We start from the raw sequence: 219,609 nt of genomic DNA, 5'->3' as shown, positions 1-219,609 counted from the left end.
CTCTTCCTTAGGTGCGTGGTCAGGACCGAAAAAGGAAGAGAATGGTCCCCGGATGTCAGATGGTTCCGGGGTACTGTTCCCTCCGCCGGTCCTAACCGGTTCAGGTTCAATGGGTTCGCTTGCGCATCTCAGCCCCGACAGAGGCACCCCAACAGAGTGCGCTCACCCTACTGGCGCCGCCCGCCCGCGTCAAACAGTTGCCTGTGCCATCCAGACGAAACAGGCGATCATGCAAAGGCACCTGTGCCCTCGGTATGCCCTTGCGTTGGCAGATCCGGGTGAAATGGTGCTCTTTCATTGCAATAGCGGAAGTTTCCTGTAGTTCTCGGGGAACCAGGGACCAAGGACGAACCGGGCCCGGATAGCCCAGTTTCAGCGCCACAACAGGATGAGTGAATTGAAAATCAAAAACCTAGTTCGCTCGGTGATCGTAAGCCTGGTCTATCGACCCTCGCACCTGCTTGGGCTGCAAATTCCTGAACGGTTGTTTCGGCATCTGCACTTTCATGGTGCGTTTCGCGTTGCCCTGCCCAATGGCCGCGCGATGCGGCTGTATTCCTGGGGCAATCGGGTAGAGAACGAACTGGCCTGGCGCGGCTGGGATGGCCACGAAACCCAAGAGCGGCGCTGCTGGGCCAAGCTGGTGCAGGACGGGGCGGACATTCTGGATATCGGGGCAAATACCGCCACCTTTGCCATCACGGCCAAGGCCCTGGCCCCGAACAGCACCGTTGTCGCCTTCGAGCCGCTCAAACGTATCGCGGATATGGCGACCCACAATGTCAAAGTGTCCGGTCTGGACGTCAAAATCCAGCGCAGCGCCGTCAGTGATGCAAGCGGCACCGCGACGATTTATGATCCGGGCGGCGCAAATGCCTATAGCGCGTCGCTGGACCCGGAGTTTCTGCCAGGGGAGAAGAACTCTATGAGGTGCCGGTCGTGACGATCGACGAATTCTGTCACGCCAACGGGCTGACCCCGCACCTGATCAAACTGGATGTCGAAGGCTTCGAAGGACAAGCCCTGTGCGGCGCCGCGCAGGTGTTGTCACAGGGAAATTGCGTGATTCTGTGCGAATGGCTGGGCAGCAGCGAGGCCCATGAAAAAGCGATACAACTGCTGGAACAAAACGACTATGTCGCGCTGGACATTGAAACCCTGACCCAGACGGATCTGCGCGAGACCTTGGGCTTCGAGGACAGAAATGTCATTTTGCTGCACAAAGACCGCGTCACGGACGTGGCCACCCTGTTGCGGGCCTGAGGGGCAAGCCAAAGCCATGACACAGAAAACCGACCTTGGAAAAAGCGCGCGCCTGTCCGTTTCTGGCGTGCCCCCATCGGGTGGTCCGGTTTGATTGTTAGTGCATGGTGGGCCTCTGGTCCATTGGCACGATGCTTTTGGGCGCAGGCGGACGGTAGCCCAATGAGCTATGCGGCCTGACTGTGTTGTAGTGGATGCGCCATTGCTCGATCAGGATTTGCGCTTCCCGCAAGGTGTAGAACAACTCGCCATTCAGGAGCTCATCCCGGAACCGGGCGTTGAAGCTTTCACAGTAGCCATTCTCCCATGCCCTGCCCGGCAGGGCATCGCATGGCGATGTCCCGAGAGGGGTGATCCTGGTTCGATGTATGCGGTCTTGGCACCAACGGCGGCGATCCAGTCCCTCACCTTTTGAGCGATAAATTCTGGCCCATTGTCGGATCTTATGTATTCCGGTGGTCCACGCAGGATGAACAGGTCTGTCAGCGCATCCAGCACGTCCGTGGAGTTGAGTTTGCGATCCACGCGGATCATCCATTGCCCGGCAGGCGATTTGCCTTGCAAATCTGCCGAGAGGGGGGCTCTCTGGTGTATTCATCGATGATGTTGAGCGTCCGATAAACCCGGCCGTCAGCGGTGCGGTCCTGGACGAAGTCATAGGACCAGACGTGGTTGGGGCGCTCGGGTCGTAGACGCACGCATGATCCGTCCACTGCCCGGCAGGGCATTGCGCAGCAATGTCCCGAGAGGGGTTCAGCCAAAGCCGTCCTGTTCGCCTGTTCTCTCGAACCGGTGGCGTTCACAGGCTCACTCTTCTGCTTTTGCGGGACCTTCAGCCCTTCACGCCGCCATATCCGTTCAACCCGCTTATGGTTCACACACCACCCAGCATTGTTCAGCAAACCTGTCACCATGCGATACCCATAGCGCCCGTATTGATCGGCCAGCTCGATAATGTCGTCGGTCAAACGCGCTTCATCAGCACGGCCTTGGGGGACCTTGCGCTGCGTGGATCGATGCTGACCGAGTGCGCGGCAGGCGCGGCGTTCAGACACGCCAAGCTCCTGCCGTACATGGTCGACGCATTTCCGGCGACGCGAAGGGCTTAGGGGCTCCGCCCGTTCAGGCCTGACTTGATCCACAGGATCAAGTCCTAGACGGCCATCACTCCCTTTGCGGCTTCAGTCAAGATGAGCTTATCCAAGGTCAAATCGGACACCGCCCGTCGCAGCCGTTGGTTCTCTTTCTCCAGATCCTTCAGGCGCGCAAGCTGAGACCCCTGCATCCCGCCATAGAGCTTTCGCCATCGATAGAACGTCTGCTGCGTCACGCCGATTTGGCGCACTGCCTCGGTAATCGTCGCGCCTTGCCCCTGAAGTACTTCAACCTGCCGAAGCTTCGATACAATCTCTTCGGGCTTCTCTCGTTTTCCAGCCATCGCTGATCCTCCAATTTGCGGGATATTCTATCCCAGTTGGTGGACCACTTTCAGGGGGCTACTCCAACCGCGGCGACCGAGATCGGTGCGACGGCTCTGCACCTCAACGTTGCCGACGCGGGCAGTATTGCTTCAGCAATTAAAGAAGCTGGCCCTATCGATGTGCAGGTCAATAACGTCGGCATTCTCGGTTCTGGCAGCTTGCTTGACGATCCCGAAGACTTTGCAACTTCAATGGCCATCATGGTGCATGGACCATATTTGCTGATGCATCATCTTACGCCCCGAATGGTTTCCTCTGGCTATGGGCGGGTAGTGAACGTGTCTTCGGGTTGGGGTGCATTCTCCGATGGCGTTGCTGGGCCCGCTGGCTACGGTGTGGCAAAGGCAGCACTAAATGCACTGACGGTCGCAACGGCGCGGACCCTTCCAAAGAATGTTAAGGTCAATGCGATGTGTCCTGGTTGGGTGCGCACACGAATGGGCGGCGGCGGTGCAAACCGCTCTCCGGAAGAAGGCGCAGACACAGCCATCTGGCTCGCGATGCTGCCGGATGATGGTCCAACCGGTGGCTTCTTTCGGGACCGAAAGAGCATTTCGTGGTGAAATAGCCGCCGTTGGTGCGGGATGCAGCATTGGTTGATTTGGGCTCAAAGCCGACATTCGGCGCTGCGGCGCGCGACTTTTGACCTTGCAGGGCTGGGCGCGACCAACCAGATGACGGCTCCCGGCCCTTAGCTGCCGTTCGACTGAGCAAAACCCAGCACCCCAACTTCCCGAAAGCGGACGCTCGTGCAGACCGCAGCATTTGGGATGGTCCAGATGGCCGCACTGCGGACAAAGTGGTCTTTCGTTGCGCAAAGTCGAACGGCAGCTAAGTACGCGTCGCTACAATTGAACGCTTCCAATTTCCCTCAGAACGCTACCCTGTCACCGCCCTTCAGATCCAGTATCTCACGCGCCTCGTCCGGTGTCGCGACCTCGCAGCCCAGGCCCTCGACGATGCGGCGGATCTTGGCGACCTGCTGGGCGTTGCTTTCCGCCAGTTTTCCGCGCGAAATGAACAAGCTGTCTTCCAGCCCGACACGGACGTTGCCGCCCATCTGGCTGGCAGTCGTGGCCAGGGACATTTGTGCTCCGCCCGCGCCCAATACCGACCAACGATAGTCGTCACCAAACAGCCGATCAGCGGTGCGTTTCATGAAGATCAGGTTGTCGACCTCGGGGCCGATGCCACCAAGGATGCCAAAGATGAACTGGATGAAGATCGGAGCCTTGAAGAGACCGATATCCATGCAGAACTTCAGGTTATAAAGGTGACCGACATCATAGCATTCATGCTCGAACTTGATGCCATGCGGGGCCAGGGTTTCGGCAGCTTCCTTGATGTCGCGGAAGGTGTTGCGAAAGATGTTCTGATCCGACCCGGCAACGTAATCCTTTTCCCAGTCGAACTTCCAATCGTCATCCTTGTACCGGTTCGCCAGAGGATGGAACGAGAAGTTCATCGAGCCCATGTTCATCGAACACATCTCGGGGGAAAACGTCTTGGCCGGGTTGATCCGGTCCTGGATCGACAGGGTCAGTGAGCCACCGGTCGAGATGTTTACCACCGCATCGGTTGCCTGCTTGATGCGCGGTAAGAAGGGGGCAAAATCGTCCGGGTTGACCGACGGCGCGCCGGTTTCGTTGTTGCGTGCATGCAGGTGCAGGATCGACGCGCCGGCATCGGCTGCATCCATCGCCTGCTGGGCTATATCGTCATAGGTATAGGGCAGCGCATCCGACATGGTGGGCGTGTGGATCGCCCCGGTGACGGCGCAGGTGATGATGGTCTTTTGCTTGGCCATGGATCAGGCCTCCTTGTCGGGTTTCGGGGCCATCACGCGATAGCCCAGCGGGAAGAGTTGCAGGTCGAAGCGCGCGCGAATGAGGCCCCAGATGCCTTTGGGGGCCTTCAGCATCACGACGATGGCGACAAGGCCCAGCACAATCAGGTAGATGGTGCCGAGATCGGCCAGGGTTTCGCGCAGGGCGAAGAACACCAGCGTGCCGATGATTGGCCCTTCGATGGTGCCGATGCCGCCGATGACGACAATGAAGATCACGAAGGCGGTCCAGTCGTTGACGCTGAACGCGGCATCGGGCGAGATGCGCAGCTTTTGCAGGAAGATCAGCGCGCCGATCATTGCCGTGAGGGCCGAGGTGACGACATAGACGGTGAACTTGGTGCGCCAGATGTCGATGCCAAGGCTGCCTGCCGCCAGTTCATTGTCGCGGATGGCGGTCAGGGCTAGCCCTTTGCGCGAGCGTAGGAACAGATAGACGGAAGCTACGACAAGCACGGCCGCGCTCAGTGCCAGCCAATAGCTGATCAATTCCCGCATCGCCCGTTTCGAGGCCAGTGATTTGACGATGGCCACCGGCAGGGAGGAGCCAGAGCCACCGCCAAGGGAGGAGATCTGGGCAAAGCCAAGGCGGAAGACCTCGGCAATGACCCAAGTGCCGATGGCGAAATAGGCTCCCCGCAGGCGGAAGATCAGAACGGCGACGGGGATCGAGACCAGTGCGCCCAGAATGCCCGCCATCGCGATGGCGGCGAAGGGGTGCAGCCCGCCGAACATGGTCAGGGCAAACAGCATATAGCCGCCAAAGCCGACAAAGGCCTGTTGGCCGACCGAGACCAGCCCGGCATAGCCGGCCATCAGGTTCCACAGACTTGCCAGTGCGAGGTAGAGAAACAGCTCGCCCATCAGTCGCATGTCGGCCCGCCCCGCCCACCACGGGGCCGAGATCAGCACGATCAGGATCAGCGCTCCCAACACGGCGGCAACACGGGCGGCCTGGGACGAGCGGGTGACGGTATAGTCTTGCAGGTTCATGCCGCGATCCTCGGGAACAGGCCATTGGGGCGAATGGCAAGGATGAACAGGAAGGCCAGGTGTCCGGCCAGGATTTGCCAACCCGGGTCAATCTTGGCGCCGATGGTCTGCGCCACGCCAAGGATCACGCCGCCCGCCAGCGTGCCCCAGAGGTTGCCAAATCCCCCGATGATCACCGCCTCGAAGCCAAAGATCAGGCGACCTCCGCCGATCGAGGGATCAAAGCTGGTGCGGATGCCCAGAAGGATGCCCGCAATTGCCGTCACCGCCAGCGCCAGCGCCATGGCAAGGCCAAAGATGTGGCGGCGGTTGAGACCCATCAGCTGGGCGATGTCCTGATTGTCCGACACGGCGCGGAAGGCGCGGCCCAAAGCCGTGTGATAGAAGGTCCATTGCAGGCCCCAGATCACCGCGACTGCTAGGCCGAAGGTCAGCAGTGGAAGAACGCCGAGGGTCAGCCCGCCAAAGGCAACACTGGCGGTTTCCAGCGCGCCTGCGTCCATCTTCTGCGGATCGGCGGTATAAACCTCGAGAAGGCCGTTTTGCAGGATCACGCTGAGCCCGAAAGTCACCAGCAGGGGCGGCAACAGGTCGTCGCCCAGCGTCTGGTTGAGCAGCCCCCGTTGCAGCACGTAGCCGATCAGCGCCATCGCCGGGACCACGATGACCAACGCGGCCAGCGGGTGCAGCCCCACGGTGGCGGTGACGGTCAGGCCCAGGTAGGCCGCCAGCACGATCAGATCGCCATGGGCGATGTTCACCAGCCGCATCACGCCGAAAATCAGCGACAATCCGGCGGCAAACAGCGCGTATAGCCCACCCAGCAAGGTGCCTTGCACAATTGCGTTCACCCAATCCATCTCATTCGATCCCGAAATAGGCGCGGGAAATCTCCTCGCGCGAAACTGTGTCCGAGGCGCCTTCCAGCGAAACGCGCCCCTCTTGCAGGCAATAGACCCGGCCCGAAACCTTCAACGCCTGGGCGATGTCCTGTTCGACGATGATGGCGCTCATGCCTTCGTTGATGATGCCCGGCAGGGCAGCGTAGATATCCTTGATCACGATCGGCGCCAGCCCGAGGCTGATCTCGTCAAACAGGATCAGGTCGGGGTTGGCCATAAGGGCGCGGCCAATGGCGACCATCTGTTGTTGGCCACCGGACAACGAGGTCGAGGCCTGGTCCTTGCGCTCGTCAAGAATGGGGAAGAGCTTGTAAACGGCTTGCAAATCCCACGGGCCGGGGCGCCCGACCTGCGCGCCGATCATCAGGTTTTCCTTCACGGAAAGCGACGGGAAAAGCTGCCGCCCCTCGGGTACCATGGCAAGACCGCGCATCGCCACCTCATCGGCGCGCAATCCTCCGATATCCTCGCCGCCATAGCGGATCTGGCCGGGGCCGTTGGTCAACAATCCAGTGACCGAGCGCATCAGCGTGGTCTTGCCCGCGCCGTTGGCGCCGATGATGGCCAGCACCTCGCCGGGTTCGACATGCATGTCGATGCCGTAAAGCGCCTGGAAGTCTCCGTAGTGGGCCTCGAGACCCTGCATCTGAAGGATCGGTTCAGGCATCAGCTTCGATCCCCAGGTAGATTTCTTTCACTTCCGCGCTCTCCATGATCGCATGGGGTTCGCCCTCGGCGATTTTACGCCCGAAATCGATCACGATCAGGCGGTCGACCACGGCCATCAGCGCATGCACAACGTGTTCGATCCAGATGATCGTCACGCCGCTGGCATGAATGTCCTTGATGGTCTGCACCAGCGAGGCGCATTCGGCCTCGGTCAGGCCACCGGCTATCTCGTCCAGCAGCAAAAGCTTGGGTTTGGCACAAAGTGCCCGGGTCATTTCCAGCCGCTTGCGCTCCAGCAGGGTCAGGCTGCCGGCCTGCACGTTGGCCTTGGGCAAAAGCTCGGTCTGCTCCAGAACGTCCAGACAGAACCGCTCGGCCGCGTGGCCATGCAGCCCCGCCGATTGGGTGGCGGCAATCATCGCGTTTTCAAAGACGGTCATACCGGAAAACGGCTGCGGCACCTGGAAGGACCGGGCAATGCCTGCGTGGCTGCGTTTGGCCGCGCTCATGGTGGTGACGTCCTTGCCGTCAAAGGCGACCCGCCCGCTGTTGGGGCGAAACGTGCCGGTGATCAGGTTGAACATCGAGGTCTTGCCTGCCCCGTTCGGGCCGATCACGCCAAGGGCCTCGCCCTGGGGCACCTCAAAACAAAGCGCGTCGGCCACCGTCACGGCGCCGAAGGACTTACACAGATTGTCCAGTTGCAAAATGGCGGTCATGACGCCCTCGTTTTGTAGTGGGGCAGCACCGTGATACCGCCCCGATCTGTCCTAGGCCAGAAGCTTCAACTCGCCGGTCAGCGGGATGTTTGGCGCTGCCGAGTTGGCGACGATCTTCAGGTCGAACGCATCGCCTTCCTTCTGCCATTGACCTGCGACCAGCGGCGTCTTTGTGACGTTGTTGATCGGACCGTTGGCCCAGTTCACGTTGCCCACGATGGTGTCGAGGTTCGTGCCGGTAATGGCAGCTACGATGGCTTCCGGATCTTCCAGGTCCTCGGCGCGTTTTACCACATCTGCCACCACTTCAAAGAGCGCGTGCTTGAAGCCGATCGGCTGGGTCCAGGGACGGTTCGACGCGGCGGAATAGCCCACGGCCAGATCCTTGGCCGATGCACCGGTGAGCGACGAGGAGAACGGGTGGTTCGGCGACCACCAGACCTCGGAGGAGAGGCCATCGCCGTGATCGCCCAGGCTCTCGATCACCGAGGGAAACAGCAGCGCCTTGCCGATGGTCACAACCTTTGGGTTGAAACCCTGTTGTGCGGCTTGGCTCCAGAAGGTGGCAAAGTCCGGTGGGATCATGTTGCCGGTGACGATCTCGCAGCCCGCATCCTTGAAGGCAGCGATGTAGTTCGAGAAGTCATCCGAAAGCGGCTGATAGCGGCCCGGATCGATCAGGTTATAGCGATCTGCCGCCAGCGGCTTGGGCAGCCCCAGTTCCGGGTGGCCCCAGGCGTTGCCATCCGCATCGTTAGGGAACAACCCGCCAACGGTCTTGGCCGCACCAGACTGGCCCCACATGTCAAGGAAGGCACCGATGACGTCTTCGAGACCCCAGAAGAAGTGGAAGGTCGAGGCAAAGCCTTCGCCCGGTACGCCGTTGCGGCCGAAGAAATAGGGCTGCCACGGGCAGTCGGTGGTGATGCAGGGCACCTCATTGACCTCGGCCTGATCGCTGACCGGGTTCACCGTCTCGGGTGTCGATGCAGCGACGATGATGTCGACTTCATCACCAAGGATCAGGTCGGCAGCCACTTCGGCGGCGCGGTTCGGGTTGGATTGGCTGTCCTTCGAGAGGATCTCAATATTCCAGGCTTTGCCATTGTTTTCGATGCCGCCGGCAAGCGCCTTTTGGATGCCGGCAAGGACGTAGTCATCTGCTTCGGCAAATCCGGCCAGCGGACCGGTGCGCGGGCTGACATGGCCGATTTTCAGGGTCGGCGCTGCCGCATAGGCGCGGGTGGCCGACAGGATGGCCGGGCTGGCAAGGGCTGCGCCCGCTCCGGCAAGGAACCCTCGACGGCTTGGTGTTAAGAATTTCTTCTTCATGGTTCTTCCTCCCTTTGCCGGCCCTCCCGCCGACGGTTTTAGCTGTCCAGAATTCCTTCAAGCCTATTCAGATGATTGGCGACGCGGGCGCGCACTGCGTCCGCTTCGGCGTCGGTCCATTGCATGAAGCCTTCGCCGGACTTCATGCCGAGTTTTCCGTCCGCCACGAGACCCTGCAGATAGGGTGACGGACCCTGCCGCGCCTCGATGTCGTGCAACACGTTTTCGTGGATATCGAGCGTCAGATCCGTGCCAACGAGATCAGCATTTTCCAGCGGCCCCAGCACGGCCAGACGGCGGCCAAAGCTGGATTTGATGACCGTATCGACGGCCTCGGCATCGCAGATCCCGTTCTCGACAAGGCTGACCGCCTCGCGCCACAACGCATGTTGCAGCCGGTTGCCGATGAAGCCGGGCACGTCCTTTTCCACCATCACCGGGGTTTTCCCGGCATCTTCCAGCAGGTCGAACATGGTTTGCGCCACACTTGGGTCGGTCCATTCGGTCTTGATGATCTCGACCAGCGGGATCATGTGCGGCGGGTTCCACCAATGTGTGCCAAGGGCGCGGTTTTTCCTCCGCAGGCCCGACATGATCTCGGTGATCGGCATCACCGAAGTGTTGGACGCCAGAATGCACTGCTCAGGTACGTGCTCTTCGATCTCGGCGAAAATTTTCTGTTTCAGCGCCATCTTCTCGGGCGCGGCTTCGAAAACGACGTTCGCCTGGTGCACGGCTCCGGCGACAGTGTCGAAAATCTCAATCATTTTCAGAGCTTTGGCAATGGTGGCATCGTCGTCGCCCATCGCCTTCATGCTCTGAAGGATTCGCGACGACACCGTTTCACGGGCCTCTGGCACCGGATCGGTGATCGCCACATATTGTCCGGCCTTGGCCAGGGTCAGGGCAATCCCGTGCCCCATGAGGCCTGCGCCAATGACGGCAATCTGCTGTTTCTTCGCCACCATCGATCAGCCCGCCGTATAGCCGCCGTCGGCATAAAGGATATGCCCGGTATAGAAATCCGACGCCTTGGAAGCGAGGAAGAGAAGCGGTCCGGCAAGGTCTTCCGGTTCCCCCAGACGCCCCTTGGGCACGCGGGCAAGGAACCCGTTGCGCACCTTGGTGGCCTCTTCGGTGTCTTCAAACATCCACGCGGTCAGGGGTGAGCGGAAAACGGTCGGCGCAATTGCGTTGACGGTCACGCCAGAGGCGCCCAGCTCGCAACCCAGGGCCTTGGTGATGCCATCGGTGGCCGACTTGGAGGCACAATAGGCAGTATACCCCGCCGGGTGGCCCAACAGTCCACGGGCCGAGCTGACCAGGACGATCTTGCCGTAACCCTGTTCCTTCATCTGCGCCGCAGCGGCGCGGGACAAGAGCCATGTCTGATTGACATTGGCATCCATCACCGATTGGAACGTCTCGGGCGTCATGTCGTTGATCAGGGCAACCTTGTTCATGCCCGAGGCCACGACCAGGATGTCGAGCTGCCCATGGGCCTCGACCGCCTGCGCCACCAAGCTGTTGCAGATGTCTTCATCCGTCGGGCGGGTGTTGATCGCCGTTACCTCGGCGCCCATGCCGCGGCATTCTGCGGCGATCTCGTCCAATGCCTCTTGATTGCCCGCGACAAGCACCAGCTTGCAGCCAGCACCGGCTAGAACCCGTGCGGCAACCATGCCAAAGGCACCTGACGCACCGGTGATCAGGGCGACGTTGTCTTTGACGTCGAACATCGAAAGGGGGGTGGTCATAGCGTTCATGGATCAGGCCTCGGGGTTGGCTTCGGGCGGGTAGGGGATGACCACGAGCATCTTGCAGACGTGGTTCGACGTGTTCTCGATGCGGCGGACCAGGCCGGGCGGAATGGTGCAGCTGTCCATTGCACGCAGCACTTCGGTCTTGCCGTCCCATTCGATCGTCATCTCGCCTTCCAGCACGACATAGACCTTTTCAAAGGGCGTCGAATCCGGGCCCGCGCCACCGCCGGGGAGAAACTGGGAATAGCCGATCCACTGATTGGTCGGGCCGCCGTCTTCAAACCCTTGCAGCCGCAAGCCCGATACGCCCCAGTGATTGGGGGCCTTATAGGGCTGGGCGTCGGCAAATCGCTTTATATGCATGGCGTCCCTCAGTTGACTTTTTGTTTTGTGGTTTCGCGGGTGAAAAGATCGGGCAGGAAGCCCGCCAGGATCTTCATTTCTTCTGCGCAGTGCCTGTGCAGGCCTGACAGGGTCTCGTCCGAGGTCAGTTCCCTGCGGACAATCCCGGACAAGAGCGGAACCGCGGGCTTTACATCTCCCAGCCAAAATCGGCTGCGCATCACGCATCCGGCGTCTGTGTCCCGCACCAGATGCAGCACATGGCCCGTCCACAGTGGCAGGTTTAAGGGGCCACCTCTGGCGTAAATCGCAACGCCCACATCCGCGGATTGCAACTGTTCTGCATCCAGAATGGTCGTAGGGTCCCGAAAATTGAGCTTGAGCTTGGCAATCGCATCGCCGCCCAGCCTTTCGTGAACCAGATGCGTGCCTCCGATGTACTCTCCGGTGTCGCGCGGACCCTTCCAATCGCTCCAGATGTGATCCTTGGGATGCCATTGCTTGTATTGTTCGGTCGTCTGAACATGGCTGAACCACCATTTGATCATCTCGCTCGAACACCCGGGCATTTCGGTGCGCACCGCCACAAAGCCCATCCCGTCGTCAAGCGTCTTGAAGCCATCTTCGAGCGGTGCAGGATCCTGTTGCAGGAGTTGGCTGGCGTCTCCGATCTTCATTTCGACGCCTCCCTAAGCCTATTGGACAAGCCTTGATTTCTTGCCAGCAGAAAACACAGGCCCCCACAGACCGCAGCCGCGCCAGCGAGCACGCCGACAAAGGGGTATCCAAAGATATCCGCGGTCGCGCCGCCCAGAAACGGCCCCGCAGCAGCGCCAAACATCATCATCGAAGCCGTCGCCGAGTTGCTGCGCCCCGAGGCGTCCAGCTTGGCCAACAGATCAAACATGAACGTGTGAACGAAAATCACCGTTGGGATGACCAGGACGTAGCAGGCCGCAAAGACGGGAAAGACCGGGGCGTTTGAGACGGCAAGCGACAGAGCTCCGTGAAAGAGCGGCCCAAGTATGACGACCCCAATCAAAGGAATGCGATGCTGCATCAGATGTGCCACAATCGGGGCGACGAGAGCCAGAAAACCACCGGCAACCAACATACCCGCCACTTGCTCGGGCGCGAAACCGCGGAAGTCGCCAATGCGTTCAACAAAGCTGAGTGTGATGGCGTTGCCCAGCATCAGCAATACGATACCCGCAATCACCAGACGCAACTGCGGGTCATGTGGCAGGCTCTGCGCCTCTGCGGCGTTGGGCGCCTCTTCTGCCTTAGGGTAGGCCACAAGCGCCAGAATCGCGGCGATTCCAACGATGGCACAAGCCACCAGAAAGACAGCAGCGACGCCCATGCTGGCCATGAGTCCGGGTACTGTTGCAAAGAAGACAATGCCAAAGATGCCGATCCCAAGGTTGGCGGCGGAAAACGCGCCATGGGGGTTCTTTGACTGGCCCAATGTGCCGTGCACCATGGTGATGCCCGCGCCAGCACCGATCCCGGCCACAAAGTGCAGCAACGCCAATGCGGTCGGCGTGAATGTACCGGCCGAGGGATCAATCCGCGACATCACAAAGAACAGGCAGGCGGTCACGGCAAAACCAAGCGTGGCCACCATCCGTTCCGAGACGTGTCCAAACCGACGGGACATCGCAACATTCGCGAGCAGCACACCCACAAGATACAGGGTGACAATGCCGCCCGCCAGGATCGGGGAAAAGCCGAACGATGCGATCATGCCGCCGACCCAAAGCGGCAGGATCACCAAATCCATCATCCCGGCCAAATGTGCGAATGAAAGAACGGTGCGCCCACCGATGCTATCAACTTGCATGACTCTCTTCTCCTCCTATGCAGTCACAGGCACCGGACAAGCGCCCGGCGACCCAATCAGAATGTCTCGCCAGCCTCGATCCGGTAGTTCTGATCCTTGTCCATCATGGCCACCAAACGGATGATGCAACCGTCACCGCGGTCCCAGTTCCATGGGAAGAAGGCAAAGGTGCAGCGCTTGCCGGTCACGGCGTCCAGATCACCGCCAACGTTCTCGATCCCCAGGATGCCGTTTTTGAAGAGAATGTTATGCACCGGTTCCCATTCCGGGAAGGCTTCGTCCCACGGAATGCCGCCCGACCATTCCAGGTATTCTTCGGCCAGATGCGGCAAGAGCGGACCATTGCGCTGCGGGCCGATGGCAGTGGCCAGCGGGTGGTCATTTGCCTGGGTGTCGTGACCGACAACTTTCACGCCTTTTTCGACCATCCATTCACCGGCCGATTTCACGAAACCAGGGCAATAGGCAAAATAGTCGCCGTCCTCGTACTGCTTGTGCCAGCCGGTGTTGATGATCAGCACGTCTCCAGGACGGATTGCGTGTCCGCACGCGGCCTCCAGATCGTCATAGGTGATCGGTTCCCACTTCTTTTTTGGCATGGAGACGACTATGCCGGTTCCAAAGAAATGCGGCAGCGGCACCTCGTCGATAAACGGTGTACCTTGAACCACATGTGCCGGGGCGTCGATATGCGTGGTGGCGTGCATCGTCGTGGTGATGCGTTGGCTAAGCACCCCGGACTTGGCCATATAGTGGATACGTTCAATCTTGGTGTCCTCGAAATAGGGCCAGTTTGGGTTCTGGAATCCAAAGCGATGGCTGAGGTTGTAAAACTCCAGCCCCATGTCGTTGTCTGTGTTGCCTTGGAACTCAATTCCGCGAATTTCGACCATCAAGCAAACCTCCTCTATGCGCCGGAAACCCGGCGGTTTTTGCAGTCAAATTGTCAGGGTGGCTCCTCCCACCTGTCCCGCATGATGATGCATACGCACCGCTATGCGGTCAACAATATTGTCACGATGCGGTTGACATGTATCGTATTGCGGGACACTAATGATTGCAGGAAATAAGAACTGATTGGTCGTGTGTGACAGCAGGAAAACAAATAAATGATTGATAAAGTAGAAAAAAGTGAGAAAAGCGGCATTCAGGTTATCTCGAGGGCAGCCTCCATTCTTCGCGTTTTGAAGGAAACGCAATCAGGGCTGAGTCTTGGGAGAATCGCCGAGCGGGTCGGTCTGCCCCGTTCTACGGTACAGAGAATCACCAGCGCCTTGTCGACTGAAGGCTTCGTCATCACGGACGCAAATGGCAGCGGCCTGCGTCTTGGGCCCGAGTTGAACGCGCTGGTCGGCGCCGCCCAATACAACATCGTCGAACACTGCCGCCTGCTGCTCAACGAGCTCACCCAGAAAACCGGCGAGACCACGGACCTGGCGGTCATGCGCGGTATCGGCATGGTGTTTCTGGATCAGGTACCCGGCACACACCGGCTCACAACCGTGTCCAAGGTGGGTGAGGTCTTTCCGCTGACCACCACTGCAAATGGCAAGGCTTGCCTTGCGCAGCTTCCCGAAGACGAGGCCATCAAGCTGATCACGAACGAGTGGACACGCAATGGTGTGCAGACGGATGTGACGGTCTTGATGCGTGAACTTGCAGAAGTTCGCGCCAAGGGGCTTGCCTATGATCTTGATGAGCATTCCAGTGGAGTCTCGGCCATTGGTTTTGCCTTCACAGATTGGAGTGGCGAGCTGCATGCCATTTCTGTCCCCGTTCCATCGTCGCGGTTTGAAAGCCAGAGAAACGTTATTGAGAAGGCCTTGTTGGAAACCTCCGCGAACATTCAGCGGACGTTCGATTAGCGAAAACCCCCAACATAGCCGTCATTCATTAGCAAGTGCAGCATTAGTCAAATTGGGCTCGTTGCAGTCATCGGATGCAACGCAGCATCTTGGCTCTGAGACACTTTGGCATCCGTCACTCACGGCCCAAAGTCGCCGTTTGCAGGTGATCTCCTGAATGACGGCTTTGGGGAATAGTGCCGTCAATTTCGTGTCCGACCAACAAGTGCCAACCGTGGGAATGTACTTTCGTTACCGGATAACCTCATCGGTCTTCGGCCCCTTACCTCGCAATAACTTCGGCTTTAGTTGCATACTCTGCTCAGCGTCGACCACCACGTGAAAAACGTTTCTCGACCATCGAAATCAACAGCGTGATGATACCTGCGAGGATAAGATAGTAGACCGCCGCGTAGAAGTAGGTCATCAGGTCAAAGTTGCGGGAAAAGACTGTGCGGGTCTGACCCATCAGGTCCAATACAGTGATCGTCGAGATCAGGGCGCTGCCTTTCATCATGAGGATCACCTCGTTGCCATAGGCAGGCCAAGCTGTCCTGATTGCTTGCGGAAGCATGATCCGGCGCATGGCCTTGAACCAACTCATACCAATGGCCATCGCCGCCTGCATCTGACCGTGATCGACATTGGCGAGGCCGCCGCGCAGGATCTCGCAGACATAGGCGCTGGTGTTGAGGGTCAAAACCAAAAGGCCGACCCACCAGGCCTCCCGAAAAAATGGCCAGAGAATGCCGAGGTTGTCCGCGCCAAGACTGCCGATGCCGAAATAGACAATCCACAGTTGGACCAGAAGCGGCGTGCCGCGAAACACATAGACGAAGACGTTCGCGGGGAAACTTAGAACCCCTCGGCCACTCAGGCGCGCCAGGACCATCAGGACCGCCAGCACAAAGCCCATGGAGACTGACAGAACCAGAAGTTCGACGGTCACGAACAGCCCATCCGTTAGGCGGGGGCACATTGTGTTGAACAGATCCGGCGAGATCGGGGCAAGAGCCGCACAAACGGCATCGGACGCAGCGAATTTCAGATCTTCATACATCGTCAGGCCCCTGCCACACCGCGTCGAGCGCGCTTTTCAATTTTTATCCTGATCACATCAGACGCCGAGGTCATTGCCAGATAAATGGCTCCGGCGGTGAAGAAGAACAGAAGCTGCGCCTGCTCGGTTTCACCGGCCAGCTTAGCGGTGCGCAAAAGCTCGTTCAAAGCGATGACGGCGGCCAGAGAGGTGTCCTTGAGGACCACCATCCAAAGGTTGCCAAGCCCCGGGATGGCGAAGCGCCAAAGTTGGGGAAACCGCACGCGGACGAAGACTTGCCATGGACGCATTCCAATGGCTTGAGCCGCTTCGATCTGACCCGGAGGAACCGCCAGATACGCGCCCCGGAAAATTTCGCAGGCATAAGCTGCGAAAATGAGGGACAAACCAGCCGCTGCTGCGGCGAATTTGGGTACCTCGATCTGCACATCGAACCCCAATGTCGCGGCCATGCCGTTCAACAGGCTTTCGGACCCGAAGAAGACCAGAAGAATAATCAGGAACTCGGGCACACCCCGGATGAAGAGCGTGTAAACCTCGGCCAGAACCCGCAGTATGTGCGATCTGGATAGTTTTGCCCCCGCAAGGGCAAACCCCGCCACAAGCGCAAGGGCCAGCGACACGACCGCAAGCTGAAATGTCGTCAGGGCAGCGAACAGGAGGTCGTCACCCCATCCTGTCGCGCCAAAGCCCAGCAGGCTTGTGCTTGCACCACCATCCATCGCGGTATCCTCCCGTTGCTCAATTGAAAAGCTGCCCTAAGACATCGGTCCTTCGGGCGGCTCTCACCTTAGTAAATGTCGGCGCCGAAATAGGATGCGCTGATCGCCTGGTAGGTTCCATCGGCCCGAATTGCGTCCAATGCGGTGTTGAAGGCGTCTTTCAAATCACCTTCGCCTTGGCGCAGGCCGATGCCAATCACGTCGCCGATGTCGATCTTTTCAACGGCAAATCCAAAGCCTTCGTTCTGTTTGACCCATTCGGCCGCAACGAGATAGTCGACGATGACCGCTTCCACGCGCCCGGCTTGCAGGTCCGAGAACGCCGCCGGGTTAGAATCATACAGGTTGATGTCGCCGCGGCGGCCATAATTGTCCTCAGCCCATTGCGAGCTGATGGTGGACCGCTGCGCCGCCATGGCGTGATCGCCAAGCGTATCGACGGTGATCGCGGCACCGTCCTTGGCGACGATGCTCAGGTAGTTGCTGTAATAGGGATTGGTGAAATCAATCGCCTGCTTGCGTTCGTCGGTGATCGACATCGAGGCGACGATGGCGTCGTATTTGTTGTTCACCAGGCCTGGGATGATGCCATCCCAATCCTGCGCGACAATTTCGCATTCGCGCGCCATCTTGGCACACAGGGCCTCGGCAATCTCGACATCGAAGCCGACAAGCTTGCCATCCGCCGTCACGTTGTTGAACGGAGGGAAAGCCCCCTCGGTCGCGATGCGTAGCTTGTCCTCGGCCGAGGCGGTCGAAGCAGTCACAAGTGTCAGGATCGCAGCCATTACAGTGCGTTTCATGGTATTTCTCCCATTTGGTGTGTTTAGAGAACCAGTCTTAGGAACCCTTGGCATTCCGCAGATTGCGGATTTTCGAAAACCTGTTCGGGTGGGCCTTCCTCCGAGATCAGCCCCTGATGAAGAAAGATCACTTTGTCCGAGACTTCACGGGCAAAGCCCATTTCGTGGGTCACCACGACCATGCTGCGCCCTTCGGACGCCAGGTCGCGCATGACGCTCAGAACTTCGCCCACCATTTCCGGGTCCAGCGCCGATGTGGGTTCATCGAACAACAGCACCTTGGGGTCCATCGCCAGGGTGCGCGCGATGGCGACGCGTTGCTGCTGGCCGCCTGAAAGCTGGCTGGGGTAGTTGTCTTTCTTGTCGGCGATCCCAACACGATCGAGGAAGTGTTCCGCCTTGGCGACCGCTTCATCACGGGACATGCCCAGCACCTGAATCGGCCCTTCGATCACGTTTTGCAGCACGGTCATATGCGCCCACAGATTGAACTGCTGAAACACCATGCCCAGACGCGAGCGGATTTCGCACAGCTTGCGCTGGTCGGTCACCTTGCGCGGCCCCTTGTTGGGATCGGACAGCGGCAGCCGTTCACCGTCGATAAAAATGTCACCTTGATTTGGCGTTTCAAGCAGGTTGATGCAGCGCAGGATCGTCGACTTTCCTGACCCCGAGGCACCCAACAATGACAGCACTTTGTGCTCATCGATGGAAAAGCTGACGCCCTTGATGACTTCAAGGTTTCCATAGGATTTGTGCAGGTCTTCGACATGCAGATAGTCGTGTTTATCGTCAAAGGGCATCGACTGCGCTCCTTGCATCTTTTACCAGCTGTCGCAGACCATTGGCGAGCGTCAGCACGTCGATGCCGGTGGCCACAAAGGTTGCGCGGTGCGCCAGGCATTCTGCGATGAATTTCGGGGCCAGAGTCAGGATGCCAGCCGCCTTGCCACCCGCCACGATCCGGTCGATGGCGTTCAGAACGATCTCTTTGACTTCCGGGGCGTCTGCGGAGGGGGCGTAACCCAGATCGACCGACAGATCGGCGGGGCCAATAAAGACGCCATCGACGCCCTCGACCTTCAGGATGTCATCCAGCGCGTCCAGACCGGCTTTGCTTTCAACTTGCAGCAATAGGCAGATTTCCTGGTCTGCCGTGGCCAAGTAATCCGGGATCGCAGCGAATTGGGAAGCGCGCGCCAAGGCGTAACCCACGCCCCGCATCCCGTTTGGCGGATACCGCACCGCGCGAACCAATTCCCTGGCCTGATCGGCGCTTTCAACCATCGGGATTAGCAGGGTTTGCGCTCCAAGATCCAGCATCTGTTTGATCAGCACAGGATCACCATTGGGCAAACGCACCGCCACGTGGCTGTCGCTGGCCTGCAAAACCGCGACTTGTTCCGAGATCGCACGCAGATCATTGGGCGCATGTTCGCCGTCGATCAAAAGCCAATCGAACCCGGCAGTCCCTGCTATTTCGGCGGCATAGGCATGGGCCAATCCGACCCAGCACCCCATCTGAGGTTTGCCCATCTGAAGGGCGCGTTTGAACGTGTTTACTGGAGCAGGCATATCGTTACCCCTCATGCCCAATCGAGCAGGACACCTGCCCAAGTGCGCCAAAATCACATTGAATTGTATCCCCTGGAGCGCCTGCAACCGGTCGGGTGAAACTACCGCCAAGAACGAACTCGCCTGCCTTCAAGCCTTCCCCGACCTTGGCAAGTTCGCGCGCCAGCCAGACAAGACCGTTTGCCGGATGCCCCAGAACACCAGCGGACACACCGGTCTCTTCGATCTTGCCGTTTTTATAGAGGATACCGGGCACGTGGCGCAGGTCGATGTCGTCGGGACGTACGGGTTTGCCGCCCCAGATAATCCCCGCGTTGGCGGCATTGTCGGCAATCGAGTCCTTCACGTTGAGCGGCGTATTCGATTCCGGGTCAATTAAGGCGCTTCGGCAGTCGATCAACTCAATCGCTGGGATCACCCAATCGGTGGCGTTCAAGACATCGAAAATTGTCAGATCAGGCCCCGCCAATGGCGCTTTGAGTTTGAAGCCCAGCTCAACCTCGAAACGCGGCATGATAAATCGGTCCGGGGCTATCACCGCGCCGTCGTCAATCACCATCGCGTCGGTCAGCACACCATAGTCGGGTGTGTCAATGCCCACAGCCAGCTGCATGGCCCGGCTGGTCAGTCCGATCTTGTGACCAACCACCTTTTCACCCTTGGCAAGACGCAACTCCACCCAGGCGGATTGCACGCGATAGGCGTCCTGCATCGAAAATTCGGGGTAAAGGCAGGATGGCGCACGTGTCACGACGCGGCTTGTTTCCGCCTCGTCATAGGCGGCAGCCAATTCGTTGATCTGCTGTTCCGTCAGGGGCATGTCATTGTCCTTTGCAGATGTGGCTCGCGATCATTGTTCCGGGAACCATCCGCCGACGGCTTTGACCTCAAGATACTCTTCCAGCCCCCATGTGCCGCCTTCACGTCCAGTGCCCGATTGCTTGAACCCGCCAAAGGGCGCACCTGCCGAGCGGAAATTGCCGTTCATCTCGACCATGCCCGATTGCAGCGCGCGGGCCATACGGTTGGCGCGAACAGGGTCGGTGGTCTGGACATAGTTGGTCAGGCCATAGGGCGTGTCATTGGCGATGGCGAGGGCCTCTTCTTCGGTGTCGAAGGGCATGATGCACAGCACCGGTCCAAAGATTTCCTGCCGCATGACATTCATGTCGTTGTTGCAATCGGCAAAGACAGTCGGGCGGACAAAATAACCGCGGTTCAACCCCTCGGGGCGACCGACGCCACCAGCGACCAGCTTGGCCCCTTCCTTGACGCCGACCTCGATCATGGATTGCACCTTGTCGAACTGGGTCTGGTTGATCATCGGGCCAATGTGTTCTCCGGTTTTCGAGGCAATATCGACGGCCTGAGCGTTCGCCGTCTCGACCGCTTCGGCCACGGCCAGGTCATAGCGGGACCGTTCGACCAGCATCCGGGTCGGGGCGTTGCAGGATTGGCCGGTGTTGTTGAAACAATGGGTGGCGCCGCGCTGGACCGCCTGAGCATCTGCATCCGCAAAAATGATGTTGGCGCCTTTGCCACCCAGCTCCAGCGACACGCGCTTGACCGTATCGGCGGCGTTTTTCGAAATGGCGACGCCTGCGCGTGTCGACCCGGTGAATGAAACGAAATCTACATCCTTGTGGCCCGAAAGCTGCGTGCCGACCCCCAGACCGTCACCGTTTACCATGTTGAACACACCCGCCGGAACACCCGCTTCGTGCAGGATTTCAGTGAACAAAATCGACGACATTGGTGCCTCTTCCGAGGGCTTCAGAATCATGGTGCATCCAGCCGCCAGAGCCGGAATGACTTTGAGCGTCACCTGATTCATCGGCCAGTTCCAGGGCGTGATCAGGGCGCAAACGCCAATGGGATCGTGAAGGATACGGTCATTCGGCGCATCGGCGCGCAGCGGCTCTTCGAACTCGAACCTTTCCAGGGTGTCGATGAAGGCCTGTATATGCATCGTCCCGATCCCGGTCTGGATGCCCTTGGCCAGATCCATGGGCGCACCCATTTCCCGGCTCATCGCCTCGCCCATCTCGTCGGCGCGGCGTTCATAGATCTCCAAAACCCGCCGCAACAAGGCAAGACGCTCGGCTTTCGAGGTCGTGCGCCATTTCGGCAGTGCGGCCTTGGCTGCTGCTACGGCGGCGTCGGTGTCAGTCTGCCCGCCAAGAGAGATCACAGCGTAGGCTTCTTCGTGGGAGGGGTCGATCACCTGATGGTCGGCAGCCTTATGCGGCGCAACCCATGCGCCATCGATGTAGAAGTTTCTTGCGTCTTGCATGTCGTCACCCTGTTGCAGTGAGAGTAAAGCAATCACGAATCACCATTCCCATAAAATGTTTTATTTGATCTTATTTCTACATTTTGTAGATATGTGGCTGTAAGCACATCTGATGGGCAATCATTATCACTTTTTATATTTTATGAGCTTTCCTTCCTGTGATTAGCACTGGAGAGCCTCCGAGTGAGGTATCGAGTTCAATAATCTGCGAGAAAGCCGAACATGTCGTTGAACAAAGGCCGTCCCATCCTTGCAATTCCTGGTCCGTCTGTTCTGCCTGACCGGGTCATGGCAGCCATGAACCGTCAGTCGGTCAGCATCTACAGTGGTGAGTTGGTCGACATGACCGATGGGTTGCTGACTGACCTGAAGAAAGTCGCAGGCACCGATGGGTTTGCTGCGATCTATCTGGCCAACGGACACGGCGCTTGGGAGGCGGCACTGCGCAACACCTTGAACTCTGGCGATCAGATTGCGGTGCTCAGCAACGGGTTCTTCTCGCACCGCTGGGGTGAGGTTGCACAGACATTGGGCGTAGAAGTGCAATACCTTGATTATGGGATGGCCGAGCACGCAGATCCGGCGAAGTTGGAAGCTCTGTTGCGCAACGACACCGACGGGCGCATCAAGGCCGTGCTGGCGGTGCAAACCGAAACCTCATCCTCTGTGTGCAACGACATTCCGGCGCTGCGCGCGGCAATTACGGCGGCGGGGCATGGCGCATTGTTCATGGTCGATTGTATTGCGGCGCTGGGATGTGACCGGTTTGAAATGGATGAATGGGGCGTCGATGTCATGGTCTCGGCCGGGCAAAAGGGCATTATGAACCCGATTGGCCTGTCCTTTGTCTTTTTCAATGACAAGGCAGACGCAGCGCGCGCCAACACCACGCCGGGGCAGTACCTGGATTGGACCGAGCGCGCCAAATCGAAGTCCTTCTATCCCCGCTGGTCGGGTAGCCCGCCGGCTCATCACATGTTCGCCCTGCGCGAAACGCTGGACATGATGCTGTACGAAGAAGGGATGGAGGCCGTCTGGGCGCGCCACGCGACCATTTCTAAAGCTGTCGCCGCCGCCGTCGAGGCTTGGGGGGCGACCGGCACCATGACGCTGAACATCTCGGATCCGGCCTATCGGGCGTCTGGCGTGACGACAATCAACACCGTGCCAGGGGTTGCGATGAAGATTTGCAGCTGGTGCGAAGAAAACGCTGGCGTCACCTTGGGCAACTCGCTTGGCTTCCCCGAAGTCGAGCTGGAGGATCATTTCCGCATCGGCCACATGGGGCACCTCAACATTCACATGGTGATGGGTGTTCTGGGCGCCGTTGAAACGGCAATGCACGCCCAGAACATCCCGCATGGGGCCGGTGCCCTATCAGCGGCTGCGCGGATTCTGGCCGCGCATCCCAATACATAATCCGCCAACACAAAACCCGAGGGACAAGATATGAGCGACAAGACAGCATTTGTGTGGGATGAGAAGTGTTTCTGGCATTTCGGCGGAAACTACGCACTGCTTGCCCCGGTCGGTGGGCTGGTTCAGCCGATGGTTGCGGGCGGGTTGCCAGAAGCCCCGGAAACCAAGCGGCGATTGAAGAACCTAATGGATGTGACGGGCCTGTCCGATGAGTTGGATCTGATGAGCGGTCCAGCGGCCTCAATGGAAGACCTCGCCCGCGTGCATCCCCAGAGCTATCTGGACCAGTTTAAAAGCATGTCCGACAGCGGCGGTGGCGAACTCGGCCTGCGCACACCCTTTGGTCCCGGAGCATTTGAGATCGCGGCTCTGTCTGCCGGGCTCGTGACAACTGCCATCGTAAAGGTAATGACTGGCCAGGCACGAAACGCCTACGCACTTTCGCGCCCGCCAGGGCACCACTGTCTGCCGGACTGGCCAAACGGGTTCTGCCTTCTGGCCAATATCGCCATCGCTATCGAGGCCGCGCAGGCCAAGGGTTTGGGGAAGAAATTCGCTGTTTTGGACTGGGACGTGCACCACGGCAATGGCACCGAGGCCATTTATCTTGAGCGCGATGACGTTCTGACCATCTCGATCCATCAGGACCGATGCTATCCTCATGACACTGGCACCACCGATGTGGTTGGCACCGGCGCGGGGGCAGGCTTAAACATGAATATCCCTCTGCCGCCGGGCTGTGGCCACAAGGCATATCTGGACGTGATGGAGCGTCTGGTCATCCCGAAACTAAAGGAATTCGACGCCGATCTGATCATCGTGGCCTGCGGGTTTGACGCCTCGGGATTTGACCCACTGGCGCGAATGATGTGCTCGCCCGAAACCTATCGCGAGATGACCCGGATGTTGCTGGAGATCAGCAATGGCAAGCTGGTCGCAGCCCATGAAGGGGGTTATTCTGAACTCTATGTGCCCTTCTGCGCCCACTCGATGCTTGAGGAGATGTCTGGCTCGGATATCCGGGCTGAAGATCCGCTCAAAGCCCGGATTGATGGTCAGCAACCGGATGCATTCGCTGATGAATTCCACAGCTCCGTTGTGTCGCGTATTCGCGACGAACTACGGCATCATGGTGTTCTGAGCTGATCAGATGGGTGGGGGCGGATAGATCAGATCTTCCGCGTGTTCACCGTGAACAACCGCGAAGTTCTGCGGACCAAGCTCAACAATGTATCGATGTAGCACGTTAATGAATGCCTTGACGCCAGCAGGCTTTTGGTCCCCATAAGGGTCTGCAACGAACAAGGTTGGCTGGCGCAGCTTCTCTTTGATCGGCACCCGGGCAAGATTTGGACTGTCCGGAATAGTTTCCGGGGTTGGCCGGGTGTTCAGGATCGAAACACCCAGTCCGTTGGATACCGCCGAGCGCACTGTTTCATAGGACCGCGTGCGCAAACCGATTTTGGGTCGGCTTGAGATACTGTCGAATATTCCGAGCAGATAGACACGCGTTTCGGGCAAATCGAGCAGGATCAACGGATGTTCGACCAATGTCTTCAGAGACACCACCTCCAGGTCGGCGATCGCATCTTGCCGGTTGACCAGGGCGTGCGTTGGAAACTTGCAGATGGGTGTGATATTGGAACCGAATTCCTGGCCGATGTCATACGTCACGATCAGATCTACCTCGCCCGCTGCCAACCAGGCACGCAGCTCGGTCTGGTCCCCTTCGAGCAAGGTGATCTCGCAATCCCCATGGGCGTCAATGAAACGGCGAACGACAGGCGGAATCAGAAACGCGCCAAAGGGCACGAAACAGCCAATGCGCAATGATGTTCCTGATGTTTCCGAGAAATTTTCCAACGCCCGCGAGAATTCCTCTCCTGAGGCCAGGAACCGATTGGCCGAGATCAGAAAGGTCCGCCCAGCCGGCGTAAGCGCGATGCCATGCCCTTTGCGGCGCGTGAACAACTGGGTGCCCGTGACATTCTCAGCCGCATCAATCGCAGCAAGCACAGAGGACTGTGAAATCGCCAGAACCTTGCATGCCGCAGCAATACTGTCCTGTCTGGCGACCTCTCTAAGATATTGAACTTGTCGGTAAGTTAGGCGCATACATGCATTTACATTGAATGAATATATGACGTCAAAGTTTATATTTTATAGACTGATCAACTTGTGCGTAGAGTCTCTCTGAAACATTCGATCCCGGAGAAAAAAATGATCAGCCTGCGCGATGCAACCCATGAAGACATTCCAACTATTGTCACCCTGAATGAAGAAGTCGTCGCTGTCACAAGCCCAATGGATGCAGGGAGGTTCAAGGAGCTTTGGGAGTTGAGCTCCCACTGCATCGTTGCCGAAAAGGACGGCGCTGTCATTGGCTTCGTGCTGGCGATGCAGAAGGGCGCGGCCTATGAGAACGGTAACTACAATTGGTTCTCGGATCGCTTGAGCAACTTTGTCTATATCGACCGGATTGTTGTGTCCAAAGCCGGGCAGGGGCACGGGTTGGGCGGCAAACTGTACCACCACGTGGCTGAAGCCGCCAAGAAAGATGGCTGCTTGGTCATGTCGGCCGAAATTGACTTGGTGCCTCCAAACGAGCAATCTCTAAAATTTCATGAAAAGGATGGATTCGTTAAACTCGGCGCCCGAGGATTGGAAAGCGGCAAGCTCGTTTCCATGCAGATTAAGGGCTTGTGAAGCAGAAACTGCCCTGCGACGTTTCCGGGGGACACTGGAGAGGAAAATGCCCATATGCGACTTTCAGAAGTTGAATCAGAGGCTTGGTAAGCCCTTGTAAGGGCGTCGGATGACCCTCAATCTGGCTATCGCTACCTGAAACTGTGTTCGGTTGATGCTGAACACAGACCTCAAGCGCGAACCGTCGTGTTGCGCCGTGTGGTGCCAAATCGGCGAGAGTTGGAGTTTCACACCGGCACGCGCAGCGCCAAATGGGTGGAGCTTTCTGAGAACCCGCAAGCAACCGCCCTTGGCTATTGCTCAACGACGCGCACTCAACATCGTTTGATTGGGAATGTGGAATTGTTTCCCTCTGAAACACCGCAGGCGTTGGCCGCTTGGGATGCACTGCCACCCTGGACGAGAACCACTTATGCAGGAGGCCCTCCAGGCGATGAACGGGCATTTTCTAACAAGGAAACGGAGCCCTCTTCTCCGGTTGCTGAAGCTGGCTGTGGAAAGCGTGTCTTCGGCGTCGTCGTCTTTCGGGCGGAAATGCTGGATTGGTTCCGTCTCGAGCGCCAGAACAACACACGAACTCAGTTTCGATATGATCAGACCGGGGCACAGGTCGGTGAGCTTTGGAGCAATCCGTGATCATGAGCGGAACAGAGCTCAGCAAACGTGCTCGTCCCTTTCTCCGCTCAATAGACAAATTCGGCGTTGGCCGAAGCGATAACAACCATGATTGATCTATTACCGATCTAATCACTCAAACGGACATTCTGGCGGTCTGCAGCGAAAGTCCGGTTTCCGCCCTTCCTGGCGCAGTTACTTCATACATCCTGCATAAGCCCCGCCGCTGTACTTCGGCCAATCCACCGCCTTGCCGGCCCGAACCAATTCACAGGCCAGATCCGCACCTCCGGGAAGACGGCAACGCGCGACCAGGAGCCCGTAGCGTCCCACATCCACCACATCGCAGACAAGCGGCTGTCCATCGACCAGCTAGACCAGAGCCTCATTCGACGCTGGTCCGCCTTCGGCCTTCAATTCGGGCGCGTCGATTCCCCATAGGCGAACCCGCAGATCCCCGCCGCGAAGGGTGTCGCCGTCGGTAACGGTGACGGCCGCCAGAATGAGAACTGCGCTGATCATTGGGGATTGGTATCAGCTAAGGGTTTCCCGGTCGTTTCGGTCTCGGTTCAAGTTTTACGAAGTGCGCGGCAGATCAGTTCGCCTTTGGTCCTTCTTTTTCAGCCCTGCAACGGTTAAGTCAATCGCTCTAGCCATTCCCAGTTTTCGTACTTGTCGCCCGTCTGTTTGATGTGGGTGTATCGCTGCAGTGAAGACCAAGAACGATGGCCGGACACAGCTGCAACCTGCGGGATCAAGAGCCCTGTTTCGAAGAGGCGCGAGACGCCTTCATGGCGCAGGTCATGAAAGCGTAGATCCTTGATCTCTAAGAATTTGCAGGCCCTAGTGAATGCGGCGCTGACCGTGTCGCTATGGTAGGGAAACACACTGTCTTTTATTCGCGGCATTGCCAAGGCGATGTTCAGCGCGGGTTCAGGCAAGTCGCACCACACATCATTGCCGATCTTGTCGCCTGGATGTTTCATGTCAGTGACAAGTAGGCGGCTGTGATCGGTGTCTAGGCCCTTCCAAGTGATCCGGGCTATTTCTTCCTGACGACGCGTCGAGAACAGGGCGAAGCCCATCACCCGGTGCATTGGCACCGAACTCGGCCGATGGCGGTGCTTTTGTTCGAAGAGAGTTAGTAGCGCGTCTAGTTCCTTCAGCGTGGGCCTGCGGTCGCGGCTGCGGCCTTTCCCGGTGATACCCAGGCGACTGCAGACCACAAATGCATCTTTCATCGCTTGCTGATCTAATTCCATGCCTCATGCGGGACGGGACAAGGCGAAAACCGCTCCAAGGTGCGAAAGGTAGTTGCTGACGGTCGATGGCGTCCGGCTGGTTCCGATTTCCTTGGCGAAGGCCACGATGTCATGGCTCTGGATGTCGCTGCAGTCCATATCTGCGATGTCGTATTCAAGTATCGAGCGCAACACCTGCGCTTTGGTGCGGCCAATCTGTTTGACGCTTTCGCGCGTGTAGCGTTCGATAGCGTCGGCAAGGGTGCGCCCGCGATTGCGGATCGATGACAGATCGTCGCCGGCGGCGTCGATTTCCTTCATCCGTTTCTTCAGCCATGCGCTGGCCGCGCTTTTCCGGCCGAAGCTTCGGGCCTCTCTATGTGCCCATTTCCCTTTTCTTTTGATGGCGATCTGTGCGAGTTGGGCGGTGCTGCCATCCTTGCGTTTGCGTTCGATGATGTGGGCCACGGCGGAACAACTTTTTGGTGATTCGGAACATCTTTAGTTGTTCCAATAGCACATAATAGGCAAAAACAAGCCAAAATCAGAACAACTCGGACACTTGGGCTAGTGCAAAATATTGAGAAAAACACAATAAAAACAAACACTAGAAGGGCTGCAAGGTTGTCGGTTGCCCCGATGATGGATGGGATTTGCAGATAGAAAAACGACGCTGCAACAGTAACTTACTGTGGGGTGATTTGTCCGAGTCATACACAAGTCATGCAAGGGCGCGTATAACTGCAACCTAGTTGCCGCGCTGCCTATTGTCGGGCGTCAGCCCGATTGCTTTTCAATCCAAGCCTGTGCCTCAGCTTCCGACTTGAACGCTAGGTCAGCGTTCCGGTGCACCCTCTCTTCGCCATCTACCTCGAAGACTTCCCAGACCTCAAAGAATACTGACTCGACCCCGTCAGGGGCCTTGATGTTCGCCATGCGTTTGATCTCATATTGCGCAGTCATTTTTTGGTTTCTCCTGACCTCGAATAGCCTCGGTTACTTGATCTCGACGGTACGTAGCACCCACTGAGGGTTCACGGCCTCGTTTAGCACAGCCATCGCCTTGTTCGTGTCGCCGAGAAGAGAGCCATTAAACGGAAGGGCGACCCTGCGGCCTGTATCGTAGTAGGTGAGAGCATCGGCAAACTGCCTTAGGAGGGCGATTGGATTTTGACCGCGACCTTCAACACCCCAAACAAACTGGCAACCGATTGCACGAATGTCATCTTCTGAAATGCGAAATAGACCCTCGCCTGCATCGGCCAATACCAGTGACCCAAACTCGCCAGTAGTGATGCGTCCGATAATGAACAGAATTCGGGACGCTGCGGCGACAGTTACTTCGCCGGGGTATTCCAGAACATCAATCCATAGCTCGCCGGGTTTAACTTCAATATCGAACTTGATGCCTTCGGCTGTCGGAAAAGTTGCAAGGAAATCACTCAAATCAGAAACAGCAACCGAATTCGGCTCATGTTCGGGCAAAGTTCCGGGCCAGTAATTTGAACCGCATCCGTTAGCCAATGCACTACTGGCGCAAAACATCACGGCCAGCGCGGTTATCCCCAAAAATTTCTTCATCTTGTCTTCCTTTCACCACACCGATGCGGCAATACTTTCAATCAGAACGTGTTCTGTTTATGGAGATTTTTAGTTTTGAGGAAGAGGTTTTTCATTTCGCTGGTTGGGGCAGTCGCCGCTTGTGCCACAGCAGTTTTTGGACAAGATTCAGCAGGCGCTTGCACGGCTATCAACGAGGATTTGGCGCGGCTGGCGTGTTATGACCGCGCACTTGGGCGTTCCCCGACGCCAGACCCAACGCCCGCGACGCATTGGCGGGTTAGGTCTACCAAGTCAGATTTCACTGATCAAACGGATGTATATATCTCAACCGTTGCGGAAGGCCCGTTGCAATGCAGCTATCGCAACACCCCTTCGCTGTATGTTCGCTGTCTCGAAGGCAAAACCAATGTGTTCATTTCTCATGGTTGCTATGCTCCCCCTGACCGTGATTCAGGGCAGATAGAAGTCCAGCTTCGCATTGACGATGAACCAACCAGCACCAAACGGCTGTATACGACAACCGATGACAAAGGTTTCGGCTGGTGGGATTACAATGGCGCAATGAGCACGATCCGTAATACGCTCCTCGATCACGATACCTTGGTTGTGCGGTTCTCGCCATATCGGGAAGCTCCACAAATCGCGCGCTTCAACATTTCCGGTCTTCGGGAAGTCATGAAGACAACCGAACCGTCCTGCGTCTGGGGCGATTTGGAACGACCAACAGAATAAGTTTTAGGTGGTATTGTATGAAACGATTTTTCCCGACGGTCGCGACAATCAGCGTATTGTTATCAGCCCCGGCGCAAGCTGACTTCATAGACACGCGCTGGTCGGTTGTCGGGTTCACAGGCGAAGCGTGGTTCATCAACCCGCAAAGCGTCATTGGTCAGTCTCAGACCTTCAATCGTGGATATGCGGAAGGCGTGTTCTACAACTGCGACTATGCCGGTCAGTCTTCATCCTATACCCGGTATGAAAATGACGCCTTTTTCGCAAACTCTGAATTCGAATTGTTCTTGCCATTACGCGAGGAAATGACGCTTAGCAGCGAAACCCTATTTGTTCATCGGATCACTTGCGAGGGCGGCGGCAACCCGGCCAAGCGGCGCGTGATGTATCCATTTGTAACGAACGAGACGCGAAAGTCCGCTTGGTATCTGTTCGAAGGCGGGGTTTTCTCGCTCTACAACCCGTGATCTGAAAGAGCGTTTATGAACCTCCCCTTTCGGTTTCTCGCAGTAATCGTGTGTTTTCTCGTCGGGTTTGTCTTTCCCATCAGCTTTGGGCTTGCTGCTCTTATTGCATGGTCAATCTACGAAGACCTGACAGAACCTGTCAGCAACGAACCACCGCGCCCTAACAAACTTGTGACGCTGACAGAAGAGGACGAGGAATGGCCACGGCTATTCCGGCTCGCCTGTGAGTCCCCTGCCGAAGTGGCCTTCTTAGATGCGATGGTTTCCGCCTTCGACCTCAAGCCCGACAAAGGGCGTCTTTCTGGCGGTGGATTGACGTTGCAAATGCAGGTTCCAGTAGCGAGCTACCGTCTGGATTTCCTTGTTGACAAGGGGTTGGTGGTCGAAGTGGACGGCGCACGATGGCATTCATCACCGGAAGCCATTGAGCGCGACACCGAAAGGGACAAGGTGCTGAGGTCCAAAGGCTATGAGGTCTTACGCATTCCGGCAAAGACCACTCTTTACAAGCCGGATGAAGCCATTGCGCTGGTGCGGCAAACACGAACTGAATGGTTGGCCCGAAAAGCTCAGGCGCGTGCGTTACGAGCGCGCGAGCAAGGGCAGAAAGCTAATGAGACGAGTTGCAAAGCGCAGGATGAAAGGGCCAATACTGGTTTTTCTCAACTGCTTGCTTCCGCAGAAACCGGGCTTGATCGGTTTTCCCAAGGGGTCAACAAGTTCAATGAACAACTGGACCAATTCAATAAACGCGCAGAGGCGTGGAAGGAAGAGGATCGTGCAAGGGTACAAAAACAATCCGAAGAAAAGCTAAAGCGCATTCAGGAGGAATTGGACGCAGACCCTGAACTCCGAAAAATCTACGATGAGCTAATTGAGAAGATGAAATCTTGAGTGCTTGAGTTAACCCCGCACGATTGCAGATAGCGCAAATTGTTTTCGAAAGTTGAGGAAGGAAAATTGAATGGGTATTAATCGTTACGGTGCGGTGCGCGAAATCTTAAAGCTGTTTGAATTCGTTGGTTGGGGTGTCACGGGTATCGGTGGACTTCTTATGGTCGCAGGTCTTGCCAACGGCAGTTTACCATACTTCCCAACGCCCTCTGACCCGACCGCTACAGACCGATTGATTGCAGCGATTCCGGGATTGCTCTTGTTAGAAGGCGGATTGATCCACGTCGTTTTGGTCAAGGTTGGGCTGGCAAACATTGATACTGCCGAAATGACAAAAGAGTTGCTGGATATCGCTCGCAAACCTACACCGGTTGTGGTGTATACGCCGAAGACACCAGCCACCCGGCAGCCCGCCAAGTCTGCCTCCGCCGCTCAGAAACAATCCACTCCCGAAAAACCAACAAAAGAAGGCCAACAAGTTTACGTTGAAACATACGGCGGACAACCTATCTATCAGCGCTACAATGGGCACTATGTGGGCGACAAATGGTTCGCGGGTGTCAAGCAAGCACGCGCCTACATTGATGAATTGGCTAAGGAAAACTAACCCGCCAAAGCATTGGTCAGGTTGCCCCGCGAATGCGAGCGGCGGTCGCACGGTCCAGCGAGCGCGTTGCCACTTCCATCAAAACCTTATCATCGCAGTCGCGTGCAACGTCCGCGATTGCCTGCCTCAAGGCTTGAAGCTCTGCGTGCATCTTGTTCAGTTTGTCTTTCGTCGCTTGGTCGATTGCGGGGGAGGTGAAGTGTTGTTCTGTCATTGCCCTAGGATACCACAAGCGGCGGTCGCGCCGAAGTGAGCGGCGGTTGTAACACTGGCCGAAATTTTGGAATCTACAGAATGCAAGGTAAGGAGGGCGAACATTGCGGCTATGCTGCAACGGGTCCCTTGCAACGCTGCAACAATTCGATCCGGTGCACCCGTACAGCAACTGCGCGCGCCGGGCGGCGGGAGGGGGATACCCCCTTGTGGTTCCATTTGGCCTTTCTGAGGGCCATACAGCGCTTTCACGATACTTGACCGCTTGCGGCGAGACAGGCGCTCAGCGTGGCGCTGCGCGCCCCTACAGGCACACCACCGCCGGGGCGGCTCAGGCGTCACCAATAAACCACCAAACCTCCAACTAACCGCCCGCTGACGCGGGCACCACCAACACACCACCCGCCATATCTAAGACCAAAGAACCCACTCAGACCACTGCTGAGCGGGCTTGGCGGGCTGGTTGCTTTGTATGGTTGAAGGTGGGCGACTGGCCTGCGTAGCGGGCGTGTGCGGGCTGCTGGGGTGACAGGTTAGGCCGCGTTTTTTGCGTCAGCGAGGATGCGATAGACAGACGCGACACCGATGCCCAATTGCTTAGCGATTTCGGGGGCTTTGAAGCCTCGTTCTTTCAGTGCCAGAACCTCTGGCGTCTTGGCGCGGGCGGTCGGTTGGCGTCCTTTATACTTCCCGTCTTTCTTTGCTTTTGCAATGCCGATAGCCCGACGTTCTGCAAACCGGTCTTTCTCAAATTGCCCAATGGCTGCAAGGACATGGAAATGAAGGCTCTGCGCGGCATCCGTGGGGTCTAAGGGGCTGTTGCTTATGTCGTGTAAGGTGAACTGTACCCCGTGCCGGTAGGCCCGCTTGACGGTCTTGATAGCGTGTTCAATGTCCCGGAATGCCCGATCCATTTTCGTAATGTGTATGTTGACGGGTGCGCCGGTTTGTTCCGCTCGGTCCATTGCCTGTTCGATCATATCTTCGAACACGGGTCGATGATGGCCTGCGCTGGCTTGTTCTTGAAATATATTGATGGCACCGACACGCGTCAGCGTGTCCGATTGGTGTTCCCAAGTTGCGGCCTGCCGCTCTGCATTGGTGCTGATGCGAGCGTATCCCCAATGTTCCATTCTAAGCACTCCATTACCACATGATTCTAAACCCAATGATAGGCTATCACATGGATGGAGTCACGGCTTATATGATAGACAATCGGGTCAATTATCAGGTCTATTTGGATACGTACCTATTGATAGTGGGTTTGGCGATAGAAGGGGCGGTTTGCCGCGACAAGGGCGTCTCCTTTGATCATTCGCTTAGTTGCTGTTTGCACCCGTCAGGGTGTCGGCTACCGGCGGCGTTCTGGCGGGGGGGCTTGTTGGTTTGGTCGTGCCAGAAAAAACGGAATTGAATCGTGTCAGAATGAAAAAATGGCAGATCATGATAAGTGGTTTGGAATGTCGCACCCAAAGCAAAATGAGCAATCATCAAGATTCCAAAATGGCCCGCCGTCAAGTCAAAAAGAGAACAATTCAAGAACAAAGCGGTGGGGAAATCTGAAACGAAAAAGATTCCGTCGCGGGCGCGTGAGCGCCCAGCGTTCGGCGGATTCTATCAGATTTCGTGGAACGCGCGTTTAGGGCAGCGTGGGCTGGGAAAATCAACTATGGTTGGCGATTGCGGTATTTCAGGTGGTGGCGTGCTGGCAAGGTGTGTATCCAGAATGGCTGTTTATTCTTGCCAGCGGTGTTAACGGGGTACGCCTGCCCGTCTCTTGGTTGGGCAGGCGCAAGTCTTGTCACTCGGCAGCGGGGCGTTCCGGTTCGTCGCCGGGGTCGTACCAATCGTCGTTGATTGCGCCCCCAACCGACATGTCGGCTTCGAAAAAGCACGTATGACCAGCAACGCGATCCAAGGTGATGATCGCTGACATGTTGATAGTATCACCAGCAAACATTTTATCCGGGTCACTGCTCCCGGAATACGTCCCGGTTGCTTCGATACTCATCCCTTCTGAATTGCGGCTCACAACGGCTTCCTCGAAATACGCTTCCTCGAAGTAGGCGTTGGTTTCAGCCATCACACCTGAAAGCTGTTCGGAAACCTCGTAGTCATGTTCCGGCAAGTAGACTTCGAGCACGTAATTTTCCACAAACTCGTACAGCCAAAGCTTCCCACCAAACCAGTCTTCGTCCACCAAGTGGTCGGACAAGATGCGGGCAAGCTCGTAAGCCGAAGGAAGGTTCGACGGCAGATCGTTCAAGCGGTCGATACGCCACGTGATACGATCAACGTCCGGCACCATTACAAACGCCTCTTCGATCTTCGAAAGCGGGAATTCGGTTTCGGCGATCTGCGCAGCATGGCTCTTGTAGCCGAAGAATGCCGCCACGATTTCACGGGCATGAGACGCTTTCAGCTTCTGCCCGTAGTCGGACTCGTGAACGCCGCGCAGATGATCTGCACACAGTTTCGAAATGGACATGGATTACTCCTGTTCCTTGCGGGGCTTCGTCAGTGTCGAAGAGCGTTTAACCGCCACCGTGCCCGCAATTCGCAGAGAGTTGAGGTTTAGTAGCTTTGCAGTCTGCCGTCTTTTTGGTCGCTCTTAGCCAAGGCGAACGGCTCCTGCCAACAACATAGGTGGCATTGGTTAGTGGTTCAAGAACGAAGCGTTCGGAAGTGGCAGGTAGTGCAAACCCCTGTCTAAAGGACTTGCGGACTTGCAGTGGGCTTTGCGGGCTTGTTGCGGGCATACGCCCGCAAGAATTACTCGATTAATTACAGCATGTTGCCAGAAAAGTGCGGGCTTGCGGGCTTAAATCGGGGTGTTCCGTCCGCACTGGAATATTTTTTTTCGGAATCGCGGCGTCTTCGTGCACGACTCTTTCCCACCTATTGCGAGGGCTGGGGGTGGGGCAGTGTTATGTACCGGTTTTCTGCCTTTTAAAAAACTTTTCTTCTACAGATCAAGAAATCGAAAAGAAGCCCGCAAACGGTATTTTGGAGTCGTAAAAGCCCTTATTTTTAAGGCTTGCGGACTTGCGGGCTTACAAGCCCGCACTAAGCCCGCAAGTCCGCAGTTTCCGGGCACATGTTAGGCTCACGGGCACTTACCCTCGACCGATGACCTACCATCGCAACGTATTGCGCGGCTGACGCCGCAGGAATTCCGCCACAAAAAGAAAAGGCCCCGCTCACGCGGGGCCGTGTCACAGTTGTAGGTTACTCAGCCTTCGACTTCGGTCACCACCAGTTCCCAGTAGTATTGCGAAGGCGACTTAGGGTCCGGTTCTTCTTTGAAGCTAACCGCATAAGGCACGGGTACTTCTTTCATTTCACCGTCTTCGCCGTGGCGCATTTCATACAGCGTCACTTCATAAGCCCCGCGTGCCGCCTCACGAAATTTGTCCTTGATGCCCCGCGCGTGGTTGAATTGCTGATCTTCGCGGTTGTATCCCCAACCATCCAGCAACAGCGGCTTTCCATCATCCGCGACGTTCAATTCCGCCTGCAAGCTGACAACTGTTTCATCCTCCCGCCCGCGAATGGGGCTTGTGCCACCAGCACGGAACAACGTGCCGGGCGGATAGTTCGCCGCAAGGTGCTGCATGAAAACCTCAACGCCGCTGTCGCCGCCAGTTGCGCCATATGAGCGCAAACGCTCTTCGTTTTCGAGGAACCCACGGATACCCGCATCGCGCAGGATACCCCCCATGACACGGCTCCATGATACGAAACTGGCCTTCGGCTGTCCGGCCCAAGGCTCCATACCCTTGGCCACCCAGTTTTGAATCAAAGTCAGAATCGCCCACACAAGTTCGGGGCGATGTTTCTCAACCCACGCAGGCAGGTCGGGGTGGCGGAAATCTTTCGGGTCCCGGTCCTCCGGGTGCGCAAGCTTGGAATCCAGTTCGATCATCACCAAACGCCGCAGGATTTCAGGGGTGCCCTTGATGTTGTTGGCAGCGGCAACCCAAGTAAGCCGCACATCAGCCTCAATCATACGACTTGAACCCAAAAGGCGGGCGCGCACCCGCCCTTCGGTGACGTTTGAGGCGAAGGTGCCCAAGGTGAGCGCGGCGTTCATGTTGTCGAAGAAAACGTATTCCCCGGACTCACTGATATTCGCGCTCATAACCTTGGTATATTCTTCATCGGTCGCGGGCATGGATTCTGCTGCAGCCTTACGCCCGGTTGCCGCCAGTGTGATCGCGCCAACCAATGCCCCCGCGCCGGTCCCCGGCTTGGGTTTCGTCGGAGCATAGACCGGTGTCGGCCCATTGATCAGATCGCGGGCGGCGCGTTCGAGCATCAAGCAAACTGCATGGGCCGCAGACGGCAAGGGTGCGCCCTCATTGCGCAGAAAACGTGCCTCGCGTTCTTCACGATCCGCCACCCCATCAAACGGAAAGTCGCCGATCATTTCAAAGAACAGTTCTTTCGCTTTCGTCATATCTTCGGCACTCGGCACGTCGCTGACCGGCGGCACCTCAAGCCCGCCAAGGTCCAAGTAGGTTTTGGCAGGTTCATCATATCCATGGTCACCAACACGGCGACCATCGTTGGTGAAGAACGGAGCGGATTTCACCTCTTTAAGTTCAGGATATGGTTTGTCAGAACGGTGGAAATTGTGGTCAATCACCGGTTTCGGTGCGAACACCCCACGGCGCTCACCGTCTTGTTTCTCGCGAGCATATTTGTTGACGTTGTTGTTGATGGCGGCGAACTGTTTTTCGCTCAGCATGCGCCGTTGCCTGTTGTGCATGTCGCACACGTCGCCTTCATAGTCATATACGCGTGGGTCGCCGTTCAAATCGGTGGCGCTGGCGAGGTTGTTTTGAGACCAGTCTGCCATGTCGGAGTCCGACCATTCGTTGACGATTGCGATTGAATCCTGTTTGCGCTTCGGCTTGTTCTCCGCAACCACATCACGAACAGCGCGCGCTACCATCTGGCGGGCAGGAACCTTGCCAAGCGCGATTTGCTCGTGCGCCACCAGCCCTTCTACCAGCCGGTTTTGTGCTTGCTCATCGTCTTCCAAATGGTTCCGCTTGATCAGCCCGCGCAAACCGGACTTGAGATTATGCGTTGAAACGGGACCATTGATCTTTTGAAGGTACGAGTCCACCACGCGAAGTTCGGCAGGCAGTTCAGCTTTGGCTTTGCGTTCTGCTTTTTCCGCTTCACGCCGCGCCACCGCTGCCCGCTCGGCATTCAGGACCGCAAATTTTTCCCGATGGAGAATTTGGCGTGCATCAGACCAAGCAAAAAGTCCGCCCTGTTCCTGTTGGCCGGGCCAAGCGTCCCGGTGATCAATTACAAACTGGTCAAGAATTTCGGCTTGATCTGGCAGTGGTTCCCAATCCGCCAGAGGCTCGCTATCAGCGTCGTCCGAGTCTACGCTCAATCCTCCCATTGAGAAAAACTCAGCCTCTACAAGTTCGCGGGCAACGTCGCACCAGACTTCGCGCACGTCATTCTCCGACGGGGCAGAAGCGATCAATTCGCGGGCGCACGCCAAGGCGCTACTAGCAAACTGGCGCGTTTCATCGGTCACTTCGACAAGCGGGATCAAGGGCGGAGGCGCGGGCCGGTCTTTCGGCAATTCGCCAGCACGATATGCGGCACGCTCACGCGCGCCTTCACGCCATTCTGCCAGATCAACAAGCTTTGCGTTCTCGCGCTCGCGTGATTTATAATCAGGATGGTCGGGGGAAAGAGCCGGTTTGGGCGTCAGGTCGAGTGTATCAAAGTCAATCTCGATAGCGCCATATTTGCCCGAAAACACCTCGGGCAGAGATACTACTGTGTTGTTCATTTCTTTCTCGTTTGTGCGACCGAGACCCCCGGTTCTATTGACGTTCTGGCGTCGTTTGGGGTATCAAAGGTCTGTTCAATTTACTGACCCGCCGCGTATCCTTTCTTTCTCGGATACAGCCCGGCAAGGCTAGGCGGGTCACCTTCTTTCTTACCACTTTCGAATCACTAAGTCAGCCCGTTTCGGTCGGCTGATTTTCGGTCAATCCAACTTGTCAAGATAATTTCTCACATGCTAAATTTCCACTGTGGCTTTAATCTCGCCTTATGCCTGTGATTGGCTCGAAATAGGCATCAGTGGCGCGCTTTTTGCAACCGAAACATCATGAATGGTTGTTATTTGGGTTAAACCAATCACGAAAAATCATGGTCAGTAGTCTAAGAATCCAACATGAAGCGCCTGACTGGCCCACCGTGTGGCGTTCTCATTCAGCACCCTGACGGGTGCAGGCTTCATCGCTGCATTGATTGTGGCGTCCACATCGTAACTTTTGCCTAGAACACGACCGATGCGTTCGATTGCTGCCCGCAATTCGCTTTCGTTGTTCACCACATCAAAAGTACCCGCTTCGTAAGAAACAAGGTCAATTGGATATTCGCCAAGCCCTCGGAAAGGGGAGCCATTTGCGCGGTTCAACATTCCGTTCTTATCCAGAATTGCAGTGACTGGATTGTGTCCAGAACCAAGGCCCGATTTACGTGTCATTTGATGTTCCCACTTGCGCGCCGCATCCGGCGACGGTTTTCAGCCGCGCATTTACAGGCGATGCAACGCCCGTCTTGAACGCGGCGCGGCGCGATATGCCCGTTGCGGCACGGCTTGCCGGTGAAATAGAGACGCGAGCCAAGAGCGTGAGCCGCTTCCGGGGTGCCGGGCAATTCATCCATAGTTGGTGATCTCAGCAAGACGTTGCGCTGCACGCAAAAGCAACCCGCCATCGCCAACGGGCTTCACGGGGCCTTTCTGTGCGCTGTCAGGATGTTCTGGCGGCAATTCATCAAGCCACTTTGAAAGCTTGTCCAAACCTGAACTGAGCGTCGAGGCTGTCGCTTCCAAATTTCGCAGACGTGCGTCAATCGTGCGGCTGTCCGCGTCTTCAAGTGCAGCCACGCCAGACTGCAACTCTGCCAAACTGGTGGTGCAGACATACGTCAAAGCTTCGATTTGACTCATGGCTCCATCTCCAAAATGCGGCGCGCCATTGCCTCAACGTCGCCTTCATCGGCGGTCCGCACTGCGCCCGGACTTTCGACCCTTTGCGATACCCTCGAATGCCTCCCCACATGCCGAACAAGGCTTTGCTTGATCGAATTGGCGAGGCGGTCAGCCCCGTGGGCTTTGGCCGCCTTGCTCGCCTGCAAAAGGGCCGAAGAAACGGACTCCATCAACAGTAGAATGGATTGCGGGTCGGTCGAAACTTCGACAGGTGCGGTCGCATCGGCCTTTTGCTTTGCCAGAAAGGCCCGGCGTGCCTCAGTCCGTTTTCCAGCGCGGCTGGACTGTACACGCGCGGCGGGCGACCGCTCAGGGCGCGGGCCGGGGCGGCTTTCAATCCAAGCATCTTGGAAACTCAAACCCTCGATTGCCACCAGCCGCGCAAACATTTCATCGTCTTCCCGTTTCATCGGGACACTGCCGTCCTCAATCGCGCTCATCTTCGATCACCTGAATGATGTGCTCGCGTTCTTCGCTTGTGATATAAGAGTAATCGCCGCCGGGGCCGGTCCAAAGCCAACCGCCGCGCGGGGCCGCTTCAAACATGGAGCGCGGGTCCGCGCCGGTACGGCGCAACTCGGCAAGGATACGTCCAGCAACGCCAGTCATTACACCACCTCGCGCGCGGCGGGCCGCGCCAGTTCGCGCAGTTTCGTTTCATGCAGCGCTCCGAAATGGCGACTGTGCCGATAGAGAAAGCTAACCGCGCTATCAATCGGATAGCCGCGCTCCTGCCATGCAGAGCGGCGCGACCGGACAAACTCCGTGGGGGCTTGCGGCCTGCCTGCAACGCGCAGGAATTTGGAAAAGCTGGGCACGTCCACCCCCATGACTTCGGCCATATCACCGTTTGAGACGTACAGAGTCACAGGCCCAGTTCCCGCGCACGAGCCATTTTCAACGTTGCCGGGAGGCGTTGCAGTTCTTGGAGCGCGGCGGCTTTCTCTGCCGGGCTGAGGGGCTGGCGCGTCGTCTCACCGGGTCCGGGCAGGCGTTGACCCAGTTCCCGTGCGCGTTTCATGCGTTCGATTGGCGAGAGCGCATCAAGCTCAGCCTGCAACGCTGCCTCAGCATCCGCCTTGCGTTTCAGGTCGCCATTTTCATCATTGATAGCTTCCATGATCTCGCGATCTTCACGAGCCTTCTGGAAACTATTCAGCGTCCCTTCGGCCTCAGACCACCAGTCATCGGTAACCCGTTCACCAGTGAGAACATGCAGCCGTACCGCGCTCAGCGCGTACGCATCATCCAGCGTCATCTGAACGCCGCGCTGCGCGGCTTCGCCAATGTATTGCGCCGCAATCTCTTGGGCTTTGAACTTGAGGTCTTCGTTGTTTTCGTCGCTCAGCATTTTCTTGAACGACGACAGGTTGTCGATTGCCATTTTCATGTATCCGATGTGTGGGAAAATTTTTCTCTTGACACATCATATACCACAAAAGCGAATCACTTACAAATGTGGACGGTCGCGCTTGGTTGCAATCAGGGTTGGTGGGTATAATTTCCCGCCATGCTAAACAAATACAGTAAAAACAGATGGTTAGATGGAATTTATCTTGACTGGATCGGCGCAGATGTTCTATCTAGCAGTCACCGAAACGAAACCGCGCTGCGTTGCGCACAGGAGAGGGACCGTAGGTATGGGAATGTAGACGTGAATACGCTTTGGATGTTGTTGGGCCAGTATGAGAGCCAACCCGTCATTCCTGTTGACGTGGTTGCGCGCGACCATTTCGGGGGCATGAATACGCGCACATTCCTGCGGAAAGTAGATGACGGCAGCATTGCCCTGCCAGTCATGCGCATGGAAGAAAGCCAAAAGAGCGCCAAGGGTGTGTATTTGCATGACCTTGCCGAATACATCGACCGGCGGCGGGCTGACGCCCGCCGGGAGTTCGAAAAGCTACACCATTAAGAAATCGCGTGTCCGTCACTGGCCATTGTGACCACGTCCAGCCACTTCCATCCTTCGTACTTATCTCCGATCTGCCGAACGTGCGTATAGCGATCCAAGCTCTTCATTGACCGGTGCCCCGTAACTGCCGCTAGCTGAGGAACCGTCCGACCAATCTCTGCCAGCCGCGATGTGCCTTCATGGCGCATGTCATGGAAGTGCAAATCCTCAATTCCAAGAACCTGACATGCTTCTGTGAAGCGGCGGCTGATCGAATCCGTATTGAATGGAAAAATACGCGCTTTCTTGCGCGGCATAGCGGCGATGATCTCCGCGCAAGGGTCCGGTAGTTCCACAACGGTGTCTCGCCCGCGCTTGTCACCGGGGTTCTTCATCTTTCGCACCATGACGCGCTTGGCGTCGGGGTCATATTCCTCCCAAGTGATCCGACATATCTCGGCCTGACGGCGGGTACTGAATATGGCCATTGCCAACACGCGGTGCATAGGTATGCAGCGTGGATCGTGGTCCGAAGCACGCACAAAGTGGTCCATAAGCTGATCAAGCTCTTCGAGAGTGGGGCGGCGCTCTCGCTCTTCCGAGTCGGCAATTAGTCCGTGTTTTCGGCAAACGCGCCGGGCATCCTTCATAACCTGTTCGTCTAACGGAAAGCCCCAAAGTGGACGGGCGTCGGAGAAGACAGCCGACAGATGCGCGAAGTAGTTCCCGGCTGTGGAGGGGCTGTTTAGGCCGGGGCGATCATAAAGCGACCGAACGAATTCTACCACATCCGGCGACGTGATTTGGTCGCAACGCATTTCTGCGATTGGGTATTCGTTTCGAATGGTCCGCAAGACCTGAGCTTTGGTCCCGCCAATCTCACGCATGGATTCGGCCAAGTATTTGTCTATGGCATCGCCAAGGGTGACGCGCATTTCACTGCGCTTCTTGGGAGTTCGACCGGCAGCAATCTCCGCGTCTATCTCGCCTTCACGCTTCTTCGCCCACGCTTCGGCGGTCTTGCGTTTGTCAAAGGTCTTCAATTCCTGATATGCAGGGTTTCGTCGCACAATCTGCGCCGTCACGCTGGTTTTGCCGCTCTTCAATGTTCGTTCTCTGAAAGTGGCCATTCTGGTATGACTCCCAATATTCTCGTATGACTCTGAGTCATACCATATGTCGAAACAGGCCAAAATAGGGCAAAATCATACGGAATCGTGTCGGTTAGAAATATGGCAAAAACAACGCAAAACCCAACAAAACAAGGCGTATTGCGCGCTGCGCGACTATCTGTAGCTCCTATGATGGATTGGACGGATCGTCATTGCCGGTATCTGCACCGTCTGCTGTCGGCTGAAACGCTGCTGTATACGGAAATGGTGACCTCGCCGGCCTTGGTACGGGGTGGGGCGCTGCATTTGCTGGATTTCTCGACCGAGGAACATCCCGTGGCCCTGCAGCTGGGTGGCTCGGATCCCGAGGAGCTGGCCAAGGCCGCCAAGTTTGGGGCCGAGGCCGGGTACGACGAGATCAACCTGAACGTTGGCTGCCCCTCGGACCGGGTGCAATCGGGCACGTTTGGCGCGGTGCTGATGCGCCAGCCGAATCTGGTGGCCGATTGCGTGAAGGCCATGCAGGATGCTGTGGATGTCGAGGTGACGGTGAAATGCCGGATCGGCGTGGATGATCAGGACCCCACGCAGGTGCTGCCCGATTTCCTGCAAACCGTCAGCGCGGCGGGGTGCCAGCGGTTCACCATCCATGCGCGCAAGGCTTGGCTGCAGGGGCTGAGCCCCAAAGAAAACCGCGATATCCCACCTCTGGATTACCCCTTGGTGTTGCGGATGAAGGAACAGTTCCCGCATCTGCACCTGTCGATCAATGGCGGTATTACTTCGATTGCGCAGGCGCAGGGATTTCTGCAGGCCGGGCTGGACGGGGTGATGATCGGGCGCGCGGCCTATCATCAGCCGGCCGATATCCTGTGTCAGGCCGATCCGCTGATTTATGGCACCGGGCAGGCCAGCGACCCTGTGCACGCCGTTCTGCAGATGCTGCCCTATATCGAGGCGCATCTGTCTCAGGGTGGAAGGTTGGGCCAGATCACCAAGCACATGCTGGGCTTGTTCGCCGGGCGTCCGGGCGCACGGGCCTGGCGGCGTATCCTGTCCGAGGGCGCGCATAAACCCGGCGCGGGCCCCGAACTGGTGCAACAGGCGCTGGCTCAAATTCCTGCGGCTGCCTGATTTTCCTGTCATTTCGTGTGGCTCTGGGGCTATCTAGGCGCGGGTGAGACATGAAAGGAGCGGCGCGATGGATTTGACCTTGCTGGCCATGATGGTGGTGATGCTGATGGTGATCGGCGCCTTTGCGGGCGTGTTGGCCGGGTTGCTGGGCGTCGGCGGAGGCATCGTGCTGGTGCCCGCGTTTTTCTATGCGTTCCAGACCCTTGGCTATGATGGGCCGCAGCTGATGCAGATCTGTCTGGCCACGTCTTTGGCGACGATCATCGTGACCTCGGTGCGCTCGGTTCTGAGCCACAACAAGAAAGGCGCGGTGGACTGGAGCATCCTGAAAACCTGGGCGCCTGGCATCGCCATCGGCGCAGTGGTGGGTATGTTGACGGTGGCGTCGCTGCGCTCGGCGACGTTGCAGGGCATTTTCGGCGGTCTGGCATTTGTGATCGGGCTGTATATGGGCTTTGGCCGGGCCGACTGGCGGCTGGGTCAGGCGATGCCGAAAGGGCTGTTGCGGATTGTTCTGTCGCCGATGGTTGGGTTTCTTTCGGTCCTGATGGGGATCGGAGGTGGCAGCTTTGGTGTACCGCTGATGAGCCTGTATAACACGCCCATCCACCGAGCGGTGGCAACGGCTGCGGGGTTTGGCGTGATCATCGCGGTGCCCTCGGTGATCGGATTTCTGACGCTGGGGATTGATCCGGCCTATCGTCCGCCACTGACCCTAGGAGCGGTCAATTTGCCAGCTTTCGGCGTGATCATTGCGATGACACTGCTGACCGCGCCTCTGGGGGTTCGTCTGGCCCATGCGATGGACCCCAAACCGCTCAAGCGCGTGTTCGCGTTTTTCCTGATCCTGGTGGCGCTGAATATGCTGCGCAAAACGTTCTGGGGTTAACGCGCCAAACGCGCCGCCCGGCCGCCGCGTCGTTTCTTGACCAGACCTTCGCGTCCGGGCAATTGCGCCATCACCGTACTGCGTTGCGCGTCGCTCAGGCGCGACCATTGGGTGATTTCCTCGATCGAGCGAAAACACCCCGTGCACAGCTTGGCCTGAGGGTGAATGGCGCACAGCTTGACGCAGGGCGATTGGATTTCGTCGCGCTTCCAGACCTCGTCGCTCATGTCGCCGCCCCCATATGGCGCAGCCGATCCAGCGCGCCTTGCAGGATATAGCTGGCCGCGACGTTGTCGATCAGCTCGGCGCGGCGTTTGCGCGAGGTATCGGCCTCCAGCAGCGCACGTTCGGCGGCGACGGTCGACAGGCGTTCATCCCAGAACCCGATGGGCAGGTCTGTCAGCTGCGATAGGTTGCGGGCAAAGGCGCGGGTGGATTGGCAGCGCGGCCCTTCCGAGCCGTCCATATTGCGTGGCAGGCCCAGCAGAATCCCGGTGACATGGCGGTCCTTGGCGATTTCCAACAGACGCGCCGCATCCACGCCGAACTTCTTGCGCTTTACGGTTTCGAGGGGCGTCGCAACCCCGCGCAGCACATCCGACAGCGCCACGCCGATGGTTTTGGTGCCCAGATCCAGCCCCATCAAGGCCCCGTCGCGGGGCAGGGCGCCAGCGTAAGCGTCAAAATCGTCCAGAACCATCAGTTCAGCCCTGCGCGCTCGGCGCCTGCGCGAACGGTGGCCAGCGCCTGCGGGCGATCCTTAAAGACCTGCTGTGCCTCGGTCCAGATGGCCGCGGCGCGCTCGGATTCGCCCATCACGCCATAGGCTGCGATCAGGCGCGCCCATTCCTCGGGCGTGCCGCCCTCGTTGGCCAAACGGTCCGACAGCTGAGCAACCATGCCGCGGATCATGTCCTGACGTTCCTCGGGTGTCATGTCTTGAGCGGCTTGCATGTCCTCAGAGGACGGGCCGGGCATCGCCGGGGCAGCCGCAGGCAGCGTATAGTTCACGATCCCGGCCAGCGCGGCTATTTCTTCGATCTGAGCGCGGATGGGGGCGATCCAGGGTGCGTCGGGCGGACCCTGGCGCAGCAGCGCATCCCAGGTGCGGAAGGCGCGATCAGGCCGCCCGGTCTGCACCAGCATCAGCCCCATGTAATAGCGCGCGGTGGCGTCGCGCGGGTCCAGGTCCAGCGCTGTCAAAAGGGCCTGTTCAGCCTGGGGCGAAACATACCCATTGGTGGCCAGAATCAGCAAATCGGCATAATCCACGTAATCGCCGGCGGTGGCGGTTTCGGCCTTCAGTTCCAGAACGCGGGCCTGGGCCTGATAGGCGGCTTTGTAGTTGCCCAAGGCGGCCTCGTTGCGGGCCAGCAGCATATAGCCTTGCACCTCGTTGGGGCGCGCGGCGACGGCTTTGCGCAGCTTTTCCACCAAGTCCTGATACTCGGGCGAGACATCCCCCATGGCCGGGGTCGGCGGCAATTGCGCCTCCATCTCGGTTTGCGAGGGGCGGTTGGCGTGCAGCTCTTTGGCCATTTCGATCCGCGCCGAGAGCCCCTGATCGCCATATCCCGGCACACCCAGTTTCCAATACAGCCCCAGCGACCCGCCAATCAGCACAAGCCCCAGCACAACGGCCAGACCCTGACCGAGCCCGCGTGGTTGACCCCCGGTCTCGCCACCGGCCTTGACCTGAGCATCCGCCGCCAGAATGCGACGGCCGATTTCGGCCTTTGTGCGCTCGGCGTCCTCGGCATTGATCACACCGCGCGCCAGGTCTTTGTCGACCTCTTTCAATTGGTCGCGATACACGCGCAGGTCATAGGCGGCGGGGGGCTCGGCCCCGGTGCGCCCCTGAACCAAAGCCCGCGCCAGCAGGGCAGCGGCCACAAAAGCCAGAACGCCGGTGATGATCCAAAACAGCATGAGCTCTCCTATTGCTTGGGCAAACATGTATATCCCGCGCCGCATTGGAAAAAGGGCAAACTGACGCAATGGCCCACCATGTCGCAATTGTGACTGAAAACGACGCTTCAAAACGGGGGTGAAACCGTGGCGTGGTCCAGTAAGGTTGGTGACGATCGCAACTCTTGGATTCGAGGTCCGACACCCACGATGAGACGTTATTCCGCCTTTGCCATCGCCCGAGAGGCCGCAAGATACCACACCGGGTGGGCGCGCGCCTGGGCGGCACCCGAACCGAAAAAGAAATACGACGTCATCATCGTCGGGGCTGGCGGGCACGGGCTGGCAACCGCCTATTATCTGGGCAAGAATTTCGGCATCACCAATGTAGCGGTGCTGGAAAAGGGCTGGCTGGGCGGCGGCAACACGGGCCGCAACACCACGATTATCCGGTCGAACTATCTGCAGGATCCCTCGGCCGCGATCTATGAAAAGGCCCGGTCGCTCTATGAAACCATGAGCCAGGACCTGAACTATAACGTGATGTTCAGCCCGCGCGGTGTGATCATGCTGGCCCAGACCCATCACGAAGTTCGCGGCTATCAGCGCACCGCTCATGCCAACGCTTTGCAAGGCGTCGCGACCCAGTTCATCGGCCCGCAAGAGGTCAAGGATCTGGTGCCGATCATCAATATCGCCGGTCCGCGCTATCCTGTGCTGGGCGGGCTGTGGCAGCCCCGTGGCGGCACCGCGCGCCATGATGCGGTGGCCTGGGGCTATGCGCGGGCGTGCTCGGATATGGGGATGGACATCATCCAGCAATGCGAGGTCACCGGCGTGCGCCGCGAGGGCGACAAGGTTGTCGGCGTGGACACCACCAAGGGCGCGATTGACTGCGATAAGCTGGGGATCGTCGTGGCCGGGCACTCGGGCGTGATGGCCGATCTGGCGGGTTTCCGTCTGCCGATTGAATCGCTGGCGCTGCAGGCGCTGGTGTCCGAACCCATCAAACCCTGCATGGACGTGGTGGTGATGGCCAACACCGTGCATGGCTACATGAGCCAATCGGACAAGGGCGAGATGGTCATCGGTGGGGGCACCGACGGCTATAACAACTATACCCAGCGCGGCAGTTTCCATCATATCGAGGAAACGGTCCGCGCCCTGATCGAGACCTTCCCGATGATCAGCCGCCTGAAGATGCTGCGCCAATGGGGCGGGATCGTGGATATGACCGGGGATCGCTCGCCCATCATCTCGAAAACGCCGGTAGACGGGATTTTCGTCAACTGCGGCTGGGGCACGGGCGGGTTCAAGGCCATTCCGGGCTCGGGCTGGGCGATGGCGGAACTGATGGCCAAGGGGCATTCGCCGCTGGCCGACGAGTTCGGGCTGAATTGTTTCGCCGAGGGCCGGTTCATTGATGAAAGCGTTGCAGCAGGGGTGGCTCACTGATGAAAAAGCTCATGATCAAACTGACATTTGCCGCCTTGGCCGGACTTGCCACGCCCGCACTGGCCGCGCCCCTGGATTACGTGCTGCTGGCCGATGCTCATTCGGACACCTGCATCACACGGGTGGAAACCCAAACACAGGCGGGCCGCGAGGTCACGCTGCGCTTTTTCGCGCTGCCCAACGGGCGCTTCGTGCTGCAACTGGCCCCTGCGGGGCTGGAAAGAAACGCGATCAGCCGCCGCCCGGTGCAGTTCTCGTTCGAGGATACGCTGAAGATCGACGCCAAAGCCAAGATGCACAAAGGTGCCTATCAGGTGGATTTGCGCACGGGCGCGGGCTCGACCGATCTGCTGGTGGGGCTGGTGAACCGGGCGCGCATGGAGACACGCTTTCCAGATGCTGTCGATGATCCGCTGGTGCTGTTTCTGGAAGGCGTGCCGCAGATGATTGACCGTCTGCGCAACTGTCAGGAAGGGCTGGCGCGATGACCCTTGTTCACCAGGTATGGAGGCAACCATGCTGACCCTGAAATGCCCCTATTGCGGCGTCCAGGCCGAGGAGACCGAGCTGCATGCCGGCGGCGAGGCGCATCTGAAACGTTTTGGCCCCGGCTCCTCGGATGCCGATTTTGAAACCTATATGTTTCAGCGCGAGAACCCCAAGGGCGTGCATTTTGAACGCTGGCGCCATGTGAATGGCTGCGGCAAGTGGTTCCACGCGGCGCGCTGCACCACGACGCTCGAGGTGTTTGGTACGTACAGCGCGCAGGTCAGTGAACCGCCACAAGAGATCAAGGACGCCATCACCGCCAAACGGCCCGGTTGGAGCTGGAGGGATATCGCATGAGCACGCGTCTGGCCCAGGGTGGCCGTCTGCTGAACAAAAACCGCCCGCTGCGGTTCACCTTCAATGGCAAACACTACAAAGGTTACGAGGGCGACACGCTGGCCTCGGCCTTGCTGGCCAATGATCAGATGCTGGTGGGGCGTTCGTTCAAATACCACCGTCCGCGCGGTATCGTCGCCAGCGGTGCCGAGGAGCCCAATGCCCTGGTGGGGCTGGGCAAGGGCGCGCAGTTTGAACCCAACCAGCGCGTCACCACGACCGAGCTGTTCGACGGGCTGGTATGCGAAAGCCAGAACCACTGGCCGTCGTTGGAATTTGACGTCGGGGTGATCAACAACTACGTCGCGCGCTTCTTGCCGGCGGGGTTCTACTACAAGACCTTCATGGCGCCGCGGGCCGCCTGGAAACACCTGTTCGAACCCATCGTGCGCCAGTCGGCAGGCCTGGGCAAAGTGCCCAAGGATCGCGACGCTGACACCTATGAACATTTCTATGCCCATGTGGATGTGGTGATCATTGGCGGCGGTATTGCCGGGCTCGAAGCCGCGCTGGCCGCCGGTCATGCCGGGGCCAAAGTGTTGCTGCTGGAACAGACCGCGCATCTGGGCGGGCGCGCCCGAGTCGATGCCAGCATTGACGGAGCGCAGATTGACGGGATGTCGGTCGAGGGCTGGCTGGCCGAGGCCGCCTCGGCGCTTGAGGCCTTGCCAAATGTCGATATCCGTCTGCGGACTATGGGCGCGGGCGTCTATGATCACGGCTATGTTCTGGGCTATGAACGTCTGAGCGACCACACGCCGCTGGCCAAGGGGCCGCGTCACCGTCTGTGGCGCATCAGGGCCGGGCAGGTCATCACCGCAACCGGCGCGATCGAACGCCCGCTCAGCTTTGCCGGAAATGACGTGCCGGGGGTGATGCTAGCCTCGGCCGTGCGGGATTATGTGGTGAATTATGGCGTCTCGATCGGGGATCGCACTGTTGTGGTCACCAACAATGATGACGCCTACCGGACCGCGATTGCGCTGCATCAGGCCGGGCTGATCGTGCCCGCCATTCTGGATGCGCGCCCAACTGGGGGCGGTGCGCTGGCCGAACAGGCGCGCGCCTTGGGCATCCGCGTGGAAACCGGCAAAGGAATCGCCAAGGTGCAGGGCGGCAAGCGGGTGAAATCGGTCTCGGTCTGCCTTCAAGCGGGCGAGGGCGCCGCGTTGGAAGAAATCAAATGCGACGCAGTGGCCATGTCTGGCGGCTGGTCGCCGGTGGTGCATCTGTGGTCGCATTGCGGAGGCAAGCTGATCTGGGACGAGGCACAGGCCCATTTCCGCCCCGATGCCACACGGCCTCCGACCGGGGCAGATGGGGCTGGGTTCGTGATCCCGGCGGGCGGTGCAAATGGCGCGCTGGACATGGCCGAGGTGCTGAGCAATGCCTTTGAGGCAGGTCTGTCAGCGGCCAAATCCTGCGGCTTTGCGGCCGGCCAGTGGGACCCGGCGCAGGCTGCCCCACAGACCGAGGCCCCGATGTTGCCCGTCTGGCTGATGCCCCAGGGCGCGAACGCCAAGCTGCGGATGAAATCCTGGCTGGATTATCAGAATGATGTGAAGGTCAGCGACGTCCAACTGGCCGCGCGCGAGGGCTATGAAAGCGTTGAGCACACCAAACGCTATACCACTTTGGGGATGGCGACGGATCAAGGTAAGCTAAGTAATATCAACGGTCTGGCGGTCCTATCTAATGCATTGGATCAAGAGATCCCGCGCACTGGGACCACCACCTTCCGGCCGCCCTATACGCCGATCAGCATGGGCGCGATCGCGGGCGAAGCGCGGGGCGAAATCTTCCAACCGCTACGCCGCACGCCGATGCATGACTGGCACGAACAGAATGGCGCATATTGGGAACCTGTCGGCCATTGGCGGCGGCCCTATTGCTATCAGCGCGCGGGGGAATCCGTGGAAACAGCGGTCAATCGCGAGATCCTGCAGGTGCGCAACTCGGTCGGGATGCTGGATGCCTCGACCCTGGGGAAAATTATCGTCAAGGGGCCGGACGCAGGCAAATTCCTGAACCTGATGTACACCAACGCCATGGCTGGTCTGAAGCCGGGCAAGTGTCGCTATGGGCTGATGTGCAGCGAAAACGGGTTCCTGTCGGATGACGGCGTGGTGGCGCGGATCGACGAGGACACCTTCCTGTGTCACACCACCACCGGCGGCGCCGATCGCATCCATGCCCATATGGAGGAATGGCTGCAGACCGAATGGTGGGACATGCAGGTCTATACCGCCAATGTGACCGAGCAATACGCGCAGATCGCCGTGGTCGGCCCGAACGCCCGCAAGGTGCTGGAAAAACTGGGCGGCATGGATGTCTCGCGCGATGCGCTGGCGTTCATGGAGTGGGCCGATGGCGAACTGGCGGGCATTCCGGTGCGGGTCTATCGCATCTCGTTCTCGGGCGAGCTGAGCTATGAGATCGCCGTGGATGCGGGCCGGGGGCAAGAGCTTTGGGACAAAATCGCAGATGCCGGTGCCGAGTTTGACATCATGCCCTATGGCACCGAGGCGCTGCACGTGCTGCGCGCCGAGAAAGGGTTCATCATGATTGGCGATGAAACCGACGGCACGGTTATTCCGCAGGATCTGGGGCTGGACTGGGCGATTTCCAAGAAGAAGGACGACTTTATCGGCAAACGCGCACAGGAACGCAGCCATATGACCGATCCGTCCCGTTGGAAACTGGTGGGGCTGGAAACCGTGGATGGCACGGTTCTGCCGGATGGGGCCTATGCGGTTGCCGAAGGCACCAATGCCAATGGACAGCGAAACATGCAGGGGCGGGTGACCTCGACCTACTATTCGCCGACGCTGGGCAAGGGCATCGCTATGGGGCTGGTGCTGAACGGGCCAGACCGCATAGGCGAGGTGATCGACTTCCCCAAGGTGGATGGCCACATCGTGCAGGCGCGGATTTGCGATCCGGTTTTCTATGACAAAGACGGGGAGAAGCAGAATGTCTGAGGCACTGAGTGCACTGAGCGGCTTGTCCGCCAAAGGCGACGTGACCGTGGCTGATATCGGCCCCCAAGGCATGATCACCCTGCGTGGCGATCTGACCAAATTGGGGGACGCGCTGGGGCAGGTGGGGCTGACCCTGCCAGAGCCGCGCCAGATCGTGCATGCCGGTGATCGCTCGGCCGCGTGGATGTCTCCGGACGAGCTGTTGCTGCTGGTTCCCTATGCGCAGGTGTCCGAAGTGATCGCTGCGCTGACGGCAGCGCTGGAGGGTATGCATTTCCTGGCGGCGAACGTGTCGGATGCGCGGGCGATGTATGCGCTGAGCGGCGCGCCCGCAGACGTGCGCGAAACCCTGGCCAAGCTGGCCCCCGTGGATCTGGCCCCCGGATCTTTCGAACCGGGTGAAATCCGCCGCACTCGCCTGGCGCAGATCCCGGCGGCGTTTTGGCTGACACAGGATGGCGCGGCGCAGGTGATCTGCTTCCGCTCGGTCGCGCAATATGCGTTTGATCTGCTGAAAACCGCCGCCCAGGGCGGGCGGGTCGGGTTTTTCTGATCGCCTATTTGATCGAACTGCCCCCGCACGGGCGGGGGCTTATCCGAGTAAATCCGTCGATTTCGCGTTTTCGGTCTTGACCTTTGCGCGCTGCGGCAGACATTTAGAGCCAGTCTAAAACGCATTCGAACAGGGAGCCCTGACAATGGCTTTTGAACTTCCCGATCTTCCTTACGCACACGACGCCCTGGCTGGCCTGGGCATGTCCGCGGAAACTCTGGAATACCACCATGACCTGCACCACAACGCCTATGTGACCAACGGCAACGCGGCCATCGCGGGCACCGAGTGGGAAAACAAGTCGATGGAAGAGATCATCGTCGGCACCTATGACAAGACCGCCGTGGCGCAAAACGGGATCTTCAACAACATCTCGCAGCTGTGGAACCACAACCAGTTCTGGGAAATGATGGGCCCCGATCAGACCGCCATGCCCGGCGAGCTGGAAAAGGCCATCGTGGAATCCTTCGGCTCGGTTGACGAGTTCAAATCGCAATTCGCCGCTGCTGGCGCGGGTCAGTTCGGCTCGGGTTGGTGCTGGCTGGTGAAAGACACCGATGGCGGCCTGAAAGTCACCAAGACCGAAAACGGCGTGAACCCGCTGTGCTTTGGCCAGACTGCTCTGCTGGGTTGCGACGTGTGGGAGCATTCCTACTACATCGATTTCCGCAACAAGCGTCCGGTCTACCTGCAAAACTTCCTGGATAAGCTGGTGAACTGGGAAAACGTGGCCTCGCGCCTGTAATCCTGGCTGTCAGCCTTTGATACAAGAACGCCCAGGGGAAACCTTGGGCGTTTTTTCTTGACGTCTGGTCAGGTCGAACGCGTGCCCCTTGCATAGAGGCAGTCCCGGGCGCAAGACTGCTGCGTTGGGTAGAAGGGGCGACCATGACCGAGGGACAAAAAGGCGTTTTGGGAATGGTGCTGGCCAGCACGGTCTGGGGCCTGTCGTCGCTGTTTTACAAATTGCTGGATCATGTGCCTCCTCTCGAGGTTCTGTCGCATCGCACCCTGTGGTCGTGCCTGTTTTTCCTGGCGGTGTTGCTGTTGCAGGGGCGGATCGGGCGGGTCCGTCTTGTGCTGACAGATCGCCAAGCGATGCCGCTGATCCTGGTGGCGGCGCTGACCATTGCCGCGAATTGGTTTTGCTTCATCCTGGCCATCCAGATCGGCATGGCGACCGAGGCGTCGCTGGGATACTACATCTTTCCACTGGTGGCGGTGTTGCTGGGCGTCCTGGTGTTTCGCGAGCATCTCAGCCGCAGTCAGGCCCTGGCCGTGGGTTTGGCCACGCTGGCCGTGGTGCTGCTGACCCTGGGGCTGGGGGTGGCGCCGTGGATTTCGCTGCTGATCTCGGCCACGTTCGGCCTGTATGGGATGCTCAAGAAAAAGCTGGATGTAGGTCCGGTGGTTTCGGTCACGGTCGAGGTGCTGCTGCTGACTCCTGTCGCGCTGATCGTGCTGTTTGCCCAATGGCAGAGCGGGCAGGGCGTGTTTGGGATGAACTTGCAGGACAGCCTGCTGCTGATGCTGTCCGGCCCGCTGACGGCGACACCTTTGATGCTGTTTTCAGCAGCCGCGCACCGGGTCAGCCTGTCCACTGTGGGATTGGTGCAATATCTGAACCCGACCCTGCAATTCCTGTGCGCGGTTCTGGTGTTTCGCGAACCCTTTGGCCTGTGGCACGCGATCGCCTTTGCGCTGATCTGGACCGCGCTGGCGATCTACTCGGTCTCGGCGATCCGTCAGGAACGAGCGGCGCGCAGACAGGCCTCGGCCTCGGCGGGGGTATCGACAACGGTGATGAATTCCAACAAGGACGCATCGGCAAAGCCCTGATCCACGACGTGATCCAGCAGCGCGGTCAGCGGCGACCAATAGCCTTCGGAGTTCAGGAGCAGAATTGGTTTGTCATGCAAGCCCAACTGGCGCCAGGTCAGCACCTCAAAGAACTCGTCCAACGAGCCCGCGCCACCGGGCAGCACCACGATCGCGTCGCAGTTCATGAACATGACCTTTTTGCGCTCGTGCATGTTTTCGGTCACGACAAAGCGGGTGAGGTCGGTCTTGCCCACCTCCCATTTCATCAGATGGGTCGGGATCACGCCGAATGTGTCAGCCCCCGCCGCCTGGGCCGCGCGCGCCACGGCGCCCATCAGCCCGACATCGCCAGCCCCATAGACCAACCGCCAGCCATTGGCGGCCAACAGGCGGCCCAGCTCTTCGGCATGTTGCTGATAAACCGGGTTTTTCCCGGCGCGTGAGCCACAATAGACACAGACAGAATAGCTTTTCATGGGAATCGCCCTTTAACACCAATGGCGGTTTTGACCCCTGATACCCTTGTTGATATGTTCGCTCAACCGCTGGGGATGAGTTGAGCGGGCTGGAAGGATAACGATGAGCAAAATTGCAGGAGCAATGGGCGGTCAAGCCCTGACGATTACCGGTGCGGTCGTGGTGGCTGCGGGCGTGGCGGGCGCCTATTTCGGAGGGTTTTTCGACCCCAAGGCACCCGCGCCTGCGCCAGAACCCGTTCCGGTGGCGCAACCCGCCCCGGAACCGGCGAAACCTGCGCCTGTTGCTGCCCCACCCGCAACCCAGCCAGACCCTGCGCCTGAACCCAAGGCCGTCGTGTACGAGCCGCCGCGATTCGATGTGGTGCGGGTGGAACCAGATGGCTCGACGCTGGTTGCCGGGATTGCCGCAGCAGGGGCCAAGCTGGATGTCTTGCTGGACCAGGCTGTGCTGACCCAGACCGAGCCGGGCACAGACGGGAAATTCGCCGCGTTTCTGGCCATTGAACCCTCGCAGAACCCGCGTGTGCTTAGCTTGTTGATGCGGATCGACGGGCAAGAGATCGCCTCGGACGCGTCGGTGATCATTGCTCCGGTGGTGCAGGTGGCCGAGGTCAAACCCGAACCTGAACCCGAACCCGCAGCTGAACCGGCGGCGCGGCCCGAACCGGAACCGGCGGCGCAGCCTCAGCCTGAGGCTCCGAAACCCGAACCGACAGACGTTGCCGAAGACACGCCCAAGCAGGCCGAACCGGCGCAGCCCGTCGAAACCACGCCAGAGCGCCCGGTCGAGGTTGCCAAAGCCCCGGCTGACGAGCCCGCTCCGGCAGCTGAACCCGCGCCCGAGCCCGAACAGGTGGCCGAGGCCACACCGGAAGCTCAGCCAGAACCGGCAGCGGCCCCGGACCCCAGCGAACCCAGCCAACCCAAGGCGCCAGCGGTCATTCTGGCCGACAAGGAGGGGGTCAAGGTCGTGCAACCCGCCGAGGCCGCAGATGCGCCAGCCGCTGATCTGGCCGTGGCCATCGACGCCATCAGCTATTCCGCGCAAGGTGATGTGACGATCGCCGGGCGCGGCAAGCCGGGTAAATATGTGCAGATCTATCTGAACAATGATGCTGTCGGTGGCACCGGGATTGATGACGCGGGCCAATGGGACACGATCCTGACCGGCATCGCGGCGGGTATCTATACCCTGCGCGTGGACGAGGTGGACGAGACCGGCAAGGTTCTGTCGCGCATCGAAACGCCCTTTAAGCGCGAGGCCCCCGAAAAGGTCGCCACCGCGCCCAAACCCGACACGCCTCAGCCCGAGGTCAAGGTGGTCACGGTGCAGCCGGGCTCGACCCTGTGGGCGATTGCGCGCGAAAAATACGGCGAGGGCACCCTGTATGTCCGCGTGTATGAGGCCAACAAGGACCGCATTCGTGACCCTGATCTGATCTATCCCGGACAGGTGTTCGTGGTCCCCGAATAAGTCGCGCGGATAAATTTCGACGTGCCTCTGGAAACGGCAGCGCGGCGTCATATATGGGGGGTATCTTCCTCTGCGGGGCGCTTTTGGCGTCCCGTTTTCCTTTGGGGCCGCGGATGTCTGGCCTTTCTTGGCGCCGCGCTCTATGTCTTTGCCGTAGCAAAGGAAAAACACCCATGCGCAGCCTCAACAGTCGGCCCCCATCCGAAAACGACCCCTCCCAAGCTGATGTGAACGGCTGGCGCACCATTCGTCGCGTCGCGCCCTATCTGTGGCCCGAGAACCGGACGGATGTGAAGGTACGCGTGGTGGTGGCGATGCTGTTGCTGCTGCTGGCCAAGGTTGTCACGGTGCTGACCCCGATGATCTACAAAGAGGCCGTGGATGCCCTGGCAGGTGAAGGCGAAGCCGCGACCCTGATCGTTGGCGCGGTCGGGCTGACGGTGGCCTATGGCATGGCCCGGCTGATGATGAACGGGTTCCAACAGCTGCGCGATGCGGTCTTTGCGATGGTGGCGCAGCGGGCCTTGCGCAGTCTGGCGCTGGAAACATTCACCCATATCCACCGCCTGTCCATGCGCTATCACATCACCCGCAAGACCGGCGGGCTGAGCCGCATCATCGAGCGCGGGGTGAAAGGCGTGGAATTCCTGCTGCGCTTCATGCTGTTCTCGATCGGTCCGCTGATCCTGGAACTGCTGATGATCGCGGTGATCTTTTTCGTGCTGTTCGACGTCTGGTATCTGGTCGTCGTGGCGGTCACGATCGCGGCCTATGTCAAGTTCACCTTCGCCATCACCGAATGGCGCGTGAAACTGCGCCGCAAGATGAACGAGCAGGACACAGATGCCAACCAAAAGGCCATCGACAGCCTGCTGAACTTTGAAACGGTCAAGTATTTCGGTGCGGAACGGCGCGAGGCTGCGCGCTATGACAAGGCGATGGAGGGCTATGAAAAGGCCGCTTTATCAACGGCTTACTCGCTGTCCTTTCTGAACTTTGGTCAGGCGTTCCTGATCACGACCGGCCTGGTCATCGTGATGATAATGGCGGCCCTGGGTGTGGAAAACGGGACGCTGACCGTAGGCGATTTCGTCATGGTGAACGCCTATATGATCCAGATCACCATGCCGTTGAATTTCCTGGGGACGGTCTATCGCGAGATTCGCCAGTCGCTGGTCGACATGGCCGAGATGTTCAACCTGCTGGAACAGCCCTCGGAGGTCAAAGACAAGCCCAATGCGCCGGACGTCACGGTTCGGGGCGGGCATGTGCGTCTGTCCGATGTGCAGTTTGGTTACGATCCCGAGCGCCCGATTTTACAGGGTGTCGATATCGATGTGCCCGCGGGGCAAACCGTGGCCATCGTGGGCTCGTCTGGCTCGGGCAAATCCACCATCGGGCGGCTGCTGTTCCGGTTCTATGACGTGCAGGGCGGCGCGCTGACGATCGACGGGCAGGACGTGCGCGACGTGACGCAGGAAAGCCTGCACAGCGTCATTGGCGTGGTCCCGCAGGACACGGTGCTGTTCAACGACACGATCCGCTATAACATCGCCTATGGCCGCGACAACGCGACCGAGGCCGAGGTGATCGAGGCCGCGAAATCCGCTCAGATCTATGATTTCATCATGTCGCTGCCCGAAGGCTTTGACACTCAGGTCGGCGAGCGCGGGCTGAAACTATCGGGCGGGGAAAAACAGCGTGTGGGCATCGCCCGGACCTTGCTGAAGAACCCACCGATCCTGTTGCTGGACGAGGCGACCTCGGCGCTGGACACGGATACCGAGCGCGAGATCCAGGGCGCGCTGGCCGAGGCCGGGCAGGGGCGCACGGTGATCACCATCGCGCACCGTCTGTCCACCATTGCCGAGGCCGACCAGATCATCGTCCTGGAAAAAGGCGAGGTGGTCGAGCGCGGCACCCATGCCGAGCTGGTCTCGGGGCAGGGGCGGTATTACAGCCTGTGGACCCGTCAGCAGAACGAAGAGGCCGCCTAGCTCCAGCCCATCTGCGCCGGGGTCAGCCCCTGAAACACAACCACCATGGTGCCGTCCACAAACAGGGCGGCGTCCCCCGTGTCAGGATCGGTGCCCTGAACCGTGGAGGCGTCCTCGCGGAAGTTGACAATCACCTCAACAGTTTCGGTAGCGGGATCAAAATCGGTGATGATCGCGGCATCGGGCCAGGTCTCGGCATTCTGGGTTTCCGGAAGATGGACGATGAATTCGTCGATACTGGACCCACCGGACATTACGTCGCCTGCATTCCCGTTCAGGGTGTCGTTTCCATGGCCGCCCAGCAATGTGTCAACGCCATCTTCGACATAATCTCTGTCAGTGGGGTTCAAGGATTTGCGCATTCCCCACCTCGGCGAACATTCTGTCATTGCCCGCACCAGTCCGTACGGTGCTATCGCCTAAAACGTTTTGATATCCATCGTTCCCTTTGCCCAGGTCCGTCACACCACCCCGACCTGTTTGAAAGACACTGTCGTCGCCAATGCCTGCAAAAACCGTATCACTGCCCTGGCCAGTATGGATACTGTCAAACCCCTCAACAACGTTGAACAGGTCGTGATCGTCTCCGGCGGTGATTAAGTCGTGGCCCTCTTCGCCATTCATCCAATCATTGGCCGTCCTCCCCATGCAGCCGATCGTTTTCGAAGCTGTCCCGCAGTGTAGCGTCGCCATATCCACCGTTCAGGGTATCGCTTCCCTATCCCTCCAGTCCTTCGTCTTCGCTAGCGCCTAGCCCAAACATCGTCGTCATGGCCTTCTGTGCGGTCATCTCCTTCGCGCGCCATGATGTGAAAATAAGCGTCCTCGCCTGCCAGACCCAGCAGGTCGCTTTCGTCGGTCAGGCAGCGTCGGGTGTCTTTGGTGTCGTCCTTGGGGTTGGGCCCATCCGGGCTGCTCTGGTCGTTCGAAACCTTATCACAGAAGACTTCTTACAACAGAAAGCTGCCCAGCAGCGATAAAATTGCCAGCCAGATCATGTGATGAGCCGCCACAGTTAATTCAATCGTAACTCGTAGAGAATAGTGGTATTTCTCTTGGAACGGGGGCTTTCGGGAACAGATTGTTTCCAAAATGGAAAGACCGGGCACGAGGCCCGGTCTTTGTTCATTCAGCGGCTTTCAGCCCGGTTTTGCCCGAGGGGCCGGGGGGCGATGGGGCCTCGGCCAGATCGGGGACATCGTCGTCCCAGATAATCTCGGGCGCTTTCAGCTTGCGGGCCGCGCGTTGCAGGGCGAAATCCTGCGCGGTGCGGCTGGCCTTGCCCAGGGCCATGGCGGCCAGCGCGCGGGCAATCCAGCGGATATAGGTATTCACCCAGACCCGGATCGCCAGCATCGAGGGTGTAAAGACCAGCGTCAGAACCGTTGCGATGCCCAGCCCGAACACCACCGCCGTGGCCAGCTGTTTCCACCAAAGCGCCGTGGGGCTGTCGATGGAAAAGCCACCGCCAATGAAATCTAGCGACAGGCCAAACATCATCGGGGCCAGACCAGCCATCGTGGTGATGGTGGTCAGCAGAACCGGGCGGATACGTTCCTCGGCGGTGCGCACGATGGCCTCGATCCGCGGCATATACGAGGAATAGTCCTGGTAGGTGTCGATCAGAACAATGTTGTTGTTCACCACGATCCCCGCCAGCGCCACGATGCCCGTACCCGTCATGATGACCGAGAACGCCTGATCCATTACCAGCATCCCGATCAGCACGCCCGTGGTGGACAGAACCACCGCCAGCAGCACCAGAACCGAGTTATAGAAGCTGTTGAACTGCGCCAGCAGGATGACGAACATCAGCGCCAGGGCCGCAGCAAAGGCACTGGACAAGAAGGCCTGGGATTCGGCCTGGTCTTCTTGGTCGCCGGTCCATTCCCACTCGACCCCCTGCGGCAGAGGGTTCGTGTCCAGCCAGGCGGTCAGCAGCTCGATCCGTTCGTTCGCCGTGATCGGCACTTCGTGGGTCGAGCCATCCTCGTTGGTTTCGGTCTTGGTCAGCCCATCGGTGAGGGCAGCCTTTACGTCGAAATAGCGCTTCTGATCCACGCGGCTGATCTGCGCCAGTTTGGGCACGGGGGTGCGCGTGATGAAGTTGGCCAGCGGGACCAGCCCGTCAGCGGTGCGCACCTTCAGCGTGTCCAGGGTGGACAGCAGGCGGTATTCCTCGGGCAGGCGGACGCGGATTTCGATTTCCTCGTCGCTGCTGTCCACACGCATCGTGTCCAGCAGAATGCCGCGGGTGACCAGCTGCACCATCGCGCCCACCGTGGCCACGTCAGCGCCATACAGGCCGGCTTTTTCGGTGTTCACGTCGATCTGCCAGTCAATGCCGGGCAGGGGGAGCGTATCCTCGACCAGTTCCAAACCGTCGGTCTGATCAAACTGGGCCCGCGCCAGGCGGGTGGCCTCTAGCAGATTTTCCCAGTTGTCACCTTTCAGGCGCAGATGGACCGGTTTGCCGCTGGCCGGGCCGCGCGATTGGGCCAGGATTTCGATCTTGATGCCGGGGATTTGTTCCAGCTCGGCCGTCAATTCGTCGATGACCAGATCCCCATCCAGATCAGGACGATCCGAGCGTTCCTCCCACGGGATGGTTTCCAGCTGCACCTGTCCGATCGTGTCCCGCGGGGGTTGCGCGCCCCCGGTGTTGTTGTTCAGACCACCCTCGCCAGAAAAGGCAAATGCGTTCAGAACACCGGGATGGGCCAGGACGCGTTCTTCGACCTGACGGACCAGATCGTCCTTTTCATGCACCGACAGGTTGCCACGCGCCCGGACATAGACGATCGCCTGTTCCGGTTCGGATTCCACAAAGAATTCAACGCCGTTGTTGTTCTGGGTGAAGGTCATGAAGGTCATACCGACAAAGCCGATCACCGCAGCCACCGCAACCAGAGGCATGATCGGATTGCCTGCGATGAACTTGATGAACAGACCAAAGGGCGTGCGTTTATGCCCCGCGCGAATGCGGCGGCGACGTTTCCAGGTGATTTTCGCAGCCCCAAGCGCCATCGAGGCCCCAAACGCCGAGCCAAAGAACAGCACCGTGCCAATCATCAGCGCCAGGCCTGGGCTTTCGGCCAAAGACGGCGACAGATAGGCCGGGTTCAAAACCTGCATGGCTCCGATAAACATGCCCATCCAGGTGATCGGCACCAGAAGCGCACGTACCCACCAGGGGAAATGACGGATCAGGAAGGCCGAGCCGAACTCGAACTGGCGGGACAGACGCCCCGAAACGCCGCCCATCACAGGCAGATAAATCAGCGCCACCACCAGAGAGGCCGACAGAACAAAGATCAGCGTCACCGGCAGCATCCCCATGAATTCACCAGGGACACCGGGCCAGAACAGCATGGGCAGGAAGGCGCACAACGTGGTCGCGGTCGAGGACACGATGGGCCAGAACATACGCTTGGCCGCCTCGACATAGGCGTGCATCGGGCCGATGCCGTCTTTGATGCGTTTGTCAGCGTATTCCACCACAACGATGGCGCCATCCACCAGCATCCCCACGGCCAGGATCAGGCCGAACATCACGATGTTGGAAATGGTCACGCCCATCATCGCCAGCAGCACGAAACACAGCAGGAACGAGGTCGGAATCGCGAAGCCCACCAACAGTGCGGCGCGACTGCCCAGGCTGGACAGAACCACGATCATCACCAGCGCGATGGCGGTCAGAACCGAGCCTTCCAGCTGGCTGACCATGGAGCCCACAACGCGGCTCTGATCGTTCGAGGTGCCCACGCGCACGGCGGCCTTCAGGTCCGCTGGCCATTCCTCATGGACCTCATCTATGACCTGACGGACCTCTTTGGTGGTGTCCAACAGATTGAAACCTTTGCGTTTTACCACCTGAAGCGCTACTGTCGGCTCGCCGTTGAAGCGGGCAAGACCCTCGCGGTCTTCGAAGGTCAGCCGGATTTCCGCCAGATCGCCCAACGTCACGACACGCTGGCCGTTGATCTTGACGGGCAGGGCGTAGATGTCGCGCGGCTCGTCAAAGGACGAGGGGATCTTTACCGCGAAAGTGCCCTGATCGGTTTCCACTTCACCTGCGGCCACAAGCATGTTGTTGTTTTGCACAACCGAGATCAGCTCGCCCGCGGTGACGTTATAGGATTCCAGGCGCAGCGGGTCGATCACCACCTCGACCATTTCATCGCGCGACCCGGCGATCCCGGCCTCAAGCACCGCATCCAGGCCTTCGACCTTTTCCTGCAAATCCTTGGCGATTTTGGTCATCGTGCGCTCGGGCACGTCGCCGGTCAGGTTGACGATGATGATCGGAAATTCCGAGAAGTTGATCTCGTTGATCGAGTATTTTTCGACCCCCTCAGGAAAGAACCCTTCGGCGGTGCCCATGGCATCGCGCACCTCGGCCAGCACCTTGGCCTTGTCCCAGCCAAACTCAAACTCCAGCGCCACACCGGCATAGTTTTCCGCTGCGGTCGAGGACATGGACTTCAACCCGTCCAGATCGGACAGTTCGGTTTCCATCGGTTTGACCAACAGGGTTTCCGAATCCTCGGCCGAGATGCCGGGGAATTGCACGGAAACGAACAGGGCGGGGATGTCGATATCGGGCTCGCCCTCTTTGGGCAGCCCGAAATAGGCGTATCCCCCCGCCGCCAGCGACAGCACGATAAATGCCAGGATCATACGGGCGCGCGAGGCGGCCCAATCGACCATACCAGTCATTCGTTGGCCTCCTGGAAGGTCGGTGCGACTTCGACGCCCTTGGTGACGTATTCCTGTCCTATCACGATGATATCAGCGGTGTCCCCCAGCCCGGTAACCCAGACGCCCTTGATCGTGTCGCGCACCATGGTGACAGGTGCGAAATCGACAATGTTGCCATCCCCCACCAGCCGGACCCCCAGCGCGCCTTCATCATTCAGTGTCAGCGCCGATTGCGGCAGCAGATGGGCCGTGGCGCCGTCGGCGGCGATCAGGATTTCAGCGGTCTGCCCGTCACGGATTTTCAGATCGGGGTTGGGCACGTCGATATCCACGCGGAAGGTGCGGGTTTGCGGATCGGCCGAGCGTGACAGGAAGCTGACCGTGCCGCGCAGCTCGGACCCATTGGCCAGACGCGCGCCAGCCAGGGCGCCCAATGTGACCCGGTCAACCTCGGTTTCGGGGACGTAGCCCACCAACTTGATCGGGTCCAACTGGATCACCGTGGCGCAGGTGCCCCCGGCGCTGAGCAGGCTGCCCAGTTCTGCACTGTCGGCTTCCAAAAGGCCCGCGAAGGGGGCCGAGATCACCAGACGCTGCATTTCTTTTTCGGCCATGGCGACGGCGGCCTGAGCGGATTGCAGACCTGCCTGCGCCGATTCCAACCCTGAACGTGCAGATTCGACACCGGCTTCGGCAGAGCGCACAGCGGCCTCGGCCGAAGCCAGTCGCGTTTCAGCAGCATAGCCCGAGTCGTTCAGTTTCGAGGCGACGTTATAGTTAATCTCGGCCTCTTTCAGAAGCGCCTGCGCCTCTTGCAGCTTAGCCTGGGCTGCGGGCCCCGAGGCCTTGGCGTTGGACAGGGCGGCGTTTGCCTCGGCCAGGGCGGCAGGGCGGGTGCCCGGATCAAGGCGGCACAGCTCTTGGCCTTCCTCGACATACGCCCCGCGGCGCAGCGGTTCGGAAACCACAGTCGAGGTGGTCTCGGCCCGCACAGCCACTTGGCGCGCAGCCTGCGTTTCGCCACGCAAAATCACTGCGCTGTCAATGGTTTGCGCCTCGGAATGCAAGGCGACAACACCAATGGGCGGTAGTTTCTCGGTCTTGGCTTTTACCGTGGGGTCCTGGGGTTCAGGTTCAGCATTGGCCGCGTCGACCGCTGCTTCGGCATCCCCGGACAGGGCAAAGGCGGTCAGGGCGTCCCGCTCCATCACGAGTACATACAGGAAAGCGGTCACCAGAATGGCGGTGAGAACCGGGATGGGTCGCATCTTGTTTCAATGTCCTTTTCGCGCGCAAAAACTCGGGGGTGTATGGTCCGTAGATAGACGTGAACGCCCCGAATACAACAAATCGGTCCTGTGAATATGTCTGAACCGTTTAGTTCAGTTTAGAAAGTTAATCGCTTTCACGCAAGTGTGCAGTCGCAGAATGCCGCCATCCCCAATCCCGGGCCTTGCGGGTCTTGGCAGTGGCGGGGGGACGCGGTAAGAGAGGGCAAATTCATCGAAAGGGCCTGCGCGTGAGCGATACCGACAGTTTCATTGAAGAAGTCACCGAAGAAGTGCGCCGCGACCGTCTGTTCGCGATGATGAAGAAATACGGCTGGATCGCGGTTCTGGCAGTGATCCTGATTGTGGGGGGCGCGGCCTATAACGAGTGGCGCAAGGCGCAGGCCTTGGCTGCGGCGCAGGCGTTGGGCGACGATATCGTTGCCGCGCTTGAGGCCGACGATGCCGCTGCGCGCGCTGCTGCTCTGGCTGGCGTCCAGGCCGAGGATTCGGCGGCGCAGGCCGTTCTGGCGATGCTGCGGGCCTCGGAGTTGGCCGAGTTTGGGGACAATGCCGGGGCTCTGGCGCTGTTGGACAGTGTGGCCTCGAATGGTGATGTGCCCCAGATCTATCGTCAGGTGGCCTCGTTCAAATCGCTGCTGGTGCAGGGCGATGCGCTCAGCGCCTCCGAGCGTCGCACCCGCCTGGAAGGTATCGCACAAACCGTGGCCTCGCTGCGCCTGGCCGCCGAAGAACAGCTGGCGCTGATGGACATCGATGCTGGCCAGACTGACGCGGCGATTGAGCGGCTCCAGCGTATCCTTGCCGATGCCGAGGTCACGCAGGACTTGCGTCGTCGCGCGTCTCAGTTGATTGTGGCGCTGGGTGGTCAGTTGGATCCCGCGGAACAAGCGGGCAACTAAGGCCCCTGCGCCGGGCCTTTCGGGGGTGCGGCGCCAAGCAAGAAAAGTGAGGGCAGGCCCCGAGATGAAACCCGTGATCAAACCCGTGAAGACAAGCGTTCTGATGCTGGGCGCGGTTGGGCTGGCCGTTCTGGCCGGTTGCGCCGAAAAAGAAGAGATTCTGGTCGGCAAACGCGAAAGCATCTACGCGGTGTTAAGCTCAGGGGTCGAGCCCGCCTCGGCGCTTGCCGAAAACAAATCGGTTGCGATCCGCTTGCCCGCGCAACGGGCGAATTCGGAATGGACGCATGGCATTGGCTCGCCCGCGCATCGCACCAGTCACCCCGCCTTGGGCGCAGCACCGACACTGCTCTGGAGCGCACCGATCGGGGCAGGGGACAGCAAGCGCAACCGCATCGTGGCCGATCCTGTTGTGGCTGGTGGCCGTGTCTTTACGCTGGATGCCCACGCGACCGTGGCCGCGACCTCGACCGAGGGCGCCGCGGTCTGGAGCACCGATCTGACCCCGCCGCGGGATGACGCTGGCGATGCAACGGGCGGTGGCCTGGCCTATGGGGATGGCAAGCTGTTCGTGACCTCGGGCTTTGGCACATTGACGGCGCTGGACCCGGCCACAGGCGCGGTCCTGTGGCAGCAGGATCTGTTGTCCGGCGGCTCGGGCGCGCCCACCTATTCCAAGGGTCTGGTCTATGTCACCAGCGGGGATGATACCGGCTGGGCGATCGAGGCGGATACCGGCCGCGTACGCTGGCAATTGGGGGCCTTGCCAAATGTGGGCAACGTGCTGGGCGCACCGGCCCCGGCGGTCAACAACAAATTCGTAATCTATGGCTATGGTGATGGCGAGGTGCAGGCCGCGTTCCGCAAGGGCGGGATGCGCCACTGGGTCTCGCAATTGGCGGGCAGCCAGCGCGATCGCGCGCTGACCCGTCTGAACGACATCACAGGCGAGCCGGTGATTGACGGCAAAACCGTGTATGTCGGATCGAATGCAGGCCGGATGGTCGCGCTGGATCTGGACACGGGCGAGCGCAAGTGGACAGCGCGCGAAGGCGCGATTGGAACTATGTGGCCTGTCGGGGGCTCGGTCTTTGCGATCAACCTTGAAAACCAGCTAATGCGCCTGAACGCGCGCGACGGCAGCCCGGTCTGGTCGGTGCAACTGCCCAACTATGTGAAATTCACGCAGCGCCGGGCCACCGAAGTCTTTGCCAATTACGGGCCGGTTGTGGCGGGCGGACGGGTCATCGTGGCCTCGAATGACGGGCAGCTGCGCTTCTTTGATCCCAAGGATGGCCAGCAGGTCTATGCGGTCGAAGTTCCAAACGGCGCTACCACCGGCGCTGTGGTCGCCGGGCGCACCTTGTATGTCGTTTCGTCCAAGGGCGAATTGCATGCTTTCCGTTGACGCGGGATTGGTGTAACAGGGCGCCTTGATCCGTATCGGAGCCTGAGACAATGAGTTTCACCCTTGCCCTGGTGGGGCGCCCAAACGTGGGCAAATCCACGCTGTTCAATCGTCTGGTCGGCAAGCGCCTTGCGCTGGTCGATGACCAACCTGGTGTGACCCGCGACCTGCGCGAGGGCGAGGCGCGCCTGGGCGATCTGCGTTTTACCGTGATCGACACCGCCGGGCTGGAAGAGGCCACCGACAACAGCCTTCAGGGCCGGATGCGCCGCCTGACCGAGCGCGCTGTGGACATGGCCGATGTGTGCCTGTTCATGCTGGACGCGCGCGTCGGTGTGACCCCCACGGACGAAATGTTCGCGGAAATCCTGCGCAAACGCTCGAAACACGTGATTCTGGCCGCGAACAAGGCCGAAGGCCGCGCGGCTGATGCCGGCGTGATCGAGGCCTACAGCCTGGGTCTGGGCGAACCGCTGCGCCTGTCTGGCGAACATGGTGAGGGCATGGGCGAGCTGTTGACCGAGCTGATGCCCCTGGCCGAAGAGCACGAAAAAAAGGCCGAGGAATATCGCCCCACCATCAACGTGACCCTGCACGAGGATGATGAAGAGGGCTTTGAAATGCCCGTCCCCACGCAGGAAAAACCCCTGCAAGTCGCGGTGATCGGGCGCCCCAACGCGGGCAAATCCACCCTAATCAACAAGATCCTGGGCGAAGACCGCCTGCTGACCGGCCCCGAGGCCGGGATCACCCGCGATGCCATTTCGCTGACCATCGACTGGAACGGTCTGCCCGTGCGGATGTGGGACACGGCGGGGATGCGAAAACGCGCTAAGGTGCAGGAAAAGCTGGAAAAACTTTCGGTCTCCGACGGGCTGCGCGCGGTGAAATTCGCCGAGGTCGTGGTGCTGTTGCTGGACGCGGCCATTCCCTTTGAGCAACAGGATTTGCGCATCGCCGATCTGGCCGAACGCGAAGGCCGCGCCGTTGTTGTTGCCGTGAACAAGTGGGATGTCGAGGACGAGAAGCAGGAAAAACTGCGCGACCTGAAGGAAAGCTTCGAACGCTTGCTGCCACAGCTGCGCGGTGCTCCGCTGGTGACGGTGTCTGCCAAAACCGGGCGCGGGCTGGAACGTCTGCGCGCCGCGATCGAGCGCGCCTATGAAACTTGGAACCGCCGCGTGCCTACGGCTCAATTGAATCGCTGGCTGTCGGGCATGGTCGAACAACACCCGCCGCCCGCTCCGGGCGGTCGCCGGATCAAGCTGCGCTACATGACCCAAGCCAAAACCCGCCCGCCGGGGTTCGTGGTGATGTGCTCTCTGCCTGATAAAATGCCCGAAAGTTACTCGCGCTATCTGGTCAATGGCCTGCGTGAGGATTTCGATATGCCCGGGACGCCGATCCGCCTGACCATGCGCGGACAAGGGAACAAAAACCCCTATAAAGGCAAGCGCGAGAAAAATGCAGGCGCCCTGCGCAAGCATTTGGCAAAAGGCGCGAAAAACCGCTAAGGGCGTGTTCAAGCTGGTGGGAGGGGGCCAGCCCCCTCGATCGGAAATTCTTTCCGATCTTCACCCCCGGAGTATTTGCCCGAGCAAAGAAATGGGGCGCTGGGGTAAGGCTTGCGCCCGCCCGAGGCCGAAGCCGCAGGCGGAGGACGAGATTTCGTGGGCGCCGCAGGCGCACCTTTGGATCAGATCAGCGTCCCATCGGCGGCCAGCGTGGTTTTGCCGCCCAGGTAGGGGTGCAAGGCGTCGGGCAGGGTGACCGAGCCATCCTCGTTCTGGCCGTTCTCAAGCACTGCGATCAGGGCGCGGCCCACGGCCAGGCCCGATCCGTTCAGCGTGTGCACGAATTGCGGTTTGCCGCCCTCGGTCGCCTTGAAACGTGCATTCATCCGGCGTGCCTGGAAATCGCCGCAGACCGAGACAGAGCTGATTTCGCGATAAGTGTTCTGACCGGGCAGCCAGACCTCGATATCATGGGTTTTGGTGGCGCCGAATCCCATGTCGCCAGTGCACAGCACCACTGTGCGATAGGGCAGGCCCAGTTTTTCCAGGATACCCTCGGCGCAGCGGGTCATGCGGTCGTGTTCGTCCAGGGATTTGTCCGGGTGTGTGACCGAGACCATCTCTACCTTCTCGAACTGGTGCTGGCGCAGCATACCGGCGGTGTCGCGACCGGCGCTGCCGGCCTCGGAGCGGAAGCATTGCGTGTGGGCCACGTATCGGCGAGGCAGGTAGCTTTCCTCGACCGTGACTCCATTGACGATGTTGGTCAGCGTCACTTCGGCCGTGGGCACCAGCCACCAGCCTTCGCGGGTCTGATAGCTGTCTTCGCCGAATTTCGGCAGCTGTCCGGTGCCCAGCATCATTTCTTCGCGCACCAGTACCGGGGTCCAGGTCTCGGTCAAGCCGTTTTCCTCGACATGAGTGTTCAGCATGAACTGCGCCAGTGCACGGTGGATGCGCGCCACGCCCGCCGACAGCACCACAAAGCGCGACCCGCTGAGTTTCGCAGCCGTTTCAAAATCCATCCCCGGTTTCACGCCGTCCAGCTCGAAATGTTCCTTGGGCTGGAAATCGAAGGTCTTGGGGGTGCCCCAACGGCGGATTTCCACGTTATCCTCTTCATCCGCGCCCTGGGGTACGTCTTCCAGAGGCGTGTTGGGCAGGGTCATCAGCAGGTCGGTCAGCTGTTGGTTCAGGTCCTTGGCTTCGGTCTGCATCGCGGCGACTTCGGCCTTTTTCTCGGCGACCAGCGCGCGCAGGCGTTCGAATTCGGTCTCATCGCCGCGGGCTTTGGCAGCGCCGACCTCTTTGGCGGCCTTTTTCTGATCGGCCTGAGCGGTTTCTGCGGCCAGGATCTTGGCGCGGCGCGCCTCGTCCAGTTTCAGCACCTCGGACGACATCGCCGAGGCCCCGCGGCGGGCCAGCGCCGCGTCCAGTGCGGCTGGGTTTTCGCGGATGGCACGGATGTCATGCATGGGTCTGCTCCGGTGTTGAGTCGTGTCTGAGCGCGTTATTACGGATTTTTGGGCGGTTGGAAACCGATCTTGGCCTGCCAGGCGCGCCATGCGGTTTGGAAGTCGTTCCATTTCAGCATTTCCTTGGGCCAATGGGTGTGCCAATCGGGGTGATCGGGGCCGCCACCACCAGGGAGGGTGGTAGAGCCGTCGCCGAACATGGTTTGGAGCTGTTCTTTGGTTATGATAAAGTCAGTAAAATCCACCCGAACACAGGCAGAACCCGTAAAATTGGCTGCCTGAGTTTTGCTGGATTTGTCAAACTCCGCGCCCCAGAGGTCCGCCCCCTGCAACTTCGCGCCAATGAGGTCCGCCCCCTGCAACTCCGCGTCAATGAGGTTCGCCCCTTGCAACTTCGCGCTTCGGAGGTTCGCCCCCTGCAACTTCGCTTCACCGAGGATCGCCCCGTGCAACTTCGCGAAGCCAAGGTCCGCCCCCTGCAACTTCGTGTCCCAAAGGATTGTCCCTTGCAACTTTGCCTGCGTCAGAATCGCATCCGTCAGGTCCCTGCGGTGCAGTTCAAGGGCGTGGAACGGAGCGCGTTCCAGGCCGAGGCGGTAGTTGGCATCTTTTTCACGCTGTTTGCGATCATTCGAGCGGCGTTCGATGATGCGCAGGGCGATGTCCACGTCCAAGGGGGGATGGGTGCGGTTTCTCAGTCCCCATGCTTGCCAGCCTTCTTTGGGTTCTTCCTCAGGTAGGCGGGGGCTGTGGCGGTCGGCGTTGTTGCGGATGTAAGCGCAGAGGATTTCCATGGCCTGGATGTGGTCCCTTGCGCTGTACTGGCTGATGCGTTCCAGCGCGTAGAGCGCTCCGATGCGGACCTCGAGGTTGGGTTCGGTTTCATCTTCCCCGTCGCGTTTCACGGATTTCTCGGCGCCCAACCCCTCGACCGCTTTGTTGATGCGGTCGGTGATGTGGCCTTGTTCACTGACATCCACCTGTTTCTGAGCGACGATGCTGCGCCAGATCAGGAAGGGGATGCCGATCATCGCACCGGCGGCCAGGCCCAGATTGCGGATGTCCTCGGATGTGGGATTTGCGTTCAGGTTTTGCGAGAGGACGGCGTAGAGGAGTTTGATCAGGGTTGCGCCCACCAGCAGGAACAGGCCGAAACCCACAAGCATCAGCACCGCGCCAACCATGCCTCCCATCCATGCGGGCAGGTCCGCGGCATTGATCTTGGTTTTCAGCCCGATCCAGCTTCGGAAATCGGAGTTGTCCCGTTGTGCCATCAGGCCCCCTTGGTCGCGTCTCTTCCGCAACTTTGCCGCGATTTGGGGGCGGGGTAAACCTGTTCGGACGGGGTGTGGCCGGGATGGGGTTAGTGTGCGGGCTTTGACGCCTTGCAAATACCCGCTTGCGCACATAGGTTCCGTGCAAAATCCTGGGGCCGGTCTGGCCCCCTTACTCTATAAGGACCACCGACATGGAAGCCATCGGCCAGTTTCTCCCGCTTATTCTGATCTTCGCGATCATGTATTTCCTGCTGATCCGTCCGCAGCAAAAGAAGATGAAAGAGCACCAGAACATGGTCGCCGCGCTGCGTAAGGGCGATCAGGTGGTCACCCAGGGTGGTGTCATCGGCAAAGTGTCCCATGTCAGCGACGACGAGCTGAAAGTCGAAATCGCAGACGGCGTCAAAGTGCGCGTTGTGCGCTCGACCGTGACCCAGGTTCTGAACAAGACCGAGCCGGCAGAAACCGCCTGATCCGGCCAGAGGGGCGCCCGTTTGCGGCGCCCTTTTCGTTGTAATGCCCCCTAGCGAAAGCTGTTCTCATGCTTCAGATTGATCTGTGGAAGCGTATCGTGATCTGGGCCGTCTGTGCCTTTGGGTTGCTGATGGCGCTTCCGAATGCGTTTTACACGCGCGTGGAAACCCACAATGACGCGGTTGCCGCGATCGAGTCCGGGGCCACAGCCGAGGGGCTGGATGCTCTGGTGGCGCAATGGCCCGGTTTCCTGCCGTCTGGTCTGGTAAATCTGGGGCTGGACCTGCGGGGCGGCGCGCATTTGCTGGCCGAAGTGCGGGTCAAGGACGTGTACGAAGCGCGGCTGAAGGCCATGTGGCCAGAAGTGCGTGACCTGCTGCGCGAAGAACGCGACGAAATCGGCACGATACGCCTGCAGCGCACTCAAGGCGCCGAATTGCGGGTGCGTCTGAACCAGAAACCTGACATGGCTGAACGCGCCGCCGAACTGGTGCGGGGCTTGGCGCGTCCGGTGACCTCGCTGACCGGGGCAGGGGCCTCGGATATCGAGGTGGTCGTGGAGGGTGCGGATATCGTTGTGACCCTCAGCGAGGCCGAGCAGTTGGCCACCGATGATCGCACGGTCAAGCAGTCGCTGGAAATCATCCGTCGCCGGATTGACGAGGTCGGCACGCGCGAGCCCACCATTCAGCGTCAGGGTGACACGCGTATCCTGATCCAGGTGCCCGGCATCGGCAGTGCGACCGAGTTGAAGGAAATCATCGGCACCACCGCGCAGCTGACCTTTCAGCCGGTGGTGACGCGGACCTCGAACGCCGATATGCCGCCGGGCGCGGGCAATGAACTGCTGCCCTCGCTGGACGAAGAAGGCGTGTTCTATGTGCTGGAACAGGCCCCCGTTGTGACGGGCGAAGAACTGGTGGATGCGCAGCCCTCGTTTGATCAGAATGGCCGCCCAGCTGTGTCCTTCCGTTTCAACACTACCGGCGCGCGGAAATTCGGGGACTACACGGCCGAAAACATCGGCAATCCCTTCGCCATCGTGCTGGATGGCGAGGTGATCAGCGCACCGGTCATTCAGGCTCATATTGGCGGCGGGTCCGGCATCATCACCGGGAATTTCGACGTCGAGGAATCCACCAACCTGGCGATCTTGCTGCGCGCGGGCGCCCTGCCTGCGGGTCTGGATTTCCTGGAAGAGCGCACCATCGGCCCCGAACTGGGCGCCGACAGTATCGAAGCGGGCAAGATCGCCTGTCTGGTCGCCTTTGCCGCCGTGCTGGTCTTTATGGTGCTCAGCTATGGCCTGTTCGGTCTGTTCGCCAATATCGCGCTGCTGATCAACGTGGCGCTGATTTTTGGCGCGCTCAGCCTGATCGGTGGCACGCTGACGCTGCCCGGTATCGCGGGGATCGTGCTGACCATCGGGATGGCCGTGGACGCCAACGTGCTGGTGTTCGAACGTATCCGCGAGGAATTGCGCACCGCCAAGGGCCCGGCCCGCGCGATCGAGCTGGGCTATGATCGCGCCCTGTCGGCCATTATTGATGCGAACATCACCACGTTCATCATCTCGGTGATCCTGTTCACGCTGGGCTCGGGCCCGGTGCGGGGCTTCTCGATCACGCTGGGGCTGGGGATCATCACCTCGGTCTTCACGGCGATCTTCGTGACGCGTCTGTTGATCGTCATGTGGTTTGAACGCCGCCGTCCCAAAACGCTGGAGGTCTGATATGCGCCTGCGACTGTTCCGCGAAGTCCCGAACTTCGATTTCTTCCGCTTCCGCAACCTGACCATGGGCCTGTCGGCTGTGGCGATGGTGTTGTCCCTGGCCAGCTGGCTGCTGATCGGGCTGAACTTTGGCATCGATTTCCGGGGCGGCACCACGATCCGCACCGAATCCACCGCTGCGGTGGATGTGGGGGCTTACCGCGATGCATTGGGCGCGTTGAACCTGGGGGATGTTTCGATCACCGAGGTGTTCGATCCCACCTTCGGCCCCGAAAAGAACGTGTCCATGATCCGCATCCAGGCCCAGGAGGGCCAGGAAAGCGTCAGCCCCGAAACCATCCTACTGATCGAGCAAGCCCTGCAAACGGTCGATCCCTCGATCAGTTTTCCCTCGGTGGAATTGGTTGGCCCCAAGGTCTCGGGCGAGCTGATTTGGACGGCCGTGATTTCGCTGCTTGCGGCCGTGGCGGCGCTGTTGTTCTACATCTGGCTGCGGTTCGAATGGCAGTTCTCGGTCGGGGCCGTTGCGGCGCTGATCCACGATGTGGTGCTGACCATCGGCGTGTTCTCGGTGCTGCAAATCCGGTTTGACCTGGCGACGATTGCGGCGCTGCTGACCATCGTGGGCTATTCGATCAACGATACCGTGGTGATCTTTGACCGGCTGCGCGAGAACCTGATCAAGTTCAAATCCACGCCGCTGACCGACCTGATGAACCGCACCGTGAACGAGACCCTCAGCCGGACGCTGATGACCTCGGGGACCACGCTGCTGGCGCTGATCGCGCTGCTGCTGCTGGGTGGCGACGTGATCCGTGGCTTTGTGTTCGCTATCACCTGGGGTGTGATCGTGGGGACGTATTCCTCGGTCTATGTGGCGAAAAACGTGGTGCTGATGCTTGGCGTCAAGCGCGATTGGTCCAAGCCCGACAACAACCAGGGCAACCAATTCGCCAACGTGGATGCCTGATCTGTTGAACGCCATTCTGGCCCAGGACGGGCTGGTCTGGCTAATCATCGGCACATTTATTGCAGGGGTTGTGCGAGGCTTTACCGGCTTTGGCACGGCCCTTGTGTATCTGCCCATCGCCGGGCTGTTTTTGCCGCCGGTCTGGGCGCTGACCACGCTGGTGGTGATGGATGTGCTGGGGCCGATGCCGAACTTGCCTGCGGCCTGGCGCGCCGGGCGTCCGCGCGATGTTGGTCTGCTGTGGATCGGGGCGGCGCTGGCGCTGCCGGTGGGGGTCATGATCCTGTATGCGGTGGACCCGGACGTGTTTCGCTATGCCGTTTGCGCGGCCGCTTTGGTGGTGCCGCTGCTGCTGGCCTCGGGGCTGCGATATCGGGGCGAGCCACGCGGTGCGATGCTGGCAGGCACCGGCGTTCTAAGCGGATTTCTGGGCGGAGTCGCCGGGGTGCCGGGGCCGCCGGTGATCCTGCTCTATCTGGCCTCCAGCGGGCCCGCGCGGGCGATCCGCGCCAATATCATGGTGTATCTGGTCGCCTTTGATGCCTCGCTTTTGGCGCTGTTTGGGGTGCAGGGGCGGCTGGAATGGGTGCCGGTTTTGCTGGGGGTCGGTCTGGCGCTGCCGAATCTGCTGGGCAATCTGGCGGGGGCCGCTATGTTCCGGCCAGACAGACAGGGAATGTACCGCATTGCGGGCTACAGCGTGACCATGGCCGCCGCGCTGCTGGGCCTGCCCCTGTGGGACTAACGAAACGGAGGCACCGCGATGGAGCTGAACGAGATCACCTATACCGACGCTGTGCCGTTTGACAGCTATGGGCCGGGCTTTTTTCGCGTGGCGGGCCATGTGATCGAAGGCCCGGCACTGGTGACGCTTAGCGCTGCGCGCAGCTGGGGCGGGCTCGAGGACCTAGCCCCGCTTGAGGCGCTGGCCGGCGAGGTGGACGTGATTTTTCTGGGTATGGGGCCAGAGATTGCCCACGCGCCCGTCGTCTTGCGTGACCGTATGAATGAACTTGGAATCGGGCTGGAGGTCATGGCCAGCCCCGCCGCCTGTCGCACCTATAACGTTCTGGCCTCGGAGGGGCGGCGGATAGCAGCTGCGGTGCTGCCGGTTTAACTTGAAACACGGGCGCGAAAATATTGGCAGAAGACTGCGCTTTTGGTTTTCGCAACGTCGCCAATCGGGTAGGACAGCTGCATGGAGTTGAATGTTTCTGATCTGGCCGTCGCACGCGGTGGCGTTCCGGTGCTAGAAGGGGTTTCGTTCCGCGTAAAAGCGGGCGAGGCGCTGGTGCTGCGTGGCCCCAACGGCTGTGGCAAGACCACGCTGTTGCGCACCATTGCCGGTCTGCAGCCTGCGCTGTCCGGTAAGATCGGGCTGGAACGCGAGGCCATGGCCTATGCCGCCCATGCAGACGGGCTCAAGGCCGTGCTGACAGTGCGTGAGAACCTGCAATTCTGGGCAGATGTGTTCGGCACAGGCGCGATTGAGCCAGCGCTTGAGGCGTTTGATTTGCACAGCTTGGTGAACCGCCCGGCCGGGGCCCTGTCAGCGGGGCAAAAACGCCGGTTGGGGCTGGCGCGGATGGTGGTCACGGGGCGCCCTGTTTGGGTGCTGGACGAACCGACCGTGTCACTGGATGTCAGCGCGGTGGCCATGTTTGCCCAAGCCGTGCGCGCGCATTTGCGCGGCGGGGGGCTGGCCCTGTTGGCCACCCATATCGATCTGGGACTGGACGAGGCGCGGGTGCTGGATGTGGCCCCGTTCAAGGCCAAGGCCCCTGCGATGGATGATTTCGACGGAGCCTTCTTGTGATTGCGCTATTGATCCGAGATTTGCGGCTGGCGATCCGCGCGGGCGGGGGCTTTGGCCTGGGCCTTGCGTTTTTCCTGATCGTGGTGGTGTTGGTGCCCTTCGGTGTGGGGCCGCAATCGGCGTTGCTGGCCAAGATCGCCTCGGGCATTTTGTGGCTGGGGGCGCTGCTGGCCTGCCTGTTGTCGCTGGACCGGATATTTGCGCTGGATTGGGAGGATGGGTCGTTGGACCTGTTGGCCACCGCGCCCGTCCCGATGGAGGCAGCCGTCAGCATCAAGGCGCTGGCGCATTGGCTGACGACGGGCCTGCCGCTTGTGATCGCGGCGCCGGTCTTTGGGCTTTTGCTGAACCTGCCGGGGCCGGGCTATGGCCCTCTGGTGATCTCTTTAGCCCTGGGCACCCCGGCATTGAGCGTCATCGGCACCTTTGGGGCGGCCTTGACCGTGGGCATCAAACGCGGTGGGCTGCTGCTGAGCCTGCTGGTACTGCCGCTATATGTGCCAACCCTGATTTTCGGGGCCGAGGTGGCGCGGCGGGGCGCGGAAAACATGGACTATTCCACCCCAATGCTGATGCTGGCCGGGATCACCTGCGGCGCTATCGCGCTGTTGCCTTTTGCCTCGGCTGCGGTACTGAGAGTGAACCTACGCTAACGCGGATGTGAATTGCGTCCGAGCCAGGAAGAATTAGGAAAACAACATGGCCTCGATCTGGGAATATGCCAATCCAAAGAAGTTCATCGCCACCACGGACAAGCTGTTGCCGTGGGTTTCGGTGCTGGCTTTGGCCGCGCTGGTGGGCGGATTGATCTGGGGCTTTTTCTTTACGCCGGATGATTACAAGCAGGGCTCGACCGTCAAGATCATCTATCTTCACGTACCCGCCGCACTGATGGCGATCAACGCGTGGATCATGATGCTGGTCGCGTCCCTGGTGTGGATCGTGCGGCGGCATCATGTGTCTGCGCTGGCCGCGCGCGCCGCTGCGCCGGTGGGGGCCGTGATGACGCTGATCGCACTGGCGACCGGGGCGATCTGGGGGCAGCCGATGTGGGGTACATGGTGGGAATGGGACCCGCGCCTGACCTCTTTCCTGATCCTGTTCCTGTTCTACCTGGGTTATATGGCGCTGTGGGCGGCGATCGAGAACGACGATACCGCCGCCGATCTGACCTCGATCCTGTGTCTTGTGGGCTCGGTGTTCGCGCTGCTCAGCCGCTATGCAGTGAATTTCTGGAACCAGGGGCTGCATCAGGGGGCATCGCTGTCGCTGGACGAAGAAGAGCACGTCGCCAATGTGTTCTATCATCCGCTGTTGCTGTGTATCGCGGGGTTTGTGCTGTTATTTATCGCGCTGGTGTTCCTGCGCACGCAAACTGAAATTCGGGCGCGCCGGATGCGGGCGTTGCTGGCACGCGAAAGGGTAGGGCAATGATCCCTGATCTAGGAAAATACCAGACCGAGGTCCTGTCGGCCTATGCGGTCTCGATCGTGCTGATCGTGGCGCTGGTTGCGATCAGCGTGGTGCGATCGCGCAAGGCCCGCGCCGCGTTGGAAGAAGTTGAACAGAGAGGGCGCCAGAATGGCTAAGATCTCGCCTCTGATGATTGCCCCGCCGCTGGTGTTTGCTGGTCTGGCGGCGATGTTCATGGTGGGGATGCAGCGCGAAAACCCGGATGCGCTGCCGACCGCGCTGGCGGGCAAAACGGCCCCCGCCGTGCAGACGGTTGCGCTGTCCGATCTGCCGCAATTCACCGACGAGACCCTGCGCGATGGCCAGGTGAAACTGGTGAATTTCTGGGCCTCGTGGTGTGCGCCCTGCCGGGTGGAGCACCCAAACCTCGAGGCCTTGGCCGACCAGGGCGTGCCGATCTATGGTGTGAACTACAAGGACAAGCCCGAGGCCGCGCTGAAATTCCTGGCCGAGCTGGGCAATCCTTACGCCGGGATCGGGCAGGATGATACGGGCCGCATGGGGCTGGACTGGGGCGTCTATGGCGTGCCCGAAACCTATGTGATTGACGGCGAGGGCCGCATCCTGATGCGCCATGCCGGTCCCATCACCCAACGCACCCTCGAGGGCGCCCTGGGCGAGGCCTTGCAGACCGCACAATAGCGCCATCTGAGGGCACAGTGACCCACCTCATTTTGCAGAAAAACGCTGAAGGGCCAGACTAGCACAGGCTGGCCCCGATCCGTGCGCTCAGCGCTTTGCCAGATCGCGCAGCACGTAATGCAGCACGCCGCCGTTTTCGACATATTCGATCTCGGGGGCGGTATCGATCCGGCATTTCAGTTGGATCGTCTTGGTCGAGCCATCGGCAAAGGTGATCTGGCAGGGCAGGATTTGCTGAGGCTCAACCGTGTCCAGCCCGGTGATGGTGACGGTTTCATCCCCAGTCAGTCCCAGCGTCTTGCGCGTGTCGCCGCCAGTGAATTCAAACGGCACCACGCCCATCCCCACCAGATTTGATCGGTGGATGCGTTCAAAGGATTTAGCAATCACCGCTTTCACCCCCAGCAGGTTCGTGCCCTTTGCGGCCCAGTCGCGCGACGATCCGGCCCCGTATTGAACGCCTCCGAACACCACCAGCGGGGTGCCCTGCGCCTGATAGGCCATCGAGGCCTCGTAGACGCTGGTCTGCTGCCCGTCCGGGCCCTTGGTATAGCCGCCCTCGACGCCGTCCAGCATCTCGTTCTTGATGCGGATATTGGCGAAGGTGCCGCGCATCATGACCTGATGATTGCCGCGCCGGGACCCATAGGAATTGAACGCGCGCGGGGTCACGCCGCGATCGGTCAGGTATTGCCCCGCGGGGCTGGAGGCGGTGAAAGACCCGGCAGGCGAGATATGGTCGGTCGTGACCATATCGCCCAGCACCAACAGCACTTTGGCGCCTTCGATATTCTGGATGCTGCCCTTGTCTGGCCCCATCCCCTGGAAATAGGGCGGGTTCTGGATATAGGTGGACTCGGCCGGCCAGTCATAGGTTTCCTGATCGGGCACTTGCACGCCGCGCCATTTTTCATCGCCTTTAAAGACGTCGGCGTATTTGCTGGTAAAGGCCTCTTGCGTCACGGTTTTTTCCACCAGCTCCGCGATTTCCGCGTTGCTGGGCCAGATGTCGCGCAGGTAGACATCATTGCCGTTCTGATCCCGTCCCAGCGGGGCCTTGGTCAGGTCAATATTCATGTCTCCTGCGATGGCATAGGCCACCACCAAGGGCGGCGAGGCCAGATAGTTCGCGCGCACGTCTGGGCTGATCCGGCCCTCGAAGTTCCGGTTGCCGGACAGGACCGAGGTGGCCACCAGATCGCCCGCCGCTATTGCCTCGCTGATTTCGGGCTGGAGGGGGCCTGAATTGCCGATACAGGTGGTGCAGCCGTAGCCCACCAGGTTGAACCCGATGGCATCCAGATCGTCTTGCAGCCCTGCGGCCTCCAGATATTCCGTGACCACCTGACTACCGGGGGCCAAAGAGGTTTTCACCCAGGGCTTGCGATCCAACCCCAGTGCGCGGGCTTTGCGTGCAACCAGCCCGGCGCCGATCATCACATACGGGTTCGAAGTGTTGGTGCAGGACGTGATCGACGCGATCACCACCTTGCCCGAGGACAGGGCGTAGTCTTCGCCCGCCACCGGGACCTCTTTGTCCATCGGGCGTTTAAATGTGTTAGCCATTTCCTCGGCAAAGGCTGATTTCGCCTGCGTCAGGGCCACGAAATCCTGCGGACGTTTGGGGCCGGAAATGGCGGGCACGATGGAGCCCATATCCAGATGCAGCGTGTCGGTATAGATCGGATCATAGTCCGCGTCGCGCCACAGCCCGTTGGCCTTGGCATAGGCCTCGACCAGGGCAATCCGGTCCTCATCACGGCCGGTGTTGCGCATGTAGCGCAGGGTTTCACCGTCAATCGGGAAAAAGCCACAGGTCGCGCCATATTCGGGGGCCATATTGGCGATGGTGGCGCGATCGGCCAGCGGCAGATTGTCCAGCCCCTCGCCGTAGAATTCAACGAATTTGCCGACCACACCCTTTTCGCGCAGCATTTCCACAACCTTCAGCACCAGATCGGTTGCGGTGGTGCCCTCAATCATCTCGCCGGTTAGTTTGAAGCCCACAACCTCGGGGATCAGCATGGAAATCGGCTGCCCCAGCATCGCCGCTTCGGCCTCGATCCCGCCGACGCCCCAGCCCAGAACGGCCAGACCGTTGACCATGGTGGTGTGGCTGTCCGTGCCCACCAGCGTGTCCGGATAGGCGACCATTTCGCCATTCTGATCGGTGTCGGACCAGATGGCCTTTGCCAGGTATTCCAGGTTCACCTGATGACAAATCCCGGTGCCGGGGGGAACGACGCGGAAATTGTCGAACGCGCTTTGGCCCCATTTAAGGAACTGATATCGCTCCATATTCCGTTCGTATTCGCGGTCCACATTCATCTGGAAGGCCCGCGGGTTGCCGAATTCATCAATCATCACCGAGTGGTCGATGACCAGATCCACCGGTGCCAGCGGGTTGATTTTCTGGGCGTCACCCCCCAGCGCCTTGATCCCGTCGCGCATCGCGGCCAGATCGACCACAGCAGGCACCCCGGTGAAATCCTGCATCAGCACGCGGGCCGGGCGATAGGCGATCTCGCGCGGGTTCTGACCGCCCTGCGCCGCCCAGTCGCCGAATGCCTTGATGTCGTCCACCGACACAGAGAACCCGTCATCCTCAAAGCGCAGCAGGTTTTCCAAAACCACCTTCAAGGCCGCGGGCAGGCGGCTGAAATCGCCCAGCCCGGCCTCTTGCGCGGCGGGGATCGCGTAATAGGCCAGCGATTGCGCGCCAACAGTCAACATGCGGCGGGTCTTGGCGGTGTCTGTTCCGACGGTAATGGGCATCGGGGCCTCCCTTGGGTTAGAAAACGGATTTGTCATAGAATGTGTGGCACAGGGGGGGCTGATCAAGGGGAACCCGTCGCCTGCTGTGACCCCTATGCCGCATCACCGGCGGCTGACGAAACCTTGATTGGTTATTTCAGTCCCGAGCGCCTAAAACCAAACTCAAGGACAAACCGGGGAAAAGACCATCATGCGTAAACTTGTCAGTTGGGTTGCGGCCGCCTGTTTCGGGCTGGCGTCAGGGGTAGCCCTGGCCGATGACCATCCCGTTCTGGTCGAGCTGTATACCTCGCAGGGCTGTTCATCCTGCCCGCCGGCTGATGCGTTTCTGGGCACGCTGGCGGATCGTGACGATGTGGTCGCCCTGGCGCTGCATGTAGATTATTGGGACTACATCGGCTGGAAGGACGCCTTTGCCCAACCCAAATTCACCCAACGCCAGAAAGCCTATGCTGTCTCGGCCGGGCGGCGCTCGGTTTATACGCCCCAGATGATCGTGGGCGGGCAGGAACACGTTGTCGGCAACCATCCGATGGATGTGAACGAGCTGATCAAGAAACACGCCGCCAAGCGCGAGCTGGTCTCTGTCGAGCTGGAGCGCGAGGGCAATCGCCTCCTGATCGAGGCCGAGGCTGAGCGTCCGTTTCGTGAAACCCTTTTGGTGCAGATGGTGCGCTATCGCCCTGCGGATCAGGTCAAGATCAGACGCGGCGAGAACGCAGGCCGCACGATCAAGTATTCCAACATCGTGACTGACTGGAAACTGCTGGGCGAATGGGATACGCGCCAGCCGCTGAAAACCGCCGGCAAGATCACTGGCGACGCGCCTGTGGTGGTGATCGTGCAACGCCATGGCCCGGGCGAGGTTCTGGCCACGGCGCGTCTGCGCTAAAGCGTTTTGCTCCAACGGCGATGAATCCAGAACCATTGTTCGGGATGCTCGGCGATCCGCTCCTCCAGACGCATGGTCATCTCGCGCGTCATGTCTTCGGGGGTAGAGTGATCAATCGGGGCGTCGATTTGCACGTCAAACGTTAGCCCGTCCGCGCGTCGGATTGCAAAGAACGGGACCAGTAACGCCTTGGTTCTAAGCGCGATTTCCGCTGCCGAGGTCGCCGTCAATGCCGGTTTGCCAAGGAAGGAAATCGGTTTGCCTCCGGACGAGTGGATATCAAACAGCAGCACCCCAAACCCGCCCTTGCGGATGTGCCGGACCAACCCCATCGTGCCCTGCGCGCCTTGCGGATAGACGGGGCCGGACAGGGCTTCCATATTCTTGGCGTAATGGGCATTGAAGTAGGGGTTGGACAGCGGGCGATACAAACCACCGATCTGAAAACCGCGATTGACCAGCGCGGCGCGCGGGATCTCGAAATTCGCAAAATGCGCCGTCACCATCATCACCGGACGCCCCTGGGCGCGGGCCTGTTCAATTGCGGCCAGACCTGGCCCGGTGATCTGCTGATCCTTCGTGCGCGCCAACAGGCCAGCCGTGTCGTAATTCTCGATCATGGTGCGACCGGCGTTGTCGGCCACAGCATCCGCGATTTCGCGTTTTCGCTCGTCGGACATGTCAGGGTAGATATAGCCCAGATTGGCCATCGCGCGTTTGCGATACCCGACTATTGGCGCCAGAACCCGCCGCACGAACCAGCCGATAAAACGCACACGCAGGTGCCAAGGCAAGGCCAGCGCCGTGCCGATCAGGCCGCGCAGGATGCGGTCATACACCCAGTCCTGCCAGGTGCCATTTGGAATGTCTTGTGCCACGCGATGCCTAGGCTCTTGTTTCCCGGTGCCACACATAAATCCCTGATGCCGTGATCACAAGGGCGCCGATGATCGTCCACATGTCCGGGAATTCGCCAAAAATGAAAACACCCCAGAACGTCGCGAAAATCAGGCCCGCATAAGCAAAGGGGGCCAGCATCGCGGCCTCACCGATGGTGAGCGCGCGGATGATAAGCAATTGCGACGCCGTGCCGACGCCAGCCAGCAAGAACATAAGGCCCGCGCCGGTGGGGCTGGGGGTCTCCCAGAAAAAGGGCACGGCACAGGAAAAACAAACGGCACCAATAGCGGCGGGATAGAACAATGACGTCAGCGGATCATCTGACTGGCCAACGTATCGGGTGATCAGGCTGAACCCGGAATAGCAGCTCGCCGCAATGAAGGGCAGAATCGCCCAGACAGACAGGGCGCCAAAGCCCGGTCGAATGATAATAAGCGCGCCGACCAACGCTGCTGCGACACCAAAAATACGACGGGGGCCAAGGTGTTCGCGCAAAAAGAACGCGGCACCCAAAGTGATCAACACCGGGTTGGTGTTCATGATCGCGGTCGCCTCGGCCAGGCCAATATGCGTGAGCCCGGCAAAGAAGCACCCGGTGCCAATCATCAAAAGAACCGCCCGCGAGACCTGCAAAAGCGGGAAATTCGTCTGAACAACCAGCCGCAATCGAGGGGCCACCATGATCAAGACAACAATCCCCTGGCCAGCGTATCGCGCCCACAAGATTGGAACGACCCCAACCTCCTGGCTCAGCCGTTTTGCCGTGGCGTCCATCACCGACAGGCAGAAAATCGCCCCGATCATCATCAAGATGGCCCTGGCGTTTGGCGATAGGCTGTTCATGGGGTGTCCCGGGTCTGGAAGTACCGAAGAACGTTATGACTTATAGTTATTCGTGTCCAGCCTATTCGTGGATGAACTTATTCCTCCTCTTCAATGATCATCTCAAGCTCACCAGCCTCTTCTTGGGCGCGGATTGCCAGAATGACAGCGGTCATGGCCTCTTCGCCGGCCTTGGGTTTGATCGTGCCAGCCTCGGATATCTCGTCGCGCAGAGAATCGGCCATTCGCGAGGACAGGTTGGTCAGGATAAACTCGGCAATCTCGCCATCTTCGGTGGCCTGGGCATAGGACAGCGCGGCGACAAGATCGCCCTGATCCACGGCGCGGGTAAATTTGGGCACGTCCAGCGGCGAAATCCGCTTGGGGATGTCCTTGAAGGTAAAGATGGTTTTGCGCACCCGTTCGGCAAAATCCTGGTCTTCGCCTTCGAGCGCCGACAGCAGCGTATCGCGGGTTTCCGAGGACGAGAAATTCAGGATCGCGCCGACGCGTTTTTCCGGCCCATCCTCAAACGCGCGGGGGGGGCGGGCATCCATTTGGGCGGCAAGGGACAACCCGATCCGATCGACCGTATCTGGCGTTACGGCACCGGTTTGGGACATGGCATAGGTGATGCGGCGCGCGCGATCTCCGGGCAGCAATGACAGCACCTCGGCGGCATGGGGGACCTCGAGCTTGGACAGGACGACGGCTGCAATTTCAGTGGCTTCGGTCTCGAATATGGGTAACAGAGCCTCGGCCTTCATGTCGCGGATACGGTCCCACGGGTCCGCATATTGGCGCACCCCGGCCTGAGAGCGCAGCCGCGCGGCCGTGCGCGGATGAATGCGACCATCCAGTATGGTCAGCGCCCCGGCCAGATCATGTGGGAAGGTCACGCCGATCTGTTCCAGTTGACCGGCGAATTCGGCCACAACCTCGGCCAGGGTTTCGCGATCCACCAGGCGCATTTCACCGATCTGACGGGTCAGCTCGGCCTGCAAACTATCGGGCAGGGCGCGGAAATCCAGATCCGCGCCTTCGGACAGAAGAAACCGCACCATGATCGCGGCCTTCTGTTTCCGGCTCAGGCCGGTTTTGCCCTTGCGCGCAGGGGCCGAGGAGGCCGGAACCGGCACCTCTTTCTTTACGGGCGTGATGCGGGCCAATTGGGTCGAGTTGCTCATCCATCCCTCGTATCTGTCAGCGAGGACAGATAATCAGCCAAGGGTGAACAAACGCTTTAGCCGCGCATTTATCCTGTCGCGCTGGTGCAGCTTTTCGATTCCTTGTCCCAAATCATGCCATCCGCACAGGACATGGCCTGCTGGTGGCCGCGGCTGCATTCGGCGATGGCCAGTGCCGGGGCGGTGGCCAGAACAAGAGCTGCAAGAACGGTTCTGATCATGAAAAACTCCCTGTCATGAAACGTCACGACAGGGAGCATAGCACATTTCAGCGATTTTCGCGAAATCAGCTTTCGCCGAAGACCCGTTTGAAAATCGTGTCGACATGTTTGGTGTGATAGCCCATGTCGAATTTCTCGTTGATGCCGTCGACGCCCAGAGCGGCCACGACCTCTTCGTCGGCCAGCAGCAGCTCGCGGAAATCCAGGCGTTCTTCCCAGACTTTCAAGGCGTTACGCTGCACCATGGAATAGGCGCCTTCGCGCGAGACACCGGCTTGGGTCAGGGCCAGCAGCACGCGCTGCGACATCACCAGACCGGGGAATTTGTTCATGTTGTCCAGCATGTTCTCGGGGAAGATCAGCATCTTGTCGACAACGCCGGCCAAACGGTTCAGGGCGAAATCCAGCGTCACGGTGGCGTCGGGGCCGATGCCGCGTTCCACGGACGAGTGCGAGATGTCCCGCTCGTGCCACAGGGCGACGTTTTCCATCGCGGGGATCACGGTCATGCGCACCAGACGGGCCAGACCGGTCAGGTTTTCGGTCAGCACGGGGTTTTTCTTGTGCGGCATCGCCGAGCTGCCTTTTTGGCCCATCGAGAAGAACTCGGCGCCTTCCAGAACCTCGGTCCGCTGCATGTGGCGGATTTCGATGGCGATGTTTTCGATCGAGCTGGCAATCACGCCCAGAACGGCAAAGAACATGGCGTGGCGGTCGCGCGGGATCACCTGGGTGCTGATGGGCTCGGGCGACAGGCCCAGCTTGGCGCAGACGTGCTCTTCAACGGCCGGGTCGATGTTGGCAAAAGTGCCAACCGCGCCCGAGATCGCACCGGTGGCAACCTCTTCGCGGGCCTGTTGCAGGCGGGCCTTGTTGCGATCCATTTCGGCATAGAACCGGGCAAAGGTCAGGCCCATGGTGGTGGGCTCGGCGTGGATGCCGTGGCTGCGGCCGACGCGCACGGTGTCCTTGTGTTCCAGCGCGCGTTTTTTCAGCGCGGCCAGCACTTTGTCCATGTCTTCCAGCAGGATGTCGGCGGCGCGGACCAGCTGCACGTTCAGGCAGGTGTCCAGCACGTCCGAAGAGGTCATGCCCTGGTGTACAAAGCGCGCTTCTTCGCTGCCAACATGTTCGGCCAGGTGGGTCAGGAAAGCGATGACGTCATGCTTGGTGACGGCCTCGATCTCGTCGATGCGAGCGACGTCAAATTCCACGTCCTTGGCTTTCCACACGGCCTCGGCGTTTTCGCGCGGGATCACGCCCAGATCGGCCATGGCGTCACAGGCGTGGGCCTCGATCTCGTACCAGATTTTGAACTTGGTGGCGGGGTCCCAGATAGAGGTCATCTGCGGGCGGGCATAACGGGGGATCATCGGCTGTTCCTATGGGATATTCGGGTTTCGCCGTGTCTTTACCCCCGAGCGCCCCGCGCGGCAAGGGTGGGGCGCTGTTATGTAGCGTCCCCGCCTTGGTTCTGGTCTGCCAGAACGGTCCGGACCGAGCTGCCACGGGTCAGGGTATGATGTACCGGGCATTTGTCTGCGATTTCCAGCAGGCGTTGGCGCTGCTCGGCGCTCAGCGGTCCCTCCAGATGGATGACACGGGTGAACTGGTCGATCTTTTCGCCCCCACCGGCATCCTGCGCGTGGACCTTGTTTTGGGTCACATCCGCGCGCACATGGGTCAGCGGCCAGCCCTTGCGCCGGGCATACATGCGGATGGTCATGGTGGTGCAGGCGCCCAGACCGGCGGACAGAAACCCATAGGGCGTCATGCCCCGGTTGGTGCCGCCATAGGCCAGGGGTTCATCCGCAAGCGCATGGTGATGGGGGCCGGACTGGACGTCTTGTAAGAACCCGGCGGGATCGGCCTCGGAAACCCGCACGACGCCCTCGGGAGCGCCGGGGGGCGGGGCAGGGTGGCGCAGCGGCAGGTAACGGCTGGCCCAGCTGGCGATGACCTCGGCCGCGTATTCGGCATCCGCAGCATCCGAGATCAGGTGATCTGCATCATCAAGCGTAACAAAGCTTTTGGGGTGTTTGGCGGCAACGAAAATATCTGTGGCATTCTCGATCCCAACGGTTTGATCCAGGGGCGCATGCAGCACCAGCAGCGCCGCATCCAGGCTGGCGATCGACCTTTGCAGATTGCTGGCCGAGACATCCTGAATGAAATCCTTGGTGATCGGAAAAGCCCCGTGTCCCAGTTGCACCTGGGCGCATCCCTCGGCCTCGATCAGATCAAGATCGCCCTGAAATGCGTGCAGCACATGGGCAGGATCCGCTGGAGCATTCAGCGTTGCGACGGCCTTGATCCCGTCGATCTGCGTGGCGGCGCGCAGCACCGCAGCCCCGCCAAGGGAATGCCCGATCAACAAGCTGGCCGGCATGCCACGGGTCGCCAGATGCGCCGCGGCGGCCCGGATATCGGCCACATTCGAGCTGAACGTGGTATTCGCGAACTCGCCCCCCGAATGGCCCAAGCCTGTGAAATCAAACCGTAAAACAGCGATGCCTAGCGCCGACAGACGCTGGCTGATGCGCCGGGCCGCGGCGATATCCTTGGTGCAGGTGAAACAATGCGCCAGGATGGCGGTGGCCTGATGGGTTGCCTCGGGTAAATCCAGTCGGGCGGCCAGCATGTCCCCGTCATGGCCGGCAAAGGTTAGGCGTTCGGATGGCACGTGCTTTCCCCAATTCTTGGCTGCGCTCAGATGTGTCAAAGTAGAGAGCAGATCGCGACGCCGCCACCCGATGTGTCAGAAACTAACGGGAAGTTGAGCGCCAGTGTGCAGCCAAAAAAATGCCACCGCCGCAGCGATGGCAAGTGTCCCCGCAGTACAAGGGGATCGGGAATGTCAGGAGGTCAGCCCACGATCTGAGTGACGATCTGCATCACATCGGCCGTGGCGCCGCGGGCGCTGAGGGCGGTGAACAGCCCTGTCAGCGAAAGCGCCTGCGCGGACAGGCGGAAATCCTCGCCGCGAAACAGGTTATAAATCATCAGGAAGGCCGCAACTGGCAGGGAAAAGACGCCGACTGTGATCGCCAGGAACCAGGTCGCCATACGGGCCACACTGTTGCGCGGCGAGGCAATGCCGGTGGCCTCCAGCGCTTCGTCCTCTTCGCTGGTGAACGAGCTGCGCAGCTCGGACAGCTCGTGCAGATCAGATTGTTCGATTGCCAGGCGGTTGCGACGGTCATATTCGCCCTCGAGCTGACGCGAGGTTGCGTCCACATCAGGGAAGCGCGCCGCGCCACGCACGGTTTGCGGGCGGTCGGGATCCAGTGTTGGATGGGTCGGGCGCACCGGCAGATCGGCCACGGCAACGGCTTGCGTCTGGGGGGCTGATTGCACCAGGACTGGGCGGGTCGGGCGGTGCTGGGTGCAGGGTTTCTTGCGCTTGACACGGCGCGGCATCACACGGGCGACGGCCTTGACGAAATCCTTGGTGTCCAGCAACGCGTCTACGTTCAGCCAGCGCACGTAATCGGGTTCCAGCCAAATGGCCATCTGGCAGGTCAGGCTGGCCAGGGTGGCTTGCGTGTTGCGTTTGGCCGGGGTGAGGCCGGGTTCATGGGCCTGGGTCAGGGACAGTTCTATGATCAGCGCGGCATGATCCAGAACAGTTTTGCTGGAATGAGTTTCGGCCGTGGGCAGTTCGCCTTGGGCCTGAGGGTGGGCCTTGGGCACAGACAATTCCAGGGTCAAAATGTCCGAGGTTACTTGGACGTGGGTGTCCGACAGCACCTGGACGCCACAAATCCGGTGTCCGTTTGCCTCCAGCACTCTTTGCATGCTGGCGCTGAGCTCCAACGTGTCGCAGTTGCGCGAGGCCATGAAAACCAGACCCGAGGTCACGCGGTTATTTTCCATGTTCATGACGGATCTCCGGTCAGCGTTTTGTTCATCCCCAGATTGATTGAAGAAATGGGAAAGAATGTGGCCGAAATGGGCAACTTTGCGGGTGAACCGATCAACGTTCCCGGATTGTTCCGAAAACGGGGCCGGTTCATGCCATATTTGCGCGGAATCACACAGCGGGGCACAGCAGGCCGATCTGCCAAAAGCTGTATGCGCATTCTGTCCACGAGCGCTGATTCGTATCTAACAAGCGCAGAATTCAGAAATGGTTAACGCGGTCGCGTTCATTGGCGCAGCTTCTGGATCTTCCGACCCTGGCCCCAACAGAAAAGGGCGCCGACCTGCGGCGCCCTTCCCAAATCTCTCCGAACCCGGATTAGCAGCTGTAGTACAGTGCGAATTCCATGGGGTGCGGGGTGTGCTCGTAAGCTTCGATTTCTTCCATCTTCAGCTCGATGTAGCCTTCGATCTGGTCTTTGGTGAACACGTCACCGGCCAGCAGGAAGTCCATGTCGGCTTCCAGCTCTTCCATGGCTTCGCGCAGCGAGCCACAGACGGTCGGGATGCCGGCCAGCTCTTCTGCGGGCAGGTCGTACAGGTTCTTATCCATGGCTTCGCCCGGATCGATCTTGTTCTGGATGCCGTCGATACCGGCCATCAGCAGAGCAGCGAAGCACAGGTAGGGGTTCGCCGAGGGATCGGGGAAACGAGCTTCGACGCGCTTGGCTTTGGGCAATTCTGCGAAGGGAATACGCACACAACCGGAACGGTTGCTGGCCGAGTAGGCGCGCAGAACGGGGGCTTCGAAGCCCGGGATCAGACGCTTGTAGCTGTTGGTCGACGGGTTGGTGAAGGCGTTCAGGGCCTTGGCGTGCTTCAGAACACCACCGATGAAGTACAGGGCTTCCTGGCTCAGGTCGGCGTATTTGTCGCCTGCGAACAGGGGCTTACCGTCTTTCCAGATGGACATGTTCACGTGCATGCCGGTGCCGTTGTCGCCTGCGATGGGCTTGGGCATGAAGGTGGCCGATTTGCCGTATGCCTGGGCAACGTTGTGGACGATGTATTTGTACTTCTGGATCTCGTCAGCCTGTTTGGTGACGGTGCCGAAGACCAGGCCCAGCTCGTGCTGACAGGACGCCACTTCGTGGTGGTGCTTGTCAACTTTCATGCCGATGCGCTTCATGGTCGACAGCATTTCCGAACGCAGGTCCTGTGCGTCGTCGATCGGGTTCACGGGGAAGTAACCGCCTTTGACGCCGGGACGGTGGCCAGTGTTGCCCATCTCGTAGTCGGTGTCGGTGTTCCACGATGCGTCCAGAGCGTCGACTTCGTAGGAAACTTTGTTGATCGAGTTCGAGTACTTGACGTTGTCGAACAGGAAGAATTCAGCTTCGGGGCCCATGAAGGCCGAGTCGCCGATGCCCGAGGATTTCAGGTAGGCTTCGGCTTTTTCGGCGGTACCGCGGGGGTCGCGCTCGTAGGCTTCGCCGGTGTCGGGCTCGACAACCGAGCAGTGGATGCAGAGAGTTTTCTCGGCATAGAAGGGGTCGATGTAGACGGACTCGGTGTCGAAAACCAGTTTCATGTCCGAGGATTCGATCGATTTCCAGCCAGCGATGGACGAACCGTCAAACATGAAGCCGCCTTCCAGGAAGTCGGCGTCAACTTCGTCGCTGATCACGGTCACGTGCTGCAGCTTGCCGCGCGGATCGGTAAAGCGAACGTCCAGGTATTCAACCTGTTCGTCTTTCATCAGTTGCAGGACTGCATCAATGCTCATTCCCTTAATCCCTTTCGTTATCTTTGGGGTGTATTACAGAGCGTCCGAGCCGGATTCACCGGTACGGATGCGGATCGCTTGTTCGACGGGGCTGACGAAGATCTTACCATCGCCAATCTTGTCGGTTTTTGCAGCGTCGATGATCGCCTCGATGGCGCCGTCGACCAGGTCATCGTCCAGGATGACTTCGATTTTTACTTTGGGCAGGAAGTCCACGACATATTCAGCGCCGCGGTACAGTTCCGTGTGGCCTTTTTGGCGGCCAAAACCTTTGACTTCAATCACGCTCAGGCCTTGGATACCGGCCTCTTGCAGCGCTTCTTTTACTTCATCCAGCTTGAACGGCTTGATGATGGCTTCGATCTTTTTCATCGACTTGGGTCTCCTCGCCAGCACTTGTCGTCAAGCGACAGACCACTTTCCCAAGGGGACCACAATTGGCTATGGTGGAAGTGCCTGTAGAGGGGTTTCGAAAGCCAACCGCGAGGCTAAATTTTAGTCAGGTTGCATAAAAAAGTATCACTTTGTGAACAAAAGGTCCGCATTTATGACCGAAATTCTAACAGCTGCCCAAATGCGCAGCATTGAGCAGGCCGCCATCGAGTCGGGAGAGGTGACCGGCCTGGAGTTGATGGAGCGCGCCGGACAGGGCGTTGTCGAGGCAATATTCGAAGAATGGCCGGAACTGGCGATCGAGGACGGGGCAGGGGGCGTTGCCCCCCGGCCTGCGGCCTCCCCCCAGGGTATTGAAGCCAAGAAAAAGCGGGCGGTTGTTTTATGTGGGCCCGGCAACAATGGCGGGGATGGGTTTGTTGTTGCGCGGTTGTTGCGTGAGCTTGGGTGGAGTGTTGAGGTTTTCCTGTATGGGGACGCTGAGAAGCTGCCGCCCGATGCGCGTGTGAACTATGAGCGGTGGTGTGAGTTGGGGAGTGTGGAGGCTCTCGGCAATAAGGACGAACCTGCCTGGCAATTGGCCTGGCGGGCAGATCTGCTGATCGACGCCTTGTTTGGTACCGGGTTGCGGCGCGGTATCAATTTGCCTCTATTTGGACTGGAACGCCAATCTGAGTTGGGAGCCAAACACCGAGTTGTAGCGATTGATATGCCCAGTGGGATCTGCAGCAATTCAGGGCGGTTGATTGGAGAGCAATTCATCGCTGCCGACATGACGGTGACATTTCACAGCGGTAAGATTGGCCAATATCTTGATCAAGCAGTGCAAGCCATCGGGTCGTTGTGCGTCAAGGATATTGGGTTGGCCGATGCGAAATGGCGTGACCATGGCGAATTTATGGAAGCTGTGGCGGAGATGCTCATCACAAGCCCAGAAGAGGTCCGGCACTCACTGAAATTGCCAGAGACAGTCATCGACGAGTGCCCGGTTATGTTATGGGATGGCGGTACAGATGTGACTAGGTTTGTTGTCGAAGAATGCCAAAAACTGTCATTGGATCACAAATACGCCCATGGCCACGCGTTGATCCTATCGGGCGGACCTGGCCAGACTGGGGCGGCGCGGATGTCGGCGCGGGGGGCGTTGCGTGTGGGGGCTGGCCTTGTGACTTTGGGTGTGCCCGGATCGGCGCAGTTGGAGGTTGCTGCGCAGGTGGCGGCGATTATGTTGCAGCGGGCGGGGACGGTCGAGGAATTGACCAAGGTGTTGCAAGATGATCGGTTGAATGCCCTGTGTCTGGGGCCGGGGATGGGGGTGACGCGCGCGCGTGATCTGGTGCCGGTGGCCATGAAGGCGGGGCGTGCCACCGTGTTGGATGCGGATGCTCTGACCGCCTTTGCCGAAGACCCCGAGGCGTTGTTTGAGCTGACACGCAGTACGCAGACCGTTCTGACACCCCATGGCGGAGAGTTTACGCGTCTGTTTCCGGAAATCGCAGCCAAGCTGAAGGCCGTGCCCACCACGGGTCCCGCGTATTCCAAGGTGGACGCCACGCGTGAGGCCGCCGCGCGCGCGGGGTGTGTGGTGCTGTTCAAAGGGGCGGACACGGTGATCGCGGCGCCGGACGGGCGGTGCAGCATCAATGCAGCGGTTTATGAGCGTGCTGCACCTTGGCTAGCCACCGCTGGGTCCGGTGATGTTTTGGCTGGGTTCATCACGGGTTTGCTGGCGCGCGGGTTTGACCCCTTGCGGGCGGCCGAAACCGGGGCCTGGCTGCATGTGGAATGTGCGCGGGCCTTTGGGCCGGGGCTGATCGCCGAGGATTTGCCAGAGGTGCTGCCGCGTGTGCTGTCGGCATTGGAAAAACCTGGTGGTCAAAGTTGATTTTTGCTCTCGCCATCGGAAAAACTCTTTGCTAATCATCGCCGGACCAGCCCATGGGCTGAGCAGTGCGGGTGTGGCGAAATTGGTAGACGCACCAGATTTAGGTTCTGGCGCCGCAAGGCGTGGGGGTTCAAGTCCCTCCACCCGCACCATTCTATCCTTTTGAATGCAAGGCGAACCTCTGAGAAATAGGGCTGTGGTCCGTTTCAAAGTTCCGAATGGTGTCCGCGCGTGCCGATCTTGGGTGGTAGTCTCTGTACCCGAATAGAAGGTCACTTATTATGACCTATTCGGGTAGGTGGGGAGGCTGCCTGCCCTTTTGTGCACATTAATTGCTTAACTCATTCATGAATTGGGTTCGGAATTTTGCCCTATCTTGGCGGAGCCCGGTATCATGGTGTGCGTACACAAGTCGTTAGAATTCTTGACGAAATTCAATTTTTTGCATACAATCAGATTGAATACTTTAATTCCAACTCGTCTGTTTTCAGAAAGTGGGGTGGTAAGTTTGTTCCGTGTTTTCTGCTTCCTGCCGTTTCTTCTTGTCGCGCTTTCTGTCGGGGCGAATGGTGGTGGCGTGCATATATATTCTGGGAATTTTTCTTACTCGTCCGAGGCCGCGCCCCATCTAGGAGGCGATGATTTTGAAATCTCATCACTTCGACTTGACTATGGTGCCAACCGTGCAGAGCGGGCCATCGTGACGGCCTTTGGGCTGATTGAAACCTTGCAGTATTTCGAGGTGACCGCTGAAGACAAGCCAAGCTTGCCCACGCCGGTACCGGACCCAGCCCGCCCCGCCGGTGCGCCGCCTGTTGTGATCGAAGGGCAGGGGCCCGTCGGCATCGCTGCAGAGGGGTCGGCCATGCGCCGCGTCAAGGTTCTGATCGACGCGCCCAGCGACCCGACAGTCATTCGGGTCCGTTCGGGCTGGCAAGAGTATCGTGCGACGCTAGAGGCCCAGCTGGGCACCAAGATCGCAGAGGGAACGGTCGGCGTTTATTTTCGGCTGGAGGCATTGGGCACAGGGTCCAACCCGACCGGTCAGACACTCACAAAAGCGGAGGTAAATCAGCACACGACTTTATCCAATCTATTTGCAGCACCTTTTGCACTCATGCCGATCGGAGGATCAAAGGAGATCGGCGCGCTGCATCCGGCCTTGCACTTGAAGGTGGGGCAATCCCGCCTGATCAATTTCAACGGCCGGGCCTATTCCGTGACTCGATACGATTTGCGGTAGTTGTTCATTTAACGATCGAAAGGGGTTCATTCTAACGTCACTTTTTGGGGGGAGTTATGCCTAGTTCAAAGACTAAATTACCACTCCTGGCCTCAACGGGCCTGGCAGCGGTAATTTCATTCATTCCGATGGCGAGTTTGGGGGGAGGATCCTATTTCTCGCGTGTTCACTATAGTGGTGAAACCGTTGATGCGGCCACGGCACGAAACAGGGGCAAGGATGGCCCGCTTGGAGTGCAGGCGGGGATTACCTCGACTACTGCGGTTTTCGATATGTCGATCTCGATCGCGGAAAATCCATCGGGCGACAACAATTCAACAGCAGATCCGGGCGCGTCGGATGACGAACAGAACGCCTATGAGACCGTTTTCAAACATTTCGCCGACGCGGTTTGCGAGCAAACGAATGGTGCGCATAAGCTGGGCAAACTGACGGTTTTCCGCGAGGGGAAACAATCCTCGAACGTTGATATCGTCTGGGGCAAAACGGGTCGTCCCAACGCAAACCCCACAGGTTTCGGCAAGGCGGGCTGGCAAATCCGTATGTTCGACACGTTCGGGGATATCAAGGTCAGCGACGGCGGCACCGATCTTCAGTTGCTTGGCTACATTGCTGGCCACGAATGGGGCCACTATGTGCTGGGCGTCTATGACGAATACGCCGAGGCAGGTAGCAACCCGCCCAAGGATCCCTATATCCCGCTGAAGGATGACGATCCGGTGGACAAAGCGATCATGAACCGTGGACGCTCGGCCGTGTCCTCTGGGGATTTCAAATGGCTCAACCACTCGACCTCGAATAATATCGGGGACGTGACCCAAACCGCGCAGGGCCGTGTTTATGGCAAAAGCGGCTGGGATACGCTGATCCAGACCACCAACAATGACCCGACCACAATTGGCGCGTTCAACGTGCCCAAGCGGACGCACTATTCCAACCTTGTTGGCAAGCAGCCCACCGCAACGGACAATTGGTACAAGGTCGAACTGCCCACCGGGCGCACCGGCTGCCGCGATAAGCTGAACATCCAATGGGTCGACAGCCTGGAGCTGGACATCGTTCTGGACCGTTCGGGTTCGATGGGCGGTCCGGGTATCACAAACGCGAAATCTGCGGCCAGCGCGTTGGTTGATCTGCTGACGGAAAACGAGACCGCGGCGGGCGTCAGCTCGTTCTCGTCAACCGTTTCGTCGAATGCAGCGATCACACCCATCACCGGTGCTGCGGACAAGACAACGCTGAAGAATGCGATCGCCAACATTCGTACGACTGGTCTGACGGCCATGTATGACGGTGCTGTTTTCGGGCTTAACAAGTTGCAGACCTATGCGACGACCAACAACACCAACGCGCAACAGCTTGTGTTCTTGCTGACCGACGGCGGAGACAACTCTTCTTCGGAAACGCTGGCATCGACCACGGCCAAGTTTGTCGCGGCTGGTGTGCCGGTAATTGGCTTTGGATATGGCTCGGCGTCTGATCCGAACCTGCCTGCATTGGCCTCGGCCACGGGGGGTAAGTTCTTCTTCTCTCCGACCAATGTGACCGATATCCAAAACGCGTTCTCGCAAGCCTTTGCACAAGCCAGCGGATCGTCGGCGCTGTCGTCATCGTCTGTTGGTGTCACAGCCGGTTCGACTTCGGACGAGCCATTTGTGATTGACGACACAGTGGACGAATTGTCCTTGCTGTTCACCTATCAGGGCGCCTCGACGGCCTATACCCTGACTGTGCTTGATGCCAGTGATGTGGATACCGGGCTAAGTTTCACCTGTACCGACAACGCGGGTATTGCAAGCTGTGTCCTGAACCTGGATTCAGCCGCCGTGGCAGCCTTGGGGACTGGGGCCTACAAGGTGCGCGCCGAGAACGGGTCTGCGACTGATATCACCTACAGCCTGAACATCGTGGCCACCACTGCTGTGGGGTCAGATGGTGGGAACTATTCTGTGGGCGTTGCTTCGCAAGGGGGCAGCACGATCAGCTATCCTGATCCCATCGTGATCTCGGTTGTTGTGTCTAAGGTGCTGCCGATCACGGGCGTTAGCGTCGTGGCCACAGTGACGGATCCCAACGGGACTGTGACGACGATTGACCTGAACGACACGGGTGTTGGCGCAGACCTGACGGCGGATGATGGACTGTATTCGGCCTGGGCGCCTTACACCATTGATGGCACCTATGACGTACGTGTCACGGTCACGAACCCAAGCGGCAGCGCCTCGTACTCGACTGTCGCTTTGTCCGAGGCTGGCCTGGATCCGGGACAGACGGTAAGCAACCCGACCCTTGGGGCTCAGAACTTCCAGCGTTTTGGCAGCACGCAGGTGTCCGTTCAGGGTGTCGTACCTGACGATCATACCAATGACCCGACCAATTCGGCAGCGTGTACAGCTTTGACGACGGACAACACGGGTGTTGCAGGCCGGTTTGACGCGGCAGGCGACATGGATTGCTTTGCCATCGCCGGGCCGGTGGCAACAACGAGCGCAATCGTTGTGCGGACGTTCAACAACGCGTTGGGGGCGGAACCCAAGTTCACCGTCTACGCGTCTGATGGCACCACTGTGATTGCATCGGCGGATCCTGCAACGGCAACTCCGTCCAATGGCGCGCTGTACACCTCGATCGCACCAAGCGATATTGACGCGGCTGGTATGGTGGTCGTGGTCGAGGATGTGGACGCTTCGCATTCCGGCGGGTCGTACTCGGTTGGTGCGGGGGCCAAGCTGGCCTCGGATGTGCCGGCAAACACTGGCGGTGGCGGTTCGACCGGCAGCGGTGGTGCGACCGGTCCGCTGGGCTTGCTGATGTTTGCCCTGCTTGGCCTTGTCGGTATCTATCGCCGTCGTCGGGCCTAAGATCTGACGCTTGAAATCGAAAAGGGCCAGCCTTGCGCTGGCCCTTTTCCTATCGGGCGACGGCTAGGGCAGGGCGATCTGGCGACGGATTGCAAAGGTTTCGCTGTCCTGTGGGGTGCCCCAGCTTTCCAGAATGGCAAGAAGGGTTGGCGACGCGTCAGCCCCCGGGCGCACCACCAAATCCAACAGAGCCGTGCTCCAGCTGGCCTCGAATGTGATGCTACCTGAGACCGAGACTCCGGCTCCGGCGTTCGAAACGATCATGCGAACCCCGCCTTGAGGCGTGGCCGACAGGGCCCCGTGTATCGTGCCCAAGGTGATCTTTTCTTCTAAAAGGACCCCGGCGTTCTGCCATTCCATCTGACCGGACAAATCGGTCAGCTGCCCGCCTGGAATCGAGATCTCTGCGCGTGTCAGGCCGATGGAGATCTGGCCTTCTAGCCGCTGATTGCCCCCTGCAAATACATTTGCCGAGATGCGGAAACTGCCATTTTCTATCTGGGCCTTCGGGCCAAGAGGTGCCCCGATCACGCGCGCGCTTCCGACAATGGGACCCGTCAGTTGCAGGTCATAGGCGATCCCGGCGGGCGTGATCGATATCCCGTCAATCTGCCAGTCGATTTGCTGTACACCTGTCGGCAGAAGGTTGTCGAAATGCGCGGAACCTCGACCCAGGCTGGCTTGGGCGGCCAAGATGCCGCCTTGCCGCTCGATTTGCTCGCCGGGCAGATCAGAAAATACCGCAATAGGGGTAAACAGGGCAAACCCAACCGCGCCCGCACCAACCACCAGCGCCGTCGCAAGCGACCATGTGACAGCGCGGCTCATTCACGGGGCTCCGGCGGGGTCAGATCCACAGTCATCGTGGCATCCACCAAATCGGGCGTTTGATTGTGTCCAACGGTCAAGGTTTGCACCGTTTGCGCCAGTCCGGTGTTCAACATCCAGCGCATCAAGGCCAGATAGGAAACGTTTTCAAAGGCGATCTGAACCTGTCCGTCTGGTTGGGGGGCAAGTCGGATCATCTGTTGCGCAAAATCGGTCTGCCGAAGCGCTGCTTCTAATGCGGCGACTGTCGTTGGGGCGGTGCTTGCTGCTGATGCAGCCGGTCGGCGCGCCCCAAGCGCGGCCAGTTCAGCAGATTTCCCCTTCAGCCAGTTTGCGTCATCTGAAACCTGCGCCCAAGCCCGTTCAGCTTGGGCTTTGCGGGTTTTCATGGGCTCGATCACCATCAAGAAGGCCATCGCCGCACAGGACACCAACAGGCCGACGCCCAGTAGCCCGCGTTCGCGCGTGGTCAGGGTATGCAGCCAGCCCAGCATCATTGTGCCCTCTTTGCTGGACTGATTCTGATATCCGCGCGCACGCCCTCTGTTCCGCTGCCGACCGAGCGTAGGATCTGCACAGTCAGGCCGGACGCCTGTAGAGAGCTGCGCAACGCTGCAAGCCGCGCGAAATCCCGCACCTCGACTGAAATGGTCACCACATGTGCGGCATAGCGGAATTGTGAAACGGTGATGTCTGGCGCTGCCAGGTCTGGTCCCGCCGCCGCAAGATAGTCTGGCAGGCCAGGTTGCACGTCATCGCTGGCCAGGGCTATGCGCCGCTCGGCCAGGGCGCGATCCACCTGGACTCGCAGATCGACGATCGGGCCAGTCAAACCCAGTTCTTGCCGAACAAAGGCTGAATTCGCCTGACGTTGACTGGCTGTCTGCCGCTCCAGGTCGCGAATGTCGGAAAGGGTATTCAACGACCAGAACAAGAGCGCCGCAACACCGACCGCGACCAACTTGGCCAAGGTCTGGGCACGCGGCGGCAGCCCTATTTCTGCACCAGCCAGAACCGAGGCTTGCGGGGGATTGGCGGCCTGATCTGTCCCCTGAACTGGAAGGCCCCAGGCCGATAGCTCGGCCATAAGCGCAGCGTCTTCTTGGGCGGTTTCCGGCACCAAGCTGATCGTGCTCAGTTCTTCTGTCTGCTGCGCGCGCAACTGCTGGAGCATCGCAAGCACCATGGCCGTTTCGCCAGAAAAACCGCTGGTTTCTGAGCCGCGGACCACCAGCCTGTCTGGCGAGGGGGCGCTGATCGTCAACGTGCCCGGCTGCCACGGCAGGCACAGATAATCGGGCAACACCCGCGCAGATCGCAGTTTGTGTTGGACTGTCTGAGCTGACCAGAGGTCGTGATCCGCGCGCGCGCTTACCAAGACTGTCCGCGATGCGCCAGCGCCAGGCAGAACAACCAGGCTTGTGTCCTCAGTTGGGGCCGCCAGCATTTCCTGCACCGCTTGCAGCGCAACATTGCGAGCGTTTTTCCCACGCAGATTGGCCGGAACCGTGCAGTTCAGCGCGCTCACGCGCTCTCCGGGCACAGAAATCACTGCGTTTCGGGTGCCCTTGGCCTGCGCCAATTGCGACAGGGGAATGATCCGTGCCGCCGTCATAGCGCCTCCCCGCTACGCAAAATGATGCTGGGGGTGCTGCCACCGTCCGGGCGCTTGATAACCGAATACAGCCGCGCCCGGCTGATGCCATGCGTGACCTTGACCTCGAGCAGGAACCAGTTGGATTTTACGTCAAGGTTCAGTGCCGAGAGCTCCTGTAATGTGCGCGGGGCCAGGATGTCAGAGACATAGTCCTGAAACGCAGCGCGGGTTTGAAACGGGTTCTGTTGTCTGTGCTGCATTAGACGATCCAATTGCGTCGCGCGCAAGCCCGGCATCATCGCCTGAAGAACCGGGCGCGGAGCTGTGTTCACGTTGATCGTCGTGGGTTCAGGCAGAGCCGTGATCGCAGCTGACAGCGCGCGATAGGTGTTGGCGCTCATGCCGTCGACCGGGCGAAAATCGCGCGGCGCGATTGCCGCCCTGGCCGGGCGCAGCATAGGTTCGGCCCCGCGCAAATACGGCGCGTCCCCCGCAGCGCCAGGTAGATCCAGAATATCGGGGCTGATCCACTCGACCATGCGCGGACCAAGCGTGGCCGGTCCGCCTGCGTTTTGAATCAGGGCATTCAACAACGTCAGGTCGGGGGTCGAGACGACCAACTCGGCTTTGGCACCTTCTTCTTCGGACTGTTGCAGCAGTTGGTTCAAGTTCAATCGACCCTGCAAATCATGAATGCGCCCCGTGAGAGTCCCACCTTCGATGTCGAACGTTCTTTCGCCCTCGGCCCAGGCTTCGCCCAGGTGGTCGATTTCGTTGGCTTCGGCATCTAGCGCCAAAAGCCGCAGGGTCAGCGTTTCAGCCGCTCGGGCATATACCCGGGCCTGATCTGATCGCAGCATCAACTCGTATCGGATGCGCGCCTCCAGATCGTCACGGATCAAGGCGGCCGCAATCGCCGCCACGACCGAGATAATCACCAGAGCATTCAGCAGCACCACACCGCGATCTGACCTTGGCGTACTCATTTCAAGGACACAACCCGATCGATCGGGCCCCATTTTTCTGTTTCGAAGGTCACTGCGATCCCTTCGGGCAAAGCCGCAATGTCGTCGGTACCCGGCGGGGGCCAACTGTCCAGCCATTGCCCTTCGGAATACACACGAAATCGCATGGTCTGGATGCCGTCCCATAGCATCGCCTCGCGTGCCGAGGTCGCGGCAGGGCGATCCACCTGATCCCACACGTGTCGCAGCGACCCGGTATCCGCAGCATCGACATAGCGCACTCTGATAAACGGACCGCGAGGACGGTCCACGGGATCCACTACGCCGCTTCGGGTCAGCGTCAGGTCGCTGGCATCCGCAAGGATCAACGCAGCCTGCGTTTCATTGCCCCCCACACGCACCGGACGCGGCGCAATGTTCTCTAAGTCCCGCGTGACCAGACTGACGCTGAGTTCCAGCTCTGCCAGATCGGTGCCGTTTCTGGTCAGCCGCGTGGACTGCGCCATGGCGCTGAACATGCTTTGCTGTGCTATGACGGCGATGATGGCGAAAATTGACATGGCTGCGACCAGCTCGATCAGAGTGAAGCCGCGCGTCGCACCTGTCTTCATGATCCATCCCCCGCAGGAGAGAGATAGCCCACCAGAACCGCGCCTGCATGACCGGGGCTGCTGACGGCGATTTCAATTCGGGTCAGATCTATGGGGCCGGCGCTTTCGCGAATGTCGATGTCCCACTCGATCCCGCCCATGCTGCGGCTGTTTTGGCCTCCTGCGCCTGAAATGCCCAGGCGGCGTTCTTCTAGCTGGTTCAACGCCACCCAATGGGCCAGCACCCGATCGTTCAGCCCCGCCGCAGCCCGGGTTTGCTGTGTGATCAGCTGAAAACTGGCGACCAGAGCGATCGACAAAACCGCGACGGCGATCAGCACCTCGACCAGGGTAAAGCCCCGATCCGTGCGGTGCGATCTCAGCCGCGCTGGCATTCAAGCTCTCCATAGCTGTGAAGCGTACAGCGGGCCAAACGGCCTTCTGCGTCCGAGACCGTCAGGACAAAGGGCGTTGTCTCTCCGCTGGGAAGCAGAAAGACGTCGGGGGTCGGGAGGTCCGGGAAATCTTGGCGCAGGACCACGTCCAGGCCTTCGATTTGAAGGCTAGGGCGGTTTTCGTTGCCCCAGTCGCCCGCGCTGAACAGCTTCTTGGCTGGTCGTCGCGACCAAGTTCTTTCAGGTTCCGAAAACACCATGACTTCCCATCCGCTATTGGCAAACGATAGCGCGAAACTGCGGTCTGTATACAAGGCTTCGGCCTGCAAGAACCGTAGCCCACGCGCGAACTCATCCATCTTGTTGGCCGGTGTGTTCTGCGTGGCGACACGCAGTCCCAGAACCGCAGTCAAAGACAGTGTCGCAATGATCGAGGTTGCAACCACCAGCTCTATCAGGGAAAAACCAGAGTCGGATTTGTCATAGCGCCCCGGCAGGGCCCCGAGCCCTTGCTCGCGACCCGCGATTGCCGCCCGGATCCGATTAGAAATGGACCTGAGGACACGTTTTTTGCGGCCTGTCAGCACTGTTGATCGGTGTCCAATTGTCTGATATTCATAGTAAAACCTTTTTCACGCCAAAAACAAGAGCATTGAATGTTTTACTTGTTGCCGCGGTGGCTCAGTTGCGGGCCAAAGCAGAGAAACGGACTGCTTTTCTTCGCTGTGACCGGCGTGTTGATTGCCTTTGCTGCCTTTACCGACGATTGGGGCCGTGGCCATCTGGGGATTGTACCGGGGGCTGTTCAGGACGGAGAGCTCTGGCGCGTCATAACGGGTCATCTTGTGCATTTGTCACGGATGCACGCCTTTATGAACGAATTGGGGCTTCTGTTTCTGATCGTTGTGCTTTGGGACGTGCTAGAGCCATGGGGATTGCTGATTGCAACCCTGTTGGCCGCGATATCCATCACACTCGGCGTTCTGCTGTTTCACTCAAATCTGCCCTACTATGTGGGGTTCTCGGGTATCACACACGGGCTGTTTGCGTGGGGGGGGCTGCGTGTTTGGCAATCCGGACAGAAAGGATATGCTGCGCTGATCCTATTCACGGTCGTGGCGAAATTGATATGGGAGGGAACAATGGGACCGACACCCGGTGCATCAGAGGCCGTCGGAGGAACCATCCTGGTCGAAAGCCATCTGTATGGCGTGATCGGTGCGGTGATCGCAGCCTTTTTTAGACCGGGGCGGGCGCATATCGTGGCTTTGCTTGTGCTCGTTGCCGCCTTGATGGTGCCAGCCAAGGACGCATCGGCCCATTCCATCGACGATTCCCGTGCGCGCATCCTGTTCAACGCGGACGGAGACCTGATGCTATTGTTGGATATCGAAACGGCGGCTTTCATCCTGCGAGAGCCGCCTGGCGCATTGTCCGACGAAGCCCGCGATCGCGTCCTGGGGATGCTGGATGACGACCTGCAAGACTATATCAACGGTGCGGGGGACTATCTGCTGAACACCGTAGAGTTTTTTGATGACGCAGGCACCGTGATCGAAGCGCGCCGTATCCGGATGCCCACTCCTGCGGCGCTGCGTCGCCACGCCGAAGCCCAGGACGACGGTGGTGCGGAACAACAAGCCTTGTGGCTGGAATTCGATGGCCCAAGCGTTTTGGCTCTGGAACAACCTCGCTTGCGTCTGCCCGGTATGGTGGGGCCAGTCATCGTGATCGTTGCACGGCCCAATGGCACAGAAAGCGTGGATCTGATGCCGCCCGGGCTGCCTTCGCGCCCCCTTAGCCTCGAGGTTCCGGGGTCGATATGGAACGGCATCTTCAAAAGCATCCTGGATGGCTACCGGCATGTCATTCCAAGCGGCTGGGATCACGCGTTGTTCATGGCGATTCTCGTGATCGCAACGCCTGCAGTCCTGACCTCGCTGCTGCATGCAACTATCTTTACCGTTGCGCATTCGATTACGCTTTTCCTGGCGGGATTTGGCGTTGTCGCGATCCCCAGTGGTCCGGTCGAGCTGGGCATCGCCTTGACCATTGCACTGGCCGGGATTGATGCGGCCTGGCGACTGCGACATGGCGAAACGACGGGCACGTCCGATGTCTCGGGGCCAACGCGTTGGGGGATCATCTTTGCCTTTGGGCTTCTGCATGGCTTGGGGTTTGCGTCCGTGTTCAGCGATTTGCAGGTCAGTCAGCTGAGTCTTCTGACCTCGTTGTTCGGGTTCAATATCGGGGTAGAGCTTGGCCAGATCGTGGTCATATTGGCTGTCCTGACATTCTTGATGGTGTTGCGTCGGCTTGGCTCGGATCTGATCGCCGGGCGCAGTCGGTTCGTCATGAGCCTCATTGTGACGCTGATCGGCTGTATCTGGGTTGGCGAACGTGCGCTCAGCCTTGTGAGTTAATTCACAAAAGTCGTTTGCAAATCAAAGATCGGCAGCAAGACCGACAGGACAATCACCAGAACCAAACCGCCGACTGTCATCATCAGCACCGGTTCCAGCAAGGTTGCGATCCGTTTCGAGCGCACGGCAAGGCTGCGTTCGGCCAGGCTGGCGGCGCGGGCGGTTGTCTGCGCCAGTTGGCCCGAGCTTTCTCCGCTGTCCAGCATCTGTCGTGCGATCACGGGCAGGGCGCTGACAGATTTCATGGCCGTCGAAATGCGCTGGCCTTGTTCGACCAGCACAGATGCCTCGGCGGCCTCGGTCCGCAGAACATCATTGTCGATTGCCGCAGCTGCGTGGCGCAGGGCGGATACTGCCGGCACGTTCGCAGCCAAGACCAAAGAGAAGGTTCGCAAAAACAAAACGGCCGCTTTCAATCGCGCAAGCGGGCCCGCAACGGGGATTTTCAACAGGATACGGTGATACAAGCGGCGAGGCGCAGGGCGCCTCAGGAATAGCCGTAAACCAACGATCAAGCCGACTATGCCAGCCGCCAGAGAAGGCCAGTTGGCCCCCAGAAAATTGCCAATCGCGATGGAGATCAGTGTCAGCTGCGGCAAAGGCTGGCCGGATTGTTCGAACAACAGCGCCAGTTCCGGCACCACGTTCATCAGCAATATCCCTGCAACGACAAGCGATACGGCCCCGACGAACAGCGGATAGACCAAAGAATTCACGGTGGTGTCGCGCAATGCCAGGCGGCTTTCGATGAACTCGGCCAATACTTCGCAGACCCGTTCCAGTTCGCCGCTGCTTTCACCAGCGGCAATGGCCGCTCGGTAGTAATCGGGAAAGGCTCCGGGCAGTTTATCCATGGCGGCGGGCAGGGACAGCCCGTCGCGGATATGGGCTTGCAGAAGGGCGGCGATCTTGTTCACCTGTCCTCCGACCTCCGAGCCGGTCAGGACACGCAATGCCTCGTCCAGAGGAATCTGCGCCGACAAAAGAACCGCCAACTGGCGCGAGAACACCGCCAGGTTTTCCTGGTTTAGCGTCGGCTGACGCCACCCAAACTTGCGTCCGCTGGCTTGGGTGTCGCGTGTTTCGGTCAGGGTTTCGGGAAACAGCCCTTGCTTGCCCAACAAGGCGCGCGCATGGCTGGGCCCGTCGGCAACCAGAACGCCCCGTATCTTTTTGCCCGCGCTGTCATAGGCGGTATAGCTGAAGGCCGCCATCAGTCGGCACTCACGGTGCGCAGCACCTCGTCCAGCGCAGTGTCACCCCGGGCCACGGCCCGAAGGCCCGCGGCAAACAGGCGATCCTGTGGGGGCAGGGCGTGCAGGGTCAGTTCATCCTCGGCGGCGTCATCGTTGATCCGGTCGCGCATCTGCGGCGTGTTTTCGGCAATTTCATAGATTCCCATGCGCCCGGAATAGCCGATCCCATCGCAGGCGGCACACCCGACTGGTTCAAACAGCGTTTCTGGGGCCTCCAGCCCGACACTGTCGAAGGCTGCACGGGCCGTGGCATCCGACGCGGTGGCACGCTTGCATTCAGGGCACAAGCGCCGCACCAGCCGTTGCGCCATCGCGCAGCGCAGGGTGGTGGCCAGCAAGAACGGCTCGATCCCCAGATCTCGCAGCCGCGTCACCGCGCCCAGGGCCGAGTTCGTGTGCAGCGTGGACAACACCAAATGCCCGGTCAGTGCCGCTTGAATGGCCACATCGGCGGTTTCGGCATCCCGGATTTCGCCCACCAGAACGATGTCGGGATCTTGCCGCAGAATGGCGCGCAGGGCGTTGGCAAAGGTCATGTCGATCTTGCTGTTGACCTGTGTCTGACCAATGCCGGGCAGATCATATTCCACCGGGTCCTCGACCGTCAGAATATTGGTGCCCAATTTGTTCAGATGTTGGATCACCCCATACAGGGTCGTTGTTTTCCCGCTGCCCGTCGGGCCGGTCACAAGGAACAGCCCGTTTTGGGCGCGGGCCAGGCGTTGGATGGTGTCTTTTTGCGCAGGCTCCAGTCCGATGACATCCAGCGACAGCATCCCCATGCTTTTGTCCAGAATCCTCAGAACCACCCGTTCGCCGTTCTTGCCGGGCATGGTGGACACGCGCACATCAACGGAGCGCCCGCCAAAACGCAGCGCGATGCGGCCATCCTGAGGGCGTCGTGTCTCGGCAATGTTCAGATCGGCCATCACCTTGAGCCTGGAGATCACCACCGAGGGCGCAATGTCCGTCCGCTCCAGCGCCGATTGCAACACGCCATCAATGCGCATCCGCACGCGCAGCCCGGTCTCCATCCCTTCGATATGCATGTCCGAGGCCTTGCGGTGCAGGGCTTGGCGAAACAGCGAGTTGATCAGCTGAACCACGGGCGCTGCGGTGCTGTCATCCAGCAGGTCGGTCACCGAGTCCGCGCCGATCACCTTCAGCTCCATCCCGTCCAGATCGTTCAGATCATCGTCGGCGTCAGCGCCGCCATAGATCTGCTCAATCAGTGACAAGAAGGACTCGGCCGGACGCAATTCCAGGGCAAAGGGCTGGGCCAGAACGCGCCGTGCCTCTTGGATCGTTTGTGGGCTGACATCCGCCCGCGCAATCACCGTCAACGGATCGTCATTCCCCGGAGCAACCACGATTCCGTTCCGCCGGGCAAAGGCCATCGGCAGCATCGGGCGTGAAGTATTGGGGCGTGCGTCCATTCAATTCAGTCTCAGTAATTGTCGCCCAGATCCAAGCGGTTCCCAAGCGAGGGCAACAGCGCCTTTTTGTCAGATCGTTTCGGGTTTTGGGGTGTGAAAGGTGCCCCCAGCTTGGGCAGGGCCGGGCGCAACTGGCCACCGGATTTCTTGGGATAGTCGCTGTTGCGTTCCAAAAGCAGCCGACGTTGTTGATCCAGGGCTTGATCATAGGCCGCCGAGGTTGCGGCGTCGGCCTTGGAATCCGTGTCGATCACCCGCGCCCGCAAAAGCAACAGAAGGATACGCTTGTTGCCGCGCGCGGACTTGGCCGAAAACAGCCGTTTCAGGATCGGGATATCCCCCAAGCCGGGCACCTTCTCTTGAACGTTATTCGAGAAGTCCTCGATCAAGCCGCCCAGCAGCACAACATTGCCATCGCCCACGATTATCGAGGTGTTGATGGCGCGGCGCTGGGTGATCTCTCCGCCGGAGGCCGCCGAGGCGGTGGTCAGGTTTGAAACTTCCTGTTCCACACGCAAGCGTACGGTTCCGTCGCCGGTGATCTGAGGCACAACGTTCAGCACCAGCCCGACATCTTGCCGCTGGATGGTCTGGAAGGGTTGGCTGGGGATCGCGTCATCGCCGACAGTCGAAAAACGCCCGGTCACAAAGGGGACGTTCTCGGCGACGGTGATCTCGGCCTCTTCATTGTCCAGTGTCAGCACCGAAGGCGTGGACAGGATATTGGTCGAGGTATCGCGCGCCACCGCAGACAGGAACCCAAGCGCCAGCCGATCGCGCGAACTCAGCGCGATGCTCGCACCGCTGGACAGGGTCGGCACGTTGCTGGACAACAACGAGGTCACAAGCCCACCCAGCGTGGGCACCCCGCCGACATCGAATTGGATGCCGCCCGCAAACACATCGTTGACGACACCGCCGAACTGCGTGCCCAGCGTGGCGAAATTATCGGCGCTCATCTCGAAAATCACACCTTCGACCAACACTTGGCTGGGACGACGATCCAGGTTTTTCACAGCACGGACAATGGATTGCAGCAGGTCCGGGCTGGCCGAGATCAGCACCGAGTTGGTGGTCTTGTCAGCGACAATGGCCGACGAGCCTTGGCCCCCATCACCCTCGCCAGACTGGAACGCAAACAGCTTTTGCCCGATCGCCGCGATTTCCTCGGCATCGGCATATTGCAGATGCACCACCACCGCGTCCTTGACGTTGCGGGGTTTGTCCAGCTCGGCCACCAGGGTGCGGACCATCAGGCGAAACTCGTCCGACCCGCTGACCACCAGCGTGTTGGACCGCGGGTCCGAGGTGATTTTTGCCCCCGGCGAGGTCAGTTCCAGCGCCTTCAGCGTATCCAGCAGCGACGCTGCGGCCGCATTTCGCAGGTTGATCACCTCGATCCGGTTGGGGCTTGCGTCGTCCAGCTTGTCAATCAGCACCGACATGCGGTCAATATTGGCGGCCCGGTCTGACAGGATCAGCAGGTTGCCCGACTGATAAGTCGAGATGACGGCCTCGGGTGGGAGCAAGGGTTTGACGATTTCGACTGCTTCGGACAGCGGAATGTTGCGGACCCGAATGGCGCGGGTGACAAAGCCATCGCGGGCGGTGCGGCTGTCAGTATTGGAAATTTCGCGGGCGGTCTGGGCAGGTACGATCCGGTCAACGCCATCGCCCTCGATCAGGGTAAAGCGGTTCAATTCCAGCACGTTCAGGAATATGCCGAAGACCTCGGAGGCCTCGACCGCTTCGGGGGCATAGATGGTGACGGTCCCCTGAACGCGCGGGTCCACAATGAAATTGCGCCCGGTCAACTGCGAGACCATTTCGACGAAAACCGACAGGTCGGCATCGCGCAGGTTCAACCGGCTATCTTGCGCTTCTGCGGTTCTGAGCGGGCCAAGCCACGAAAGGGCCAGTACCAGGCCAATCATAATCTGCGGGCCAAGCCCGCATCTGAGCGCCCTTTTGAAAATCTGTGTCACTGTCCTGCCTCGTTCTTTTTTCTTAGGATTTTATCAGTGGGATCGTCGCGCGCATAGGCCGTTTGCCGCGCTCATATTCAATTTCTATGGTGTCGTGCTTGCCAAGACTCAGCACCAGGGATTGCAAAGCGTCTGAATTCTCGACCGATTGACCGTTGATCGAGACCAGAATATCCCCACGTTGCAGACCTGCGGCTTCGACCAGGGGGCTGTCCTTGATCCATTTGAGTTTCCAGCCGATCCCGCCACTGAGAGTGCGCGCCCGAACGAAATGCACAGTGCTGAGCGCATTGGGGGCGTAGATCGCGCGGCGCAGCGTCTGGATATGCAGGGGCGGCTGTTGGATCAGCTCGGTCTCTGGGGGGGCGGGGCGCTCGACCGGAGAGACCGTGGTCACGCGCGCGGGCTCAGATGGGGCCTCGGTCGGGTTGAAATCAGCGGTCAAATCGGGGCGACGATCTGTTGGCTCATTCTCGGACGCGCCATTGAATTCCAGGATCGTAAGCGCGCCGTCGCGGCTGAGCAGAACCGCCGTTGGCGTGATCTCTTTGACCTCTTCACCATCGGCCAGCTTGTCACCCATACGCACCAGTATATTTGCGCCATCCGCAGTGAGCATGGCCCAACGACTGTTCCCCACAACGGTGATCCCGCGCAGGCCATAGCTGGTGCTGGGGGCGATGGGCTGAGAGGCAGCGGCAGGCGCAGCAGTGGGTTCGGGCGTGCCGAAAATGGCGGCGACCTTGGTTTTCAGGGGGGATCCGTCCGGGCGCGGGGCGTCATCAAAATCGCGGGCGTCTGTCTTTACGCCTGACACAGATGCAGTGGCAGGAAAAACAATCGCGGAACCGAAACGACCGATCTGAAACCCGGCAAAAGCCAACAGACAGACGAACACTGACCAGGTCAGCAGTTTTTCGCCGCGTGATATATTTCCGGGTCCGGTGTTTACGGTCAAGCAAAGCCCCCAGATTTCTGTTCTCGTGAAGAGCCTCATAACGCTAGCACGATGCCAAGTTTTAGGCTAGTCTATGGAAAAAAGACCCGAGGAACACCGAGTTGGCAGCGAAAACACGGACAGGATGGCCAAGAGCGCACATGCGCCAGGGGTGCATTGCAGCCTGCGCTGCAGCTTTTGTTGTGCTGTCAGGGTGCGATGCTGTGCGCTCGGTTGGTTCGAATACCAGCGTCTCGGGACCCAGCAACTATGATCAAGCGCGCGAAGCCGCCGAGGATCAGAACTACCTTGTCGCGATCAACTATTACCAGCAGGTGTTGCAAGAGTTTCCGCGCGGCAAGTCCGGCGCAGAGGTCAGGTTGGAATTCGCCAAGGTGCTGCTGTTTGCTGACCAGCCTGCGCGCGCAAAACAGGTGGCCGACAGTGTGCCAGACCTGACGTATAACCGTGAACTGCGGGGTCGTGCGGCCTTGTTGTCGGTGATCGCCCAACATGTTCAGCACGAGGCCTATCTGGCCAAACGCCCCCCGTATGTCGAGGCGCGGGATCGCTCTCGGGCGCTTTATGCGCAGATGGAGGCGGTCTATGAAAAGTTCGGCAAGTATGACGAGGATGCGATCATCCCCGCAAGAATTCGCCTGCTTCGCGAGTCTCTGGCTGAGTTGGAATTGCGCCAGATGCAAGTCGAGCGTGATCAAGGCAAAGCCAGCATTGCAGCCCAACGTGCGCGCTATATCCTGACCGAATTTGCCGACACTGACGCAGTGCGACGTAACGCGCGCTTGTTGCGGGGGCTTTCGAACTAAGCGCGGCAGTGTCCTACAGCGCCCGTCCAACCTCCATCATCAGATCGCGCAGCATCCGGGTTTCCGGGTCGTGTTGCTGCTTGGTGTTGGTGACCAGATATTCCTGCAGCGGCGGAACATCGACGGGGGGCTTCAGGAAGGTCATGCCGGGAATGGTCTCGAAGAACGGCACCAGCCGCTTGTGAATGGTCGCGATATTGCGTGTGCCCGGGATATAGTAGGGCAGCACCACGAAACTGGGCAGGGACGCTGCGACCTTGATCTCTCGGCCCTGTTTGTCCAGCCAGCGTTCGAAATGGCTTTTCCCGTTCATAACAAAGAAATCGGTCACCACCTGCGGCGAGGTAAAAAACGCTTCGGGATCAAGGCCGGTTTGCAGCAGCGGATTGTCCGAACACATCACGCATTGAAACGTGTCTTCATACAGAAGCTCTGCGTCATAGTCTTCGTTGGCCACGAAGCGAGGGGCAATAAAGAACTCGACCACGCCGCGATGAAACATGCTGATCGAGTCCTGGGTAAAAGGCACCACGGACAAGGTCACGCCAGGGGCCCGCTGCGCCAGAACTTTGCTGAGCGCGGAAACATACACGGCGGAAACATAGTCGGACGCAACGATTGTAAACCGGCGTTTGATCTGGGCCAGGTCCGTTTCAGCGCGCATCCGGGTCAGCGAACGCAGCTGCGCGATCATCTCGGGCACCAGATTTTCCAGCTCGGCGCCAAAGGGGGTCGGGACCATCTGTTGCCCGTCATAATACATGATCTTGTCGCCGAAATGCTGACGCGCGCGCTTTAGCGCACTGCTGAGTGCGGATTGCGTGATCAGCAACTCGGCCGAGGCCGTTGTGACATTGCGATGGCGCATCAGCGCCTCGATGGCGACCAAGAGGTTCAGGTCAAATTTCTCTAGATGCATGTGGGTAGTAATCAGATTTATCGCATCTATTTCAATTATTAATTTTCAAACTACCAAGATTTGCGACTAGGCTTTTGGCGAGGGACCGGGCGCAAAAGCCCGGCCACACACTGGGAGGAAATCATGAAATCCAAGGCACTTGGGGCTCTGGCCCTGATGATTGCGGCCACATCAGCCGCTGCGGACAATTTCAACGTGACCATCGTTGCGGGCCATCCGCCGATTTTTCGCTGGGTGAAACAGTTTGGCGTGGCGTTTGAACCCGCGGCCCGGGCCAAGCTGGAAGAGCTGGGTCACACACTGACCGTGTCGGGTCAGTATGGCGGCGCGATTGCTGGCGTCGGCGAAGAACTGGAAACGGTCGAGGCCGGTCTGGCTGAAATCGGGGCGTGCTCGTCGGTGTTCGAACCGGCCAAGCTGGCGGTGCAGAACGTCACCTACTATACCCCTTTTGTCAGCGATGATGCGCGTCAGGTGGTCGAGGTGATCCACGACATGCACAAGACCGACCCGCGCATGACCGAAGCCTATACCGACAACAACGTTGTCTATATCGGCGGTCCGTCCGCGATTGATGACTATCTGCTGATGACCAATTTCGAGATCAACTCGTTGGCCGATCTGGAAGGTCGTAAGATCGCAGCCCCTGGCCCGGCGATCAACTGGCTGGCAGGGACCGGGGCCGTTGGCGTGCAGGGCAACCTGACCACCTATTATAACGAGCTTCAGACGGGCGTGTATGACGGCGTGATCGTGTTCGCCTCGGCGGCGTTCCCGGGCAAGCTCTACGAGGTGGCGCCCTATGTGACCAAAATGGGTCTGGGGGCTCAGTTCGCGGGCTCGATGTGCGCCAACAAGGATTGGTGGGATGGGCTGTCCCCCGAGGTTCAGGCGGCCTTCAATGCGGGTGCCGATGCCGCGATGGATTGGTATCTGAGCGACCTTGAAGGCTTTGTTTCGCTGGCCCTGACCAAGATGGGAGAGGCCGGAGCCAAAATCAAAGACGCCCCCGACAGCGTGCGTATGGCCTGGGCGGAAACCATGCCAAACGCGGCCAAGGATTGGGCTGCGGGTCTGGATAAGCAGGGCAAGCACGGCACTGCGATCATGAAGGACTACATGGACCGGATGCGCGCCGGAGGGGCCACGCCCTTGCGGAACTGGGACCAAGAGTAAACCTGATGAAAAGCTTGTCCTTCACTTTGCGTTGCCTGGATAGGGCAACGCAGGGTGCCAACATTGTCGGCACGATGCTGATTGTCGGGCTGGTGCTGATCATCTGTGTTGACGTCATCGGCCGCGAAGTGGCGGGCAGCCCGCTGCCCGGGGTCCCAGAAATGGTGTCTCTCTCGATCGTCGCAATCGTGTTCCTGCAGGTGCCGCAAGCACTGAAAGCAGGGCGGCTGACCCGGTCGGACGGGCTGATCAATACGCTGCACACTCGGGTGCCGGGTCTGGCCAGGGTGCTCGAGATGCTGTTCGACGCCTTGGGGATCCTGGTGATCAGTGCGCTGATTTATGCCCATTGGCCGATGCTGCTGAAATCCATCAAACGGGCGGATTTTGTCGGCTCGGTTGGCAATTTCACCTTTCCCACCTGGCCGGTGAAGCTGATGATCCTGATCGGCTGTGTCCTGCTGGTTTTGCAATTCCTGGCGCGTATCCTGCGCCGCCTGATGCCGGAGCAACCCTCATGACTGATTTCGCCATTGGTCTTTTCAGTTTGGTCGCCATGGGCGGTCTGGTGCTGGGCGGGCTGTATGTGCCCATCGCACTGATCCTGTGCTCGTTCGTTGGAGTCTGGGCGATCAAGGGCAATGCCCTGCTGGCCACCAAGATGTTGGGTCTGGCGGCGAATGACGCGATCTCCAGCTATTTCTTTGGCGTTGTGCCGGTATTTGTTCTGATGGGATTCCTCGTGTCGGAATCCGGCATGGGACGCGATGCGTTTGATGTGGCCAACGCCATGTTCAAACGGATCAAAGGCGGTCTGGGTGTTGGCACCATTGCCGCGAACACGATCTTTGCCGCCATCACCGGGATCTCGATCGCCTCGGCCGCCGTGTTCACCAAGATCGCCGTGCCCGAGCTGCGTCGTCACGGCTATGGCACGCGTTTTTCGGTGGGTGTGGTCGCAGGCAGTTCGGTTCTGGGGATGCTGATCCCGCCGTCGCTGTTGTTGATCCTGTATGGCCTGTTGGCCGAGCAATCCATCGGAGACCTCTTCCTGGCGGGATTGGGGCCGGGGCTGGTGCTGGCGTTGTTTTTCGGGATCGGGACCGTGGCGATGGCCGTGTTCTCGCCGGGGTTCGTCGGGCGCAGCCTGAGTTTGGACTCCGAGGAGATTCCTCCGGCCGAGCTGCTGCGCAAGGGGCTGCCGATCGCGGGGCTGATTGCGTTGGTTCTGGGCGGTATCTATGCGGGCTTTTTCACCCCGGTCGAGGCCGGCGCCGTTGGAACCGCTGGCGCCTTGATCATCGGACTGGTGAAGCGCCGTCTGGACTGGGCCAGCTTGTGGCGCGTTCTGGTCGAAACCGGGATGATCACCGCAGCGATCTCGTTTTTGATCATCGCCGCGCAGATGTATTCGCGGATGCTGGCCTTTTCCGGCGTGCCCGCGGGCTTTGGCAATATGGTCGCCGGGGCAGATATCAATCTGCTAAGCTTGATGCTGCTGTATTGTCTGGTCGTTATCCTGATGGGGATGATCCTGGACAGCGGCTCGATCATGTTGATCCTGGTGCCGCTGATGCTGCCGGTGATCACCTCGTTGGGGGTTGATCTGGTCTGGTTCGGCATCGTGACGGTGATCGCCGTGGAAATCGGGCTGCTGACCCCCCCGTTTGGCATATCCGTCTATGTCATCAAAGCCACGCTGGATGACCCCGAGATTGCGCTGAAAGACATCTTTATCGGCGCGGCGCCCTTTGCGGCCATGATGCTGGTCTGTCTGGCGCTGGTCATTCTGTATCCCCCAATTGCTACCGGCCTGCTGGGCCGCTGATCGGAGACACCCATGCAACTTATTGATCTCGCTCGTCCGCTGGAGAATACCGAATATGCCGATCCGCCGGGTCTGGGCCCGCAGATCGAGTATACCAATCACCAGGAATTTGTCGGAGAGATGCTGAGCTTTTTCCCTGGTGTGACGCAGGACCAGTTGCCCGGTGGCGAAGGCTGGGCGCACGAACGTGTGTCGCTGACCACGCATAACGGCACCCATCTGGATGCGCCCTATCATTTTCATTCCACGATGGATGGTGGCAAGCGCGCGCTGACCATCGACGAAGTCCCGCTGGAATGGTGCTGGGGCAGGGGGGTGAAGCTGGATTTTCGTCATTTCGAGGACGGCTATGTCGCCACCGCCGCCGATGTCGAGGCCGAGCTGAAACGCATTGGTCACGAGATCGCAGATGGGGACATCGTACTGGTCAACACTGCGGCCAGCGCGGCCTATGGGACGCCATCTTATGTGGCGACGGGCTGCGGAATGGGGCGCGAGGCGACGAATTACCTGTCTTCGCGCGGGGTCAGGATCACCGGCACCGACGCCTGGAGCTGGGATGCGCCCTTTGTCTATACCGCGAAACGGGTGGCCGAAACGGGGGACACCTCGTTGATCTGGGAAGGCCACCGTGCCGGGATGGATCATCTGTACATGCACATGGAAAAACTGGGAAATCTGGAAAGCCTGCCCTCGACCGGGTTCGAGGTGATCTGTTTCCCCGTCAAAATCAAAGCGGCCAGTGCCGGCTGGTGCCGCCCCGTTGCCGTGTTGAAAGGATAAGTCATGGCCCAGATAGTCACCCGTGCGACCAACCCGGTTGGCGTCACCACCATGCCCGAATTTCCCCGGCCGGTGATCAGACCGGGCGAGCCGATCCGCTTTGCCTATGAGGTTGTTGCAGAACCGGGCGAGGGACAGAAAAAACGCGGGGTTATCCTGTCGCCGCGGGCCGATTATGGCTCGTGGGAAGTCATCTGCGACGAAGGCACCGGTATGGGAGGGGAGGACAGCGCGCCCTCGCCGCTGGGCTATCTGATCATGGGGGTGGCGTTCTGCCTGCTGACCCATATCCAGGGCTATCTTGAAAAAGCGCCCATGCAGATCGACAGTTTGCGGGTCGAAATACGGGCGGAATATGGCACCTTGCCCCCCGAACCGGATCAGGGCCAGCAAGGCCAGGGGATGTGTGACGCTTACAGCTGTCACGTGTTGATCCAAAGCCCAGAGCCTGACGAAAAACTGCAACATCTGATCTCGGTCTGTCGCGATGCCTGCATGGCCATCGCGACACTGACCACGGCTGTACCCACCACGACGCGCGTTTTCCTGAATGGCGCGACTGACGGGCAGCAGGTTTAACAAGGAAGCACAAACATGAAGTTCTGTACGATTGACAATGGAACGCCCGATGGGCGTGTCTGTGTCGTGTCCGCGGATGGCGCGCGCGTGCAGCCCGTGTCGGGCGCTGAAACAATGCAAGAGCTGTTGGAAAACTGGGAGTCTCTGGCCTCGGGGCTGGCGGCTCAGTACGAGGCCGTGAACGGCGGGGCAGGAGAGACCTTTGAGCAAAGCGCCGCTTGCTCGCCTTTGCCCCGAGCCTGGCAATGGCTGGATGGATCGGCCTTCGAAACCCATGCGCTGTTGTTGCAACAGGCCTGGGGGATGCCGGTGGTTGGACTGAACGAGCGGCCCTTGATGTACCAGGGGCTGTCGAATGAATTCCTGCCGCCGCACGGGATCGCGACCTTCCCTTCGGTGGCGGATGGTATCGACTTCGAAGGCGAATATGGCGTCATTCTGGATGCCGTCCCCATGGGAACCAAGGCCAGGGACGCCGCGCAATACATCCGTTTGGTGGTTATGATCAACGACTGGAGCCTGCGTGCGCTTGGCCCGGTGGAAATGGCCACGGGGTTTGGGTGGTTGCAGTGCAAACCTGCCTGCGCCGTCGCGCCCGTCGCTGTGACCCTGGACGAGCTGGGCCAGGCCTGGCGGAATGCGCGGGTCTGCCTGCCGCTGAACATCACCTATGACGGTGCCCAGTTCGGACGCGCAAATGGACAAGAGATGAAATTCGGCTTTGACGAGTTGATCGAACACGCCGCCTATTCCCGCAATCTGCCGGCAGGTACGATCCTGGGCTCGGGCACTGTGGCCAATTCGGGCTTTGCCGAGGTCGGTTCGAGCTGTATCGCTGAACGTCGTGCGATCGAAATGATTGCCGGTGACATGGGGGAAACCCCCTATATGCGCCATGGCAGCACCGTGGAAATGCGCGTTGCCGGTCTGGACGGCCAGGACCTGTTCGGCTCGATCCGGCAAAAGGTGCAGATCGTCGGCTGACACAGTTTCGGTCCGGACAGGATCAGCGTGTCCAGGGCCGATGAACAGACTGGCGACATACACAAATGGCGACCCCGGCAGAACACTCAAAGTTGCTGGAAATCTCAACGAAATCAACGTTGCCACCGGGACACAAACAGGTTTTTCGGTGCTTTAGAGAACAATGGGTTACCCCAGTGTCCGGGACACCGCTTCCAGTCATCCCTTAAGAAAAATCCCGGCTCGGCGGCCACCGAAACCGGGATCAAATCTAAAGCAAAAGCCTGCAGCTTTCACCGCCACTTTATTTCAAAACTTGGCGCAGAAGCAACCAACAATCAGGGCGACAAACCGATTCTAGGCGGTGTGTCATGAGTGTTCGGTTGACGCACAGTGGACTGCCAGACGACATCACGCCCTATCGACCGAAACTGTTGTTGCAGCAGGCGAAGGCTTCCTTAGGTCTTTCTCGCGGAGCACTGAAGTACCTTGAATTTGCCATAGATAATTGCCAGCCCTCTGACTTTCGGCAAGGCAGGATCTGCGCCATCTGGCATTCGCTAGAACGGCTTGCCCTCAACTTTGGAGTATCAAAACGGCAGGTCGGACGGTTCGAGGCGGAACTTGTTGAATCCGGTTGGATCAAGCGCACGTACCCAGAACGCAAAAGTCGCTCCGGCGAACGTGTTGATGGTGTTATAGAGCGCGCGGCGGGCATTAACTTGGCTCCCCTTATCGAGCAAGCGGAGTACCTTCGTTTGCTGGTCAGTCGCCAAATGCAGGCTAACGAAGATCACAAGCGGCTTCGCGAACACATTCAAGACCTCTTCCGGCAAATTCGAGAGCTCGGAAACGCTGATGCGAACGAGGCGGCAACCAAGATTTTGCCTCGCCGCCGCCCAACGGAGCTGAACGGCATTGAGGCTATGCAGCAGGTTGCCGAAGCACTCGAAGCCGTGGTTGCCGACTTTTCTTCTGTCGACGGTCAGCCAGAAATGGCTGACGGGTCAGACAAAAATGTCCGACTCATTACGAACAAAGAAAAGAAAAACAAAACCCGTATCGCTATGACCTGCCCCCCGAGGCTCCCTCATTCATAACGAGAGTCTGCGGGTCTGGTTTTCATAGTCTTGGTCGTCAATTTGGGCAAGCGCGCCGGACGCGGAGCTCTCAAATTGCTCAAGCGTTCGGCGCGCTTCTGCGGGCGTTTTGTTTCCGAGAGATGAGTGCGGCCTGACGTTGTTGTAGTCGTACCGCCAGAGCGCCAGTTTTCGACGCGCATCATCCAGACTTTCGAACATCTCTTCATTTAGACATTCGTCGCGCAAGCTGCCGTTGAATGACTCGATGAAGGCATTCTGCTGTGGCTTGCCCGGATCAATGTAGTGCCAGTCGACGCCGTTGTCGTTCGCCCATTTCAGGATTGCCCGGCTTGTGAACTCAGTCCCGTTATCGCTGACAATGCTGGCAGGCTTGCCATAGATACGCACAAGCGCATCCAACTCACGCGCAACCCGGGCACCCGAGATGCTGGTGTCGGCCATCAGGCACAGGTTCTCACGGCAGCAATCGTCATTGACGGCCAGGATGCGGAACCGGCGTGATGCCCCGAACGTGTCCGACAGGAAGTCCATCGACCAACGTTCGCCTGGCCTCAAAGCCTCTGGCATTGGTGTTCGAGACCCACGCGCCCGTTTCCGTCCACGCCGTCGCCGAACGCCCAGCTTCTCCTCGGTGTACAGCCGATACAGCTTCTTGTGGTTCATCACGTATCCTTCGCGCTCCAGCATCACGCCGATCCGGCGGTAGCCAAACCGACGCCGTTTGGCCGCGACGGCCTTCATCTCCTTGCGTATCTCAGGATTGTCCGGCGGGCGTTCACGCCGGACCGTCTTCGGATCGACACCGACAAGTCGGCAGGCCCGGCGTTGCGAGATGTCATGATCCCGCATCGCCCTGAGCGCTGCCTCTCGCCGCTCATTCGGCGTCGTCAACTCTTTCCCAGCAAATCCTTCAGCACAACGTTGTCCAGCATGGCATCGGCCAGCAGACGTTTAAGCTTGGCGTTCTCGTCCTCCATCGCCTTCAGCTTGGCCGCATCAGACACTTCCATGCCGCCATACTTGGATTTGAATTTGTAGAACGTGCCCTGGCTCAGGCCATGCTTGCGGCACACCTCCGCCGTCGGAATCCCGGCTTCTTGTTCTTTGATCATCCCAATGATCTGGGCTTCAGTGAAACGGCTCTTTCGCATTTGTTTGCTCCTTCAAGAGGTTGAGCAAACTCTACATTAAAGTGCGGGGGATTTCGGGGGGCAGGTCAGCGCGTATCAAGGGTGTGGGTCCCGAGGGTGTTGTCTTTGACTATCCTGATCGAGACGAAGCAAACCATAAGTGGGAAGGCCAGCCCTTCTCAGGAGATGCGGCATGAAAAAAACTGCCTTATCTACGTTCTAAATTGCGCCGAGGGCGTTGGTTTCACACATATCGTCGCGGCGATGCTGAACGGTCTCTGGGAGTCCATGGACTGCACCCGTCTGACCCGAAGGTCTTGGCCGCGTGGGCGGCCGAACACGCGCGTTGGCAGGAAATGCCACCGGATACCGAGACCCCAGAGACGGGAACATTTGCATGGGCCCTTGACTTATACATCTCAGGTAATACCGATTGGGCGAAATATGCAGAGGGTACACGCGCGGCTCGCTCTGCGATCTTTGCGCGTTACCGAAAGACGCAAGGTGCGCGCCCGGTCAAGACGATCACAGGCGAAGTCGTTGAACGCGCCCTGTATACCAAGGGCGGACACGGCGCGGTCAATGAGTACAAGGCGCTCAAGCCGGTCTTTGAGCACCTCCGTCGCCTGGGCTTCATCCGAAAAAATCCGCTAGTCGGGATCGAGTTAGATAAACCCAAGATTAAAGGCTTTCCTGTCGCCGACGCTGAAGACATTGCAGCCTTCCAAAAGTGCTGGCCAGTAGGCACGCGGGAACGCTTGATTTTTGATTTGGGCTTATACACTGGTGCGGCTCGAACTGACCTCGCCAAGCTAGGCCGAAAGAACATTAAAGGCGACCTGTTAGTTTATGAGCGCCAGAAAAGTGGTATCGTTGCGCGTGTGCCGCTTACGGCTGAACTTCGAGCCGCTATAAATCGGACCCCAGATATTGCTCCCGCCTTTATTCTTACCAATGCCGGTAAGCCCTTTAAGGCGACAAGTCTAGGAAATGAGTTCGGCGACGCAGCACGCGAAGCTGGCATAGCTTCTCGCCTTCATGGCCTTCGCAAGGCTTTCTGCATTTACTGGGCAGAAAATGACGCGACCACACACCAGATTGCGGCGATGGCTGGGCATATGAGCCTTTCTGAGGTAGAGCGTTACACGCGCGCTGCTGATCGTGAGCGAATGGTCAAGTTGCTGGTAGGAGTAGCCTAAAAATGGGACACACCCACCCAAAAGCGGGACGCATCCGCGTAACACACTGTAAAATATGAGGAAAAATCGTGGAATTAGCTAATTGGCGACCCCGGCAGGATTCGAACCTGCAACCTGCCCCTTAGGAGGGGGCTGCTCTATCCAGTTGAGCCACGGGGCCGCGTTCTTGCGTCATAGCTTGATGCACTCTCTTGAACAAGTGGTGGAGTTCGCGCTAACAATTGGAGAAACCAATTAAAGGATTTTGTGAATTTGAGCCGAGCTGATCACCGACCGCTGACACTCCGTGACGTTTCCGAAGCTTCGGGCGTGTCCGAAATGACCGTAAGCCGCGTGCTGCGAAACAGATCAGATGTCAGCCAGGCGACGCGCGAAAAGGTTCAACAAGCAGCCAAGCAACTGGGCTATGTGCCCAACAAGATCGCGGGGGCCTTGGCCAGCCAGCGGGTGAACCTGGTGGCCGTGATCATCCCGTCCTTGTCCAACATGGTGTTTTCCGAAGTGATGGCCGGAATCAGTCGCACGCTGGAAGACACCGGGTTGCAACCCGTTGTCGGCGTCACCGATTACAGCCCTGAAAAAGAAGAAAAAGTTCTGTACGAGATGCTGTCATGGCGTCCTTCTGGGGTGATCATTGCGGGGTTGGAACATTCCGATGCGGCGCGGGCGATGATGCGCGCGGCTGGCATCCCGGTGATCGAGATCATGGATGTTGATGGCGAACCCGTGGACACCTGCGTAGGGATTTCGCACCGTCGCGCGGGGCAGCAATTTGGCGAGGCGATCGTCGCCGCGGGCTATAAGCGTATCGGGTTCATGGGCACGAAAATGCTGATGGATCACCGCGCACGCAAACGCTTCGAAGGCTTCACCCAGGCGTTGGCCAAGGGCGGTGTCGAAGTGGTCGATCAGGATTTCTACTCGGGCGGGTCCGCGCTGGCCAAAGGGCGCGAGATGACCGAGGCGATGCTGGCGCGCAACCCTGATCTGGATTTCCTGTACTATTCGAATGACCTGATTGGCGCGGGCGGATTGTTGTATCTGACCGAAAAGGGCTATGACGTTCCCGGCCAGATTGGCCTGGCGGGTTTCAATGGCGTGGAATTGTTGCAGGGTTTGCCCAAGAAGCTGGCCACGATGGACGCTTGCCGTGCTGAAATCGGGGAAAAAGCCGCCCAGATCATCCTGGAACGGATCGAGGGCACCGGTGACAGCCCCAACCGTGTCGAACTGGAGCCCGTGATCTCGCGCGGGGACACGCTGCGCGACGGGTAATGGCTGTCCCGGTTTTGCCCAACGCTTTGGCGCGGCGGGTCTTTTTACAGAAACACTTGCTCTCGGGGCTCGAGCCCGGAAACGGGCGTGGTGCGGATTTGCTCTCGGTTATCCGGCGGCTGGGATTCGTGCAGCTGGACAGCATCAACACCGTGGCCCGCGCCCATGATCTGATCCTGTTTTCGCGCCGTCCGTCCTATCGGCCGCGCAATCTGGAGCTGCTGCTGGAGCGCGATCGCGCGATTTTCGAACATTGAACTCATGATGCGGCCGTTATCCCGACCGAATTTCGCCCCCACTGGCGGCTGAAATGCGCGGGGGATGCTGACCGCTTGCGCCGGCTCTACAAGAGATGGCAGCGCCACGAATTCGAACATCTGCTGGAAACGGTGCTTGGGCAGGTGCGCGAGCGCGGCCCGGTCTGTTCGGCGGATCTGGCCTCGGGCGCGGGGCGCAAAAGTGACGGATGGTGGGATTGGCACCCGGAAAAAACCGCGCTGGAATATTTGTGGCGCTCGGGACGTTTGGCGGTGGATCGGCGGGTCAATTTTCGCAAGTTCTATGATCTGAGCACGCGGGTCTTGCCCGCCGACGCCCTGTGCGATCCCGAGTGCGACACGGTGGAGTGGGCGTGCTCGGGTGCGCTGGATCGTTTGGGGTTTGCCACGCCGGGTGAACTGGCGGCGTTTTGGGATATGGTTTCGCCCGCACAGGCACGCGACTGGGCGCAGGCTGCATTGTCGGATGGCCGGGTGATCGAGGTGGATATCCAGGGCGTGGACGGCCGGTTGCGACGGTCCTTGGCATCTTTGCACTTGCCCGACGCAACGCCGCCCGAACCTCCGGGCCGCATCCGTGTGCTCAGCCCCTTTGATCCGGCCTTGCGCGATCGGACCCGGGCCGAGCGGCTGTTTGGTTTTTCTTACCGGATCGAGATTTTCGTCCCCGCAGCCAAGCGCCAATATGGCTATTATGTTTTTCCCTTACTGGAAGGGGCCCGGCTGGTCGGGCGCCTTGATATGAAAGCAGATCGGCGCAAAGAGGGCGCGACGCTGAACGTCACGCGGCTGTGGCCCGAACAAGGGGTGCGTTTTGGCAAAGGGCGCAGGGGGCGCCTGATCGCTGAACTAGAGCGAGTCGCGCGGTTTGCTGGATGTCAGGACATTGCCTTTGCGCCGGGTTGGGCGGACTAGAGCATCTTGATCACGGATTTATCGACCGACAGCATATAGCCCTTGCGCGCGATGTTTTTCACCAGCAGTTCCGAAACCATCTGATTGCCCAGCGTATCACGCAGGCGCTTGATGCGGGTTGCCCCGGCGCTTTCGTCACAATCGGTGGCCAGACGACCCGAGATCATCGCCTCGATTTCCGCGCCTGACAGAACGTCTTCGTCCATGCGGGCCTCGGCCAGAACCGACAGGGTCTCCATCGCGGCGCCGGTCAGCTTAAAGCCCATATTGTTCAGATAGACAGTGTTTTCATCCCTCGAGATCAGCAACGAGGACACCTGAATCCCGGCCTGCTCGATCTGCGCCATGCGCCGGTTCATGGACACCAAGGCAACCAGAAACACCAGCGCCGCGATCAGCATCCCGGTGGCAAAGACCAGCAGCACGAAAATCACCACGCGATAGCTGGCCAGCGTGTCCGAAAAGGCCGTTCCGGACTGGGCCAGGATTTCCAGCAGTTTGATTTCAGATGGCCCGGTCAGCAGATCATTTTCGATGAATATCCGTTCGACCCGCGCGTTAAACGCATTCGCATCGGGCAGGGTCAGGAACAGGACAACCGCCGCCACCAACAGGATGGCCACGATACAGGCGATGCCGAATACCACCAGGCGATTGCCCGAGCGTCGGATCTCAGAAGGCGAGGAAATACTGCCCGGCACTTGCTTTCCTTTCGTTCAGTCCATCCTGCCCGAAAACCGACAGAACATTCAGCAACACCCATCCCTGGCGGTCCAGACGCGCGGCCACTTCGGCGCGGGCGGATCCAGCATCACAGGCGCCATCCAACTGGATCACACCGTAGTGCAGACGCAAGGGATTGTCCTGTTTGGCCTTGTAGTCGGCGAAACAATTCTCATTCGCGAGGGCGGGCGAAACGGGTGTCAGCAACAGGGACACAAGCGTTATGGCAAGCAGTTTTCTCATGCCTACGACAATGCGCGCATGTCGTGCGTTATTCAATAACCAAAGGGGTTTGCGGCGTTTGATATCCGATATCAGGGGGGTGTTATTGAGCGATTTCACCGCCAAGAGCCAGGTTGGTGTCACACCGCCCAACGCCTCGAATCGCGATCGGGCCAGACATATGAACCCAACCGAGAGGATACCTCATGTCCCGCAAATTCATCGCCTCGATCCTGGCAGTCTCGATCGCCGTGACCGGTCTGACAGCTGCGCCCGCAAAAGCAGATAACGAGGATCTGTTCCGTTTCCTGGCGGGGGCCACTGCGCTGGTGATCATCGGCAAAGCCCTGGATAAGGATAGCAGCGCCAGCACCACACGTGAAATCCATGTGCGCCCTGGTCACGGTCACGGAGGCTATCGCGGGCCACATGATCGTCGCTATGATCCGCGCCCTGCACGCGACAGCCGCACCCATCGCTACACATTGCCCGGTCAATGTCGCAACAGCTTTTGGACCCCGGACGGCAAACAGCGCTATATGGACAATCGCTGCCTGCACAAGAATTATGGATACACTCAGGACCTGCCCAAGCGGTGCGAGATCACCTTCTATGACAAAAACGTTCGCAAGCGTGGATACTCGATCCGATGCCTGAAAGATAACGGGTATCGTATCGCGCGCAACTAAGCGCGCTGGCGGCCCGCTTCCCTTTCCGCGGGCCGCATTTTTCTTGAGCCATCGGCTGCACCGCACCTGTCATCAGGGGCGGAGTTTGCGTGTAGCGGGGGAAAGGGGCCTCAGGCAGGGTGATACAGCCCCGGAACCAGGGTTTCGGCCAGGGTTTTCAGGGTCTCGGGCGCGGTGCCGGGGGCGACGGGCGCGCCATAATGGACGTGATAGTGCCCGCCAAGCTTGGCCAGCAGTTCCGACACATAGCGCAACGAGGCCACAGTGCGCCCGAAATCGTCATTTCCACCGCTGAGGAGGCGCGCGATATCGCGGGTGCGATAGTAGTGACGCGAGTTCCGCATATCCGCCGAGGCCGGCACGATCGGAGCGTCGCACGCGGCGGACATGCGGGTGATGCCCGTGCGCCATTCCGGTTCCACCAACAGGCCATCCGTCATGCGCGGCACCCGCCCGGATCCAAACACCAAAAGGGCCCCGCCATTCTGGAGATGCGCTTGCATCCCGGCGCGGGTCTGGCGGGCGCTCAGGACCTTGTCTTTGCGATCGAAATCCACTGCGATGATCCGGTCGGCGCCCAGGAAACGCTCGGCCTCGCGGTTGGCGACGACTTTCATGTCGGGGCGATGATCCAACAGCGCCCCCGCATGGGCTAGAAAATCAAAGGTGCCAATCGGGTGGGTCGATCCGATCACAACAGCCCCCTTGGCGGGCACATGTGCCAACCCGTGCGGCGTGATCGTGGTGCCGCCCTTCATGGCCATGACAGCGCGGATCAGCTCGGGGCCGGTGCGATCGCCCAAGGCGATCAAAACCTGCTCGGCCTCGCGTAGGGCAAAAAACGGCGCGCCGCTGGTGGTGCGGGCCACGACATCCACCGAGGACATCAGCATCCGCAAGGCCTTGATCCGAAAATCCGCGCCCTCATGCACACGCAACCGCGCGCGCAACAGCTCGTCCATGGGGGTGTCTTTGCTTTGTCTGGCCATGGCGTCGCGAGGTCCCTGGGGTGGTCTTTCAGCCACGCTAGCACGGTATAAAGGCAGGTGCACCCTTGGTAATCTACCTTGCCTGAACGGTTTTTTCCGGTCACTACTCGGGAACCCAAGCCAACATGGCCACCCATAAGGAGAGCAGGATGACCAATCAGGCCACCGCCGGCATTGACGAGGTGCTGCTGAATTTCTCGCCCACCAGCCTGCAAATCCTGAACGCGGTTCTGGCCGTGGTGATGTTTTCCATCGCGATTGATCTGAAGCCATCGGATTTTCAGAAACTGGTGCGCAATCCAAAATCGCTGCTGACCGGGCTGGTGTCGCAATTCTTGGTGCTGCCTGTGGTGACGTTCTGCATGATCCTGATCACGACGCCTCCGCCCTCGATCGCACTGGGGCTGATGTTGGTGGCGGCCTGTCCGGGCGGGAATATTTCCAACTTCATCACGCACAGGGCAGGGGGGAACGCCGCGCTGTCCGTGTCGATGACGGCCTTTACCACCATCGGGTCCATCCTGCTGACGCCGTTCAATATTGCCTTTTGGGGCAGCCTGTATGCCCCCACGCGCGAGATCCTGCGCGCGACCTCGATTGATCCGGTATCGGTGATGATCACGGTGGGGGTGATGCTGGTGCTGCCGCTGTGCCTGGGCGTGTTGCTGAACATGAAACGCCCTGATCTGACGAAACGGCTAAGGACGCCGCTGCAATATTTGTCGATGGGGATTTTCGTGGCCTTTATCGTGATCGCCCTGGCGGCCAACTGGACCTTGTTCCAGGATTTTGCCGGGTCTGTGGCGCTGTTGGTGATGCTGCACAACGCGCTGGCCTTGGGCGCGGGATATGCCACGGCGGGGGCGATGCGCCTGTCACCATTTGATCGCCGCGCCATCATGATCGAGACGGGCATCCAGAATTCAGGGCTTGGGCTGGTGCTGATCTTTGGCTTTTTCGGAGGCATGGGCGGTATGGCCGTCGCAGCCGCCTTTTGGGGGATTTGGCATGCGGTGACGGGGCTGGCGCTGGCCGGGGTGCTGTCGCGCCATCCCGCCGCGCGTTAACCGAGGATACGAGCAGCGTCCTGTAGGGACCGGCGTGAACAAATCATTGCAATACCTTGGCGCGTGGCGTTTCATACTCAGATGCGCCTCAACCCCAAGAACATTGCTGCGTTTTTTTGGCTTCTGGCTTTGCTGCTGGTGCTTGCGCTGCCGCGGTCAGGTGCTGCGCAGACTTTCTATTATCACGAGATAGGCGAGGCCCAAAAACAAGCGCAATCGGGCGATATTCAGGGTGCAGCTGATCGGATGCGCGCGTTGTTACAGGCCTTTCAGGATGAGGGGCGAACCGACAAATGGATGCTGTCTGATATCTATCTGAATGCGGTGTATTTCGTGGGCGGATCCGGGGATACAGCGGGGGCTCTGGCTCTGATCGAGCAATCCTTTCAGGATGGTGAAATCGTTAAGAACTTGCCGCAAATGTTTGAAGTACAAGGATATTTGTATCTGAGGATTGGTGCGTATTTGTCAGCGGGAACATCGTTCAGTCTGGCGGCTGACTATATGCAAATGGGGAGTTTTGCCAAGAATTTCACACCCGAGCGCGTGGCCAAAGTTCAGCTGGAAGCCGTGTCAGCCAGGGTGCGCTCGGATCTGTTTGCCGGGGACCTTGAGCAGGCTTTGGGGCAGGCCCGCGAGGCGCTGCGCGTGCTTGGGGAGGCCGGGCAAAGCGGGGCTTGGTTGGACTATTACCTGCCACGGATGCGTGATGTGGCCGGGGATCTGTTTCGCGCGCGCGATGCCTATCTCAAGCTGCTTGACGGGGCTGGGCAGGTCGCCCCTGATATCTTGCGCAATGTTGCGTTGATCGACTGGCAACTGGGGGATTACGACATTGCTGGGCGGCGCGCAGAGGCTTCTTTGTCGGGATTAGAGGCAACCGGTGGCGCGCCGATCGAGCTTTTCTTGATGGAGTCCATACAGGCGCTGGCTCCGATTTTATCCGGGCAAACATCGATCGATTTGGCCCAAAGCGAAACGCTAGTGAAAAACCTCGTGTCGCGGGCCGAGCAGCTGGATAAGACCAATCCGGCTCAGATGATCTGGTTTTTGCACTGGGTGGATGTGGTGCTGACCTATCTGACGGAAACGTCGATGCACGGGCATGACTGGGTCGCGCAGCTGGATATGTCGCTGTTTGATTATGACAGCTTTCCTCAGGATGCGCTGGCCCGACGCGTCGTCACCCGGATACGTCTAAAGGCGGCGCTGGCATTGGAACGGCTGGGCAAGCCGGATCAGGCGCTGACGCTGTATACCTCGGTTTGGCTGAACAACGTCAATTCCAGTCGCGTCACGGCCGAGGCGCAGGCCGGGCGAGCCCGCACCGGGACGTTCAGCTATTGGGAAAAGCAAAGCATTGCCTTGGCTGGTGCCCAGGCTGCCCGCCATCTGGTCGAAAATGTCCCGGCGCGGTTGGGCCGATCTGCACGCCAGCAACAGGCGCGCTTTGCCCAGCTGTTCGAATTGGCATTCGAGGCCAACTATACCCAGCTGGAAAAAGATCCACCGCTGCGCTGGGTCAAGGCCGAATATGGGCGGGTCCCGGAACCTCAGGCGGTGACCTTTGTATTCCCCTGGAAAAAGAGCGAAGAGTTTTTCTCGACCGCTGATGGTTTGGTTACAGGGGATTTGTTGTCCGAAGCCTTTGATCTGTTGCAACTGGCGCGCCAGTCCGAGGCCGGGCGGGCAATCGCGGCGATGACCTCTCGCTTGGCGGCGGGATCGGGCGAGTTGGCCCAGCTGTTGCGCGAACGCGATGAAATCCTGGCCAAGCGAGAGATCGCCACGGATGGGGAAATGGGAAACCTGACCGGGCTGGACGCGCAACTGGACCAGATCGAGACCCGCTTGGACGCGGAATTTCCCGCCTATCGTCAGGCCAGCGGGATTGATCCATTGTCTTTGGTCGAGGCGCGCGATCTGTTGGCGCCGCGCGAAGCGATGGCGGTGATGCTGGCGCGCGAAGAGGGGCTTTATACCTTTCTGGTGACGCCGGAATATGTGGGCTGGCATCGCTCGGGCGTCACCCGCGATTGGTTAGAGTCCCGGGTGAGCAAGCTGCGTCTGGCACTGGATCCAACCGAGGCCGCGCGCTCGGGGGTGGCGTTGAACAAGCGCGCCAAGGCCCGCCAGTTTGATTTGGACGTGGCCCATGCGGTTTGGCAACAAACCCTGGGGCCGCTGGCCCCCTATCTACCCCCCGAGGCCACGGTGTTTCTGGTTCCAGACGGGGCGCTGCAATCGCTGCCGTTCTCCATGTTGTTGACCGACGCACCCACGGCACGCAGCGCGTCTGATCATGCGGCTCAGCCCTGGGCGATCAAGCAGTTCAGCTTTGCCACTTTGCCCGTGCCGGCCAGCTTGCGGGCATTGCGGCAGGCCAAACCGATACAGGTGCCCTCGGTGCCGTTTGTTGGTGTCGGTGACCCCGTATTGGGGGGGCATAGCGCTGCCGATACACGCGATGTTCTGAGCGACGCCGGTGCCCTGGCGGCGCTGGCCCCGTTGCCGGAAACCGAACGCGAGCTGCAAGAGCTGAACCGGCTGATCGCTGCAGGGGCAGGGCGCTTGTATCTGCGGGACGCCGCTCGAGAGCCCGTGCTGAAATCCGGGGCCCTGGCCGAGGCGCAGGTGCTGGCTTTTGCCACGCATGGGCTGATGGGGGGCGAACTTGACGGGATCGCCGAGCCTGCGCTGGTGTTGACGCCCCCGGATCGGGGCAGTGCAGACGAAGACGGGCTGCTGACAGCCAGCGAAATCGCGCAGCTGCGTCTGAACGCGGATTGGGTCCTGCTGTCGGCCTGCAATACAGCGGTTGGGGCCGGGGGTGGCGAGGCCGAGGGCCTGTCAGGTCTGGCGCGCGCGTTCTTTTATGCGGGGGCGCGGCGGCTGTTGGTATCGCATTGGTCGGTGCAATCGGACCCCACTGTGGCGCTGACCACGGGCATGTTTCGCGCCAAATCCCTGGTTGGAGATGACCCGACAGGTGCGCGCGCGCTGCGCCATTCCATCCTGGACATGATCGCCAATCCGGCGCGTTCGGGCTGGTCTCATCCTGCGGCCTGGGCGCCCTTCGTGACGGTTGGGGGATAATGCTGCGGCGCAGAGCCGCTTTTGCCCCTGAAACGTGATGGATTCACGCTTGCGCCCGTGACGTTCCACCCTTAGAACACGGCGAGATTTCGGCGCCCGAAAAAGGCTGCCCAGACGATACCGAAAAAGGAAAAGACACATGCAGGTCACCGAGACCCTGAACGAAGGCCTGAAGCGCGGTTACGAGATCACCGTGACAGCGGCCGAACTGGACGCGAAAGTCACCGAGAAACTGACCGAAGCCCAGCCCGAAGTCGAAATGAAAGGCTTCCGCAAGGGTAAGGTTCCGATGGCGCTGCTGCGCAAGCAATTCGGCCAGCGTCTGCTGGGCGAAGCCATGCAGGAAACCATCGACGGTGCGATGAACCAGCACTTCGAAGACAGCGGCGACCGCCCCGCGCTGCAGCCGCAGGTCACCATGGTTGACGGCGAAGACTGGAAAGAAGGCGACGACGTCAAGGTCACCATGTCCTACGAAGCTCTGCCCGAAATCCCCGAGGTCGATTTCTCTGGCATCGAGCTGGAGCGCATGGTCGCCAAAGCCGCAGACGCGGATATCGACGAAGCCATCGCCTCGCTGGCCGAAACCGCTCAGGATTTCAAAAAGCGCCGCAAGGGTTCGAAAGCCAAGGACGGCGACCAGATCGAGATGGATTTCGTCGGCAAGGTTGACGGCGAAGCGTTTGAAGGTGGCTCGGCCGAAGATTACCCGCTGGTTCTGGGCTCGAACAGCTTCATCCCCGGTTTCGAAGAGCAGCTGGTCGGCGCCAAGGAAGGCGAAGAGGTTGAGGTCAACGTAACCTTCCCCGAAGAGTATGGCGCCGAGAACCTGGCTGGCAAAGACGCTGTGTTCACCTGCACCATCAAAGCCGTGAACGAGCCCACCGCCGCCGAGATCAACGACGAGCTGGCTCAGAAATTCGGTGCCGAAGATCTGGCCGCGCTGAAAGGCCAAGTCGCCGAGCGTCTGGAAGCCGAATACGTTGGGGCCGCCCGCGCTGTGATGAAGCGCGCGCTGCTGGATCAGCTGGACGGCAAAGTGTCCTTCGAACTGCCCCCGTCGCTGGTCGAGGCCGAGGCCAAACAGATCGCGCATCAGCTGTGGCACGAGGAAAACCCTGACGTTCAGGGCCACGACCACCCCGAGATCGAAGCCACCGACGAGCACAACACTCTGGCCGAGCGCCGCGTGCGTTTGGGTCTGCTGCTGGCCGAAATCGGTCAGAAAGCCGAAGTCGAAGTGACCGACGCCGAGATGACCCAAGCGATCATGAACCAGGCACGTCAGTACCCGGGTCAAGAGCGCCAGTTCTTTGAATTCATTCAGCAAAACGCTCAGATGCAGCAGCAGCTGCGCGCGCCGCTGTTCGAAGACAAAGTTGTCGATCACGTGGTCGAACAGGCCAAAGTGACCGAGAAAGAGGTCTCGAAGGACGATCTGCAAAAGGCTGTTGAGGCCCTGGAAGACGAATAAGTCTTTCCCGATATTGCTTAGCGAAGGCCACCCTGCAGGGTGGCCTTTTGCGTTTCTGACGCGGGGGCGTGGTTGACGCAAAGGGGGCTGGGCGCTCAGGATCGGGGCAAAGGGAGGACATCATGAGCTATATCGGTTTCGACAAAGAGAAATTCGCCGCCTTCCGCGGCATCGACCGTGCGGGGCCCATCCACATGCTGAACCTGGTTAAACTGCGCGATCAGGCGGAATATCCGGACGGACGCCAAGCCACCGGCGCCGAGGCTTATGCGGCCTATGGTACGGGCAGCCAGAAAGTGCTGGAACGGCTGGGTGGGCGGATCGTCTGGCGCGGTGCGATGGAGTTGATGCTGATCGGGCCGTCAGAGCGCGACTGGGATCTGTGTTTTATCGCTGAGTATCCCAACACCGACGCTTTTGTCAGCATGATCAAGGACCCCGAATACCGCGAGGCCATGGTGCATCGTCAGGCGGCGGTCATCGATTCCCGGCTGATCCGGATGAACCCTCTGCCCGTGGGGGAAAACTTCGGGGGCTAGCCCCGCGTTTTCGGACAAAAAGAAACCGCGCAGGGTGGGCCTGCGCGGTTCCGGTTTTCAACAATGTGAAAACGCTTACTCTTCGTCGTCCGAAGCAACCTCTTCGGCCTCGGGGGCCAGGTCTTCGTCGTCCGATGCGGCGCTGCCGATATCGTCGAACAGTTCCGAGATTTCGAACTCGGCGGCGGCCTCTTCTTCGGCGGCCAGTTCCTGAATCGACTTACCTTCGGCCTGCAGCTCGGCTTCTTCTTGCGAGCGTGCCACGTTGATTTCGATTTCGGTCGAAACCTCGGGGTGCAGAACGACGGTTACGGCGTGAACGCCCAGGGCTTTGATCGGCAGTTCGATCACGACCTGTTTGCGGTCAACGGTGAAACCTTCGGCGGTTGCTGCCTCGGCCACGTCGCGGTTGCTGACGGAACCGTACAGGTTGCCACCATCAGAAGCCGAGCGAATCACGATGAACTGCTCGCCGCCCAGCTTTTCGGCCAGGGCGTCTGCTTCTTTCTTGGTTTCCAGGTTGCGCGCTTCCAGCTGAGCTTTCTGCGCTTCAAACGATGCAACATTGGCGTCCGACGCGGTCAGAGCCTTGCCCTGCGGCAGCAGGAAGTTGCGGGCGTAGCCGGGTTTAACATCGACCACATCGCCCATTTGGCCCAGTTTGGCCACGCGTTCCAGAAGGATAACTTGCATTGTGCTTTCTCCTTACTTCACGGCGTAGGGCAGCAGGGCCAGAAAACGGGCGCGTTTGATGGCACGGGCCAGCTCGCGTTGTTTCTTGGCCGAAACGGCGGTGATACGCGAAGGCACGATTTTGCCACGCTCAGAGATGTAGCGTTGCAGCAGTTTCGTGTCTTTGTAGTCGATCTTGGGTGCATTGTCGCCCGAGAAGGGGCAGACCTTGCGGCGGCGGAAAAACGGTTTTGCAGCCATGGTTTAGCGTCCTTTGTTCAAGCGATCAGTTGCGACGGCGACGGTCGTCGCGCTCGTCACGTTTCTGCATCTGGACCGAGGGGCCTTCGGCGTGCTCGTCGACCTTGATGGTCAGAACGCGCATCACGTCATCATGCAGGCGCATCAGGCGTTCCATTTCCTCGATCGCCGGCACAGGTGCGTCGGTTTTCAGGAAGGCATAGTGGCCCTTGCGGTTTTTGTTGATCTTATAGGCCATCGTTTTGACGCCCCAGTACTCGGAATCAACCAGCTTGCCGCCGTTGTCCGCCAGTACGGTACCAAAATGTTCGATGAGACCTTCAGCTTGCGCGTTGGACAGATCCTGGCGCGAGATGAAAACATGCTCGTAAAGCGGCATGTGCACTCCATTCATTTTCAGGCGCATTTCATAGGAGGGTCTGACCTTCCGCGACCCATCCACGAGAGACTGCGCGGTTCAAGAAAAACTGCGGAAGGAAGCGCGCGTATACGACGGATTGACCCATTTCGCAACCCCGCTGGTGCCCGATCTGAAAAGGATGAAAAATTCCCAAACCTTCGCCCAACTCTTGCCCCTTTTTACGGGGCATTCTGGGGATATCAACAGTTGCCAGGGATGTCTGCCAGATGACCAAACTCAGCCCGGAATTTGCCTCGATGCACGCGCCCCATTCGGATGCGCGCGATATCATGCAGCAAACCACCAAGTTTTTCAGCATTGTACTGGGCCTGTCGGCGTTTGGGCTTTGGCTGGTGCCCGGGGCAACCGAGGATGGCGCCGAGGCCCTGGTTCGAATGGTGGTGTCGTTCCTGTTCCTGGGGATCGCGATTGGTCTGTGGGGCGCCGGTCGTCCGCAATTTGACGAGGAATTCCACCTGGATATCGTAAATCACCAACTGACCCATGTGCTGCGCGGGCAGGACGGCATCGCACGGACACAGGCGAAATACGGTCTGGACGAACTGATTGTTGATGGCGACACGGTGCAGGCGCGCGGGGCCGGAGGACGCGATGCCCTGCGACTGCCCATCGCGGATCGGTTGGATTCGCGCACGCTTGAGGCGCTCTCTACTTTGCGAAAACGCGCATTCACGTAAATGTGATCCCGGGTTCTGTGCATTCGCGCACAATTTTTGTGGTGTTATTCTGAATTGCATTGTGATGATGGATAGCGATGTTTGACCCCACAATTTCATCGCGATTTGAAAACAGGAGCCCCTCATGAAAAACTCGATCTTCGCCGCCGGTCTGGCCGCTGCAATCCTGAGCGCCGGTGCCGCCACCGCCGCCGACAAATACGTTCTGGATGCCAGCCACAGCCAGATCGTGTTCTCGTACAACCACCTGGGCTATTCGACCACCTATGGCATGTTCTCGGGGTTCGAGGGCGACATCATGTTCGACATGGAAAACCCCGCCGCGTCGAGCGTCAGCGTTTCGATGCCCGTGAAATCCATGCTGACCGGTTGGGAAAAGCGCTTTGGCCACTTTATGTCGCCTGATTTCTTCGACGCAGCGGATGACGAGATGGTCTCGTTCAGCTCGACCGGCATCGAAGTCACCGGCGAAAAAACCGCGCTGATCACGGGTGACCTGACCCTGAACGGCGTCACCAAAAGCGTCGTTCTGGACGCCAAGCTGAACCAAGCCGGTGATCACCCGATGGCGGGCAAGCCCTGGGCCGGTTTCGACGCCACGACCACCCTGGTGCGCTCGGACTATGGCCTGGGCAAATTCGCCCCCTATGTCGGCGACGAAGTGTCGGTGATGATCTCGGTCGAGGCGATGAAAGCCGAGTGATCTTAGGATCTTAGAATGCAGGAAGGCCGCCGATACCCTCGGCGGCCTTTTTGTGTTGTGGGGGCGGACTTAAGGGCGCGTTGCGGTCAGTGCAAAGTCGATTGCGACTTCAAAGGCCAGTGTGCCGGTCTCGGTCACCGATTGGCCGATCCCGAAATCCATCCGGTTGACCTGAGCGCTGCCCTGCGCTGTTGCGGCGTTGCCCTCAATCTTAAGCGTAAACGGCAGGCGAAGCGGCATCGCGATGTCCTTGATGGTCAGCGTGCCATCCGCCACCAACCCGGTGTCCGTGCGCAGAAGGTCGGCCTGGAAGGTGGCCGTGGCGAATTGGGTCGCGTCAAAATAATCGGGACCCATCGCCTGTTGCGTGACTGACCCCAGCGTCAGGGACGAGATCGAGATGGTCACGTTGACCTCGCCGTTTTTCTCGGTGCTTGGATCGTCGGCATAGCTTATCTGAGCGGTCCAATCGGCGAACTCGCCCTGGACGGCGCTGCCCATTTGCACGATCGAAATTCCCAGACTGCCGTCCTGAACCTGCCAATCACTGGCCACTTGCTCGAGCTTGGGGCCGGTTTGCGCGCCCGGGCCGAACCACCCGATCGAGGCTGCGCCCACCGGCACCAGCACCCAGACAAAGGCCGCCGCAATCGCGGGAAGGGCGGTGGCATGTGAACCCGGTTGCCCGGCGGCGGTGCCGCGCGCCATACGATAGAGAGTGCTGTCCTTGTCGATCACCTGATGTTTCACCGCGCCCGCGATGTGCAGGAACAGCGACCCGACCAGAATCACCACGGCCAGGAAATGCAGCGTCGAGAAGATTCGCGACAGCTCAGCGTCCTGAGGTACAAACGGCAGGGTCTGACCAAGGGGCCACCAAATCGGCGCAAACCCGGTGGCCGAGGCATGGTGCAGCCAGCCGGTCAGTGGCACCAGCACCAGCGCTCCGTAAAGAGCGTAGTGGACCAGCTCGGCCGCGAAGGTTTCCAGCTTGCGCTCGGGGTGCAGCGGTACGGGTTTGGGACCTGACAACATCCAGACAAGGCGGATCAGCGCCAGAAAAAACAGAGCCACCCCGATGGTTTTATGGATCGAAAACAGGGTGATTACGCGCGCCATTTCAGCGTCACTGGGGGCGGCACCGGGCGCATTGATAGCATGGGCCATATTCGTGGCGACAAATCCAAGGGGAATCATCAGCAGGATCAGCAGCGCGGTGATCCAATGCAGAAGGCGGGAGATGCGGCCATAGCTATTAAAAGTGTTGCGAGCGGTCATTCGGGCACCTGAAACATGAATAAGGGATACAAAGCGGTATAGCGGACCGGCATGCGCATTACACGATGTCAGCCTGTGCAGCTTTGCACATGGGCTCTGCGATGTCGAAGTCTGTCTGATTGCGCCCTGTTTTACTTGTGGTCACGCACCGGTGCGGATACATCATCAGAAATCATAATTGGGACGAGGACGACCATGACCACAGCTTTCGTTTTTCCCGGTCAGGGGGCACAGACTATCGGCATGGGCAAGGCGCTGGCCGACGCATACCCGGCCGCCAAAGCCGTATTTGACGAGGTGGACGAAGCCCTGGGCGAGAAGCTCAGCCAGTTGATTTGGGAAGGCGAGCAAGACCAGCTGACGCTGACGCAGAATGCGCAACCGGCGCTGATGGCGACCTCGTTGGCGGCGCTGCGCGCGCTCGAAGCCGAAGGACTGGTGCTGAAAGATGTTGCCAGCCACGTGGCCGGGCATTCCTTGGGCGAGTATTCCGCGCTGGCGGCTGCCGGGTCCTTGACCATTTCCGACGCCGCGCGCCTGCTGCGTACGCGTGGTAAAGCCATGCAAGAGGCCGTGCCAGTGGGCGAGGGCGCCATGGCGGCTCTGCTGGGTCTGGATTTCGAAACCGCCCGTGCTGTCGCCGAAGAGGCCGCCAAGGGCGAGGTCTGTCAGGCGGCGAATGACAATGATCCGGCGCAGGTCGTCGTGTCCGGTCACAAAGATGCCGTTGAACGCGCGGTCGAGATCGCCAAGGAAAAGGGCGCCAAACGCGCGGTTTTGCTGCCCGTCAGCGCTCCGTTCCATTGCGCCTTGATGGAGCCCGCCGCCGCCGTGATGGCCGAGGCGCTGAACGCGGTGCATATCGAACGCCCGGTTGTGCCGGTTGTGGCCAATGTGGTGGCGGAATCGATCACCGATCCGGCAACTCTGCGTTCGTTGCTGGTGAACCAGGTCACAGGCTCGGTCCGCTGGCGGGAAAGCGTGATGTTCATGGCCGCTGACGGTGTGGATGCCGTTTGGGAAATCGGCGCGGGCAAGGCCCTGTCGGGCATGATCCGGCGCATTGATCGCTCGATCGCCTGCACTGCGGTTGGCACCCCCGAAGACGTGGCCAAGGCCGTTGCGTCGCTGAACGGCTGAACGAAGAGGCACCGGCGGGGCGTGGCCCCATAGCCGGAAGAAAGGACAAGAAATGTTTGATCTGAATGGAAAAAAAGCGCTGGTGACCGGGGCTTCGGGTGGTATCGGCGGCGCAATCGCCAAGGCCCTGCACGACGCAGGCGCCACCGTTGGTCTAAGCGGCACGCGGGTGGAACCTCTGGAGGCGCTGGCCGCTGAATTGGGCGAACGCGCCCATGTGCTGCCCTGCAACTTGTCCGATGGTGCCGCCGTCGACGCGTTGCCCAAGCAAGCCATCGAGGCCATGGGCGGGCTGGATATCCTGGTGAACAACGCGGGCATCACGCGGGACCAGATTTTCATGCGCATGTCGGACGAAGAATGGCAATCGGTGATTGACGTGAACCTGACCTCGACCATGCGCCTGTGCCGCGGCGTGATGCGCCCGATGATGAAGGCTCGTTGGGGCCGCATCATCAATATCAGCTCGATCGTTGGCGCCACAGGCAACCCGGGTCAGGTGAACTATGCTGCGTCCAAGGCCGGGATGGTGGGTCTGACCAAATCCATCGCCTATGAGGTTGCCAGCCGTGGCATCACCGCCAACGCGGTCGCGCCTGGGTTCATCGCAACGGCGATGACCGACAAGCTGACCGACGATCAAAAGGCCAAGATCAACACGCAAATCCCCGCCGCGCGCATGGGCTCGCCCGAGGAAATCGCCGCGGCCGTGCTGTATCTGGCCAGCCCCGAGGCCGGCTATGTCACGGGCACAACCCTGCACGTCAATGGCGGCATGGCGATGATCTGATTCTCGGCGCAACGCCGGAAATCGGATCGGTCGCGTCTTGAATACATGGCGGGCGGGCACAGGTTTCCGAGCCTGGTTTCGCCCCAATGTATAAGAGGCGAGGGAAAGCATTTGCCTCTGGCGCGCCATGTGCTATAGGCCACGCAGATTTGCCGGGGCGGAAACGTTGCCGGATATCCCGCTTGCGGGACGACGAGCCGCCCGCTACACCGGGCACACCATTGAGGCCCACCCCGCGGGCGAGGGCAGAGAACCGGGCAGATGCCCAAGAAGTTATGAGGACTTTGAAATGAGCGATATCGCAGACCGCGTGAAAAAGATCGTTGTTGAGCACCTGGGTGTTGAAGAAGACAAGGTGACCGAATCCGCTTCGTTCATCGACGATCTGGGCGCAGACAGCCTGGACACCGTGGAACTGGTTATGGCCTTCGAAGAAGAGTTCGGCATCGAGATTCCCGATGACGCAGCCGAAACCATCCAGTCGTTTGGCGACGCAGTGAAGTTCATCACCGAAGCTTCCTGATTGAATAATCCTTCGGGATTTTCTGAGAACGGCACCCTACGGGGTGCCGTTTTTCTTTCCGGCGTGCAGTTTTCGGTTCAGACGTACCAAGTGATACAGCTCTTGTGCAGGAAGCGCGCGTTTGAAAGCGATTCCCATACATTGAGCGTTGCGCCAGATGATGCGTCCACCGGCGGACCACCCATGCGAGTAGAGTTTGCACTGGTTCAATGTATCGGGGACAAATTCGTCCACGCAGACCTTGGCGCCCAGCTGGCTGATGTCGCACATCTTGCCCCGCCGCGCGGTTGGGGGCTCATTGCTGCGCTTGTCCTGAATAAAGCTGATTGTGCAACTGAGCGCGCAGGGCAACCGGCGCGCCCGTCTGCGTTTGATCTTGGCGCGCCGACGTAGGAACATAGACATCGCTATCAACAGCGCCATAAGACCGAAAACAAGAATGCTGATGGCGGAGGCGTTCTTGGCGATCAGGGCGGTATCGCTTCCACCACCATCCATGCCGGTTGGCGTCGTCCTGCCTGAACCGCCCGAGGCGTCCTGGGGGGTCCAGTTTTTGTCATCGTCACAACGCATTTTGGGGACAAGCCGCTGCATTTTGGACAGAGAATCCTGTAGCGCCTTGTGCTGCCGGGCCGGAAGGGAGCCATTCCCTCCGGTTCTGTCCCGCGCGTCGATCAGCAGTTTTTGGGTGCGCAGGAAAGCAGAGATATCGGCGCTGTCCGCTGCCAATCCGGCCGCGCGCAAACGTGGGGCGAGCTCGGCCATCGAGATTTGATTCAACACCGACCGAAGCTGTTTGGCGGCCAGGTCGGCGCTTTCGCCAACGCGCTGTTGTTCGAGCACTTGTGCAAGGTGATGCGCCCGGACCAGAAGGTCTTGCATGTCACATTCCCCAGCGATGGATCGCGTGGCGAAGCTGAATGTCAGCAAAACGATCATGCTCAATGGTCGCAGTGACCTGATTTGCATCACTTGGTCCTCCCCTTTGGCGGAGGATTTCACACCGTCCTTAACAAGCGCTTAAGTGCCGAGGGGCCCATTTGATCCGTTCAAGATGGGGTTCGGGGGGCTCCTGCTCTTGCCCCTGGGGTAGGATGCAGGGTATGAGCGGGGAAAGACTGCTGAGGAAGGGCATAAATCATGCGTCGTGTCGTCGTTACTGGGCTTGGACTGGTCACTCCGCTGGCTTGCGGTGTCGAAGAAACTTGGAAGCGTTTGCTGGACGGAGACTCCGGCGCGGGCCCGATCGAACGGTTCGATGCTTCGCAAATGGGAACCAAATACGCGTGCGAGCTGCCGCGCGGTGATGGCACGGACGGGACGTTCAACCCTGATGACTGGATGGCCCCCAAAGAAGCGCGCAAAGTCGACGATTTCATCCTGTACGGTATCGCCGCAGCAACGCAGGCGGTCGAGGATTCTGGCTGGATGCCGGAAGACACTGACAGCCTGGAACGCACCGGCGTGATGATTGGTTCGGGGATTGGTGGGCTGAAATCCATCGAAGAGGGCGCGATCACGCTCAAGGAACGTGGCCCGCGTCGGATTTCTCCGTTCTTTATTCCGGGCGCGCTGACCAACCTGGTGTCCGGCCAGGTCAGCATCAAATACGGTTTCAAAGGCCCCAACCACGCGGTCGTGACGGCCTGTTCGACCGGCGCCCACGCCATTGGGGACGCAGCCCGTCTGATCCAGTTCGGGGATGCCGACGTGATGGTGGCCGGTGGCGCCGAGGCGGCGATTACCCCGCTGGGCATTGCGGGCTTCAACGCGTGTAAGGCGCTGTCGACCAAACGTGCCGATGACCCCAAGGCCGCCAGCCGCCCCTATGACGAAGACCGCGACGGTTTCGTGATGGGCGAGGGCGCTGGCATCGTGGTGCTGGAAGAATACGAACACGCCGTCGCGCGTGGCGCCAAGATCTATGGCGAGGTTCTGGGCTATGGCCTGTCGGGCGACGCGTATCACATCACCGCCCCATCCGAGGATGGCGATGGTGGGTTCCGCTCGATGAAGGCGGCGCTGGCCCGAGCCGGCGTGACCCCCGATCAGATCGATTACATCAACGCGCATGGCACCTCGACCATGGCGGATGTGATCGAACTGGGCGCGGTCGAGCGTCTGATGGGCGATGCCGCCAGCAAGGTGACCATGTCCTCGACCAAGTCCTCGACCGGGCACCTGCTGGGCGCGGCTGGCGCGATCGAGGCGATCTTCTCGATCCTGGCGATCCGTGATCAGGTGGCCCCGCCCACCATCAACCTGGACAACCCGGCCGTTGAAACGCCGATTGATCTGGCTCCGAACGTCAAGCGCGAGCGTGAGATCAACATCGCCCTGTCCAACAGTTTTGGTTTTGGCGGCACCAACGCCAGCGTCGTGTTCGGAAAAGTGAGCTAAGCTTATGTGGCGAGCCATCGCGTCTAACGCGCTGACGGTCCTGATCGTGGCGCTGTTCCTTGTGGGCGGCGTCATTCTTTGGGGCAAGCGCGAATACCAAAGCGCGGGCCCGCTAAGCGAGGCGATCTGCCTGCGGGTGGAGCCGGGATCGACGTTCAAGAAGGTCTCGGAACAGCTGGAACAAGATGGCGCTGTCAGCAGCGGGGCCATCCTGCGTCTGGGCGCGGATTACACCGACAAAGCCAGCAAGCTGAAAGCTGGCAGTTTCCTTGTGCCCAAAGGCGCCTCGATGGAGGAAATCGCTGATATCGTGACCCGTGGCGGCGCTTCGACCTGTGGTGTCGAGGTGGTGTATCGGATCGGGGTGACACGCTCGGCCGTTGTGGTGCGCGAACTAGACCCGAACACGAACCGGTATGTGGAGCGCGCCGAATTCAACCCGGCCGAGGATGACGCCCCCGAGAAATACACCCAGGTTCGTGCCCAGTCGGACACGCGCTATCGCATTGCGCTGGCCGAGGGTGTGACCAGCTGGCAGATCGTGGAAGCCCTGAAAGGGATCGAATTGCTGGCAGGCGAGGTTGCTGATCTGCCGGCCGAAGGAATCCTGTCGCCCGACAGCTATGAAGTGCGGGTTGGGGATACGCGCGCATCGGTGCTGGAGCGGATGAGCGACGCCCAGGATATCATCCTGCAAGAGGCCTGGCAGAACCGCGTGGACGGGCTGCCACTGGCCAGCCCGGAAGAGGCGCTGATCCTGGCCTCGATCATCGAAAAGGAAACCGGCATCGCGGATGAACGCCGCACCGTGGCCAGCGTATTCGTGAATCGCCTGAACCGCGGGATGCGCCTGCAAACGGACCCGACCGTGATCTATGGCATCACCAAGGGGCAGGGTGTGTTGGGGCGTGGCCTGCGCCAAAGCGAGCTGCGCCGGGAAACGCCGTGGAACACCTATGTGATCGATGGGCTGCCACCGACTCCGATTGCCAATCCGGGCCGCGCCAGTATCGAGGCCGCGCTGGATCCGGCGAACACGAACTATGTGTTCTTTGTTGCAGACGGGTCTGGCGGGCACGCTTTTGCAGAAACGCTGGACGAGCACAACCGCAACGTCGCCAAGTGGCGCCAAATCGAGCGTGAACGTGCCCAACAATAAATCAAACGCCTCCGAATTTTCGGGGGCGTTTTTGCTATTCTCTGATTGCAATCAAGGTATTCATTTTCGCCCTATCGTACGATGGCGACGGGCGCTAGGGTACTGTTAAAGAGGATTGAGTATGCGATTTGACAAACTGGCAGAGCATCAAATTCAAAAGGCCAAAGCCGAAGGTCAGCTGGAAGGGCTGAAAGGCGAAGGCAAACCGCTGAGCGCGAATGTTCCCGGTGGGGACGCAGCCGAGGCAGCCGGGTTTCGGATCATGGCCGAAGCTGGGGTCTTGCCGCGCGAAATGGAGCTGAAAAAGGCGGCTGACGCGCTGCGCGAACAGATTGCGGCCACGGAAAACGCTGAACTGCGCCGGGTTTTGATGTCGGAACTGGGCCAGATCGAGATGCGCCGCGCAATCGAAGCTGAGGCGCGCCAGAAATATATGAAACAGGGCTAGCCCCTTGTTTATATAGACGAAAAAGGCCCGGACAGTCCTGTCCGGGCCTTTTCGATTCCGATCAATGATCTGTTAGGCGTTCCAGGCCTTGTCTTCGCCACCCAGTCCGCCGATCTGCACACGGGTCGGCAGGCCGATACGGTCCAGAATGGTGAAGAAGGGCTTGGGGTCCAGCTCTTCGACGTTTTTCATGGTCTTGGCATCCCAGTCGCCATTGGCCACCAGCATGGCCGCCGCAACGGGCGGCACACCGGCGGTGTAGGAAATGCCCTGAGAGCCAACCTCGGAATAGGCTTCTTTGTGGTCGGCGACATTGTAGACGAATACCTCGAAATCTTCGCCGTCCTTGGTGCCTTTGACCAGATCGCCGATGCAGGTTTTACCGGTATAGCCGGGCGCCAGCGAGGCGGGATCGGGCAGGACGGCTTTGACGACCTTCAGCGGGATGACCTCTTGGCCTTCGGCGGTGGTGACGGGCTGTTCGGACAGAAGGCCCAGCGATTTCAACACGGTAAACACGTTGATATAGTGATCGCCAAAGCCCATCCAGAACCGCACATCCGCATGGGGATAGTTCACGGCCAGGCTGTGCACCTCGTCATGGCCGGACATGTAGGCTTGGCTGGGGCCAACAACGGGCAGATCCCAGACCTTGCCCACCTCGAACATCTTGTTTTCCTGCCAGGCGCCTTCCTGCCAGCTGTAGACGGTGCCGGTGAATTCACGGAAGTTGATTTCGGGGTCGAAGTTGGTGGCGAAGTATTTGCCGTGATCGCCCGCGTTGATGTCGACGATGTCGATGGATTTGACCTCGTCCATCATGTCGATGGCAAAGCGCGCATAAGCGTTCACCATGCCCGGATCAAAGCCCGCGCCCAGAATGGCAGTGATGCCTTTTTCCGTGCACAGATCGCGTTTTTTCCATTCGTAGTTGGCGTACCACGGCGGGGTTTCGCAAATCTTGTCGGGCTCTTCATGAATGGCGGTGTCGATATAGGCGGCGCCGGTTTCGATGCAGGCGTCCAGCACATACATGTTCACAAAGGCCGAGCCGACATTGATCACGATCTGAGCACCCGTCTCGCGGATCAGGGCGGCCACGGCGGGCGTGTCCATGGCGTTGACCTGATGCGCGGTCAGAACGCCCTCGACCTTCATTGCGTCCTTTTCGCGGACGAACTCAAGGATCGCTTCGCATTTGGACAGCGTCCGGCTGGCGATGTGAATATCGCCCAGCACATCGTTGTTTTGCGCGCATTTATGCGCCACGACCTGAGCGACGCCACCAGCGCCGATGATGAGAACGTTCTTTTTCAACGGTCGGAACCCCCTTTGGTTCTTGGATGAAGGGCCCTTAGGACAGGGCCGAGGCAAAATCTGAGTAGTCGAACTGGCGTTGCACGGTGATGGTGCCGTCCAGCTCGCGAATGGCAATGGCGGGCATGGCCACACCGTTGAACCAGTTTTTCTTGACCATGGTATAGCCGGCCGCATCGTCGATCGTGACGCGGTCGCCGATTTGCAATGGCTGATCGAAACGGGCCTCGCCGAAAATATCCCCGGCCAGACAGGTTTTCCCGGCGATCTGGTATTCGTGCAGGCCGGTCTGCGGCAGCTTGGCGGTTTCGCGATAGATCAGCAGGTCCAGCATGTGGGCCTCGATGCTGCTGTCGACGATGGCAACCTTTTTCCCGTTGTCGATGATGTCCAGAACCGTGGTTTCCAGCGTGGTCGAGTTGGTGATCGTCGCCTCGCCGGGTTCAAGATAGACCTGGACGCCCAGAGTATCGCTGAAAGATTTCAGACGGTCTGAGAGGCGGTTCAGCGGGTAGCCCTCGCCAGTGAAATGGATGCCGCCGCCAAGGCTGATCCAATCGAGGCGCTTCAGGAAGGGGCCAAACTCGGTTTCGATGCGGGTCAGCTGATCCGAGAAGAGGTCGAAGTCACCGTTTTCACAGTTATAGTGGATCATGACGCCGTTGATCCGGGACGCGGCCTGTTCCAGCCGGTCCATATCCCATTCGCCAAGGCGCGAGAAGGGGCGCGCGGGATCGGCCAGATCGAAGCCCGACGTCGAAAAGCGCGGGTTCAGACGCAGGCCGACGGGTTTGTCAGTGCGGTCGGCGAAGCGGTCCAGCTGGCCCAGAGAGTTGAAGATCAGCTTGTCGGCGTGTTTGCTAGCCTCGTCGATTTCATGATCGGCCCAGCCCACGGAATAGCCATGGGTTTCCTTGCCGAATTTTTCGGCGCCCAGGCGCAGCTCAAAGAGTGAGGACGAGGTCGTGCCGTCCATATAGTCGCGCATGAAATCGAAAAGGCCCCAGGTCGAGAAACACTTGAGCGCCAGGAGGGCCTTGGCGCCCGAGCTTTCGCGCAGGGCGGCGATTTTCTCGAGGTTGGGCAGCAGGCGCGCTTTGTCGATCAGGTAATACGGGGTCTGCAGCATCGGGCGGGGTCCTATGGGCGTAAGATGCGCGGTGTCAGGGCGGTTGGCATCCCTTAGGGCCATGGTGTGGGTGACGCAAATGTTTTTTGTAACTTGAGGGCGGGGAGGGGGCGCTGCCCCCCGCGCCTGTGGGCGCGTCCCCCGGAGTATTTTGGGAGCAAAGAATCCGGGGATTTGTTCCTGTGGTCGGTCTGGAGTTAAGAAATAGGTAATGATAACGGGCGTTTACGGGATGTTCTGGCTTGACTTAGCGTGCGGTTCTGCGTAGTGTTTATGGCATGCTAGAAGAAGTGGGTAAGCGGCCTTGGGGGTGATCCTCGGGGGCCGCTTTTCTGTTTCTCTCGTGCGGAGTGTTTTCAACGCATGAGGCTGAGCGAGCACTGATGACATTGATCACGACAGACGAGAGCGCCTTTCCACTGGCGGAGAGCCTGGACGATATCAGGGACCAGTTGGGCGCCTTGCGGGCAGAGATGTCCGCCATACAGGCACGACTAAGGGATGGGGATATAGCGGCCGTGAAGGACGCGCAGAGGACCATACAGGAGATCCGCCAATGGTTGCGGATCGCCATTGATCTGGAGATGGAATTTGCCAAGCGACAGCAGAAACAGGCCGGGATCACCCAAGGATACGCAATCGACTTTGACGAAGCCCGACAGAGTATCCGGTGCCGGCTGGATCGCCTCCGCACCTGTCGAGGTTCAAAACGATTTCCTGGATAATCTGAGTGAGGGAGAGCTGATGGCTCTCCCTTATTTGTTTGAGTTCTGGGCGATGGAGCATCAGCGTGCGCCCGAAGGGGCGTGGCGCAACTGGGTTATCCTGGGCGGGCGCGGGGCGGGCAAGACCCGGGCCGGGGCCGAGTGGGTGCGCGAGATGGTCGAAGGGGCCATGCCGATGGATCCGGGGCGCGCCCGGCGTGTGGCCATTGTTGGGGAAACGATGGATCAGGCGCGCGAGGTGATGGTGTTTGGCGAGAGCGGGATTCTTGCCTGTAGCCCGCCGGATCGGCGGCCCGTGTGGAATGCAGGGCGGCGGATGCTGACCTGGCCGAACGGGGCGACGGCGCAGATTTTCTCGGCCTATGATCCCGAGGCGCTGCGGGGGCCGCAATTTGATGCGGCCTGGGTCGATGAGTTGGCAAAATGGCCAAAGGCGCAGGATACCTGGGACATGCTGCAATTCGGCTTGCGTCTGGGAGAGGCGCCGCGCGTTTGCGTGACAACAACGCCGCGCAATGTGCCGGTGCTGAAGCAGGTGTTGAAGCAAAGCTCGACCGTGGTGACGCACGCGCCGACCGAAGCCAATCGCGCCAATCTGGCCGACAGCTTCCTGGCCGAGGTACAGGACCGCTATGCCGGAACGCGGCTGGGGCGCCAAGAGCTGGAGGGTGTGTTGGTCGATGAGGCCGAGGGCGCACTATGGACAGCAGCGATGCTGGAGGCGCAGCGTGTCGAGGTGGTGCCTGATCTGGATCGGATCGTGGTAGCCGTCGATCCGCCTGTGACGGGGAATGCAGGATCGGATGAATGCGGGATCATCGTGGCCGGTGTACGGATGCGAGGTGAGCCGCAGACCTGGGAGGCCTATGTGTTGGCGGATGCCTCGGTACAGGGGGTGGGGCCGACGGCCTGGGCCAAGGCTGCTGTGGACGCGATGACCGACTGGGGGGCGGATCGGCTGGTGGCCGAGGTCAACCAGGGGGGCGATCTGGTCGAGGCAGTGATCCGTCAGGTGGCGCCCAATGTGGCGTTTCAAAAGGTGCATGCCAGTAAGGGCAAGGTGGCGCGGGCCGAACCTGCGGCGGCCTTGTATGAACAAGGGCGCGTGCATCACGCGCGCGGCTTGCCCGAGCTGGAGGATCAGATGTGTGCGATGACCCTACAGGGGTTTGAAGGCAAGGGCAGCCCGGACCGGGTGGATGCGCTGGTCTGGGCTCTGCACGAACTGATCCTGAGCCAACGCGCGGATGCCCATCCGCAACTGCGTTCGCTCTAGTTCACTTTTCTTAAACTTTTAACTGCAGGTTTGCCTTCAACAGCCGACGGGTGCGGCAGTCAGGCATCCCAGAGGAACAAGGAGCAAGGACCGAATGATTATGGACTTCTTCAAACGCGGCGACGCCCAGCAGGTGCCCGAAACCAAGGCCAGCGCGACAGGGCCGGTTGTGGCGTTTCAGGGCGCTGGCCGTGTTGCCTGGAGCCCGCGCGATACCGTGTCTCTGACGCGGACAGGGTTTGCGGGCAACCCGGTGGGCTTTCGCTGTGTGAAGCTGATTAGCGAGGCCGCTGCGTCGCTGCCACTGATCCTGCAGGATCGCGTGCAACGCTATGATGTGCATCCGGTGATGGACCTGGTGCAGCGCCCTAACCCGGCCCAGGGGCGCGCTGAACTGTTCGAGGCGCTGTATGCGCAGATGCTGCTGACCGGAAATGGCTATATCGAGGCCGTGGGCGGTGAAGCGGGCGCTCCGGTTGAATTGCATGTGCTGCGTTCGGACCGGATGTCCCTGGTGCCCGGCGCGGATGGTTGGCCTGTCGCGTATGATTACAGCGTGAACGGGCGCAAACATCGGTTTGACGTGACGGGGGCGCTGTCTCAGATCTGCCATATCCGCAACTTCCACCCGCAGGATGATCATTATGGGTTCTCGCCCATGCAGGCCGCAGCGCAGGCGTTGGATGTTCACAATTCAGCCTCGCGCTGGTCCAAGGCGCTGCTGGACAACGCCGCGCGGCCCTCGGGGGCGATTGTATACAAGGGTTCGGATGGGCAGGGCAGCCTGGCGCCGGACCAGTATGATCGCCTTGTGAACGAGATGGAGAGCTATCACCAGGGTGCGCGCAATGCGGGTCGGCCGATGCTGCTAGAGGGTGGCCTGGACTGGAAACCTATGGGCTTTAGCCCCTCGGATATGGAATTCCAGAAGACCAAGGAAAGCGCTGCGCGCGAGATCGCCCTGGCCTTTGGGGTGCCGCCGATGATGCTGGGCCTGCCAGGGGACGCGACCTATTCGAATTATCAAGAGGCCAACCGGGCGTTCTATCGCCTGACGGTGCTGCCGTTGGTGCAAAAGGTAACGGCGCGTGTGGCAGACTGGCTGTCGGGCTATGTGAATGAGCGGCTGGACCTGCGGCCCGACCTGGATCAGATCGCGGCTTTGTCCTCGGAGCGCGAGGCACAATGGCGCCGTGTTGCGGATGCCGATTTTCTGACGGATGCCGAAAAACGCCGGATGCTGGGCCTGCCCGCATTGGAGGACGGCTCGGATGCGGGATGAACGCTCCGGCTTTGAGCCGTTCGATTGCGCGCCGGCCTTGCGGCTGGAAGCACATGAGCGGGTCAGCAAACTGCATCAGGAGGCGTTCGAGCGCCGCCTGGAGAAACTGGAAGAGATGATGGAAAAACTGGAGAAACGCCTGTGGCTGACCGTCTATGGCGTGGTGGGCACCATTCTGGCGCAGGCCCTCCAGTCGATCCTGACGGCGCAACCGTGAGAGCGAGGTAGGAATGGACACAGGACTGGAACACAAGTTCTGCCGATTGGGTGGCGATGACGTCACCGTCGACGGAATGGCGATCGAGGGCTATGCCAGCCTTTTCGGTCAGACCGATCAGGGCGGTGATATCGTTCAGAAAGGCGCCTATGGCGGCTCTTTGAAGAAACTGATGCGGGCAGGACGCAGCGTCAAAATGTTGTGGCAACATGATCCGGCCCAACCCATCGGTGTTTGGGATGAGCTGCGCGAGGACGACAAGGGGCTGTATGTCAAAGGCCGCCTGTTGGAAAGCGTTGACAGGGGCCGCGAAGCCGCCGCGCTGATCGAGGCGGGGGCTATCGAAGGCCTGTCGATCGGGTATCGGACCAAACGCGCCACGAAGACGCCTCAGGGCAAACGGATTTTGACGGAATTGGAGCTTTGGGAGGTGTCGCTGGTGACCTTTCCGATGCTGCCAAGCGCACGGGTTGCTGCCAAGTCGGACGACTGGGGCGAGGACCTGATGCAGGAAGTGGTGGCGGCCTTGAATGGCGCGCGCCAGGAGATGGCGCGCAGCTAAGCGGCCGAGCAGAAGGAAAAGTGGGATGACCATGACCGAGCAAGAGTCTCGGAACGGAGATGCTGTGTCTCCGGCCACCGAGGTGAAATCTGCAATCGTAGATTTCATGACTGAATTCAAAGGCTTTCGAGCCAATATTGATGCGAAACTTCAACAGCAGGAAGAGCGACTGACCATGCTTGATCGTAAATCTATGACCCCGGCGCGTCCGGTTCTGGCGACCTCGGCCGAGATCGAGGCCCCCCATCAGAAGGCCTTTGATGCCTATGTCCGTCACGGCGACGAAGATGCGCTGCGCGGCTTGGATCTGGAAGGCAAGGCCATGTCCACGGCCGTCAACTCGGACGGTGGGTACCTGGTCGATCCCCAGACCTCGGCCAGCATTCTGAGCGTGCTGAAATCCAGTGCTTCGCTGCGCCAGATCGCCAATGTGGTGAACGTGGAGGCGACCTCGTATGACGTGCTGGTCGATCACACGGATCTGGGCAACGGCTGGGCTGACGAAACCACCGCCACCGCCGAGACCGGCACCCCGTCGATTGACCGGATCACGATTCCGCTGCACGAGCTGTCGGCTCTGCCCAAGGCGTCGCAGCGTCTGCTGGATGACAGCGCGTTTGACGTGGAAACCTGGCTGGCCGGCCGTATCGCGGACAAATTCGCCCGTGCCGAGGCTGCGGCATTTATCAATGGGGATGGTGTCGACAAACCGACCGGGATTCTGACCCACACTGCCGTCGACAATGACGTCTGGACCTGGGGCAATATCGGCTATGTGCCCACCGGCACTGATGGGGACTTCGGCTCGGCTGATGCGATCATTGATCTGGTGTATGCACTAGGCGCCCAGTATCGCGCGAACGCGGCATTTGTGATGAATTCGAAAACCGCTGGTGCGGTGCGCAAGCTGAAAGACGGCGACGGTCGCTTCTTGTGGTCGGACGGTCTGGCCGCTGGCGAGCCCGCACGCCTGATGGGCTATCCGGTGCTGATCGCCGAGGACATGCCTGACATTGGCTCGGGGTCGGATTCGATTGCCTTTGGCGATTTTTCGGCAGGCTATACCGTGGCCGAGCGCCCTGATCTGCGCATCCTGCGCGATCCCTTCAGCGCCAAGCCCCACGTCCTGTTCTATGCCACCAAGCGCGTGGGCGGTGATGTAAGCGACTTTGCTGCGATCAAGCTGCTGCGTTTCGCCGTCTCGTAAGAGGTTGGTGATTGGGGCGGGCTGATCAGCCCGTTCCAGGGCGCGCGCTGTCGGAACGTGGCGTTGTCTAGCTGCTCCCTCCGTCCGAGCAACGCGGATGGCGCGCGCCTGACCCGATGGACGGGGACATGAAGATGCGGAGTTTTTCCATGATGTTAGTCGAAGAGACCCAGGTGCCGCAGGCGGCGCTGCCGGTCGAGGATTTCAAGTCTCACCTGCGGTTGGGCAGCGGCTTTGCCGAAGACAGCGTGCAGGACACCGTCCTGGAAAGCTTCTTGCGGGCGGCGATGGCTGCGGTCGAGGCGCGGACAGGCAAGGTGCTGATCGAGCGCGAGTATAGCTGGACGCTGAGCAGGTGGCGGGACGCAGCGGGCCAAGGATTGCCGGTGGCTCCGATCAGCGCCGTCACAGAAGTGGTTCTTGTGGATCGCGGCGGTGATGAAACGATCGTTTCGACAGACGCGTATGTTTTGCGGCCCGATCAACAGCGGCCCCGGTTGTGCCCGGTGTCTTCACTGCTTCCGACGCTTCCAACTGGAGGCAGCGTGCGCATCGGGTTCACCGCCGGATATGGCCCGGCCTGGTCCGATCTGCCGTCGGATCTGGCGCAGGCGGTGATGATGCTGGCGGCGCATTACTATGAGTACCGGCACGAAACGGCCCTGTCTGGGCGTTGCATGCCCTTTGGTGTCACCAGTCTGCTGGAGCGCTATCGCAATATGCGTGTGTTCGCCGGGGGGGCATCATGAAAGCCCCGCGCCTGAACAGGGCGCTGGCGCTGGAAGAGGCGGTGAACACCGCGGATGGCGCGGGGGGGTATGAGCAAAGCTGGTCCACCTTGGGCCATCTGTGGGCCGAGGTTGCCTTTCGCTCTGGGCGTGAGACCGGACAGGGCGGAGGCGCAGTGTCGCTGGCCTCGTACAAGATCACAGTGCGCGGTGCGCCGGTTGGAAACTCGATGCGGCCCCGACCGGATCAACGCTTTCGCGAGGGAACGCGGGTGTTTCGCATTCTGTCGGTCGGCGAGAAGGATGCCGAAGGGCGGTATCTGACCTGCATCGCACAAGAGGAGGCCGTGGCATGAGTTATGCAATGTCTGCAGCGCTTCAGAGTGCGGTGTACCAGCAGCTGATCACAGATGCGGCGGTATCGGGCCTGGTCGGAACGGATGTGTTTGACGCGGTGCCTTCGGGACAAGCGCCTGACACCTATGTGAGCCTTGGCCCGGAACTGGTGCGGGATCGCTCGGACAAGACCAATGCGGGCGCCGAGCACGAATTCACCATCACCGTTTACACGAGCGAGGCCGGTTTCGAAGGGGCCAAGGATGTGGCGGCGGCGATATGTGACGCGCTGGTGGATGCGCCGCTGACCTTGTCGCGCGGACAGCTGATCGCGCTGAATTTCTTCAAGGCTCAGGCGGTGCGTGATCGCAAGGGCAAAGGGCGGCGGATTGATCTGAAATTCCGCGCCCGCGTCGAAGACAACTGATGATTTAAATGATGGAGTGAGTGAAATGGCTGCTCAAAATGGCAAGGATCTGTTGATCAAAGTGGACCTGACCGGGGATGGCTCGTTCGAGACCATCGCGGGGCTGCGCGCGACACGGGTGAGCTTCAACGCTGAAAGCGTGGATGTCACCAGCCTGGAAAGCCAGGGCGGATGGCGCGAGTTGCTGGGCGGCGCCGGGGTAAAATCGGCGTCGATCTCGGGCTCGGGCGTGTTCAAGGATGCGAATACGGATGAACGCGCGCGCCAGATCTTTTTCGACGGAGAAACGCCGGATTTCCAAGTGGTTATCCCAGATTTCGGCATTGTTGAAGGGGCGTTTCAGATCACCGGAATTGAGTATTCCGGCAGTCACAACGGTGAAGCGACCTATGAGATGTCGATGGCCTCGGCCGGGGCGCTGACCTTTACCGCGGACAGCTAAGATGGCGAACCCCTGGGCAGGAGAGGCAGAGCTGGTCATCGATGGTCAGCGCCGTGTGCTGAAGCTGACGCTTGGCGCGTTGGCGGAATTGGAAACCGCACTGGAGACCGGGTCTTTGGTGCAGCTGGTTGAACGGTTCGAAAGCGGCGGTTTCGCAGCACGAGACGTGCTGTTGCTGCTTGCCGCTGGCCTGCGGGGTGGTGGCTGGGACGGGGCGGCTTCGGATCTGGCCAAGGCTGATATCGAAGGTGGTCCAATGGTGGCGGCGCGCGTGGCGGCCGAGTTATTGGCGCGCGCTTTTGCCCTGCCTGGGAATGCGGGATGAAGGGGTTCGACTGGCCCACCCTGATGCAGGCAGGGATGCGTGGCTTGGGGCTGTCGCCGACAGAATTCTGGCGGCTGACCCCTGCCGAGCTGCGACTGCTGTTGGGGGCCAACCCAAGCAATGCGCCCCTGGCGCGCACCCGTTTGGACGAGCTCTTGGCGGCATATCCCGACACAAAGAAGGAGACGGAAAATGGCGGAGTTTGACGGATTGGACGACCTGAATGATCAGGTCGATACGTTGGAGAACACGCTGGGCGCGGCCTCGGTTATGGCGGCGGGGTTCGAGGCCGAGCTGCGCCGTGTGCAAACGGCGATGGGTGCGACGACAGTGGATATAGATGCCATGGAGAAGGGGCTAAGCAAAGGTCTGCGCAAGGCGTTTGATGGCGTGGTTCTGGACGGGATGAAGCTGTCGGATGCGTTGCAGGGCGTGGCGCGCTCGATGGTGGATGCTGTCTATGCCTCGGCGGTGAAACCGGTGACCGATCATCTGGGCGGGGTATTGGCGCAGGGAATCGGTGGGTTGTTGTCTGGCGTTCTGCCATTTGCTGATGGGGGATCGTTCAGCCAGGGGCGGGTGATGCCGTTCGCAAATGGGGGCGTAGTGAACAGTCCAACCTATTTTCCGATGCGTGGAGGCACCGGGCTTATGGGCGAAGCCGGCCCCGAGGCCATCATGCCGCTGACGCGCGGAGCTGACGGCAAACTTGGGGTGCGCAGTGAAGGCGGAGGCGCGACGACGGTGGTGATGAATATCTCGACCCCGGATGTCGAAGGATTTCGCCGCTCGCAATCGCAAATCGCAGCGCAAATGGGGCGCGCGCTTGGGCGTGGCCAGCGCATTCGCTGAACAGGGGGAAAGAAGATGCAGTTTCACGAGGTGAGATTCCCGGCCAATTTGAGCTTTGGTGCGGTTGGTGGCCCCGAGCGACGCACTGACGTGGTGACGTTGGTCAATGGCCATGAAGAGCGCAACACCCCATGGGCCCATTCACGGCGCCATTATGATGCAGGCATGGGGATGCGATCGCTGGATGATGTCGAGGCGCTGATCGCTTTTTTCGAGGCGCGCCAGGGTCAGATGTACGGATTCCGCTGGAAGGATTGGTCGGACTACAAATCCTGTCTGCCTTCAAAGGACGTTGCCTATGACGACCAGGTTGTCGCTTTTGGCGATGGGGAAACGACAGAATTTCAACTGGTTAAGAACTACCGTTCAGGTGAATTCACCTATGCGCGCCCCATCAGCAAGCCCGTTCTGGGGACGGTTCGCATCGGTGTCGAGGCTGATGAACAACGCGAGGGCGTGCATTTTGAGGTCGATGCGCAAACCGGGATCGTGACCTTGGCGGTGGCGCCGGGCGAAGGCGAAGAGATCACCGCTGGCTTTGAATTTGATGTGCCCGTTCGGTTTGACACGGATCGCATCCGCTCGAGCGTGGCAAGCTTTCAGGCAGGCGAGGTTCCCGACGTGCCAGTGATCGAGGTGCGGATATGACAATGAATGCAGAGATGCTGGCGCATCTGGCGACCGGGGTCACCACCGTGTGCCGAGTTTGGTCCTTGGAGCGAACAGATGGGGTAAGCCTGGGATTTACGGATCACGACCTGGACCTCAGCTTTGACGGAATGACCTTTCGTGCTGATACCGGTTTGACGGCGATGGCGCTGCAACAGGGGACGGGTTTGTCGGTGGACAACACCGAAGCCATGGGAGCGCTGAGCGACGGTTCAATCTCGGACAGCGATGTCGAGGCTGGTCTTTATGATGGGGCGACGGTGCGATGCTGGCTGGTCAACTGGGCCGACCTGGATCAGCGCGCGTTGCAGTTCAATGGCAGAATAGGAGAGATCCGACGCAACGGATCCGCGTTCGAGGCCGAGTTGCTGGGGCTGACTGATCTGCTGAACCGGCCCGCCGGTCGCGTTTATCAGGCCCCGTGTGCAGCGGTTCTGGGCGATGCCTCTTGTGGCAAGGATCTGAGCGAAGAGGGGTATCAGACCGAGGGTGTTGTCCGTTCGGCCTCGGATACGGTTGTGACCCTCGATCCGATGCCGGGCTTTGAATTGCAATGGTTTCAGCGCGGTGTCCTTGAGGTGATCAGCGGAGACGGCCTTGGGCAGATCGGCATGGTGAAACAGGATTGGATTCTGGAAAACAGCCGAGAAATCACTTTGTGGTCTGCGTTGGGCGTCCCGCTCGCCGTGGGCAATATCGTGCGCCTGACCGCCGGGTGCGATAAGCGCATGACCACCTGCCAAAACAAATTCAACAACATGATCAACTTTCAGGGTTTCCCTGACATTCCTGGCAATGATTGGAGCGTGGCGTTCCCGTCGTCCGCGACCTCGACCGGAGGAAGCCGCAGATGAACGAGAAGAACATTGTCCGCGCTGCGCGGGGCTGGTTGGGGACACCGTATCGGCATCAGTGCAGCACAAAGGGCGCAGGAACTGATTGTCTGGGCCTGTTGCGCGGTGTCTGGCGCGAGGTGATCGGGCCGGAGCCCGAGGCGGTTCCCAACTATACCCGGGACTGGTCCGAGCCAGAAGGCGCCGAAGATTTGTGGCGCGTCGCAACGCAGCATCTGTGTCCGAAGCGTTTGGACGACGAGGTGGCGGGGGACGTCTTGTTATTTCGCATGCGTGATCGCGGCGTGGCGAAACATCTGGGCATCGCTGCTGAAGTTGGCGAACAGGCCTCTTTTGTTCACGCATATTCGGGCCATGGAGTTGTCGAAAGCCCCCTGAGCCTTCCGTGGCGGCGACGGATCGTGGCCCGGTTTTCATTCCCTGAAGGAGACAAGTGATGGCGACGATTTTGCTTTCTGCCGCGGGTGCGGCGGCTGGGTCTGCGGCGGGGGGCACTCTGCTGGGGCTGTCGATGGCCACTGTCGGCCGCTATGTTGGTGCCTCGATTGGACGGGTGATTGACCAATCTTTGCTTGGGAATGGATCGGACGTTGTTGAAAGCGGCCGGGTTGACCGGTTTCGGCTTACTGGCTCTGGCGAGGGCGATGCTATCCTGCGCAGCTATGGCCGGATGCGTGTGGGTGGGCAGGTCATCTGGGCCAGCCAGTTCAGCGAACATGTCGAGACGACCTCGGGTGGGGGGAAAGGTGGCCCCACGCAGCCTGATACCAACAGCTATCGATATACCGTCAGCCTGGCGATTGCCTTGTGCGAGGGGGTGATTGACGGTGTGGGGCGCATCTGGGCTGATGGCACCGAGATTGCCCCGGCTGATCTGACCATGCGGGTCTATCCGGGCGATCATACGCAGCTGCCTGATGCAAAAATGGAGGCGATCGAAGGTGCGGGCACTGTTCCGGCCTATCGAGGAACGGCCTATGTGGTGATCGAGGATCTGGATCTGTCTCCGTTTGGCAACCGGGTTCCGCAGTTTTCCTTCGAGGTGCTGAGCGCCGATCGTGTGTTCGATGGGGTGGTCGATGCTGAACCTGCGCGGGCGGTGCAGGGCGTGGCGATGATCCCGGGAACGGGTGAATACGCGCTGGCAAGCGATCCCGCTGTCATCGAGTACAGCCTGGGTCAAAGCAAGACAGTGAATGTGAACAGCCCCTCGGGCAAGACTGACCTTCTGACGTCGCTGGATCAGCTGGAACGGGAACTGCCCAACTGCGATGCGGTCTCGTTGATCGTCAGCTGGTTTGGCAATGACCTGCGCTGCGGCGATTGTCAGATCCGCCCGATGGTCGAGCAGGCCCAATACGATGCCAGCAATATGCCCTGGCAGGTGGCAGGGCTGACGCGCGGTTCGGCCGAGGTCATTCCCGAGTTGGAGGCGCGCGCCGTGTATGGCGGCACGCCAACCGATCAGTCTGTGATTCAGTCCCTGTCTGAAATGGCGGGGCGCGGGAAACGGGTGCTGTTCTATCCGTTCATTCTGATGGATCAATTGGACGGAAATGGGCTGACTGATCCGTATGGCGGGGACGAGCAGGCGATCTTGCCGTGGCGTGGGCGGATCACCAGCTCGGTTGCGCCGGGGCAGGACGGTGACATCGATGGGACCGCACAGGTGGACGCCGAGGTCGCGGCCTTCTTTGGTACTGCCGAGGCCAGTGATTTTACGATTTCTAACGGGCAGGTCACCTATGCGGGGCCTGCGGAATGGTCGTATCGTCGGTTCATTTTGCACAATGCGGCTCTGTGTGCCGCTGCTGGTGGCGTTTATGCTTTTTGCATCGGGTCAGAAATGCGCGGCCTGACCCAATTGCGCGGTGCTGGCAATGGCTTCCCTGCTGTGGCGGCTCTGATTGATCTGGTTGCCGAGGTACGGGCTATCCTGGGGTCCGAGGCCAAGCTGGGCTATGCGGCGGATTGGTCGGAATATTTTGGTTATCACCCGCAGGATGGGTCGGGGGACGTGTACTTCCACCTGGATCCGCTGTGGGCGGATGACGAGATCGATTTTGTAGGGATCGACAACTATATGCCGGTCGCAGATTGGCGCGAAGGCGAGGGACACCAGGACGCTGCCTGGGGGTCAATCTACGATTTGTCCTATCTGCGCTCGAATATTGAAGGTGGTGAGGGCTACGAGTGGTACTACCATTCGGACACAGCGCGTGCAGCGCAGATCCGCACGCAGATCACCGATGAGGCGCATCAAGAGCCTTGGGTTTTCCGCTATAAGGATATCCGCAACTGGTGGGAGAACGGCCACCACAATCGGATTGCGGGACAAAGGTCCGAGGCCCCCACTGATTGGGTGCCGCAATCCAAACCGATCTGGTTCACCGAGCTGGGATGCGCAGCCATCGACAAGGGGGCCAACCAGCCCAACAAGTTCTTGGATGCGAAATCATCTGAATCAGCCTTGCCGCACTATTCGACCGGTCAACGCGATGACTACATGCAGATGCAGTATCTGCGTGCAGTTCTGGGGTATTGGGGGGACGAGACTGTGAATCCCGTTTCCGTAGAATATGGCGGGCCTATGCTGGATATGTCCAATGCCTATGTCTGGGCTTGGGATGCGCGCCCGTATCCGCATTTTCCTGGAAACTCAGACCTGTGGTCGGATGGGGTGAACTACAAGAAGGGCCATTGGCTGAACGGGCGAGGGGCCTCGCGGAGCCTAGAATCCGTTGTGAGAGAAATCTGTACCACTGCCGGGGTTGAGACCTTGCGTACGGACCGTTTGCACGGGATCGTGCGCGGGTTTTTGGCCGATGACGTGGCAACCGCGCGCGCCATCTTGCAACCCTTGATGCTGCGCTATGGTTTTGATGCCATCGAGCGGGACGGTGTCCTGGAGTTCCGCTCGCGCGATGGGCGGGTTGATCAGGTGCTTGCGCTGGATTCGCTGGCGGTGACCAGCGACACGCCCAGCGGATTGGCCAAATCGCGTGACAACGAAAGCGAAATGGTCGGACGCGTGCGGCTGCGCTTTGTCGAATCTGACGGAGACTTTGAAACCATTGCCGAAGAGGCGATCCTGCCGGACGAAGCAACGCACAAGGTGTCGTCCTCGGAAATGCCCGTGTTGATGTCCCGAGCAGAGGGGCGACAGGTGGTCGAACGTTGGCTGACCGAGGCCCGCATTGCGCGAGATACGATCAACCTGTCCTTGCCCTTGTCGGTGGGCGCTTTGGGGGCCGGTGACATCGTCCAACTGGAACAGGGGCAGCGCTATCGACTGGATCGCGTCGAGACCGGCACTTCCTTGCTGGCCGAAGCTGTGCGGGTCGAGCAAGAGGCCTATCGTCCGGTTGATATCGAGGACACGCCGGCGCGCGTAGCGGCATTTGTCGAACCCTCGGCTGTTTTTCCGTTGTTCATGGATTTGCCTCTGCTGGTGGGGGATGAAGAGCCGCACGCGCCGCACTTGGCGGCCACGGCGCAGCCCTGGCCGGGAACTCTGTCGGTCTATAATTCAGTCGAGGACAATGGCTATAGCTTACTGCAATCACTGGATGCTCCGGCAACGCTTGGACAGCTGAGCGCGCCGCTTTTTGCCGGGCCGGTCGGGCGGTTTGATCGCTCGAATGTGATCGAGCTGGATCTTGTGCGGGGCGAATTGCAGGGCGTGTCTGAACTGGCCTTGCTGAATGGTGCGAACGCGGCAGTTGTTGGCGACGGAAGCCCCGAAAACTGGGAGGTCATCCAGTTCCAAAATGCCGAGCTGGTGGGCGATTCCAGCTACCATTTGAGCGGGCTGTTGCGCGGTCAATCCGGCAGTGATGCGCTGATGCCTGACGTTTGGCCTGCGGGCAGTTATTTCGTGCTGCTGAACGGTGCGCCGCAGCAACTGGCGGTTCGTCAATCGACGCGCAATGTCAGTCATCATTATCGGATCGGGCCGGCAGGGCGCAGCTATGATGATCCTTCGTATCAGCATCAGGTTCATGCGTTTTCCGGGATCGGACTGAAGCCCTATGCGCCCGCCCACTTGACTGCCACCGAGTCTGGCGGGGATGTCGCGCTTTCGTGGATCCGGCGCACTCGTGTAGATGGCGACAGCTGGGAAGCCGCAGACGTGCCATTGGGCGAGGAAAGCGAGGCCTATCAGGTGCGTGTCCTTCAGGGCACGACGCTGATCCGCGAGGAAACCGTGACCTCTCCGGCATGGGTGTACACGGCAGCGATGCGCTCTGCCGACAGTCTTGTGGGGCTCTATCGTGTCGAGGTGGCGCAGATTTCGGCCAGGTTCGGCGCGGGGCATGCGGCGGGGCTTGATCTAAGCGCCTAGTTATTGTCCGTACCCATGATGACCCGCCCCGATCAGGGCGGGTCATTCTTTTTCGTGATCATCCCCTTCAAAGCTTTGCATTTTCCCCCGAGGCCCTATCTGTTATAGTCCATCGGACCGGAGGGCCAAATCATGGTTGAAACACGCGCACATCTGACCGAATTGGATCCCGTTTGGTCGCGGATCATCGCCGAAGCCGAGCAGGCCGTCACCGACGAGCCCCTGCTGGGTGGATTGTTGCATTCCAGCATCCTGCATCACAACTCGATCGAAAAGGCCTTGGCTTATCGGATTTCGCTCAAGCTGGCTTCGAACGAAATGTCTGAACAGTTGTTCCGCGAAATCTGTGACAGCGCCTACAATGCCGATCCCGATCTGGCCCTGTCGGCGCGCGCGGATATCGTGGCCGTCTACGAGCGCGATCCCGCCTGCCATCGTTTCGTGCAGCCGCTGATGTTCTTTAAGGGCTTTCAGGCCGTGCAAGCGTATCGCGTGGCGCATTGGTTGTGGGGGCAGGGCCGCCATGACATGGCCTATTTCTTCCAGATGCGCATCTCGGAAACCTTTGGCGTCGATATTCACCCGGCCGCGAAAATCGGCAAGGGCATCATGATCGACCACGCCCATTCCATCGTGATCGGGGAAACCGCCGTTGTGGGCGACAATGTCAGCCTGCTGCACTCGGTCACGCTGGGCGGCACCGGGAAAGAGGACGAGGATCGCCACCCCAAGATCGGCGATGGCGTTCTGATCGGGGCAGGCGCCCATGTGCTGGGCAATATCAAGATCGGCCATTGCTCGCGCGTGGCGGCGGGCTCGGTCGTGCTGCATGATGTGCCGCCCAAAACCACGGTCGCTGGCGTGCCGGCCAAAGTCGTGGGCGAAGCAGGATGCGAGACGCCCTCGGTCACCATGGATCAGCTGATCAGCACGCGCTAATTTCTCTGGAATTTGAACGATCAGACCGCAAGGCTCAACTCGGCGTTGCGGTCTGTTTTTTTACATTTCTGAATATGAGGCGGAGTTTCCGTCAGATTGTTCCGACAGTAAGCGAATAATTGGAACAGGGTCCCAAAACTTCTGATTGTGGTGATTTTGTCCGCTGCCTACCATATTCGCGATTTTCAGTATCAGGAGACGCGAAATGACACGTCAGACCGAAGGACGCGGGCAGCTGTATGGCTCGGTGCTGGACACCATTGGCGACACGCCCGCCATCCGTATTAACAAGCTCGCCCCCGACCATGTGAATCTCTATGTGAAGGCCGAGGCGTTCAATCCCGGCGGTTCGGTCAAGGACAGGCTGGCGCTCAGCATCATCGAGGCCGCCGAGGCCTCGGGCGCGCTGAAACCCGGTCAGACTGTGGTCGAGGCAACCAGCGGTAACACTGGCATCGGCCTGGCCATGGTCTGCGCGGCCAAGGGCTATCCGCTGGTCATCACGATGGTCGAAACCTTCAGTGTCGAGCGGCGCAAACTGATGCGGTTCCTGGGCGCCAAGGTGATCCTGACTCCGAAAGAGCAAAAAGGCACCGGCATGTACCAAAAGGCCAAAGAACTGGCCGAAAAGAACGGCTGGTTCTTTGCGCGCCAGTTTGAAACCGAAGCCAACGCCGATATCCACGAACGCACCACCGCGCGCGAAATCATGAATGATTTCAAGGGGGAAGGGCTGGATTACTATGTCTCGGGATTTGGCACGGGGGGCACCATCACTGGGGTCAGCCGCGTTCTGCGCGCCGAAAGCCCCGACACCAAGATCATCCTGACCGAGCCCGCAAACGCCGCCATGATCGAAAGCGGAACGGCGCAGGAGCGCACCGAGGATGGCGAACCGGCCGCCAGCCACCCGGCATTCCAGCCGCACCCGATCCAAGGCTGGACACCCGATTTCATCCCGCTGGTCTTGCAGGAATTGCTGGACAAAAACGGCTATGACGAGTTGCTGCCGGTGCCTGGCCCCGAGGCCATCGCGGCCTCACAGGCGTTGGCGCGTGAAGAGGGTGTTTTCACCGGGATTTCCGGCGGTGCGACCTTCGCAACCGCGTTGAAGGTTGCTGAAACCGCGCCCGAGGGCTCGACCATTCTGGCCATGTTGCCGGACACGGGCGAGCGTTATCTGACCACGCCTCTGTTCGAGGGCGTCGAGGCCGAGATGACCGAGGAAGAGATCGCCCTGATGAAATCCACACCGGGCTATCAGATGGGCTAACCCTGCAAACAACAAAAAACGCCGGGGCAAAACCCCGGCGTTTTCTTTTGTCATTAGACCCCTTTAGGCCAGCATGGTCATCGGGTTTTCCAGGTTGTCCACGATTGCTTGCAGCAGGTTCGCACCCAGTGCGCCGTCAATCACGCGGTGATCCACGGACATGGTCACGGACATGACAGTGGCCACGGTCAGCTCGCCATCTGCGCCAACAACCGGCTTTTTCACGCCCGAGCCAACTGCCAGGATGCCCGAATGCGGCGGGTTCACGATGGCGTCGAAATTGTCGATGCCGAACATGCCCAGGTTCGAGATGGCAAAGGTGCCGCCCTGGTATTCATGCGGCGCCAGTTTGCGATCACGGGCACGACCGGCCAGATCTTTCATCTCGGTCGACAGGGCCGACAAGGATTTCATATCCGCGTCTTGCAGAACCGGGGTGAACAGACCGCCTTCGATCGCGACGGCAACCGCCACGTCCGAGGGTTTCAGCTGCAGCACACGATCACCGGCCCAGACAGCGTTACACTCGGGCACCGCTTGCAGAGCGTTGGCAACGGCCTTGATGATGAAGTCGTTGACCGACAGTTTGACCCCACGGCCTTCCAGCTGTTTGTTCAGCTGGCTGCGGAATTTCAGCAGGGCGTCCAGCTGAATGTCGCGGCGCAGATAGAAATGCGGGATGGTCTGTTTGGCTTCGGACAGGCGCGAGGCGATGGTCTTGCGCATGCCGTCCAGCTTGACTTCTTCGAACTCGCGACCTTCGTACATTTTCAGCACGGTGTCGGTCGACGGGCCGGTGGGCGCCGCAGCGGCTGCAGGGGCCGCAGCAGGGGCTGCCGCCGGAGCAGCGGCAGGCGCCGGTTTGGCGGTGGCGTTTTCGACATCCGCCTTGACGATCCGGCCACGCGGCCCCGAGCCCGTGATTTGCGACAGGTCCAGGCCCTTGTCGGCCGCGATGCGGCGCGCCAGGGGCGAGGCGAAAATGCGCGAACCATCGGCGGCAGCCGGGGCCGCCGGGGCAGGGGCAGCCGCAGAGGGAGCGGCGCCCTCGGAGGCGGCAGGCGCCGCCTCGGCCGCCGCTGCGGCAGGAGCCGCGGGCGCGCTGGTGTCGATGTCATCGGCGCTTTCACCGTCTTCCAACAGGACGGCGATGGGCGTGTTCACCTTGACCCCTTCGGAGCCATCGGCGACCAGGATTTTGCCGATCACGCCTTCGTCCACGGCTTCGAATTCCATCGTCGCCTTGTCGGTTTCAATTTCGGCCAGAAGGTCGCCCGATTGCACGGTGTCGCCTTCTTTGACCAGCCATTTTGCCAGCGTGCCTTCCTCCATGGTGGGGGACAGGGCGGGCATCAGGATTTCGGTAGGCATCAGAAATTCTCCTTACCGGTAAGTGACTTGCTTCACGGCGGCGATCACTTCGTCGGTGGTGATCAGCGCGTGGCGTTCCAGGTTTGCGGCGTAGGGCATAGGCACGTCCTTGCCGGTGCAGTTGATCACGGGCGCATCCAGATAGTCGAAGGCGCGTTCCATGATCGTGGCCGACAGGTGGTTGCCGATCGAGGCGACGGGGAAGCCTTCCTCGATGGTGACGCAGCGGTTGGTTTTCATGACCGAGGCCAGCACGGTGTCATAGTCGATCGGGCGCAGGGTGCGCAGGTCGATGACTTCGGCGCTGATGCCGTCTTCGGCCAGTTTGTCCGCGGCTTCCAGAGCGTATTGCATGCCGATGCCGAAGCTGACCAGCGTCACATCGGTGCCTTCGCGCCAGATGCGGGCCTTGCCGAACGGGACGGTGAAATCGTCCATATCCGGCACATCAAAGCTGCGACCGTAGAGGATTTCGTTCTCCAGGAAGATGACCGGGTTGGGGTCACGGATGGCGGTTTTCAGCAGACCTTTGGCATCCGAGGCCGAGTAGGGCATCACCACTTTCAGACCAGGGATCTGAGCATACCATGCCGCATAGTCCTGGCTGTGCTGAGCGCCCACGCGGGCGGCCGCGCCGTTCGGGCCACGGAACACGATCGGGCAACCCATCTGGCCACCGGACATGTACAGGGTCTTTGCGGCCGAGTTGATGATGTGGTCAATCGCCTGCATGGCGAAGTTGAAGGTCATGAACTCGACAATCGGGCGCAGACCGGCAAAGGCCGAGCCCACGGCGATCCCGGCGAAACCATGCTCGGTGATCGGGGTGTCGATGACGCGTTTGGATCCGAACTGATCCAGCAGACCTTGGGACACTTTGTAAGCGCCCTGATATTCGGCGACTTCTTCGCCCATCAGGTAGACGCTTTCGTCGCCGGTCATTTCTTCGGCCATGGCGTCGCGCAAGGCTTCGCGGACCGTTTGCTGTTTCATCGGGGTGCCTTCGGGCCAGTCGGGTTCCAGATCGACGGTGGGCACGGGCGTTGCAACGGCAGCAGGGGCCGAGGCCAGCTTGCCTTCTTCGCCCTCCAGAACGGCCGGCACGGCGGTGCTGGTGTCCGAGACCTGGATGTCGTCTGCGCTTTCGCCTTCTTCGATCAGGATCGCGATGGGGGTGTTCACTTTCACGCCCTCGGTGCCGTCCTCGATCAGGATCTTGCCGACGATACCTTCGTCAACCGCTTCGAACTCCATGGTGGCCTTGTCGGTTTCGATCTCGGCCATGATGTCACCGGATTGCACGGTGTCGCCTTCCTTGACCAACCATTTGGCCAGGGTGCCTTCCTCCATGGTGGGGGACAGGGCGGGCATAAGAATTTCGGTAGCCATATCTCTGTCTCCTTAGGCGTAGATGTCGGTCCACAGCTCTTCGAGCGCGGGTTCGGGGCTGGTTTTGGCGAATTCGGCGGACGCGTTGACGATTTCCTTGATCTCTTTGTCGATCGCTTTCAGGTCGTCTTCGGTGGCGTGTTTGCCGTTCAGCAGCAACTCGCGCACGTTTTCGATGGCGTCACGCTCTTCGCGCATTTTCTGGACTTCGTCGCGGGTCCGGTATTTCGCCGGGTCCGACATCGAGTGGCCGCGGTAGCGGTAGGTTTTGACCTCGAGGATATAGGGGCCTTTGCCCGAACGGCAGTGGGCGACAGCTTTTTCGCTGGCGGCTTTCACGGCCAGAACGTCCATGCCGTCGACGGCTTCACCGGGGATGCCGAAGGCTTCGCCGCGGGTATACAGTTCGGGGGTCGAGGTCGAGCGCGCCTGGGCGGTGCCCATGGCGTATTGGTTGTTCTCGATCACAAAGATCACGGGCAGGTCCCACAGGGCAGCCATGTTGAAGGTCTCGTAGACCTGGCCCTGGTTGGCAGCACCATCGCCGAAATAGGCAAAGGTCACGCGGCCGTTCTCGTTATATTTGTCGGCAAAGGCCAGACCGGCGCCCAGCGGCACCTGCGCGCCCACGATGCCGTGGCCACCGTAGAAATGCTTCTCTTTGCTGAACATGTGCATCGAGCCGCCCTTACCCTTGGAATAGCCGCCTTCGCGACCGGTAAGTTCAGCCATCACACCGTTGGGGTCCATGCCGCAGGCCAACATGTGGCCGTGGTCACGATAAGAGGTGATGCGCTTGTCGCCTTCTTCGGTCGCGGCCTCCAGGCCCACAACCACGGCTTCCTGACCGATATACAGGTGGCAAAAGCCCCCGATCAGGCCCATGCCGTACAGCTGACCGGCTTTTTCTTCAAAGCGACGGATCAGTAGCATGTCACGATAATATTGTTTCAGCTCGTCCGCAGATACGTTGGACTTGCTTTGGGTCTTTCTGGCGGCCATTCGGCGTCCTCCTCCCGATTTTGGCAATAGTTTAGCGTTAAACCAATTTATACAGCATCAAATCAATTTGTGCGAGCGCAAATTGACGCAAGGGCGAATTTCCGAAGAAATCGCCTTTTATCATATGCTTAGAGGGGTGAGGGGGCGAATGTTAGCGAATAACCAATTCGTCTGCGCGCAACATGCCAAGGATCGAGCGCGCCTGTTCGTCCAAAAGATCAAGGTCCAGATAATCGTCAGACAAGCGCTTGGTCAGGTTCTCCATCCGGGTGACTTCGGCGGTCAGACCTGCCAGCTCTACCTCCAGAGTTTGCGTTTCGGCTGTAATCTCGGCGCGGCGAAATACACCAAAACTGCCCTGCACGGCGGCGAAGGTGAAATACGCCCCGGCGGCGAATGCCAATGTGAAGAATATCCAAGCCCCAATAGCGGGGGTCCTGCGACGTGTCATCGTTTCTGCCTCTGGTTCCGCCTCTGACGGGCGGTGAGGGTACAATGCCATAAGTGATTCGCTTTGTGAATCCCTGAAATGTGTCTTTTGGGCAGACTTTTTGGTGCTGCGAAGACGTTCCCAGGATCCGCCGCGCCGGACGTCGCGTAACAGTGGATCGGGTCGTGGTCTGCGGTCACTCTGGCGCCCAGAACGAGGAGAGTTCTCGGGGGAGACAGCATGACAGTTCCGGGCCATGACGCGCTGAACACACACGAGGTGGCCAATCAGCCAAAACCCAGAGAGGCGCGGGATCTGTGGGCCGAGGATCTGCCCCTGCGTCAGCTGGCTGCTTTGGCAGGGGCCGATGCCGATCTGTTGGCCGTCGCTGGACAGACCTACGGCAGCGAATTTATCCGGCAAAGTGCTCAAGAAGCGCGCCGCGATCCGCCGCGCTTGGTGCCCTATGGGCGGGACGGGCGCCGTCTGGACGAGGTGCGCTATAACGCGGGCTATCATGATGTCCTGAGGCTGGGTGTCGAAAGCGGGTATGCCGCGTTGCCGTGGGAGGGCGCGCAAGGTGGGCATGCCACCCATGCCGCGCTGACCTATTTTATGGCTCAGCTGGAACCCGGGGTGTCCTGCCCCCTGACCATGACCTATGCGGCGGTGCCGGCCTTGCTGAATGACCCTGTGCTGGCCGCGAAATGGAGACCCAAGCTGACCGCGCGCAGCTATGACCCGTCGATCCGCCCGGTCTCGCAGAAATCCGGGGCCACCATGGGGATGGCAATGACGGAAAAACAGGGGGGCTCGGATGTGCGGGCCAATACCACGCGCGCCGTGCGGGATGGGGATGACTATCGCTTGATTGGGCACAAGTGGTTTTGCTCGGCGCCCATGTGCGATGGGTTCCTGACGCTGGCGCAGGCGCCGGGGGGGCTGACCTGTTTCGTGGTGCCCCGATGGCTGGAGGACGGCACGCGCAATGCGATGCATCTGCTGCGGCTGAAGGATAAGCTGGGCAATCGGGCCAATGCCTCGTCCGAGATCGAATATGACTATGCTTTGGCGCACCGGCTGGGCGAGGAGGGGCAGGGCGTTAAGACGATCATTGAAATGGTGCATCATACGCGGCTGGACACGGCGATTGCGCCTGCGGGTTTGATGCGCGCTGCGCTGTCCGAGGCCAAGTGGTGGATTGAGGGGCGCAGCGCCTTTCAGCGCCGCTTGATTGATCAGCCGCTGATGCAATCCGTGATGGCCGATCTGGCCCTGGATCACGAGGCCGCTCTGGCGCTGGCCATGGGCTGTGCGCAGGCGTTTGATGGGCAGTCAGACGAGGATCGCGCCTTTGCCCGGATCGCCGTGGCCTTGGCCAAATACCTGTCCAACAAACGCGCGCCGGGCGTGATCTATGAGGCGATGGAGTGTCTGGGGGGCATGGGCTATATTGAGGAGACGCCGCTGCCGATGCTGTACCGCGAGGCACCGCTGAACTCGATCTGGGAGGGATCGGGCAACGTGATCTGCCTGGACATCCTGCGCACGCTAGCGCGCGCGCCTGCGGCGGGCGAGGCCTTGATGGCGCGGTTGCAGCGGGTGCAGGGGCTGGACGCGCGGTTCGATGCAGCACTGGCGGCGCATCTGGACCGCTGGCCCACGGTTCCCCCCGAGGCCGAGGCGCGCTGGTTCACCGAAAACCTGGCCACGCTGTTGGCGGCGGTGATGCTGCTGGAAACGGCGCCGAATGCGGTGGCTGACGGGTATATCTCGACGCGGGTCGCCGGGCAGCGCGGGGCCACGGCCGGGGCGGTCTCGGGCATTGACAGTGTCGGGATTATCGCGCGGATCTAGGGGGCCTCGCGCTGGTCCAGCACCAACTGCATAAAGGCCAGATCCAGCCAGCGACCGAACTTCTGCCCGACCTGCGGCATCAGCGCGGTTTGCGAAAAGCCCAGCCGTTCATGCAGCGCGATCGAGCCCGCATTCTGGGCGTCGATCCCGGCAACCATCACATGCAGCCCATCAGCACGGGCCCGGGCGATCAGCGCTTCCATCAGCGCGCGGCCAATGCCCGCGCCCTGGGCCTGCGGGGCGACATAGACGGAATGTTCAACCGTTTGCCGGTACCCGTCATGGGGGCGCCACGGCCCATAAGAGGCATATCCCTGCACCCCATCCTGATCCCACACAAAGACCGGCAGTCCAGTTGTCAGCCGGACCTGCATCCAATGCACGCGATTTTCAGCATCCACGGTGATGTCATTCCAGATCGCCGTCGTGTGCAGCACCGCGTGGTTATAGATCGCGGCAATGGCTGGGGCATCTGCGGGCGTTGCGGTGCGGATCATGGAAACCTCAATCAAAAAGGGCGGCCCCAAACGGAACCGCCCTTTCGAAAAACTGTCAAGTCAGGCTTAGCCCGCGACCGACGCTTTATAGATGTCGTCCACGGTGCCGGCCAGGGTCTCGTCAAATTCCGAGTCCGCCTGTTTCGCCGACAGGCCTTCGGTCAGCGCCCGCGAGAAGCTGGCGATAATGCCAGTGTTTTTCGACAGGCGGTCGTTGGCCTCGACGCGCGAATAGCCACCCGACAGGGCGACAACACGCATCACGCGGGGGTGGTCGACCAGCGGCTGATAGGTGTTTTCGGCCTCGGGCAGGGTCAGTTTCAGCATGACCTGCTGGTCATCGGGCAGGGCATCCAGCTGTTTTTTGATCTCGGCCAGCAGGATGGCTTCGGCTTCGGCCTTGTCGGTGATGGTGATGGTCACCTCGGGTTCGATAATCGGAACCAGGCCGTGGCCCAGGATCTGTTTGCCGATGGCGAATTGCTGATCAACCACCTTGGCGATGCCCGAGGTGCTGGCCGCGTTGATGACCGAGCGCATCTTGGTGCCGAAAATGCCCTTGGCCACGGCTTTTTCCAGCAGCGCGTCCAGATCGGGCATGTCTTTCATCACGCACACGCCGTCGTCTTCGTCGGCCAGACCCTTGTCGACCTTCAGGAAGGGAACAACGTGGCGCTCTTCCCACAGGTAGGTGGCCGAGGGCTTGCCGCCGATATCGCTGTCCATGGTGCGTTCGAACAGGATGGCACCGATGATCTGTTTGCCAGTGAAGGCAGGCGAGTTCACGATGCGCGCGCGCATTTCGTGGATCAGGCCGAACATCTCTTCGTCGTTGCTATAGGCGTCTTCCTCGACACCGTACAGTTTCAGCGCTTTGGGGGTGGACCCGCCGCTTTGGTCCAGGGCGGCAATAAAACCGTCGCCGCTGGTGATCTGTTTGGTTTGCTGTTCGTTGGCCATGGTCGTTTCCGTGTAAATCTTTGTATCTATACGAGGGAGCGCCCCCGGGGGGTTCGCCGCGACACTATGTCAGGCGTCCCCGAGGTGCAATTGTGGTCGCGCTAACGGGTGCGCGGATGGGCAAATTCAAGCCGCCGACGCCTCGAGTGCTGCAACACCGGGCAAAACCTTGCCTTCCATCCATTCCAGGAAGGCCCCGCCAGCGGTCGAGATATAGGTGAAATCCGCTGCGGCGTTGGCTTTGTTCAGCGCGGCAACAGTGTCGCCGCCACCGGCGACCGAGGTCAGGCTGCCAGCTTTGCTGAGCTCAGCCGCCTGTTTGGCGGCGGCGTTGGTGGCCGTGTCGAAGGGTTCGATTTCAAACGCGCCCAGCGGACCATTCCAGATCAGTGTCTTGGCGCCGCCCAGAACGCCGCTGATGCGCTCGACGCTGGCAGGGCCCGCGTCCAGAATCATTTTGTTTTCGGGGCAGGCATCGGCGGCGACGGTGCAGTTGTCAGCGTTGGCCTTGAATTCTTCGGCAACCACGACATCCGAAGGCAGCACGATGTCACATCCAACGTCCTTGGCCTTGCCCAGGATATCAGAGGCGGTGTCGGTCATGTCGTGTTCGGCCAGCGATTTGCCCACATCAATGCCTTGGGCGGCCAGGAACGTGTTGGCCATGCCGCCGCCGATCACCAGATGATCCACCTTGGACACCAGATTGCCCAGCAGCTCCAGCTTGGTGGACACCTTGGCCCCACCGACGACCGCCACCACAGGGCGGACAGGGTCGCCAAGCGCGCTTTCCAGCGCTTCCAGTTCCGCTTGCATCAGGCGGCCGGCACAGGCGGGCAACAAACGAGCGATCGCCTCGGTCGAGGCATGGGCGCGGTGCGCGGCCGAGAACGCATCATTGCAATAGACATCCCCCAGTTTGGCCAGACGGGTGGCGAACTCGGTATCGTTCTTTTCCTCGCCCGGATGGAAGCGAATGTTTTCCAGCAGGGTGACTTCGGCGTCCTTGACCTCGTCGGTCGGGTTTTCCGCAGCTTCCAGCGTTTCCACAAAGGCGACCTTGCGCCCCAATGCATTTTCCAGCGCCTTCAGGGTCACGCGCAGCGACATGTCCAGAACGACCTTGCCCTTGGGACGGCCAAAATGCGCCACCAGGATGGGACGTCCGCCCTGGGTCAGGATGTCATTTACAGTGGGCACGATGCGCTGGATGCGGGTGTCATCCGTCACTTCGCCGTCACTGACCGGGACGTTGATATCCACGCGCACCAATACGCGCTTGCCGTCCAGTTCCATGTCATCCAATGTCTTCCAACCCATCGTGGTCTCTCCGCAGCAATAAATTTGGCTCTCTCTTGGCGTGAAGCCGCCCTATCGTCAAGCTCTGGCTTGGCAAAGCGGTTCTTGCGTCTTAGGAAAGGTCCAGCAGAAATGAAGGAGCCCATGATGGCTGACATCAAAGACCCCGAGAACACCATTCTGATGGAGCTGAAAGACGGCACCGTCGTGATCGAGTTGCTGCCCGACGTAGCGCCCAAACATGTCGAGCGTATGAAAGAACTGGCCCGTTCGGGACAGTATGACAACGTCGCGTTTCACCGTGTGATTGACGGTTTCATGGCGCAAACCGGTGACGTGCAGCACGGCGATATGGAAGACGGGTTCAACCTGTCGCGCGCAGGCACTGGTGGCTCAGATCTGCCTGATCTGCCTGCGGAATTCTCGAAGCTGCCGCATGCACGTGGCAGCCTGGGCGCAGCCCGCTCGATGAACCCGAACTCGGCCAACTCGCAGTTCTTCATCAACTTCAAGGACAATGATTTCCTGAACGGTCAGTACACCGTTTACGGTCAGGTCATCGAAGGCATGGAACACGTAGACGCCATCACCCGTGGCGAACCCCCTGCGACCCCGGATCGTATGATCAGCGTGAAAGTGGCCGCTGATGCGTAATCTGGCCTTTGCATTGGCCCTGATGGCCAGCCCGGCTGCGGCAACGGGCCTCAGCATTCAGGTCGAAGGCGAGGGCGCAAATGGCGCAATTGTCATCGATTTGTTCGAGGATCTGGCCCCGGGCCATGTGGAACAGATCACGGCCCTGGCTGCCGAAGGCGCCTATGATGGCGTGGTGTTTCACCGCGTGATCGAAGGCTTCATGGCCCAGACGGGTGACGTGAAATTCGGTAAGCTGGGCGCGGATATGCGCCGGGCGGGGATGGGCGGCTCGGATCGTCCGAACCTCAAGGCTGAATTCACCGACACTCCGTTTGATCGTGGTGTCGTGGGCATGGCACGCGCGGCGGACCCGGACTCGGCCAACTCGCAATTCTTCATCATGTTCGCCCCGGGCCATTTCCTGAACGGTCAGTACACCGTGATTGGCCAGGTGACCGAGGGCATGGAGATCGTCGACCAGATCAAACGCGGCAAAGGCCGCAACGGCGCAGTGGTCGGCCAGCCCGACGTGATGAGCAAGGTCACCGTGACCGAGTGATCTGATCGCCGCTTGAAATACGAAAAGGCCCAGAGATGTCTATGGGCCTTTTTCATAGTTGCAGGGTTACTTGCGCGTGTGAATTCCGCCTTTGTCGCCCTTGCCTTTTTTCCGGTGATACTGGGTTTGCGTGTCGCTGGCATAAACGACCTGGCAATCCGTCCCCAGTTTTTTCTTCCCCAGAACGATATTGCGGCAATAGTATTTCCCTTGCCAGTTCCAGGCGCCGACCAGCTTTTGTTTGTTGTATTTACCCTTCAGCGTGCCATCGGCGTTCACGATGTGCCAGTTGCCTTTGTCATCATAGTATTTGTGGCCAACGACAATCGCGCGGAACTCGCTTTCCTTGCGCAATTTTTTCAGGTCAGAGGCAAGTACCGGAGTTGCCAAAGCAACGGCCACAGTCGCGACGCAAAGTTTCGCCATTAGTTTTTTCATAAATCAGTCCTCTTTAAACGATCGAGGGCAAATTCTATCACATTTTATGCTCTTCTCCTACGGGCTTTCAATCTGCGCGGGTGACGCAGATGTGAACAGGTTTGGCTTTGAGAGCCGGGCATTGTTGCCCATGCTGCCAAGAGGGAGGCGTTGGACATGTTGAAACATCTGATTGTCGCAGTTGCGGTGGCTCTGGCCACCTCGGCGCAGGCCGATCCCGCGTTTTGGAAATATGAATGGCCAAATACTGATTTTGAGCGCACCAGTATTTCCAACTGGACCCAGATCATGTCGGGCGGGCCGGGAAAGGATGGCATCCCTGCGCTCACGGGGCCCGAGTTCAAACCCGCGGCAGAGGAAACCCGCTTTACCCCGACCGAGGCGGTGATTTTGCTGGAGGCCGCCAAAGGCCCAGCCCGCGCCTATCCGCTGCGCTATCTGATGTGGCATGAGATCGTGAATGATCACGTCGATGGGCGGGCCGTGGCGGTGACCTATTGCCCCTTGTGCAACTCGGCCATGGTGTTTGACCGAACCGTGCAGGGGCAGGAATTGGAGTTTGGCGTGTCCGGCAAGCTGCGCAACTCGGACATGGTGATGTATGATCGTCAGACCCACAGCTGGTGGCAGCAGGCCATCGGAACGGGCATCGTGGGCGATCTGACCGGGGTGGTTCTGGAAACCCTTCCGGCCCGTATGGTTGGGTGGGAGCAATTCCTGACGGCGCATCCCGACGGGGTTGTCATGAAACAGCCAGCCCATGCGCGTCCGTATGGCGCGAACCCCTATCGCTCCTATGATCTGTCCAAACGGCCCTTTCTGTACAACGGGGAAAATCCGCCCCACGGGATCGCCCCGTTGGCCCGGGTTGTCCGGGTCGGTGATCGTGCCTGGCCGCTGGAGCGGCTGGCAAAACTGGGCCAGTTGCAAGAATCCGGCGTGACCCTGCAATGGAGCGCCGGCCAGGCCTCGGCGCTTGAGGCAAGCGCGGTGGGCAAGGGGCGCGATGTCGGATCAATTCGCGTTCTGGACGGGCAGGGGCGTGATGTGGCCCATGACGTGTTGTTCGCCTTTGCCTTTCATGCGTTCTGGCCCGAGGGGCAGTGGATGCTGGGCCCGCGCTAAATCCCCCGTTGCCAGCCCCGCACCGCTGCGCTAGACAGGCGGTATGAAACGGACCATCTGCATTATCTGCTGCATTACCTGCTGAGCATCATCAGCGGGCCGTTCTTCTATTCCAAATCAGTGTCGAAGTTGCTAAGCCCGCCCGCAAAGCCGTGGTGGCGTCTGCACGCGCATGAGGACACGAATGACGACGATCAAGCTGCACAACTCGAAAACCCGCCGCAAAGAGGTTTTCACCCCCATCGATCCCAACAATGTGCGGATGTATGTCTGTGGGCCGACGGTCTATGACCGCGCCCATATCGGCAACGCGCGGCCCGTGATCGTGTTCGACACGCTGTTTCGGCTGCTGCGCCATGTCTATGGCCCCGATCACGTGACCTATGTGCGCAACTTCACCGACGTGGACGACAAGATCAACGCGCGGGCCGCCGAAAGCGGGCGTTCGATTGGCGAGATCACCGCCGAGACCACGCAATGGTATCTGGACGATATGCGGGCCGTGGGGGCGATGGACCCGACCGAGATGCCTCGGGCTACGCAATATATCCCGCAGATGATCCAGATGATCGAGACACTGATCGCGGATGGCTACGCCTATGCCAAGGACGGCCACGCGCTGTTCCGGGTGCGCAAGTACAAGGAGTATGGTGCGCTGTCTGGCCGCTCGGTCGATGACATGATCGCTGGCGCGCGGGTCGAGGTGGCGCCCTATAAAGAAGACCCTATGGATTTCGTGCTGTGGAAGCCCTCGACCGATGATCTTCCGGGCTGGGACAGCCCTTGGGGGCGGGGGCGTCCTGGCTGGCATATCGAATGCTCGGCCATGTCCTATGAGCTGCTGGGCGCCAGTTTCGACATCCACGGTGGCGGCAACGACCTGATGTTCCCGCACCACGAAAACGAAATGGCCCAAAGCTGCTGTGCCCACCCCGAGGGTGGCTTTGCCAATGTCTGGATGCATAATGAAATGCTGCAGGTCGAGGGCAAGAAGATGTCCAAGAGCCTGGGCAATTTCTTCACCGTGCGCGATCTGCTGGATCAGGGCGTGCAGGGCGAAGTGATCCGCTATGTGTTCTTGTCCACCCATTATCGCAAGCCCATGGACTGGACCGAAAAGAAACGGCTAGAGGCGGAAAAGGTTTTGCGCCGGATCGCGCAGATTCTGGCCGAGGACGGGCCCGCTGAGGTGCCAAGCGAGTTTGTCGACGCTTTGGCGAACGATTTGAACACATCGCTGGCTTTGACCTTAGTGAACAAGTATTTGAAGAGCAAAGAAGCGGCGAAGCTGCGGGGGGCATTGTCTTTGTTGGGCTTTGATCCGGCTGGGCTTGTCGAGGGGTTTGCTGGACCTGAGGCCGCAGGGGATGAGGCGGATGATCCAGTGATTGGCGCCTTGGCCAGCAAGTTGCAGGCGTTGCGGGATGCGGCGATGCAGAGCAAGGATTTCTCGGCTGTGGACGCTATGAAAACCGATCTGGTCGCGGCTGGATTGGACGTGAAGATGTCCAAGGACGGTGTGGAATTGTCGCCGAGTGATGGTTTTGACGCCTCGAAACTGGAGGGCCTGAAATGACCGAGCGGCTCTATATCTATGACACCACTTTGCGCGATGGGCAGCAGACGCAGGGGGTGCAGTTCTCGACCGCTGAAAAGCAAGAGATCGCGCAGGTTCTGGACACTCTGGGCGTGGATTACATCGAGGGCGGCTGGCCCGGCGCGAACCCCACGGACAGCGAATTTTTCGAAACCAAGCCCAAGATGGATGCCGTGTTCACCGCCTTTGGGATGACCAAGCGGGCCGGGCGCTCGGCGGAAAATGACGACGTGCTGGCGGCGGTGATGAATGCAGGCACGCCGGCGGTCTGTCTGGTTGGAAAAACCCATGATTTCCACGTGGAAACCGCACTGGGGATCACCCTGGCCGAGAACACGGACAACATCGCGCGCTCGGTCGAATATCTGGTCGCACAGGGGCGTGAGGCGCTGTTTGATGCCGAGCATTTCTTTGATGGCTACAAGGCCAACCCCGCCTATGCGATCGAGGCGGTGAAGGCCGCTTATGACGCGGGTGCGCGCTGGGTGGTGCTGTGTGACACCAATGGCGGGACCATGCCGCAAGAAATCCACGACATCACCAAGGCGGTGATCGCGGCGGGGATTCCGGGCGACCATCTGGGCATTCATACGCATAACGACACTGAAAACGCGGTGGCTGGGTCCTTGGCCGCGATTGATGCGGGCGCGCGGCAGGTGCAGGGCACGCTGAACGGGTTGGGCGAGCGTTGCGGCAATGCCAACCTGACCACGCTGATCCCGACGCTGCTGCTGAAGGAACCCTATGCCAGCGCCTATGACACCCGCATCAGCCATGAGGCGCTGACGGGGCTGCTGAAGGCCAGCCGCAAGCTGGACGATATCCTGAACCGCGTGCCCTTCCGCCAGGCGCCCTATGTGGGGGCCAGCGCCTTTGCGCATAAGGCGGGGCTGCATGCCAGCGCGATCCTCAAGGATCCGTCGACCTATGAACATATTGACCCGGCGGTGGTGGGCAATGAACGCATCATTCCGATGTCCAACCAGGCGGGGCAGTCCAACCTGCGCAAACGTCTGGCCGAGGCAGGGCTGCAGGTTGCGGCCAAAGACCCGGCGCTGGCGCGCATTCTGGATGTGATCAAGGCGCGCGAGGCCGAGGGCTATACCTATGACAGCGCGCAGGCCAGTTTCGAGCTGCTGGCGCGGACCGAGCTGGGCCAGCTGCCCGAGTTTTTCGAGGTGAAGCGCTATAAGGTCACGGTCGAGCGGCGCAAGAACAAGTACAACAAGATGGTCAGCCTGTCCGAGGCCGTCGTGGTGCTGAAAGTAGATGGCGAGAAGAAACTTTCGGTGTCTGAATCCATGGATGAAAACGGCTCGGATCGCGGGCCGGTCAATGCGCTGTCGCGCGCCTTGGCCAAGGATTTGGGGCGCTATTCGGACGTCATTCGCGACATGCACCTGGTGGATTTCAAAGTGCGGATCACCCAGGGCGGCACCGAGGCCGTCACCCGCGTGATCATCGACAGCGAAGACGGGCAGGGGCGGCGCTGGTCCACTGTGGGCGTGTCCCCGAACATAGTTGATGCGTCCTTTGACGCTCTTTTAGATGCAATAAATTGGAAACTTCTGCGCGAGATGGGCGCAGACTAGCGAACAGGAAAATTGGTAATGATTGGTAAGGTTGCGTTCTCGTTGGCCATGTTTGCGGTTGTGCCCGGGGCGATTGCCCTTGGGTTGATCGCCTCGCAGGGTCCGGGTCAGGTCGATGGCTCGGGCGGGCTGGATTTCAACAAACAGCTCGAGCGCGGTCTGGCCGACCCGCTGCCTGTGGCCCCGGTTTCGATGCGTGACGGTTTCCCGCTGCAAGTGCGTCACCTTGATGGACCCGAAGGCGCGCCGCTGTTGGTGATGGTGCATGGCTCGGGCTGGCAGGGCGCACAGTTTGACAGTCTGGCGCGTGAATTGTCTGCGCAAGCCGAGGTGTTGGTGCCTGATCTGCGCGGCCATGGTGCACAGCCCGGACGACGCGGTGACGTGGACTATATCGGTCAGTTCGAGGATGATCTGGCCGACCTGATCGCCGCCTATCGCAAGCCTGATCAAAAGGTCATCTTGTTGGGCCACAGCTCGGGTGGAGGGCTGGTCGTGCGGATGGCGGGCGGCACACATGGCGCGCTGCTGGATGGCGCCGTTCTGCTGGCGCCCTTCCTGAAATACAACGCCCCCACGACTCGGGCCAATTCCGGCGGTTGGGCCACGCCTCTGACCCGGCGCATCATTGGTCTGACCATGCTGAACGCGGTGAAAATTCCCGTGCTGAACCACCTGACCGTGATCCAGTTTGCCATGCCCCAAACCGTGCTGGACGGCCCGCTGGGGCACACCGCGACGACGGCCTATTCCTATCGGTTGAACACCTCTTATGCGCCGCGCAGTGACTATACTGCTGATATCGCGGCGCTGCCGCCTTTCCTGCTGGCTGTCGGCGATCAGGACGAGGCCTTTGTGGCCGAGGGATACCAGCCGCTGATGTCCGCGCATACGGATCAGGGGCGCTATGCCTTGATCCCAGGGGCGGCCCATCTGGACATGGTGGACGATCCGCAAACCCTGACCGAAATTCAAGGATTCCTGAGTGAGTTTTGATGACCCCGACATGATCGCCTGCGCCGAGCTGGTGCAGCGCGCCGACCCCGACAGGTTCCGCGTGGCCATGGCCGCGCCGGTGCCTGCGCGGCTGGTGCTGTTCCCGATTTTCGCGGCGAATGTCGAGGTCTCGCGCGCGCCTTGGGTGACGCAGGAACATCTGATCGCCGAAATGCGCCTGCAATGGTGGAGGGACGCGTTTGAAGAGATCACCGCGCAGGGTCAGGTGCGCCGGCACGAGGTCGTCACGCCTTTGTCGCGGGTGCTGGATGCGCGCGGGGCGCAATTGCTGCTGGAGCTGGCCGAGGTGCGCAGTTGGGATATCTATCGCGACCCGTTCGAAGACGAGGCGCATTTCAGCCGCTATCTCACCGCCAGTTCAGCCAATCTGATGCTGGCAGCGGCGCGCGCCCTGGGCGACGTGGATGAAAGCGTGGTGCTGGATATGGGCTATGCCGCCGGGCTGGCCAACTATCTGGCTGCCGTACCCGCCCTGGAAAAGGCCAAGCGCATTCCTTTGCTGGATGGGCGGCCCGAAACCGTTGCGACACTGGCTACGGACGGGCTTGCGCGGCTGAAACGGGCCCGTGCGGCGCGGGCGCGGGTTGCACGCATTGCGGCCCCCGCGATGTTGCTGGGATGGAAGGCCAAGGGTATCCTGAAACGCGCGGCCAGTCAGCCCGAGCGTGTCGCGGCCGGTGCTTTGGCCGGGTCAGAATTCCGCGACAATGCAGGCCTGATGCTGCGGGCCTTTTCAGGGCGCTGGTGATCACGCCTCTTTCGGGCGCAGCAGCAACCAGATCATTGCGCCACCGGCCAACATCAGGAACGGTGCCATCGCCAGGTTGACCGAGGTCCAGCCCACCTGCGCGGACCCGCCCGAGCAGTTCATCAACCCGCCCGAGGCCAGCGAGGCAAAGGTCACGCCGCCAAACACCAGCAGGTCATTCAAACCCTGCATCCGGCCGCGCTCGTGCGGTTCATGGGCCCCCGCCAGCATCGAGGTCGCCCCGATAAATCCAAAGTTCCAGCCCACGCCCAGAAGGATCAGCGCGATAAAGAAGTTCTCCAGATCAACGCCTTGCAGCGCCACAGCGCCCGCGCCAGCCAGGATGATCAGACCCGCCGCGATCACCTTTTCCACGCCAAAGCGCGCGATCAGATGGCCGGTAAAGAAGCTGGGCACGAACATCGCCAACACGTGCGCCGAAACCACATCTGCCGCCGTGTCCGTTTCAAACCCGCAGCCCACAACCGCCAGCGGGGTCGAGGTCATCACCAGGTTCATCAGCGCATAGCTGACCATGCCGCAGATCACGGCAACCAGGATGCGCGGGGTTGTGATCAGCTCCCACCGGGTGCGGCCCTTGGGCGCGTCGGCCGAGGGCTCTTCTGGGGTGGGGATATCCAGGAAAAATAACAGGAGCGATCCAAAAATGTTCACGCCGATCACGGCAATGTATGTGCCCACGAAAGGGATCACCATGGCGTCGACCGTCACTTTGACCAACTGCGGCCCGATGATGGCCGAGGCCAGACCGCCCGCCATCACATAGGAAATCGCCTTGGGGCGGAACGCATCGCTTGCGGTGTCAGCGGCTGCAAAGCGGTAAAATCCCTGCGCGGACATGTAGACCCCGGTGATCAGGCTGCCCAGCAAAAAGATCGGGAAGGACGCGATATACAGGCCATAGGCGCCTACAGCGCCGCCCAACGCGCCAGCCGCCGAGCCAATGAAGAACCCCGTGCGTCGCCCGAACCGTTGCATCGCCCAGGACAAAGGCGTCGCCGACATCATGCTGCCCAGAACGATCAGCGAAATCGGCAGGGTTGCGAAGCACAGGTTCGTCGCCAAAGCCTGTCCGGCCAGACCTCCGATGGTAAAGATCATCGGCATCTGCGCGCCCAGAACCGCCTGGGCCAAAACCAGAATGGCCACGTTGCGCTTGGCGCGAGAGTTGTCGGGGATATATTCGGAACTGCTCATGCGAGCAGTGCTAGCCATTTGCGCAGACCCGCGCAAGCCGGATATTTACGGTGTTAACCAGTTCCGTTGCGGCCTAGGGCTCTTCTGCGGGGCGGCCTCGGTCCAGCGGGTCCAGATTGCGCGGCGCCTGTCCGGCGATCATACCCTGCCAATCCAACACTTGCCGCAGCAGGACCGAGCGCCCAATGCACAGGATGGCTGGGGGTTTCATGTCCGAGGCCGCGATATCGGCCTCAAGCCGGTCCAGCCGGGTTTCCAGAACTTGCTGATTGGGTGTGGTCGCCTGGGCCACCACGGCGCAAGGCTCGTCACCGGGGCGTCCGCCCTTCAGCAAGGCTTCGGCGATCCGGCCCGCATGTTTCATCCCCATATAGATCACCAACACCTGCGCGCCCTGTGCCAGCGCGCTCCAGTTGATCGCACTTGGGGTCTCGCCGGTTTGGTCATGGCCGGTGACAAAGACAACCGATTGGTTCACATCGCGATGGGTGACGGGAATGCCAGCATAGGCCAGCCCGCCGATCCCGGCGCTGATACCGGGGATGATGCGCACGGGCACACCGGCCTGCACCAGGGTTTGCGCCTCTTCTCCACCGCGGCCAAACACGAAAGGATCGCCCCCTTTCAGCCGCAGCACCCGTTTGCCCTGTTGGGCCAGCTCGACCAGTCGCAGAGAAATATCGCGCTGCTTGGCCGAGGGCTTGCCCCCGCGCTTGCCCGCGTATTCCAGTTCTGCCTGCGGGGCCCAGTCCAGGATCGCCGGGTCCACCAGCGCGTCATAGACCAGCACATCCGCCTGCTTTAGCGCATTCAATGCGTGCAGCGTCAACAGCCCCGGATCGCCGGGACCCGCGCCGCACAACCAAACCCATCCGGGCTCAAGATCAGGCCAGTGATAGGCAGGAAGAGGAGGGGAATCGATCATGCCCCCTGTATGAGGCGTTTTCCCCGGCTGGAAAAGAGCAAAGCCCGTTCCTATAGTCGCCACAACACAGGAGAGAGCGATGGTAGGGCGGATTATCCAATCCCAGGACTGCGTGGCGGAAGGGGCCGATTGGCTGTGCCGCGCAGACCCGTTGATGGCGCAGGCCTATGCGCTGACGGGGCCGTTGCCGCTGCGCTTGAAACCGGACGGGTTTGCGCAGCTGCTGAACGCGATCGTCAGCCAGCAGGTTAGCGTGGCCTCGGCCAATGCGATCTGGGCGCGTCTGGACGATGCCGGGATGACCGAGGCCAACGCGATCGCCGCCAACAGCGAAGAGAACCTGCGCGATCTGGGGCTTAGCCGCCAAAAGGCGCGTTATGCCAAGGCTCTGGCCGAGGCCGGGATTGATTATGACGGATTGCGCGACACGCCCACTGATCAGGTGATCAAAACCCTGACCGCCGTCACCGGGATCGGTGTCTGGACGGCCGAAATCTATGCCATGTTCAGCCTGGGTCGCGCAGATGTGTTCGCACCGGGCGATCTGGCCTTGCAGGAGGCCGCCCGTATCCTCTACGACCTACCCGAGCGGCCGCGTGAAAAAGCGCTGAGACAGATGGCGGACAAATGGTCCCCCTGGCGCAGCGTAGCGGCGCGGATGCTATGGGCCTATTACAGGCTGGAAAAACAAAGGGAAGGGATCAGATGACACGCGTGTTGCAAGCCGGCCGGGTCGAACCGAAATCAGGAGAGGCCCCGCGCTCGGTTGTGGTGTTTTTGCATGGCTACGGGGCCAATGGCGCCGATCTGCTGAGCCTTGCCGATCCGTTGGGCGATCATCTGCCCGATACTCTGTTCATTGCGCCTGACGCGCCCGAGGCCTGTCCCGGCGCGCCGATGGGGTATCAGTGGTTCCCAATCCCGTGGATTGATGGCTCGTCGCAAGAGGAACAAGAGCGCGGGATGCAACAGGCCGCCGAGGACCTGAACGCGTTCCTGGATGGCGTGCTGGTCGACAATGACATGCTGCCCGAACAGATGGTTTTGTTCGGCTTCTCGCAAGGCACGATGATGTCGCTGCATGTCGCGCCGCGCCGCGAGGACGAGGTCTCGGGCATCGTCGCTTTCTCGGGGCGTCTGATGTCGCCCGAGCTGCTCAAAGACGAGGCCATCAGCAAGCCGCCCATTCTGCTGGTGCATGGCGATCAGGATGACGTGGTGCCCGTGCAATCGCTGCCCGAGGCCGCTGAGGCCCTGCAAGAGGCCGGGTTCCAAGAGGTCTACGCCCATATCCAAAAAGGCACCGCCCACGGGATCGCGCCGGATGGGTTGTCGGTGGCGCTGGCCTTTATGCGCGACAAGCTGGGGCTTTAAGCCTGCCACAAACGCGGCTCGGCGAATTCCAGGGAATTGCCGGCCGGGTCGCGAAAATAAAGGGATCGGGCGCCGTTGGGCCAGTCGAACTCGGCCTCGATCTCGATCCCATGCGCTTGTAGATGGTCGCGCCATTGACCAATTTGCGCACGCGTTGCCGCAAAGCACAAATGCCCCGGACCGCGCGCCCCATGTGGTGGAACCGGCATCGTGGTATTGCCGGTCGCGACCTCGGTTTCATCCGGGTTGAACAGCAGCAACACTGCCCCCTGCATCCGGAAAAACACGTGCCGATTGGCGATGCGGGTGATCACGCTCAGTCCCAGAACGTCCTGATAAAAAGCCTGTGCGACGTCCAAATCGTCGACATAAAGGGCTGATTCCAGAATGGCTTGGGGCGGGGATGGCTCGTTTTTCATGGAACTCACTCTATCTTAAACCCCTGCAAAGGCGAGTCAGCGCAGCGTTTGCCCGCGCATTAGGCAATTGATGCGTCACGCCCCTGTCATCTTGCCGCGCTAGGTGCAGTAGGCATGCAGGGCAGATCATGGGGCTTGCCCCATGCCTAGCACGATATATAGTGATGCATAGCTGGGGCGGGATGTCCCGCCTTGGTGCCAACAGCGGGCAGACAGGGCAGGGAGCCAATACGCCAATGGATGGAGACTTCAGGACAGAATTCGTCAGAGACCCGGGTGCACTGAAACAGCACCCCGCCTTGGTGCTCAACGCGGATTACCGGCCCTTGTCCTATTACCCGCTATCGCTGTGGCCCTGGCAAGAGGCAGTCAAAGCGGTCTGGCTGGATCGGGTCGACGTGGTGGCCGAATACGAGACTACGGCCCGCAGCCCCAGTACCGAGATCCGCATCCCCTCGGTGGTCGTCCTGAAAGATTTCGTAAAACCTCAAAGGCGCGTGGCATTCACGCGCTTTAATTTATTTCTGAGGGATGAATTCCGCTGTCAATATTGCGGCAGTCGGGGGGATTTGACCTTTGATCACGTTGTGCCAAGGGCCTCAGGCGGGATCACCAGTTGGGAAAACGTGGTGGCGGCCTGTTCGCCCTGCAATCTGAAAAAAGGGTCCAAATCGCTGCGCCGCGCCGGGATGCATCTGCGCCAGGTGCCCCGTCGCCCCAGCGCGGGCGAGATGCAGAATATGGGCCGCAAATTCCCACCCAACCACCTTCACGAAAGCTGGATGGATTTCCTGTATTGGGATGTGGAGCTTATTCAGGATTAACGTAAGTACGTTATTTTACGTTGTTTTGTCGGGATTATTGCAAATGCCAACCCTTGCAATATCATCTATCCTGTAGAAAATGCGGCCTTTGTTACGCATGAATTACGCAGGATTTACGCATGGCGAGTATTCGAAAGCACGGGGACAGGTGGCGCGCAGAAGTATCGCGCAACGGTCAGAGGGCGTCAAAGGTTTTGCGCACCAAGCGCGAGGCGCAGGATTGGGCTGCGAGGCAGGAATATCTTTTCGGCCAGACGGATGGATCGCGGCCCACGATGACCTTGGGCGCAGCGGCGCGGAAATATGAGTTAGAGATCCTTCCCAAGAAAACCGTGCGCTGGAACAGTCCTGGGTCCGAGATTTATGCGCTGCGGCTGATCATGGAGGACGAGCTGGCCCAGAAGGATGTCGCGGCGATCACGCCTGCGGACCTTGCTGCGTGGCGTGACCGGCGGCTGCTGTCTGTGGCCCCGTCTTCGGCGCAGCGCTACATGAACACTCTGTCCAGCATACTGTCAGTCTGTGTGCGCGACTGGGCGCTGATCGATGACAACCCGATGCGAAAGGTGCGCCGACCCCCGCCCACGCCCGCGCGCAAGCGCCGTCCCACGCCAGAGGAGATTGAGCGGATGTCGGTGGCCGGTGCCGATGTGAACACGGCACTGGGTCGGGCGCACTTGGCCTTTCTGTTTGCGATTGAAACGGGTATGCGCGCCGGGGAGATCGCCGGACTGACAGAAGAAAGCTTCGATGTCGAGCGGCGCGTGGCGCATCTGGCCAGAACAAAGAATGGAGAAGCGAGGGATGTGCCGTTGTCCCGTGCGGCGCTGCGCATTCTGGCGAAGTTGCCCGAGGCTGACCCGCTGTTCGGGTTCCATTCCGGGCCGAACCTGTCCACCAATTGGTACGCGCTGAAAACCAAGGCGGCGGTCGAAGGGTTGAACTTTCACGACAGCCGCCACGAGGCGGTAACGCGCCTGTCGACAAAGCTGGATGTCTTGGCGCTGGCCCGGATGATCGGGCACAAAAATATAAAAGAGCTGATGACGTATTACAATGAAACGGCTGAGTCGCTGGCAGCGCGGCTGGACTAGCCGCGCACATAGGTGACATTGCCGATCCGTTTGCTGTCGATTTTTCCAGCTCTGATCCAGGTCCGAACGGTCTGCGGCTGAACGCCTGCACGCTCTGCATGGGCCTTGACTGTTTCCCATTCATCGCGTGGCTTGATCGTTGCTCCGGTGATGGCGGATTTCAGATCAGCGATTTCGGCGCGCAGGGCTGCGATTTCATCGGTGCCGATCATCACCATTATGCGGGGTTGTTCAGTCATTGGCTGCCTCGTCTTCTTCGGTTGGGCCCGGGATGTATTCGTGATTGCGCGATGCCGAGAACTGCCAGCCGGTGAAGGTCAGGTTGTGCTTCTTTTGCCATGCGTCGATTGTGGCGCGCACCATGTCTTGAAGGTCGTTGCGCAGATCAGGGGGAACATCAAAAACCGTATCGCCACCTTCGGGGTCGCCATGGTTTTCCCATGCGTTTTCATCAGCGTTCTCCACAAACATATCTGCATCGAAATAGCTGCTCAGTGCGATATTGCCCGGCTTCATTGCTTCCACAATATAGCCGCCGTCGTGTTCTTCCTTCGCGATGCGCACCGCTTCTTCGCGGCTGTCGCATTCCGTGTGGAATTGCTCGTCGTCATGGCCGACCCACCAAGACCAGTGTTGGTTTTTTTCGTTGGCTTGTGTTTTCTGTTCCATTTCCATCACCCCCAGATGATCAGCGCGATAAGCACGGCTGCCAAGCATCCAGACATCCAGCGAGCGGTTTTGTTTGTATTGTTGTCGTAGTTGCGTTCGGTGCGGGCGTCTTTGGTGTCCCAGCCAAACCATTTCCAGAATTTCATGATAGTTCTCCTTTCAGGCCACCACGGCCAGCTCGGGCACGTTTGCAGACACCAGCGCCTCGGCCATCACCGGGGGAACACTGTTGCCGCACATGCGGGTTTGTTCGGTCTTGGTGAAGGTGCGGCCATCGGGTCCGCGCTCCAGCCCGGTCGGGTCGTCCAGCAGGTCTAGGAAGGTGTCTTTCATTGGCGGGCCTCGGCTTGGTGCGCAAATAACGGAGAGGGATCGGCGAAGTTGCACCAGATGACCTCGGTGCGTTTTGCCGCGCGGTCTGCCATCGCCTTGATTTCGATCCGACGCCAATCGTGAAGGGCGTCGTCATAGAGGGTCGATGCATATCCGCTTAGGACCACATGTCCCTTCATGTTGCGCAGGCTGTCCAGAAGGGCGGCGTGATCATCGCGGGTCATTTCGTGGCGATAGTCCCGTCCCTTGTCCCGCGTTTCTGGTAGATACGGCGGATCGACATAGTGGACGGTTTGCTCTCCATCGTGTGCCAGCATGACCTGAACCGCTGGTCGCTGTTCGATCACACCGCCGCGCATCCGCTCGGCCGCGATTTTGATTGTCTCAGGCAGCTTCGCCCAGCCATGCACCGGCAATGTGCCAGATCGCATTCCGGCGGCGCGAAACCCTGTCTTGCGGTGAATGCCAGACGATCCATGCCCAAAGTGCGACCTGATCAGGACGCGTCGCGCCCGTTCAAGGTCTGTGCCAGCCTGTTCATAAGATGCTTCATGCTCGGCCCGCGCAAACGGCGTTATCGAAATCGCTGACGCGAGTTCGTCTGGCGCATCACGCAGAACCCGAAACAGCGTCACCATGTCGCCGTCCATATCGTTGTAGACTTCGAGGCGTGATCGAGGCTTTGCTAAAAGAACAGCAGCGCCACCGCCGAACGGTTCCGTATAGCAATCGTGCGCCGGGAAGAGTCCAATGATCTTGTCAGCTAGCCGAACCTTGCCGCCGTGATATCTGACGAGTGCGCTCATTCCGCCACCTCGTCCAGCTTGGCGACCTGATCCAGAACCCACGCAACGTGCTGGGCGCGGTCGGGCCAGACCAGATCGTTGCCGGGGTTGGCTTCCTGCCACATCTTGATCCCGCGCATGTCGGCTTCCCAAAGGCGGTCAAGCAGCGCCTCCTTTTCCGCCAGCGCGGCTTCGGCTTTCTCGGCGCGTTCTTTCCAATACCGCTCGGTGGTCTCGAATATGTCCTCGTCAACGTATCGGTGGAACTCGCGCTCGCGCTCTTTGTCGCCCTCCCAGCGCGCGACCGTTGCGTGTACGGACAGAACAGCCGAAACGACGCCCTGGCCATGGTCTTCGCACTCGGCCATCCAGATTTCGCGGGGCCATTCGATTTGCTGTTCGTCAGGCATTGGGCACCTCGCTCCACTCGCACCCGTCCAGCAGGCGACCGGCGGCGCGCTTGCCGGTCCTGTCGCCCCAATTGTCGAACTCCCCCCACTGCTTGAAAAAGAACTTGGTGCCAGCGGCCACACATTGATCCCGCAGGGACCGCACCCAATCGGGGTGCATGGGGCGGGCGTTTCGACCGCTTTCCCCGCCGACGATCACCCAATTCAGGCTGTAAGGCCCGTCAAGCTTCAGAGCATCCAGTCGAATTCCGGCCGCTGCTGATACGTCGAGAAATGGTGGCAGATTGGTCAGGTCCACCGGCCCCAACAGCGGCTCCGCGCTGACGAACCGCACCGCCGCCGGGGTTGCCAGAAGGTCAGGGATACGCTTATCCGCCGCCTCTTGGTTCTCGATGCTGACGCCAAGCCAGACGTTGGGGAGGCCATCTTTGGACCAGCTAATCGCGGTCTCTGGAAATATCACAGGGCCTCCTGGGATTTCGTCAGTGCGTTCTGCCCAGCGTTGGCCAACATCATGGGATGATAAATACGCCCGCATCCGATCCGCCCGCTTCGTCAGCACCTGAAACGTGTGCTGCGGGGCCAGAGCCATGACGGCGAACACCCGGTCGATCCATTCGTCGGGTACGCTCTCGTGAAACAGATCGCCATGGGCGCAGACAAAGATCATGCGGGGCTTGCGCCAGCGCAGGGGCTGTTCAAGCCATTGCTCGTTAAACCGGACCTCGCCTGTGAACTTAGCCTCACCGGCGGCATTCAGGCGGGCCAGCCCTTCGCGGCTGGGGTGGTGCTTGAGTCGGGTCGCGGCCAGCGTGGCGGCGTAGCAGTGCTTGCAGCCGTCGCTGACCAGGGTGCAGCCGGTGATAACATTCCAAGTGGAATCGGTCCATTCGATGTGGGTTTTGTCAGCCATGTTGGGACTCCAGTTTCTTTTTCCACTTGAACATCCCCTGCGCGCCCTTGACCGGGATGAACGGGACCGGCTGGACGTTTGCCAGGACGAACCCGTAAGGCCCGGTGAACCACGGGCTGTCGCTGTGATCGACGCAATCGACGATTTCAGCGGTTCCGATGATCCCACCGCGCGGTTGGTCGATGAAAAACCTTTGGCTTGGCCACAGATCCTCCATTGTCGGTGGCGGCGTTTTGGCTTCCTTGGTGGAGGTAGCTGCGTGGTGGTGCCAAGCGATCACGTCGGGCAAAATCCATTTAAATTCGGCTAGGTTGCGGGGCTGGATAGCGGATCCCGCATGAATACAGATCCGCCCACGATAGTGGGTGCGCCACGAACGGTTCTCGATGTCCTTGCCAGCGTTCAGGATCGCCCAGGCCCAAGGCTGGCGGATCGACAACGCGCGGTCTGGGAGGGTGGAAAGGTCAGTCATCGGATGTCTCCTGAATGCCCGCCTCGGGTGCCCATGCCGGTGCGGGCGGGAAAACGAGTTCAATCGGGTCTCGTTTGTGACGTGGGGTGCGCCTGCGCCCATCTCAGGCTGGCCCACGGGGCGTTGTGAAAAGGGCGGGGAAATCACGCGGCCTTGGCTTTGGCTGCCTCGTTCAGGATCCGCAGGATGGCGCTCTGCGTGTCCGGCGTCTGGCGGCGGAACAGAGCTAATGCTTCGGCTTCCTGTGCGTCCTGAGGGGTCAGCGTGTCCGCCTCGGGCTGGTCCAAACCCTCGTAGAAATAGCCGACCTCGACCTTCAGCAGCTGGGCAGCCTCGTGAAGCCTGCTGGCACTGATCCGGTTGCGGCCGAGCTCGTATTTCTGGATTTGCTGAAAGCTAATGCCGAGGTGATCAGCCACATCGCTTTGCGTAAGGCCCATGACTGCGCGGCGTTTTTTAAGCCGATCGCCAACGTGTGCGTCTGTGGGGTGGGTCATTGGGTGCGCTCCGTTTTGGTTTTCATGTGTTCAACGGTTGCGTCATCGACCTCGATCATCGCGTCGATCGCTTCCTCTAATAGGCTGTGAATTGCAATGGCGTCGGCCAACGTGATTGCGAAGTCGAGCACTTGGCCTTTCAGGGCTACGCGCACCTCTGCAAGGCCATACATTTCATTTCCGTCGCTGACGGCAGCGGGGTTGATCCAAAACAGTCCGCATGGCGGTGTGATCGGTATTCGGTCGGGATCATCTGGCAGTACGCCGATGAAGCCGACTGAATTGAAAAGCGTGCCTTCACTCATTTCCACGTCCTTGTGGTTGTGGCGTATTTTGGCGGTGGGGTGGGTCATTGCTTCGGTCCTTCCATCCAAAAAATCAGCTCTTCCGCTTCGCCCCGCTCGGTGGGCATGGGGCTATGTTCGGCGATCACGCGCGCTGCGGCGATCACTTGGGTGTCGGGGTGGTGGGTCAGATCGGCGATCACGGCGCGGGCTGAAATAAGCGCGTCCGCGATCGCCTCGCTGCGGGCATCGTGAGTGGTGGCAGCGTGTGTGGGAAACATGTCATTCGATGGGGCGGGGCTGTCAGGCAGGATTTGATCGGGCTTCATCACCAGTTCCTTTGCAGATGGTCTAGAGTTTGGGCAAAGAGGGTCAGCAAGTAGATCCCGCCGCCGATGACAGCGACCCAAGTCAGAAGGCGAAGGCCGCGTTCGCCGAGATCGCAAAGCCGGTCGCGGCGGATCTGGGGGCGGTTGAGGTTCTCGAAATTGCTCATACGGCGCCGCCGGGTGTGTCGGTGCAGATCAGGTGATAGCCTTGGCTAGTTGCGTGTTTGCGGATCCGCGCGCGGGTCCGGCCTGTCACCGTGGCGATCAAGGCCTCGACCGAGTTAGGGGCGGGTTCCTTTGTATCCCGTGGCGGCAGGGGGCGGACGTTGCCTGACCAGGCCGGCACGGCCAGCGGCAGGCGCGCCATGCGCTCGGGGGTGATCGGATTTCCCTGCGCCTCTTTCGCGGCCATCCATGCGTCTTGGCGCAGGGCGGGCAGGTGGGCGAATGCCTGCGGGTTGCGGATCACATCGGCACAGTTGTGCGGCAGGTCTGCAAGAACGACCGTCGTTGTGGCTCGGGCATCTGTTGGTTTGGATAACATGGCCCCTCCTTTTCTGTTGGTTGCACGGTGCGTAGCGATCCTGCTGGATGCGCAAAATGCATCGCTAAACGCGAAAAGCGTCTAAACAAACCCATAAAGCGTTGAAAATTGCCTTGTCAACGCAAAATGCGTTTGCTAGGCATCTTGCGTGCCGTGATTGTGCGGAAATGTAGATTTCTAGGAAAAGGTGCGTTATGAATGCAGCACACTTTAGGGTTGAAAATATGGTTAAACAAAAACTGCTGGCAGGTGTTGTTGCCTGTTTTTCGGTTTTTTCCGCCCCGGCCAGTGCGTCCGACGTGTCTGGGCGTGTTCTCGTTGATTTGCAGACTTCGCTTGCAGAGGCGCGCATAGATCTAGCGGCTTCAGCACTTCGAGCGGCAACGGCTGAGTTGGACAAAAAAAGCGGTTTGGACCCATGCCGAAGGGCATCGGGCGATGAAGGCTATCATGGCGGGGTATGATGTCGGGCGGTCGATCCTTGTCCTTGACCGCCATGGGGACTTGCTATTCGACAGCTACAACGGCTTTCGATTGTTCGCAAAGGATCTTTCGGATCGCCAGTATTATCGCATGGGATGGCATGCAGCGATCGGCCAAGTTATTGTTCAGGCGAAGGTTATTGGTCGCCAATCCGGTCTGGAATTCATTCCACTGACGATGCGGACCATTGGCGGTGACGGCCCGGATGGATTGCTTGCCGTTCTTACCTTAGTCCCGGATCAATTGATCCCTGATATCCAAATCTGTCCAGTATGTGGGTTTGTGGTTTTGCAGGATGGAAATGTGCTGGCTTCGAGTCATAGCCTTTCCACTGCCAACCAAGATATTGCCGCGCGGGTCCAGTTTGACGGCGAGTATGGGCAGCGGTCGTTGGATGTTCGAGGGGTGGACCTTTCGATCCATTGGCGGCGCAGTGCCAAGTATGGGCTGATTTTTGTCTATTATGCAGCGCAGGAGGTCATTGTCGATGAATGACAGCGAAGGACAGGAAAGCGATGTCTTGGAGATGCTTGGCCGATTGCGCAAAGATCAGGGAGCGACCTCGGTGACCGAAAGGACTGGCGCGCGGCTTTGGGGGAAGTGGCTGGGGCGGGTGGCCTTGGTCGTGAGCGGCGCCGTTGCGGGAACGGGTGGCGCTTTGTTTGCTGATGAGTTCAAGCGCGACCCGATCGGGCCTGGGCCAGAGTTTACGGTTTTGGTCGAAGAAATAGCCCGGTCTTTGCAGGTTTCCCCAGGCCGTTTGGAAGAAAGATTGCTCGCCGCTTATCAGGGCAGGGATTAAATCAGAGAATAGTTTCTCGAAATTCTATAGCATGACCCATGGAAGCGAGTTTTCTAGGGAAAAGTCATGCATCATGTTCGTCGCGCTGAAGTCAGCGACGTTTGTAGCGTTTCCATGATCCATCACCGCTGTTGGAGCGAGTGTTATAAGTTCATGCCGCCGCATGTTTTGGAGGCACGGGGGCCGAGTTTTAGGCAAACCCAATGGGCGCGACTGTTGTCTGCGCCTCGCCCATGGCTATATTCAATCGCTGTTTTGACCCACGATCAGGAGATTGTCGGCTTTTCTATCATCAAGCCCAATGAGGACCCGGATTTGCTTGGGGCGGCCTATGAGTTACATGCCATGTATATTTTGCCTGGGCACCGGGGCGGGGTTGGTGGACCGAAGCTGCTGCGCTGGATGTTGGATGATCTGGGCTTGGGGGGCGATGATCGGTTTTCGGTTTGGGTCTTTTGTGAAAACCCAATGCGTTTTGCCTATTTTGCGGCAGGCATGACGATCGAGGTTAGGCGCGATCGCGTGATCGAAGGAGAGCGAGTCCCAGAACTGGGCTTGCTGTCGCCGCCGGTTTCGAAGGTTCGGGCCGTGTTGGATCGGTTGATCAGGCGCGCTGGCGCTGAAGGCGGTGCAGCTGAAACTCGATTACATTCGAAATACCGGTATGACCGGATTTCTGAATATAGTCGCAGATGTCGATGACAAGGCTGGCCAGTTCTTCGTTGGTCGCTTCTTTTGCGCCATCGGCCTCGAGAACAAGCATGATCACCTCTTTCAGCACGTCAGTCGAAACGCCGCCCATACGCGTGTCGGACTTGGAAATCCCATAGGCAAGCCAACTGGGTTCCGTTCTGAAGGCCCTAGCGTATTCGTCTAGCTTGGCAAAGGTGATGCCTCGGCTGCTGTTTTCGTGCCCCCGATAGGTCGATATCGGCCAGTCGAAGGCTTTAGCCGCAGCTTCGGCGGATTGGAACCCAGCTTTGGCGCGGGCGGACTTCAGTCTGTCATGCATTGTTTCGGTCATGAGTTGCATATAGCGCCTATAACGACGCAAAAAGCATTGCAAAGCAACGCAAAATGCGTTTATTGATGACGCATGTCAGAAAAACACTTCGAATATTGGCGATCGGTTGGGCATTTAGCCGAGGATTTCGAGGTTCCCTATGGGACCGCGAATTCTTGGGTCACGCGCGGTGCGATCCCCTCTGCATATGACGTTCGAAGGATCCAGTTGATCACCGAGAAGGGTGGCAAGCCGGATTTCGAAGCGATCGCTAAGGAGCGCGCCGAAGCAAAAACACGAAAATCGTCAGGTTGTGGGGGTGTTCGCAAATGACCGCGAGCCCGGATCCTCAACTCGGCGGCATGTTGTCTGCAGTCCCGTCCCTAGAAGGGGCAGCGAACATGCCGTCCGATTCCATCCACCGTAAATGCGGTTCCATCATAAAGACGTCCCTTAAACGGGGTGAAGCCGACGTAGCCACCGAAGCCGTTCTTGGCGTTCACCTCGCCGCAGACATGTCTCAGGGTTTGCCCTTTGGTCGTAACGATTTCGAGGTGTTGGAGGTTTCGGAATTGAGCGGACTGGGGGTCGCGCATCTTGTTCTTGACTACGCTCTGGATCGAGCTGGTCTGTCTGTCTGTCAGGGGTATGGTTTTTATGTCCGTTGCATCGACCTCGCTCATGCAGGCGGGCAATGTGAGGGTAGCTCCAAGAAGGACTGCGATCCGAAGCATTTGAGAACACCTTTTTCGGGGGTTTCTGTCGCTGCTTTTATCGCACTAATTGCGCTGCGCTTCAAACCCTCATTTCTGGATTGTTTGCTTGACACACCCCAGCGCACCTCCTCTGCGCTGGTGCGTGGCGTCCCGGTGGGGTCTTCCTCCTCCCTGACCTTCCGGGGCGCCAAATTATTTAGAGGAACCGGCCGATCTGGCCGGCCTGCTGCCGCGCGTTTGAGGGATGTGCGCGCGGCCACCTTGCGCGGGGGCGGACAGGCCCGTCCTCGCGCGCTTTCTTGCCAGGGGTTGTCTGGGATGCGCAAAACAAAAGGCGTGGCCGCTGGCGCGCCACGCCCTCGCTCCTCCCTTTTTCATGGCGGGTTAATCCGTCAGTCGGCGCAGGGCTTCTGCCCCGGCTGTCGGATGGGATTCGCCACGAAAGACTTCACCCACGCGATTTGCGTTCGTGCCCAGATATTGGACAATATCGGTGAAGGTTTTGCCTTGAATTTGCAAGATATGGGCGGTAACCGCCTCCTCGAAATTCAGGGACTTTCGCTTAACCTTAATCGGGTTAAGCTTGACACCTGTGATAGGGTGTCTGTCATCGGGGCCAATGCCCCTGTCGTGATAAGCCATGGTCAACTCCTTTGGCTTATGGCGGATTTCAGCGTTTGTAGGATTTCGCTGGTGTCCGCATTGTCCCACACTTTCAACGAGGGTGTGGTGGCCTCGGCTGAGATAGCGTTCGTGCGCTATCTCAGCCTCATTATTCAATGCAGCTCTTATCTGGTAAAGTTGGAACAAGGTTTGTTTTTGCTTTGTTCCGGCTGGCCTGAAGTTAATGGCCTGACAAAAAACGGTATTCTCAAAAGCAGTAAATGCTCGTTTGAGCGCGATGAGGTGCGCTTTTTAGCTGATTCCGCAACCCAGAATATACGCAAGACGATTCGTTTGCGCCGCATTGGTCGTTCGGCTTCGGCCCCGTTTTTCGAGGCAGTCGCATGACGCAAAACCGTTCCACAGCCGTGATGCAGCGCCGGGTCGAGCCGCACAAGTCGCTGGATGATTTTCCGACGCCGCCATGGGCCACGCGGGCCCTGTGCGAGTGGCTTGGCCAGCAGGGGCATCAGCTGCGCGGGATGGCCTGCCGGGAACCTGCGGCCAATCGGGGGCACATGGTGGCGCCCTTATGCGAGTATTTCGGCAAGGTGACCGCGTCTGATGTGCACGACTATGGCGTCGGATTTCCTGTGCAGGACTACCTGTTCGGTCCGATGGCCGGGACCGACTGGACGATCACCAACCCGCCTTTCAGGTTGGCGGAACAGTTCATACAGAGGGCCTTTGAAACCAGTGACAGCGGTGTGGCGGTGATCGTTCGTGCCGCGTTCCTGGAGGGGATCGGGCGATATCATCGCCTGTTTGCTGCGCATCCGCCCAGCGACATCCTGCAGTTCACGGAACGGGTGGTCATGGTCAAAGGGCGGCTGAGTGCGACAGGCAGCACGGCCACCGCCTATGCCTGGCTTGTCTGGGATAAGGCGGCCTATGCGCCTCTGGGGCCGCGGTTTCACTGGATCCCACCGTGTCGCAAGCATCTGGAAAAACCGGATGATTATGTTGAAACGCCCGTTGGCGATGGCTGGCGGTCGGTCGCCGAGATGGCTGCGCCTCTGGTAAAGCATGCAGGGGAAGGGCGGGCATGAGCGGTTCTGCAAAAAAGGCCGAGCAACTGATGCTGTCTAGCTGTCTTGCCATCACCTACAATTGGAGTCGCGTGGATCCGCAAATGATGTGGCGCCAGATGCTGGCTGAGTGTTTGCCGTCGGCGTCTGGTTGCGGGTCTGAATTGCTGCCCATTTGGGTTGCGGCCGATGCCTTTGTGAAAGCCCCCCCTGGCAAGGAGCGCGACGGTGCCAAGTTTCGATTGCAGATCGAGATGCGTGACTATTTGCAGATGCGGGTCGCCCGGTCATACGAGGCGTTTCGCGGTGTCGATGCGGGGGGCGTCTAGGTGGCATTTCGTGGCGACGATACTCGGTTGCGTGACGCGCAGGCCGTTCCGATCCGCGAGATCGTCGACAAGCTGGACGCCCATTTGGCATTGCAACGCGCCGGGCGCGAGCAGGTAGGGCCCTGTCCTGTCTGCGGTGGGCGCGATCGGTTTTCGATCAACCTCGATCGCGGGGTTTTCAATTGCCGGAATTGTGGTGGCGGGGATGGCATCAAGCTGGTGCAGCATGTGCTGGGGTGTGATTTCAAGGCTGCGTTGGACTGGTTGGTGGGCGGTGCAGATTGCCGGATCGATCCCGAGGAAGAGCGTCGGCGTCGCGAGGAGCGCGAGCGTCAGAAGAAAAAGGCCGAAGCCAGTGCCGCGCGCCGCCGCGACGACGCCATCCGAGCCGCCCGCGCGATTTGGGACGCGGGCCGTGCCGCCAGCGGGTCGCCTGTGGTTGATTATCTGTGCCGTCGCGGGATCGCGTGGAGCAAGCTTGCAGCGCCACTGTCCTGCCTGCGCTTTCATCCAGCCTTGCCTTACATGGTGCCATCCGACGATGGCCGCGGCTGGTCTGAGATATGGCGGGGCCCCGCGATGCTGGCTGCAATGCAGGCGCCGTCAGGCAAGTTCACCGGGGTCCATCGAACCTGGCTGGATCTTGATCAGCCCAAAGGGAAGGCCGATATCCGCCACAATGGCGAGATTTGCAAAGCCAAGAAAACGCTTGGCTCCAAGAAAGGGGCCGCAATCCGCCTGGTTGGCCAGAGGGCTGCAAAAATCCTCGTGATGGGCGAGGGCATTGAAACGACGCTTACCGCTGCCATCGCCGGGTCTTTCCCGGATGCCGCATTCTGGGCGGGTATCGACCTTGGCAACATGGCGGGGCGGCGCGTGTTGCGGGGAAAAGGGATGAAATATGCCGGCGTGCCTGATCTGGACGACGCTGAAGCTTTCTTGCCTCCGCCCTGGGTCGAGCGCCTGATCTTCATCCAGGATGGCAATTCCGAGCCGCGCAGCACGCGGGCCAAACTGGTCGCGGGTCTGCGCCGGGCCAAGGCGGTGCAGGGCACGAGCAGCATCCAGATCGTCCATGCGGGCGAAGGGTGCGATTTGAATGACGTTTTGATGGGAGAGGGTAGCGATGGATAGTGAAGATTTGCGGACCGAAGCGTTGGGCCTGGCCGGAAAGTTACGCCGGGCTGGCCTGCATGGCGAGGCACAGCGACTGCGCGCTGCGGCCCAAAATGATCGCCTGGAGGACAGCCGCAGGCGTCGCCAGATCAAAACCCTGGAAACCATGGTGAGCGCGGGCCATGCCCTGATGGCCGATGCCAAAGGGGCGGCATGATGGACAATGTAGACCGGGTACGCGACCAGCTGGCCCATCCCGAGGACATTGATATGGGCCCGGTCGCTAAAGGCGCGTTTCATAGCGATGATCGCGGCCTTGACGGTGTGCCCCCGCACCCCCCACAAGTGGACGATATGGATGAGCCCCCCGAAGCCAAAGGGGCGCATTTGCCGTTGAATGACACTGGCAATGGCCGACGGTTCGCTTTGTATTGCGGGGATGATGCGATGTATGTCCCGCGTGTAGGCTGGCATATCTGGGATGGCCGTCGCTGGAAACTGGACCCTGACGATTTGTCAGTTCGGCGCCATGCCCAAAGCATCCACGAGCGGGTAGCGGCCGAGGTGCCCTATTTATCGCTCACCTCGATTGAGACCCGCCTTGCTGATCGGTTGGAACATGTTCGGGCCGAGCTGGCTTCGATCGAGCGCGGTGATCATCAGGATTTGGATGGGGATGCGCTGGCCGATCGCAAGAAATCGCTGTTGGAAGAAAAAGACGGCCTGACAGCCAAGCTGTGGGGCAAGGGCAGTTCGCGTCAGCGGCATATGACCTGGGCCAAGTCTGCTGGGAACACCAACGCCATCAAGAACATGCTGACCGAAGCCACGACCAGCTTGGCCCGCGAGGTCGAGGATCTGGATGCGGACCCGCTGACGGTAAACACTGAAAGCGGAATCTTGCGGTTTTCAGTGATCGATATGCGTGACGAAGGTGCTGGAAAGCAGGCCAGTGTTGCCTTGCTTGATCATGCGCGCATGGTGCCGATCGACGGGCGCAACCGCAGCCAATACATCACCAAGATGATGCCCGCCGTCTATGATCCCGGCGCCAAATGTCCGCGCTTCGACGCTTTTCTGGAACGGGTACAGCCGGATCCCGAGATGCGCGCTTGCTTGCAGCGTTGGTTTGGTCTGTCCATGACGGCCCTGCCGATTCAGAAGTTTCTGTACTGTTACGGAATGGGCGCCAACGGCAAATCACTGCTGGCGGGCCTGATGCGCCGGATGTTGGGTGATTATGCGACCATGGTGCGGATCGAAAGCCTGACGGGAAAGAACCGTAAATCGGGCTCGGATGCCACGCCAGACTTGATGCGCCTGATTGGTGCGCGCGCGGCGATCACCAATGAGCCCGAAGAAGGGGAGCGTCTGCAGGAACAGAAGGTCAAGGAAATGACCGGCGGCGACGAAATGCTGGTGCGCAACCTGCATTCGGACTTCGTGGCTTTTACGCCTTATTTCAAGCTGACCTTCACCGGCAACCACAAGCTGGAAATCAGGGGCACCGATGACGGGATTTGGCGGCGTCCGCTGCTGTTCCCGTTCGATGTGCAGATCCCCGAGGCCGAGCGCGACGAGAAGCTGGGGGACCGGCTGTTCGAAGAAGAGCGATCAGGTATTCTGAACTGGATGATCGCGGGGCTTCTCGACTACCTGGAGGGCGGTCTTCAGGAGCCACAGCAAGTGCTGAGTGCGACCGAGGAATACCGCAAGGACAGCGATCCTGTGGGTGACTTTCTGGCCACGGGATGCGAGATCGATGGCGGGTCAGATTTCCTGCCTGCCCGCGAATTCGTCGATGCCTGTTATCTGTACCTTCTGGAAAACACCGCCCATGCGTGGCAGCCCGGCAACCTGCAGCGCAAGCTGAAGGAACGTGCGGGCAAGTACATGCACCCGGCCACATCCAAAAGCTATGCGCGCCACAAGCGCAATGGCACCTGGGGCTACGTTGGCCTGCGTCTGACCAAGGATATGGCCGCGCGCTTGGAAGATGCGCCGCGCGACCAAAAGGGCCTGCCGATGCTTCGCAAGGACAGCGCCGGTTCCAGCGGCGGGGACTACCCGCTGTGATGAGGCGGGTGGCATATCCCACCTTGGACGCCACCCGCACCCCGCACCCCTACATCCTACTTCGACTGAAATCGGGGCAGTTTTCCAAGTTCTGCCCCAACTCGGGGCATGTTCCCAAACAGGATGGTCCGTGGAAATGGACAAGGTTTCAAAGCGTTACGTTCATTTCGGGGCAGGCGGGGCGCGCGGGGCAGAAATTTGCGGCTTACGTGTGTGTGCGAGGAAGCCGGGGTCAGGGGGGAATTGTTCTTGCGTGTAACTCGATCCGTTGCGCCCTATCTGCCCCGCGCGCCACGCCTTGCGTTTTTAGTGCGTGTTTTCAAGGTGTTGCTTGGGCTGGCGGGTTGTTAGACTTCTGCCCCATGGCTGTGCGTTCTGCCCCATCTGCCCCGGTTAAACCTACCGAAAAACAACATCTTGTAATGCTCTCTATCGAAACAACGAAATATGGAAGAACTGGGGTTAGGTATGATGGTTCAGGCAATCAATGGCGGCAAGTGTGTGGGTGGGACAGCGTCTCTACAGGCGATCTCAATCCTTGATCTGCTGGAATGGGCGTTCCGGCGGGAATGTGCGCAGTTGGACTTCGACCGGCATGGGGCGTCGGCTGTGGGGTGGGGTTACGTTTCCTCGACGGCGGCGATTATTCAGCACGAACAGTTGGGGTGCCGGGTCGATGGTGGTGGGCGGTCAGATCCGCACCCGGACGCGGATGTGGTGGCATCGGCCTTGTCGGTCTTGCCCGAGGCGCGCGGTGGTCGGCCCATGGCGATCCGTATTGCCGAACTGGCGCGGGCAGGGGCCGTGCCCGATTGGATGCCAGGGGCTGCGCCGAAGGTCGTACCCGTTGCCGTCAATGTGAACCAGTTTGGTGTGATTGCGAAAACCGAAGACGCGTCCGGCTTGGGTGTGCATGGGTGGCCTGCGCAGCCGCGGCGCAACCGCAAGGGCGTGGTGGTGCATGATGCTGTCAAGTATTGCCCGGTATTGGTGCGTCCGACTGCTGCGCAAATTTCGCGGGCGCGGCGTTCTTACCTTGACTGGTGGGGCGCCCTGTTGGAGCTGCGCGAGGGGTTCCGGCTCTATGGTGGATTGAGCGCCTTTCAGGTGACCGACGCTATGCCGCCGATGACACCGTGGAAGAAAATTGTTGACGGCGAAAGTTAGGCCCCCTAGACAAGTTACCAACTTCCGAATTGCGCCCGGAGAGGATGAACCCTCTGCCGGGCGTTTTCATTGGGGGCTTCAGTCAATCATGGGAAAACTCAAAGGGTGCGGCATGCGCCCCATGTTGCCGCGCGCGGGCGGTTGTCGCTTTCGTGCGCCCGCAGACGCGGACGTTGAGCGTCGGAGCGCCGGGCGCCCGATCAATACGGCCAAGTGGCAGCGGGCGCGGCGGGCATTCATCGCGAAGCGGACGGCGGCGGCGGCTCTTTTGGGTGACGTCCTGCGTTGCGAACAGACGGGCGTTGCTCTGATTGGCATCAACCAGGCGCCCGATAGTCCTGTGGTGGATCACATCGTGCCCGATCGAGGTGATCTTGCGCTGTTCTGGGACGAGGACAATTGGCAGATCGTGTCCAAGGAATGGCACGACCGGGTGAAGCAGAGCAGAGAGAAACGCGGCGAGGCCTAGAGCTGACGCCATCGAAAGAGGGGGGGGTGGGTCAAAAGTCCAGAAGCCTGCGAGCCTAGACCCGCCCCCCTCCTAGTTAGGGATTTTTTTTCATGGCCCGAGAATTTGACCTCTTCGGTGAACCGATCCCGGAGAACAAAGGCAAGCCCGGTGCGAACGGGCACGTGGCCACGTCAGAAAATGTCAACAAAGTCAGGATGTTAGTCCTGTCGCGTTGGACATCGGCGCAGATTGCCGAAGAATTGGGGATCACGGTTCCCACTCTGAACAAGCATTATTTTAAAAACAGCTCGATCAAGCGCGCCCGCAAGACCGTGTTGAGCGAAGTGAAGGGCCGGGTTCTGTTGCAGCTCGACAAGGAAGCCAGCGCCGGAAATGTCTCGGCGCTGAAGGAACTGTTCAAGATCCTGGAGCGCGAGCAGCTGGCCGATCTGAGCGCTGACATGACCAGCCCGGCCAAGGGCAAGGCGCCGAAGCCGAAATTGGGCAAGAAACAGCAGCGCATGATTGACGCGGCCGAACCCGATGACCAATGGGGATTTCTGCCCTCGGCGGCTGATCAGCAAGAGCGCCCGAACTAGTGCCGTTTGATCTGTCCTGTCCCGATTGGTGGGACAAACTGCAAGCGGGCGAGACGCCGATCCCGGATCTGCCGTTGGATGAAAACAAGGCCAGTGTCGCGGTGCGCGTCTTTGATCAGCTGCGCCTGCCAGATGTCGTCGGCCAGCCGCGGTTCGGCGAGGTTGGCGGGCAATGGTTCCGCGATATCGTGGGCACGCTGTTTGGCTGCGTGGAAGAAGATAGCGGGATCCGGGCGATCAGCGAGCTGTTCCTGCTGATCCCCAAGAAGAACTCGAAAACGACGAACAGCGCGGCGCTGGGGATCGTCTGGCTGCTGCTGAACGAGATCCCGAACGCAGGTGGAGTCATCCTGGGTCCGACCCAGAAAATTGCGGCTAAGAGTTTTACTCAGGCCCAAGGCATGATCAACGCGGACGCCAAGCTACAAAAGCTGCTGCATGTGCAGGAGCATCGCAGCCGGATCGTGCATGTGCTGACGGGGGCGGTGCTGGAGATCAAGACCTTCGACATGAAGGTGGTGACCGGGGATATTCCTGTCTTTGTTCTGATCGACGAGCTGCACCTGCTGTCGACTGTGTCCTATGCGACCAAGGTCATTGGCCAGTTGCGGGGCGGTATGGTCAAGGATGGATCGTTGTTGGTGTTCATCACCACGCAGTCAACCGAGGAACCAGCGGGTGTGTTTCGGGCCGAGCTGAACCTGGCGCGCTCCATACGGAATGGGGATGTGGATTCCGAAGGCATCCTGGCGGTGCTTTACGAATTCCCCGAGGCGGTCCAGCGGAACAAGTCGGAACCCTACCGGGATCCGAAGATGTGGCCGCTGATCCTGCCCAACCTTGGGCTTTCGATCCATATCGAAAAGTTGCAACGCTTGCTGAGGTTGGCCGAGAGCAAGGGCAAGGAAGATGTCCAGCTTTGGATGTCGCAGCACCTGAACATCCAGATCGGCCTGGGCCTGCATTCCGATCGATGGATCGGGGCGGACTATTGGGAGGGCTGCGCAAACGAGACGCTTGACCTGGACGAACTGCTGGCCCGGTCCGAGGTTTGCGTGGCCGGCGTTGATGGCGGCGGTTTGGATGACCTTCTGGGGCTGGCCATTCTGGGGCGTTGCCGGGAAACCAAGAACTGGCTGCATTGGGGCAGGGCTTGGGTGCAGCCTGACGTGCTGAAGGCGCGCAAGGAAATCGCCGAACGGCTGCTGGACTTCGCCGAGCAAGGCGACCTGGTGATCTGCGAAAGCGCAGACGAGGATATCGAGGGCGTGATCGAGGTGATCGAGAAGGTCCATGATGCGGGGCTGTTCCCCGAGGAATGGGCGATCGGCATGGACCCCGAAGGCGTGGCCGAGATCATCCAGGCGATGGAAGGGCTGGGGTTGGAGCCGGGTCGGGAAATCGTGCCGGTGTCGCAAGGTTACAAGCTGAACGCGGCCATCAACGGCCTGCCGCGCCTGTTGAAACGCGGCACGTTCGAACATGGCGCGCGTCCTCTGATGGCCTGGAGTGTCGGCAACGCCAAGACCGAGCTGCGGGGCAATGCGCGGGTTGTGACCAAACAACGCTCGGGCGTGGCTAAGATCGACCCGCTGATGGCGCTGTTTGATGCGGTCATGCTGATGAATAGGAACCCGGTGGCGGCTCAGAAGGATCTGAGCGGCTTCCTGAACAACCCGGTTATGGTGATATGAAGAAGCTATTCAGCGCTGCGATCCGTGGCATTCGCGCAGAACTGGCCGCCGGGGAATCTGGATGGGTCGTGGTGGATGGCGTTGATCTGTCTTTGTCGGATGTGGGCACCGTTGCAGATTCCGGTGCGCTGGTTTCGAACGAGACGATCATGAAGCTGTCGGCGGTCTGGGCCTGTGCCAGCGCCACCTCGCAACTGGTCGCAAGCCTGCCGTGCCACCTCTATGAGAAAACCAAGGATGGCAAGAAAAACCGGATCGACGCCGAGGCCGCGGACATCATGTTCGCCCAGCCCAACGCCATGCAGACCGGGGTGGAATTCTGGGAAGGCTTTACGGTTCAGCAGCTGTTGCGCGGCAATGCCTACGCCGAGAAACTGAAAATCGGGGCGCGGACGGTTGGCTATCGACCGCTTTTCAATGTGACCCCGCGGCGGGTCAGTGGCGCGTTCGAATATGTTGTGATCGAAAAGGGTAAGCGGCGGGTGCTGACGGCCGACCAGGTTTTGCACCTGCGCGGCTTCGGGGCGGGTAACGGGCTTGGCCTGAGTGTTGTTAAATACGGCGTTCAAAGCTTCGGCGCTGCGCTTTCGGCGGATCAGACCGCAGCCAAAGTATTTTCCAATGCGCTGATGCCTTCGGGCGTATTGGAGGCGGACCAGTCGCTGAGCCCCGAGCAGCGAACGCAGCTGCAAACCAACCTTGAGGCTTATGCCGGGTCCAGCCGAGCAGGCAAAACCATGGTGCTGGAGGCGGGCCTGAAATGGAACCAGGTGCAATGGGATCCCGAAGATGTGCAGTTGCTGGGCACCCGGCGCTTCCAGGTCGAAGATATCTGTCGCTGGTTCGGCACCCCGCCCGTGGTCATTGGTCATGCCAGCGAGGGGCAGACCATGTGGGGAACGGGGATTGAATCGATCATGCTGTCCTGGCTCCGGCTGGGGATCAATCCGATCCTGCGCCGGAACGAGGCGCGTCTGAACCTTGATGCCATCCCGCCCGAGCGCCGGGGCAAATGGTTCTACAAGTACAACCGAGAGGCCATGCTGGAGATGGACAGCAAGGCCAAAGCCGAATTCCTGAGCCGCATGGCGACCTCGGGCACCATGACCGCGAACGAGCGGCGCGAGAAACTGAACCTGCCCAGGCATGACGACCCACTGGCCGACGAGCTGCTGGCGCAGACGGCATTGGCGCCCCTGATCGATCTTCGAAAGGATGCAGAATGAAACGGAACCTTCCCAAGCTGGAAATCGGTGTGCGTCCCGGCGTTCAGTCCGATGTGACAATCGCCGCAGCAAAGCGCTGGGATCCTGATCTGCGCGCGGCGGCTGGCGAGGATGAGGCGACGATCTCAATCCTTGATCCGATTGGTGCGGATATGTGGGGCGATGGTGTGACAGCCAAACGCATCGGGGCTGCGCTGCGCGCGATCGGGGACCGCCCCGTGACAGTCTCGATCAACAGCCCTGGTGGTGATGTGTTCGAAGGGATCGCGATCTACAACCTGCTGCGTGAGCATTCTGGGGACGTGACGGTCAAGATCATCGGGCTGGCGGCAAGCGCGGCCTCGGTTATTGCCATGGCTGGCGACAAGGTGCTGATCGGCCGCTCCAGCTTCCTGATGATCCACAATTCCTGGGTGATAGCGATGGGCAACCGCAACGATCTGCGCGAGGTCGCGGACTGGCTGGAGCCTTTTGACGCGGCCATGGCTGATGTCTACCAGGTGCGCTCGGGGCTGGGGCTGGATGACATTGAGGCACGGATGGACGCCGAGACCTGGATCAATGGCGCCACGGCTGTCGATGACGGGTTCGCGGATGGGTTCCTGTCCTCGGACGATGTGGCCCACGGTGACGGGGATGATCCCAGCAGTTCGCTGCGCGCCGAAAAGAAATTCGACCTTCTGGCCAAGCGTGCCGGCCTTTCGCGGGCAGATGCGCGGGGGCTTTTGAAGGACCTGAAAGGGGGCACGCCAGCGGCTGCCCAACAGGGCGTCCAGGATGACGCCCAAATCGCGGGCCTACTGGATGATATCCGGGCCCTCACCAAAACCAACTGACGGAGAAAATCTATGAAACGTCATCTTCTGATGAGCGCTGCCCTGGCAGCGCATATGGCAACTGCGCCTGCTGCCCTGGCCAGCGTCCCGCGTGCGGATGCCTCGGGCCTGACCGCGAAGGCGCTGGAGGACATCAAGGCCAGCATCGCGACCATGCGCGATGATGTCATGAAACAGGCCGAGGCCGCCCTGAAAGAAGCCAAAGCATCTGGCGATGTTGGCGCCGAACTGAAAGCGCAGATCGACGCGCTGATGCCGAAGTTCAACGAGGCCAGCACCGCGCAGGCCAAGCTGGAGGGCCAGCTGGAGGCGCTGGAAACCCGCGCGCTGGGGATGGAACAGATCATCGCCCAGGGTGGTGGCGGAGCGCAGCAACAGATGACGGTCGGCCAACATGTGGCAGAAAGCGACGAACTGAAGGCTTACCTGGCCAACGGTATGAACGGTACGGCCAAGATCACCTTGAACGCGGCCGTGACCTCGGCGGATGGATCGGGTGGCGGCCTGATCTGGGAAGACCGCGACACGGCCGTCGACATGCCGCGCCGCACTCTGAAAATCCGGGATCTGCTGACGGTGATCAACACCGGTTCGGATCTGGTCAAATATACCAAGCAGGTCACGCGCACGCATCAGGGCGGCATGACCGCAGAAGGGGCGGCGCCCACCGCGTCCGAGTTTGGCTGGACCAAGGCCGAGGCTGCGATCCGCAAGATTGTCGCCCTGACACATGGATCGGACGAGGCTTTCGCGGATGCCGCTCAACTGATGGGGTTGCTGAATACCGAACTGCGCTACGAGGTTGAACTGGTCGAAGAAACCCAGCTGCTGTCCGGCAACAACACCGGTGAAAACCTGAACGGTATGATGACCTGGGCGACGGCCTTTGCGGCGCAAGCAGGTCTGCCCAATGCCACGCACACGGATCGTCTGCGTCTGGCCATGCTGCAGGTTGTTCTGAACGACTACGCTGCGGATGCCTTTGTGCTGAGCCCGATCGACTGGGCAGCGATCGAACTGACCAAGGACACAACCGGTCGCTATATCGTTGGTAGCGCAGAAGCGCCTGCCGGTCCCAGCCTGTGGCGCCTGCCTGTCGCTGAAAGCAACAGCATGACTGCTGGCAGTTGGTTGTGCGGTGCGTTCAAGATGGCGGCTACGCTCTATGACCGTCAGCAGACTGAGATTCTGATTTCGTCTGAGCACGGCACCAACTTCGTTGACGGTATGAAAACCATCAAGGCAACCAAGCGTCAGGCCCTGGCCGAACGGCGCGCCGCCTCGCTGGTCACCGGCAACTTCACCTTCGCCTGATCGTAGTGCGACCTATCCGGGGCGGGCGACTGCCCCGGATATTCAACTGATGGAGGCTGAAATGGCTGCAAAAAAATTCGTGCGTATGTTGCGCACACAAACCGGGGATCACGGAACGCATCATGCGGGAGTGATCTACCAAGTCGAACCCAAGAACGAAAAAACCTTCGATCTCTATATTGAGCGCAAGTTTGCCGAGCCGGTCAGCGCCAAGGCTCTGAAAAAAATCGTCGATGATGCCGCGCAGGCTAACGGGAATTCCGGGCCGAAGAAAGCCGAACCACCGGCTGCGCCCACCAAAGAGGATCCGAAGAAAGATGATCCTGCCGCCACGCCTGCCAAGGATGAATCGAAGTGACCAGTGGAGTCGATCTCGCGCGGGTGAAAGAGCATGTGCAAGTCACGTTCGATGACGATGACGCGTTGTTGTCTGCTTATCTCACGGCGGCCGAGGGGCACGTGGCAAACTACACCCGCCGAGATCTCGATACCGAGTTCCCCGGCGACTGGCCGAACCCGATGCAAGTCGCTGTGCTGCTGATCGCCGGTCAATTTTACAATGATCGGTCCGAGGCGTCAGTCTTTCCGGGGGTCGCCCTGATGCTGCTGGCCCCGTATCGGGAGTTTACCTAATGCCCGCTCCGTTGCCGTATACGGTGACATTCTGGCGCCCCGGTGAGGCGGTCGATGGTCACGGCGGGTTCGAGGCCGTTGACGCGCAGGTGCATTCGGCCCGCGCCCGGTTGATCTACAAATCGGGCACCGAGGGCGTGTCGGCCGGTGCCGAAACCGCCCGCGGCGTGATCAAGGTCAAGCTGCGCAGCTGCATTGCCGCCCGTTCTCTGCTGGCGTCTGACTACATGCGCGATGCTGCGGGACGGCGCTATAACATCCGGGCGGTGGACCCGGTGACGGATCCCGCCTTTGTCTGGCTCGATGTGGAGTTTGGCGTGGCCGACAAAACCAGCGGGGTAAATCCCTGATGTCTCAATCTCTTGCGCTTCAGGATGGGGTGATCGCGCTGCTAAAGGCAGATCCGACCTTGGTGGGTTTGATTGGGGGCCGCGTCTATGACGAACCGCCCAAGAACCCTGAGTTTCCCTATATCGATCTGGGGCCCAGTGACTTCCGGCCGGGTCGTGCGGATGAGCTGCTGTTCCGGGTCGATACGCTGCAGATCGATGTCTGGTGCGAAACGGGTGGCAAGAAATGGCCCTGCCGCCAGATCGTGGACGCGGTCTATGCGGCTTTGGATGGAATTCGGCCCGATCTGGCTGCGCCCTACGCCTGTACGCGCCTGGACGTTGTGCTGGCCCGCGTGAGTGATGATCCTGATCCGGCCAAGGTTCACGGCATCATCCAGATCGAGGCCGGGATCGAAACCGTGGGGGGCTGAGCGTGGTGAAAGGGCGGGCCGCGCTGCATCAGCGTCTGCAGCGGATCCCCGAAAATATCCGCCGCGCAGCCATGGACAAGATGGAGCAAGAGGCGTCCCGGATCGTCGCCCATATGCGCAACCTGAATGACCATCCGGCGGTCATCATCGATTGGGCCTGGGGCGATGCGCCCACCGGTGCCCTGGCGCTTTCCAGCAAGGCCATCGGCAAACTGACGATCACGATCTATGCCACCGCCAAAACCAGCGACTACCCGCAAGGCTTCCCCGCGCTTGCGCGGTGGGCCGAGTTCGGCACGGCCGAACGCTACCAGAAAACCACCGGGCGCTATGTCGGGAAGATCCCGGCAAGCCCCTATTTCTATCCCGGCTGGCGTTCCAACCGGGATCGCACCAAATCCGCAATCAAGCGGGTCATCACCAAGGCATGGAAGGCTTCCTGACGGGGCCTGCCGACCACCGGCCCTTTGGCCATAACCCTCGGGCGGGTTGCCCGAATTACTGAACAGGAGTGAGCACGATGCCCAAGCCGACTTTGGCCGATTTCCAGGATCTGGTTCTGGAGGTGGAATGGGTGCCCGACAGCGGGACCTATTCGAAATTCTGCGCGATGGAGCAGGTGACGATCAACCGCAACAAGCAGGTCGATCAGCCCGAGGTTCCCGCGGATTGTGACGATGAAAGCCTGCCCTACGTCACCCGCGCGAATACCCGCGCCCGGTCGTTCTCGATCAGCGGGACCGGGTATTGGAACGCGCAAAGCCACGGGCTGGCGATGGATTGGTTCAACGGAACTCCTGACGAAAAGCTGCGGGTGCGGATCACCCACGCCAAGGCCGAAGTCGGGACCCCCGAGTACGAAACCGGCCTGGGTGTTCTGTCGGTTCTGAACAACGATAAGCGGAAAGGTCAGCAAGTCAGCGCCGAAATCACGATCACGATCGATGGCGATCTGGTCACTACCGATAAGGCTGCCTGATGCTAGTGAAGGACCTGAAATGGATCGGGGGCGAGCATCGCTTTACCCTCTTTCTTGGGGAGCTGCGCGCCTTGCAAGAGGCGACCAATGCAGGCCCCGAGGAACTGTTGAACCGCATTCGCTTTGGGAACTGGCGGGTGGACGACCTCGGCGACACGATCCGCCAGGGCCTGATCGGTGGGGGGATGAACCCCGAAGATGCTCGACGCTTGGTTGCGGGTCTGCTGGATCGGCATCCCTTGCTGGTGTTCAAGCCCACGGCGATCGAGGTGCTGCTTTCGGCCCTGTCTGGGCCGGAGGAAGACAAGCCGGGAAAGTCGGCGGGGGCGGACGAGAGCGCCCCGGAAAGTGGCGCTGGAGCGACATCTACCGAACCGGCGTAACGCTCGGACTGCCGCCCAGCGAGGTCGATCGGCTTTCGCTTTGGCAATTTCTGGTACTGGTGAACGGAAACGAACCCGAGGATCGCAGCGATTGGCTGCGCGAATTGGGCATTGAGGGCTTTTGATGTCTCAGAATTCGAAGGGTGACGGTCTGGATCTTGAGCTGTCTGTGACCGAAGAAGCTGTTCTAAAGCAGCTTGTCCGTCTGGAAAACCGCATGAACAAGGCGGCGGTAAAGATGGAGAAGAACTGGAACAAGCATTCGCGCCAATCCATGCGCCAGGTCGAGCGGATGAATCGCGGCATCGAGGCAAGCTTTGATCGCAGCATGGCGCGGGTCGGGGCCTCGATGAAAACCTACATTGGCGGCGCCGTGGGGGCGGTGCTGGCCGGTGGGATTGGCGAGATCGCAACGCGGGCCCGCGATGTCGTGCGCGGGATTGCCGAGATCGGTGACCAGGCAAAACGCTCTGGCGTGGATGCCGAGGCCTTCCAGGAATGGAAATACGTGGCCGAGCAGAACCGGATCGGCTTGGATCAGATGATCGACGGCCTGAAGGAGTTGAACCTGCGGGCTGATGAATTCGTGGTCACAGGCAAAGGAGCAGCTGCCGAGGCGTTCGAGCGTCTGGGCTATACTGGGGCGGCGCTCAGTGCGGCGCTGAAGGACCCGTCCGAGCTGTTGTTGGACATCATCGGGCGTCTGGAAAATATGGACGATGCCGCGCAGATCCGCATCGCTGACGAGGTGTTCGGCGGATCCGCGGGCGAGCGTTTCGTGGAGTTGATCGCCCAGGGTGAACAGGGCCTGCGCCAAGCTGTGTTGCGCGCTCATGAGGTTGGGGCGATTATGGATCAGGAAATGATCCAAAAGGCGGATGAGCTGGATCGAAAATTCAATGACATAGGGACCTCAATCAAGAGAGTCGGAAAGGAGGCGGTCGTCGCCGTGGCTGAAGTCATCGCGGCCTATGGCGAGGGGGGTAAAGAAATCACGGCGGCGTTCTCTGGTATTGGGGGCAGCATGGCCAATCAGGCTGGCGCATTGACTGGGGACGCATCTGTGGCCGAAGCGCTGTCCGAAAATGGAGGTGCGGCCGCAAAGGCGGCCAAACATGTTGATGTTTTGGCCCAAACCAATGATCGATTGGTTGACAGCGCTGCCGATCTTCGGAACGAGTTGCTGCTCGTGGTGGAGATTCTGGATCTGGTGGGTGATCATCAAGCGGCGGATGCGTTGGATGATGTAATTGACCTGCTTGAGGCAATAGCGCGCGAGGCTGCGACAGGTAAGGGGGACGCAAAAGGTCTGCGAGACAGGTTGCGTGAGGCCGGTGTCGCCGCGGATGGAGCCTTAAAGAAGATTGAAGATATAGATGGTATTTCACTGGACAATGCTAAGAAGCAGGTTGGTGGAATTCTTGGGCTATTGGACCGGGCTGCAAGTGCAGCGGCAAGTATAAAGAAAGCCGCGCTCGGTGGAGGGAAAACAGTATTTGGCGATATGCCATCTCCGCCATTGCCCCCGCTGCCTGCAGAGCTACAGGGCCTCGCGCCGACCGTATCACTTAGACCAAAGGCAGCCCCGCCCATGTTGGGCGAAGGGGGCCCAATCTCGGTGGGCGGTGGTGCGGGTAGACGCAGCTTCGCGGACGACCTCAAGGATCTGCAACACGAGATCGCGGCGCTGGAGGCAGAGGCCGCGGCGCTGCAGCTGGTCGCCGTGGCAGGCAAGGACTACGCGCGCTCTATCGATTTTGCCAGAAAGCGGGCCGAGTTGCTGGTCGCGGCTCAGCGCGCTGGCAAAGATATCACGCCCGAGCTAACAGAACAGGTTGACCGGCTGGCCGGGGCCTATGTCGAGGCCGCCCACGGGGCCGAGCTGGCCTCGGATCGGCTAGAGCGCATGCAAGAGAACGCGCAGCGCGGCGCCGATGCGATGACGGACCTGTTCATGGGCATAATGGGTGGTTCGGATTCGGCCAAATCCGCCCTTTCCAGCCTGTTGTTGCAAATCGCACGGTTGCAGGCGCAACGCGCGTTCAGCAGCTTTGCAAGTTCCAGTTCCGGTGGTGGCCTGATGAACTGGCTTGGTGGGCTGCTAAGCTTTGAGGGCGGGGGGGATACGGGGGCCGGCGCGCGCGCGGGTGGCTTGGATGGCAAGGGTGGCTTCCTAGCCATGGTGCACCCCAATGAGCGCATTTTTGACATGAAATCCCCCAACCTGAACATGGGCGGTTCGGCGGCCGGGGCGGGCATCGCCCAGGCGGTGGGCAACAGCCACATGGAATTGTTCATCAGTCTCGACGGGGCCAATGGTGATCAGGCAGTCTACCAACTCGCCCAGGAAGCGGTGGTTCAGGGGATCCGGCAGGCCATGCCGGGCATCCACCAGAGGGCCGTTCAGGGCGCTGTCGTGGCCGTTGAACGCTCGATGTCAAAAACCAAGACCTTTGGGAACCGGATGATCTGAATGGTACATGTGATTGCATGGCCGCCGCTTGGGCTGCATGGCTACGAAAACACGATCGATGCGCCGATCTCGCTCTCCCGGTCGGTCCTGACTGGTAGACGGTATGCCAGCGCGGCCCAAACCGCCCGGCGCGTGGCGACGGCCATCACATCGGGGATCGGTCCGGATGGTGGTGGCGCGGGTTATATCGAGATGCTGAAGCGTCAACTTGGGGGCGGCATCAACCTGGTGCGCCTGGCGCTTTGTTCGCCAAATTACCGGGGGGATGTACGCGGGCTCGGGCTTCTACGCGGCGAGCGCCCGATGGACTGGACGTATGGTGGCAGCTCGCTGAACTGGACCAATGGTGGCTCGGGGATGGATTGGGTCGTGGGTGCGCCTGTGTCGGGTACGGCGGGCATCCTGGAGGGCATGCCGGTCCTCTATTGTACGGGTCTGCCCAAGAACCGGCGGATCGCCTGGCCGTCCGAGGTGGTCCGGGTGGTTGATGAGGCCGAGGCCGCTCATACGGCGCGCGTGATGCGCGTTGCGACCTCCGATGCAACGGGCATGGCGGTTTTGTACCTGGACGCAGCCTTGCCCGATGGCGCCGTGCTGATCGGGTTCCGCGAAAGCGTGGTCTATGAGGTTGAGAACGCCAACGCCTTGCGGGCGGTTCAACAGATGCGCGGGGACTGGACCTATACGTTCCAGCTGCGCGAGGTCTTTGAAGATGAGACTGACGGCTTTGTGGAGGTGGACCCATGGCATTGACGCGCGGAATTGAACAGGCCACCTATGACGCTCTGATGGTCGACGGCTTTCACCCGGTGCTGATGGTGCATGTGGATTGGCCTGACGGCGCGGTCTTCGCCCATAGCGGCAAGGGGACGATCAACTGGGGTGGGCAGAACTGGCTGGGGGTCGGCCCGTTCGGTGGTGGCAAGATCCCGTCCGAGGCCATGGGCGGTGCTGTCCCGACCGAGGCCAGCCTGTATGTTCTGGGCACGATCGAAGACATTCTTGGGCAGATCGACCAGCCTGCGCGCAATCGCGACGTTCAGATTTATCTGGCGCTGGTCACCGAGCGCGCAGGCAGTGTGCTGATCGGCGAGCCGGTCGAGCTGATGTCGGGCTATATCGACGCCAATGAACTGGACTATCGCGAGGAGGGCGAGGGGCTGGTCCCGGCCTTCACCTTGGTCATCAACAGTGGCCCGTGTGTGCGCATGGCGCTTTCAGCGACCCATTCCGACGAGGACCAGCAGGCCGCTTTTCCCGGTGACACGATCATGCGTCACGCCGCTCTGTCCGAGCTGGCCCGGGTCAACCCACCCACGTGGCCCGCCGCGTGACACCACAAACCATCGTGGCCGCTGCCGAGGTCGTTCTGACCGCGCCGCCGCCGCGCGGCTGGCTGGACTGTGCGCTGGCCGTGGATCTGATCGTTTGTCGCGCGGGCGGGCGCAGCCCGATGGGCCTGGCCGTCTCGCAATACCAGACGCCCAGGCAGGCGCTGCGCCGGATCCGCAGGGCGGGGGGCTGGGAACAGAACTTTGCCGCCACCGTGGCGGCGCAGGGCTATCGTCCTGGCGCAGTTGTGACTGGGGCGGTCGGCTATGTCCGCAACCCCGGCGCGGTGTTCGGCTTTGCCTGTGCGGTCTGCGTGCAGCCCGGCGCATGGATTGTGCCGGCGGAAACTGGATACACGATTGCAAGGGATGCTTTGGGCGCATGGTTGCACTGATTTCGGCGCTTGGTCCCGCGATGGCGGGGCAAACGACCCTGTTCGGCGTATCGCTGACGGCAGCGGGTGGCGGTCTGACCTTTGCCGGGGCGCTTGTCAATCTGGCCGGGTCGGAATTGCTCAATTCCGCAGCGCGGGCGCTTTCGCGGAGCGGTGGCTCGCAACAGCAGCTGGCCGAGCTCTCGCTGCCTTCGTCGCTGCCCTTGAAGCGGTTTGTCTATGGCCAGACCCGTGCAGTCGGAACGCCCCTGGCGCAGCGCGTGGTGGGGGATAAACTGTATGTATGCTGGCTGTTCAACAGTCGCGAAAGCGAGGGTTCGTTCGACCTGTTGCTGGACAAGCGCCGTGTACCGCTGTCGGGCGATCCCTATGATTTTGCCGAGGCGGGGGCCTCGGCCAGCAACAGCCCCTTTGTCGATCACCTGACCGTCTGGATCGGGCGCGGGGATCAGACCCAGCCGCCATCGGCGATCCTTGCGGCGGCCCCTTGGGCGGTCGCGGATCCGCAGCTGTTCAAGGAAAGCGATGCAGGCCGGGGCTGCACCGTGGTCTGGGCTGTCATGGCTGCGGGCGACGGCGGTCAGCGCAATGATCGCTGGCCCAACAGCCCGCCCTATGCCGAACTGGAGGGCAAATTCTCCAAGGTCTGGGACCCGCGCGACGGTGCGCAGGATGCGGATGACCCCGCGACCTGGACCTGGTCGGACAATCACCGGCTTTGCGTGTTGGATGCGCTGCGTCAGAACCCTGTGCGCCCGTTTCAGGCGCGCAACCTGAACCTGTCGCAATGGGAGGTGGCGGCAGACAAGGCGGACGAGCTGGTCAGCCTCAAATCCGGCGGTTCAGAGGCGCGGTATCGCGCGCATGGGACCCTGATCTTCAACGGGTCCGAGCTGGAGGATCTTCTGGCCCCGATGATGCTGGCCGGTGCGGCGGATTTCGTGCGCACGGGTGGGCGCCTGGGGGTCACAACGGGTGTCTGGGACGGGGTGGCCTACACGCTGGACGATTTGCTGGACTACATGACCTGTTCCAGCCTGAAGCGTGGCGAGGACCTGCCAACGCAGATCCGTGCCACCTATGTCAGTGCCGCGCGTGAGTACGAATCCGCTGAACTGCCGGTCTGGGATATACCCGGTGCGCAGGAGGCGGATGGGGGTGTGCCTTCTGTTGTCACCTATGATCTGGAATGGGCCGGTTCCGCGACGCAGGCGCAGCGGTGCCGCAAGATACTGGGGATGAAGGCGCGACGGCAGCGAACCCTTGGCGGTGTGGCGCCCCCGGCGGCATTTCGGTGCATCGCAGGCTCGGTCGCGCAGGTCAGCTTGCCCAGCCCCTTCAGCACGCGTGACGGAACCTATGAGGTGACCAGCATTCACCCTGCACTGGACCCGGTGGGAGGCTCGGGCGTGGCTATGCGCTGCCCGATCGAGATGATCGAGACCTCGCCCGCGATCTTTGAATGGGACCCCGAGGTCGATGAAATGGACATCGAGGACCCGGTCTATGACGCCAGCCGGGGCGGGGTTGCGCCGCCTGGCGCGATTACGATCACCAGCGGCGCTGGCGTGGATCTGGATACGGGTGGCAGCATCGTGCCGCGTCTGCGCTTTGCTTTTGACCCATCCACGTCCAGCGGTGTCGAGTTCTATGCCTGGGATTGGGCGCTTGGGGCTGAGGGCTATGCCGCCGGGGGCAGCATTGACGCGGCTTTGCGCGATGAAAACGATCAGGTCTTTGGCTACCTGCCCGCCGCTGGGATCGACATTGCCCACAGCATCCGGGTGCGCGCGGTGGCGCAATCCGGGGCTTCGGATTGGGTGGAAATCACGGGCGTATATTACGGCCTGAATTTGAGCGGAGTCACGGGTGTCGCGGGAACGGGCGAGGCCTCGTTTGACGGCACGGCCCCTGATACCAGCGTCTTGCAAGGCGTCCAGGTCTACCGCGCCGAGGCGGGCGAAGGATTCGAAGACGCGGTCGCCGTCACCGAGGTAATCGCCTGCACCGCCGGGGCGGCGTTCTCGATCACAGCGGGCGATCCGGGTGGTGGGAATCCGCTGCCATCAGGTCCGGCCAGTTTCTGGGTCGTGGCCGTCGCACAGACTGGCGCAGCGGGGACGCCAAGCGGGCCGATTACGCTGACAATCGTCTAACTTTGGGCCGTCCAGTTGGGCGGCTTTTTTATTGCAGTCAACAACGACAGGAGGCCCGATATGAAGGGGTCTAAAATTAGCCTGCCGGTCACCGGCGTGAACCCAAAGACCGGGTCCTGGACCGAGGCCGAACGCCAGATCAATGTGGCGCTGGACAGCAAGGCCAATGATGGCCAGATCGACGGGATTCATTCACTGGTCGATGCGGCGCAGCTGGCGGCAATCTCTGCGGCGTCCTCGGTGGTGTCCAGCGCGGTTGAAGGTCTGGCGGCGACTGCCGATGGTGACACTTTCGTGGTGGTGGCTGACAGTGGTGTTGATGTCTACCGCAATGATGGTGGAGTTGCTGCTTTTGTCGGGTCTCTGCAATCGCTGACGGCCTTGGGAGCGATGGGCTGGGTGTCCTTTGGTGCGACCGAGCCGTTGAGCACCCGCAAGGTGCGCGTCGGACCGGGCTGGTACGCCCCCGAGGCCATCGTGATCGGTATGACGGGCCAGTCCAATGCAGGTGAGAACGCAGGCCAGACCGGGGGCGATCTGTCCACCCACCCGGATGTTTTCGCCTGGGATCATGTTGCTGGAGAAATCGTTCCCGCGCAGCTGGGGGCGGAACCCTTTGCAACCGCTGGCCAGATCGCGTCCGTGGCCTTTTCCTGGGCCAAGCGTCTGGCAACGGAATTGCGCCGCCCTGTGCTGATCGTGAACGAGCCGGTGGGTGGCTCCGGTCTGGCCACGCACCTGCCCGGCGGCGAGAACTTCACCACCTTTGATGCGGCGATGACGGCGGCGCTGGCGGCTGCATCCGGCGCGCTGGTGGCGGACAAAGATACGGCTGATTTCATCGGGATGGTCCATGGCGAGGACTGGTCGGATCTGGGGCCTCTCTACACCATCAGCGAGGAACGGTTCGGCGAATTGATCGAAGGCTGGCGAGCGCAAAGCTGGTGTGATGCGCGCACCGGGCTGATCTTTGGCGAGGTGATGCGTGAGGCCGATGGTGGCACCGCTCACCGGGCGAACCGGGAATGGGCGCGGCTGGTGGCCTCGGGCTGCTATGACAACCTGCGCCTGGTCAGCGCGGCCGGTCTGGAGCTGCAGGGCGACGGTATTCACGCCACGGGTCTGGGAATCGACGAATACGGGCGGCGCTTCGCGGATGTCTCGTTGGGTCATGACCCCGGCATTCGATCGGATGCACTGCACTATGCGGGGCTTGGTCAGGCCGCCACGATCATTGATGGCGAGTTGTATCATCTCGCCGCCGAGATGCCGTTCGATCCGACCACGGGGGACGCGGATACGGTCACTATCGGCAGCGTGGTGGGCGGCGCGCCTGTGGTGTTCGATCTGGACGGGGTGCAGACCAAGACGGCCACGGATGAGATCACCAAGGCAGTCAGCCTTGTGGTTGAACAGCCTGCCGCGCGGCTGAAGGTCTGGCTACCAGCTTTTGCGGGGGAGGATCAGCCCTATACGTTGGCCGTGAACAATGCTGATCCCACCGGCCAGATCAGGGGGCTGACCCTGGGTCCGAAAGCGCCGCTGTCGCAAATCTACATCGCGGGTCATACAGAGTTCAGCGGGTTGGTCGAGCCGCGCCTGTGGCCACGGACCCTGACCACTTTCCGTCTGCAAAAAGCGCCCAAAGCGGACTTTTCGAAGTTCGTGGCCGAGGATATGCCGGCGGGGCTGACCTTGCTAAATTTTGATGATTGTTTCCTACCCGAGCACGTCCGCGCGGATATCACCGCGGTCAATGCGGCGCGCGGGGGCGCCATTGACGTGCAATCGCTGGGCCGCACCGCCGGGTCCACCCAGCAGCACGCTTTTGCCAGCGTCACGGACCTGACGGACGCCATTGGCGATGGGTTTGATGTGGCGGAATGCTCAATCATTCATCTGCGCAAGGATGACTGGGTCTATCAGGTTCAGCGGGACGCCACGGCACCCGTTATACCCGGTATCGCGCCTGCGGGATACCGCCTGATCACGCGCGATTTCCCCAGCCGCGAGCTGGCCAGCGCCGCATTGCAGGCAGACTGGCGCCTGCCGGATGGGGAAATCATCGCCGCCGGTGGCCTGAACTACGCGTTCAACAGCGCGGCGGGCGATCCGGTACATGCAATGCCGGGTGTCGAACCGTCAGGAGAAGCCGAGTGCCCGCATTTTGGGCTGTCTGGCGACGGAGAGACGGATGACACCATGCGCCTGGCCGAGGCGTTCGCGTGGTCGAAAGCATCTGGCAAGACGGTGCATGGTCGGCTTGGTGACACCTACAACATCACCAGCAAAATCACCCACACAGGCACGGTCAAGTTTGATGGGCGTGGCGCTGCGGTGCGCAAGTCCACGAATGGTGGCACGTTTGTTTTTACTCCAGAAATAGAAAGCTACGACCTGGCGGAGGATTACGTCGCGGGGAGCACCAACCTCCCTGTCGTGGACACGGGGACGGCATTGCGGCCCGGTCAGGTGATCATGGTCGTCTCCGATGCGAACGAGCCCGGTCAGCGCGACAAGGGGAGCGCGACCACACAGTATCGCAAGGCGCGCTACGCCTTTGTGGGCCGGGGCAGCACCACGACCAACGTGGTGCTCTCCCGACCTCTCGATAAGATCAGAGGCGTACACCCAGCGGTAAGCGCGGGGGATGAGGCTCTGGTTGAGGCGTTCACCACGGCATTTAACGCACGCATTATCGTGCCCGATATGAGTGCTGAGTTTGCTTTCAAGAACGTCCACGCCTGGTACGACGATGGCCATGCGGCTGGCCAAGGGGGCGCTCTGTGGACCGGGACTTTCTTGAAAATCGGACCTTACTCCCATGGGCTGGTCGAAAACCTGCGCCAGACGCGTGGCTATGACGCCATGATTTCGAATATCGGTACATACAACCTGACGCTCCGTGAGTGTCACGCCGAACATCTGGCCAATGATCCCGAAAACGACCAACATGGCTACGGCGTCTCGGACACTGGACTGGCCACACACATTTACGGCCTGACCGGGATTGATAACCGGCACGTATACACGACCAACAGCGTTCGTATCGCAGTTGGCGAAACAGACCTGTTGAAAGTAGCTGGCGCTGCGAACACGCGAGGCGCACGGGTGTATGGGTTCTATGGTGAAGGTGGCGAGAACGCCCCGCTCGACACGCACCAAGGATGTGAGGACATAATCTTCTTCTCCCCCTACGTGGCGGGTGCGTCCGGCAAGGCCGCGGCTTTCCGGGGGGATGTTACCGTCCATAAGCTGCAGGTGCGCAACTGCAAGTACGGTGTGATGTGCTTTACGGAATATCAGAGCGGGGACGCTGATGAGGACTTTTTCACAAACAGCAAGCGCCGAGAGGACATGACAAAGGTGGAGCTTACCGATCCCGACATCGAATGCGAAGGCCCGCCTTTTGACTTTTCCAACGCCACCCTCGAGGTAAACGGAACCGCGCGGATCAAGGCCGCAACGCACAGGCTCTTTGGTGATGTTGTTGAGGGCGCAGCAGGTCGAAGCAAGGGCAAACTGATCTGGGGCGCTAGCGGCACGTTCGAAGCGTCCGACTTCGACGGCGCTTTACCCCTTGAAGCCTTCGATGACACGGGCGTGTTCGATCTCGATGAACCTCAGGTGGTTGTGAAGAACGCAGCAGGGTTCCCGAAGACCGAAGTGACAATCCTTGACGGTGTGGACTTCACAATCGACGTTGCAGCGGCGACCGCCACAGCGGTGCGGGGCTTTAACTGTGGCGATACTGCAACCGATACCGCAGTAGAGAACCGGGGCACGTTGCGGATCAAGCTGCCGTCGGACGGCGTTCTGTTCGGCCCGGAAGGCGAGTTCAGCGGGTCGGGTTTGTACCGGTTCGAACTGGACGGTGCCGCTGACAATGCGGTCAACCCAAACCTTGTCGGTCGCCGGGTCAATGTCGAGGCCGTCGATGGCTCGGTGCGCTGGTTCGCGCCACTGCCTTCGGGCGAAATGCAAACGCTGTATGTTGACGCGGTCGAAACCAACCTGGATCCGGGCGATACCGGCGCCGAGGTCGATGACGCCTATGTTCCCAAGGTGGTGCAGGTGGCCAATCATCTGGGAACGATCGGATCGGGCCGCATTCATTTGCGCCAGGTGTTCAAGAAGACGGGCAGCAATGCCTCAGCCAACTTGAAATGGGATACGTTCGGAAGCTATCAGGACCAGTTTGATATGCCAGCGGGCGACGCAGTTTGCCGGTTTGACGCGGAAATCATCATCCAAAGCAACACCAGTTACACGACGATCGTGGACTGGAAATCCTCGGACGGGACGGGCACTGCGGCCGACATGAACCGCCAGAAGGTTCTTTCCGATACCCATGCGGGCCTGGACGCCGCCACTGGCGCGATCATGAACCTCGATCCTACCATTCACGCCGCAGACACCGTCGCCTCGGTGCTTTTTGAGCTGAAGGTGTCTGAGGGCGGGTTCTTCTGAAGCAACAAAAAACTGAATCGTTAACCGAACCGGGCGCTGCCCGGTTTTTCTATGTGTGAAGGATCGAACATGAACAGGGAAGATTTCCTCCACTGGCTTGGCACAGACGCGGGCCGCGCCGCAATTGCAGGAGCTTTGGGCGGCATTGTCCGCTGGATCACCCTGCGCGAACGCCCGCGTGAGGCCTTGGGGAGCCTGATCGTCGGCAGCATCTGTGCGATTTTCCTCGGCCCTTTGGTCGAACCGATGATGTCGCCCGTGATTGGCAAGATCGCGCCAAACGGCGACAGCGCCGGGTTTGCAAGTTTCGTGGTTGGTCTGGGCGGGATCTCCATCGCGTCTTTCGTCATTGAAATCTTCCGCGCGCGTCAGCGCGGTCAGCGGGGGCAGGCCGATGACAAAGCGTGAGGCCATGAAGGCAACGGCCAAAAAAGAGGCGCGAGTTTGGGCAGTCGGTTTGATCGCCCTTTTTCTTTTCCTGATCTGGAGTGCAGTTCAATGAAATATTCCTCACGCGACTTGCAAGCCCGCCTGGCGGCGCTTGGGTTTCACCCTGGGCCGATTGACGGCATTCGGGGGCGGCGCACCCGCGCGGCCCTGAATGAGGCGATGTATGATCGTGTCGTGACCGATCCGCGCCATTTGTTCCACATTTCTGGGCTGCACCGGATTCACTGGCACTGGACCGCTGGGGCCTATGGCGAGATTCAGCTTGAGCTGGACCATTACAATATCCTGATCGACCAGGGGGGCGCCGAAGTCGCCGGCACATTCCCGCCCCTGGCCCAGGTAAATTACGCCCCCGGCCTTGCTGCATCCCACACCTTGAATGCGAACACCGGGGCCATTGGCTTGGCCGTGGACTGCATGGCTGGGGCGCGCGAACGCCCGTTTCGCTCGGGGCCGTACCCGATCACGCGCGATCAGATCGAGGCGCTGGCCACCACCACCGCGCGCCTTTGCAAGCAGTACGACATACCGGTCAGCCGCTGCTCCACCCTTAGCCACGCAGAGATCCAGCCGACGCTGGGCATCCCCCAGAAACAGAAATGGGACATCACCTGGCTGCCCGGCATGACCCGCCCCGGCGATCCGGTTGAAGTCGGTGATCGGCTGCGCGACATGGTGAGGGTGGCGATGTGAAGAGGGTGGGGCGCGCGCTGGCCTTGCTGATGGCCCTTGGTGCCTGCAGCGGCATTCCGGCCTACCTGACGGGCGGCGGCCCCAATGTGGCCGCGAATGTGCAGGCCGGACAGATCAACACCCAGACGCTGGGCAAGAGCGAGACCACAACGCAGAAGCTCGTCCGCCCCGAGGCCGACAAAATCCACCAGTCCGCCGATCGCAACAAGGTGCAGGCGGACCACGTTCAAACTGTGGTGGTGCAGGAAGTCCCCGCCTGGCTGATCATAGCCTTTGCCGTGGCACTGTTCCTGGACAGCCCGCTTCGCTGGTGGGGGCAGATCAGGGCCGGGCTGCGGCGGTGAGGGAGGACGCGATACAAGAAAAGCCCTGCGCTGAAGCGGGGCAATGTCCCTTTGCGCAGCACCTCAGGTGATGAAAATATCATCGGCCGTCAAGATCGGGGCCCCCTCGAACACGGCCACATCAACCGCAACTCCCGCACCATCGCCATCCGCGTCATAGCGCAGCGTGGTGCCATCGAACAGGAACCGGTGATCGGCGGTTTGGGCCGTGTTCCCGAGGTGAAAGGCCGTGTCGTCCAGCACGCCAGCGGCCACATTGACCAACGCGCCTTTGATCACGATGCGGTCCTCTTGGGTCGCGAAATCCGTAATCAGATCCGCATGTTGCGCGCCAAGCGTATCGGTAAAGATAAAATCATCCGCCCCCGCGCCCCCCGTCAGTGTGTCGTTGCCGGTGCGGCCATTGAGGCTGTTGTCCGTCGCGTTGCCCACCACAAGGTTGTCGAGATTATTGCCGATCGCCGTTAGGCCATTGACGGCCTGACCATTCTTGCCGAGGACGTCTTGCAGAACAATATCCTCGATCCCGAGCATCAGCTTGAAGCTGTTGTGGGCGAGCACAGTGTCATGGCCGTTTTGCGCGGCATTCAAGGATTTTTGGCGGGCGTTGACACCCGGCTCCTCGGCTATGTCGGCTTTGTGGCGGAGGATGTAGGTGTCGTCTCCAAGACCGCCAACGAGCGAGTCGATGCCCCGTCCTCCGTCGAGAGTGTCATTCCCGTTGTCCCCAGAAATTTCATTTGCAAAGCTGTTTCCTGTTCCTTGAGACGAGAATCCAGAAAGCTTCAAGTTTTCAACCGCGCTTCCTTGTAGAGAAAAGTCAATTGAAGAGATAATCGTATCTCCGTTTCGTTCTGGTGCCCAGCGACTTCGCTCAACTACTATGTCGTTCGCATTGTCGACGAAATACCAGTCGTCACCTTGCCCTCCCATCATTAGGTCTGCACCGGCCCCTCCAACGAGCTGATCGGCCCCCAGCCCTCCTTTCAATGTATCATTTCCGCCTTCCCCAGCCAGAAATGCCCGCATACTGCCTGCTCCTCCACTGAGTATGTCAGCTCCCGCCAAGCCGTATATATCATTGTTTTGGTTGTCGAAACCTTCAATGACATCGGCACCTGAAGTGCCACGCCATTCGTAGAAAGTGAAAACACCTCCAATAGTTTTCAGCTCGACCGATATAGATTCTGACATTGATGGACTAGCCTCTAGGAAATTCAATTGAAATGGGTACTACTTGCTGTACATAGAGTAAATTTGCGTTTTGGAGTTTGTATTAGAATGACCGATATTACAATAGACATTTCACTTGGACATGATGCTGGAACCATTGAAGCTGCGCTGAGGGACGCGAGAGAAGGTGACAAAATTATTATCAAAAATGGCACCTATAAGATTGATCGAGCCCTTGTCGCAAAGTTTAGCGGAGTGACGATCGTAGGAGAAAGCCAAAGCGGAACAATTTTGGAAAGCAATGGTACAGTTGCTGCTCCTACCATCGCAGTTCTTTCTGAAAACGCTGTAAATTCTGGCAATCCTACTTTTTCCATGGGCGCGGCCATCAACAAAGACAGCAATGTCGTGCGTTTGTCGAGCATTACCTATTTCGAGGAAGGCAATGCGAAGACACTGGAAGCCAACGATACCCTATACATTTCCCGCCCCAACGACGGCTCCTACATCAGCGAAACGCACAGCGATACGCCGATGTTCTGGCAGGAGAGCGGGCATATCGGAGCTACCCCGCAACCTGGCTATCATCACGAAGAAGAAGATGCGCCGGGGGAAACTGGGTATGGAAAAGTAAATGAGGGCGAGAATTACTTTCCGTTAGGCGAC

General features: G+C 60.0%; 232 protein-coding genes, 2 tRNA genes, 5 pseudogenes and 1 riboswitch (1 of these 240 running past the window's edge). Of the genes and pseudogenes, 133 read left to right on the top strand and 106 right to left on the bottom strand.

Annotated features, from left to right (window positions below; genetic code table 11):
* Positions 1-60: 60 nt before the first annotated feature.
* Positions 61-161, bottom strand: a riboswitch (TPP riboswitch).
* 236 nt (positions 162-397) lie between these two features.
* Together ACXADQ_RS17435 and ACXADQ_RS17430 are read left to right on the top strand one after the other, a co-directional pair.
* Positions 398-943 (top strand): FkbM family methyltransferase, encoded by a 546-nt coding sequence (locus tag ACXADQ_RS17435; RefSeq protein WP_475323959.1) that lies wholly within the window; start codon positions 398-400, stop codon positions 941-943.
* The gene (locus tag ACXADQ_RS17430) at positions 940-1,263 is read left to right on the top strand and encodes an FkbM family methyltransferase (protein WP_475323955.1); all 324 of its coding nucleotides are present in this window, start codon (positions 940-942) and stop codon (positions 1,261-1,263) included. The genes ACXADQ_RS17435 and ACXADQ_RS17430 overlap by 4 nt, the downstream gene beginning before the upstream one ends.
* Before the next feature lie 97 nt (positions 1,264-1,360).
* Here ACXADQ_RS17430 and ACXADQ_RS17425 read toward each other — a convergent pair.
* A pseudogene (locus ACXADQ_RS17425) lies at positions 1,361-2,701 on the bottom strand (integrase core domain-containing protein).
* Between the two features lie 15 nt (positions 2,702-2,716).
* On the opposite strand from ACXADQ_RS17425, the gene ACXADQ_RS17420 reads away from it, so the two are divergent.
* A complete protein-coding gene (locus ACXADQ_RS17420) occupies positions 2,717-3,307 on the top strand; it encodes an SDR family oxidoreductase (protein WP_475323951.1) in 591 nt (196 codons plus the stop codon).
* A gap of 308 nt (positions 3,308-3,615) precedes the next feature.
* Here the strand turns inward: ACXADQ_RS17420 and kce are convergent, their stop codons facing one another.
* Genes kce through ACXADQ_RS17360 form a run of 12 tightly spaced genes read right to left on the bottom strand, consistent with a single transcriptional unit; the run spans position 3,616 to position 14,046 of the window.
* On the bottom strand, positions 3,616-4,551 hold the full coding sequence (gene kce, locus ACXADQ_RS17415) for a 3,5-dioxohexanoate:acetyl-CoA acetone transferase (protein WP_475323947.1): 936 nt from the start codon (positions 4,549-4,551) through the stop codon (positions 3,616-3,618).
* Positions 4,552-4,554: 3 nt separating this feature from the next.
* Complete coding sequence (locus ACXADQ_RS17410; protein ID WP_475323943.1) at positions 4,555-5,583, bottom strand: branched-chain amino acid ABC transporter permease; 1,029 nt, start codon at positions 5,581-5,583, stop codon at positions 4,555-4,557.
* Entirely contained in the window at positions 5,580-6,443 is an 864-nt protein-coding gene (locus ACXADQ_RS17405) for a branched-chain amino acid ABC transporter permease (RefSeq protein ID WP_475323941.1), read from the bottom strand. The genes ACXADQ_RS17410 and ACXADQ_RS17405 overlap by 4 nt, the downstream gene beginning before the upstream one ends.
* A 1-nt stretch (position 6,444) precedes the next feature.
* Positions 6,445-7,152 (bottom strand): ABC transporter ATP-binding protein, encoded by a 708-nt coding sequence (locus tag ACXADQ_RS17400; protein ID WP_475323939.1) that lies wholly within the window; start codon positions 7,150-7,152, stop codon positions 6,445-6,447.
* Positions 7,145-7,873: an ABC transporter ATP-binding protein gene (locus ACXADQ_RS17395; protein ID WP_475323937.1), complete on the bottom strand. Its 729-nt coding sequence runs from the start codon at positions 7,871-7,873 to the stop codon at positions 7,145-7,147. Before ACXADQ_RS17395 ends, ACXADQ_RS17400 begins: the two co-directional genes overlap by 8 nt.
* A 51-nt stretch (positions 7,874-7,924) precedes the next feature.
* Positions 7,925-9,205, bottom strand: a complete 1,281-nt coding sequence (locus ACXADQ_RS17390) for an ABC transporter substrate-binding protein (protein ID WP_475323934.1) — start codon at positions 9,203-9,205, stop codon at positions 7,925-7,927.
* Positions 9,206-9,243: 38 nt separating this feature from the next.
* A complete protein-coding gene (locus tag ACXADQ_RS17385; RefSeq protein WP_475323930.1) occupies positions 9,244-10,173 on the bottom strand; it encodes a 3-hydroxyacyl-CoA dehydrogenase family protein in 930 nt (309 codons plus the stop codon).
* A gap of 3 nt (positions 10,174-10,176) precedes the next feature.
* The gene (locus ACXADQ_RS17380) at positions 10,177-10,971 is read right to left on the bottom strand and encodes an SDR family NAD(P)-dependent oxidoreductase (protein ID WP_475323925.1); all 795 of its coding nucleotides are present in this window, start codon (positions 10,969-10,971) and stop codon (positions 10,177-10,179) included.
* Between the two features lie 3 nt (positions 10,972-10,974).
* Positions 10,975-11,331: a cupin domain-containing protein gene (locus ACXADQ_RS17375; protein WP_475323921.1), complete on the bottom strand. Its 357-nt coding sequence runs from the start codon at positions 11,329-11,331 to the stop codon at positions 10,975-10,977.
* A gap of 8 nt (positions 11,332-11,339) precedes the next feature.
* On the bottom strand, positions 11,340-11,987 hold the full coding sequence (locus tag ACXADQ_RS17370; RefSeq protein ID WP_475323919.1) for a DAPG hydrolase family protein: 648 nt from the start codon (positions 11,985-11,987) through the stop codon (positions 11,340-11,342).
* Complete coding sequence (locus ACXADQ_RS17365; RefSeq protein WP_475323916.1) at positions 11,984-13,153, bottom strand: MFS transporter; 1,170 nt, start codon at positions 13,151-13,153, stop codon at positions 11,984-11,986. The genes ACXADQ_RS17370 and ACXADQ_RS17365 overlap by 4 nt, the downstream gene beginning before the upstream one ends.
* Before the next feature lie 56 nt (positions 13,154-13,209).
* The gene (locus tag ACXADQ_RS17360; protein ID WP_475323911.1) at positions 13,210-14,046 is read right to left on the bottom strand and encodes a cyclase family protein; all 837 of its coding nucleotides are present in this window, start codon (positions 14,044-14,046) and stop codon (positions 13,210-13,212) included.
* Positions 14,047-14,262: 216 nt separating this feature from the next.
* Here ACXADQ_RS17360 and ACXADQ_RS17355 point away from each other — a divergent pair, with 216 nt between their 5' ends.
* Complete coding sequence (locus ACXADQ_RS17355; protein WP_475323907.1) at positions 14,263-15,018, top strand: IclR family transcriptional regulator; 756 nt, start codon at positions 14,263-14,265, stop codon at positions 15,016-15,018.
* A 301-nt stretch (positions 15,019-15,319) separates the two neighbouring features.
* On the opposite strand, the gene ACXADQ_RS17350 is transcribed toward ACXADQ_RS17355, so the two are convergent.
* The 7 genes from ACXADQ_RS17350 to ACXADQ_RS17320 all read right to left on the bottom strand — a co-directional run bounded on the left by ACXADQ_RS17350 (position 15,320) and on the right by ACXADQ_RS17320 (position 21,450).
* Entirely contained in the window at positions 15,320-15,976 is a 657-nt protein-coding gene (locus ACXADQ_RS17350; protein ID WP_475326101.1) for an ABC transporter permease, read from the bottom strand.
* 83 nt (positions 15,977-16,059) lie between these two features.
* A complete protein-coding gene (locus tag ACXADQ_RS17345) occupies positions 16,060-16,779 on the bottom strand; it encodes an ABC transporter permease (protein ID WP_475323903.1) in 720 nt (239 codons plus the stop codon).
* Positions 16,780-16,847: 68 nt separating this feature from the next.
* Positions 16,848-17,582, bottom strand: a complete 735-nt coding sequence (locus ACXADQ_RS17340) for a transporter substrate-binding domain-containing protein (RefSeq protein ID WP_475323899.1) — start codon at positions 17,580-17,582, stop codon at positions 16,848-16,850.
* A 23-nt stretch (positions 17,583-17,605) separates the two neighbouring features.
* Complete coding sequence (locus tag ACXADQ_RS17335) at positions 17,606-18,385, bottom strand: ABC transporter ATP-binding protein (protein ID WP_475323895.1); 780 nt, start codon at positions 18,383-18,385, stop codon at positions 17,606-17,608.
* Positions 18,375-19,157, bottom strand: a complete 783-nt coding sequence (locus tag ACXADQ_RS17330) for an aldolase/citrate lyase family protein (protein ID WP_475323891.1) — start codon at positions 19,155-19,157, stop codon at positions 18,375-18,377. The genes ACXADQ_RS17335 and ACXADQ_RS17330 overlap by 11 nt, the downstream gene beginning before the upstream one ends.
* A 4-nt stretch (positions 19,158-19,161) precedes the next feature.
* Positions 19,162-19,977: a 2-oxo-hept-4-ene-1,7-dioate hydratase gene (gene hpaH / locus ACXADQ_RS17325; RefSeq protein ID WP_475323887.1), complete on the bottom strand. Its 816-nt coding sequence runs from the start codon at positions 19,975-19,977 to the stop codon at positions 19,162-19,164.
* Between the two features lie 30 nt (positions 19,978-20,007).
* Positions 20,008-21,450: an aldehyde dehydrogenase family protein gene (locus ACXADQ_RS17320; protein ID WP_475323885.1), complete on the bottom strand. Its 1,443-nt coding sequence runs from the start codon at positions 21,448-21,450 to the stop codon at positions 20,008-20,010.
* Positions 21,451-21,672: 222 nt separating this feature from the next.
* On the opposite strand from ACXADQ_RS17320, the gene ACXADQ_RS17315 reads away from it, so the two are divergent.
* Complete coding sequence (locus ACXADQ_RS17315; RefSeq protein ID WP_475323882.1) at positions 21,673-22,869, top strand: pyridoxal-phosphate-dependent aminotransferase family protein; 1,197 nt, start codon at positions 21,673-21,675, stop codon at positions 22,867-22,869.
* Between the two features lie 30 nt (positions 22,870-22,899).
* Positions 22,900-24,015 carry a class II histone deacetylase gene (locus tag ACXADQ_RS17310; RefSeq protein ID WP_475323880.1) on the top strand — a complete coding sequence of 372 codons (1,116 nt, stop codon included), beginning with the start codon at positions 22,900-22,902 and terminating at the stop codon, positions 24,013-24,015.
* Here the strand turns inward: ACXADQ_RS17310 and ACXADQ_RS17305 are convergent, their stop codons facing one another.
* Positions 24,016-24,732, bottom strand: a complete 717-nt coding sequence (locus tag ACXADQ_RS17305) for a LysR substrate-binding domain-containing protein (protein WP_475326100.1) — start codon at positions 24,730-24,732, stop codon at positions 24,016-24,018.
* Between the two features lie 69 nt (positions 24,733-24,801).
* Positions 24,802-24,984, bottom strand: a pseudogene (locus ACXADQ_RS17300) (LysR family transcriptional regulator); the annotation flags it as partial.
* Between the two features lie 105 nt (positions 24,985-25,089).
* Between ACXADQ_RS17300 and ACXADQ_RS17295 the strand changes: the two are divergent.
* Both ACXADQ_RS17295 and ACXADQ_RS17290 read left to right on the top strand, forming a co-directional pair.
* Positions 25,090-25,575 carry a GNAT family N-acetyltransferase gene (locus ACXADQ_RS17295; protein WP_475323878.1) on the top strand — a complete coding sequence of 162 codons (486 nt, stop codon included), beginning with the start codon at positions 25,090-25,092 and terminating at the stop codon, positions 25,573-25,575.
* Positions 25,576-25,698: 123 nt separating this feature from the next.
* Positions 25,699-26,211 (top strand): annotated as a pseudogene (locus tag ACXADQ_RS17290) (hypothetical protein); the annotation flags it as partial.
* Positions 26,212-26,825: 614 nt separating this feature from the next.
* On the opposite strand, the gene ACXADQ_RS17285 reads toward ACXADQ_RS17290, so the two are convergent.
* The 4 genes from ACXADQ_RS17285 to ACXADQ_RS17270 all read right to left on the bottom strand — a co-directional run bounded on the left by ACXADQ_RS17285 (position 26,826) and on the right by ACXADQ_RS17270 (position 29,012).
* Positions 26,826-27,452: a site-specific integrase gene (locus ACXADQ_RS17285; RefSeq protein ID WP_475323874.1), complete on the bottom strand. Its 627-nt coding sequence runs from the start codon at positions 27,450-27,452 to the stop codon at positions 26,826-26,828.
* A 3-nt stretch (positions 27,453-27,455) separates the two neighbouring features.
* Positions 27,456-27,899, bottom strand: coding sequence for a hypothetical protein (locus ACXADQ_RS17280; RefSeq protein WP_475323870.1), 444 nt, complete (start codon positions 27,897-27,899; stop codon positions 27,456-27,458).
* Between the two features lie 309 nt (positions 27,900-28,208).
* Positions 28,209-28,394 carry a hypothetical protein gene (locus ACXADQ_RS17275; RefSeq protein ID WP_475323866.1) on the bottom strand — a complete coding sequence of 62 codons (186 nt, stop codon included), beginning with the start codon at positions 28,392-28,394 and terminating at the stop codon, positions 28,209-28,211.
* 33 nt (positions 28,395-28,427) lie between these two features.
* Positions 28,428-29,012: a hypothetical protein gene (locus tag ACXADQ_RS17270; protein ID WP_475323863.1), complete on the bottom strand. Its 585-nt coding sequence runs from the start codon at positions 29,010-29,012 to the stop codon at positions 28,428-28,430.
* Between the two features lie 48 nt (positions 29,013-29,060).
* Here ACXADQ_RS17270 and ACXADQ_RS17265 point away from each other — a divergent pair, with 48 nt between their 5' ends.
* The 4 genes from ACXADQ_RS17265 to ACXADQ_RS17250 all read left to right on the top strand — a co-directional run bounded on the left by ACXADQ_RS17265 (position 29,061) and on the right by ACXADQ_RS17250 (position 31,694).
* Positions 29,061-29,726, top strand: a complete 666-nt coding sequence (locus ACXADQ_RS17265; protein ID WP_475323859.1) for a type VI secretion system-associated protein TagO — start codon at positions 29,061-29,063, stop codon at positions 29,724-29,726.
* 17 nt (positions 29,727-29,743) lie between these two features.
* Complete coding sequence (locus ACXADQ_RS17260; protein ID WP_475323856.1) at positions 29,744-30,193, top strand: hypothetical protein; 450 nt, start codon at positions 29,744-29,746, stop codon at positions 30,191-30,193.
* Positions 30,194-30,208: 15 nt separating this feature from the next.
* A complete protein-coding gene (locus ACXADQ_RS17255) occupies positions 30,209-31,087 on the top strand; it encodes an endonuclease domain-containing protein (RefSeq protein WP_475323854.1) in 879 nt (292 codons plus the stop codon).
* Between the two features lie 70 nt (positions 31,088-31,157).
* The gene (locus tag ACXADQ_RS17250) at positions 31,158-31,694 is read left to right on the top strand and encodes a hypothetical protein (protein WP_475323851.1); all 537 of its coding nucleotides are present in this window, start codon (positions 31,158-31,160) and stop codon (positions 31,692-31,694) included.
* A 746-nt stretch (positions 31,695-32,440) separates the two neighbouring features.
* Here the strand turns inward: ACXADQ_RS17250 and ACXADQ_RS17245 are convergent.
* Positions 32,441-33,040 (bottom strand): recombinase family protein, encoded by a 600-nt coding sequence (locus ACXADQ_RS17245; RefSeq protein WP_475323847.1) that lies wholly within the window; start codon positions 33,038-33,040, stop codon positions 32,441-32,443.
* 190 nt (positions 33,041-33,230) lie between these two features.
* Between ACXADQ_RS17245 and ACXADQ_RS17240 the strand changes: the two genes are divergently transcribed.
* Positions 33,231-33,470: a hypothetical protein gene (locus ACXADQ_RS17240; protein WP_475323843.1), complete on the top strand. Its 240-nt coding sequence runs from the start codon at positions 33,231-33,233 to the stop codon at positions 33,468-33,470.
* A 238-nt stretch (positions 33,471-33,708) separates the two neighbouring features.
* Here the strand turns inward: ACXADQ_RS17240 and ACXADQ_RS17235 are convergent, their stop codons facing one another.
* The 8 genes from ACXADQ_RS17235 to ACXADQ_RS17200 all read right to left on the bottom strand — a co-directional run bounded on the left by ACXADQ_RS17235 (position 33,709) and on the right by ACXADQ_RS17200 (position 40,336).
* Positions 33,709-34,395: a hypothetical protein gene (locus tag ACXADQ_RS17235; RefSeq protein WP_475323839.1), complete on the bottom strand. Its 687-nt coding sequence runs from the start codon at positions 34,393-34,395 to the stop codon at positions 33,709-33,711.
* Positions 34,396-35,139: 744 nt separating this feature from the next.
* The gene (locus ACXADQ_RS17230; RefSeq protein ID WP_475323835.1) at positions 35,140-37,731 is read right to left on the bottom strand and encodes a hypothetical protein; all 2,592 of its coding nucleotides are present in this window, start codon (positions 37,729-37,731) and stop codon (positions 35,140-35,142) included.
* Positions 37,732-38,100: 369 nt separating this feature from the next.
* Positions 38,101-38,436, bottom strand: coding sequence for a hypothetical protein (locus ACXADQ_RS17225; RefSeq protein WP_475323831.1), 336 nt, complete (start codon positions 38,434-38,436; stop codon positions 38,101-38,103).
* Positions 38,437-38,610: 174 nt separating this feature from the next.
* A complete protein-coding gene (locus ACXADQ_RS17220; RefSeq protein ID WP_475323827.1) occupies positions 38,611-38,904 on the bottom strand; it encodes a hypothetical protein in 294 nt (97 codons plus the stop codon).
* Positions 38,901-39,386, bottom strand: a complete 486-nt coding sequence (locus ACXADQ_RS17215) for a hypothetical protein (RefSeq protein ID WP_475323822.1) — start codon at positions 39,384-39,386, stop codon at positions 38,901-38,903. The genes ACXADQ_RS17220 and ACXADQ_RS17215 overlap by 4 nt, the downstream gene beginning before the upstream one ends.
* On the bottom strand, positions 39,373-39,555 hold the full coding sequence (locus tag ACXADQ_RS17210; protein ID WP_475323819.1) for a hypothetical protein: 183 nt from the start codon (positions 39,553-39,555) through the stop codon (positions 39,373-39,375). Before ACXADQ_RS17210 ends, ACXADQ_RS17215 begins: the two co-directional genes overlap by 14 nt.
* Positions 39,555-39,815, bottom strand: a complete 261-nt coding sequence (locus ACXADQ_RS17205; protein WP_475323816.1) for a hypothetical protein — start codon at positions 39,813-39,815, stop codon at positions 39,555-39,557. The genes ACXADQ_RS17210 and ACXADQ_RS17205 overlap by 1 nt, the downstream gene beginning before the upstream one ends.
* Complete coding sequence (locus ACXADQ_RS17200; protein WP_475323812.1) at positions 39,812-40,336, bottom strand: hypothetical protein; 525 nt, start codon at positions 40,334-40,336, stop codon at positions 39,812-39,814. Before ACXADQ_RS17200 ends, ACXADQ_RS17205 begins: the two co-directional genes overlap by 4 nt.
* Positions 40,337-40,600: 264 nt before the next feature.
* Here ACXADQ_RS17200 and ACXADQ_RS17195 point away from each other — a divergent pair, with 264 nt between their 5' ends.
* Positions 40,601-40,861, top strand: coding sequence for a pyocin activator PrtN family protein (locus tag ACXADQ_RS17195; RefSeq protein WP_475323809.1), 261 nt, complete (start codon positions 40,601-40,603; stop codon positions 40,859-40,861).
* Here the strand turns inward: ACXADQ_RS17195 and ACXADQ_RS17190 are convergent.
* Positions 40,858-41,970: a tyrosine-type recombinase/integrase gene (locus ACXADQ_RS17190; RefSeq protein ID WP_475323806.1), complete on the bottom strand. Its 1,113-nt coding sequence runs from the start codon at positions 41,968-41,970 to the stop codon at positions 40,858-40,860. The two genes, ACXADQ_RS17195 and ACXADQ_RS17190, sit on opposite strands and share 4 nt — an antisense overlap.
* Before the next feature lie 102 nt (positions 41,971-42,072).
* Here ACXADQ_RS17190 and dusA point away from each other — a divergent pair, with 102 nt between their 5' ends.
* Both dusA and ACXADQ_RS17180 read left to right on the top strand, forming a co-directional pair.
* On the top strand, positions 42,073-43,086 hold the full coding sequence (gene dusA, locus ACXADQ_RS17185) for a tRNA dihydrouridine(20/20a) synthase DusA (protein WP_475323801.1): 1,014 nt from the start codon (positions 42,073-42,075) through the stop codon (positions 43,084-43,086).
* Positions 43,087-43,153: 67 nt separating this feature from the next.
* A complete protein-coding gene (locus tag ACXADQ_RS17180) occupies positions 43,154-43,975 on the top strand; it encodes a sulfite exporter TauE/SafE family protein (RefSeq protein WP_475323796.1) in 822 nt (273 codons plus the stop codon).
* On the opposite strand, the gene ACXADQ_RS17175 is transcribed toward ACXADQ_RS17180, so the two are convergent.
* The 3 genes from ACXADQ_RS17175 to ccmI are packed head-to-tail and all read right to left on the bottom strand — an operon-like array spanning position 43,972 to position 45,904.
* The gene (locus tag ACXADQ_RS17175; RefSeq protein WP_475323794.1) at positions 43,972-44,202 is read right to left on the bottom strand and encodes a DUF1289 domain-containing protein; all 231 of its coding nucleotides are present in this window, start codon (positions 44,200-44,202) and stop codon (positions 43,972-43,974) included. The genes ACXADQ_RS17180 and ACXADQ_RS17175 overlap by 4 nt on opposite strands.
* Positions 44,199-44,675, bottom strand: a complete 477-nt coding sequence (gene ruvX / locus ACXADQ_RS17170; RefSeq protein WP_475323791.1) for a Holliday junction resolvase RuvX — start codon at positions 44,673-44,675, stop codon at positions 44,199-44,201. The genes ACXADQ_RS17175 and ruvX overlap by 4 nt, the downstream gene beginning before the upstream one ends.
* Positions 44,675-45,904 (bottom strand): c-type cytochrome biogenesis protein CcmI, encoded by a 1,230-nt coding sequence (gene ccmI / locus ACXADQ_RS17165; protein ID WP_475323788.1) that lies wholly within the window; start codon positions 45,902-45,904, stop codon positions 44,675-44,677. Before ccmI ends, ruvX begins: the two co-directional genes overlap by 1 nt.
* A 189-nt stretch (positions 45,905-46,093) precedes the next feature.
* Between ccmI and ACXADQ_RS17160 the strand changes: the two genes are divergently transcribed.
* The 7 genes from ACXADQ_RS17160 to rarD all read left to right on the top strand — a co-directional run bounded on the left by ACXADQ_RS17160 (position 46,094) and on the right by rarD (position 53,596).
* Positions 46,094-47,338, top strand: a complete 1,245-nt coding sequence (locus tag ACXADQ_RS17160) for a sarcosine oxidase subunit beta family protein (RefSeq protein ID WP_475323784.1) — start codon at positions 46,094-46,096, stop codon at positions 47,336-47,338.
* Positions 47,339-47,349: 11 nt separating this feature from the next.
* Complete coding sequence (locus ACXADQ_RS17155; RefSeq protein ID WP_475323780.1) at positions 47,350-47,826, top strand: hypothetical protein; 477 nt, start codon at positions 47,350-47,352, stop codon at positions 47,824-47,826.
* A gap of 28 nt (positions 47,827-47,854) precedes the next feature.
* Positions 47,855-48,184: a sarcosine oxidase subunit delta gene (locus ACXADQ_RS17150; protein ID WP_475323776.1), complete on the top strand. Its 330-nt coding sequence runs from the start codon at positions 47,855-47,857 to the stop codon at positions 48,182-48,184.
* Positions 48,181-51,204 carry a sarcosine oxidase subunit alpha family protein gene (locus ACXADQ_RS17145; protein WP_475323772.1) on the top strand — a complete coding sequence of 1,008 codons (3,024 nt, stop codon included), beginning with the start codon at positions 48,181-48,183 and terminating at the stop codon, positions 51,202-51,204. The genes ACXADQ_RS17150 and ACXADQ_RS17145 overlap by 4 nt, the downstream gene beginning before the upstream one ends.
* A complete protein-coding gene (locus tag ACXADQ_RS17140; protein WP_475323768.1) occupies positions 51,197-51,757 on the top strand; it encodes a sarcosine oxidase subunit gamma in 561 nt (186 codons plus the stop codon). Before ACXADQ_RS17145 ends, ACXADQ_RS17140 begins: the two co-directional genes overlap by 8 nt.
* 145 nt (positions 51,758-51,902) lie before the next feature.
* The gene (locus ACXADQ_RS17135) at positions 51,903-52,502 is read left to right on the top strand and encodes a superoxide dismutase (protein ID WP_475323764.1); all 600 of its coding nucleotides are present in this window, start codon (positions 51,903-51,905) and stop codon (positions 52,500-52,502) included.
* Positions 52,503-52,645: 143 nt separating this feature from the next.
* Positions 52,646-53,596, top strand: coding sequence for an EamA family transporter RarD (rarD, locus tag ACXADQ_RS17130; protein WP_475323761.1), 951 nt, complete (start codon positions 52,646-52,648; stop codon positions 53,594-53,596).
* On the opposite strand, the gene ACXADQ_RS17125 is transcribed toward rarD, so the two are convergent.
* On the bottom strand, positions 53,503-54,054 hold the full coding sequence (locus tag ACXADQ_RS17125; RefSeq protein WP_475323757.1) for an LOG family protein: 552 nt from the start codon (positions 54,052-54,054) through the stop codon (positions 53,503-53,505). The two genes, rarD and ACXADQ_RS17125, sit on opposite strands and share 94 nt — an antisense overlap.
* Before the next feature lie 103 nt (positions 54,055-54,157).
* On the opposite strand from ACXADQ_RS17125, the gene ACXADQ_RS17120 reads away from it, so the two are divergent.
* Together ACXADQ_RS17120 and ACXADQ_RS17115 are read left to right on the top strand one after the other, a co-directional pair.
* Entirely contained in the window at positions 54,158-55,531 is a 1,374-nt protein-coding gene (locus tag ACXADQ_RS17120; RefSeq protein WP_475323752.1) for a LysM peptidoglycan-binding domain-containing protein, read from the top strand.
* A gap of 173 nt (positions 55,532-55,704) precedes the next feature.
* On the top strand, positions 55,705-57,528 hold the full coding sequence (locus ACXADQ_RS17115) for an ABCB family ABC transporter ATP-binding protein/permease (protein ID WP_475323748.1): 1,824 nt from the start codon (positions 55,705-55,707) through the stop codon (positions 57,526-57,528).
* Here ACXADQ_RS17115 and ACXADQ_RS17110 read toward each other — a convergent pair.
* The 4 genes from ACXADQ_RS17110 to ACXADQ_RS17095 all read right to left on the bottom strand — a co-directional run bounded on the left by ACXADQ_RS17110 (position 57,525) and on the right by ACXADQ_RS17095 (position 63,497).
* Entirely contained in the window at positions 57,525-57,890 is a 366-nt protein-coding gene (locus ACXADQ_RS17110) for a hypothetical protein (protein ID WP_475323744.1), read from the bottom strand. The two genes, ACXADQ_RS17115 and ACXADQ_RS17110, sit on opposite strands and share 4 nt — an antisense overlap.
* Positions 57,865-58,176 carry a hypothetical protein gene (locus ACXADQ_RS17105; protein ID WP_475326099.1) on the bottom strand — a complete coding sequence of 104 codons (312 nt, stop codon included), beginning with the start codon at positions 58,174-58,176 and terminating at the stop codon, positions 57,865-57,867. Before ACXADQ_RS17105 ends, ACXADQ_RS17110 begins: the two co-directional genes overlap by 26 nt.
* 477 nt (positions 58,177-58,653) lie before the next feature.
* On the bottom strand, positions 58,654-62,247 hold the full coding sequence (locus ACXADQ_RS17100; protein WP_475323740.1) for an efflux RND transporter permease subunit: 3,594 nt from the start codon (positions 62,245-62,247) through the stop codon (positions 58,654-58,656).
* Positions 62,244-63,497 (bottom strand): efflux RND transporter periplasmic adaptor subunit, encoded by a 1,254-nt coding sequence (locus ACXADQ_RS17095; RefSeq protein WP_475323736.1) that lies wholly within the window; start codon positions 63,495-63,497, stop codon positions 62,244-62,246. The genes ACXADQ_RS17100 and ACXADQ_RS17095 overlap by 4 nt, the downstream gene beginning before the upstream one ends.
* 251 nt (positions 63,498-63,748) lie before the next feature.
* Between ACXADQ_RS17095 and ACXADQ_RS17090 the strand changes: the two genes are divergently transcribed.
* From ACXADQ_RS17090 to der, 3 genes and pseudogenes are all read left to right on the top strand, one after another.
* Positions 63,749-64,420: a hypothetical protein gene (locus tag ACXADQ_RS17090; RefSeq protein WP_475323732.1), complete on the top strand. Its 672-nt coding sequence runs from the start codon at positions 63,749-63,751 to the stop codon at positions 64,418-64,420.
* A 64-nt stretch (positions 64,421-64,484) separates the two neighbouring features.
* Positions 64,485-65,762 (top strand): annotated as a pseudogene (locus tag ACXADQ_RS17085) (PQQ-like beta-propeller repeat protein); the annotation flags it as partial.
* A gap of 116 nt (positions 65,763-65,878) precedes the next feature.
* A complete protein-coding gene (gene der / locus ACXADQ_RS17080; protein ID WP_475323727.1) occupies positions 65,879-67,342 on the top strand; it encodes a ribosome biogenesis GTPase Der in 1,464 nt (487 codons plus the stop codon).
* A 182-nt stretch (positions 67,343-67,524) separates the two neighbouring features.
* On the opposite strand, the gene serS is transcribed toward der, so the two are convergent.
* Positions 67,525-68,817, bottom strand: a complete 1,293-nt coding sequence (gene serS / locus ACXADQ_RS17075; RefSeq protein ID WP_475323723.1) for a serine--tRNA ligase — start codon at positions 68,815-68,817, stop codon at positions 67,525-67,527.
* A 38-nt stretch (positions 68,818-68,855) separates the two neighbouring features.
* Entirely contained in the window at positions 68,856-70,001 is a 1,146-nt protein-coding gene (locus tag ACXADQ_RS17070) for a pentapeptide repeat-containing protein (RefSeq protein ID WP_475323719.1), read from the bottom strand.
* 284 nt (positions 70,002-70,285) lie between these two features.
* Between ACXADQ_RS17070 and yajC the strand changes: the two genes are divergently transcribed.
* The 10 genes from yajC to ACXADQ_RS17020 all read left to right on the top strand — a co-directional run bounded on the left by yajC (position 70,286) and on the right by ACXADQ_RS17020 (position 77,201).
* Entirely contained in the window at positions 70,286-70,567 is a 282-nt protein-coding gene (gene yajC / locus ACXADQ_RS17065; RefSeq protein ID WP_475323715.1) for a preprotein translocase subunit YajC, read from the top strand.
* 68 nt (positions 70,568-70,635) lie between these two features.
* Positions 70,636-72,300 (top strand): protein translocase subunit SecD, encoded by a 1,665-nt coding sequence (gene secD / locus ACXADQ_RS17060; RefSeq protein WP_475323710.1) that lies wholly within the window; start codon positions 70,636-70,638, stop codon positions 72,298-72,300.
* A 1-nt stretch (position 72,301) separates the two neighbouring features.
* A complete protein-coding gene (gene secF, locus ACXADQ_RS17055; RefSeq protein ID WP_475323706.1) occupies positions 72,302-73,270 on the top strand; it encodes a protein translocase subunit SecF in 969 nt (322 codons plus the stop codon).
* Complete coding sequence (locus tag ACXADQ_RS17050; RefSeq protein WP_475323703.1) at positions 73,263-74,015, top strand: sulfite exporter TauE/SafE family protein; 753 nt, start codon at positions 73,263-73,265, stop codon at positions 74,013-74,015. The genes secF and ACXADQ_RS17050 overlap by 8 nt, the downstream gene beginning before the upstream one ends.
* 18 nt (positions 74,016-74,033) lie before the next feature.
* Positions 74,034-74,387 carry an Mth938-like domain-containing protein gene (locus tag ACXADQ_RS17045; protein ID WP_475323701.1) on the top strand — a complete coding sequence of 118 codons (354 nt, stop codon included), beginning with the start codon at positions 74,034-74,036 and terminating at the stop codon, positions 74,385-74,387.
* An 81-nt stretch (positions 74,388-74,468) separates the two neighbouring features.
* Positions 74,469-75,086: a heme ABC exporter ATP-binding protein CcmA gene (ccmA, locus tag ACXADQ_RS17040; RefSeq protein ID WP_475323698.1), complete on the top strand. Its 618-nt coding sequence runs from the start codon at positions 74,469-74,471 to the stop codon at positions 75,084-75,086.
* Positions 75,083-75,739, top strand: coding sequence for a heme exporter protein CcmB (gene ccmB, locus ACXADQ_RS17035; protein WP_475323695.1), 657 nt, complete (start codon positions 75,083-75,085; stop codon positions 75,737-75,739). The genes ccmA and ccmB overlap by 4 nt, the downstream gene beginning before the upstream one ends.
* 46 nt (positions 75,740-75,785) lie before the next feature.
* A complete protein-coding gene (locus ACXADQ_RS17030) occupies positions 75,786-76,520 on the top strand; it encodes a heme ABC transporter permease (protein WP_475323691.1) in 735 nt (244 codons plus the stop codon).
* Complete coding sequence (gene ccmD / locus ACXADQ_RS17025; RefSeq protein WP_475323687.1) at positions 76,517-76,675, top strand: heme exporter protein CcmD; 159 nt, start codon at positions 76,517-76,519, stop codon at positions 76,673-76,675. The genes ACXADQ_RS17030 and ccmD overlap by 4 nt, the downstream gene beginning before the upstream one ends.
* Positions 76,668-77,201: a DsbE family thiol:disulfide interchange protein gene (locus ACXADQ_RS17020; RefSeq protein ID WP_475323684.1), complete on the top strand. Its 534-nt coding sequence runs from the start codon at positions 76,668-76,670 to the stop codon at positions 77,199-77,201. Before ccmD ends, ACXADQ_RS17020 begins: the two co-directional genes overlap by 8 nt.
* Positions 77,202-77,288: 87 nt before the next feature.
* Here ACXADQ_RS17020 and acnA read toward each other — a convergent pair whose 3' ends face one another.
* Positions 77,289-79,976 (bottom strand): aconitate hydratase AcnA, encoded by a 2,688-nt coding sequence (gene acnA, locus ACXADQ_RS17015; RefSeq protein WP_475323680.1) that lies wholly within the window; start codon positions 79,974-79,976, stop codon positions 77,289-77,291.
* 190 nt (positions 79,977-80,166) lie between these two features.
* On the opposite strand from acnA, the gene ACXADQ_RS17010 reads away from it, so the two are divergent.
* Positions 80,167-80,868 (top strand): DUF1223 domain-containing protein, encoded by a 702-nt coding sequence (locus ACXADQ_RS17010; protein ID WP_475323676.1) that lies wholly within the window; start codon positions 80,167-80,169, stop codon positions 80,866-80,868.
* Here ACXADQ_RS17010 and ACXADQ_RS17005 read toward each other — a convergent pair.
* The 9 genes from ACXADQ_RS17005 to ACXADQ_RS16965 form a co-directional block, all read right to left on the bottom strand.
* Positions 80,865-81,746, bottom strand: coding sequence for a lysophospholipid acyltransferase family protein (locus tag ACXADQ_RS17005; protein ID WP_475323672.1), 882 nt, complete (start codon positions 81,744-81,746; stop codon positions 80,865-80,867). The genes ACXADQ_RS17010 and ACXADQ_RS17005 overlap by 4 nt on opposite strands.
* A gap of 7 nt (positions 81,747-81,753) precedes the next feature.
* Positions 81,754-82,611, bottom strand: coding sequence for a DMT family transporter (locus tag ACXADQ_RS17000; protein WP_475323668.1), 858 nt, complete (start codon positions 82,609-82,611; stop codon positions 81,754-81,756).
* A 77-nt stretch (positions 82,612-82,688) separates the two neighbouring features.
* Positions 82,689-83,777, bottom strand: a complete 1,089-nt coding sequence (locus ACXADQ_RS16995) for a flagellar motor switch protein FliG (protein ID WP_475323664.1) — start codon at positions 83,775-83,777, stop codon at positions 82,689-82,691.
* Between the two features lie 68 nt (positions 83,778-83,845).
* On the bottom strand, positions 83,846-83,998 hold the full coding sequence (locus ACXADQ_RS16990; protein ID WP_475323661.1) for a carbohydrate-binding module family 14 protein: 153 nt from the start codon (positions 83,996-83,998) through the stop codon (positions 83,846-83,848).
* Positions 83,999-84,063: 65 nt separating this feature from the next.
* Positions 84,064-85,371 (bottom strand): adenylosuccinate lyase, encoded by a 1,308-nt coding sequence (gene purB, locus ACXADQ_RS16985; RefSeq protein WP_475323657.1) that lies wholly within the window; start codon positions 85,369-85,371, stop codon positions 84,064-84,066.
* A gap of 77 nt (positions 85,372-85,448) precedes the next feature.
* Positions 85,449-86,681 carry a bifunctional alpha/beta hydrolase/OsmC family protein gene (locus ACXADQ_RS16980; protein WP_475323653.1) on the bottom strand — a complete coding sequence of 411 codons (1,233 nt, stop codon included), beginning with the start codon at positions 86,679-86,681 and terminating at the stop codon, positions 85,449-85,451.
* Between the two features lie 182 nt (positions 86,682-86,863).
* On the bottom strand, positions 86,864-87,880 hold the full coding sequence (locus ACXADQ_RS16975; protein WP_475323650.1) for a hypothetical protein: 1,017 nt from the start codon (positions 87,878-87,880) through the stop codon (positions 86,864-86,866).
* Positions 87,881-88,238: 358 nt separating this feature from the next.
* Positions 88,239-89,645, bottom strand: a complete 1,407-nt coding sequence (glnA, locus tag ACXADQ_RS16970; RefSeq protein WP_475323647.1) for a type I glutamate--ammonia ligase — start codon at positions 89,643-89,645, stop codon at positions 88,239-88,241.
* A 33-nt stretch (positions 89,646-89,678) separates the two neighbouring features.
* On the bottom strand, positions 89,679-90,017 hold the full coding sequence (locus ACXADQ_RS16965; RefSeq protein WP_420567607.1) for a P-II family nitrogen regulator: 339 nt from the start codon (positions 90,015-90,017) through the stop codon (positions 89,679-89,681).
* A 175-nt stretch (positions 90,018-90,192) separates the two neighbouring features.
* Between ACXADQ_RS16965 and ACXADQ_RS16960 the strand changes: the two genes are divergently transcribed.
* The 4 genes from ACXADQ_RS16960 to ACXADQ_RS16945 all read left to right on the top strand — a co-directional run bounded on the left by ACXADQ_RS16960 (position 90,193) and on the right by ACXADQ_RS16945 (position 96,027).
* A complete protein-coding gene (locus ACXADQ_RS16960; RefSeq protein WP_475323641.1) occupies positions 90,193-91,923 on the top strand; it encodes an NAD(P)H-hydrate dehydratase in 1,731 nt (576 codons plus the stop codon).
* A gap of 67 nt (positions 91,924-91,990) precedes the next feature.
* Positions 91,991-92,075: transfer RNA gene (locus tag ACXADQ_RS16955), tRNA-Leu, on the top strand.
* Positions 92,076-92,317: 242 nt separating this feature from the next.
* A complete protein-coding gene (locus ACXADQ_RS16950; protein ID WP_475323638.1) occupies positions 92,318-93,166 on the top strand; it encodes a hypothetical protein in 849 nt (282 codons plus the stop codon).
* A gap of 128 nt (positions 93,167-93,294) precedes the next feature.
* Entirely contained in the window at positions 93,295-96,027 is a 2,733-nt protein-coding gene (locus tag ACXADQ_RS16945; protein WP_475323635.1) for a VWA domain-containing protein, read from the top strand.
* Between the two features lie 63 nt (positions 96,028-96,090).
* Here ACXADQ_RS16945 and gspN read toward each other — a convergent pair whose 3' ends face one another.
* Genes gspN through ACXADQ_RS16910 form a run of 7 tightly spaced genes read right to left on the bottom strand, consistent with a single transcriptional unit; the run spans position 96,091 to position 100,989 of the window.
* Positions 96,091-96,855: a type II secretion system protein N gene (gene gspN / locus ACXADQ_RS16940; RefSeq protein ID WP_475323632.1), complete on the bottom strand. Its 765-nt coding sequence runs from the start codon at positions 96,853-96,855 to the stop codon at positions 96,091-96,093.
* On the bottom strand, positions 96,852-97,352 hold the full coding sequence (gspM, locus tag ACXADQ_RS16935) for a type II secretion system protein GspM (RefSeq protein ID WP_475323629.1): 501 nt from the start codon (positions 97,350-97,352) through the stop codon (positions 96,852-96,854). The genes gspN and gspM overlap by 4 nt, the downstream gene beginning before the upstream one ends.
* Positions 97,349-98,470 carry a type II secretion system protein GspL gene (gene gspL / locus ACXADQ_RS16930; RefSeq protein ID WP_475323625.1) on the bottom strand — a complete coding sequence of 374 codons (1,122 nt, stop codon included), beginning with the start codon at positions 98,468-98,470 and terminating at the stop codon, positions 97,349-97,351. The genes gspM and gspL overlap by 4 nt, the downstream gene beginning before the upstream one ends.
* The gene (gene gspK / locus ACXADQ_RS16925) at positions 98,467-99,438 is read right to left on the bottom strand and encodes a type II secretion system minor pseudopilin GspK (protein WP_475323622.1); all 972 of its coding nucleotides are present in this window, start codon (positions 99,436-99,438) and stop codon (positions 98,467-98,469) included. The genes gspL and gspK overlap by 4 nt, the downstream gene beginning before the upstream one ends.
* On the bottom strand, positions 99,435-100,028 hold the full coding sequence (gene gspJ, locus ACXADQ_RS16920) for a type II secretion system minor pseudopilin GspJ (RefSeq protein WP_475323620.1): 594 nt from the start codon (positions 100,026-100,028) through the stop codon (positions 99,435-99,437). The genes gspK and gspJ overlap by 4 nt, the downstream gene beginning before the upstream one ends.
* The gene (gene gspI, locus ACXADQ_RS16915) at positions 100,025-100,402 is read right to left on the bottom strand and encodes a type II secretion system minor pseudopilin GspI (RefSeq protein ID WP_475323618.1); all 378 of its coding nucleotides are present in this window, start codon (positions 100,400-100,402) and stop codon (positions 100,025-100,027) included. The genes gspJ and gspI overlap by 4 nt, the downstream gene beginning before the upstream one ends.
* Positions 100,387-100,989, bottom strand: coding sequence for a prepilin-type N-terminal cleavage/methylation domain-containing protein (locus ACXADQ_RS16910; RefSeq protein WP_475323614.1), 603 nt, complete (start codon positions 100,987-100,989; stop codon positions 100,387-100,389). Before ACXADQ_RS16910 ends, gspI begins: the two co-directional genes overlap by 16 nt.
* A gap of 147 nt (positions 100,990-101,136) precedes the next feature.
* Between ACXADQ_RS16910 and rrtA the strand changes: the two genes are divergently transcribed.
* Positions 101,137-102,825 carry a rhombosortase gene (gene rrtA, locus ACXADQ_RS16905; RefSeq protein WP_475323610.1) on the top strand — a complete coding sequence of 563 codons (1,689 nt, stop codon included), beginning with the start codon at positions 101,137-101,139 and terminating at the stop codon, positions 102,823-102,825.
* Here rrtA and ACXADQ_RS16900 read toward each other — a convergent pair.
* The 4 genes from ACXADQ_RS16900 to ACXADQ_RS16885 form a co-directional block, all read right to left on the bottom strand.
* Complete coding sequence (locus tag ACXADQ_RS16900; RefSeq protein ID WP_475323606.1) at positions 102,822-104,039, bottom strand: type II secretion system F family protein; 1,218 nt, start codon at positions 104,037-104,039, stop codon at positions 102,822-102,824. The two genes, rrtA and ACXADQ_RS16900, sit on opposite strands and share 4 nt — an antisense overlap.
* A complete protein-coding gene (locus tag ACXADQ_RS16895) occupies positions 104,039-105,517 on the bottom strand; it encodes a GspE/PulE family protein (protein WP_475323602.1) in 1,479 nt (492 codons plus the stop codon). The genes ACXADQ_RS16900 and ACXADQ_RS16895 overlap by 1 nt, the downstream gene beginning before the upstream one ends.
* 11 nt (positions 105,518-105,528) lie before the next feature.
* Positions 105,529-107,451, bottom strand: a complete 1,923-nt coding sequence (locus tag ACXADQ_RS16890; protein WP_475323599.1) for a secretin N-terminal domain-containing protein — start codon at positions 107,449-107,451, stop codon at positions 105,529-105,531.
* Positions 107,452-107,524: 73 nt separating this feature from the next.
* Complete coding sequence (locus ACXADQ_RS16885; protein WP_475323595.1) at positions 107,525-108,460, bottom strand: PDZ domain-containing protein; 936 nt, start codon at positions 108,458-108,460, stop codon at positions 107,525-107,527.
* A 140-nt stretch (positions 108,461-108,600) separates the two neighbouring features.
* On the opposite strand from ACXADQ_RS16885, the gene bamD reads away from it, so the two are divergent.
* Positions 108,601-109,266, top strand: coding sequence for an outer membrane protein assembly factor BamD (gene bamD / locus ACXADQ_RS16880; RefSeq protein ID WP_475323591.1), 666 nt, complete (start codon positions 108,601-108,603; stop codon positions 109,264-109,266).
* Positions 109,267-109,279: 13 nt separating this feature from the next.
* On the opposite strand, the gene ACXADQ_RS16875 is transcribed toward bamD, so the two are convergent.
* The gene (locus tag ACXADQ_RS16875) at positions 109,280-110,185 is read right to left on the bottom strand and encodes a LysR family transcriptional regulator (RefSeq protein WP_475323589.1); all 906 of its coding nucleotides are present in this window, start codon (positions 110,183-110,185) and stop codon (positions 109,280-109,282) included.
* A gap of 123 nt (positions 110,186-110,308) precedes the next feature.
* Between ACXADQ_RS16875 and ACXADQ_RS16870 the strand changes: the two genes are divergently transcribed.
* The 7 genes from ACXADQ_RS16870 (at position 110,309) to ACXADQ_RS16840 (ending at position 116,614) form a co-directional block, all read left to right on the top strand.
* Positions 110,309-111,361, top strand: coding sequence for a C4-dicarboxylate TRAP transporter substrate-binding protein (locus ACXADQ_RS16870; protein ID WP_475323585.1), 1,053 nt, complete (start codon positions 110,309-110,311; stop codon positions 111,359-111,361).
* Between the two features lie 5 nt (positions 111,362-111,366).
* On the top strand, positions 111,367-111,882 hold the full coding sequence (locus ACXADQ_RS16865; RefSeq protein WP_475323583.1) for a TRAP transporter small permease subunit: 516 nt from the start codon (positions 111,367-111,369) through the stop codon (positions 111,880-111,882).
* Positions 111,879-113,189, top strand: a complete 1,311-nt coding sequence (locus tag ACXADQ_RS16860; protein WP_475323580.1) for a TRAP transporter large permease — start codon at positions 111,879-111,881, stop codon at positions 113,187-113,189. The genes ACXADQ_RS16865 and ACXADQ_RS16860 overlap by 4 nt, the downstream gene beginning before the upstream one ends.
* A gap of 12 nt (positions 113,190-113,201) precedes the next feature.
* Complete coding sequence (locus ACXADQ_RS16855; RefSeq protein WP_475323577.1) at positions 113,202-113,972, top strand: cyclase family protein; 771 nt, start codon at positions 113,202-113,204, stop codon at positions 113,970-113,972.
* Between the two features lie 3 nt (positions 113,973-113,975).
* Entirely contained in the window at positions 113,976-114,551 is a 576-nt protein-coding gene (locus ACXADQ_RS16850; RefSeq protein ID WP_475323574.1) for an OsmC-related (seleno)protein, read from the top strand.
* 15 nt (positions 114,552-114,566) lie between these two features.
* Positions 114,567-115,535 carry a fumarylacetoacetate hydrolase family protein gene (locus tag ACXADQ_RS16845; protein WP_475323569.1) on the top strand — a complete coding sequence of 323 codons (969 nt, stop codon included), beginning with the start codon at positions 114,567-114,569 and terminating at the stop codon, positions 115,533-115,535.
* A 350-nt stretch (positions 115,536-115,885) separates the two neighbouring features.
* Complete coding sequence (locus ACXADQ_RS16840; protein WP_475323565.1) at positions 115,886-116,614, top strand: helix-turn-helix domain-containing protein; 729 nt, start codon at positions 115,886-115,888, stop codon at positions 116,612-116,614.
* Here ACXADQ_RS16840 and ACXADQ_RS16835 read toward each other — a convergent pair.
* Positions 116,609-117,768 (bottom strand): IS3 family transposase gene (locus tag ACXADQ_RS16835; protein ID WP_475321747.1). Its coding sequence is split into 2 segments (ribosomal slippage): positions 116,609-117,519 and positions 117,519-117,768, totalling 1,161 coding nucleotides; the frame shifts between segments, so codons are not numbered across the junction. The two genes, ACXADQ_RS16840 and ACXADQ_RS16835, sit on opposite strands and share 6 nt — an antisense overlap.
* A 335-nt stretch (positions 117,769-118,103) precedes the next feature.
* Here ACXADQ_RS16835 and ACXADQ_RS16830 point away from each other — a divergent pair.
* Positions 118,104-118,946: a tyrosine-type recombinase/integrase gene (locus tag ACXADQ_RS16830; RefSeq protein WP_475323560.1), complete on the top strand. Its 843-nt coding sequence runs from the start codon at positions 118,104-118,106 to the stop codon at positions 118,944-118,946.
* Between the two features lie 83 nt (positions 118,947-119,029).
* On the opposite strand, the gene ACXADQ_RS16825 is transcribed toward ACXADQ_RS16830, so the two are convergent.
* Positions 119,030-119,106 (bottom strand) — tRNA-Arg (locus tag ACXADQ_RS16825).
* Positions 119,107-119,198: 92 nt separating this feature from the next.
* Between ACXADQ_RS16825 and ACXADQ_RS16820 the strand changes: the two genes are divergently transcribed.
* Together ACXADQ_RS16820 and ACXADQ_RS16815 are read left to right on the top strand one after the other, a co-directional pair.
* A complete protein-coding gene (locus tag ACXADQ_RS16820) occupies positions 119,199-120,221 on the top strand; it encodes a LacI family DNA-binding transcriptional regulator (protein WP_475323558.1) in 1,023 nt (340 codons plus the stop codon).
* Positions 120,221-121,414: pseudogene (locus tag ACXADQ_RS16815) on the top strand (winged helix-turn-helix domain-containing protein). The gene ACXADQ_RS16820 and the pseudogene ACXADQ_RS16815 overlap by 1 nt, the downstream one beginning before the upstream one ends.
* Here the strand turns inward: ACXADQ_RS16815 and ACXADQ_RS16810 are convergent.
* Positions 121,411-122,085, bottom strand: coding sequence for a winged helix-turn-helix domain-containing protein (locus ACXADQ_RS16810; protein ID WP_475326098.1), 675 nt, complete (start codon positions 122,083-122,085; stop codon positions 121,411-121,413). The pseudogene ACXADQ_RS16815 and the gene ACXADQ_RS16810 sit on opposite strands and share 4 nt — an antisense overlap.
* A 1-nt stretch (position 122,086) precedes the next feature.
* Positions 122,087-122,380 carry a hypothetical protein gene (locus ACXADQ_RS16805; RefSeq protein ID WP_475323553.1) on the bottom strand — a complete coding sequence of 98 codons (294 nt, stop codon included), beginning with the start codon at positions 122,378-122,380 and terminating at the stop codon, positions 122,087-122,089.
* Between the two features lie 185 nt (positions 122,381-122,565).
* On the opposite strand from ACXADQ_RS16805, the gene ACXADQ_RS16800 reads away from it, so the two are divergent.
* Positions 122,566-123,048 (top strand): hypothetical protein, encoded by a 483-nt coding sequence (locus ACXADQ_RS16800; RefSeq protein WP_475323549.1) that lies wholly within the window; start codon positions 122,566-122,568, stop codon positions 123,046-123,048.
* 110 nt (positions 123,049-123,158) lie between these two features.
* Here the strand turns inward: ACXADQ_RS16800 and ACXADQ_RS16795 are convergent, their stop codons facing one another.
* Positions 123,159-124,037 carry a 1-acyl-sn-glycerol-3-phosphate acyltransferase gene (locus ACXADQ_RS16795; protein WP_475323545.1) on the bottom strand — a complete coding sequence of 293 codons (879 nt, stop codon included), beginning with the start codon at positions 124,035-124,037 and terminating at the stop codon, positions 123,159-123,161.
* 149 nt (positions 124,038-124,186) lie between these two features.
* Between ACXADQ_RS16795 and ACXADQ_RS16790 the strand changes: the two genes are divergently transcribed.
* From ACXADQ_RS16790 to ACXADQ_RS16775, 4 genes are all read left to right on the top strand, one after another.
* Positions 124,187-125,104 (top strand): bile acid:sodium symporter family protein, encoded by a 918-nt coding sequence (locus ACXADQ_RS16790; protein WP_475323541.1) that lies wholly within the window; start codon positions 124,187-124,189, stop codon positions 125,102-125,104.
* A gap of 63 nt (positions 125,105-125,167) precedes the next feature.
* Positions 125,168-128,200: a CHAT domain-containing protein gene (locus ACXADQ_RS16785; protein ID WP_475323537.1), complete on the top strand. Its 3,033-nt coding sequence runs from the start codon at positions 125,168-125,170 to the stop codon at positions 128,198-128,200.
* A gap of 139 nt (positions 128,201-128,339) precedes the next feature.
* The gene (tig, locus tag ACXADQ_RS16780; RefSeq protein ID WP_475323534.1) at positions 128,340-129,674 is read left to right on the top strand and encodes a trigger factor; all 1,335 of its coding nucleotides are present in this window, start codon (positions 128,340-128,342) and stop codon (positions 129,672-129,674) included.
* Positions 129,675-129,796: 122 nt separating this feature from the next.
* Positions 129,797-130,213: a DUF1330 domain-containing protein gene (locus ACXADQ_RS16775; protein WP_475323531.1), complete on the top strand. Its 417-nt coding sequence runs from the start codon at positions 129,797-129,799 to the stop codon at positions 130,211-130,213.
* A 75-nt stretch (positions 130,214-130,288) separates the two neighbouring features.
* Here the strand turns inward: ACXADQ_RS16775 and rplI are convergent, their stop codons facing one another.
* Genes rplI through rpsF form a run of 3 tightly spaced genes read right to left on the bottom strand, consistent with a single transcriptional unit; the run spans position 130,289 to position 131,525 of the window.
* Entirely contained in the window at positions 130,289-130,906 is a 618-nt protein-coding gene (gene rplI / locus ACXADQ_RS16770) for a 50S ribosomal protein L9 (RefSeq protein ID WP_475323527.1), read from the bottom strand.
* 12 nt (positions 130,907-130,918) lie between these two features.
* Positions 130,919-131,146: a 30S ribosomal protein S18 gene (rpsR, locus tag ACXADQ_RS16765; RefSeq protein WP_008328567.1), complete on the bottom strand. Its 228-nt coding sequence runs from the start codon at positions 131,144-131,146 to the stop codon at positions 130,919-130,921.
* 25 nt (positions 131,147-131,171) lie between these two features.
* Positions 131,172-131,525 carry a 30S ribosomal protein S6 gene (gene rpsF / locus ACXADQ_RS16760; RefSeq protein WP_475323522.1) on the bottom strand — a complete coding sequence of 118 codons (354 nt, stop codon included), beginning with the start codon at positions 131,523-131,525 and terminating at the stop codon, positions 131,172-131,174.
* A 248-nt stretch (positions 131,526-131,773) separates the two neighbouring features.
* Between rpsF and ACXADQ_RS16755 the strand changes: the two genes are divergently transcribed.
* Entirely contained in the window at positions 131,774-132,244 is a 471-nt protein-coding gene (locus tag ACXADQ_RS16755; protein WP_475323520.1) for a hypothetical protein, read from the top strand.
* Between the two features lie 124 nt (positions 132,245-132,368).
* Positions 132,369-132,947 carry a YceI family protein gene (locus ACXADQ_RS16750; RefSeq protein WP_475323517.1) on the top strand — a complete coding sequence of 193 codons (579 nt, stop codon included), beginning with the start codon at positions 132,369-132,371 and terminating at the stop codon, positions 132,945-132,947.
* 69 nt (positions 132,948-133,016) lie between these two features.
* On the opposite strand, the gene ACXADQ_RS16745 is transcribed toward ACXADQ_RS16750, so the two are convergent.
* Positions 133,017-134,225: a cytochrome b/b6 domain-containing protein gene (locus ACXADQ_RS16745; protein WP_475323513.1), complete on the bottom strand. Its 1,209-nt coding sequence runs from the start codon at positions 134,223-134,225 to the stop codon at positions 133,017-133,019.
* Positions 134,226-134,420: 195 nt separating this feature from the next.
* On the opposite strand from ACXADQ_RS16745, the gene fabD reads away from it, so the two are divergent.
* The 3 genes from fabD to ACXADQ_RS16730 all read left to right on the top strand — a co-directional run bounded on the left by fabD (position 134,421) and on the right by ACXADQ_RS16730 (position 136,678).
* Positions 134,421-135,365, top strand: coding sequence for an ACP S-malonyltransferase (fabD, locus tag ACXADQ_RS16740; RefSeq protein ID WP_475323511.1), 945 nt, complete (start codon positions 134,421-134,423; stop codon positions 135,363-135,365).
* 52 nt (positions 135,366-135,417) lie between these two features.
* Positions 135,418-136,155: a 3-oxoacyl-[acyl-carrier-protein] reductase gene (gene fabG / locus ACXADQ_RS16735; protein ID WP_475323509.1), complete on the top strand. Its 738-nt coding sequence runs from the start codon at positions 135,418-135,420 to the stop codon at positions 136,153-136,155.
* 289 nt (positions 136,156-136,444) lie between these two features.
* Positions 136,445-136,678, top strand: a complete 234-nt coding sequence (locus ACXADQ_RS16730; RefSeq protein WP_475323505.1) for an acyl carrier protein — start codon at positions 136,445-136,447, stop codon at positions 136,676-136,678.
* A gap of 36 nt (positions 136,679-136,714) precedes the next feature.
* Here ACXADQ_RS16730 and ACXADQ_RS16725 read toward each other — a convergent pair whose 3' ends face one another.
* A complete protein-coding gene (locus tag ACXADQ_RS16725) occupies positions 136,715-137,560 on the bottom strand; it encodes a PilZ domain-containing protein (RefSeq protein ID WP_475323502.1) in 846 nt (281 codons plus the stop codon).
* 258 nt (positions 137,561-137,818) lie between these two features.
* Here ACXADQ_RS16725 and fabF point away from each other — a divergent pair, with 258 nt between their 5' ends.
* From fabF to ACXADQ_RS16710, 3 genes are all read left to right on the top strand, one after another.
* Positions 137,819-139,078 carry a beta-ketoacyl-ACP synthase II gene (gene fabF, locus ACXADQ_RS16720; protein ID WP_475323500.1) on the top strand — a complete coding sequence of 420 codons (1,260 nt, stop codon included), beginning with the start codon at positions 137,819-137,821 and terminating at the stop codon, positions 139,076-139,078.
* 4 nt (positions 139,079-139,082) lie between these two features.
* Entirely contained in the window at positions 139,083-140,237 is a 1,155-nt protein-coding gene (gene mltG, locus ACXADQ_RS16715) for an endolytic transglycosylase MltG (protein ID WP_475323498.1), read from the top strand.
* Positions 140,238-140,358: 121 nt separating this feature from the next.
* Positions 140,359-140,685, top strand: coding sequence for a DnaJ family domain-containing protein (locus tag ACXADQ_RS16710; protein ID WP_475323496.1), 327 nt, complete (start codon positions 140,359-140,361; stop codon positions 140,683-140,685).
* Between the two features lie 72 nt (positions 140,686-140,757).
* Here the strand turns inward: ACXADQ_RS16710 and ACXADQ_RS16705 are convergent, their stop codons facing one another.
* Together ACXADQ_RS16705 and ACXADQ_RS16700 are read right to left on the bottom strand one after the other, a co-directional pair.
* A complete protein-coding gene (locus ACXADQ_RS16705; protein ID WP_475323494.1) occupies positions 140,758-142,002 on the bottom strand; it encodes a saccharopine dehydrogenase family protein in 1,245 nt (414 codons plus the stop codon).
* 37 nt (positions 142,003-142,039) lie between these two features.
* The gene (locus tag ACXADQ_RS16700) at positions 142,040-143,131 is read right to left on the bottom strand and encodes a carboxynorspermidine decarboxylase (protein ID WP_475323492.1); all 1,092 of its coding nucleotides are present in this window, start codon (positions 143,129-143,131) and stop codon (positions 142,040-142,042) included.
* A gap of 383 nt (positions 143,132-143,514) precedes the next feature.
* Here ACXADQ_RS16700 and ACXADQ_RS16695 point away from each other — a divergent pair, with 383 nt between their 5' ends.
* From ACXADQ_RS16695 to cysK, 19 genes are all read left to right on the top strand, one after another.
* The gene (locus ACXADQ_RS16695) at positions 143,515-143,856 is read left to right on the top strand and encodes a hypothetical protein (RefSeq protein WP_475323490.1); all 342 of its coding nucleotides are present in this window, start codon (positions 143,515-143,517) and stop codon (positions 143,854-143,856) included.
* Between the two features lie 19 nt (positions 143,857-143,875).
* A complete protein-coding gene (locus ACXADQ_RS16690) occupies positions 143,876-145,132 on the top strand; it encodes a DNA-packaging protein (protein ID WP_475323488.1) in 1,257 nt (418 codons plus the stop codon).
* Between the two features lie 94 nt (positions 145,133-145,226).
* Positions 145,227-146,414 (top strand): phage portal protein, encoded by a 1,188-nt coding sequence (locus tag ACXADQ_RS16685; protein WP_475323486.1) that lies wholly within the window; start codon positions 145,227-145,229, stop codon positions 146,412-146,414.
* Positions 146,404-146,631 carry a GTA head formation protein, RCAP_rcc01685 family gene (locus ACXADQ_RS16680; protein WP_475323484.1) on the top strand — a complete coding sequence of 76 codons (228 nt, stop codon included), beginning with the start codon at positions 146,404-146,406 and terminating at the stop codon, positions 146,629-146,631. Before ACXADQ_RS16685 ends, ACXADQ_RS16680 begins: the two co-directional genes overlap by 11 nt.
* Positions 146,632-146,644: 13 nt before the next feature.
* Positions 146,645-147,193, top strand: a complete 549-nt coding sequence (locus ACXADQ_RS16675; protein ID WP_475323482.1) for an HK97 family phage prohead protease — start codon at positions 146,645-146,647, stop codon at positions 147,191-147,193.
* A gap of 25 nt (positions 147,194-147,218) precedes the next feature.
* Entirely contained in the window at positions 147,219-148,400 is a 1,182-nt protein-coding gene (locus ACXADQ_RS16670; protein WP_475323480.1) for a phage major capsid protein, read from the top strand.
* A 149-nt stretch (positions 148,401-148,549) separates the two neighbouring features.
* The gene (locus ACXADQ_RS16665; protein ID WP_475323477.1) at positions 148,550-149,149 is read left to right on the top strand and encodes a head-tail connector protein; all 600 of its coding nucleotides are present in this window, start codon (positions 148,550-148,552) and stop codon (positions 149,147-149,149) included.
* Complete coding sequence (locus ACXADQ_RS16660) at positions 149,146-149,484, top strand: head-tail adaptor protein (protein WP_475323475.1); 339 nt, start codon at positions 149,146-149,148, stop codon at positions 149,482-149,484. The genes ACXADQ_RS16665 and ACXADQ_RS16660 overlap by 4 nt, the downstream gene beginning before the upstream one ends.
* The gene (locus tag ACXADQ_RS16655) at positions 149,481-149,891 is read left to right on the top strand and encodes a DUF3168 domain-containing protein (protein ID WP_475323471.1); all 411 of its coding nucleotides are present in this window, start codon (positions 149,481-149,483) and stop codon (positions 149,889-149,891) included. The genes ACXADQ_RS16660 and ACXADQ_RS16655 overlap by 4 nt, the downstream gene beginning before the upstream one ends.
* Before the next feature lie 25 nt (positions 149,892-149,916).
* Positions 149,917-150,333, top strand: coding sequence for a phage major tail protein, TP901-1 family (locus tag ACXADQ_RS16650; RefSeq protein ID WP_475323467.1), 417 nt, complete (start codon positions 149,917-149,919; stop codon positions 150,331-150,333).
* Between the two features lies 1 nt (position 150,334).
* Positions 150,335-150,658, top strand: a complete 324-nt coding sequence (locus tag ACXADQ_RS16645; protein WP_475323463.1) for a gene transfer agent family protein — start codon at positions 150,335-150,337, stop codon at positions 150,656-150,658.
* Positions 150,655-150,864, top strand: coding sequence for a rcc01693 family protein (locus tag ACXADQ_RS16640; protein ID WP_475323459.1), 210 nt, complete (start codon positions 150,655-150,657; stop codon positions 150,862-150,864). Before ACXADQ_RS16645 ends, ACXADQ_RS16640 begins: the two co-directional genes overlap by 4 nt.
* Positions 150,851-151,510 carry a phage tail tape measure protein gene (locus ACXADQ_RS16635; protein WP_475323455.1) on the top strand — a complete coding sequence of 220 codons (660 nt, stop codon included), beginning with the start codon at positions 150,851-150,853 and terminating at the stop codon, positions 151,508-151,510. Before ACXADQ_RS16640 ends, ACXADQ_RS16635 begins: the two co-directional genes overlap by 14 nt.
* Before the next feature lie 15 nt (positions 151,511-151,525).
* Positions 151,526-152,158 carry a phage distal tail protein, Rcc01695 family gene (locus tag ACXADQ_RS16630; RefSeq protein ID WP_475323451.1) on the top strand — a complete coding sequence of 211 codons (633 nt, stop codon included), beginning with the start codon at positions 151,526-151,528 and terminating at the stop codon, positions 152,156-152,158.
* Complete coding sequence (locus ACXADQ_RS16625) at positions 152,155-153,033, top strand: DUF2163 domain-containing protein (protein ID WP_475323447.1); 879 nt, start codon at positions 152,155-152,157, stop codon at positions 153,031-153,033. The genes ACXADQ_RS16630 and ACXADQ_RS16625 overlap by 4 nt, the downstream gene beginning before the upstream one ends.
* The gene (locus ACXADQ_RS16620) at positions 153,030-153,470 is read left to right on the top strand and encodes an NlpC/P60 family protein (protein ID WP_475323443.1); all 441 of its coding nucleotides are present in this window, start codon (positions 153,030-153,032) and stop codon (positions 153,468-153,470) included. Before ACXADQ_RS16625 ends, ACXADQ_RS16620 begins: the two co-directional genes overlap by 4 nt.
* Positions 153,470-157,378, top strand: coding sequence for a baseplate multidomain protein megatron (locus tag ACXADQ_RS16615; RefSeq protein ID WP_475323440.1), 3,909 nt, complete (start codon positions 153,470-153,472; stop codon positions 157,376-157,378). The genes ACXADQ_RS16620 and ACXADQ_RS16615 overlap by 1 nt, the downstream gene beginning before the upstream one ends.
* A gap of 132 nt (positions 157,379-157,510) precedes the next feature.
* Positions 157,511-158,317 carry a serine O-acetyltransferase gene (gene cysE / locus ACXADQ_RS16610; protein WP_475323435.1) on the top strand — a complete coding sequence of 269 codons (807 nt, stop codon included), beginning with the start codon at positions 157,511-157,513 and terminating at the stop codon, positions 158,315-158,317.
* Positions 158,318-158,522: 205 nt separating this feature from the next.
* Positions 158,523-159,590, top strand: a complete 1,068-nt coding sequence (cysK, locus tag ACXADQ_RS16605) for a cysteine synthase A (RefSeq protein ID WP_475323432.1) — start codon at positions 158,523-158,525, stop codon at positions 159,588-159,590.
* A 63-nt stretch (positions 159,591-159,653) separates the two neighbouring features.
* On the opposite strand, the gene ACXADQ_RS16600 is transcribed toward cysK, so the two are convergent.
* The 4 genes from ACXADQ_RS16600 to ACXADQ_RS16585 form a co-directional block, all read right to left on the bottom strand.
* Positions 159,654-160,961 (bottom strand): pyruvate dehydrogenase complex dihydrolipoamide acetyltransferase, encoded by a 1,308-nt coding sequence (locus ACXADQ_RS16600; RefSeq protein ID WP_475323429.1) that lies wholly within the window; start codon positions 160,959-160,961, stop codon positions 159,654-159,656.
* 12 nt (positions 160,962-160,973) lie between these two features.
* Positions 160,974-162,350 (bottom strand): pyruvate dehydrogenase complex E1 component subunit beta, encoded by a 1,377-nt coding sequence (locus tag ACXADQ_RS16595; RefSeq protein WP_475323426.1) that lies wholly within the window; start codon positions 162,348-162,350, stop codon positions 160,974-160,976.
* A 12-nt stretch (positions 162,351-162,362) separates the two neighbouring features.
* Positions 162,363-163,352, bottom strand: a complete 990-nt coding sequence (gene pdhA, locus ACXADQ_RS16590) for a pyruvate dehydrogenase (acetyl-transferring) E1 component subunit alpha (protein ID WP_475323422.1) — start codon at positions 163,350-163,352, stop codon at positions 162,363-162,365.
* Positions 163,353-163,503: 151 nt separating this feature from the next.
* The gene (locus tag ACXADQ_RS16585) at positions 163,504-163,803 is read right to left on the bottom strand and encodes an FtsB family cell division protein (protein WP_475323419.1); all 300 of its coding nucleotides are present in this window, start codon (positions 163,801-163,803) and stop codon (positions 163,504-163,506) included.
* Between the two features lie 219 nt (positions 163,804-164,022).
* On the opposite strand from ACXADQ_RS16585, the gene ACXADQ_RS16580 reads away from it, so the two are divergent.
* Positions 164,023-165,639, top strand: a complete 1,617-nt coding sequence (locus ACXADQ_RS16580; RefSeq protein WP_475323415.1) for an acyl-CoA dehydrogenase family protein — start codon at positions 164,023-164,025, stop codon at positions 165,637-165,639.
* On the opposite strand, the gene ACXADQ_RS16575 is transcribed toward ACXADQ_RS16580, so the two are convergent.
* From ACXADQ_RS16575 to ACXADQ_RS16565, 3 genes are all read right to left on the bottom strand, one after another.
* Positions 165,636-166,136 carry an N-acetyltransferase family protein gene (locus tag ACXADQ_RS16575; RefSeq protein ID WP_475323411.1) on the bottom strand — a complete coding sequence of 167 codons (501 nt, stop codon included), beginning with the start codon at positions 166,134-166,136 and terminating at the stop codon, positions 165,636-165,638. The two genes, ACXADQ_RS16580 and ACXADQ_RS16575, sit on opposite strands and share 4 nt — an antisense overlap.
* 66 nt (positions 166,137-166,202) lie before the next feature.
* Positions 166,203-167,096 (bottom strand): fructose bisphosphate aldolase, encoded by an 894-nt coding sequence (locus tag ACXADQ_RS16570; RefSeq protein WP_475323407.1) that lies wholly within the window; start codon positions 167,094-167,096, stop codon positions 166,203-166,205.
* Positions 167,097-167,222: 126 nt separating this feature from the next.
* A complete protein-coding gene (locus ACXADQ_RS16565) occupies positions 167,223-168,416 on the bottom strand; it encodes a phosphoglycerate kinase (protein WP_475323403.1) in 1,194 nt (397 codons plus the stop codon).
* A gap of 126 nt (positions 168,417-168,542) precedes the next feature.
* Here ACXADQ_RS16565 and ACXADQ_RS16560 point away from each other — a divergent pair, with 126 nt between their 5' ends.
* Entirely contained in the window at positions 168,543-169,049 is a 507-nt protein-coding gene (locus ACXADQ_RS16560) for a peptidylprolyl isomerase (protein ID WP_475323399.1), read from the top strand.
* Positions 169,042-169,590: a peptidylprolyl isomerase gene (locus ACXADQ_RS16555; RefSeq protein WP_475323396.1), complete on the top strand. Its 549-nt coding sequence runs from the start codon at positions 169,042-169,044 to the stop codon at positions 169,588-169,590. The genes ACXADQ_RS16560 and ACXADQ_RS16555 overlap by 8 nt, the downstream gene beginning before the upstream one ends.
* A 66-nt stretch (positions 169,591-169,656) precedes the next feature.
* On the opposite strand, the gene ACXADQ_RS16550 is transcribed toward ACXADQ_RS16555, so the two are convergent.
* Entirely contained in the window at positions 169,657-170,028 is a 372-nt protein-coding gene (locus ACXADQ_RS16550) for a hypothetical protein (RefSeq protein ID WP_475323395.1), read from the bottom strand.
* A gap of 156 nt (positions 170,029-170,184) precedes the next feature.
* On the opposite strand from ACXADQ_RS16550, the gene ACXADQ_RS16545 reads away from it, so the two are divergent.
* The 5 genes from ACXADQ_RS16545 to ACXADQ_RS16525 all read left to right on the top strand — a co-directional run bounded on the left by ACXADQ_RS16545 (position 170,185) and on the right by ACXADQ_RS16525 (position 176,107).
* A complete protein-coding gene (locus ACXADQ_RS16545; RefSeq protein ID WP_475323391.1) occupies positions 170,185-171,153 on the top strand; it encodes a DUF3179 domain-containing protein in 969 nt (322 codons plus the stop codon).
* Positions 171,154-171,337: 184 nt separating this feature from the next.
* A complete protein-coding gene (gene cysS / locus ACXADQ_RS16540; RefSeq protein WP_475323387.1) occupies positions 171,338-172,729 on the top strand; it encodes a cysteine--tRNA ligase in 1,392 nt (463 codons plus the stop codon).
* Positions 172,726-174,342 carry a citramalate synthase gene (cimA, locus tag ACXADQ_RS16535; RefSeq protein WP_475323383.1) on the top strand — a complete coding sequence of 539 codons (1,617 nt, stop codon included), beginning with the start codon at positions 172,726-172,728 and terminating at the stop codon, positions 174,340-174,342. Before cysS ends, cimA begins: the two co-directional genes overlap by 4 nt.
* Before the next feature lie 18 nt (positions 174,343-174,360).
* Positions 174,361-175,338 (top strand): alpha/beta hydrolase, encoded by a 978-nt coding sequence (locus tag ACXADQ_RS16530; RefSeq protein WP_475323379.1) that lies wholly within the window; start codon positions 174,361-174,363, stop codon positions 175,336-175,338.
* Positions 175,328-176,107 carry a squalene/phytoene synthase family protein gene (locus ACXADQ_RS16525; RefSeq protein ID WP_475323376.1) on the top strand — a complete coding sequence of 260 codons (780 nt, stop codon included), beginning with the start codon at positions 175,328-175,330 and terminating at the stop codon, positions 176,105-176,107. Before ACXADQ_RS16530 ends, ACXADQ_RS16525 begins: the two co-directional genes overlap by 11 nt.
* Here ACXADQ_RS16525 and ACXADQ_RS16520 read toward each other — a convergent pair whose 3' ends face one another.
* Positions 176,108-177,325, bottom strand: a complete 1,218-nt coding sequence (locus ACXADQ_RS16520; RefSeq protein ID WP_475323372.1) for an MFS transporter — start codon at positions 177,323-177,325, stop codon at positions 176,108-176,110.
* Between the two features lie 73 nt (positions 177,326-177,398).
* The gene (cobA, locus tag ACXADQ_RS16515; RefSeq protein WP_475323368.1) at positions 177,399-178,250 is read right to left on the bottom strand and encodes a uroporphyrinogen-III C-methyltransferase; all 852 of its coding nucleotides are present in this window, start codon (positions 178,248-178,250) and stop codon (positions 177,399-177,401) included.
* A 79-nt stretch (positions 178,251-178,329) separates the two neighbouring features.
* Here cobA and ACXADQ_RS16510 point away from each other — a divergent pair, with 79 nt between their 5' ends.
* Together ACXADQ_RS16510 and ACXADQ_RS16505 are read left to right on the top strand one after the other, a co-directional pair.
* Entirely contained in the window at positions 178,330-178,959 is a 630-nt protein-coding gene (locus ACXADQ_RS16510; RefSeq protein WP_475323364.1) for a DNA-3-methyladenine glycosylase family protein, read from the top strand.
* Positions 178,956-179,624 (top strand): alpha/beta hydrolase, encoded by a 669-nt coding sequence (locus ACXADQ_RS16505; RefSeq protein ID WP_475323360.1) that lies wholly within the window; start codon positions 178,956-178,958, stop codon positions 179,622-179,624. Before ACXADQ_RS16510 ends, ACXADQ_RS16505 begins: the two co-directional genes overlap by 4 nt.
* Here ACXADQ_RS16505 and ACXADQ_RS16500 read toward each other — a convergent pair.
* Positions 179,621-180,043, bottom strand: coding sequence for a VOC family protein (locus tag ACXADQ_RS16500; RefSeq protein WP_475323356.1), 423 nt, complete (start codon positions 180,041-180,043; stop codon positions 179,621-179,623). The genes ACXADQ_RS16505 and ACXADQ_RS16500 overlap by 4 nt on opposite strands.
* Positions 180,044-180,279: 236 nt before the next feature.
* On the opposite strand from ACXADQ_RS16500, the gene ACXADQ_RS16495 reads away from it, so the two are divergent.
* Positions 180,280-180,867: an HNH endonuclease gene (locus ACXADQ_RS16495; RefSeq protein ID WP_475323351.1), complete on the top strand. Its 588-nt coding sequence runs from the start codon at positions 180,280-180,282 to the stop codon at positions 180,865-180,867.
* A gap of 119 nt (positions 180,868-180,986) precedes the next feature.
* A complete protein-coding gene (locus ACXADQ_RS16490; protein ID WP_475323348.1) occupies positions 180,987-181,961 on the top strand; it encodes a tyrosine-type recombinase/integrase in 975 nt (324 codons plus the stop codon).
* Here the strand turns inward: ACXADQ_RS16490 and ACXADQ_RS16485 are convergent.
* The 13 genes from ACXADQ_RS16485 to ACXADQ_RS16425 all read right to left on the bottom strand — a co-directional run bounded on the left by ACXADQ_RS16485 (position 181,958) and on the right by ACXADQ_RS16425 (position 187,197).
* Positions 181,958-182,200, bottom strand: coding sequence for a hypothetical protein (locus ACXADQ_RS16485; RefSeq protein WP_475323344.1), 243 nt, complete (start codon positions 182,198-182,200; stop codon positions 181,958-181,960). The genes ACXADQ_RS16490 and ACXADQ_RS16485 overlap by 4 nt on opposite strands.
* Positions 182,193-182,630, bottom strand: a complete 438-nt coding sequence (locus ACXADQ_RS16480) for a hypothetical protein (protein ID WP_475323342.1) — start codon at positions 182,628-182,630, stop codon at positions 182,193-182,195. The genes ACXADQ_RS16485 and ACXADQ_RS16480 overlap by 8 nt, the downstream gene beginning before the upstream one ends.
* A 5-nt stretch (positions 182,631-182,635) precedes the next feature.
* Positions 182,636-182,776 (bottom strand): hypothetical protein, encoded by a 141-nt coding sequence (locus tag ACXADQ_RS16475; RefSeq protein ID WP_475323339.1) that lies wholly within the window; start codon positions 182,774-182,776, stop codon positions 182,636-182,638.
* A 13-nt stretch (positions 182,777-182,789) separates the two neighbouring features.
* On the bottom strand, positions 182,790-182,963 hold the full coding sequence (locus ACXADQ_RS16470; protein ID WP_475323335.1) for a hypothetical protein: 174 nt from the start codon (positions 182,961-182,963) through the stop codon (positions 182,790-182,792).
* Entirely contained in the window at positions 182,960-183,769 is an 810-nt protein-coding gene (locus ACXADQ_RS16465; RefSeq protein ID WP_475323331.1) for a DNA adenine methylase, read from the bottom strand. Before ACXADQ_RS16465 ends, ACXADQ_RS16470 begins: the two co-directional genes overlap by 4 nt.
* Complete coding sequence (locus ACXADQ_RS16460; RefSeq protein WP_475323327.1) at positions 183,766-184,158, bottom strand: hypothetical protein; 393 nt, start codon at positions 184,156-184,158, stop codon at positions 183,766-183,768. Before ACXADQ_RS16460 ends, ACXADQ_RS16465 begins: the two co-directional genes overlap by 4 nt.
* Positions 184,151-185,071, bottom strand: a complete 921-nt coding sequence (locus ACXADQ_RS16455; protein ID WP_475323324.1) for a DUF5131 family protein — start codon at positions 185,069-185,071, stop codon at positions 184,151-184,153. Before ACXADQ_RS16455 ends, ACXADQ_RS16460 begins: the two co-directional genes overlap by 8 nt.
* Positions 185,064-185,543, bottom strand: coding sequence for an ASCH domain-containing protein (locus ACXADQ_RS16450; protein ID WP_475323319.1), 480 nt, complete (start codon positions 185,541-185,543; stop codon positions 185,064-185,066). The genes ACXADQ_RS16455 and ACXADQ_RS16450 overlap by 8 nt, the downstream gene beginning before the upstream one ends.
* Positions 185,544-185,686: 143 nt before the next feature.
* On the bottom strand, positions 185,687-186,040 hold the full coding sequence (locus ACXADQ_RS16445; protein ID WP_475323315.1) for a helix-turn-helix domain-containing protein: 354 nt from the start codon (positions 186,038-186,040) through the stop codon (positions 185,687-185,689).
* Positions 186,037-186,393 (bottom strand): hypothetical protein, encoded by a 357-nt coding sequence (locus ACXADQ_RS16440; RefSeq protein WP_475323311.1) that lies wholly within the window; start codon positions 186,391-186,393, stop codon positions 186,037-186,039. Before ACXADQ_RS16440 ends, ACXADQ_RS16445 begins: the two co-directional genes overlap by 4 nt.
* A complete protein-coding gene (locus ACXADQ_RS16435) occupies positions 186,390-186,653 on the bottom strand; it encodes a hypothetical protein (protein ID WP_475323307.1) in 264 nt (87 codons plus the stop codon). The genes ACXADQ_RS16440 and ACXADQ_RS16435 overlap by 4 nt, the downstream gene beginning before the upstream one ends.
* Positions 186,653-186,820, bottom strand: coding sequence for a hypothetical protein (locus tag ACXADQ_RS16430; RefSeq protein WP_475323303.1), 168 nt, complete (start codon positions 186,818-186,820; stop codon positions 186,653-186,655). The genes ACXADQ_RS16435 and ACXADQ_RS16430 overlap by 1 nt, the downstream gene beginning before the upstream one ends.
* Entirely contained in the window at positions 186,817-187,197 is a 381-nt protein-coding gene (locus tag ACXADQ_RS16425; protein WP_475323300.1) for a hypothetical protein, read from the bottom strand. The genes ACXADQ_RS16430 and ACXADQ_RS16425 overlap by 4 nt, the downstream gene beginning before the upstream one ends.
* A gap of 194 nt (positions 187,198-187,391) precedes the next feature.
* Between ACXADQ_RS16425 and ACXADQ_RS16420 the strand changes: the two genes are divergently transcribed.
* The 4 genes from ACXADQ_RS16420 to ACXADQ_RS16405 all read left to right on the top strand — a co-directional run bounded on the left by ACXADQ_RS16420 (position 187,392) and on the right by ACXADQ_RS16405 (position 189,184).
* The gene (locus tag ACXADQ_RS16420; RefSeq protein WP_475323296.1) at positions 187,392-187,661 is read left to right on the top strand and encodes a hypothetical protein; all 270 of its coding nucleotides are present in this window, start codon (positions 187,392-187,394) and stop codon (positions 187,659-187,661) included.
* Positions 187,636-188,175: a PDC sensor domain-containing protein gene (locus ACXADQ_RS16415; RefSeq protein ID WP_475323292.1), complete on the top strand. Its 540-nt coding sequence runs from the start codon at positions 187,636-187,638 to the stop codon at positions 188,173-188,175. Before ACXADQ_RS16420 ends, ACXADQ_RS16415 begins: the two co-directional genes overlap by 26 nt.
* On the top strand, positions 188,168-188,482 hold the full coding sequence (locus ACXADQ_RS16410; protein WP_475323288.1) for a hypothetical protein: 315 nt from the start codon (positions 188,168-188,170) through the stop codon (positions 188,480-188,482). The genes ACXADQ_RS16415 and ACXADQ_RS16410 overlap by 8 nt, the downstream gene beginning before the upstream one ends.
* 66 nt (positions 188,483-188,548) lie before the next feature.
* Positions 188,549-189,184 carry a GNAT family N-acetyltransferase gene (locus ACXADQ_RS16405; RefSeq protein WP_475323285.1) on the top strand — a complete coding sequence of 212 codons (636 nt, stop codon included), beginning with the start codon at positions 188,549-188,551 and terminating at the stop codon, positions 189,182-189,184.
* On the opposite strand, the gene ACXADQ_RS16400 is transcribed toward ACXADQ_RS16405, so the two are convergent.
* Entirely contained in the window at positions 189,087-189,494 is a 408-nt protein-coding gene (locus ACXADQ_RS16400) for a helix-turn-helix domain-containing protein (protein WP_475323283.1), read from the bottom strand. The genes ACXADQ_RS16405 and ACXADQ_RS16400 overlap by 98 nt on opposite strands.
* Before the next feature lie 392 nt (positions 189,495-189,886).
* On the opposite strand from ACXADQ_RS16400, the gene ACXADQ_RS16395 reads away from it, so the two are divergent.
* From ACXADQ_RS16395 to ACXADQ_RS16255, 29 genes are all read left to right on the top strand, one after another.
* Positions 189,887-191,212, top strand: a complete 1,326-nt coding sequence (locus ACXADQ_RS16395) for a hypothetical protein (RefSeq protein ID WP_475323279.1) — start codon at positions 189,887-189,889, stop codon at positions 191,210-191,212.
* The gene (locus ACXADQ_RS16390) at positions 191,209-191,913 is read left to right on the top strand and encodes a hypothetical protein (protein WP_475323275.1); all 705 of its coding nucleotides are present in this window, start codon (positions 191,209-191,211) and stop codon (positions 191,911-191,913) included. Before ACXADQ_RS16395 ends, ACXADQ_RS16390 begins: the two co-directional genes overlap by 4 nt.
* Positions 191,910-192,221 carry a hypothetical protein gene (locus tag ACXADQ_RS16385; protein WP_475323271.1) on the top strand — a complete coding sequence of 104 codons (312 nt, stop codon included), beginning with the start codon at positions 191,910-191,912 and terminating at the stop codon, positions 192,219-192,221. Before ACXADQ_RS16390 ends, ACXADQ_RS16385 begins: the two co-directional genes overlap by 4 nt.
* Complete coding sequence (locus ACXADQ_RS16380; RefSeq protein WP_475323268.1) at positions 192,222-193,355, top strand: DUF7146 domain-containing protein; 1,134 nt, start codon at positions 192,222-192,224, stop codon at positions 193,353-193,355.
* Positions 193,348-193,554: a hypothetical protein gene (locus ACXADQ_RS16375; protein ID WP_475323266.1), complete on the top strand. Its 207-nt coding sequence runs from the start codon at positions 193,348-193,350 to the stop codon at positions 193,552-193,554. The genes ACXADQ_RS16380 and ACXADQ_RS16375 overlap by 8 nt, the downstream gene beginning before the upstream one ends.
* Positions 193,551-195,413: a DNA primase family protein gene (locus ACXADQ_RS16370; protein ID WP_475323264.1), complete on the top strand. Its 1,863-nt coding sequence runs from the start codon at positions 193,551-193,553 to the stop codon at positions 195,411-195,413. The genes ACXADQ_RS16375 and ACXADQ_RS16370 overlap by 4 nt, the downstream gene beginning before the upstream one ends.
* Positions 195,414-195,881: 468 nt before the next feature.
* Positions 195,882-196,580 carry a hypothetical protein gene (locus tag ACXADQ_RS16365; RefSeq protein ID WP_475323261.1) on the top strand — a complete coding sequence of 233 codons (699 nt, stop codon included), beginning with the start codon at positions 195,882-195,884 and terminating at the stop codon, positions 196,578-196,580.
* 88 nt (positions 196,581-196,668) lie between these two features.
* A complete protein-coding gene (locus tag ACXADQ_RS16360; protein WP_475323258.1) occupies positions 196,669-197,049 on the top strand; it encodes a hypothetical protein in 381 nt (126 codons plus the stop codon).
* A 92-nt stretch (positions 197,050-197,141) separates the two neighbouring features.
* On the top strand, positions 197,142-197,630 hold the full coding sequence (locus ACXADQ_RS16355; protein WP_475323254.1) for a hypothetical protein: 489 nt from the start codon (positions 197,142-197,144) through the stop codon (positions 197,628-197,630).
* Positions 197,630-199,324: a terminase large subunit gene (locus ACXADQ_RS16350; RefSeq protein ID WP_475323251.1), complete on the top strand. Its 1,695-nt coding sequence runs from the start codon at positions 197,630-197,632 to the stop codon at positions 199,322-199,324. The genes ACXADQ_RS16355 and ACXADQ_RS16350 overlap by 1 nt, the downstream gene beginning before the upstream one ends.
* Positions 199,321-200,550 carry a phage portal protein gene (locus tag ACXADQ_RS16345; RefSeq protein ID WP_475323248.1) on the top strand — a complete coding sequence of 410 codons (1,230 nt, stop codon included), beginning with the start codon at positions 199,321-199,323 and terminating at the stop codon, positions 200,548-200,550. The genes ACXADQ_RS16350 and ACXADQ_RS16345 overlap by 4 nt, the downstream gene beginning before the upstream one ends.
* Positions 200,547-201,386 (top strand): head maturation protease, ClpP-related, encoded by an 840-nt coding sequence (locus tag ACXADQ_RS16340; RefSeq protein WP_475323243.1) that lies wholly within the window; start codon positions 200,547-200,549, stop codon positions 201,384-201,386. The genes ACXADQ_RS16345 and ACXADQ_RS16340 overlap by 4 nt, the downstream gene beginning before the upstream one ends.
* Before the next feature lie 12 nt (positions 201,387-201,398).
* Complete coding sequence (locus ACXADQ_RS16335) at positions 201,399-202,700, top strand: phage major capsid protein (RefSeq protein ID WP_475323239.1); 1,302 nt, start codon at positions 201,399-201,401, stop codon at positions 202,698-202,700.
* Positions 202,701-202,761: 61 nt separating this feature from the next.
* Complete coding sequence (locus ACXADQ_RS16330; RefSeq protein WP_475323236.1) at positions 202,762-203,058, top strand: hypothetical protein; 297 nt, start codon at positions 202,762-202,764, stop codon at positions 203,056-203,058.
* Complete coding sequence (locus ACXADQ_RS16325; RefSeq protein ID WP_475323234.1) at positions 203,055-203,333, top strand: head-tail connector protein; 279 nt, start codon at positions 203,055-203,057, stop codon at positions 203,331-203,333. Before ACXADQ_RS16330 ends, ACXADQ_RS16325 begins: the two co-directional genes overlap by 4 nt.
* Positions 203,333-203,683, top strand: a complete 351-nt coding sequence (locus ACXADQ_RS16320) for a phage head completion protein (RefSeq protein WP_475323232.1) — start codon at positions 203,333-203,335, stop codon at positions 203,681-203,683. Before ACXADQ_RS16325 ends, ACXADQ_RS16320 begins: the two co-directional genes overlap by 1 nt.
* A complete protein-coding gene (locus ACXADQ_RS16315; RefSeq protein WP_475323229.1) occupies positions 203,683-204,096 on the top strand; it encodes a DUF3168 domain-containing protein in 414 nt (137 codons plus the stop codon). Before ACXADQ_RS16320 ends, ACXADQ_RS16315 begins: the two co-directional genes overlap by 1 nt.
* A gap of 2 nt (positions 204,097-204,098) precedes the next feature.
* Complete coding sequence (locus ACXADQ_RS16310) at positions 204,099-204,539, top strand: hypothetical protein (RefSeq protein ID WP_475323227.1); 441 nt, start codon at positions 204,099-204,101, stop codon at positions 204,537-204,539.
* 77 nt (positions 204,540-204,616) lie between these two features.
* On the top strand, positions 204,617-205,075 hold the full coding sequence (locus tag ACXADQ_RS16305) for a phage tail tube protein (RefSeq protein ID WP_475323224.1): 459 nt from the start codon (positions 204,617-204,619) through the stop codon (positions 205,073-205,075).
* Complete coding sequence (locus tag ACXADQ_RS16300) at positions 205,075-205,458, top strand: gene transfer agent family protein (RefSeq protein ID WP_475323222.1); 384 nt, start codon at positions 205,075-205,077, stop codon at positions 205,456-205,458. Before ACXADQ_RS16305 ends, ACXADQ_RS16300 begins: the two co-directional genes overlap by 1 nt.
* A gap of 124 nt (positions 205,459-205,582) precedes the next feature.
* A complete protein-coding gene (locus ACXADQ_RS16295) occupies positions 205,583-207,931 on the top strand; it encodes a hypothetical protein (protein WP_475323220.1) in 2,349 nt (782 codons plus the stop codon).
* Entirely contained in the window at positions 207,932-208,684 is a 753-nt protein-coding gene (locus ACXADQ_RS16290) for a hypothetical protein (protein WP_475323218.1), read from the top strand. It abuts the gene before it with no gap.
* The gene (locus ACXADQ_RS16285; RefSeq protein WP_475323215.1) at positions 208,675-209,265 is read left to right on the top strand and encodes a hypothetical protein; all 591 of its coding nucleotides are present in this window, start codon (positions 208,675-208,677) and stop codon (positions 209,263-209,265) included. The genes ACXADQ_RS16290 and ACXADQ_RS16285 overlap by 10 nt, the downstream gene beginning before the upstream one ends.
* The gene (locus ACXADQ_RS16280) at positions 209,262-209,657 is read left to right on the top strand and encodes a DUF6950 family protein (protein ID WP_475323211.1); all 396 of its coding nucleotides are present in this window, start codon (positions 209,262-209,264) and stop codon (positions 209,655-209,657) included. The genes ACXADQ_RS16285 and ACXADQ_RS16280 overlap by 4 nt, the downstream gene beginning before the upstream one ends.
* Positions 209,645-211,813, top strand: a complete 2,169-nt coding sequence (locus tag ACXADQ_RS16275; protein WP_475323207.1) for a phage tail protein — start codon at positions 209,645-209,647, stop codon at positions 211,811-211,813. The genes ACXADQ_RS16280 and ACXADQ_RS16275 overlap by 13 nt, the downstream gene beginning before the upstream one ends.
* 60 nt (positions 211,814-211,873) lie before the next feature.
* Positions 211,874-216,283 carry a hypothetical protein gene (locus ACXADQ_RS16270; protein WP_475323203.1) on the top strand — a complete coding sequence of 1,470 codons (4,410 nt, stop codon included), beginning with the start codon at positions 211,874-211,876 and terminating at the stop codon, positions 216,281-216,283.
* A gap of 69 nt (positions 216,284-216,352) precedes the next feature.
* Positions 216,353-216,691 (top strand): hypothetical protein, encoded by a 339-nt coding sequence (locus ACXADQ_RS16265; protein ID WP_475323201.1) that lies wholly within the window; start codon positions 216,353-216,355, stop codon positions 216,689-216,691.
* 90 nt (positions 216,692-216,781) lie between these two features.
* Positions 216,782-217,426, top strand: coding sequence for an N-acetylmuramoyl-L-alanine amidase (locus tag ACXADQ_RS16260; RefSeq protein WP_475323199.1), 645 nt, complete (start codon positions 216,782-216,784; stop codon positions 217,424-217,426).
* Positions 217,423-217,770, top strand: a complete 348-nt coding sequence (locus ACXADQ_RS16255) for a bacteriophage spanin2 family protein (protein ID WP_475323197.1) — start codon at positions 217,423-217,425, stop codon at positions 217,768-217,770. Before ACXADQ_RS16260 ends, ACXADQ_RS16255 begins: the two co-directional genes overlap by 4 nt.
* Positions 217,771-217,833: 63 nt before the next feature.
* Here the strand turns inward: ACXADQ_RS16255 and ACXADQ_RS16250 are convergent, their stop codons facing one another.
* Positions 217,834-218,964 carry a calcium-binding protein gene (locus ACXADQ_RS16250; protein WP_475323194.1) on the bottom strand — a complete coding sequence of 377 codons (1,131 nt, stop codon included), beginning with the start codon at positions 218,962-218,964 and terminating at the stop codon, positions 217,834-217,836.
* 87 nt (positions 218,965-219,051) lie between these two features.
* On the opposite strand from ACXADQ_RS16250, the gene ACXADQ_RS16245 reads away from it, so the two are divergent.
* A protein-coding gene (locus tag ACXADQ_RS16245; protein ID WP_475323192.1) for a calcium-binding protein crosses the window boundary here: on the top strand, positions 219,052-219,609 show its beginning. Its footprint extends 2,574 nt past the window's final position; 558 of the gene's 3,132 nt are visible here — the first part of the coding sequence; its start codon is at positions 219,052-219,054; the stop codon falls past the right edge of the window.

Source organism: Thalassovita sp. ABM4_323 (genome assembly GCF_056158665.1).
Note: the sequence above shows the minus strand (reverse complement) of the source record. Positions and strands in the feature narration are given on the sequence as shown.

What these genes read in the sequence shown, in the direction of transcription:
- kce (WP_475323947.1), bottom strand. Translation starts at nt 4,551, where the DNA reads ATGGCCAAGCAAAAGACCATCATCACCTGCGCCGTCACCGGGGCGATC.
- ACXADQ_RS17410 (WP_475323943.1), bottom strand. Translation starts at nt 5,583, where the DNA reads ATGAACCTGCAAGACTATACCGTCACCCGCTCGTCCCAGGCCGCCCGT.
- ACXADQ_RS17405 (WP_475323941.1), bottom strand. Translation starts at nt 6,443, where the DNA reads ATGGATTGGGTGAACGCAATTGTGCAAGGCACCTTGCTGGGTGGGCTA.
- ACXADQ_RS17400 (WP_475323939.1), bottom strand. Translation starts at nt 7,152, where the DNA reads ATGCCTGAACCGATCCTTCAGATGCAGGGTCTCGAGGCCCACTACGGA.
- ACXADQ_RS17395 (WP_475323937.1), bottom strand. Translation starts at nt 7,873, where the DNA reads ATGACCGCCATTTTGCAACTGGACAATCTGTGTAAGTCCTTCGGCGCC.
- ACXADQ_RS17390 (WP_475323934.1), bottom strand. Translation starts at nt 9,205, where the DNA reads ATGAAGAAGAAATTCTTAACACCAAGCCGTCGAGGGTTCCTTGCCGGA.
- ACXADQ_RS17385 (WP_475323930.1), bottom strand. Translation starts at nt 10,173, where the DNA reads ATGGTGGCGAAGAAACAGCAGATTGCCGTCATTGGCGCAGGCCTCATG.
- ACXADQ_RS17380 (WP_475323925.1), bottom strand. Translation starts at nt 10,971, where the DNA reads ATGAACGCTATGACCACCCCCCTTTCGATGTTCGACGTCAAAGACAAC.
- ACXADQ_RS17375 (WP_475323921.1), bottom strand. Translation starts at nt 11,331, where the DNA reads ATGCATATAAAGCGATTTGCCGACGCCCAGCCCTATAAGGCCCCCAAT.
- ACXADQ_RS17370 (WP_475323919.1), bottom strand. Translation starts at nt 11,987, where the DNA reads ATGAAGATCGGAGACGCCAGCCAACTCCTGCAACAGGATCCTGCACCG.
- ACXADQ_RS17365 (WP_475323916.1), bottom strand. Translation starts at nt 13,153, where the DNA reads ATGCAAGTTGATAGCATCGGTGGGCGCACCGTTCTTTCATTCGCACAT.
- ACXADQ_RS17360 (WP_475323911.1), bottom strand. Translation starts at nt 14,046, where the DNA reads ATGGTCGAAATTCGCGGAATTGAGTTCCAAGGCAACACAGACAACGAC.
- ACXADQ_RS17355 (WP_475323907.1), top strand. Translation starts at nt 14,263, where the DNA reads ATGATTGATAAAGTAGAAAAAAGTGAGAAAAGCGGCATTCAGGTTATC.
- ACXADQ_RS17350 (WP_475326101.1), bottom strand. Translation starts at nt 15,976, where the DNA reads ATGTGCCCCCGCCTAACGGATGGGCTGTTCGTGACCGTCGAACTTCTG.
- ACXADQ_RS17345 (WP_475323903.1), bottom strand. Translation starts at nt 16,779, where the DNA reads ATGGATGGTGGTGCAAGCACAAGCCTGCTGGGCTTTGGCGCGACAGGA.
- ACXADQ_RS17340 (WP_475323899.1), bottom strand. Translation starts at nt 17,582, where the DNA reads ATGAAACGCACTGTAATGGCTGCGATCCTGACACTTGTGACTGCTTCG.
- ACXADQ_RS17335 (WP_475323895.1), bottom strand. Translation starts at nt 18,385, where the DNA reads ATGCCCTTTGACGATAAACACGACTATCTGCATGTCGAAGACCTGCAC.
- ACXADQ_RS17330 (WP_475323891.1), bottom strand. Translation starts at nt 19,157, where the DNA reads ATGCCTGCTCCAGTAAACACGTTCAAACGCGCCCTTCAGATGGGCAAA.
- hpaH (WP_475323887.1), bottom strand. Translation starts at nt 19,977, where the DNA reads ATGCCCCTGACGGAACAGCAGATCAACGAATTGGCTGCCGCCTATGAC.
- ACXADQ_RS17320 (WP_475323885.1), bottom strand. Translation starts at nt 21,450, where the DNA reads ATGCAAGACGCAAGAAACTTCTACATCGATGGCGCATGGGTTGCGCCG.
- ACXADQ_RS17315 (WP_475323882.1), top strand. Translation starts at nt 21,673, where the DNA reads ATGTCGTTGAACAAAGGCCGTCCCATCCTTGCAATTCCTGGTCCGTCT.
- ACXADQ_RS17310 (WP_475323880.1), top strand. Translation starts at nt 22,900, where the DNA reads ATGAGCGACAAGACAGCATTTGTGTGGGATGAGAAGTGTTTCTGGCAT.
- ACXADQ_RS17295 (WP_475323878.1), top strand. Translation starts at nt 25,090, where the DNA reads ATGATCAGCCTGCGCGATGCAACCCATGAAGACATTCCAACTATTGTC.
- ACXADQ_RS17285 (WP_475323874.1), bottom strand. Translation starts at nt 27,452, where the DNA reads ATGGAATTAGATCAGCAAGCGATGAAAGATGCATTTGTGGTCTGCAGT.
- ACXADQ_RS17275 (WP_475323866.1), bottom strand. Translation starts at nt 28,394, where the DNA reads ATGACTGCGCAATATGAGATCAAACGCATGGCGAACATCAAGGCCCCT.
- ACXADQ_RS17270 (WP_475323863.1), bottom strand. Translation starts at nt 29,012, where the DNA reads ATGAAGAAATTTTTGGGGATAACCGCGCTGGCCGTGATGTTTTGCGCC.
- ACXADQ_RS17260 (WP_475323856.1), top strand. Translation starts at nt 29,744, where the DNA reads ATGAAACGATTTTTCCCGACGGTCGCGACAATCAGCGTATTGTTATCA.
- ACXADQ_RS17255 (WP_475323854.1), top strand. Translation starts at nt 30,209, where the DNA reads ATGAACCTCCCCTTTCGGTTTCTCGCAGTAATCGTGTGTTTTCTCGTC.
- ACXADQ_RS17250 (WP_475323851.1), top strand. Translation starts at nt 31,158, where the DNA reads ATGGGTATTAATCGTTACGGTGCGGTGCGCGAAATCTTAAAGCTGTTT.
- ACXADQ_RS17245 (WP_475323847.1), bottom strand. Translation starts at nt 33,040, where the DNA reads ATGGAACATTGGGGATACGCTCGCATCAGCACCAATGCAGAGCGGCAG.
- ACXADQ_RS17235 (WP_475323839.1), bottom strand. Translation starts at nt 34,395, where the DNA reads ATGTCCATTTCGAAACTGTGTGCAGATCATCTGCGCGGCGTTCACGAG.
- ACXADQ_RS17230 (WP_475323835.1), bottom strand. Translation starts at nt 37,731, where the DNA reads ATGAACAACACAGTAGTATCTCTGCCCGAGGTGTTTTCGGGCAAATAT.
- ACXADQ_RS17225 (WP_475323831.1), bottom strand. Translation starts at nt 38,436, where the DNA reads ATGACACGTAAATCGGGCCTTGGTTCTGGACACAATCCAGTCACTGCA.
- ACXADQ_RS17220 (WP_475323827.1), bottom strand. Translation starts at nt 38,904, where the DNA reads ATGAGTCAAATCGAAGCTTTGACGTATGTCTGCACCACCAGTTTGGCA.
- ACXADQ_RS17215 (WP_475323822.1), bottom strand. Translation starts at nt 39,386, where the DNA reads ATGAGCGCGATTGAGGACGGCAGTGTCCCGATGAAACGGGAAGACGAT.
- ACXADQ_RS17210 (WP_475323819.1), bottom strand. Translation starts at nt 39,555, where the DNA reads ATGACTGGCGTTGCTGGACGTATCCTTGCCGAGTTGCGCCGTACCGGC.
- ACXADQ_RS17200 (WP_475323812.1), bottom strand. Translation starts at nt 40,336, where the DNA reads ATGAAAATGGCAATCGACAACCTGTCGTCGTTCAAGAAAATGCTGAGC.
- ACXADQ_RS17190 (WP_475323806.1), bottom strand. Translation starts at nt 41,970, where the DNA reads ATGGCCACTTTCAGAGAACGAACATTGAAGAGCGGCAAAACCAGCGTG.
- dusA (WP_475323801.1), top strand. Translation starts at nt 42,073, where the DNA reads ATGGCAAAAACAACGCAAAACCCAACAAAACAAGGCGTATTGCGCGCT.
- ACXADQ_RS17180 (WP_475323796.1), top strand. Translation starts at nt 43,154, where the DNA reads ATGGATTTGACCTTGCTGGCCATGATGGTGGTGATGCTGATGGTGATC.
- ACXADQ_RS17175 (WP_475323794.1), bottom strand. Translation starts at nt 44,202, where the DNA reads ATGAGCGACGAGGTCTGGAAGCGCGACGAAATCCAATCGCCCTGCGTC.
- ruvX (WP_475323791.1), bottom strand. Translation starts at nt 44,675, where the DNA reads ATGGTTCTGGACGATTTTGACGCTTACGCTGGCGCCCTGCCCCGCGAC.
- ccmI (WP_475323788.1), bottom strand. Translation starts at nt 45,904, where the DNA reads ATGCTGTTTTGGATCATCACCGGCGTTCTGGCTTTTGTGGCCGCTGCC.
- ACXADQ_RS17160 (WP_475323784.1), top strand. Translation starts at nt 46,094, where the DNA reads ATGAGACGTTATTCCGCCTTTGCCATCGCCCGAGAGGCCGCAAGATAC.
- ACXADQ_RS17155 (WP_475323780.1), top strand. Translation starts at nt 47,350, where the DNA reads ATGATCAAACTGACATTTGCCGCCTTGGCCGGACTTGCCACGCCCGCA.
- ACXADQ_RS17150 (WP_475323776.1), top strand. Translation starts at nt 47,855, where the DNA reads ATGCTGACCCTGAAATGCCCCTATTGCGGCGTCCAGGCCGAGGAGACC.
- ACXADQ_RS17145 (WP_475323772.1), top strand. Translation starts at nt 48,181, where the DNA reads ATGAGCACGCGTCTGGCCCAGGGTGGCCGTCTGCTGAACAAAAACCGC.
- ACXADQ_RS17140 (WP_475323768.1), top strand. Translation starts at nt 51,197, where the DNA reads ATGTCTGAGGCACTGAGTGCACTGAGCGGCTTGTCCGCCAAAGGCGAC.
- ACXADQ_RS17135 (WP_475323764.1), top strand. Translation starts at nt 51,903, where the DNA reads ATGGCTTTTGAACTTCCCGATCTTCCTTACGCACACGACGCCCTGGCT.
- rarD (WP_475323761.1), top strand. Translation starts at nt 52,646, where the DNA reads ATGACCGAGGGACAAAAAGGCGTTTTGGGAATGGTGCTGGCCAGCACG.
- ACXADQ_RS17125 (WP_475323757.1), bottom strand. Translation starts at nt 54,054, where the DNA reads ATGAAAAGCTATTCTGTCTGTGTCTATTGTGGCTCACGCGCCGGGAAA.
- ACXADQ_RS17120 (WP_475323752.1), top strand. Translation starts at nt 54,158, where the DNA reads ATGAGCAAAATTGCAGGAGCAATGGGCGGTCAAGCCCTGACGATTACC.
- ACXADQ_RS17115 (WP_475323748.1), top strand. Translation starts at nt 55,705, where the DNA reads ATGCGCAGCCTCAACAGTCGGCCCCCATCCGAAAACGACCCCTCCCAA.
- ACXADQ_RS17110 (WP_475323744.1), bottom strand. Translation starts at nt 57,890, where the DNA reads ATGCGCAAATCCTTGAACCCCACTGACAGAGATTATGTCGAAGATGGC.
- ACXADQ_RS17105 (WP_475326099.1), bottom strand. Translation starts at nt 58,176, where the DNA reads ATGGGGAGGACGGCCAATGATTGGATGAATGGCGAAGAGGGCCACGAC.
- ACXADQ_RS17100 (WP_475323740.1), bottom strand. Translation starts at nt 62,247, where the DNA reads ATGACTGGTATGGTCGATTGGGCCGCCTCGCGCGCCCGTATGATCCTG.
- ACXADQ_RS17095 (WP_475323736.1), bottom strand. Translation starts at nt 63,497, where the DNA reads ATGCGACCCATCCCGGTTCTCACCGCCATTCTGGTGACCGCTTTCCTG.
- der (WP_475323727.1), top strand. Translation starts at nt 65,879, where the DNA reads ATGAGTTTCACCCTTGCCCTGGTGGGGCGCCCAAACGTGGGCAAATCC.
- serS (WP_475323723.1), bottom strand. Translation starts at nt 68,817, where the DNA reads ATGCATGACATCCGTGCCATCCGCGAAAACCCAGCCGCACTGGACGCG.
- ACXADQ_RS17070 (WP_475323719.1), bottom strand. Translation starts at nt 70,001, where the DNA reads ATGGTTGGCGCGGTGCTGATGCTTGTGGGTTTCGGCCTGTTCCTGCTG.
- yajC (WP_475323715.1), top strand. Translation starts at nt 70,286, where the DNA reads ATGGAAGCCATCGGCCAGTTTCTCCCGCTTATTCTGATCTTCGCGATC.
- secD (WP_475323710.1), top strand. Translation starts at nt 70,636, where the DNA reads ATGCTTCAGATTGATCTGTGGAAGCGTATCGTGATCTGGGCCGTCTGT.
- secF (WP_475323706.1), top strand. Translation starts at nt 72,302, where the DNA reads ATGCGCCTGCGACTGTTCCGCGAAGTCCCGAACTTCGATTTCTTCCGC.
- ACXADQ_RS17050 (WP_475323703.1), top strand. Translation starts at nt 73,263, where the DNA reads ATGCCTGATCTGTTGAACGCCATTCTGGCCCAGGACGGGCTGGTCTGG.
- ACXADQ_RS17045 (WP_475323701.1), top strand. Translation starts at nt 74,034, where the DNA reads ATGGAGCTGAACGAGATCACCTATACCGACGCTGTGCCGTTTGACAGC.
- ccmA (WP_475323698.1), top strand. Translation starts at nt 74,469, where the DNA reads ATGGAGTTGAATGTTTCTGATCTGGCCGTCGCACGCGGTGGCGTTCCG.
- ACXADQ_RS17030 (WP_475323691.1), top strand. Translation starts at nt 75,786, where the DNA reads ATGGCCTCGATCTGGGAATATGCCAATCCAAAGAAGTTCATCGCCACC.
- ccmD (WP_475323687.1), top strand. Translation starts at nt 76,517, where the DNA reads ATGATCCCTGATCTAGGAAAATACCAGACCGAGGTCCTGTCGGCCTAT.
- ACXADQ_RS17020 (WP_475323684.1), top strand. Translation starts at nt 76,668, where the DNA reads ATGGCTAAGATCTCGCCTCTGATGATTGCCCCGCCGCTGGTGTTTGCT.
- acnA (WP_475323680.1), bottom strand. Translation starts at nt 79,976, where the DNA reads ATGCCCATTACCGTCGGAACAGACACCGCCAAGACCCGCCGCATGTTG.
- ACXADQ_RS17010 (WP_475323676.1), top strand. Translation starts at nt 80,167, where the DNA reads ATGCGTAAACTTGTCAGTTGGGTTGCGGCCGCCTGTTTCGGGCTGGCG.
- ACXADQ_RS17000 (WP_475323668.1), bottom strand. Translation starts at nt 82,611, where the DNA reads ATGAACAGCCTATCGCCAAACGCCAGGGCCATCTTGATGATGATCGGG.
- ACXADQ_RS16995 (WP_475323664.1), bottom strand. Translation starts at nt 83,777, where the DNA reads ATGAGCAACTCGACCCAATTGGCCCGCATCACGCCCGTAAAGAAAGAG.
- ACXADQ_RS16990 (WP_475323661.1), bottom strand. Translation starts at nt 83,998, where the DNA reads ATGATCAGAACCGTTCTTGCAGCTCTTGTTCTGGCCACCGCCCCGGCA.
- purB (WP_475323657.1), bottom strand. Translation starts at nt 85,371, where the DNA reads ATGATCCCCCGTTATGCCCGCCCGCAGATGACCTCTATCTGGGACCCC.
- ACXADQ_RS16975 (WP_475323650.1), bottom strand. Translation starts at nt 87,880, where the DNA reads ATGAACATGGAAAATAACCGCGTGACCTCGGGTCTGGTTTTCATGGCC.
- glnA (WP_475323647.1), bottom strand. Translation starts at nt 89,645, where the DNA reads ATGAGCATTGATGCAGTCCTGCAACTGATGAAAGACGAACAGGTTGAA.
- ACXADQ_RS16965 (WP_420567607.1), bottom strand. Translation starts at nt 90,017, where the DNA reads ATGAAAAAGATCGAAGCCATCATCAAGCCGTTCAAGCTGGATGAAGTA.
- ACXADQ_RS16960 (WP_475323641.1), top strand. Translation starts at nt 90,193, where the DNA reads ATGACCGAAATTCTAACAGCTGCCCAAATGCGCAGCATTGAGCAGGCC.
- ACXADQ_RS16950 (WP_475323638.1), top strand. Translation starts at nt 92,318, where the DNA reads ATGGTGTGCGTACACAAGTCGTTAGAATTCTTGACGAAATTCAATTTT.
- ACXADQ_RS16945 (WP_475323635.1), top strand. Translation starts at nt 93,295, where the DNA reads ATGGCGAGTTTGGGGGGAGGATCCTATTTCTCGCGTGTTCACTATAGT.
- gspN (WP_475323632.1), bottom strand. Translation starts at nt 96,855, where the DNA reads ATGAGCCGCGCTGTCACATGGTCGCTTGCGACGGCGCTGGTGGTTGGT.
- gspM (WP_475323629.1), bottom strand. Translation starts at nt 97,352, where the DNA reads ATGATGCTGGGCTGGCTGCATACCCTGACCACGCGCGAACGCGGGCTA.
- gspL (WP_475323625.1), bottom strand. Translation starts at nt 98,470, where the DNA reads ATGACGGCGGCACGGATCATTCCCCTGTCGCAATTGGCGCAGGCCAAG.
- gspK (WP_475323622.1), bottom strand. Translation starts at nt 99,438, where the DNA reads ATGAGTACGCCAAGGTCAGATCGCGGTGTGGTGCTGCTGAATGCTCTG.
- gspJ (WP_475323620.1), bottom strand. Translation starts at nt 100,028, where the DNA reads ATGAAGACAGGTGCGACGCGCGGCTTCACTCTGATCGAGCTGGTCGCA.
- gspI (WP_475323618.1), bottom strand. Translation starts at nt 100,402, where the DNA reads ATGCCAGCGCGGCTGAGATCGCACCGCACGGATCGGGGCTTTACCCTG.
- ACXADQ_RS16900 (WP_475323606.1), bottom strand. Translation starts at nt 104,039, where the DNA reads ATGGCGGCCTTCAGCTATACCGCCTATGACAGCGCGGGCAAAAAGATA.
- ACXADQ_RS16895 (WP_475323602.1), bottom strand. Translation starts at nt 105,517, where the DNA reads ATGGACGCACGCCCCAATACTTCACGCCCGATGCTGCCGATGGCCTTT.
- ACXADQ_RS16890 (WP_475323599.1), bottom strand. Translation starts at nt 107,451, where the DNA reads ATGATTGGCCTGGTACTGGCCCTTTCGTGGCTTGGCCCGCTCAGAACC.
- bamD (WP_475323591.1), top strand. Translation starts at nt 108,601, where the DNA reads ATGCGCCAGGGGTGCATTGCAGCCTGCGCTGCAGCTTTTGTTGTGCTG.
- ACXADQ_RS16875 (WP_475323589.1), bottom strand. Translation starts at nt 110,185, where the DNA reads ATGCATCTAGAGAAATTTGACCTGAACCTCTTGGTCGCCATCGAGGCG.
- ACXADQ_RS16870 (WP_475323585.1), top strand. Translation starts at nt 110,309, where the DNA reads ATGAAATCCAAGGCACTTGGGGCTCTGGCCCTGATGATTGCGGCCACA.
- ACXADQ_RS16865 (WP_475323583.1), top strand. Translation starts at nt 111,367, where the DNA reads ATGAAAAGCTTGTCCTTCACTTTGCGTTGCCTGGATAGGGCAACGCAG.
- ACXADQ_RS16860 (WP_475323580.1), top strand. Translation starts at nt 111,879, where the DNA reads ATGACTGATTTCGCCATTGGTCTTTTCAGTTTGGTCGCCATGGGCGGT.
- ACXADQ_RS16855 (WP_475323577.1), top strand. Translation starts at nt 113,202, where the DNA reads ATGCAACTTATTGATCTCGCTCGTCCGCTGGAGAATACCGAATATGCC.
- ACXADQ_RS16850 (WP_475323574.1), top strand. Translation starts at nt 113,976, where the DNA reads ATGGCCCAGATAGTCACCCGTGCGACCAACCCGGTTGGCGTCACCACC.
- ACXADQ_RS16845 (WP_475323569.1), top strand. Translation starts at nt 114,567, where the DNA reads ATGAAGTTCTGTACGATTGACAATGGAACGCCCGATGGGCGTGTCTGT.
- ACXADQ_RS16840 (WP_475323565.1), top strand. Translation starts at nt 115,886, where the DNA reads ATGAGTGTTCGGTTGACGCACAGTGGACTGCCAGACGACATCACGCCC.
- ACXADQ_RS16830 (WP_475323560.1), top strand. Translation starts at nt 118,104, where the DNA reads ATGCCACCGGATACCGAGACCCCAGAGACGGGAACATTTGCATGGGCC.
- ACXADQ_RS16805 (WP_475323553.1), bottom strand. Translation starts at nt 122,380, where the DNA reads ATGAGAAAACTGCTTGCCATAACGCTTGTGTCCCTGTTGCTGACACCC.
- ACXADQ_RS16800 (WP_475323549.1), top strand. Translation starts at nt 122,566, where the DNA reads ATGTCCCGCAAATTCATCGCCTCGATCCTGGCAGTCTCGATCGCCGTG.
- ACXADQ_RS16795 (WP_475323545.1), bottom strand. Translation starts at nt 124,037, where the DNA reads ATGGCCAGACAAAGCAAAGACACCCCCATGGACGAGCTGTTGCGCGCG.
- ACXADQ_RS16790 (WP_475323541.1), top strand. Translation starts at nt 124,187, where the DNA reads ATGACCAATCAGGCCACCGCCGGCATTGACGAGGTGCTGCTGAATTTC.
- tig (WP_475323534.1), top strand. Translation starts at nt 128,340, where the DNA reads ATGCAGGTCACCGAGACCCTGAACGAAGGCCTGAAGCGCGGTTACGAG.
- ACXADQ_RS16775 (WP_475323531.1), top strand. Translation starts at nt 129,797, where the DNA reads ATGAGCTATATCGGTTTCGACAAAGAGAAATTCGCCGCCTTCCGCGGC.
- rplI (WP_475323527.1), bottom strand. Translation starts at nt 130,906, where the DNA reads ATGCAAGTTATCCTTCTGGAACGCGTGGCCAAACTGGGCCAAATGGGC.
- rpsR (WP_008328567.1), bottom strand. Translation starts at nt 131,146, where the DNA reads ATGGCTGCAAAACCGTTTTTCCGCCGCCGCAAGGTCTGCCCCTTCTCG.
- rpsF (WP_475323522.1), bottom strand. Translation starts at nt 131,525, where the DNA reads ATGCCGCTTTACGAGCATGTTTTCATCTCGCGCCAGGATCTGTCCAAC.
- ACXADQ_RS16755 (WP_475323520.1), top strand. Translation starts at nt 131,774, where the DNA reads ATGACCAAACTCAGCCCGGAATTTGCCTCGATGCACGCGCCCCATTCG.
- ACXADQ_RS16750 (WP_475323517.1), top strand. Translation starts at nt 132,369, where the DNA reads ATGAAAAACTCGATCTTCGCCGCCGGTCTGGCCGCTGCAATCCTGAGC.
- ACXADQ_RS16745 (WP_475323513.1), bottom strand. Translation starts at nt 134,225, where the DNA reads ATGACCGCTCGCAACACTTTTAATAGCTATGGCCGCATCTCCCGCCTT.
- fabD (WP_475323511.1), top strand. Translation starts at nt 134,421, where the DNA reads ATGACCACAGCTTTCGTTTTTCCCGGTCAGGGGGCACAGACTATCGGC.
- fabG (WP_475323509.1), top strand. Translation starts at nt 135,418, where the DNA reads ATGTTTGATCTGAATGGAAAAAAAGCGCTGGTGACCGGGGCTTCGGGT.
- ACXADQ_RS16730 (WP_475323505.1), top strand. Translation starts at nt 136,445, where the DNA reads ATGAGCGATATCGCAGACCGCGTGAAAAAGATCGTTGTTGAGCACCTG.
- ACXADQ_RS16725 (WP_475323502.1), bottom strand. Translation starts at nt 137,560, where the DNA reads ATGCAAGACCTTCTGGTCCGGGCGCATCACCTTGCACAAGTGCTCGAA.
- fabF (WP_475323500.1), top strand. Translation starts at nt 137,819, where the DNA reads ATGCGTCGTGTCGTCGTTACTGGGCTTGGACTGGTCACTCCGCTGGCT.
- mltG (WP_475323498.1), top strand. Translation starts at nt 139,083, where the DNA reads ATGTGGCGAGCCATCGCGTCTAACGCGCTGACGGTCCTGATCGTGGCG.
- ACXADQ_RS16710 (WP_475323496.1), top strand. Translation starts at nt 140,359, where the DNA reads ATGCGATTTGACAAACTGGCAGAGCATCAAATTCAAAAGGCCAAAGCC.
- ACXADQ_RS16700 (WP_475323492.1), bottom strand. Translation starts at nt 143,131, where the DNA reads ATGCTGCAGACCCCGTATTACCTGATCGACAAAGCGCGCCTGCTGCCC.
- ACXADQ_RS16695 (WP_475323490.1), top strand. Translation starts at nt 143,515, where the DNA reads ATGACATTGATCACGACAGACGAGAGCGCCTTTCCACTGGCGGAGAGC.
- ACXADQ_RS16690 (WP_475323488.1), top strand. Translation starts at nt 143,876, where the DNA reads ATGGCTCTCCCTTATTTGTTTGAGTTCTGGGCGATGGAGCATCAGCGT.
- ACXADQ_RS16685 (WP_475323486.1), top strand. Translation starts at nt 145,227, where the DNA reads ATGATTATGGACTTCTTCAAACGCGGCGACGCCCAGCAGGTGCCCGAA.
- ACXADQ_RS16680 (WP_475323484.1), top strand. Translation starts at nt 146,404, where the DNA reads ATGCGGGATGAACGCTCCGGCTTTGAGCCGTTCGATTGCGCGCCGGCC.
- ACXADQ_RS16675 (WP_475323482.1), top strand. Translation starts at nt 146,645, where the DNA reads ATGGACACAGGACTGGAACACAAGTTCTGCCGATTGGGTGGCGATGAC.
- ACXADQ_RS16670 (WP_475323480.1), top strand. Translation starts at nt 147,219, where the DNA reads ATGACCATGACCGAGCAAGAGTCTCGGAACGGAGATGCTGTGTCTCCG.
- ACXADQ_RS16665 (WP_475323477.1), top strand. Translation starts at nt 148,550, where the DNA reads ATGATGTTAGTCGAAGAGACCCAGGTGCCGCAGGCGGCGCTGCCGGTC.
- ACXADQ_RS16660 (WP_475323475.1), top strand. Translation starts at nt 149,146, where the DNA reads ATGAAAGCCCCGCGCCTGAACAGGGCGCTGGCGCTGGAAGAGGCGGTG.
- ACXADQ_RS16655 (WP_475323471.1), top strand. Translation starts at nt 149,481, where the DNA reads ATGAGTTATGCAATGTCTGCAGCGCTTCAGAGTGCGGTGTACCAGCAG.
- ACXADQ_RS16650 (WP_475323467.1), top strand. Translation starts at nt 149,917, where the DNA reads ATGGCTGCTCAAAATGGCAAGGATCTGTTGATCAAAGTGGACCTGACC.
- ACXADQ_RS16645 (WP_475323463.1), top strand. Translation starts at nt 150,335, where the DNA reads ATGGCGAACCCCTGGGCAGGAGAGGCAGAGCTGGTCATCGATGGTCAG.
- ACXADQ_RS16640 (WP_475323459.1), top strand. Translation starts at nt 150,655, where the DNA reads ATGAAGGGGTTCGACTGGCCCACCCTGATGCAGGCAGGGATGCGTGGC.
- ACXADQ_RS16635 (WP_475323455.1), top strand. Translation starts at nt 150,851, where the DNA reads ATGGCGGAGTTTGACGGATTGGACGACCTGAATGATCAGGTCGATACG.
- ACXADQ_RS16630 (WP_475323451.1), top strand. Translation starts at nt 151,526, where the DNA reads ATGCAGTTTCACGAGGTGAGATTCCCGGCCAATTTGAGCTTTGGTGCG.
- ACXADQ_RS16625 (WP_475323447.1), top strand. Translation starts at nt 152,155, where the DNA reads ATGACAATGAATGCAGAGATGCTGGCGCATCTGGCGACCGGGGTCACC.
- ACXADQ_RS16620 (WP_475323443.1), top strand. Translation starts at nt 153,030, where the DNA reads ATGAACGAGAAGAACATTGTCCGCGCTGCGCGGGGCTGGTTGGGGACA.
- ACXADQ_RS16615 (WP_475323440.1), top strand. Translation starts at nt 153,470, where the DNA reads ATGGCGACGATTTTGCTTTCTGCCGCGGGTGCGGCGGCTGGGTCTGCG.
- cysE (WP_475323435.1), top strand. Translation starts at nt 157,511, where the DNA reads ATGGTTGAAACACGCGCACATCTGACCGAATTGGATCCCGTTTGGTCG.
- cysK (WP_475323432.1), top strand. Translation starts at nt 158,523, where the DNA reads ATGACACGTCAGACCGAAGGACGCGGGCAGCTGTATGGCTCGGTGCTG.
- ACXADQ_RS16600 (WP_475323429.1), bottom strand. Translation starts at nt 160,961, where the DNA reads ATGCCTACCGAAATCCTGATGCCCGCCCTGTCCCCCACCATGGAGGAA.
- ACXADQ_RS16595 (WP_475323426.1), bottom strand. Translation starts at nt 162,350, where the DNA reads ATGGCTACCGAAATTCTTATGCCCGCCCTGTCCCCCACCATGGAGGAA.
- pdhA (WP_475323422.1), bottom strand. Translation starts at nt 163,352, where the DNA reads ATGGCCGCCAGAAAGACCCAAAGCAAGTCCAACGTATCTGCGGACGAG.
- ACXADQ_RS16585 (WP_475323419.1), bottom strand. Translation starts at nt 163,803, where the DNA reads ATGACACGTCGCAGGACCCCCGCTATTGGGGCTTGGATATTCTTCACA.
- ACXADQ_RS16580 (WP_475323415.1), top strand. Translation starts at nt 164,023, where the DNA reads ATGACAGTTCCGGGCCATGACGCGCTGAACACACACGAGGTGGCCAAT.
- ACXADQ_RS16575 (WP_475323411.1), bottom strand. Translation starts at nt 166,136, where the DNA reads ATGATCCGCACCGCAACGCCCGCAGATGCCCCAGCCATTGCCGCGATC.
- ACXADQ_RS16570 (WP_475323407.1), bottom strand. Translation starts at nt 167,096, where the DNA reads ATGGCCAACGAACAGCAAACCAAACAGATCACCAGCGGCGACGGTTTT.
- ACXADQ_RS16565 (WP_475323403.1), bottom strand. Translation starts at nt 168,416, where the DNA reads ATGGGTTGGAAGACATTGGATGACATGGAACTGGACGGCAAGCGCGTA.
- ACXADQ_RS16560 (WP_475323399.1), top strand. Translation starts at nt 168,543, where the DNA reads ATGGCTGACATCAAAGACCCCGAGAACACCATTCTGATGGAGCTGAAA.
- ACXADQ_RS16555 (WP_475323396.1), top strand. Translation starts at nt 169,042, where the DNA reads ATGCGTAATCTGGCCTTTGCATTGGCCCTGATGGCCAGCCCGGCTGCG.
- ACXADQ_RS16550 (WP_475323395.1), bottom strand. Translation starts at nt 170,028, where the DNA reads ATGAAAAAACTAATGGCGAAACTTTGCGTCGCGACTGTGGCCGTTGCT.
- ACXADQ_RS16545 (WP_475323391.1), top strand. Translation starts at nt 170,185, where the DNA reads ATGTTGAAACATCTGATTGTCGCAGTTGCGGTGGCTCTGGCCACCTCG.
- cysS (WP_475323387.1), top strand. Translation starts at nt 171,338, where the DNA reads ATGACGACGATCAAGCTGCACAACTCGAAAACCCGCCGCAAAGAGGTT.
- cimA (WP_475323383.1), top strand. Translation starts at nt 172,726, where the DNA reads ATGACCGAGCGGCTCTATATCTATGACACCACTTTGCGCGATGGGCAG.
- ACXADQ_RS16530 (WP_475323379.1), top strand. Translation starts at nt 174,361, where the DNA reads ATGATTGGTAAGGTTGCGTTCTCGTTGGCCATGTTTGCGGTTGTGCCC.
- ACXADQ_RS16520 (WP_475323372.1), bottom strand. Translation starts at nt 177,325, where the DNA reads ATGAGCAGTTCCGAATATATCCCCGACAACTCTCGCGCCAAGCGCAAC.
- cobA (WP_475323368.1), bottom strand. Translation starts at nt 178,250, where the DNA reads ATGATCGATTCCCCTCCTCTTCCTGCCTATCACTGGCCTGATCTTGAG.
- ACXADQ_RS16510 (WP_475323364.1), top strand. Translation starts at nt 178,330, where the DNA reads ATGGTAGGGCGGATTATCCAATCCCAGGACTGCGTGGCGGAAGGGGCC.
- ACXADQ_RS16505 (WP_475323360.1), top strand. Translation starts at nt 178,956, where the DNA reads ATGACACGCGTGTTGCAAGCCGGCCGGGTCGAACCGAAATCAGGAGAG.
- ACXADQ_RS16500 (WP_475323356.1), bottom strand. Translation starts at nt 180,043, where the DNA reads ATGAAAAACGAGCCATCCCCGCCCCAAGCCATTCTGGAATCAGCCCTT.
- ACXADQ_RS16495 (WP_475323351.1), top strand. Translation starts at nt 180,280, where the DNA reads ATGGATGGAGACTTCAGGACAGAATTCGTCAGAGACCCGGGTGCACTG.
- ACXADQ_RS16490 (WP_475323348.1), top strand. Translation starts at nt 180,987, where the DNA reads ATGGCGAGTATTCGAAAGCACGGGGACAGGTGGCGCGCAGAAGTATCG.
- ACXADQ_RS16485 (WP_475323344.1), bottom strand. Translation starts at nt 182,200, where the DNA reads ATGACTGAACAACCCCGCATAATGGTGATGATCGGCACCGATGAAATC.
- ACXADQ_RS16480 (WP_475323342.1), bottom strand. Translation starts at nt 182,630, where the DNA reads ATGGAACAGAAAACACAAGCCAACGAAAAAAACCAACACTGGTCTTGG.
- ACXADQ_RS16475 (WP_475323339.1), bottom strand. Translation starts at nt 182,776, where the DNA reads ATGAAATTCTGGAAATGGTTTGGCTGGGACACCAAAGACGCCCGCACC.
- ACXADQ_RS16470 (WP_475323335.1), bottom strand. Translation starts at nt 182,963, where the DNA reads ATGAAAGACACCTTCCTAGACCTGCTGGACGACCCGACCGGGCTGGAG.
- ACXADQ_RS16465 (WP_475323331.1), bottom strand. Translation starts at nt 183,769, where the DNA reads ATGAGCGCACTCGTCAGATATCACGGCGGCAAGGTTCGGCTAGCTGAC.
- ACXADQ_RS16460 (WP_475323327.1), bottom strand. Translation starts at nt 184,158, where the DNA reads ATGCCTGACGAACAGCAAATCGAATGGCCCCGCGAAATCTGGATGGCC.
- ACXADQ_RS16455 (WP_475323324.1), bottom strand. Translation starts at nt 185,071, where the DNA reads ATGGCTGACAAAACCCACATCGAATGGACCGATTCCACTTGGAATGTT.
- ACXADQ_RS16450 (WP_475323319.1), bottom strand. Translation starts at nt 185,543, where the DNA reads ATGACTGACCTTTCCACCCTCCCAGACCGCGCGTTGTCGATCCGCCAG.
- ACXADQ_RS16445 (WP_475323315.1), bottom strand. Translation starts at nt 186,040, where the DNA reads ATGACCCACCCCACAGACGCACACGTTGGCGATCGGCTTAAAAAACGC.
- ACXADQ_RS16440 (WP_475323311.1), bottom strand. Translation starts at nt 186,393, where the DNA reads ATGACCCACCCCACCGCCAAAATACGCCACAACCACAAGGACGTGGAA.
- ACXADQ_RS16435 (WP_475323307.1), bottom strand. Translation starts at nt 186,653, where the DNA reads ATGAAGCCCGATCAAATCCTGCCTGACAGCCCCGCCCCATCGAATGAC.
- ACXADQ_RS16430 (WP_475323303.1), bottom strand. Translation starts at nt 186,820, where the DNA reads ATGAGCAATTTCGAGAACCTCAACCGCCCCCAGATCCGCCGCGACCGG.
- ACXADQ_RS16425 (WP_475323300.1), bottom strand. Translation starts at nt 187,197, where the DNA reads ATGTTATCCAAACCAACAGATGCCCGAGCCACAACGACGGTCGTTCTT.
- ACXADQ_RS16420 (WP_475323296.1), top strand. Translation starts at nt 187,392, where the DNA reads ATGAATGCAGCACACTTTAGGGTTGAAAATATGGTTAAACAAAAACTG.
- ACXADQ_RS16415 (WP_475323292.1), top strand. Translation starts at nt 187,636, where the DNA reads ATGAAGGCTATCATGGCGGGGTATGATGTCGGGCGGTCGATCCTTGTC.
- ACXADQ_RS16410 (WP_475323288.1), top strand. Translation starts at nt 188,168, where the DNA reads ATGAATGACAGCGAAGGACAGGAAAGCGATGTCTTGGAGATGCTTGGC.
- ACXADQ_RS16405 (WP_475323285.1), top strand. Translation starts at nt 188,549, where the DNA reads ATGCATCATGTTCGTCGCGCTGAAGTCAGCGACGTTTGTAGCGTTTCC.
- ACXADQ_RS16400 (WP_475323283.1), bottom strand. Translation starts at nt 189,494, where the DNA reads ATGCATGACAGACTGAAGTCCGCCCGCGCCAAAGCTGGGTTCCAATCC.
- ACXADQ_RS16395 (WP_475323279.1), top strand. Translation starts at nt 189,887, where the DNA reads ATGCCGTCCGATTCCATCCACCGTAAATGCGGTTCCATCATAAAGACG.
- ACXADQ_RS16390 (WP_475323275.1), top strand. Translation starts at nt 191,209, where the DNA reads ATGACGCAAAACCGTTCCACAGCCGTGATGCAGCGCCGGGTCGAGCCG.
- ACXADQ_RS16385 (WP_475323271.1), top strand. Translation starts at nt 191,910, where the DNA reads ATGAGCGGTTCTGCAAAAAAGGCCGAGCAACTGATGCTGTCTAGCTGT.
- ACXADQ_RS16375 (WP_475323266.1), top strand. Translation starts at nt 193,348, where the DNA reads ATGGATAGTGAAGATTTGCGGACCGAAGCGTTGGGCCTGGCCGGAAAG.
- ACXADQ_RS16370 (WP_475323264.1), top strand. Translation starts at nt 193,551, where the DNA reads ATGATGGACAATGTAGACCGGGTACGCGACCAGCTGGCCCATCCCGAG.
- ACXADQ_RS16365 (WP_475323261.1), top strand. Translation starts at nt 195,882, where the DNA reads ATGATGGTTCAGGCAATCAATGGCGGCAAGTGTGTGGGTGGGACAGCG.
- ACXADQ_RS16360 (WP_475323258.1), top strand. Translation starts at nt 196,669, where the DNA reads ATGGGAAAACTCAAAGGGTGCGGCATGCGCCCCATGTTGCCGCGCGCG.
- ACXADQ_RS16355 (WP_475323254.1), top strand. Translation starts at nt 197,142, where the DNA reads ATGGCCCGAGAATTTGACCTCTTCGGTGAACCGATCCCGGAGAACAAA.
- ACXADQ_RS16345 (WP_475323248.1), top strand. Translation starts at nt 199,321, where the DNA reads ATGAAGAAGCTATTCAGCGCTGCGATCCGTGGCATTCGCGCAGAACTG.
- ACXADQ_RS16340 (WP_475323243.1), top strand. Translation starts at nt 200,547, where the DNA reads ATGAAACGGAACCTTCCCAAGCTGGAAATCGGTGTGCGTCCCGGCGTT.
- ACXADQ_RS16335 (WP_475323239.1), top strand. Translation starts at nt 201,399, where the DNA reads ATGAAACGTCATCTTCTGATGAGCGCTGCCCTGGCAGCGCATATGGCA.
- ACXADQ_RS16330 (WP_475323236.1), top strand. Translation starts at nt 202,762, where the DNA reads ATGGCTGCAAAAAAATTCGTGCGTATGTTGCGCACACAAACCGGGGAT.
- ACXADQ_RS16320 (WP_475323232.1), top strand. Translation starts at nt 203,333, where the DNA reads ATGCCCGCTCCGTTGCCGTATACGGTGACATTCTGGCGCCCCGGTGAG.
- ACXADQ_RS16315 (WP_475323229.1), top strand. Translation starts at nt 203,683, where the DNA reads ATGTCTCAATCTCTTGCGCTTCAGGATGGGGTGATCGCGCTGCTAAAG.
- ACXADQ_RS16305 (WP_475323224.1), top strand. Translation starts at nt 204,617, where the DNA reads ATGCCCAAGCCGACTTTGGCCGATTTCCAGGATCTGGTTCTGGAGGTG.
- ACXADQ_RS16300 (WP_475323222.1), top strand. Translation starts at nt 205,075, where the DNA reads ATGCTAGTGAAGGACCTGAAATGGATCGGGGGCGAGCATCGCTTTACC.
- ACXADQ_RS16295 (WP_475323220.1), top strand. Translation starts at nt 205,583, where the DNA reads ATGTCTCAGAATTCGAAGGGTGACGGTCTGGATCTTGAGCTGTCTGTG.
- ACXADQ_RS16290 (WP_475323218.1), top strand. Translation starts at nt 207,932, where the DNA reads ATGGTACATGTGATTGCATGGCCGCCGCTTGGGCTGCATGGCTACGAA.
- ACXADQ_RS16285 (WP_475323215.1), top strand. Translation starts at nt 208,675, where the DNA reads ATGGCATTGACGCGCGGAATTGAACAGGCCACCTATGACGCTCTGATG.
- ACXADQ_RS16275 (WP_475323207.1), top strand. Translation starts at nt 209,645, where the DNA reads ATGGTTGCACTGATTTCGGCGCTTGGTCCCGCGATGGCGGGGCAAACG.
- ACXADQ_RS16270 (WP_475323203.1), top strand. Translation starts at nt 211,874, where the DNA reads ATGAAGGGGTCTAAAATTAGCCTGCCGGTCACCGGCGTGAACCCAAAG.
- ACXADQ_RS16265 (WP_475323201.1), top strand. Translation starts at nt 216,353, where the DNA reads ATGAACAGGGAAGATTTCCTCCACTGGCTTGGCACAGACGCGGGCCGC.
- ACXADQ_RS16260 (WP_475323199.1), top strand. Translation starts at nt 216,782, where the DNA reads ATGAAATATTCCTCACGCGACTTGCAAGCCCGCCTGGCGGCGCTTGGG.
- ACXADQ_RS16250 (WP_475323194.1), bottom strand. Translation starts at nt 218,964, where the DNA reads ATGTCAGAATCTATATCGGTCGAGCTGAAAACTATTGGAGGTGTTTTC.